Origin of the sequence: Pseudomonas sp. B15(2017) (assembly GCF_002113215.1) — a bacterium.
Taxonomy (GTDB): Bacteria; Pseudomonadota; Gammaproteobacteria; order Pseudomonadales; family Pseudomonadaceae; genus Aquipseudomonas.
The window spans coordinates 1-227,288 of the sequence record NZ_NEJZ01000005.1 but is presented as its reverse complement, the minus strand read 5'-3'; the positions used below and the strand labels follow the sequence as shown (position 1 = coordinate 227,288).

216 protein-coding genes and 2 tRNA genes (1 of these 218 running past the window's edge) are annotated in these 227,288 nt (G+C 60.6%); 70 read left to right on the top strand and 148 right to left on the bottom strand.

What is annotated here, in order from left to right; all coding sequences use genetic code 11:
* Both CAF73_RS10380 and CAF73_RS10375 read left to right on the top strand, forming a co-directional pair.
* On the top strand, positions 1 to 1,616 hold the 3' portion of the coding sequence (locus CAF73_RS10380) for a proline--tRNA ligase (RefSeq protein ID WP_085697401.1). Its footprint begins 100 nt before the window's first position; the window shows 1,616 of its 1,716 coding nt (coding positions 101-1,716); the start codon falls outside the window, past its left edge; the stop codon is at positions 1,614 to 1,616.
* Between the two features lie 17 nt (positions 1,617 to 1,633).
* Positions 1,634 to 2,587, top strand: coding sequence for a hypothetical protein (locus CAF73_RS10375; RefSeq protein WP_085697400.1), 954 nt, complete (start codon positions 1,634 to 1,636; stop codon positions 2,585 to 2,587).
* 48 nt (positions 2,588 to 2,635) lie between these two features.
* Here CAF73_RS10375 and dinB read toward each other — a convergent pair whose 3' ends face one another.
* Entirely contained in the window at positions 2,636 to 3,697 is a 1,062-nt protein-coding gene (gene dinB / locus CAF73_RS10370; RefSeq protein ID WP_085683305.1) for a DNA polymerase IV, read from the bottom strand.
* 280 nt (positions 3,698 to 3,977) lie between these two features.
* On the opposite strand from dinB, the gene CAF73_RS10365 reads away from it, so the two are divergent.
* The 5 genes from CAF73_RS10365 (at position 3,978) to CAF73_RS10345 (ending at position 9,438) form a co-directional block, all read left to right on the top strand.
* Positions 3,978 to 4,054 (top strand) — tRNA-Met (locus CAF73_RS10365).
* Between the two features lie 205 nt (positions 4,055 to 4,259).
* Positions 4,260 to 4,336 (top strand) — tRNA-Met (locus CAF73_RS10360).
* A gap of 280 nt (positions 4,337 to 4,616) precedes the next feature.
* Positions 4,617 to 7,256 carry a bifunctional lysylphosphatidylglycerol flippase/synthetase MprF gene (gene mprF / locus CAF73_RS10355; RefSeq protein ID WP_085702629.1) on the top strand — a complete coding sequence of 880 codons (2,640 nt, stop codon included), beginning with the start codon at positions 4,617 to 4,619 and terminating at the stop codon, positions 7,254 to 7,256.
* Positions 7,256 to 8,551, top strand: coding sequence for a virulence factor family protein (locus tag CAF73_RS10350; protein ID WP_085697398.1), 1,296 nt, complete (start codon positions 7,256 to 7,258; stop codon positions 8,549 to 8,551). Before mprF ends, CAF73_RS10350 begins: the two co-directional genes overlap by 1 nt.
* 560 nt (positions 8,552 to 9,111) lie before the next feature.
* On the top strand, positions 9,112 to 9,438 hold the full coding sequence (locus tag CAF73_RS10345; protein ID WP_085702628.1) for a DUF3077 domain-containing protein: 327 nt from the start codon (positions 9,112 to 9,114) through the stop codon (positions 9,436 to 9,438).
* 54 nt (positions 9,439 to 9,492) lie between these two features.
* On the opposite strand, the gene CAF73_RS10340 is transcribed toward CAF73_RS10345, so the two are convergent.
* The 3 genes from CAF73_RS10340 to CAF73_RS10330 all read right to left on the bottom strand — a co-directional run bounded on the left by CAF73_RS10340 (position 9,493) and on the right by CAF73_RS10330 (position 12,096).
* Positions 9,493 to 9,780 carry a type II toxin-antitoxin system RelE/ParE family toxin gene (locus CAF73_RS10340; RefSeq protein WP_007954964.1) on the bottom strand — a complete coding sequence of 96 codons (288 nt, stop codon included), beginning with the start codon at positions 9,778 to 9,780 and terminating at the stop codon, positions 9,493 to 9,495.
* An 11-nt stretch (positions 9,781 to 9,791) separates the two neighbouring features.
* Complete coding sequence (locus tag CAF73_RS10335; RefSeq protein ID WP_085697396.1) at positions 9,792 to 10,082, bottom strand: Phd-YefM; 291 nt, start codon at positions 10,080 to 10,082, stop codon at positions 9,792 to 9,794.
* A 172-nt stretch (positions 10,083 to 10,254) separates the two neighbouring features.
* Positions 10,255 to 12,096, bottom strand: a complete 1,842-nt coding sequence (locus CAF73_RS10330) for a potassium transporter Kup (protein WP_371918965.1) — start codon at positions 12,094 to 12,096, stop codon at positions 10,255 to 10,257.
* Positions 12,097 to 12,446: 350 nt separating this feature from the next.
* On the opposite strand from CAF73_RS10330, the gene rimO reads away from it, so the two are divergent.
* From rimO to tsaA, 6 genes are all read left to right on the top strand, one after another.
* Positions 12,447 to 13,784, top strand: a complete 1,338-nt coding sequence (gene rimO, locus CAF73_RS10320) for a 30S ribosomal protein S12 methylthiotransferase RimO (protein ID WP_085697394.1) — start codon at positions 12,447 to 12,449, stop codon at positions 13,782 to 13,784.
* A 111-nt stretch (positions 13,785 to 13,895) separates the two neighbouring features.
* Positions 13,896 to 14,369, top strand: a complete 474-nt coding sequence (locus CAF73_RS10315) for a GNAT family N-acetyltransferase (RefSeq protein ID WP_085702626.1) — start codon at positions 13,896 to 13,898, stop codon at positions 14,367 to 14,369.
* Between the two features lie 82 nt (positions 14,370 to 14,451).
* Positions 14,452 to 15,162 carry an rRNA pseudouridine synthase gene (locus CAF73_RS10310; protein ID WP_085702625.1) on the top strand — a complete coding sequence of 237 codons (711 nt, stop codon included), beginning with the start codon at positions 14,452 to 14,454 and terminating at the stop codon, positions 15,160 to 15,162.
* Between the two features lie 73 nt (positions 15,163 to 15,235).
* On the top strand, positions 15,236 to 15,703 hold the full coding sequence (locus tag CAF73_RS10305; RefSeq protein ID WP_085697391.1) for a DUF1456 family protein: 468 nt from the start codon (positions 15,236 to 15,238) through the stop codon (positions 15,701 to 15,703).
* A gap of 134 nt (positions 15,704 to 15,837) precedes the next feature.
* Entirely contained in the window at positions 15,838 to 16,608 is a 771-nt protein-coding gene (locus tag CAF73_RS10300) for an SDR family oxidoreductase (protein ID WP_085697390.1), read from the top strand.
* Between the two features lie 157 nt (positions 16,609 to 16,765).
* Complete coding sequence (tsaA, locus tag CAF73_RS10295; protein ID WP_176247720.1) at positions 16,766 to 17,464, top strand: tRNA (N6-threonylcarbamoyladenosine(37)-N6)-methyltransferase TrmO; 699 nt, start codon at positions 16,766 to 16,768, stop codon at positions 17,462 to 17,464.
* Between the two features lie 110 nt (positions 17,465 to 17,574).
* On the opposite strand, the gene fpr is transcribed toward tsaA, so the two are convergent.
* Positions 17,575 to 18,354, bottom strand: coding sequence for a ferredoxin-NADP reductase (gene fpr / locus CAF73_RS10290; protein WP_085702623.1), 780 nt, complete (start codon positions 18,352 to 18,354; stop codon positions 17,575 to 17,577).
* A gap of 144 nt (positions 18,355 to 18,498) precedes the next feature.
* Here fpr and CAF73_RS10285 point away from each other — a divergent pair, with 144 nt between their 5' ends.
* Complete coding sequence (locus CAF73_RS10285; protein ID WP_011332748.1) at positions 18,499 to 19,425, top strand: LysR family transcriptional regulator; 927 nt, start codon at positions 18,499 to 18,501, stop codon at positions 19,423 to 19,425.
* Here the strand turns inward: CAF73_RS10285 and CAF73_RS10280 are convergent.
* Both CAF73_RS10280 and erdR read right to left on the bottom strand, forming a co-directional pair.
* Positions 19,422 to 19,784 (bottom strand): diacylglycerol kinase, encoded by a 363-nt coding sequence (locus CAF73_RS10280; protein ID WP_003222276.1) that lies wholly within the window; start codon positions 19,782 to 19,784, stop codon positions 19,422 to 19,424. The genes CAF73_RS10285 and CAF73_RS10280 overlap by 4 nt on opposite strands.
* Before the next feature lie 75 nt (positions 19,785 to 19,859).
* Positions 19,860 to 20,510, bottom strand: coding sequence for a response regulator transcription factor ErdR (gene erdR / locus CAF73_RS10275; protein WP_085647827.1), 651 nt, complete (start codon positions 20,508 to 20,510; stop codon positions 19,860 to 19,862).
* Here erdR and CAF73_RS30150 point away from each other — a divergent pair.
* Positions 20,503 to 20,676: a hypothetical protein gene (locus CAF73_RS30150; RefSeq protein ID WP_170929707.1), complete on the top strand. Its 174-nt coding sequence runs from the start codon at positions 20,503 to 20,505 to the stop codon at positions 20,674 to 20,676. The two genes, erdR and CAF73_RS30150, sit on opposite strands and share 8 nt — an antisense overlap.
* Before the next feature lie 58 nt (positions 20,677 to 20,734).
* Here CAF73_RS30150 and CAF73_RS10270 read toward each other — a convergent pair whose 3' ends face one another.
* Positions 20,735 to 21,478 (bottom strand): tRNA-uridine aminocarboxypropyltransferase, encoded by a 744-nt coding sequence (locus CAF73_RS10270; protein ID WP_085697387.1) that lies wholly within the window; start codon positions 21,476 to 21,478, stop codon positions 20,735 to 20,737.
* A 189-nt stretch (positions 21,479 to 21,667) separates the two neighbouring features.
* On the opposite strand from CAF73_RS10270, the gene CAF73_RS10265 reads away from it, so the two are divergent.
* Entirely contained in the window at positions 21,668 to 22,093 is a 426-nt protein-coding gene (locus CAF73_RS10265; RefSeq protein WP_085697386.1) for a PA3611 family quorum-sensing-regulated virulence factor, read from the top strand.
* Here CAF73_RS10265 and CAF73_RS10260 read toward each other — a convergent pair whose 3' ends face one another.
* The gene (locus CAF73_RS10260) at positions 22,094 to 22,288 is read right to left on the bottom strand and encodes a hypothetical protein (protein ID WP_085697385.1); all 195 of its coding nucleotides are present in this window, start codon (positions 22,286 to 22,288) and stop codon (positions 22,094 to 22,096) included. It abuts the gene before it with no gap.
* Positions 22,289 to 22,641: 353 nt separating this feature from the next.
* Between CAF73_RS10260 and CAF73_RS10255 the strand changes: the two genes are divergently transcribed.
* Positions 22,642 to 23,760, top strand: a complete 1,119-nt coding sequence (locus tag CAF73_RS10255) for a TIGR00730 family Rossman fold protein (RefSeq protein ID WP_085702622.1) — start codon at positions 22,642 to 22,644, stop codon at positions 23,758 to 23,760.
* Between the two features lie 61 nt (positions 23,761 to 23,821).
* On the opposite strand, the gene recX is transcribed toward CAF73_RS10255, so the two are convergent.
* From recX to CAF73_RS10035, 44 genes are all read right to left on the bottom strand, one after another.
* The gene (gene recX / locus CAF73_RS10250) at positions 23,822 to 24,292 is read right to left on the bottom strand and encodes a recombination regulator RecX (RefSeq protein ID WP_085702621.1); all 471 of its coding nucleotides are present in this window, start codon (positions 24,290 to 24,292) and stop codon (positions 23,822 to 23,824) included.
* 8 nt (positions 24,293 to 24,300) lie between these two features.
* Entirely contained in the window at positions 24,301 to 25,359 is a 1,059-nt protein-coding gene (recA, locus tag CAF73_RS10245) for a recombinase RecA (RefSeq protein WP_085702620.1), read from the bottom strand.
* 83 nt (positions 25,360 to 25,442) lie between these two features.
* Entirely contained in the window at positions 25,443 to 25,943 is a 501-nt protein-coding gene (locus tag CAF73_RS10240) for a CinA family protein (protein WP_085702619.1), read from the bottom strand.
* A 68-nt stretch (positions 25,944 to 26,011) separates the two neighbouring features.
* Complete coding sequence (locus CAF73_RS10235; RefSeq protein WP_085697381.1) at positions 26,012 to 26,542, bottom strand: lysis system i-spanin subunit Rz; 531 nt, start codon at positions 26,540 to 26,542, stop codon at positions 26,012 to 26,014.
* Entirely contained in the window at positions 26,524 to 27,087 is a 564-nt protein-coding gene (locus CAF73_RS10230; protein ID WP_085697380.1) for a glycoside hydrolase family 19 protein, read from the bottom strand. Before CAF73_RS10230 ends, CAF73_RS10235 begins: the two co-directional genes overlap by 19 nt.
* A 56-nt stretch (positions 27,088 to 27,143) precedes the next feature.
* Positions 27,144 to 27,386, bottom strand: a complete 243-nt coding sequence (locus CAF73_RS10225; RefSeq protein WP_011332738.1) for a hypothetical protein — start codon at positions 27,384 to 27,386, stop codon at positions 27,144 to 27,146.
* Positions 27,387 to 27,396: 10 nt separating this feature from the next.
* The gene (locus CAF73_RS10220) at positions 27,397 to 28,599 is read right to left on the bottom strand and encodes a carbohydrate binding domain-containing protein (protein ID WP_085702618.1); all 1,203 of its coding nucleotides are present in this window, start codon (positions 28,597 to 28,599) and stop codon (positions 27,397 to 27,399) included.
* A gap of 29 nt (positions 28,600 to 28,628) precedes the next feature.
* A complete protein-coding gene (locus CAF73_RS10215; protein ID WP_085697378.1) occupies positions 28,629 to 29,060 on the bottom strand; it encodes a phage tail assembly chaperone in 432 nt (143 codons plus the stop codon).
* Between the two features lie 2 nt (positions 29,061 to 29,062).
* Positions 29,063 to 29,803, bottom strand: a complete 741-nt coding sequence (locus CAF73_RS10210; RefSeq protein ID WP_085697377.1) for a hypothetical protein — start codon at positions 29,801 to 29,803, stop codon at positions 29,063 to 29,065.
* Positions 29,804 to 29,844: 41 nt separating this feature from the next.
* Positions 29,845 to 30,312 (bottom strand): phage tail assembly chaperone, encoded by a 468-nt coding sequence (locus CAF73_RS10205; protein ID WP_085702617.1) that lies wholly within the window; start codon positions 30,310 to 30,312, stop codon positions 29,845 to 29,847.
* Positions 30,312 to 31,235: a hypothetical protein gene (locus CAF73_RS10200; protein ID WP_085702616.1), complete on the bottom strand. Its 924-nt coding sequence runs from the start codon at positions 31,233 to 31,235 to the stop codon at positions 30,312 to 30,314. Before CAF73_RS10200 ends, CAF73_RS10205 begins: the two co-directional genes overlap by 1 nt.
* 22 nt (positions 31,236 to 31,257) lie before the next feature.
* A complete protein-coding gene (locus CAF73_RS10195; RefSeq protein WP_085702615.1) occupies positions 31,258 to 31,824 on the bottom strand; it encodes a tail fiber assembly protein in 567 nt (188 codons plus the stop codon).
* Positions 31,825 to 31,831: 7 nt separating this feature from the next.
* Positions 31,832 to 32,929 carry a phage tail protein gene (locus CAF73_RS10190; RefSeq protein WP_085702614.1) on the bottom strand — a complete coding sequence of 366 codons (1,098 nt, stop codon included), beginning with the start codon at positions 32,927 to 32,929 and terminating at the stop codon, positions 31,832 to 31,834.
* Positions 32,930 to 33,058: 129 nt separating this feature from the next.
* Positions 33,059 to 33,574: a phage tail protein gene (locus CAF73_RS10185; RefSeq protein ID WP_085702613.1), complete on the bottom strand. Its 516-nt coding sequence runs from the start codon at positions 33,572 to 33,574 to the stop codon at positions 33,059 to 33,061.
* Complete coding sequence (locus tag CAF73_RS10180; RefSeq protein WP_085702612.1) at positions 33,571 to 34,722, bottom strand: phage tail protein; 1,152 nt, start codon at positions 34,720 to 34,722, stop codon at positions 33,571 to 33,573. The genes CAF73_RS10185 and CAF73_RS10180 overlap by 4 nt, the downstream gene beginning before the upstream one ends.
* An 11-nt stretch (positions 34,723 to 34,733) precedes the next feature.
* On the bottom strand, positions 34,734 to 35,333 hold the full coding sequence (locus CAF73_RS10175) for a YmfQ family protein (RefSeq protein ID WP_085697370.1): 600 nt from the start codon (positions 35,331 to 35,333) through the stop codon (positions 34,734 to 34,736).
* Positions 35,321 to 36,364, bottom strand: a complete 1,044-nt coding sequence (locus tag CAF73_RS10170) for a baseplate J/gp47 family protein (RefSeq protein WP_085697369.1) — start codon at positions 36,362 to 36,364, stop codon at positions 35,321 to 35,323. Before CAF73_RS10170 ends, CAF73_RS10175 begins: the two co-directional genes overlap by 13 nt.
* Entirely contained in the window at positions 36,354 to 36,752 is a 399-nt protein-coding gene (locus CAF73_RS10165) for a phage GP46 family protein (protein WP_007954906.1), read from the bottom strand. The genes CAF73_RS10170 and CAF73_RS10165 overlap by 11 nt, the downstream gene beginning before the upstream one ends.
* Positions 36,752 to 37,261 (bottom strand): phage baseplate assembly protein V, encoded by a 510-nt coding sequence (locus tag CAF73_RS10160; protein WP_085697368.1) that lies wholly within the window; start codon positions 37,259 to 37,261, stop codon positions 36,752 to 36,754. The genes CAF73_RS10165 and CAF73_RS10160 overlap by 1 nt, the downstream gene beginning before the upstream one ends.
* A 179-nt stretch (positions 37,262 to 37,440) precedes the next feature.
* Positions 37,441 to 38,484 (bottom strand): phage baseplate assembly protein, encoded by a 1,044-nt coding sequence (locus CAF73_RS10155; protein ID WP_085702611.1) that lies wholly within the window; start codon positions 38,482 to 38,484, stop codon positions 37,441 to 37,443.
* 3 nt (positions 38,485 to 38,487) lie between these two features.
* On the bottom strand, positions 38,488 to 39,723 hold the full coding sequence (locus CAF73_RS10150) for a DNA circularization protein (RefSeq protein WP_085702610.1): 1,236 nt from the start codon (positions 39,721 to 39,723) through the stop codon (positions 38,488 to 38,490).
* The gene (locus tag CAF73_RS10145; RefSeq protein ID WP_139834827.1) at positions 39,710 to 41,605 is read right to left on the bottom strand and encodes a phage tail protein; all 1,896 of its coding nucleotides are present in this window, start codon (positions 41,603 to 41,605) and stop codon (positions 39,710 to 39,712) included. Before CAF73_RS10145 ends, CAF73_RS10150 begins: the two co-directional genes overlap by 14 nt.
* Positions 41,606 to 41,735: 130 nt before the next feature.
* Positions 41,736 to 42,032: a phage tail assembly protein gene (locus tag CAF73_RS10140; protein ID WP_003222226.1), complete on the bottom strand. Its 297-nt coding sequence runs from the start codon at positions 42,030 to 42,032 to the stop codon at positions 41,736 to 41,738.
* Positions 42,029 to 42,376, bottom strand: coding sequence for a phage tail tube protein (locus CAF73_RS10135; protein WP_085697365.1), 348 nt, complete (start codon positions 42,374 to 42,376; stop codon positions 42,029 to 42,031). Before CAF73_RS10135 ends, CAF73_RS10140 begins: the two co-directional genes overlap by 4 nt.
* 67 nt (positions 42,377 to 42,443) lie before the next feature.
* Positions 42,444 to 43,940, bottom strand: coding sequence for a phage tail sheath subtilisin-like domain-containing protein (locus CAF73_RS10130; protein ID WP_085702609.1), 1,497 nt, complete (start codon positions 43,938 to 43,940; stop codon positions 42,444 to 42,446).
* On the bottom strand, positions 43,940 to 44,119 hold the full coding sequence (locus CAF73_RS10125; protein WP_007954893.1) for a DUF2635 domain-containing protein: 180 nt from the start codon (positions 44,117 to 44,119) through the stop codon (positions 43,940 to 43,942). The genes CAF73_RS10130 and CAF73_RS10125 overlap by 1 nt, the downstream gene beginning before the upstream one ends.
* On the bottom strand, positions 44,116 to 44,700 hold the full coding sequence (locus tag CAF73_RS10120; protein WP_085702608.1) for a hypothetical protein: 585 nt from the start codon (positions 44,698 to 44,700) through the stop codon (positions 44,116 to 44,118). Before CAF73_RS10120 ends, CAF73_RS10125 begins: the two co-directional genes overlap by 4 nt.
* Before the next feature lie 45 nt (positions 44,701 to 44,745).
* Positions 44,746 to 45,762 carry a phage tail protein gene (locus CAF73_RS10115; protein WP_085702607.1) on the bottom strand — a complete coding sequence of 339 codons (1,017 nt, stop codon included), beginning with the start codon at positions 45,760 to 45,762 and terminating at the stop codon, positions 44,746 to 44,748.
* Positions 45,763 to 45,771: 9 nt separating this feature from the next.
* Positions 45,772 to 45,984, bottom strand: coding sequence for a tail protein X (locus CAF73_RS10110; protein ID WP_085697361.1), 213 nt, complete (start codon positions 45,982 to 45,984; stop codon positions 45,772 to 45,774).
* Positions 45,977 to 46,360, bottom strand: a complete 384-nt coding sequence (locus tag CAF73_RS10105) for a phage tail protein (protein WP_085697360.1) — start codon at positions 46,358 to 46,360, stop codon at positions 45,977 to 45,979. The genes CAF73_RS10110 and CAF73_RS10105 overlap by 8 nt, the downstream gene beginning before the upstream one ends.
* A complete protein-coding gene (locus CAF73_RS10100) occupies positions 46,357 to 48,633 on the bottom strand; it encodes a phage tail tape measure protein (RefSeq protein ID WP_085702606.1) in 2,277 nt (758 codons plus the stop codon). The genes CAF73_RS10105 and CAF73_RS10100 overlap by 4 nt, the downstream gene beginning before the upstream one ends.
* 128 nt (positions 48,634 to 48,761) lie before the next feature.
* The gene (locus CAF73_RS10095) at positions 48,762 to 49,343 is read right to left on the bottom strand and encodes a phage tail assembly protein (RefSeq protein WP_085702605.1); all 582 of its coding nucleotides are present in this window, start codon (positions 49,341 to 49,343) and stop codon (positions 48,762 to 48,764) included.
* Positions 49,344 to 49,423: 80 nt separating this feature from the next.
* On the bottom strand, positions 49,424 to 49,930 hold the full coding sequence (locus CAF73_RS10090) for a phage major tail tube protein (protein WP_085702604.1): 507 nt from the start codon (positions 49,928 to 49,930) through the stop codon (positions 49,424 to 49,426).
* On the bottom strand, positions 49,930 to 51,096 hold the full coding sequence (locus CAF73_RS10085) for a phage tail protein (protein WP_085702603.1): 1,167 nt from the start codon (positions 51,094 to 51,096) through the stop codon (positions 49,930 to 49,932). Before CAF73_RS10085 ends, CAF73_RS10090 begins: the two co-directional genes overlap by 1 nt.
* Before the next feature lie 2 nt (positions 51,097 to 51,098).
* Positions 51,099 to 51,284, bottom strand: coding sequence for a hypothetical protein (locus tag CAF73_RS10080; protein WP_085612311.1), 186 nt, complete (start codon positions 51,282 to 51,284; stop codon positions 51,099 to 51,101).
* A gap of 101 nt (positions 51,285 to 51,385) precedes the next feature.
* Positions 51,386 to 51,922: a DUF4376 domain-containing protein gene (locus tag CAF73_RS10075; RefSeq protein ID WP_085702602.1), complete on the bottom strand. Its 537-nt coding sequence runs from the start codon at positions 51,920 to 51,922 to the stop codon at positions 51,386 to 51,388.
* Positions 51,922 to 54,582 carry a phage tail protein gene (locus tag CAF73_RS10070; RefSeq protein ID WP_234204581.1) on the bottom strand — a complete coding sequence of 887 codons (2,661 nt, stop codon included), beginning with the start codon at positions 54,580 to 54,582 and terminating at the stop codon, positions 51,922 to 51,924. The genes CAF73_RS10075 and CAF73_RS10070 overlap by 1 nt, the downstream gene beginning before the upstream one ends.
* Positions 54,583 to 55,218: a phage tail protein I gene (locus CAF73_RS10065; RefSeq protein WP_085697354.1), complete on the bottom strand. Its 636-nt coding sequence runs from the start codon at positions 55,216 to 55,218 to the stop codon at positions 54,583 to 54,585.
* Entirely contained in the window at positions 55,215 to 56,210 is a 996-nt protein-coding gene (locus tag CAF73_RS10060) for a baseplate J/gp47 family protein (RefSeq protein WP_085702601.1), read from the bottom strand. Before CAF73_RS10060 ends, CAF73_RS10065 begins: the two co-directional genes overlap by 4 nt.
* Positions 56,207 to 56,539: a phage baseplate protein gene (locus tag CAF73_RS10055; protein WP_085702600.1), complete on the bottom strand. Its 333-nt coding sequence runs from the start codon at positions 56,537 to 56,539 to the stop codon at positions 56,207 to 56,209. The genes CAF73_RS10060 and CAF73_RS10055 overlap by 4 nt, the downstream gene beginning before the upstream one ends.
* Positions 56,540 to 56,553: 14 nt before the next feature.
* Positions 56,554 to 57,162, bottom strand: coding sequence for a phage baseplate assembly protein V (locus CAF73_RS10050; RefSeq protein WP_085702599.1), 609 nt, complete (start codon positions 57,160 to 57,162; stop codon positions 56,554 to 56,556).
* A gap of 3 nt (positions 57,163 to 57,165) precedes the next feature.
* Positions 57,166 to 57,687 (bottom strand): hypothetical protein, encoded by a 522-nt coding sequence (locus tag CAF73_RS10045; protein WP_085702598.1) that lies wholly within the window; start codon positions 57,685 to 57,687, stop codon positions 57,166 to 57,168.
* Between the two features lie 72 nt (positions 57,688 to 57,759).
* Entirely contained in the window at positions 57,760 to 58,098 is a 339-nt protein-coding gene (locus tag CAF73_RS10040) for a phage holin family protein (protein WP_085647806.1), read from the bottom strand.
* Between the two features lie 522 nt (positions 58,099 to 58,620).
* On the bottom strand, positions 58,621 to 59,355 hold the full coding sequence (locus tag CAF73_RS10035; protein ID WP_085702597.1) for an XRE family transcriptional regulator: 735 nt from the start codon (positions 59,353 to 59,355) through the stop codon (positions 58,621 to 58,623).
* A 210-nt stretch (positions 59,356 to 59,565) separates the two neighbouring features.
* On the opposite strand from CAF73_RS10035, the gene mutS reads away from it, so the two are divergent.
* Positions 59,566 to 62,148, top strand: coding sequence for a DNA mismatch repair protein MutS (gene mutS, locus CAF73_RS10030; RefSeq protein WP_085702596.1), 2,583 nt, complete (start codon positions 59,566 to 59,568; stop codon positions 62,146 to 62,148).
* Positions 62,149 to 62,311: 163 nt separating this feature from the next.
* Positions 62,312 to 62,635: a ferredoxin FdxA gene (gene fdxA, locus CAF73_RS10025; protein WP_007908827.1), complete on the top strand. Its 324-nt coding sequence runs from the start codon at positions 62,312 to 62,314 to the stop codon at positions 62,633 to 62,635.
* A 488-nt stretch (positions 62,636 to 63,123) separates the two neighbouring features.
* Here fdxA and rpoS read toward each other — a convergent pair whose 3' ends face one another.
* The 8 genes from rpoS to CAF73_RS09985 all read right to left on the bottom strand — a co-directional run bounded on the left by rpoS (position 63,124) and on the right by CAF73_RS09985 (position 70,330).
* Positions 63,124 to 64,131 (bottom strand): RNA polymerase sigma factor RpoS, encoded by a 1,008-nt coding sequence (gene rpoS, locus CAF73_RS10020; RefSeq protein WP_007954831.1) that lies wholly within the window; start codon positions 64,129 to 64,131, stop codon positions 63,124 to 63,126.
* Positions 64,132 to 64,237: 106 nt separating this feature from the next.
* A complete protein-coding gene (locus CAF73_RS10015) occupies positions 64,238 to 65,119 on the bottom strand; it encodes a peptidoglycan DD-metalloendopeptidase family protein (RefSeq protein WP_085702595.1) in 882 nt (293 codons plus the stop codon).
* 211 nt (positions 65,120 to 65,330) lie between these two features.
* Positions 65,331 to 65,966 (bottom strand): protein-L-isoaspartate(D-aspartate) O-methyltransferase, encoded by a 636-nt coding sequence (locus CAF73_RS10010; RefSeq protein ID WP_170844894.1) that lies wholly within the window; start codon positions 65,964 to 65,966, stop codon positions 65,331 to 65,333.
* Positions 65,967 to 66,007: 41 nt separating this feature from the next.
* Positions 66,008 to 66,757 (bottom strand): 5'/3'-nucleotidase SurE, encoded by a 750-nt coding sequence (gene surE, locus CAF73_RS10005; protein ID WP_085702594.1) that lies wholly within the window; start codon positions 66,755 to 66,757, stop codon positions 66,008 to 66,010.
* Positions 66,745 to 67,803, bottom strand: coding sequence for a tRNA pseudouridine(13) synthase TruD (gene truD, locus CAF73_RS10000; protein ID WP_011332702.1), 1,059 nt, complete (start codon positions 67,801 to 67,803; stop codon positions 66,745 to 66,747). Before truD ends, surE begins: the two co-directional genes overlap by 13 nt.
* Complete coding sequence (gene ispF / locus CAF73_RS09995; RefSeq protein ID WP_085702593.1) at positions 67,800 to 68,273, bottom strand: 2-C-methyl-D-erythritol 2,4-cyclodiphosphate synthase; 474 nt, start codon at positions 68,271 to 68,273, stop codon at positions 67,800 to 67,802. Before ispF ends, truD begins: the two co-directional genes overlap by 4 nt.
* A 43-nt stretch (positions 68,274 to 68,316) precedes the next feature.
* Positions 68,317 to 69,162, bottom strand: a complete 846-nt coding sequence (gene fghA, locus CAF73_RS09990; RefSeq protein ID WP_085697344.1) for an S-formylglutathione hydrolase — start codon at positions 69,160 to 69,162, stop codon at positions 68,317 to 68,319.
* 55 nt (positions 69,163 to 69,217) lie between these two features.
* Entirely contained in the window at positions 69,218 to 70,330 is a 1,113-nt protein-coding gene (locus CAF73_RS09985; RefSeq protein ID WP_085702592.1) for an S-(hydroxymethyl)glutathione dehydrogenase/class III alcohol dehydrogenase, read from the bottom strand.
* Positions 70,331 to 70,445: 115 nt separating this feature from the next.
* On the opposite strand from CAF73_RS09985, the gene CAF73_RS09980 reads away from it, so the two are divergent.
* Positions 70,446 to 71,342 carry a LysR substrate-binding domain-containing protein gene (locus CAF73_RS09980; protein WP_007954817.1) on the top strand — a complete coding sequence of 299 codons (897 nt, stop codon included), beginning with the start codon at positions 70,446 to 70,448 and terminating at the stop codon, positions 71,340 to 71,342.
* Here the strand turns inward: CAF73_RS09980 and ispD are convergent.
* The 23 genes from ispD to rpsB all read right to left on the bottom strand — a co-directional run bounded on the left by ispD (position 71,339) and on the right by rpsB (position 97,474).
* Positions 71,339 to 72,046, bottom strand: coding sequence for a 2-C-methyl-D-erythritol 4-phosphate cytidylyltransferase (gene ispD, locus CAF73_RS09975; protein ID WP_085702591.1), 708 nt, complete (start codon positions 72,044 to 72,046; stop codon positions 71,339 to 71,341). The genes CAF73_RS09980 and ispD overlap by 4 nt on opposite strands.
* Positions 72,043 to 72,321, bottom strand: a complete 279-nt coding sequence (gene ftsB, locus CAF73_RS09970) for a cell division protein FtsB (protein ID WP_085697341.1) — start codon at positions 72,319 to 72,321, stop codon at positions 72,043 to 72,045. The genes ispD and ftsB overlap by 4 nt, the downstream gene beginning before the upstream one ends.
* 171 nt (positions 72,322 to 72,492) lie before the next feature.
* A complete protein-coding gene (gene eno, locus CAF73_RS09965; protein ID WP_085702590.1) occupies positions 72,493 to 73,782 on the bottom strand; it encodes a phosphopyruvate hydratase in 1,290 nt (429 codons plus the stop codon).
* Positions 73,783 to 73,938: 156 nt separating this feature from the next.
* Entirely contained in the window at positions 73,939 to 74,784 is an 846-nt protein-coding gene (kdsA, locus tag CAF73_RS09960; protein WP_085697339.1) for a 3-deoxy-8-phosphooctulonate synthase, read from the bottom strand.
* A gap of 5 nt (positions 74,785 to 74,789) precedes the next feature.
* On the bottom strand, positions 74,790 to 76,421 hold the full coding sequence (locus CAF73_RS09955; protein WP_085697338.1) for a CTP synthase: 1,632 nt from the start codon (positions 76,419 to 76,421) through the stop codon (positions 74,790 to 74,792).
* Between the two features lie 274 nt (positions 76,422 to 76,695).
* Positions 76,696 to 78,024 (bottom strand): tRNA lysidine(34) synthetase TilS, encoded by a 1,329-nt coding sequence (gene tilS, locus CAF73_RS09950; RefSeq protein WP_085702589.1) that lies wholly within the window; start codon positions 78,022 to 78,024, stop codon positions 76,696 to 76,698.
* A gap of 147 nt (positions 78,025 to 78,171) precedes the next feature.
* A complete protein-coding gene (locus tag CAF73_RS09945) occupies positions 78,172 to 79,119 on the bottom strand; it encodes an acetyl-CoA carboxylase carboxyltransferase subunit alpha (protein ID WP_064379018.1) in 948 nt (315 codons plus the stop codon).
* A gap of 139 nt (positions 79,120 to 79,258) precedes the next feature.
* Positions 79,259 to 82,780 (bottom strand): DNA polymerase III subunit alpha, encoded by a 3,522-nt coding sequence (gene dnaE / locus CAF73_RS09940; RefSeq protein WP_085702588.1) that lies wholly within the window; start codon positions 82,778 to 82,780, stop codon positions 79,259 to 79,261.
* A 76-nt stretch (positions 82,781 to 82,856) separates the two neighbouring features.
* A complete protein-coding gene (gene rnhB / locus CAF73_RS09935; protein ID WP_139834830.1) occupies positions 82,857 to 83,483 on the bottom strand; it encodes a ribonuclease HII in 627 nt (208 codons plus the stop codon).
* 11 nt (positions 83,484 to 83,494) lie between these two features.
* On the bottom strand, positions 83,495 to 84,625 hold the full coding sequence (lpxB, locus tag CAF73_RS09930; protein ID WP_085697334.1) for a lipid-A-disaccharide synthase: 1,131 nt from the start codon (positions 84,623 to 84,625) through the stop codon (positions 83,495 to 83,497).
* A gap of 2 nt (positions 84,626 to 84,627) precedes the next feature.
* Positions 84,628 to 85,404 carry an acyl-ACP--UDP-N-acetylglucosamine O-acyltransferase gene (gene lpxA, locus CAF73_RS09925; protein ID WP_085702586.1) on the bottom strand — a complete coding sequence of 259 codons (777 nt, stop codon included), beginning with the start codon at positions 85,402 to 85,404 and terminating at the stop codon, positions 84,628 to 84,630.
* A complete protein-coding gene (fabZ, locus tag CAF73_RS09920) occupies positions 85,401 to 85,841 on the bottom strand; it encodes a 3-hydroxyacyl-ACP dehydratase FabZ (RefSeq protein WP_003222142.1) in 441 nt (146 codons plus the stop codon). The genes lpxA and fabZ overlap by 4 nt, the downstream gene beginning before the upstream one ends.
* Before the next feature lie 106 nt (positions 85,842 to 85,947).
* Positions 85,948 to 87,003, bottom strand: coding sequence for a UDP-3-O-(3-hydroxymyristoyl)glucosamine N-acyltransferase (lpxD, locus tag CAF73_RS09915; RefSeq protein ID WP_085697332.1), 1,056 nt, complete (start codon positions 87,001 to 87,003; stop codon positions 85,948 to 85,950).
* A gap of 3 nt (positions 87,004 to 87,006) precedes the next feature.
* Complete coding sequence (locus tag CAF73_RS09910) at positions 87,007 to 87,510, bottom strand: OmpH family outer membrane protein (RefSeq protein ID WP_003222140.1); 504 nt, start codon at positions 87,508 to 87,510, stop codon at positions 87,007 to 87,009.
* Between the two features lie 45 nt (positions 87,511 to 87,555).
* The gene (gene bamA / locus CAF73_RS09905) at positions 87,556 to 89,931 is read right to left on the bottom strand and encodes an outer membrane protein assembly factor BamA (protein ID WP_085702585.1); all 2,376 of its coding nucleotides are present in this window, start codon (positions 89,929 to 89,931) and stop codon (positions 87,556 to 87,558) included.
* A gap of 74 nt (positions 89,932 to 90,005) precedes the next feature.
* Entirely contained in the window at positions 90,006 to 91,358 is a 1,353-nt protein-coding gene (gene rseP / locus CAF73_RS09900; RefSeq protein ID WP_085697330.1) for a sigma E protease regulator RseP, read from the bottom strand.
* Positions 91,359 to 91,411: 53 nt separating this feature from the next.
* Positions 91,412 to 92,602, bottom strand: coding sequence for a 1-deoxy-D-xylulose-5-phosphate reductoisomerase (ispC, locus tag CAF73_RS09895; protein WP_085702584.1), 1,191 nt, complete (start codon positions 92,600 to 92,602; stop codon positions 91,412 to 91,414).
* On the bottom strand, positions 92,599 to 93,405 hold the full coding sequence (locus CAF73_RS09890; RefSeq protein WP_007954781.1) for a phosphatidate cytidylyltransferase: 807 nt from the start codon (positions 93,403 to 93,405) through the stop codon (positions 92,599 to 92,601). The genes ispC and CAF73_RS09890 overlap by 4 nt, the downstream gene beginning before the upstream one ends.
* Positions 93,405 to 94,160 (bottom strand): polyprenyl diphosphate synthase, encoded by a 756-nt coding sequence (gene uppS / locus CAF73_RS09885; RefSeq protein ID WP_085697328.1) that lies wholly within the window; start codon positions 94,158 to 94,160, stop codon positions 93,405 to 93,407. The genes CAF73_RS09890 and uppS overlap by 1 nt, the downstream gene beginning before the upstream one ends.
* A 14-nt stretch (positions 94,161 to 94,174) precedes the next feature.
* A complete protein-coding gene (gene frr / locus CAF73_RS09880) occupies positions 94,175 to 94,732 on the bottom strand; it encodes a ribosome recycling factor (protein ID WP_065259188.1) in 558 nt (185 codons plus the stop codon).
* Positions 94,729 to 95,472, bottom strand: coding sequence for a UMP kinase (gene pyrH, locus CAF73_RS09875; protein ID WP_011332683.1), 744 nt, complete (start codon positions 95,470 to 95,472; stop codon positions 94,729 to 94,731). Before pyrH ends, frr begins: the two co-directional genes overlap by 4 nt.
* A gap of 210 nt (positions 95,473 to 95,682) precedes the next feature.
* Entirely contained in the window at positions 95,683 to 96,546 is an 864-nt protein-coding gene (tsf, locus tag CAF73_RS09870; RefSeq protein WP_085688730.1) for a translation elongation factor Ts, read from the bottom strand.
* 190 nt (positions 96,547 to 96,736) lie between these two features.
* Positions 96,737 to 97,474, bottom strand: a complete 738-nt coding sequence (gene rpsB, locus CAF73_RS09865; RefSeq protein WP_008052780.1) for a 30S ribosomal protein S2 — start codon at positions 97,472 to 97,474, stop codon at positions 96,737 to 96,739.
* 374 nt (positions 97,475 to 97,848) lie between these two features.
* Between rpsB and map the strand changes: the two genes are divergently transcribed.
* From map to CAF73_RS09845, 4 genes are all read left to right on the top strand, one after another.
* A complete protein-coding gene (gene map / locus CAF73_RS09860) occupies positions 97,849 to 98,631 on the top strand; it encodes a type I methionyl aminopeptidase (protein ID WP_039769663.1) in 783 nt (260 codons plus the stop codon).
* A gap of 40 nt (positions 98,632 to 98,671) precedes the next feature.
* Positions 98,672 to 101,374, top strand: a complete 2,703-nt coding sequence (locus CAF73_RS09855) for a [protein-PII] uridylyltransferase (protein ID WP_085702583.1) — start codon at positions 98,672 to 98,674, stop codon at positions 101,372 to 101,374.
* A gap of 43 nt (positions 101,375 to 101,417) precedes the next feature.
* The gene (gene dapC / locus CAF73_RS09850) at positions 101,418 to 102,617 is read left to right on the top strand and encodes a succinyldiaminopimelate transaminase (protein ID WP_085688736.1); all 1,200 of its coding nucleotides are present in this window, start codon (positions 101,418 to 101,420) and stop codon (positions 102,615 to 102,617) included.
* A gap of 164 nt (positions 102,618 to 102,781) precedes the next feature.
* The gene (locus CAF73_RS09845; protein WP_085702582.1) at positions 102,782 to 103,516 is read left to right on the top strand and encodes a M12 family metallopeptidase; all 735 of its coding nucleotides are present in this window, start codon (positions 102,782 to 102,784) and stop codon (positions 103,514 to 103,516) included.
* Positions 103,517 to 103,630: 114 nt separating this feature from the next.
* On the opposite strand, the gene CAF73_RS09840 is transcribed toward CAF73_RS09845, so the two are convergent.
* The gene (locus tag CAF73_RS09840; RefSeq protein ID WP_085702581.1) at positions 103,631 to 105,262 is read right to left on the bottom strand and encodes a Na+/H+ antiporter; all 1,632 of its coding nucleotides are present in this window, start codon (positions 105,260 to 105,262) and stop codon (positions 103,631 to 103,633) included.
* A gap of 182 nt (positions 105,263 to 105,444) precedes the next feature.
* Between CAF73_RS09840 and CAF73_RS09835 the strand changes: the two genes are divergently transcribed.
* From CAF73_RS09835 to CAF73_RS09820, 4 genes are all read left to right on the top strand, one after another.
* Positions 105,445 to 105,807, top strand: a complete 363-nt coding sequence (locus CAF73_RS09835; protein ID WP_003222107.1) for an ArsC family reductase — start codon at positions 105,445 to 105,447, stop codon at positions 105,805 to 105,807.
* Positions 105,808 to 105,838: 31 nt separating this feature from the next.
* Complete coding sequence (gene dapD / locus CAF73_RS09830) at positions 105,839 to 106,873, top strand: 2,3,4,5-tetrahydropyridine-2,6-dicarboxylate N-succinyltransferase (protein WP_085697324.1); 1,035 nt, start codon at positions 105,839 to 105,841, stop codon at positions 106,871 to 106,873.
* Between the two features lie 125 nt (positions 106,874 to 106,998).
* The gene (locus CAF73_RS09825) at positions 106,999 to 108,204 is read left to right on the top strand and encodes an aminotransferase class V-fold PLP-dependent enzyme (protein WP_085702580.1); all 1,206 of its coding nucleotides are present in this window, start codon (positions 106,999 to 107,001) and stop codon (positions 108,202 to 108,204) included.
* The gene (locus CAF73_RS09820; protein ID WP_085702579.1) at positions 108,201 to 108,605 is read left to right on the top strand and encodes a SufE family protein; all 405 of its coding nucleotides are present in this window, start codon (positions 108,201 to 108,203) and stop codon (positions 108,603 to 108,605) included. The genes CAF73_RS09825 and CAF73_RS09820 overlap by 4 nt, the downstream gene beginning before the upstream one ends.
* A gap of 118 nt (positions 108,606 to 108,723) precedes the next feature.
* Here CAF73_RS09820 and tcdA read toward each other — a convergent pair whose 3' ends face one another.
* Positions 108,724 to 109,542 (bottom strand): tRNA cyclic N6-threonylcarbamoyladenosine(37) synthase TcdA, encoded by an 819-nt coding sequence (gene tcdA, locus CAF73_RS09815; RefSeq protein WP_085702578.1) that lies wholly within the window; start codon positions 109,540 to 109,542, stop codon positions 108,724 to 108,726.
* A 213-nt stretch (positions 109,543 to 109,755) separates the two neighbouring features.
* Here tcdA and CAF73_RS09810 point away from each other — a divergent pair, with 213 nt between their 5' ends.
* The 4 genes from CAF73_RS09810 (at position 109,756) to CAF73_RS09795 (ending at position 114,974) form a co-directional block, all read left to right on the top strand.
* Positions 109,756 to 112,347 carry a glycosyltransferase gene (locus tag CAF73_RS09810; protein ID WP_085702577.1) on the top strand — a complete coding sequence of 864 codons (2,592 nt, stop codon included), beginning with the start codon at positions 109,756 to 109,758 and terminating at the stop codon, positions 112,345 to 112,347.
* A gap of 212 nt (positions 112,348 to 112,559) precedes the next feature.
* Positions 112,560 to 113,711 carry a succinyl-diaminopimelate desuccinylase gene (gene dapE / locus CAF73_RS09805; RefSeq protein ID WP_085702576.1) on the top strand — a complete coding sequence of 384 codons (1,152 nt, stop codon included), beginning with the start codon at positions 112,560 to 112,562 and terminating at the stop codon, positions 113,709 to 113,711.
* Positions 113,711 to 114,520 carry a putative RNA methyltransferase gene (locus CAF73_RS09800; protein ID WP_085702575.1) on the top strand — a complete coding sequence of 270 codons (810 nt, stop codon included), beginning with the start codon at positions 113,711 to 113,713 and terminating at the stop codon, positions 114,518 to 114,520. The genes dapE and CAF73_RS09800 overlap by 1 nt, the downstream gene beginning before the upstream one ends.
* A gap of 76 nt (positions 114,521 to 114,596) precedes the next feature.
* Positions 114,597 to 114,974, top strand: coding sequence for a hypothetical protein (locus tag CAF73_RS09795; RefSeq protein WP_085697319.1), 378 nt, complete (start codon positions 114,597 to 114,599; stop codon positions 114,972 to 114,974).
* A 135-nt stretch (positions 114,975 to 115,109) separates the two neighbouring features.
* On the opposite strand, the gene CAF73_RS09790 is transcribed toward CAF73_RS09795, so the two are convergent.
* The gene (locus CAF73_RS09790; protein ID WP_007954750.1) at positions 115,110 to 115,319 is read right to left on the bottom strand and encodes a cold shock domain-containing protein; all 210 of its coding nucleotides are present in this window, start codon (positions 115,317 to 115,319) and stop codon (positions 115,110 to 115,112) included.
* Positions 115,320 to 115,556: 237 nt separating this feature from the next.
* On the opposite strand from CAF73_RS09790, the gene plsB reads away from it, so the two are divergent.
* The 4 genes from plsB to CAF73_RS09770 all read left to right on the top strand — a co-directional run bounded on the left by plsB (position 115,557) and on the right by CAF73_RS09770 (position 119,993).
* Positions 115,557 to 118,055: a glycerol-3-phosphate 1-O-acyltransferase PlsB gene (gene plsB, locus CAF73_RS09785; protein WP_085702574.1), complete on the top strand. Its 2,499-nt coding sequence runs from the start codon at positions 115,557 to 115,559 to the stop codon at positions 118,053 to 118,055.
* Positions 118,056 to 118,147: 92 nt separating this feature from the next.
* Complete coding sequence (locus CAF73_RS09780; protein WP_085702573.1) at positions 118,148 to 118,834, top strand: hypothetical protein; 687 nt, start codon at positions 118,148 to 118,150, stop codon at positions 118,832 to 118,834.
* Between the two features lie 45 nt (positions 118,835 to 118,879).
* Complete coding sequence (locus CAF73_RS09775; protein WP_085702572.1) at positions 118,880 to 119,278, top strand: YbaY family lipoprotein; 399 nt, start codon at positions 118,880 to 118,882, stop codon at positions 119,276 to 119,278.
* A gap of 25 nt (positions 119,279 to 119,303) precedes the next feature.
* A complete protein-coding gene (locus CAF73_RS09770) occupies positions 119,304 to 119,993 on the top strand; it encodes a DUF4197 domain-containing protein (protein ID WP_085702571.1) in 690 nt (229 codons plus the stop codon).
* On the opposite strand, the gene CAF73_RS09765 is transcribed toward CAF73_RS09770, so the two are convergent.
* The 3 genes from CAF73_RS09765 to CAF73_RS09755 all read right to left on the bottom strand — a co-directional run bounded on the left by CAF73_RS09765 (position 119,990) and on the right by CAF73_RS09755 (position 125,783).
* Positions 119,990 to 121,384, bottom strand: a complete 1,395-nt coding sequence (locus CAF73_RS09765) for a Fic family protein (protein WP_085702570.1) — start codon at positions 121,382 to 121,384, stop codon at positions 119,990 to 119,992. The genes CAF73_RS09770 and CAF73_RS09765 overlap by 4 nt on opposite strands.
* A gap of 223 nt (positions 121,385 to 121,607) precedes the next feature.
* On the bottom strand, positions 121,608 to 124,676 hold the full coding sequence (locus CAF73_RS09760; protein ID WP_085702569.1) for an efflux RND transporter permease subunit: 3,069 nt from the start codon (positions 124,674 to 124,676) through the stop codon (positions 121,608 to 121,610).
* A 6-nt stretch (positions 124,677 to 124,682) separates the two neighbouring features.
* Positions 124,683 to 125,783, bottom strand: a complete 1,101-nt coding sequence (locus CAF73_RS09755) for an efflux RND transporter periplasmic adaptor subunit (RefSeq protein ID WP_085697312.1) — start codon at positions 125,781 to 125,783, stop codon at positions 124,683 to 124,685.
* A 94-nt stretch (positions 125,784 to 125,877) separates the two neighbouring features.
* On the opposite strand from CAF73_RS09755, the gene CAF73_RS09750 reads away from it, so the two are divergent.
* Positions 125,878 to 126,513 carry a TetR/AcrR family transcriptional regulator gene (locus CAF73_RS09750; protein WP_085697311.1) on the top strand — a complete coding sequence of 212 codons (636 nt, stop codon included), beginning with the start codon at positions 125,878 to 125,880 and terminating at the stop codon, positions 126,511 to 126,513.
* A gap of 61 nt (positions 126,514 to 126,574) precedes the next feature.
* On the opposite strand, the gene CAF73_RS09745 is transcribed toward CAF73_RS09750, so the two are convergent.
* On the bottom strand, positions 126,575 to 127,357 hold the full coding sequence (locus tag CAF73_RS09745) for a class I SAM-dependent methyltransferase (RefSeq protein WP_085702568.1): 783 nt from the start codon (positions 127,355 to 127,357) through the stop codon (positions 126,575 to 126,577).
* A gap of 93 nt (positions 127,358 to 127,450) precedes the next feature.
* On the opposite strand from CAF73_RS09745, the gene CAF73_RS09740 reads away from it, so the two are divergent.
* Positions 127,451 to 128,065 carry an energy transducer TonB gene (locus CAF73_RS09740; RefSeq protein WP_085702567.1) on the top strand — a complete coding sequence of 205 codons (615 nt, stop codon included), beginning with the start codon at positions 127,451 to 127,453 and terminating at the stop codon, positions 128,063 to 128,065.
* Positions 128,066 to 128,069: 4 nt separating this feature from the next.
* Here CAF73_RS09740 and CAF73_RS09735 read toward each other — a convergent pair whose 3' ends face one another.
* The 7 genes from CAF73_RS09735 to ppc all read right to left on the bottom strand — a co-directional run bounded on the left by CAF73_RS09735 (position 128,070) and on the right by ppc (position 135,397).
* Positions 128,070 to 128,762 carry an extensin family protein gene (locus tag CAF73_RS09735; protein WP_085702566.1) on the bottom strand — a complete coding sequence of 231 codons (693 nt, stop codon included), beginning with the start codon at positions 128,760 to 128,762 and terminating at the stop codon, positions 128,070 to 128,072.
* 2 nt (positions 128,763 to 128,764) lie between these two features.
* Complete coding sequence (locus CAF73_RS09730) at positions 128,765 to 129,601, bottom strand: oxaloacetate decarboxylase (RefSeq protein WP_085702565.1); 837 nt, start codon at positions 129,599 to 129,601, stop codon at positions 128,765 to 128,767.
* A gap of 32 nt (positions 129,602 to 129,633) precedes the next feature.
* Positions 129,634 to 130,494: a DUF72 domain-containing protein gene (locus CAF73_RS09725; RefSeq protein ID WP_085702564.1), complete on the bottom strand. Its 861-nt coding sequence runs from the start codon at positions 130,492 to 130,494 to the stop codon at positions 129,634 to 129,636.
* Positions 130,494 to 130,802 carry a hypothetical protein gene (locus CAF73_RS09720; RefSeq protein ID WP_007954720.1) on the bottom strand — a complete coding sequence of 103 codons (309 nt, stop codon included), beginning with the start codon at positions 130,800 to 130,802 and terminating at the stop codon, positions 130,494 to 130,496. Before CAF73_RS09720 ends, CAF73_RS09725 begins: the two co-directional genes overlap by 1 nt.
* A gap of 255 nt (positions 130,803 to 131,057) precedes the next feature.
* Entirely contained in the window at positions 131,058 to 131,732 is a 675-nt protein-coding gene (gene tsaB / locus CAF73_RS09715) for a tRNA (adenosine(37)-N6)-threonylcarbamoyltransferase complex dimerization subunit type 1 TsaB (protein WP_085702563.1), read from the bottom strand.
* 94 nt (positions 131,733 to 131,826) lie between these two features.
* On the bottom strand, positions 131,827 to 132,477 hold the full coding sequence (adk, locus tag CAF73_RS09710) for an adenylate kinase (RefSeq protein WP_085697304.1): 651 nt from the start codon (positions 132,475 to 132,477) through the stop codon (positions 131,827 to 131,829).
* 289 nt (positions 132,478 to 132,766) lie between these two features.
* A complete protein-coding gene (gene ppc / locus CAF73_RS09705) occupies positions 132,767 to 135,397 on the bottom strand; it encodes a phosphoenolpyruvate carboxylase (RefSeq protein WP_085702672.1) in 2,631 nt (876 codons plus the stop codon).
* A 214-nt stretch (positions 135,398 to 135,611) separates the two neighbouring features.
* On the opposite strand from ppc, the gene CAF73_RS09700 reads away from it, so the two are divergent.
* The 4 genes from CAF73_RS09700 to CAF73_RS29730 all read left to right on the top strand — a co-directional run bounded on the left by CAF73_RS09700 (position 135,612) and on the right by CAF73_RS29730 (position 139,195).
* Entirely contained in the window at positions 135,612 to 135,956 is a 345-nt protein-coding gene (locus tag CAF73_RS09700) for a pilin assembly protein (RefSeq protein WP_085688799.1), read from the top strand.
* A gap of 367 nt (positions 135,957 to 136,323) precedes the next feature.
* Entirely contained in the window at positions 136,324 to 136,728 is a 405-nt protein-coding gene (locus CAF73_RS09695; protein ID WP_064378962.1) for a DUF4398 domain-containing protein, read from the top strand.
* Between the two features lie 55 nt (positions 136,729 to 136,783).
* Positions 136,784 to 137,572 carry an OmpA family protein gene (locus CAF73_RS09690; protein WP_085702562.1) on the top strand — a complete coding sequence of 263 codons (789 nt, stop codon included), beginning with the start codon at positions 136,784 to 136,786 and terminating at the stop codon, positions 137,570 to 137,572.
* A gap of 171 nt (positions 137,573 to 137,743) precedes the next feature.
* Positions 137,744 to 139,195, top strand: coding sequence for a transposase (locus CAF73_RS29730; protein WP_139834826.1), 1,452 nt, complete (start codon positions 137,744 to 137,746; stop codon positions 139,193 to 139,195).
* A gap of 102 nt (positions 139,196 to 139,297) precedes the next feature.
* On the opposite strand, the gene CAF73_RS09685 is transcribed toward CAF73_RS29730, so the two are convergent.
* The 15 genes from CAF73_RS09685 to CAF73_RS09620 all read right to left on the bottom strand — a co-directional run bounded on the left by CAF73_RS09685 (position 139,298) and on the right by CAF73_RS09620 (position 155,664).
* Positions 139,298 to 139,627 carry a hypothetical protein gene (locus tag CAF73_RS09685; protein ID WP_085697300.1) on the bottom strand — a complete coding sequence of 110 codons (330 nt, stop codon included), beginning with the start codon at positions 139,625 to 139,627 and terminating at the stop codon, positions 139,298 to 139,300.
* The gene (locus CAF73_RS09680) at positions 139,624 to 140,538 is read right to left on the bottom strand and encodes an alpha/beta hydrolase (RefSeq protein ID WP_085702561.1); all 915 of its coding nucleotides are present in this window, start codon (positions 140,536 to 140,538) and stop codon (positions 139,624 to 139,626) included. The genes CAF73_RS09685 and CAF73_RS09680 overlap by 4 nt, the downstream gene beginning before the upstream one ends.
* A 147-nt stretch (positions 140,539 to 140,685) precedes the next feature.
* On the bottom strand, positions 140,686 to 141,963 hold the full coding sequence (locus tag CAF73_RS09675; RefSeq protein WP_085688808.1) for a flavohemoglobin expression-modulating QEGLA motif protein: 1,278 nt from the start codon (positions 141,961 to 141,963) through the stop codon (positions 140,686 to 140,688).
* A 33-nt stretch (positions 141,964 to 141,996) separates the two neighbouring features.
* Positions 141,997 to 142,551, bottom strand: a complete 555-nt coding sequence (locus tag CAF73_RS09670) for a hypothetical protein (RefSeq protein WP_085702560.1) — start codon at positions 142,549 to 142,551, stop codon at positions 141,997 to 141,999.
* A 69-nt stretch (positions 142,552 to 142,620) separates the two neighbouring features.
* Positions 142,621 to 143,325 carry a TetR/AcrR family transcriptional regulator gene (locus CAF73_RS09665; RefSeq protein WP_011332647.1) on the bottom strand — a complete coding sequence of 235 codons (705 nt, stop codon included), beginning with the start codon at positions 143,323 to 143,325 and terminating at the stop codon, positions 142,621 to 142,623.
* 118 nt (positions 143,326 to 143,443) lie between these two features.
* Positions 143,444 to 144,943, bottom strand: coding sequence for a lysine--tRNA ligase (gene lysS, locus CAF73_RS09660; protein ID WP_085702559.1), 1,500 nt, complete (start codon positions 144,941 to 144,943; stop codon positions 143,444 to 143,446).
* A gap of 69 nt (positions 144,944 to 145,012) precedes the next feature.
* A protein-coding gene (gene prfB, locus CAF73_RS29725) for a peptide chain release factor 2 (RefSeq protein ID WP_139832565.1) occupies positions 145,013 to 146,108 on the bottom strand; the annotation gives its coding sequence in 2 pieces (ribosomal slippage) (positions 145,013 to 146,035 and positions 146,037 to 146,108; 1,095 coding nt in all).
* Between the two features lie 106 nt (positions 146,109 to 146,214).
* Positions 146,215 to 147,216: a PleD family two-component system response regulator gene (locus CAF73_RS09655; RefSeq protein ID WP_011332645.1), complete on the bottom strand. Its 1,002-nt coding sequence runs from the start codon at positions 147,214 to 147,216 to the stop codon at positions 146,215 to 146,217.
* Between the two features lie 48 nt (positions 147,217 to 147,264).
* The gene (locus CAF73_RS09650) at positions 147,265 to 148,275 is read right to left on the bottom strand and encodes a chemotaxis response regulator protein-glutamate methylesterase (protein WP_085697297.1); all 1,011 of its coding nucleotides are present in this window, start codon (positions 148,273 to 148,275) and stop codon (positions 147,265 to 147,267) included.
* Positions 148,272 to 150,572 (bottom strand): hybrid sensor histidine kinase/response regulator, encoded by a 2,301-nt coding sequence (locus tag CAF73_RS09645; RefSeq protein WP_085697296.1) that lies wholly within the window; start codon positions 150,570 to 150,572, stop codon positions 148,272 to 148,274. Before CAF73_RS09645 ends, CAF73_RS09650 begins: the two co-directional genes overlap by 4 nt.
* Positions 150,569 to 151,252 (bottom strand): chemotaxis protein CheW, encoded by a 684-nt coding sequence (locus tag CAF73_RS09640; RefSeq protein WP_085697295.1) that lies wholly within the window; start codon positions 151,250 to 151,252, stop codon positions 150,569 to 150,571. The genes CAF73_RS09645 and CAF73_RS09640 overlap by 4 nt, the downstream gene beginning before the upstream one ends.
* The gene (locus CAF73_RS09635) at positions 151,249 to 152,526 is read right to left on the bottom strand and encodes a protein-glutamate O-methyltransferase CheR (RefSeq protein WP_085697294.1); all 1,278 of its coding nucleotides are present in this window, start codon (positions 152,524 to 152,526) and stop codon (positions 151,249 to 151,251) included. The genes CAF73_RS09640 and CAF73_RS09635 overlap by 4 nt, the downstream gene beginning before the upstream one ends.
* Entirely contained in the window at positions 152,523 to 153,059 is a 537-nt protein-coding gene (locus CAF73_RS09630) for a chemotaxis protein CheW (protein ID WP_085697293.1), read from the bottom strand. The genes CAF73_RS09635 and CAF73_RS09630 overlap by 4 nt, the downstream gene beginning before the upstream one ends.
* A complete protein-coding gene (locus tag CAF73_RS09625; RefSeq protein WP_085697292.1) occupies positions 153,059 to 154,681 on the bottom strand; it encodes a methyl-accepting chemotaxis protein in 1,623 nt (540 codons plus the stop codon). Before CAF73_RS09625 ends, CAF73_RS09630 begins: the two co-directional genes overlap by 1 nt.
* Before the next feature lie 260 nt (positions 154,682 to 154,941).
* Positions 154,942 to 155,664, bottom strand: coding sequence for a tellurite resistance TerB family protein (locus tag CAF73_RS09620; RefSeq protein ID WP_085702558.1), 723 nt, complete (start codon positions 155,662 to 155,664; stop codon positions 154,942 to 154,944).
* 176 nt (positions 155,665 to 155,840) lie between these two features.
* Between CAF73_RS09620 and CAF73_RS09615 the strand changes: the two genes are divergently transcribed.
* The 8 genes from CAF73_RS09615 (at position 155,841) to CAF73_RS09580 (ending at position 165,801) form a co-directional block, all read left to right on the top strand.
* On the top strand, positions 155,841 to 156,755 hold the full coding sequence (locus CAF73_RS09615) for a LysR family transcriptional regulator (protein ID WP_065259672.1): 915 nt from the start codon (positions 155,841 to 155,843) through the stop codon (positions 156,753 to 156,755).
* 144 nt (positions 156,756 to 156,899) lie between these two features.
* Positions 156,900 to 158,357 (top strand): gamma-aminobutyraldehyde dehydrogenase, encoded by a 1,458-nt coding sequence (locus CAF73_RS09610; RefSeq protein WP_085702671.1) that lies wholly within the window; start codon positions 156,900 to 156,902, stop codon positions 158,355 to 158,357.
* A gap of 82 nt (positions 158,358 to 158,439) precedes the next feature.
* Positions 158,440 to 159,591, top strand: coding sequence for a putative ABC transporter substrate-binding protein YdcS (gene ydcS, locus CAF73_RS09605; protein WP_085702557.1), 1,152 nt, complete (start codon positions 158,440 to 158,442; stop codon positions 159,589 to 159,591).
* Between the two features lie 214 nt (positions 159,592 to 159,805).
* Positions 159,806 to 160,843, top strand: a complete 1,038-nt coding sequence (locus tag CAF73_RS09600) for an ABC transporter ATP-binding protein (protein ID WP_085702556.1) — start codon at positions 159,806 to 159,808, stop codon at positions 160,841 to 160,843.
* 1 nt (position 160,844) lies between these two features.
* Positions 160,845 to 161,780: an ABC transporter permease gene (locus tag CAF73_RS09595; RefSeq protein WP_007954664.1), complete on the top strand. Its 936-nt coding sequence runs from the start codon at positions 160,845 to 160,847 to the stop codon at positions 161,778 to 161,780.
* Positions 161,770 to 162,579: an ABC transporter permease gene (locus CAF73_RS09590; protein WP_085697286.1), complete on the top strand. Its 810-nt coding sequence runs from the start codon at positions 161,770 to 161,772 to the stop codon at positions 162,577 to 162,579. Before CAF73_RS09595 ends, CAF73_RS09590 begins: the two co-directional genes overlap by 11 nt.
* Before the next feature lie 167 nt (positions 162,580 to 162,746).
* A complete protein-coding gene (locus CAF73_RS09585; protein ID WP_085697285.1) occupies positions 162,747 to 164,171 on the top strand; it encodes a gamma-aminobutyraldehyde dehydrogenase in 1,425 nt (474 codons plus the stop codon).
* A gap of 145 nt (positions 164,172 to 164,316) precedes the next feature.
* Positions 164,317 to 165,801, top strand: coding sequence for an APC family permease (locus tag CAF73_RS09580; RefSeq protein WP_085697284.1), 1,485 nt, complete (start codon positions 164,317 to 164,319; stop codon positions 165,799 to 165,801).
* 58 nt (positions 165,802 to 165,859) lie between these two features.
* Here the strand turns inward: CAF73_RS09580 and CAF73_RS09575 are convergent, their stop codons facing one another.
* Positions 165,860 to 166,417: a hypothetical protein gene (locus CAF73_RS09575; protein WP_085697283.1), complete on the bottom strand. Its 558-nt coding sequence runs from the start codon at positions 166,415 to 166,417 to the stop codon at positions 165,860 to 165,862.
* Between the two features lie 5 nt (positions 166,418 to 166,422).
* The gene (locus tag CAF73_RS09570; protein ID WP_085702555.1) at positions 166,423 to 167,004 is read right to left on the bottom strand and encodes a ComF family protein; all 582 of its coding nucleotides are present in this window, start codon (positions 167,002 to 167,004) and stop codon (positions 166,423 to 166,425) included.
* Positions 167,005 to 167,490: 486 nt separating this feature from the next.
* Between CAF73_RS09570 and CAF73_RS09565 the strand changes: the two genes are divergently transcribed.
* Entirely contained in the window at positions 167,491 to 167,976 is a 486-nt protein-coding gene (locus tag CAF73_RS09565) for a Bro-N domain-containing protein (RefSeq protein WP_085702554.1), read from the top strand.
* Between the two features lie 55 nt (positions 167,977 to 168,031).
* Here CAF73_RS09565 and CAF73_RS09560 read toward each other — a convergent pair whose 3' ends face one another.
* Complete coding sequence (locus CAF73_RS09560) at positions 168,032 to 168,217, bottom strand: hypothetical protein (protein ID WP_007954656.1); 186 nt, start codon at positions 168,215 to 168,217, stop codon at positions 168,032 to 168,034.
* A gap of 402 nt (positions 168,218 to 168,619) precedes the next feature.
* Between CAF73_RS09560 and CAF73_RS09555 the strand changes: the two genes are divergently transcribed.
* Positions 168,620 to 170,248, top strand: coding sequence for a glucan biosynthesis protein D (locus CAF73_RS09555; RefSeq protein ID WP_085697280.1), 1,629 nt, complete (start codon positions 168,620 to 168,622; stop codon positions 170,246 to 170,248).
* 121 nt (positions 170,249 to 170,369) lie between these two features.
* Here the strand turns inward: CAF73_RS09555 and CAF73_RS09550 are convergent, their stop codons facing one another.
* The 4 genes from CAF73_RS09550 to CAF73_RS09535 all read right to left on the bottom strand — a co-directional run bounded on the left by CAF73_RS09550 (position 170,370) and on the right by CAF73_RS09535 (position 174,641).
* A complete protein-coding gene (locus tag CAF73_RS09550) occupies positions 170,370 to 170,903 on the bottom strand; it encodes a GNAT family N-acetyltransferase (RefSeq protein ID WP_085702553.1) in 534 nt (177 codons plus the stop codon).
* A gap of 91 nt (positions 170,904 to 170,994) precedes the next feature.
* Positions 170,995 to 172,101 carry an NADH:flavin oxidoreductase/NADH oxidase gene (locus CAF73_RS09545; RefSeq protein WP_085702552.1) on the bottom strand — a complete coding sequence of 369 codons (1,107 nt, stop codon included), beginning with the start codon at positions 172,099 to 172,101 and terminating at the stop codon, positions 170,995 to 170,997.
* A 233-nt stretch (positions 172,102 to 172,334) separates the two neighbouring features.
* Complete coding sequence (gene recJ / locus CAF73_RS09540) at positions 172,335 to 174,044, bottom strand: single-stranded-DNA-specific exonuclease RecJ (protein ID WP_085702551.1); 1,710 nt, start codon at positions 174,042 to 174,044, stop codon at positions 172,335 to 172,337.
* A 54-nt stretch (positions 174,045 to 174,098) separates the two neighbouring features.
* Positions 174,099 to 174,641, bottom strand: a complete 543-nt coding sequence (locus CAF73_RS09535; protein ID WP_007954646.1) for a YaeQ family protein — start codon at positions 174,639 to 174,641, stop codon at positions 174,099 to 174,101.
* Positions 174,642 to 174,787: 146 nt separating this feature from the next.
* On the opposite strand from CAF73_RS09535, the gene CAF73_RS09530 reads away from it, so the two are divergent.
* A complete protein-coding gene (locus CAF73_RS09530; RefSeq protein WP_085697276.1) occupies positions 174,788 to 175,987 on the top strand; it encodes a CaiB/BaiF CoA-transferase family protein in 1,200 nt (399 codons plus the stop codon).
* A 13-nt stretch (positions 175,988 to 176,000) separates the two neighbouring features.
* Positions 176,001 to 176,894: a TIGR02285 family protein gene (locus CAF73_RS09525; protein WP_176247719.1), complete on the top strand. Its 894-nt coding sequence runs from the start codon at positions 176,001 to 176,003 to the stop codon at positions 176,892 to 176,894.
* 174 nt (positions 176,895 to 177,068) lie between these two features.
* On the opposite strand, the gene CAF73_RS09520 is transcribed toward CAF73_RS09525, so the two are convergent.
* From CAF73_RS09520 to xerD, 7 genes are all read right to left on the bottom strand, one after another.
* The gene (locus CAF73_RS09520) at positions 177,069 to 177,350 is read right to left on the bottom strand and encodes a DUF3509 domain-containing protein (protein WP_085697275.1); all 282 of its coding nucleotides are present in this window, start codon (positions 177,348 to 177,350) and stop codon (positions 177,069 to 177,071) included.
* A 164-nt stretch (positions 177,351 to 177,514) separates the two neighbouring features.
* Positions 177,515 to 177,922, bottom strand: coding sequence for a response regulator (locus CAF73_RS09515; RefSeq protein ID WP_085702550.1), 408 nt, complete (start codon positions 177,920 to 177,922; stop codon positions 177,515 to 177,517).
* A 118-nt stretch (positions 177,923 to 178,040) separates the two neighbouring features.
* A complete protein-coding gene (locus tag CAF73_RS09510) occupies positions 178,041 to 179,411 on the bottom strand; it encodes a transporter substrate-binding domain-containing protein (protein WP_085702549.1) in 1,371 nt (456 codons plus the stop codon).
* 119 nt (positions 179,412 to 179,530) lie between these two features.
* Positions 179,531 to 180,940, bottom strand: a complete 1,410-nt coding sequence (gene thrC, locus CAF73_RS09505) for a threonine synthase (RefSeq protein ID WP_085702548.1) — start codon at positions 180,938 to 180,940, stop codon at positions 179,531 to 179,533.
* Between the two features lie 66 nt (positions 180,941 to 181,006).
* Entirely contained in the window at positions 181,007 to 182,311 is a 1,305-nt protein-coding gene (locus CAF73_RS09500) for a homoserine dehydrogenase (RefSeq protein ID WP_018926703.1), read from the bottom strand.
* 132 nt (positions 182,312 to 182,443) lie between these two features.
* Positions 182,444 to 183,175 carry a bifunctional protein-disulfide isomerase/oxidoreductase DsbC gene (gene dsbC / locus CAF73_RS09495; protein WP_007954633.1) on the bottom strand — a complete coding sequence of 244 codons (732 nt, stop codon included), beginning with the start codon at positions 183,173 to 183,175 and terminating at the stop codon, positions 182,444 to 182,446.
* Positions 183,176 to 183,317: 142 nt separating this feature from the next.
* Positions 183,318 to 184,214, bottom strand: coding sequence for a site-specific tyrosine recombinase XerD (gene xerD / locus CAF73_RS09490; protein WP_085697270.1), 897 nt, complete (start codon positions 184,212 to 184,214; stop codon positions 183,318 to 183,320).
* Between the two features lie 107 nt (positions 184,215 to 184,321).
* On the opposite strand from xerD, the gene CAF73_RS09485 reads away from it, so the two are divergent.
* Positions 184,322 to 186,130: a sodium:proton antiporter gene (locus tag CAF73_RS09485; RefSeq protein WP_085702547.1), complete on the top strand. Its 1,809-nt coding sequence runs from the start codon at positions 184,322 to 184,324 to the stop codon at positions 186,128 to 186,130.
* A gap of 117 nt (positions 186,131 to 186,247) precedes the next feature.
* On the opposite strand, the gene CAF73_RS09480 is transcribed toward CAF73_RS09485, so the two are convergent.
* From CAF73_RS09480 to ffh, 6 genes are all read right to left on the bottom strand, one after another.
* Positions 186,248 to 186,661: an acyl-CoA thioesterase gene (locus CAF73_RS09480; RefSeq protein ID WP_085611435.1), complete on the bottom strand. Its 414-nt coding sequence runs from the start codon at positions 186,659 to 186,661 to the stop codon at positions 186,248 to 186,250.
* Between the two features lie 90 nt (positions 186,662 to 186,751).
* The gene (rplS, locus tag CAF73_RS09475) at positions 186,752 to 187,102 is read right to left on the bottom strand and encodes a 50S ribosomal protein L19 (protein ID WP_085697268.1); all 351 of its coding nucleotides are present in this window, start codon (positions 187,100 to 187,102) and stop codon (positions 186,752 to 186,754) included.
* A 45-nt stretch (positions 187,103 to 187,147) separates the two neighbouring features.
* The gene (trmD, locus tag CAF73_RS09470) at positions 187,148 to 187,900 is read right to left on the bottom strand and encodes a tRNA (guanosine(37)-N1)-methyltransferase TrmD (RefSeq protein ID WP_007954629.1); all 753 of its coding nucleotides are present in this window, start codon (positions 187,898 to 187,900) and stop codon (positions 187,148 to 187,150) included.
* A gap of 3 nt (positions 187,901 to 187,903) precedes the next feature.
* Entirely contained in the window at positions 187,904 to 188,440 is a 537-nt protein-coding gene (gene rimM / locus CAF73_RS09465) for a ribosome maturation factor RimM (protein ID WP_085697267.1), read from the bottom strand.
* Positions 188,441 to 188,445: 5 nt separating this feature from the next.
* On the bottom strand, positions 188,446 to 188,697 hold the full coding sequence (gene rpsP, locus CAF73_RS09460; RefSeq protein ID WP_003198088.1) for a 30S ribosomal protein S16: 252 nt from the start codon (positions 188,695 to 188,697) through the stop codon (positions 188,446 to 188,448).
* A gap of 334 nt (positions 188,698 to 189,031) precedes the next feature.
* Positions 189,032 to 190,408, bottom strand: a complete 1,377-nt coding sequence (gene ffh / locus CAF73_RS09455; protein WP_085702546.1) for a signal recognition particle protein — start codon at positions 190,406 to 190,408, stop codon at positions 189,032 to 189,034.
* 209 nt (positions 190,409 to 190,617) lie between these two features.
* Here ffh and CAF73_RS09450 point away from each other — a divergent pair, with 209 nt between their 5' ends.
* The 3 genes from CAF73_RS09450 to CAF73_RS09435 all read left to right on the top strand — a co-directional run bounded on the left by CAF73_RS09450 (position 190,618) and on the right by CAF73_RS09435 (position 194,236).
* Positions 190,618 to 191,430 (top strand): inner membrane protein YpjD, encoded by an 813-nt coding sequence (locus tag CAF73_RS09450; RefSeq protein ID WP_085697265.1) that lies wholly within the window; start codon positions 190,618 to 190,620, stop codon positions 191,428 to 191,430.
* A gap of 12 nt (positions 191,431 to 191,442) precedes the next feature.
* The gene (locus CAF73_RS09445) at positions 191,443 to 192,684 is read left to right on the top strand and encodes a transporter associated domain-containing protein (RefSeq protein WP_085702545.1); all 1,242 of its coding nucleotides are present in this window, start codon (positions 191,443 to 191,445) and stop codon (positions 192,682 to 192,684) included.
* 235 nt (positions 192,685 to 192,919) lie between these two features.
* Positions 192,920 to 194,236, top strand: a complete 1,317-nt coding sequence (locus CAF73_RS09435) for an MFS transporter (protein ID WP_085702544.1) — start codon at positions 192,920 to 192,922, stop codon at positions 194,234 to 194,236.
* 118 nt (positions 194,237 to 194,354) lie between these two features.
* Here CAF73_RS09435 and purT read toward each other — a convergent pair whose 3' ends face one another.
* From purT to CAF73_RS09410, 5 genes are all read right to left on the bottom strand, one after another.
* Positions 194,355 to 195,536 (bottom strand): formate-dependent phosphoribosylglycinamide formyltransferase, encoded by a 1,182-nt coding sequence (gene purT / locus CAF73_RS09430; protein WP_085697261.1) that lies wholly within the window; start codon positions 195,534 to 195,536, stop codon positions 194,355 to 194,357.
* A gap of 100 nt (positions 195,537 to 195,636) precedes the next feature.
* A complete protein-coding gene (locus CAF73_RS09425) occupies positions 195,637 to 196,104 on the bottom strand; it encodes a preQ0 transporter (protein ID WP_085697260.1) in 468 nt (155 codons plus the stop codon).
* 64 nt (positions 196,105 to 196,168) lie between these two features.
* Entirely contained in the window at positions 196,169 to 196,384 is a 216-nt protein-coding gene (locus CAF73_RS09420; protein ID WP_085697259.1) for a DUF1289 domain-containing protein, read from the bottom strand.
* Positions 196,381 to 196,905: a gamma carbonic anhydrase family protein gene (locus CAF73_RS09415; RefSeq protein WP_085702543.1), complete on the bottom strand. Its 525-nt coding sequence runs from the start codon at positions 196,903 to 196,905 to the stop codon at positions 196,381 to 196,383. The genes CAF73_RS09420 and CAF73_RS09415 overlap by 4 nt, the downstream gene beginning before the upstream one ends.
* Positions 196,906 to 196,952: 47 nt before the next feature.
* Positions 196,953 to 197,552: a CoA pyrophosphatase gene (locus CAF73_RS09410; RefSeq protein WP_085697257.1), complete on the bottom strand. Its 600-nt coding sequence runs from the start codon at positions 197,550 to 197,552 to the stop codon at positions 196,953 to 196,955.
* Positions 197,553 to 197,699: 147 nt separating this feature from the next.
* Here CAF73_RS09410 and CAF73_RS09405 point away from each other — a divergent pair, with 147 nt between their 5' ends.
* The 7 genes from CAF73_RS09405 to nagE all read left to right on the top strand — a co-directional run bounded on the left by CAF73_RS09405 (position 197,700) and on the right by nagE (position 206,359).
* Positions 197,700 to 198,251: an NUDIX hydrolase gene (locus tag CAF73_RS09405; protein ID WP_085702542.1), complete on the top strand. Its 552-nt coding sequence runs from the start codon at positions 197,700 to 197,702 to the stop codon at positions 198,249 to 198,251.
* A gap of 102 nt (positions 198,252 to 198,353) precedes the next feature.
* The gene (locus tag CAF73_RS09400; RefSeq protein ID WP_007954614.1) at positions 198,354 to 198,869 is read left to right on the top strand and encodes a murein L,D-transpeptidase family protein; all 516 of its coding nucleotides are present in this window, start codon (positions 198,354 to 198,356) and stop codon (positions 198,867 to 198,869) included.
* A gap of 330 nt (positions 198,870 to 199,199) precedes the next feature.
* Entirely contained in the window at positions 199,200 to 199,931 is a 732-nt protein-coding gene (locus tag CAF73_RS09395; protein ID WP_085697255.1) for a GntR family transcriptional regulator, read from the top strand.
* A 30-nt stretch (positions 199,932 to 199,961) separates the two neighbouring features.
* Positions 199,962 to 201,068 (top strand): N-acetylglucosamine-6-phosphate deacetylase, encoded by a 1,107-nt coding sequence (nagA, locus tag CAF73_RS09390; protein WP_085702541.1) that lies wholly within the window; start codon positions 199,962 to 199,964, stop codon positions 201,066 to 201,068.
* Positions 201,049 to 202,071 carry an SIS domain-containing protein gene (locus tag CAF73_RS09385; RefSeq protein ID WP_139834825.1) on the top strand — a complete coding sequence of 341 codons (1,023 nt, stop codon included), beginning with the start codon at positions 201,049 to 201,051 and terminating at the stop codon, positions 202,069 to 202,071. The genes nagA and CAF73_RS09385 overlap by 20 nt, the downstream gene beginning before the upstream one ends.
* 35 nt (positions 202,072 to 202,106) lie before the next feature.
* Positions 202,107 to 204,620 carry a phosphoenolpyruvate--protein phosphotransferase gene (ptsP, locus tag CAF73_RS09380; RefSeq protein WP_085702539.1) on the top strand — a complete coding sequence of 838 codons (2,514 nt, stop codon included), beginning with the start codon at positions 202,107 to 202,109 and terminating at the stop codon, positions 204,618 to 204,620.
* Positions 204,621 to 204,643: 23 nt separating this feature from the next.
* Positions 204,644 to 206,359, top strand: a complete 1,716-nt coding sequence (gene nagE, locus CAF73_RS09375) for an N-acetylglucosamine-specific PTS transporter subunit IIBC (protein ID WP_085702538.1) — start codon at positions 204,644 to 204,646, stop codon at positions 206,357 to 206,359.
* Between the two features lie 671 nt (positions 206,360 to 207,030).
* On the opposite strand, the gene CAF73_RS09370 is transcribed toward nagE, so the two are convergent.
* Together CAF73_RS09370 and purL are read right to left on the bottom strand one after the other, a co-directional pair.
* Positions 207,031 to 207,342 (bottom strand): YqfO family protein, encoded by a 312-nt coding sequence (locus tag CAF73_RS09370; RefSeq protein WP_085697250.1) that lies wholly within the window; start codon positions 207,340 to 207,342, stop codon positions 207,031 to 207,033.
* A gap of 5 nt (positions 207,343 to 207,347) precedes the next feature.
* Positions 207,348 to 211,244, bottom strand: a complete 3,897-nt coding sequence (gene purL / locus CAF73_RS09365; protein ID WP_085702537.1) for a phosphoribosylformylglycinamidine synthase — start codon at positions 211,242 to 211,244, stop codon at positions 207,348 to 207,350.
* A gap of 285 nt (positions 211,245 to 211,529) precedes the next feature.
* Between purL and mltF the strand changes: the two genes are divergently transcribed.
* The gene (gene mltF, locus CAF73_RS09360) at positions 211,530 to 212,990 is read left to right on the top strand and encodes a membrane-bound lytic murein transglycosylase MltF (protein WP_085697248.1); all 1,461 of its coding nucleotides are present in this window, start codon (positions 211,530 to 211,532) and stop codon (positions 212,988 to 212,990) included.
* 53 nt (positions 212,991 to 213,043) lie between these two features.
* On the opposite strand, the gene pdxJ is transcribed toward mltF, so the two are convergent.
* The 8 genes from pdxJ to lptF all read right to left on the bottom strand — a co-directional run bounded on the left by pdxJ (position 213,044) and on the right by lptF (position 221,444).
* Entirely contained in the window at positions 213,044 to 213,787 is a 744-nt protein-coding gene (pdxJ, locus tag CAF73_RS09355; RefSeq protein ID WP_085697247.1) for a pyridoxine 5'-phosphate synthase, read from the bottom strand.
* Between the two features lie 39 nt (positions 213,788 to 213,826).
* Positions 213,827 to 214,513, bottom strand: a complete 687-nt coding sequence (gene recO, locus CAF73_RS09350; protein ID WP_085702536.1) for a DNA repair protein RecO — start codon at positions 214,511 to 214,513, stop codon at positions 213,827 to 213,829.
* Between the two features lie 155 nt (positions 214,514 to 214,668).
* Positions 214,669 to 215,571 (bottom strand): GTPase Era, encoded by a 903-nt coding sequence (era, locus tag CAF73_RS09345; RefSeq protein WP_011332590.1) that lies wholly within the window; start codon positions 215,569 to 215,571, stop codon positions 214,669 to 214,671.
* On the bottom strand, positions 215,564 to 216,253 hold the full coding sequence (gene rnc, locus CAF73_RS09340) for a ribonuclease III (RefSeq protein WP_011332589.1): 690 nt from the start codon (positions 216,251 to 216,253) through the stop codon (positions 215,564 to 215,566). Before rnc ends, era begins: the two co-directional genes overlap by 8 nt.
* Positions 216,254 to 216,435: 182 nt before the next feature.
* Positions 216,436 to 217,290 carry a signal peptidase I gene (gene lepB / locus CAF73_RS09335; protein WP_085697246.1) on the bottom strand — a complete coding sequence of 285 codons (855 nt, stop codon included), beginning with the start codon at positions 217,288 to 217,290 and terminating at the stop codon, positions 216,436 to 216,438.
* Between the two features lie 9 nt (positions 217,291 to 217,299).
* Positions 217,300 to 219,096, bottom strand: coding sequence for a translation elongation factor 4 (gene lepA, locus CAF73_RS09330; RefSeq protein ID WP_085697245.1), 1,797 nt, complete (start codon positions 219,094 to 219,096; stop codon positions 217,300 to 217,302).
* Positions 219,097 to 219,268: 172 nt separating this feature from the next.
* Positions 219,269 to 220,330: an LPS export ABC transporter permease LptG gene (gene lptG, locus CAF73_RS09325; RefSeq protein WP_085697244.1), complete on the bottom strand. Its 1,062-nt coding sequence runs from the start codon at positions 220,328 to 220,330 to the stop codon at positions 219,269 to 219,271.
* Positions 220,323 to 221,444 carry an LPS export ABC transporter permease LptF gene (lptF, locus tag CAF73_RS09320; protein WP_085697243.1) on the bottom strand — a complete coding sequence of 374 codons (1,122 nt, stop codon included), beginning with the start codon at positions 221,442 to 221,444 and terminating at the stop codon, positions 220,323 to 220,325. Before lptF ends, lptG begins: the two co-directional genes overlap by 8 nt.
* A gap of 307 nt (positions 221,445 to 221,751) precedes the next feature.
* Here lptF and CAF73_RS09315 point away from each other — a divergent pair, with 307 nt between their 5' ends.
* The 4 genes from CAF73_RS09315 to CAF73_RS09300 all read left to right on the top strand — a co-directional run bounded on the left by CAF73_RS09315 (position 221,752) and on the right by CAF73_RS09300 (position 227,179).
* Positions 221,752 to 223,242 carry a leucyl aminopeptidase gene (locus CAF73_RS09315; protein ID WP_085702535.1) on the top strand — a complete coding sequence of 497 codons (1,491 nt, stop codon included), beginning with the start codon at positions 221,752 to 221,754 and terminating at the stop codon, positions 223,240 to 223,242.
* Positions 223,243 to 223,302: 60 nt separating this feature from the next.
* Complete coding sequence (locus CAF73_RS09310; RefSeq protein WP_085697241.1) at positions 223,303 to 223,731, top strand: DNA polymerase III subunit chi; 429 nt, start codon at positions 223,303 to 223,305, stop codon at positions 223,729 to 223,731.
* Positions 223,732 to 223,739: 8 nt separating this feature from the next.
* On the top strand, positions 223,740 to 224,132 hold the full coding sequence (locus CAF73_RS09305) for a DNA polymerase III subunit chi (RefSeq protein WP_085702534.1): 393 nt from the start codon (positions 223,740 to 223,742) through the stop codon (positions 224,130 to 224,132).
* Between the two features lie 200 nt (positions 224,133 to 224,332).
* On the top strand, positions 224,333 to 227,179 hold the full coding sequence (locus tag CAF73_RS09300) for a valine--tRNA ligase (RefSeq protein ID WP_085697239.1): 2,847 nt from the start codon (positions 224,333 to 224,335) through the stop codon (positions 227,177 to 227,179).
* The last annotated feature ends 109 nt before the right edge of the window (positions 227,180 to 227,288 follow it).

Sequence of the window (227,288 nt, the reverse complement as noted above, 5' to 3'; positions counted from 1 at the left end):
AACTCGCCTCGGGCCTGTACACATGGCTGCCGATGGGCTTGCGAGTGATGCGCAAGGTGGAAGCCATCGTTCGCGAAGAGATGAACGCCGCCGGCTCTCTGGAAGTGTTGATGCCGAGCACCCAACCGGCCGAGCTGTGGCAGGAATCGGGGCGCTGGGAAGAATACGGCCCTGAGCTGCTGCGCATCAAAGACCGCCACGGTCGTGATTTCTGCGCGGGCCCGACCCACGAAGAAGTGATCACCGATCTGATGCGCAACGAGTTGAGCAGCTACAAACAGCTGCCGATCAACCTGTACCAGATCCAGACCAAATTCCGTGACGAAATCCGTCCACGCTTCGGCCTGATGCGCGGTCGCGAATTCATCATGAAAGACTCGTACTCCTTCCATGCGGATCAGGCGTCGCTGCAGGTCACCTATGACCGCATGCACGAAGCGTACTGCAACATCTTCACCCGTCTGGGCCTGAAGTTCCGTCCGGTGGAAGCCGACAACGGCTCGATCGGCGGTGCCGGTTCCCACGAGTTCCACGTGCTGGCCGAGTCCGGCGAAGACGATATCGTTTTCAGCAACGGTTCCGACTACGCCGCGAACATCGAGAAAGCGGAAGCCGTACCGCGTGAAACCTCGCGTGCCGCGCCAAGCGAAGAGCTGCGCCTGGTCGACACGCCAGACACCAAGACCATCGCGGCCCTGGTGGAAAAATTCGGTCTGCCGATCGAAAAGACCATCAAGACCCTGATCGTGCACGCCGAAGAAGAAGGCAAGCTGATCGCGCTGATCATCCGTGGCGACCACGAACTGAACGAAATCAAGGCTGCCAACCAGCCAGGTGTTGCCAGCCCGCTGGTCATGGCTTCCGATGCCGAACTGCGTGACGCCATTGGCGCCGGCGCCGGTTCCCTCGGCCCGCTGAACCTGCCGCTGCCGATCATCATCGACCGCTCGGTCGAGCTGATGAGCGACTTCGGCATCGGTGCGAACATCGACGACAAGCACTACTTCGGCGTGAACTGGGAGCGTGATCTGCCGGTTCCGACCGTGGCCGACCTGCGTAACGTCGTGGCCGGCGACCCGAGCCCGGACGGCAAGGGCACCCTGGAAATCAAGCGCGGCATCGAAGTCGGGCACATCTTCCAGCTGGGCAACAAGTACAGCAAGGCGATGAAGTGCGAAGTGCTGGGCGAGAACGGCAAGCCGGTGACCCTGGAAATGGGTTGCTACGGCATCGGCGTTTCCCGCGTGGTGGCCGCCGCCATCGAGCAGAACAACGACGAGAACGGCATCATCTGGAGCGACGCCCTGGCACCGTTCCAGATCGCCCTGGTACCACTGCGCTATGAAACCGAGCTGGTGCGCGAAGCCACCGACAAGCTGTACGCGGAACTGACCGCGGCTGGCTTCGAAGTGTTGCTGGACGACCGCGACAAGAAAACCAGCCCGGGCATCAAGTTCGCGGACATGGAGCTGATCGGCATTCCGCACCGGATCGTGGTCAGCGATCGCGGCCTTGCCGAAGGCAACCTGGAATACAAGAGCCGTACCGAAGGCCAGGCGCAAGCGCTGCCGGTTGCCGACGTGCTGTCCTTCCTTCAGGCCCGTATCCGCCGCTGAAACCAGATAGAGACGTCATGTTCAAGCGAAACACCTTAGGCCTCGGTGGTGCCGCCCTGTGCGGCACCCTGCTGGTCAGCGGCTGTGCCAATCACATGTCACAACGCAGCGAGCACGAGGAACGTGTCGAGCGCAAACTGCTCGATCACAGCCTGCAGATCGATGTCGGCGAGCCCAAGGTGCTTGAGCTGCCGCAACGGCGGGTGAAGATCAACGAACAGAAGACCTTCGAGGTCACCGAGTTCGAGGTCACGCGCCATTACGACCGTTACACGCCTTACCAGCCATGGCGGGAGATCTACGAGATTCCGCTGGGCGCGGTGGCGGTGGTCGGCGGCATCGGTGCGAACGTGGTCAACGTGTTTGCCCTTGGCAATCTGCCCGACAGCGTGACCCGTGACTGGCTCAGTTACGGTTTCGCCGGGCTCAACCCGTTCATGAACGTGCAATCCAATGGTCGCGCGCAACAGAACCTGGCCGGTATCGACGAAGTCCAGCGCGACAAGCGCACGGAGTATTCGAGCCTGCCGTGGAGCGAGCGCCCGGTTCAGATCAAGGCCGGCAAGCAGACCTTCGACATGACCACCGATCGCCACGGCGTGCTGCGTCTGAACCTGCTGGACAGCCCGTTCGCCGAAAACGACCTCAATCATGTAGGCAAACTGCAGATCATTGTCGAAGACAGCAAGGACGACGTGCACTCCGATTCGTCTTTGGCGATCAGCACTCACCTGCGCGGCAAGTTGCTGGAGGCTCACGCACTGATCTACGACGATCTGGAAGACGACGAAGTGAGCCAGTGGGTGCACCGGGTCAAGCGTCTGTCGGAACTGGGTCTGGAAGAAGAAGCCAGTGAGCTGGAGCAAAGTCTGATCGAACTGACCCGCAACGATCCCGAGTTGCAGACCGAGTTCCTCAAATCCCTGACCCGGGATGCGGGGCGCCTGGTGGCGGATCCGGGGCCGAACTGAAAACCCTGAAAAAATGCCCGAACCTGAGTCGGGCATTTTTTTGTCCGCTTATCGCTCGAACAATTCCATTTGTTCGAACCCGCCGCGCAAATCCTCCAGCCGCACGCCCACTCCTAATAGCCGTACCGGTTTGCCACCGCGGTTGAACGCCTGCGTCAGCATCAATTGGTAACTGCCAAGATCCCGCCCTGCCCCGGCCTGCTCCAGCGTGGTCTGGGTGAAATCGTGAAACTTCACTTTGACGAATGGCTTGCCGGGGCGGTAACTGCTGTCGATCCGCGCCATGCGGGTTTTCAGGGTTTCCAGCAATTCCGGAAGCTTGTCGAGGCAACTGCGCAGATCCGGCAGATCGACGTCGTAGGTATTTTCGACGCTGATCGACTGACGGCGGCTGTCGTTGTGCACCAACCGCTCATCGATCCCACGGGCCAGACTCCACAAGCGCTCGCCGAAACTGCCGAATTCCCGCACCAGCGCCAGCTTGTCCCACTCGCGCAACTGCAGACAGTCACTGATACCAAGCCTGCTCAACTTGTCGGCCGTGACCTTGCCCACCCCGTGCAACTTGCTCACCGGCAGGCCACTGACGAAGTCTTCGACCTGGTCCGGGGTAATCACGAACAAGCCGTTGGGCTTTCTCCAGTCGCTGGCGATCTTGGCCAGAAACTTGTTCGGCGCCACGCCGGCGGAGACCGTGATGTGCAGTTGATTGGAAACCCGGCGACGAATGTCCTGGGCGATGCGCGTGGCGCTGCCGCCGAAATGCGCGCTGTCCGAGACGTCGAGATAGGCCTCGTCCAGCGAAAGCGGCTCGATCAGGTCGGTGTAATCGCTGAAGATCGTATGAATTTCCTTCGACGCCTCGCGATAGGCATCCATTCGCGGCTTGACGATGGTCAGGTCCGGGCACAGCTTCAAGGCATGCCCGGACGACATCGCCGAGCGAACGCCGTAAGCCCGCGCCTCATAGTTGCAGGTGGCGATCACCCCGCGCCTGTCCGCCGAACCACCGACCGCCAACGGCTTGCCGGCGAGGCTCGGGTCATCCCGCATCTCGATGGCGGCGTAGAAACAGTCACAGTCGACGTGGATGATTTTTCGCTGAGTCATGACAGAAAAGGAAACATGGCGAGCCGGACCGGCAGTATCTCACTGACACCTGTATATAGCACCAGTGGTACGAATGTTCTTTTCAGTTTGTAGGAAAAGGACTTTGAATTTATTTACTCAATCGAAAACCAATCCCCAATAGAGCTGAAACCCTTGCCCTGTATGCCCTGCGCTCAATAAAAAGACCGTCCGTCAGCGCTAACCGATTGAAGCTCAACAGGTTTTATCCGAATTGAAGGTTGACACCACAGCATTCCTCTGTAGAATGCCGCCACACAGACGCGGGATGGAGCAGTCTGGTAGCTCGTCGGGCTCATAACCCGAAGGTCGTCGGTTCAAATCCGGCTCCCGCAACCAAACATCAGAAAAGGCCAATCGAAAGATTGGCCTTTTTTGTGCGCGTCGGTTTTTTCGGATCCAGTCGAACACTCCGGAAATCGTTCCGATTCCGAAACTTAGCGCTTTCCCTGCGACCGTTTGCCGCGATTGCACACTTATTTGACCTTTCACGGGATTATCGGTTGACACCCCGCCGTTCGCCTGTAGAATGCCGCCACACAGACGCGGGATGGAGCAGTCTGGTAGCTCGTCGGGCTCATAACCCGAAGGTCGTCGGTTCAAATCCGGCTCCCGCAACCAAACATCAAAAAAGGCTACTCGAAAGAGTGGCCTTTTTTGTATCTGTGGAAAAAGTCCTTTCGCAACAATGATCTGTCACTGTGCAGTGAACCGTTCAGGATCTTCAGTCCCGCCAGGTTGCGACTATGCTTGAAGTCGCAGGCAAGGCGTCTGCAATCCAGGAGCTGCCCTCGCCGATACCTGGTGAGAGGCGTAGTATTTTGTGATTATTTTTTTCTACAGGGATTGGTAACTTGGCTGGATACCTCCATCCTGTCGCGCACAATCCAAGAGGTGATTGATGCGCGCCAACTCGTCTGATTCACAAGACACCGTCACAGCGAACCCACCGATCAAGCCTGAGCGTCTGCGCCTGCTGGATCGGATCAGCAAATACCGGCAACCGATCGGTCTGGCGGTCACTTTGCTGCTGTTCGCCATCGCGCTGATTGCCTGTCGCCATCTGCTCAGCGAACTCGATCTCGACGCACTGCACGACTCGATTCTCGAGGTGCCGAAACCGGCCCTTCTCGGCGCCCTCGGTGCGACAGTCATCGGCTTCATCATTCTGCTCGGCTACGAATGGTCGGCCAGTCGATATGCGCGCGTGACGCTGACACCGAAAACCCTGGCTCTGGGCGGCTTCACCGCGTTTGCCATCGGCAATGCCATCGGCCTGTCGATGCTGTCCGGTGGCTCGGTGCGTTACCGTCTATATGCAAGGCATGGCCTGGGCGCTTCCGAAGTCGCGCACATGACCTTGTTCGCCAGCCTGTCGCTGGGCTGCGCCCTGCCGCCACTGGCCGCCCTAGCGACCCTGAGCAACCTGCCGGCCGCCTCACAGGCACTGGGACTGTCCGAGACCTTGTTGGGTACGATTGCCGGCGTGGTGTTGCTGCTCGGTGCGATTCTGGCCATCGGCATCTATCGCCGTCGCCTGCCGGAGCAACCTTATCCGGACAACCTGCTGGTCCGGGCCGGTCGTCGCACCCTGCGTCTGCCGGGTCGTCGCCTGACGTTCCTGCAACTGGTCATTACCGCCCTCGACGTCGCCGCCGCTGCAACCGTGCTTTATCTGCTGCTGCCGCAAGCGCCGCCCTTCGGTGCATTCCTGTTGGTCTATCTGCTGGCACTGGCGGCCGGTGTACTCAGCCACGTTCCGGGTGGTGTGGGTGTTTTTGAAGCGATTCTGCTCGCTGCGTTCGCCGACAAACTCGGCGCCGCGCCGCTGGCTGCCGCCCTGCTGCTGTATCGCCTGATCTATGTAGTGCTGCCGTTGCTGGTGGCCTGCGTGCTGTTGCTGCTCAACGAAGGCCAGCGCCTGTTTCAGTCGCAGACCATGCGTGCAGCGTCCGGTCTGGCGGCACCGATCCTCGCGGTGCTGGTGTTCCTGTCCGGCGTGGTGCTGCTGTTTTCCGGCGCGACGCCAGAGATCGACACTCGTCTGGAGCACATCGGTTTTCTGATTCCTCACCGTCTGGTCGACGCCTCGCACTTTGGCGCCAGCCTGATCGGCGTGCTGTGCCTGATGCTCGCTCAAGGCCTGCGTCGCCGGTTGTCGGCGGCATGGATGCTGACCACCATTCTGTTGCTGGTGGGCGCCCTGCTCTCGCTGCTCAAGGGTTTCGACTGGGAAGAGGCAACCCTGATGACCCTCACCGCCGCGCTGCTGGGGGTGTTCCGTCGTTCGTTCTATCGCCCGAGCCGTCTGACCGAACTGCCGTTCTCGCCGCTGTATCTGGTGGCCAGCCTGTGCGTACTCGGTGCTTCGACCTGGCTTTTGCTGTTCGCTTATCAGGACGTTCCGTACAGCCATCAACTGTGGTGGCAGTTCACCCTCGACGCCGACGCCCCGCGCGGTCTGCGCTCGCTGCTCGGTGCCGCCGTGTTGTTGCTGGTGATCGCCCTGACCTGGCTGCTGCGCACCGCTCGCCCGGTGATCCACTTGCCGACACCCGATGAGCTGGAACGCGCCTCGAAAATCCTGATGGCCTCTTCGCAACCGGACGGCGGCCTGGCCCTGACCGGCGACAAGGCGCTGCTGTTTCACCCCAATGATGAAGCCTTCCTGATGTATGCCCGTCGCGGCCGCAGTCTGGTGGCCCTGTACGACCCGATCGGCCCCGGCCAGCAACGGGCCGAGATGATCTGGCAGTTCCGCGACCTGTGCGACATCCATCACGCCCGCCCGGTGTTCTATCAGGTGCGCGCCGAGAACCTGCCGTACTACATGGACATCGGCCTGACCGCGATCAAGCTGGGCGAAGAAGCCCGGGTCGATCTGCATCGCTTTGACCTGGAAGCCAAGGGCAAGGAGATGAAGGACCTGCGCTACACCTGGAATCGTGGCACCCGCGATGGTCTGTCGCTGGAAATCCATGAGCCGGGCCATGCACCGATGGATGAGCTCAAGGTGATTTCCGATGCCTGGCTCACCGGCAAGAACGTGCGCGAGAAAGGCTTCTCCCTCGGCCGTTTCAGCGACGATTACCTGAGGCATTTCCGCATCGCGGTGATTCGCTTCGAAGGCCGCCCGGTGGCGTTCGCCAACCTGCTCGAGACCTACAGCCATGATCTGGCCAGTCTCGACCTGATGCGCGCGCACCCGGACGCCCCCAAGCTGACCATGGAATTCATGATGGTCGGTCTGATTCAACACTATAAGAGTCACGGATACGCGCGCTTCAGCCTGGGCATGGTGCCGCTGTCGGGGTTGCAACCCCGGCGCGGGGCACCGCTGACCCAGCGTCTGGGCTCGATGGTTTTCCGCCGTGGTGAGCAGCTGTACAACTTCCAAGGCTTGCGCCGCTTCAAAGACAAGTTCCAGCCTGACTGGGAACCCCGTTATATGGCCGTGCCCGCCGGACTCGATCCGCTGGTGGCGCTGGCCGACACTGCTGCCCTGATCGCGGGCGGCTTGACTGGATTGGTGAAACGCTGATGATTCAACGCTCCCTGAAGTACATCCTGGTCGCACTGCTGGTGCTGGCCGCGATTGCCGGTGGCGGTTTCTGGTACCTCAAACGCCCGGCACCGGAACCGACCCTCGAACAGCTCACCCCGGCCGATGGCGCCGCCATGACCCGGGTCATCCCCGGCACCAAGCCCAAGGCTCAGGTGCTGGTGGCGGTCAACGACGACCAGAAACTCAGCGACAAGCAACTGAGCACCCTGAGCCGCAGCGCCTCGGCGCAGATCGTTCAGGTGATCCTGCCCAAGGACTGCCTGCTGCAGAGCCGCGCCCTGCAAGCCGGCCTGCGCGAACTGAACGGCCCGGCGACGCTGGTCAGTGGCATCGGCCCCGGCGCCGTGCTGGCGTGGCGCTGGTTGTCCGAACAGAAAGACGACAAGGCCCAGGCCGTCTCCGTCGACCTGGCCCTGGAAAAACCCGGCTGCACCCATCTGCTGCCAAAATCCTCCGCCCACGGTCACTGGCTGGTGGCGTGGAACGACAACCCGGACGACACCAGCGCCGGTTTCGTGCGCGATCAACCGAACGCCGAAACCAGCATCAGCGACTACGACATCAACCTGCCGCAAGTGCTGAACAACGAACTGCGCAAGATCCTCGTCGGCGGCGACAAGGCCAACGGCGGCCTGCAGATCCCGGTGGTGGAAGTCCCGGCCGGCCAGGCCAAGGACACCGTGACCCTGTTCCTGTCCGGCGACGGCGGCTGGCGTGACCTGGACCGCGACGTGGCCGGTGAAATGGCCAAGATCGGCTACCCGGTCGTCGGCATCGACACCCTGCGCTATTACTGGCAGCACAAGAGCCCGGAACAGAGCGCGCTGGACCTGACCGAACTGATGCAGCACTACCGCCAGAAATGGGGCACCAAACGCTTCATCCTGACCGGTTACTCGTTCGGCGCCGACGTCCTGCCGGCCATCTACAACCGCCTGCCGGAAACCGAGCAGCAACGCGTCGACGCAATCATCCTGCTGGCCTTCGCCCGCACCGGCAGTTTCGAAATCGAAGTCGAAGGCTGGCTCGGCAATGCCGGCAAAGAAGCCGCCACCGGCCCGGAAATGGCCAAGCTGCCACCGGCCAAGGTCGTGTGCATCTACGGTGAAGAAGAAACCGACGAAAGCGGCTGCACCGACAAGACCGCAGTGGGCGAAGCGGTGAAGCTGCCTGGCGGCCACCACTTCGACGAGAACTACCCGGCGCTGGCCAAGCGTCTGGTGGACTTGATCGAGAAGCGCCAGAACACGGCGCAGGTGGCGGAAGAGTGATCTGAAGCGCCCCCCAAAAAAGCCCCCGCAACTTCGCAGTTGCGGGGGCTTTTTCACTCAATGCTTGACTCTTCATGAAATTGAAAACGCCAGGCGTCCACATTCCATAAAACGTGGACACCTGCTTCATTGGCCTTTTCGAGTCGTCAACTCCACATTCATCTGCCGCATCAAAGACGCGCAAAACCTCCATCAACATTGAATTTCGTTTACGTCTGGTGTCGCAATATCAGATGACGTCCGCATACCTTGTAGGCAAACTCCTAATCTCCTGCTTGAGCACTTTGCCGCCCTATTGCGCTGTTTTCCGACGGGATACTCTCCAGAGGTCGCTGACCCTTTCAGCGATCGGGTGTGGTAACCCGGATAAACCAGCGCAACAGCACCCTCATCACAATCACAGACACTTTCAAGCCTGTGATTTCGAGTTATGGCAGCTGTGCGTGGGACGCCTTCGGGCGTGCCGGTTTCCTTGGTTCCCGGTTTACCACCCTGCGTACAGCTGCCTCCCTTTCGTGTGGTAACGGAAGTCGCAGCTCCTCGAACCAAGGAGTAACACCATGACCGAAACGAAATCGCCGTCCCCCGCAGATCTCACAACAATCGGCTTCACCTCTTTCCTCTACAGCTCGGATCAGGCGTTACTCAACGTTCGCTCCGGCGTCCCGATCGTCGAAGCACTGTCCCAGGCTTCAGACCTATTGTTCCTCGCCAAATCCTTCGCCGAGGATGCCGCCTACGACAAGGAGAGCGACCGTCACGCCTGGGCCGCGCACTACCTGACGATAATCGGCAAAGCCTTGGTCGACGACGTGATGAAGGCCCTGATGCTGCGACCCGCGAGAACGAAAACCGAGTCTGAAGCAGAGTTGCCCAAAAGCATGTAACGGCATAAAAACGAAAAAGCCCCGCCAGCCAAAAGGCTGACGGTGGCCTTTTGTTCAGAGGCGCCTTTCAGCAGCGCCATACACCTCTTCGTCACGTCGAGCCCCCACCGCAACGATCAACACCTGGATGGCCCGGCCATCAACTCTATAAACGATTCGCGTGTCGCCCGTTCGAATTCGTCTGCACCCCGCAAGACTGGCTCTCAGAGGCTTGCCACTTTTATCCGGCTCGCCGTGGATGATCCGTTCTTCGATCACATCCAGTATCCGGTTGGCAGCTGCTGATCCCAATTGATCAAGATCCCCTTGGACTTCCGGATGATAAATCACTCCCCAAACCATCCAGCGCTCCCTTAATCCTTCCGGGCGTACCTTGCCCGCATATCCTCATGGCTGACAGCCTTGGTCTGATCAAAATTGCTCAGACGTTCGCGGGCTGCCGCTTCAATGCGAAGGTCCTCAAGTTCATCCAGCATTTCCTGATAGGCCTGCACGTTGATGATGACCGCTGCCGGTTGATTGTCCTTGAAGATGACCAGACGCTCAGTGGCACGACTGGAAATCTCCTTGAGCTTCGCGCTGAAGCTCCTGACCATGGCAGTCACGGAAATTGCTTGGTCAGCACGCTCTAATAATGCCGTCATAATCACCTCTCACTCACATGCTGATGCGTACGTTAATGCACAAAGTATTGTGCTGAATTAAACACAGTGCAACTTGCTGTTTCCACTATCCGACCAAGCACTCCAACCGGACACGCACAAAAAAGCCCCCGACAGCCACAAGGCTGACGGGGGCTTTCAGTTCAGACGGAGCCTACATCTCCACCTGCGTCCCCAACTCAATCACCCGGTTCAGCGGCAGATTGAAGAACCGCAGGTTCCCGTTGGCGTTCTTCAACATGAACGCAAACAGCGCTTCACGCCAACGTGCCATGCCTTCGAGTTTCGAGGCGATGACCGTTTCGCGGCTGAGGAAGTAGGTGGTGCGCATCGGGCTGAAGTCGAGGTCGTCCAGATGGCACAGCTTCAGTGCCTGCGGCACGTCCGGCTCATCAGTGAAGCCGAAGTGCAGGATCACCCGGAAGAAGCCTTCGCCATGGGCCTCGACTTCGAAGCGTCGGGATGGTGGTACGCGCGGAATGTCTTCGTAGACCACGGTCAACAGCACAACCTGCTCGTGCAAGACCTGGTTGTGCAGCAGGTTGTGCAACAGCGCGTGTGGCACTGCGTCGGAGCGCGCAGTCAGGAACACGGCAGTGCCCTGCACACGATGTGGCGGCTGCACGCGGATACTGCTGATGAAGATCGGCAGCGGCAGAGCGCCTTCGTCAAGGCGCTCGACCAGCAACTGCTTACCGCGTTTCCAGGTGGTCATCAGTACGAACAGCGCGATACCGGCGATCACTGGGAAGGCACCGCCCTGCACAATCTTCGGCACGTTGGCGGCGAAGTACAGACCGTCCACCAGCAGGAAGCCGATCAGCACCGGCACGGCCAGCACCGGCGGCCATTTCCACAACAGCAACATGACCGCCGACACCAGAATCGTAGTCATCAGCATGGTGCCGGTTACCGCAACACCATAGGCCGAGGCCAGTGCGCCGGAGGATTCGAAGCCCAGCACCAACAGGACAACGCCGACCATCAGCGCCCAGTTCACTGCGCCAATATAAATCTGGCCCTGCTCGTCGCTGGACGTGTGCTGGATGTACATACGCGGAATGTAACCAAGCTGAATCGCCTGACGGGTCAGGGAGAACGCGCCGGAAATCACCGCCTGGGACGCAATGACGGTGGCCAGGGTCGACAGACCGACCAGCGGAATCAGCGCCCAGCCCGGGGCCAGCAGGTAGAACGGGTTGCGCGCCGCTTCCGGGTTGTCCAGCAGCAAGGCGCCCTGTCCGAAGTAGTTAAGCACCAGCGCCGGCAGCACCAGCAGGAACCAAGCCCGGGCGATAGGCTTGCGACCGAAGTGGCCCATATCGGCGTACAGCGCTTCGGCACCGGTCAGCGCCAGCACCACGGCGCCGAGAATCGCCACGCCCATGCCGGTATGCACCATGAAAAAGCGCACGGCCCAGATCGGGTTCAGGGCCTTCAGCACTTCCGGGGAATGGCTGATGCCGTACACGCCCAGAGCGCCGAGAACGAGGAACCAGGTGACCATGATCGGCCCGAAAAGAATGCCGATCCGTGCTGTGCCATGGCTCTGGATCAGAAACAGCCCGACCAGCACCACCAATGACAACGGCACGACCCAATGGTCGATCCCCTCAAATGCCAGGCCCAGACCCTCGATGGCCGACAGCACAGAGATCGCCGGGGTGATCATGCTGTCGCCATAGAACAGCGCTGCGCCGATCAAGCCGCAGACCACCAGCAGCGAACGCAATTTTCTGCGCTCCCCCGCTGCCCGCCGTGCCAGTGCGGTGAGCGCCATGATGCCGCCCTCGCCCTGGTTGTCGGCACGCAGCACGAACATCATGTATTTGATCGACACGACCCAGATCAGCGACCAGAAGATCAACGACAGAATGCCCAGCACTCCGTCGTGGTTCACCGGTACGCCGTAACCGCCGGAAAACACTTCTTTGAGGGTGTACAACGGGCTCGTGCCGATGTCGCCGTAAACTACCCCGACTGCCGCGACCAGCATACTCAGCGGCTTGGTGGCCGAACCTTCGGCGCCTGCCGCATGACTACTTGCCTGACCCATCCAACACTCCTACTTCTCAGAACCGGCTTCTTGAATGAAGCACTATGCTTTGTGGTGCAGCATGCGCTGTTTTACCTGCTGTTACAGACGTTTTGTTGACTGTAAAAAATTGGTAAAGCTCAACGGCGCGAAGCATAGCGCAGCACTCGTCGTATTTCCCTGCATAAAGCTGGTCAAGTGCGTTGCTCATCGCTAGAATTGCGCACTTTTTGATCAGAGGCGCACTTCAAGCGCCCGTCCGTCGGCTTCCGCCATCAGGCAAGCGACGTCACAAAACACCGAGGTTAGACATGTCCACCACTCCTGCGCCGGCCAATCCAAAGGTTGGCTTCGTTTCTCTGGGTTGCCCGAAAGCACTGGTCGACTCCGAGCGCATCCTGACCCAGCTGCGCATGGAAGGCTATGACGTGGTGTCCACCTATCAGGACGCCGACGTGGTCGTGGTCAACACCTGCGGCTTCATCGACTCGGCCAAGGCCGAATCGCTGGAAGTCATCGGTGAAGCGATCAAGGAAAACGGCAAGGTCATCGTGACCGGCTGCATGGGCGTGGAAGAAGGCAACATCCGTGACGTGCACCCGAGCGTGCTGGCCGTCACCGGTCCGCAGCAGTACGAGCAAGTGGTCAACGCGGTGCACGAAGTCGTGCCGCCGAAGCAGGATCACAACCCGCTGATCGACCTGGTGCCGCCGCAAGGCATCAAGCTGACTCCGCGTCACTACGCGTATCTGAAGATTTCCGAAGGCTGCAACCACAGCTGCAGCTTCTGCATCATCCCGTCGATGCGCGGCAAACTGGTCAGCCGTCCGGTCGGCGACGTGCTCGACGAAGCCCAGCGCCTGGTGAAATCCGGCGTGAAGGAATTGCTGGTGATTTCCCAGGACACCAGCGCCTACGGCGTTGACGTCAAATACCGCACCGGTTTCTGGAACGGCGCGCCGGTGAAAACCCGCATGACCGAACTGTGCGAAGCGCTGAGCACCCTCGGCGTCTGGGTCCGTCTGCACTACGTTTACCCGTACCCGCACGTCGACGAGCTGATCCCGCTGATGGCCGCCGGCAAGATCCTGCCGTACCTGGACATCCCGTTCCAGCACGCCAGCCCGAAAGTCCTGAAGGCGATGAAACGCCCGGCGTTCGAAGACAAGACCCTGGCTCGGATCAAGAACTGGCGCGAGATCTGCCCGGACCTGATCATCCGTTCGACCTTCATCGTCGGCTTCCCCGGTGAAACCGAAGAGGACTTCCAGTACCTGCTGGACTGGCTGACCGAAGCCCAGCTCGACCGCGTCGGCTGCTTCCAGTACTCGCCGGTCGAAGGCGCACCGGCCAATGACCTGAACCTGGATATCGTTCCGGACGACGTCAAGCAGGATCGTTGGGAGCGCTTCATGGCACACCAGCAGGAAATCAGCTCGGCCCGTCTGCAAATGCGCATCGGCCGCGAGATCGAAGTGCTGGTGGACGAAGTCGACGAGCAAGGCGCAGTCGGCCGCTGCTTCTTCGACGCCCCGGAAATCGACGGCAACGTATTCATCGACAACGGCAGCAACCTCAAGCCGGGCGACAAGGTCTGGTGCAAGGTGACCGACGCCGACGAATACGACCTCTGGGCCGAACAGATCTAAACGCGAAAAATACGAAAAGCCCCGCTCTCTTTTACGAGATGCGGGGCTTTTTTACGGCTATCGTTTGTGAGGGGAAGGACTCCCTCATCCATGACAAAGAGGCTATCGGGCATGCGCCACCATTCGGTCATTCACACGCCGAAACTCAGCGATTATCAGGAACTGACCCGGGTCTGGGAGGCCTCGGTTCGTGCCACACATGATTTTCTGCCGGACAGCTACATCGAGCTGTTGCGCAATCTGGTGCTGACCCGCTACCTCGATGCGGTGATGCTGATCTGCACCAGGGACAGCCACCAGCGCATCACCGGGTTTGCCGGCGTGGCGGCGGGCAAGATCGAAATGCTGTTCATCGACCCCGAGCATCGCGGCCAGGGCCTGGGCAAGAAGCTACTGAGATACGCCATGGAACACCTGAACGCCGATGAACTGGACGTCAACGAGCAGAATCCGCAGGCCCTGGGTTTTTACTTCAAACAGGGATTCGAGGTGATCGGCCGCTCGGAAGTCGATGGCATGGGACAGCCGTATCCACTGCTGCACATGCGTCTGAAACAGCCGGAACAGCGCGCCGTACGCGGCTAAAAGCCACACGGTACAAATGCAATCGCGATTAACCGGCGCCAGGCAGGTACAATGCCCACCCCTTTTTTGTTACGGCCCTGTCATGACTGACCCGATTCGCCTCTCCAAACGCCTCATCGAACTGGTCGGTTGCTCCCGCCGGGAGGCCGAGCTGTTCATCGAGGGCGGCTGGGTCACCGTGGACGGCGAAGTCATCGACGAGCCGCAGTTCAAGGTCGGCGACCAGAAAGTCGAGCTCGACAAGGACGCCAAGGCCACCGCGCCAGAGCCGGTGACCATTCTGCTCAACGTGCCGGCGGGCATGGATGTCGACACTGCGATGCAGTCGCTGAGCGCCGACACCCTCAGCGAAGAGCACCGCTACGGCAAGCGACCGCTGCGCGGGCACTTCCTGCGCCTGACCGCCAGCGCCGACCTGCAACCCAAGGCCAGCGGCCTGCTGGTGTTCACCCAGGACTGGAAGGTGCTGCGCAAGCTCACCGCCGACGCAGCCAGGATCGAGCAGGAATACGTGGTCGAAGTCGAAGGCGAAATGGTCGCCCACGGCCTCAATCGCCTGCAGCATGGTCTCACCCACAAGGGCAAGGAGCTGCCGCCGGTCAAGGCCAGCTGGCAGAACGAAAACCGCCTGCGCTTCGCCATGAAGAACCCGCAGCCGGGAATCATCGCCCAGCTCTGCGAAGCGGTCGGCCTGAAGGTGATCGGCAGCCGCCGCATCCGCATCGGCGGCGTGTCCATCGGCAAGGTGCCGGTCGGCCAATGGCGCTACCTGTCCGGCAAAGAGAAATTCTAAGGCTCGCAAGCCACCCTATATTTCCGGCACCGCGCCCGCGCGATGCCCACAGCGAACAAACAGGATTGCACACATGGTTCACAACGACGTTCTGCGCAGCGTGCGCTACATGCTCGACATCAGCGACAAGAAAGTGGTCGAGATCATCAAACTCGGCGGCCTGGACGTCACGCTTGCCGATGTCGTGACGTACCTCGACAAGAAAGAAGAAGACGAAGAAGGCTTCGTGCGCTGCCCGGACGAAGTCATCGCGCACTTCCTCGACGGTCTGGTGATTTTCAAGCGCGGCAAGGACGAGAGCCGTCCGCCGCTGCCGATCGAAGTGCCGGTGACCAACAACATCATCCTGAAAAAGCTGCGCGTGGCCTTCGAACTGAAAGAAGACGACATGCACGCGATCCTCAAGTCGGCCGATTTTCCGGTGTCCAAGCCTGAGCTGAGCGCGCTGTTCCGCAAGGTCGGCCACACCAACTACCGCCCGTGCGGCGATCAGTTGCTGCGCAATTTCCTCAAGGGCCTGACCCTGCGCGTTCGCGGCTGATTTTTTTGCAAAAACAAAACGGCGACTTCGGTCGCCGTTTTCATGCATGCCCCTCCATTCCTTCCAAAAATAGTGGCTCCGCTTTTCGCGGCCGGCGACTAGGGTGTACTGAACCCTAGCCCTCAGGATTCGCCATGCACCCGTATTTCTCCCTGCAAGGCCGCACCGCCCTGGTGACCGGCGGCACCCGTGGTATCGGCAAAATGATCGCCAAGGCCTTTGTCGAAGCCGGCGCCCGCGTGTACGTCTGCTCCCGTGACGCTGAAGCCTGTCATCAAACCGCTGAAGAACTCAGTGCCGTGGGCACTTGCCTGGGCGTGGCGGCGAATCTGGCGACGGAAGAAGGCGTTAAAGAACTGGCCGCGCGACTGGGCGAGCAGATCACTCATCTGGACATTCTGGTGAACAACGCCGGCACCACCTGGGGCGCGCCGCTGGAGAGCTACCCGGTCAAGGGCTGGGAAAAGGTCATGCAACTCAACGTGACCTCGGTGTTCAGTTGCATCCAGCAGTTTCTGCCGTTGCTGCGCAAATCCGGCTCGGCGGCCAATCCGGCGCGGATCATCAACATCGGTTCGGTGGCGGGGATCTCGTCTTTCGGTGAACAGGCCTACGCCTACGGGCCGAGCAAGGCTGCTCTGCATCAACTGTCGCGAATTCTCGCCCGGGAACTGGTGAGCCAGCACATCAACGTCAACGTCATCGCGCCGGGGCGTTTCCCGAGCAAGATGACCCAGCATATCGGCAACGATCAGCAGGCACTGGCCGAAGACACCGCGCTGATCCCGATGAAACGTTGGGGCCGTGAAGAGGAAATGGCGGCGTTGGCGATCAGCCTGGCGAGTACTGCCGGGGCCTACATGACCGGGAATATCATTCCGCTGGATGGCGGATTCAGTCTTTAGGTCGGCGATCCGGCCTTCGCGAGCAAGCTCGCTCCCACATTTGGAATGCGTTTCCCTGTGGGAGCGAGCTTGCTCGCGAAGAGGCCAGGTCTGACACCACCAGACTTGAAGCCTGCCGGGTTATCATGCCCGCCCTGCTCCGCTTCGAATGCAAACCATGACTTACAGCGTCTCCCCCATCGGCTTTGTCCGCTCCTGCTTCAAGGAGAAGTTTGCCATCCCGCGCCAGCCGCAACTGGCCCCCGCCGCCCGTGGCGTGCTGGAACTGGTGGCACCGTTCGATCAGGGCGACGCAGTACAGGGACTGGAGCAGGTCAGTCATGTCTGGCTGCTGTTCCTGTTCCATCAGGCACTGGAAGACAAGCCGCGCCTCAAAGTCCGCCCTCCGCGCCTGGGTGGCAACAAGTCCATGGGCGTGTTCGCCACTCGCGCCACGCATCGGCCGAACGGCATCGGCCAGTCAGTGGTGAAGCTGGACAAAGTCGAGGCCAATCGCCTGTTCATCTCCGGTATCGACCTGCTGGATGGCACGCCGATTCTCGACATCAAACCCTACGTGCCCTACGCCGACATTATTGCTGACGCGTCCAACAGCATCGCCAGTGCTGCGCCGCAGTTGATTGACGTGCAGTGGACGGACTCGGCGCTGAAACAGGCGCACACACACGCTCAACGCCTCGATGAACCGTTAGTGGCGCTGATCGAGCAATGCCTGGCCCAGGATCCGCGTCCGGCGTATCAGACGCCCGCGCCCGAACGCGAATACGGCGCGCAGTTCTGGGATCTGGATGTGCGCTGGCATTACCCGACGCCGGAGCAGATTCGCGTCCTGGAAGTGGTTCCCGCCGCTGACTGAACCCCGAAAACGAAAAAGCCCGCGCTGCCTTCTCAGGCAACGCGGGCTGATCGTTCCCACGCTCTGCGTGGGAATGCATCCAGTGACGCTCTGCGTCACCTATAAACAGCTTACTTCTCGACGAATGCACGCTCGATCAGGTAATCACCCGGCTCACGCATACGCGCCGAAATCTTCAGGCCAAAGCTGTCGAGCACTTCGCTGGTCTCGTCGAGCATGCTCGGGCTGCCGCAGATCATCGCGCGGTCGTCCTGCGGGTTGATCGGAGGCAGGCCGATGTCGCGGAACAGCTTGCCGCTGCGCATCAGGTCGGTCAGACGGCCCTGATTCTCGAACGGCTCGCGGGTGACGGTCGGGTAGTAGATCAGCTTGTCACGCAGCGCTTCGCCGAAGAACTCGTTCTGCGGCAGGTGCTCGGTGATGAACTCGCGGTAGGCGACTTCGTTGACGTAACGGACACCGTGAACCAGGATCACTTTCTCGAAGCGCTCGTAGGTTTCCGGGTCCTGGATCACGCTCATGAACGGCGCCAGACCGGTGCCGGTGCTCAGCAGGTACAGGTGCTTGCCCGGGTTCAGGTCGTCCAGCACCAGAGTGCCGGTCGGTTTCTTCGAGATGATGATCTCGTCGCCTTCCTTCAGGTGCTGCAGCTGGGAGGTCAGCGGACCGTCCTGCACCTTGATGCTGAAGAACTCGAGATGCTCTTCCCAGTTCGGGCTGGCGATCGAGTAAGCGCGCATAAGCGGGCGGCCGTTTGGCTGTTGCAGGCCGATCATCACGAACTGACCGTTCTCGAAGCGCAGGCCCGGATCGCGGGTGCACTTGAAGCTGAACAGAGTGTCGTTCCAGTGATGAACACTGAGGACACGCTCGTGGTTCATGTTGCTCATGTACGTGGGACTCCTGGAGATTGATCTGCGCCTGCCCGGCTCGCGTTGAAGGATGCCGACGGTGCGCAATTGCATCGCATTCTAATAGCGCCGACAATATCTGTTAACTGGATTATTAAGATAAGGGTTATCGGTTATATCGATATGCGATTTACTCTTCGTCAACTGCAAGTCTTCGTTGCTGTCGCCCAACAGGAAAGCGTGTCCCGTGCTGCGGGTCTGCTCAACCTGTCGCAATCGGCCGCCAGCACTTCCATCACCGAACTGGAGCGCCAGTCCAGCTGCCAGCTGTTCGATCGCGCCGGCAAACGTCTGAGCCTCAACGCTCTGGGCAAACAGTTGCTGCCGCAAGCCGTGGCCCTGCTCGATCAGGCCAAGGAAATCGAAGACCTGCTCAACGGAAAATCCGGTTTCGGCTCACTGTCGGTGGGCGCGACCCTGACCATCGGCAATTACCTGGCGACGCTGCTGATCGGCGGCTTCATGCAGCGCCATCCCGAAAGTCAGGTGAAGCTGCATGTGCAGAACACTGCCAATATCGTGCAACAAGTGGCTCATTACGAAATTGATCTGGGTCTAATCGAAGGCGATTGCAGCCACCCGGACATCGAGGTGCAGAGTTGGGTCGAGGATGAACTGGTGGTGTTCTGCGCCCCGCAGCATCCGTTGGCCAAGCGCGGCAGCGCGACCATGGAAGAGTTGACGCACGAAGCGTGGATTTTGCGGGAGCAGGGTTCGGGCACGCGCCTGACCTTCGATCAGGCGATGCGGCATCACCGCAGCGCGCTGAACATCCGGCTGGAGCTGGAACACACCGAAGCGATCAAGCGCGCCGTGGAATCAGGTCTGGGGATTGGCTGCATCTCGCGCCTGGCGCTGCGTGATGCCTTCCGTCGCGGCAGCCTGGTGCCGGTGGAGACGCCGGATCTGGATCTGGCGCGGCAGTTCTATTTCATCTGGCACAAACAGAAGTACCAGACCTCCGCCATGCGCGAATTCCTCGACCTGTGCCGCGCCTTCACCGCCGGGGTCCAGCGCAGCGACGAGATCGTTCTGCCGAGCATCGCCTAAAGCAGAATCACCGCCCACACCAGGGCAATCATGCTCAGCGCCACGAATTGCGCGGCACTGCCCATGTCCTTGGCGTTCTTGGACAGCGGGTGCAACTCAAGCGAGATGCGGTCAATGGCCGCCTCCACTGCCGAATTCAACAGCTCGACGATCAGCGCCAGCAGGCACACAGCGATCAGCAACGCCTGCTCGACCCGGCTGACATTGAGAAAAAACGTCAGCGGAATCAGCACCACGTTGAGCAGCACCAGTTGGCGGAAAGCAGCTTCGCCAGTGAAGGCGGCGCGCAAGCCGTCCAGCGAGTAACCGGAAGCGTTGAGGATGCGTTTCAGGCCCGTCTGGCCCTTGAAAGGTGACATAAAGTAGATAACCGACCGAAAGAAAGTGGGGAAGCTAGATCAACGAAAGTCAAAAAAGCGTGAAGACGCCAGCACTTACTGGCTCGGAATTGACTCAAGTTGCTGCAGCAGTAAAGCTGCCTGGGTCCGGGTTCGCACGTTCAACTTGCGAAAGATCGCCGTGACGTGCGCCTTGATGGTCGCTTCGGACACGCTCAGCTCGTAGGCGATCTGCTTGTTCAGCAACCCTTCGCAGACCATGGTCAACACCCGGAACTGCTGCGGTGTCAGGCTCGCGAGGCCATCACTGGCAGCCTTGGCTTCATCCGAAACACTGACCGCTTCAAACGCCTGAGGCGGCCAGAACACATCGCCGTCCAGCACCTTGCGCACCGCTTCCTGAATCACGCTCAGGTCGCTGGACTTGGGAATGAAACCACTGGCGCCGAATTCCCGGGACTTGACCATCACCGAGGCTTCTTCCTGGGCCGAAACCATCACCACCGGAATCTGCGGGTATTGACCGCGCAGCATCACCAGCCCGGAAAACCCGAAAGCGCCCGGCATGTTCAGGTCCAGCAGCACCAGATCCCAGTCAGCCTTTTCGGTCAGGCGGGCTTCCAGCTCGGCGATGCTCGCCACTTCCACCATGCGCACGTCCGGGCCAAGGCCCATCGTTACCGCTTGATGCAGTGCGCTACGAAAAAGAGGGTGATCATCGGCAATCAGGATGTCGTATGTGGCCATTTTTCAAATGATCCTGTTTTTGATGGCGGGCCCGCGCATTCGGGCCTTGCCAAAGCAAATCCAGACACCGCCCGGCAGCGGCATCCACAGGGGCACGTTCAACGCCAATCACGAACAAAAACGGCGTTTCAAACCTTGGCCGCACCCCAATCGGCGCCAAGCATGACCAGCGAAGCCGGGGTGGTCAAGCCGCACGGCCACTGCTTTAGCAGTATGGGCCAGGATCAGGCCGGTACGGGGGGCGCGTTTCGGATATAGGGCTGCAATTCGGCGTGGGCCGGCGTCGATACATTGACCTCCAGTTGCTGCTTGGCCCCCAGGTAATGCTGGCTGAACACATCGAAATAGGCGTCCAGCGCCGACGCGGCGTCCGAATCGCCGGCCAGTTCCAGGCACAGCGCCGCCACTTCGGCGGTGCACAGGTGTTCACTGCGGGTCGAGCGGCGCAGGCGATAACGCGACAGCTTGTCGGGTAACAGGCTCAGAATCGGCAAGCGGTCGAAATACGGGCTCTTGCGGAAAATCTTCCGGGCTTCGGTCCAGGTCGCGTCCAGCAAGATGAACAGCGGACGCTTGCTGCTATCGAGATCCACGGTGTTGGTCACCCGCGAGGGATCGACGTACTCACCGGGGAACACCAGATACGGCTGCCATTGCGGGTCGCTCAGCAGCGCCAGCAGTTGCTCGTCAGGTTCGGTCCGGGACCAGATGAAGGCATGGTTGTCGCGCACGATGTCGGCGATCAGCCAACCGGTGTTGCTGGGTTTGAACACTTCCTTGCCTGTCATGATCAGGCAAACGCCCGAGCGCGTATCGACGGTCGGCCGCCAGGCGCACAGGCAATGGCTGATGATCACCCGACAATCGCGGCAACGCGGGGAGCGAAAGCCACGGGCCTGAATCGGCTTGATACCTTCATCCTCGCGCTGGTCGCGCAGGCGGGCCACGGCGTTGGGGGCATGATTCATTGCAGGCGGCACCGGCAGACAGGAAAACTCGACACAAACGATACTCGGCAGGGCAATAAAGGGCGGCAGTTTACCAGAGCGGCAGGCACAAGCCTGTACCCTCCCGACCGGCTCCCCTATAATTCGCCGCCACTGAACGCACAGTCACGTGGCTGGTCGAACCACCAGTCACTGAACCAGGAGAGTTTCATGCTGCGCCTTATCGTTCCCACCGCTGCCATTCTGCTGGCTTCGTCCTTCAGCGCTCAGGCGGCATCCCTGAGTGAGCAGAATCTGAACCGAGAGCTGCGCAATGTCGCCGCACAAAGCAGCGTCGGCACGCCACGGGCGATCAACGAAGACATTCTTGATCAGGGCTACACCGTCGAAGGCACTACGCTGATCAACCACCTGAGCGTGCAAAAGAGCCACGCCGACAAAATGCGCGCCGATCCCAAAGCCGTGTATTTCCAGTTGGGCGCCTCGGTTTGCAACAATCCGTCGTACCGTAAGCTGATGGCCAAGGGCGCGATCATGCGTTACGACTTCACCGAAGTGAAAAGCAACAAGGCGATCGGCTCCGCCAGCTACCAGGAATCGGATTGCCCGAAAGCGGCTCCAGCGAAGAAGAAGTAATCATCGCGACGTGGCGCGCCGCTGTTCATCCTCGGCGCGCAGTTCGGCCAGCAAGGCCTGCAAGTAACGCGAGCGGCGATCCCCTCCCGCCAGCCGTCGGCAGCACTCCTCCTCGAGACTCACTTGGTTGGTCTCGGCCGATGCTTTCAACAACCGATACAGCTGCGTATCGATCTCCAGAATGACTCTGGTCATGTGTCCTGCCTCCTTGCCACCCGCAAATCCTTGAATAGCGTGCACCTTGCGTACGGTCGTTGACGCAAAGTTGTCGTACGGCGCCTTTAACTTAGTAAATCAGAGCATTCAGCCCTCGACGCGGCATCGGACGAGCGGTGAAAACACTTCGCAAAACGCCAATAAGCAGTTGCCAGGAAAGACTTTGCGGCGCAATGCTCGATGAGCGAGAAGTGCTTCGAGGGTCTAGATTCAAAGTATTCCCGTTCATTTTTCCAACGGCAGGAAAGGATCTGCCGGATGTTTGTTTTCTTGCAGCGCGGCACTGACGCCGCACGTCAGGGCCGAAAGCCCTGTGCAGAAGGAGAAGTTGCATGCCTTACCAACCGAATGACCTGCTCAGCCGTCATTTTCAGGAAAGCGGCCACGACCTCATCAGCAAGGTCGAAGAACAACTCAACCTCGTGTCACCCAACAGCCCGAATTCCCCCATTTACCGCGACATGATCCTGACCGTGCTGCGCATGGCCCAGGAAGACCACAACCGCTGGAATGCGAAGATCACCCTGCAAGCCCTGCGCGAACTGGAGCAGGCCTTTCGCACCCTTGAACAGTTCAAGGGACGACGCAAGGTCACGGTGTTCGGCTCGGCTCGCACCCCGGTCGAACATCCCCTTTACGCCATGGCTCGTGAACTCGGGGCGGCGCTGGCCCGCTCGAACATGATGGTCATCACGGGTGCCGGCGGCGGAATCATGGCAGCCGCGCATGAAGGTGCCGGTCGCGATCAAAGCCTCGGGTTCAACATCACCCTGCCCTTCGAACAACATGCCAATCCCACTGTGGACGGCACCAATAATCTGCTGCCGTTCCACTTCTTCTTCACCCGCAAGCTGTTCTTCGTCAAGGAGGCCGATGCGCTGGTGTTGTGCCCTGGCGGATTCGGCACCCTGGACGAAGCGCTGGAAGTACTCACGCTGATCCAGACCGGTAAAAGTCCCCTGGTGCCGGTGGTGCTGCTGGACGCACCGGGCGGGACGTTCTGGCAAGGCGCACTGGACTTCATCCGCCAGCAATTGGAGGAAAACCGCTACATCCTGCCGACCGACCTGAAGCTGATGCGCCTGGTCTACAACGTTGAAGAGGCGGTGGAACAGATCAACCAGTTCTACGGCAACTTCCACTCCAGCCGCTGGCTCAAGCGCCAGTTTGTCATTCGCATGAACCACAAGCTGAGCGATCAGGCCCTCGACCATATGCAGGAAGCCTTTGCCGATCTGTGCCTGAGCGACCAGTTCCATCAACACGCCTACGCCGGTGAAGAACACGACGAGGCTCAATTCAGCCACCTGACGCGACTGGCCTTCGCCTTCAATGCCCGGGACCACGGCCGTCTGCGAGAACTGGTGGACTACATCAACCAGCCTGAAAACTGGGCCGAGTCAAACCCCCAGACCGCGCAACGCACCCGCGAACCGTCGAAGGTAACGTGAAGGCAAAAAAACGGCCCGCTATTGAAATAGCGGGCCGTTTTTTGATTGAAGCTGGAGCGATTTAATCGTCCATCCCTCTGCCGCTGAACAAGCAGTTGATCATCTCCATCGAGAATCCCCGGTACGCCAGGAACCGACCTTGTCTGGCGCGCTCCTTGGCATCGCCGGGAAGCTGTCCGGAGAACTTCCGTTGCCACGTGTCCGTTAGCTGCTCCTGCCAGTTGATGCCGCTCTCACGCAACGCGAGTTCAATATCGGCGCGTTGCAAACCGCGCTGGCCAAGTTCTTCGCGAATCCGCAGTGGGCCGTAACCGGAGCGGGCGCGATAGGAAACAAAGCTTTCAAGATAACGGGCTTCGGAAAGCAGCCCTTCTTCCGTCAAACGGTCAAGGGCTGTTTCGATCATCTCGGGGGGAGCGCCACGCTGACGCAGTTTGCGCGTCAGCTCGACTCGACCGTGCTCGCGGCGTGCGAGCAGGTCCATGGCGGTTCGCCGCACCGCGACGAGGGTATCGAGTACGGCGGTTGTCATCGGTGCAATCAGATATCAGCGTCAGCCAGGTCGTCTTCGGTCTCTTTGACCGCAGAAGCCTTCGAGTCGGCGATCACTGTTGGCGACAGCAGTTTGTCACGCAGTTGCTTCTCGAGCTTGGCCGCAACTTCCGGGTTGTCTGCCAGGAACTTGGCCGAGTTGGCCTTGCCCTGACCGATCTTGGTGCCTTCGTAGGCATACCAGGCGCCGGACTTCTCGACAAAACCGTGCAGCACGCCCAAGTCGATCATCTCGCCGTTCAGGTAGATACCCTTGCCGTAGAGAATCTGGAACTCGGCCTGACGGAACGGCGAAGCCACCTTGTTTTTCACAACTTTGACGCGGGTTTCGCTGCCGACCACTTCGTCGCCTTCCTTCACCGCGCCGGTACGGCGGATGTCGAGACGAACCGAAGCGTAGAACTTCAGCGCGTTACCACCGGTAGTGGTTTCCGGGCTGCCGAACATCACGCCGATCTTCATCCGGATCTGGTTGATGAAGATCACCAGGCAGTTGGCGTTCTTGATGTTACCGGTGATTTTACGCAGCGCCTGGGACATCAGACGGGCTTGCAGGCCCACGTGCATGTCACCCATTTCGCCTTCGATTTCAGCCTTCGGCACCAGGGCGGCCACAGAGTCGACGATGATCACGTCAACGGCGTTGGAGCGCACCAGCATGTCGGTGATTTCGAGGGCCTGCTCGCCGGTGTCCGGCTGGGAAACCAGCAGGTCGTCGACGTTGACGCCCAGCTTGCCGGCGTACTCGGGGTCGAGGGCATGTTCGGCGTCGACGAAGGCGCAGGTCGCACCGGCTTTTTGAGCCTGGGCGATCACGGACAGCGTCAATGTGGTTTTACCGGAAGATTCAGGACCGTAGATTTCAACGATACGGCCTTTTGGCAGGCCGCCGATGCCAAGTGCGATGTCCAGACCCAGAGAGCCGGTGGAGATGGATGGGATCGCCTGACGGTCCTGATCGCCCATACGCATTACGGCACCCTTGCCGAATTGACGTTCGATCTGACCCAGGGCCGCAGCCAAGGCTTTCTTCTTGTTGTCGTCCATTAAAGTCCTCACGTAATCAATAAGGCCTGACGGCCAACACCTGTATAAGTAGCCAGTATTATTCCACAGCGTTCACGGATCGCCTACCCCTGATTTTCGATTTCTCGTGCCGCTAGTCGCAGCAAGCCGTCTAGCGCGGCCTTCACCGTTTGTCGGCGGACTTCGTCGCGGTTTCCGGGGAAGTGCTGGAGCTCACTGGAAACCGCGTCGCCCACGCCCCAAGCCAGCCAGACGGTGCCCACCGGTTTGTTCGGCGAACCACCGTCCGGCCCGGCCACACCGCTGACCGCCACGGCAAACCGCGCCAGGCTTTTCTCCTGAGCGCCACGTACCATGGCCTCGACCACCTCGCGACTGACCGCGCCCACGGTGCCGAACAGATCAGCCGGTACATTCAACTGCTGGGTTTTCTGGCGGTTGGAGTAGGTCACGTAACCCGCCTCGAACCACGCCGAACTCCCCGGAATGCGGGTGATGGCTTCGGCAATCCCGCCACCGGTACAGGACTCGGCCGTAGTGACGTGGGCGTTGAGCAATTGCAGACGTCGGCCAAGTTCGGCCGCCAGTTGGGTGATTTCTTTCACGGCGCGCTCCGGATCGGATGGAATGGGTACCACCGTACACGAGCCGGTTGCGCTTTCAATACACAAGCTTATTCAAAATGTGCAGGCGCCAGCGCTCTGATATAGGCCTGACAAGCCTGCAAGGCAATCAGTCCACGGTCGCCTTCGCCGGTAATGGCGACAATTCGTCGAGCATGCGCCGGGTCAAGTCGGGCGCGTACGGTTGCATGATCCACGCCGCCGGCGCCGGTGGTGGCTGACACACCGCAGCCTTGGGCAGCATCGCCTGCGTCGATGAGGACTGACAGGCGCAGATCAGCAGTGGCAAGACGATCGCGCAGGCGATCCTGATCACGTTGGGCATCGTTCAGTGCTCGGTAATGAGTTTGTTCACTGGCCGCGAGCCGTTGCTCAACGGCCAGTCGCTTGTCCTGCTCGGCCTGTTGCGCAGTCGCGGCCGTCAGGGTCAGTTGATTGAGGATTTCGGCGTGCTGCCGGGCCTGCTCGGCCAGTTGCCGACCGTAGCGCCAGTCCTGGAATTGCCACGCCAGCGCCGCCGACCCTGCGACCAGCAGCACCAGGCCAATCAGCCGCCAGATGCTCAGACCGAAGGCAGGCATAGCACCGCCCTCGCCCGCCCCCACAGCTCCAGGCGATCCTGCAAGCCGTTCAACCCGCCGTTGATCCGCCGGGTAATGCTGTTGAACTGATCCTGATCCGCCAGCGCGTTCAGGCCATTCTTCTCCCAGAACCACGCAGCGGACTCGGCCGCCCATTGCGGTTGTTCCAGCAGTTCCGGCAGCGCCAGCAAACGCTCATCGCCGAACAGCCCGAGACTGCACTGGCGATAGTTGGCGCGCCCGGTGATCTGGATCAACCCGCGACCGCGATACTTCTGCCCGTCGCCATCCGCCTCGGGCGTGTTACCCAGGCGCAAGGCCAGCGTACCGGTGTCGTATTTGCTCAGGTATTGGTTGTTGCCCAGTTCACGCACGTACTGCAACTGCCCCGATTCGTGTCCGATCTGGGCGAGAAACGCAGCGATGCGCTTGGGCGTGTCGATGCGATGGCGCGCCATGGCATCGTTGAGTGCAGAAACAAAAACGCCCGCTTGGCGGCGGGCGTTGGGCATGATGTTGAGTAGGTTGTCTTCAGTAATTTGCATAATGCTCGATCCTCCCTGGATGCTCCGATTGAATCACGGTTGGCGGCCGGAGCTGATCAGCCATTGTTTACCTCAGTTTTCAGAGTGCTGTCCGGGGACACCTGGATCATTCGCTTGAACAACCCCAGCATGCCTTGATTGGCCGTCAGCCTCTCTAGCGGCGGGTCCAGTGGCAGTACCTGTCCTCCGGAAACCAGCCACTCCTGGTACTCGAGCCAGTCCCGATTAACGGGATCCTGTGGAATAAACGCTGAATCACTCAGGCGCAGAACGCCATACGATGTGAGCTGATAACTCATGGACTTGTCCCTAGATTTCCGCGTCCGCGGTCCAATCGACCTGCAATGCCTGCCCGGGAAAGCTGCCTACGGGCGTCACGGTGGCAAGCGCAAACCCTCGCTCGCTCACACTTTGCAGGATGGTTCCTGTGCAGGCCTTCGCAAGCGATGAATGCCAGACTTGATTGCTCGCCTCACCAGGGCAATACGTCACGACCGTTGGCTGAACTCGCTTGGGCACCTGCATATCGATGCACATTCCATATTGGCCGGAATTGGCTGCCGCTACTTGGGAAAAAGTGGCGATACAGGTTCCTGGGCCGTTGTTCGAACGGATCGGCAAACGGTTTACAAAGGATTTTTCGAAATAGCGCTGACAGAGAGTCAACTCTTCCGCCGCTGGACGGTATTCAAACGGTGTTGCAACCGGCCCCTCCTCCAATTGCATCTGTGCCAGATCGACGGTCTGCAACACGTTGAGCGGCAGATCGAACGACAAGGTCAGGCAGTCATTCACGCCCAGCATTTTCCCGGCGACGGTTGGCACCTGAAACGTTGCGCTGTATTTCTTCCACGACGTACTCAGTTGAAAGACGTCGACAACCTTCACGACACCCTCCGAACCGCCCGCCCCGAATTGCTGGGCAATCGTGACACGCAAAGGACGCGTCGCATCGGATCGCGCCCAGAAGCTGACTGTCGCCATTCGTCCGGCCAGGGTCCTGACCGATTCAATGCTCTGGGCGACTTTATGCACCGTTGCTCCCGTGCCTGCGGTGGCCTGCTGCCAGCGCAGGAAATAAGCGGGTTCACCCACGACTTCCGTTTGACCGAGGGGAAAATCCTGGCGCGAAATGCTGACACCTGCGTTGCCGTTCCAGTCGCACCGAAAGCGATCCGCCACATAGCCACCGATGTTCGGCCCCTGATTGGTCGTGCCGCGTTGCCAGATATTGAATCCACCATTGATCAACAGATTCTTGCGATACACCTGCACAGGAAACTGCTGCAGCGGATCAGGCTTGGCCAGTTGCCGAATGGCCTGTGCCAGTTGATCGGTCTGCTCCTCATCCGGCGTCAGACCGGCGGCCGTGATCGCGTTGAGAATTTCCTGGGTCACACTGTTTCCCCAACTGGCCGGGATCAACGATCCCGGTTTTCCGGCGATGGGGTCTTCATCGACGAACTTGCCATTCTCCAGGCCTGAGCCGGGAACGCTTTTCGGATAATCCATGTTAATTCCTCCTTGATCAGATCATCGGCTCAGCCCTTTGAGCGCAGCAAGCCTTCAAGCCAGTCGGGCTCTACCGGACGAGCCTGGGCATCCGGAAATTCCGGATCATTGGGCCAGTCGCGCAGTGCCTGTCGATAGGCGAGAAGTTGTTTGAATTCGTCGGTGCGCAGAGTGGTGCCTTCGCCGACTTCCAGCTCTTCGGCATCGCGAAGAACCAGCCATTGGGTGCGATCCAGTACCTTGTCTCGCCAGGCCCTCTCTGTGTCATCGGGGATTTGCTCAGCCAGTAGCACCCGTTCCGGGCGTCCGTTGGCGGTCAGAGAAAGAACGGTTCCTTTTGGAGCGTTCGAGACCAGCGCGCAATACTCGCCCTCGCTTAATTCAAAGGCGTCCACAGGAATATTGGTGCCGTGTAGATCGGAGTGATAAAAGCCGGAAGTTGTCGGAGAAAAATAGTACATGCTCAATATCCTATTCCGATGACACGAGCGGCAATGGAGCCTGACGGCCATTCAGGACAACGTACATTTATGCCTGCCTGCCGACTCACGGTCGCATTATTGTTCCAGATCAGTTGCGTTCCGGATGCCGTGCCTTCATGGGAAGCGACTGCAAGAAACAGCGCGTTGGGAAAGACCAGCGGCCATAGATTCAGATCGCCATAACCATTGTTCCCCGCCTGGCTGGCCGCCCCGGTGATCCACTGAATGATTAGTCCACCCATCCACGAGGGGAAAACGACATAGCCGGATGCCCCCAGCCTCACCATGAACCCTAGCCTGAGTTTTTTAGGGGTCACGACAGAAGTATCACTGACACCGGCGTTGACCTCCGCCTGAGATGCAACCTTTGCAATCCCCATCAGCGACTCGGTCGCCTGTTGCACCTTCTTCGCTATCGATTGAAACACTCGTAACGGCGTCATCACCTGGGTAGCACTGGTTCCCGACTCTGCTTCGTCCTGACTGGCCAGGCTGTCGCTCTGCTTCTTCGAGATCAGCGTATCGATTGCCGCCCTGAGTTGGGTGTTATCACTCTCATCGGCAGCCGTCCCTGCGCTTTTGATGACTTCAAGAATTTCTTGCGTAACACCATTTCCCCAGCTTGCCGGAATCAACGAACCGGGTGTTCCGGTGAGAGGGTTTTCGTCAACAAACCTGCCATTCACCAAACCTGCACTGGGAATGTTTTTTGGATAATCCATTACCTGTCTCCTGAATATGAATACACGTCCATTCGGCTGCGTCAGGCAGAAACTGCCGTGAACCAGGCAGGCTGCTCAGGCCGCTCAGCGAAGATCTGAAACGAGCTCACGGCAGGCCAGTCGCGCAAGGCCTGGCGGTACTCGAGCAGCTCCAGATACTGCTGAGCCTTGAGCGTTGTTCCGCGTCCCAGTTCCTGCTCATCGCGGTGGCGGGTGATCAGCCATTCGGTGGCTGCGAGCGCGGACTGGCGCCAGACTCGCTCTGCCGCCAGAGGCTCCTTGTCCTCGACCATTGGGGGTTGAGCGATGACAGGACTTTGCGGTTCCCGCAAAGGCTCGATAGCGCGAGCCGCCTCGGCCATCGGCGCGCCGATTTCGACGTTCACACCATCGGCCACCTGCACCATCGCCGCGACGAAAGCAGGCGCGAACAGTTGCTCGATCGCGTAGTCACCGGTGTCGATCACTTCGACCGCGACACCGTTTTCAATGCGTGCATAACGGGCCATTACTCGTACTCCCAGATTTCACAGAAGGCATTGCCGCCGGCGCCGCTCACGATTGACGCAGAAGCGTGAACCGAGCAGGAACCACTGCCGCCCGAACCTCGAACACCTGCATTGCCAACGGTGTTTGACCCACTGAAAGGGCCACCACCATCGAACGGACTCGGAGCTCCGCAACCCGACAGCAACCCCCAATTGGCGTTGCTCATTCCGAAACCTCCGGTGATACCGCGAGCACTGCAGAGATTGCCTCCAGCCAGTAATCCACCTACCCCGCCCTGAATGAATCCTGACGAAGTGCCCGTGACCACGATCCCCAGTTTCTGCCCGCCACCACCTCCCGAAACACTCATGTAGCTACCAAAGGAAGCGCCGCCGCCCGCAAGGCCCGTGGTGTTGCTGACAGCGCCCCCGGCGCCAAGCGAAACCGGTACGCCGGCGAGCATTTGCGCGGTGACGTCATACAGGCTTTCCGCATACGCGCCGGACCCGCCACCACCGCCGAGAATTTGAGTGCCTGTCGGAACAGATTCGCATCCGCCCCCAGAACCTCCCGCCCCGACCAACCGCACGCGAATCCGTTTCGCCCTCGGGTTCGGCTTGTAAACCGTGATCCCGACCGTCTCGATCTGCCTGACCGCCAGCAACCGCCCCACTGCATCGGTGATGCCGTAGCCCGCCAGCGTGGTCGGGGTGTTCTTCAGTTTGGTGAAGTCGACCAGAGCGCCAATGGCCGTTGCCAGCTGGTTGGTTTTGCTCTCGTCAGGTGTCAGTCCGGCGGACTTGATGGCGTTGAGAATTTCTTGCGTGACACTGTTGCCCCAAGAGGCGGGGATCAGTGATCCGGGCGTGCCGGCAACGGGGTTTTCATCGGTGAATACGCCATTGACCAGGCCGACGCCAGGGATGCTGTTTGGATAATCCATTGCACGGTTCCCTATGCTGCGATCAGTTGGTTAAGGTTGCGCCGGGCACTGCCGGCCAGGTGACCTCGCGGGGAAAACCGGCCTGTTTTTCGATGCGGTTCAGCTCCACGCTGTAGAGCTTCCATTCGAGTAATTGCAGTTGCTCTTCGTGGCTGGCGTCGCCGATGTCTTCGGCGTATTGCAGGGGGGCGATGCGCAGGACTGCATCGCGTAGCAAGGCATCACGCCGAACAAGTACGAGGCGTTTGATATCTGCCAGTTGTGCGGCCTCATCGAGCTGCCAAGCGTTATCGTTCCACGTGTGAAAGCCTCCCGGCCAAGGCAGGCGGGTGAACCCTTGCGGCAACTCGCCTAGCGCAGTCCAGGTTTCCCGCTGTCCTGTATCCGTGCGAAACACATCGCCACGACAATCGACCCGCTGTTGCAGGGATCCGTTGTCATAAGCCCAGGCGAAGCCCTCGGGGGCCGGGGACAGTTCGAGGTTCAGCGTGACGGCATTGCTCGGCAGTTGCAGGCCGATCCCCGGCACGAGCGGAAACTCCACAGGCCCGATCAGCGCACCGCTGTCGTCTATCAGGTAATTGAACATGTGCACCTCAGATCAGTTTGATACGCGCAGGAAAGGCGATGTTTCGCGGTCGGGTTTCGCCCGAAAAATTGCCGATGTTGCCGATGTACGTATCGGAGTCGAATGCGGGGTTGGGATAGGTTGTCGCCACGGTTGTAGTGGTCGGTGAAAAGTTAACGTTGGTGCCAACGTCCCAGACGCCATCCGGAATCCCCGGCGCCGGTTTGTAGTTGGCTCCCGTGCCTGTCGGAAGATAGTGGTTATGGCTCTGCAAGGCATGCGCTTGCAGGCTGCCGGCCACGCGCCCGGTATCGATGTTTCTGCCTTCGCTGAGCACCCGCAGAAACTCGCCGCGAATCTCGGGAATCCGAAAGTTAGTGGCGCCATCACCACTGGTCCAGCCGCCCTCCATGCCCGCTCGGGCCGCTTCGGTCGTCAACGCCCCGGATGTGCGGGCGAAATCCCATAGCCATGGCCATTCGGAGCGCTTTAAAAGATCACCGTTCGGAACGCCGTAGCCTCCCGGATTGAGGGTCGTGGAGGTCTCAAAAAACGGACGGCCCAAAGCGCTGTTGTCACAGCGACCGACCTGCCACCAGCTACCTGCTCCATCACTGCGCAGATGCCACCAGTCACCACCGCCCATCAGCACCAGGAAGGAATATCCACTGGCGGAAAGGTGCGTGTGAAATCGGATCCGGTCGGGCCCGGAAGCCTGCACCACCATTCGATTGCCGCTGTTGTCGACACGACGAACAATCACGTCGCGCACACCCAGTCCGACATTGGCGTCGGGCAAGGTGATCGTCGTGGCACCGGGGCTGCCATCGATCAATACCAGACCGAGTTCCTGATCGCTCAGTGCCTTCGAAGAGGCAAGCCGCGTCACCACCGAGCGCATTGGGCTGGTAGCACCGATGATCAATTGAATGGCTTTGAGCAACTGACCGGTATCGGCCTCGGCGGCTGTCAGCCCGGCGCCGGTAATCACGTTGAGAATCTCTTGCGTCACGCTGTTGCCCCACACCGCCGGAATCAACGATCCCGGCGTTCCCGCCACCGGGTTTTCATCGACGAACCGGCCATTGACCAGGCCGACGCTGGGGACGCTTTTTGGGTAATCCATCGGATGTTCATTCCTCTGAAATGACAAATGAAACGTGGCCGCGCGCGGGTACTCGCAAAGGCTCAAAACGCTTCTGTTTCTGAAAATAAAAAGCCCACCGTGAGGTGGGCTTGGGTGACGCGAGTGCGATTAGGAGGTCGAGTTGGCCGTCAGTTCACGAATGGCCAGCAACGCCTCATCGGCGGCAGTCCGGGCCTGATCCATATGGCCTTTACTTGCATAAGCACGAATCTGGGTCTTGGCTTTCAGGCGCAAGGTGCGCAGAGTCAGCAGGCTGTCGCTGAGCTGGGCGGCCTTGTCGAGAATCTGCTCGGCGGACTGTTTCGCCGAACGGCCCTTAGCAACCCACGCGGCGACGGACAGCGGCACTTCCTTTTTCGGGTAACCGGCGTCCTGAAAGGCCTGAGCGTCGATGGCGGCCTGGGCGTATTCCAGGGCTTTGAGCGGATCGCCGGCCAGTGCAGCGCGAGAGCTGTCGGCGGCGGCATCGACATTGGCGCAAAGACGTTCGGTTTCCTGCAGTTCCAGCAGAGCGACTTTTTCGGTATTGACGACCCACTGCTCACCGTCCCAATCATGAGCCGCGGAAGGCTGTGCAACACGCAAACCGTCCTCGAACTGATGCAGTTCTTGAATGATGATCATCGGATCAGCTCCCAAGCGAAATTGACATTAACAGCAGCGGTAAAATTGATCGCAATACCGTTGGAGTAGTCGGTCTGACCGAAACTCTTGAGCCCCATGCTGAACAGCAATTCGTCACTGGCCGCGGTGCCCGCGCCCAGCGTGTGTTCGGCCTGATAGACCTGCCACAGCGAACGCAATTCGGCGTGGTCAAAACTTGCGGTCAATGTCGAAACAGTGGTGTCGCTAACCACGTTACTGGAAAAGATCAGCGCAGCCGCACCTGCCGTAGACCAACCGTCCCAGTTGCTGGAGGTTGCGACAGTCGGGTTGAGGAAGCAGTAGTTGCCCCCCAACCAGCCTCCCGGTGCAAACGATACGCTGGTGATGCCTGTCGGGTGCGGAGTGGGGTTACCAACCACCAGACGCGCCGCCCGCGCGTGAGGATCGAGCGGCAGATAGACAACACCATTGCCATTGACGACCTGCGTCCAGCTCAACCGGTTGCGGTTATAGATCGGCCTGACAATCGGCACCGATCCAGGTCCTGCTGTCACCACCCACGCCAGACAGATGTCCAGCGAAGTGGACTGAAAGCCGCCACCTGCCGCTCCGTTTAAGGTTCCTTTCAAGCCCTCCGGAGCAGCGTCGTAAATCGTCCCGCGCTGCATGTAAAACGTCAGCGCCCCACCCACCACCTGCGCCCGCAGAAAGTAACCCGAACTCGGCAGCAGATCAGCGCTGCTCCAGGCCTGAGTGGTGAACGTTCGCGAACGTCCCAACTGTCCCGCCACCACTTCCTGACCGATGCTGACGTAAATGCCCGCCGGCACCGACACTCGTCCGCCGCTGGTCGATGCGGCGGCCGGCGTGATCGGCATCCGGGCGTCAGCCGTGGCCACGGTCGGCAACGGCAACGCGGCCAATGGCAACGCGAGATCCTGATTCCAGCCCTTGGCCGAAACACTCTGAATCGCCTGGAGCAACTGATCGTATTTCTTCTCGTCCGGGGTCAGATCCCCGGCCTTGATCACATTGATGATTTCTTGCGTCACGCCGTTGCCCCAGTCAGCGGGGATCAGCGACCCCGGCGTCCCGGTCAACGGGTTTTCATCGATAAATTTCCCGTTCACCAGACCGGCGCTCGGCACACTCTTCGGATAATCCATTGCGCTACTCCCTAGTCATAGTTGATGTGCACCTTGGTATGCGCCGGCGCCGCCCGATGGATCAGGCACTCAAGCGCCGATCCCGGATTCACGCCGAAGCGTTCGCCCCAGTAGCTCGCGCCGAAACGCCGGCCGAGCAGCAGCCGGCCGCCGGTGTTGAGCGTCCACATGAACTGCGCTTCCCAGGTGCCCCAATGCGCGGCGCCGAAACGCGAACGGCCCATGCGCGGCGCTTCGAGTTCGGTGATGGTCGCGTTGGGGTAACCCTGGCTTTTGGCGATTTCCAGGTAGTAACCGACGGCCTGGCTGCCGACCGCCAGCAAGCGGCGGCGCACGGCGAGGCGACGGTCGTCGAACAGCGGCGTGGCGCCAAGGCACGGGTCGGGCAGGTTCATTACCTGCTCCCAGTCCGGCACCAGTTCGCTGACGCCGGCCGGGTCCATTTCGTTGAGCAGATCAGCGGCGCGAGCGTCGAGGCGCGCCAGTTCGACGGCGACGCCTTGCAGCACTTCTTCGAGTTCCGGCACGCGCTCCGGATCCCACGCCGGACCGCTCGGCAGCAAGGCGCGCAGTTGCGCCTGGTATTGCGCGGCGGTTCTTATGGCAGCCATACGCAACCCCCGAAGGTGAGCAGTTCACTGTCAGCTGCGGCCACGTTCGCCACCGGGGCCGACAGCACGTGATCGGTCTCACCCGCCGCGCTGCTGATCGCTTCGCGGATATGGCTGATCAACAGATCTTCGCCCAGATCGGCTTCACGGTTGTGCAGGTCGCGCAACTGGGTTTCAACAGCGGCGCGCACGGCGGTGGTGTCGGGGGTCAGCTTCAACTGATAGGTCACCGGTTTCTGCACCGGAGGACGCACGTGGACTTCGGCGGTCACCGGGCGCAGCGGTTCGATGTAGGCCTGCACTTCGGCCAGTTGATCGGCATTCGGTACTGGCTGCGGATCATCGTCGCGCATGATGTACACGCCGACGGTGCCCGGCCCGAGGAAGCCACCACGGCACCACGCGCGGGTCACACCCGGCACTTCCAGCGCCCAGGTTTCATAATCGCTGGCCGAACCGCCGTGGGGGATGACGCGATAGGAACGGATCACCCGCGAGCGCAGCGACTCCAGGCTTTCCCGCGCCACACCGCCGTTGAGTCCCGGCGCCAGTACGACAAAGCTGTTACTGACCACACCGGTGACTGGCTGCACCGGCGTCAGCGCCAGCCCGGCCTCGGCATTGCCCAGGCTGCCGGCATCCAGCGCCGCGATGGAAGTGCTGTTGACGCCATTGACGGTGGTGCGCGCGGCAGTGACTTTGAAGGTGCGACCGTCGCTCGATTGCAGCAATGTATCGGCGTCCAGCACCGCGCCCGCCGTGGCGTTGAAGCTGACCGTGCCGGTGGCGACCTGCGCCGGTTTGCGCGGCTGGTTCAGGCGCAATGCGGCGATCCGTTCCAGGGTCGATTCATCGGCGGTGTCGGGCAGGATCTGCTCGGCAATCCAGTCGAGGTAGCCGTACAGACCATAAGCGGCGCCGCCGAGTGTGCGGGCCAGGACTTGCGCATCGGACTGGCGCAGCGAATCGCCGGCCAGGTCGCTTTGGGTGCGCTTGATCAGCACCGGCAGCGAAGGGGTTTCAAACGGCATAGATCACCTGCCAACTGTTATCGGGATTGATGTCCAGGCGTTCGCCGTCGGCCAGGGTCAGGACCGTGCGCAGGTTCAGGCGCTGGGCGTCGAGGCGTTCGCTGATGATGTCGATGGCGCTGCAATGGCCGTCGTCGATCAGCCATTGCAAGGCTTCGCGGGCATAGAACTCGGCATCCATCTGGGTCTGCCGGGTCAGCTTGACCCGGCGCAGCAGCCACAGCCGCGAGCCGATGCGATCGTCGGCAACGGTGGGAAAGGTGTCGCCCCACCAGCCGAAACGCTCCTCATCGTCGAGGGCATCGTCGTCGGCGGCGCGGCGCCAGGTGAACAGGCTGATCAGTACGGCTCGGGTCAGCGCGGCGTGGAGGTTCTGACTGAAAAGCATCACTGACCTCCCGCCGGCGCGCCGGTCTGGCCGCTGCCCGCCTGCACGCCAACGTGTACGTGCCTGATTTGACTGATGCCGCCGGCCACTTGATCGTCTTTGGAAACGATCTTGCCGGTCTGGTTGATCACCGGCGTCTCGAAGTTCACGGCGGTGCTGGCGCGGATGTTGAGCGTGGCGGTTTCGATGTCGATGATCCGCCCGCGCTTGAAGTGGATCCTGTCGCCTTCGTCGGTGTAGATCGCCACTTCACCGGCCGCCAGCGACTGCAGGCGATAGCGACGGTCGGCGACCACCAGGGCGATGGCGTGGGAACGGTCGCCGCCGAGGAACGTGACGACGCCTTCGGCACCGGCCAGCGGGTGGCTGGTGAAGCCGTAGGGTTCGAAGTGCTCCATGTCGTCGTTCACTTCACCGGCAGTGAGGCGCATTTGCAGCGATTGCAGTTTGGATGCCGAATTGGCGAGCACGACAGTGCCGCGCGCCAGCAGGCGTGTCAGTAGGCTCATAGGTTTTCCTCTAGAAGTCGGCCAGCCACAGACAAACCCTGTGGGGGCGGCGGTGCGACGGGTCGACTTGCCCGCGATGGCGGTGTGTCAGGCAAAGAAGTGTTTGCGGTAACCACAGCTATCGCGGGCAAGCCCGCTCCCACAGGGTCAGGTGATGCCAGTCTGGCTCGGCGTCAGACTCAGGTTTTTTTCGGGGGAATCGGGTTCGCGTCGAATGTGTGCGGCGGAGCCACCTGCAGGGTGGTGACCGAGCCTTGCGCCGACAGCGAGTACGTCACCTTGGAGATCAGCATGTCGCCATCGAAACCGAGCACCGGATCCTTGACCTTCACCAGCGTGTTGTGGCGCCACAGGTCGCCGTTGGACTGACGCCAGCCCTGCACCTGATAGGTAGTGGTGAGCGCCCGGCCCATGCGCGTGGCGCTTTCCCACTGGGCCCGTTGCTGGGCCAGTTCGAACGTCAGTTGCGAGCCTTCGTTGATGATCGTGGTGCGCCGACGCTTGAAGCTCAGGTCAGTCGCGCTGGATTCAACCTCGCTGACCGCCGACCCGCTCTTCTTGTCGTTGCCCTTCTGCTGGCCGATCACCCGATACTCGGAAAACACCTGGCTGAAATCCATCGGCGCATTGGCCGAGAGAATGTTCTTGCCCAGCTCCAGTGCATCGCTGGCGCGGCCGCCACTGCCGGGTCTGGCGAGTACCAGCCGGCCTTCGGCGTCATCGGTGGAAAACACCCGGTACAGCGAGAGCAGACGGTCGATCGACTGAAACACCGTTTCACCCGGCACGATCGTGTGTTTGCTCAGGCGTGCGGTCTCGGGAATTTCGTTGACCACCATCAACGCGTACTCCATGGCCAGGGCCTGGACGATGTTCAACAGCGATTGATCCTGCCATTGGCCGGGGTTGTTTCGCGCCGCACAATCGACCAGATCCTGGGTTTTGGAACTGCCTTCGATGCTCAGGCTGATTTGCCGCCCGTCATAGCTGATCGGGGCCTTGAACACGTAACCGGTGAGCACCAGATCCTTGCCGATCCGCACTTCGCACGGGTCACCGGCCTTGATCCGCTGATCCACGGTCTGCCCAGGCCATTGCCAGGTGATGTCGAGTTTGAAGGTGCGGAACTGGCGCTCCAGATCCGCCGTGATTTCCACGCTTTTCCAGCCACCGTATTCCATGTCGCCAACGCTCAGCGTGACGCGATTGTCTAGGTCGCTCATGGCTCACTCCCCTGAAACCTTGACGTCGTTGGGTGAGAAGCCGGGGTGGGACAGGCCGTTGCGCTGAATGACCTCGGTCACTCGGGTGGCGTCGCCAAACTGCTTGTAGGCCACGACCACAGCCGGAAAGGTTTCCTGGAAGGTTTTACTGACCAGCCGCACACCGGACGACGCCACAGCCTTGAGGTGCGCGATCAGCGCTTCCTTCACATCGGCGATGGCCTGATAGTGCGCGGGATCGGCCTTGTCCTGGGCCTTTTGCAGCGCTTCGATCAGCTCTTTTTGCAATGTTTGCAGATCATCGGTGACCGGCACTTCCTGACGGCTGACCGGCTGCTTCGACTGCTGGTCCAGCGAAGGTGTCGAATTCAGTTTCACCGGGGTAGACGCCACCGGCATCGAGGCCACCCATTGCGCCACTTTGACGATCAGGGTGTCCTGCACCAGATTGGCCATCGCTTGCGCGGCGGCGTTGGTGTCCTTGCCGGTGGTGATTTTCGGCGCGTCGGCCTTGCGGATGGCTTCGATCTGTTGGGACACGTCGGCAATCACGCCACGGTAGCCTTCCTTCGCGAATTCCTTGAGCTCCTTGATATCGCCGAGCAAGCCCTTGAACTCCGCCGCTACTTCCTTGGGCAGTTCCTTCACGGCCCTGACCAATTCGGTGATCTGCTTGTATTGCGCGATCAGCGGTTTGAGTTGCTCCTTGATCACGTCATAAACGCCGGTGAGGCTGTTGCGCAGATTGGTGATGCCGATCCGCGCCGCCTTGATCAGGATCATCGCCTGTTCGAAGCGCGCCACCGCCGAACCGAGCAAACCGTCGGCCTTGATCAGCAGGACTTTTTGCGTACTGACCGTCGCCGTCGGAAACGGCAGCGGTCGGTCGGGGTAGAACTTCAGGCTGAACGTCACCATCCCGCCGTCCTGGCGGGTGTGGGTCATGTCGCATTCGCCGACCTTGACCTGTAAGCGGCCCAGCCACGGATGCACCAGTTCGCCGCTGCCCTGCTCCAGGGCCTGGAGCAGTTTGTCGCGCTGCTCCAGGCAATCGGCACCGATGATGAACGCCGTCAGGTCGTGAGTCTTGGCCTGTTGACCGAGGTCCTCGAAAAACGGCAAGTCGCGTTGCGGATATTCGTGCAACTGCCCCTTGCGTCCGACCGGGGTTTTCGCCTGGTCGATCCAGAAACCGACACCGCGAAAGGATGCCGGCAACAAACGGTCACGCCAGTTCATTGGAACCTCCCATGGACAGCGAGCGATAGCCGATGCGCGAACTGAGCGCCAGCCCCGGTTGATTGGTTTGCGGTTGATCGGTACGCAGCCCCGCCGGCGCGTTTTCGAAGCGCACCGTCAGGCCGCCCTCGAGTTGCGTGCGGTTGTTGGCGGCGCTTTGCTGGATCAGGGCGCTGGAGGATTGCGGCAACGAGCCGCCCTGCAACGCACCGCCACCCTCGGGTTTCGGGCTGGCACCGAAGAATGCCGGCGCCAGTTCGCCCTTGCCTTCGGCATTGGTCTGGCGTTGCGCTTCGGTCAGGGTTTCGACCTTGCCGGTGACCTTGGCGATCAGCCCGGCGAAGCCACCGTCGAACAGTTCCTTGATCGGTGCGATGACGGTTTGCAGCTTTTGCCACAGCTCGCCGAACCACTCGGTGATCGGTCCCCAGCTCTCGATGATCTGATCCAGAGGTTTCCATTCGAACAGGCCGTGCAAAAAATCCACGACCGGCGCGGACAGCGCGAGTACAACCCCCCACAGCGCCGAGAAAACCTCACCGATCGGCTGCCAGTACTGTGCAATCTGCTCCAGCGGCGACCACTCGAACAGACCGGTGAAAAAGCCTTTGACCTGTTGCACTGACGCTTGCAGTGCCGTCCAGATCGGTTCGAAGAATCCGACGACACCACCCCAGGCGCTGGTGATCATCTCCATCGGGAAAAAATCGAACAGTGTCCGCAACGTATCCCGGGTGATTTGTACGGCCGATTGCAGCGTCGTCCATACCGGCTGGAAGTACGCAATGACACCGCCCCAGGCGCTGGTGATCATCTGCATGGGCGAGAAGTCGAACAACGACAACAGGAAATCTTTAGCCGGTTGCGCGGCTTTTCGCAGGCCGCTGAACATCGGTTCGAAGAACCTGACAACACCGCCCCATGCACTGTTGATCATCTGCATCGGCGAGAAATCGAACAGGTTTCTGAGAAACGCCATCACCGGCACACTCAAGGCCTTGAGCAATTCCCAGATCGCCGAAAACAGACCGGTCAACGGCCCCCAGTTTTCCAGGATCAGGCCTGCGGGCGACCACGAGAAAACCGACTTGAAGAAGTCGATCACCGGCGCGGTCACGGCCTTGACCTTGTCCCAGACTCCCGAGAAGAAACCGGTGACCGGTTCCCACAACGCCGCCAGTGTCTCCAGCGGCCGCCAGTCGAGCACCGAGCGCAACATCGCCATTGCACTGGCTCCGGCGTTTTTCACGCCCTCCCACAATCCGGTGAAGAACGCGGAAATGGGTGTCCAGTTGGCCACGATCAAACCGGCCGCCACGGCAATACCCATGGCGATCAGCATGATCGGATTGGTCTTGAGCACCATGCTCATCACGTCCATCACCTGGGTCATACCGGTGACGGCGGTCTGCATCGCGGAAAACGCAATCGCCCCCGCTGCCAGGCCTTCGACCAGTTTCGGGTTGTCGGCCAGCAGGCTGCCGACCTGGGTCAGCATCGGTTCCAGCCCGACCACCAATGCGCCCACTGCCGGTATCAGTGCGGCGTCCACCGCAGCGGACACTTTCTCCATGGACGCACTGAACACGTTCATGTTCTGCGCGGCGGCTTTCGGTGTTTCCGGCAGGTCGACGGTTTTCGCCGCCTCGCTGACCTCGGCAAGCTTGCCCTGAAACGCCGCAGCCGATTTGATGCCGTCCACGAACGGCGTAATCACGCTGCCGCCCTTGAACAGACCGCTGATGTCGAGTTTGCCGAGGCCGGTCTGTTCGAGGTTTTTCTTGAAGTCATCGACCTTCACTCGCAGGGCGCCGAGTTTGGGTGACAGTTCGTCGATGCCGGTTAGCAGCACCGACGCTTTAGCTTTGGTTTCTTCTGCCATCACTGCACCTGCTGCATCGCATTGATCCGTTGCGCGTGCTCCAGCGATTCGCGAAGCACATCCAGTGGCCTGGCCATCATCTGTTCGGGGTCAACCTTCCAGAACCAGGCCAGGTCATAGGCGACCGAAATCAGGTCGGTGATGGCTCCGACGCCGCACTCATGAAAAAACTCGCAACGGCCCAGCTCAGCGCGTTGAGGTCAGCCAGATCCAGCTGGTTGACCGACGACGGCGGTATGCCGGCGCACACCGCGATGTATTTGGCCGCCACGTCCATGTCGAGGCTGACCTCTTCGCTCTTGTCGATCTTGTACGGCAGCGCCTTGATCGCTCGCACTTCCTGCACCGTCGGACGGCGCAGGACGAGTTCGGTCAGGGGCTCGCCGTGAGCTTCGATCGCAACTTGAAGCTTCACGGCGCCGCTCATTGCCAGGTCCCCTTGATGCCTTCGAATTTCAGTTCGATGGTGGCGTCATCGCCCTTGGAGACTGGCTCTTCGACCAGATAGGCACCGGCCAGCACGTAGACTTTGCCGTTGCTGAATTCGCAGGTGACGGTGATGTCGGTGCCTTCGATCAGCTTCTTCAGCGGGAAGTCGGCGGTGTGCAGCGCGGTCACCTTGAACGACGGCGCAACGTCGGTTTCCTTGTAGAAACCCGGCACGACGGTTTCGCGTTTGACGGCCATCAGCGGGGCTTCGCAGCCGCCGTTGATAGTCAGTTGTGCACCGTCGACCTTGACGTAGCAGGTGCCTGCAATCAGTTGACCCATGGTGTTACTCCCTTCAAATAAAAAGCCCACGCAAGGTGGGCTGAAATCACAGTGTCAAACGAGCCGATCAGGCGACGTCGTCGTACTGCAGACGGAACTGGTTGAGCAATGCGAACACGCGCAGACCGTTGATGTAATCCGGTGGGAACAGCACGTTCACGCGGCTCTGGTCCTGCACGTCGCGCTCGACGATCAGGTGCTCGGCGAACAGCTCGGCGTTTTCCACGTGGCCTTCGAGTTCGAGCTTGGCGTACTGGGCGATCAGCTCACCGCGAATGGTTGCCGGCGTGACGATCGGCTGGCCGGCGCCGAAACGGGTGCCGTCGGAAGCCAGCTTGTGGCGACCGTATTTGCTGGTGATCACGCTTTGCAGACGACGCACGATGAACGCCGACTGGTGCATGGTTTCGCTGTCCAGGTACGAGTTGTCGGCCTGGCCGTAGGCGTTCTTCTGGTAGGTGGTGATCGAGCGCTGGATGCGCACGTAACCGCCTTCGTAGTACGCGGTGGCGATGCCGTAGTTGAGCAGCGACTGACGCTCGGTCAGGGTGAAGCGCTCGCTGGCCGGAGCCGGATCGACGCCTGGCAGGCTGCCGCTCTGGGTCGGACGGCTGGCGTCAGCGGAGATGAACACCGCAGTGCGTGCAGCCAGTGCCGCAGCTTGTACCCACACCGGTTGCGGCACGCCCGGCTCCAGCGCCTGAATGGTCATGTGCTGGTCGTTGCGGGCCTGACCGGCAGCCACCAGCGTGCCGACGGTGCCGCGCTTGGCACTGTAGACGTGACCGAACAGTTGCTTGGCCCACGACCAGCGACCGGTGCTGTCGTCCATCACCGCTTGCCAGGTGTTGAGGGTAGCCAGGTCGGACCATGGCAGCGCGATGAACTCGAACGGCTCGTCGCCCAGTGCGGCCACCGCTTCAACCTGGTCAGGCACACCGACGCCGCCGGTCATGGCGGTGATCGCGGTGGTCAGGCCGGCCGGGGTTTCTTCACCGTTGCTCTTGCCCAGGCGATTGAATTGCAGGCTGATGTCGTTACCGCTCTCGCCAGTCCATTTGGCGTTCAGGGTGACGACGCCTTCGGCAGCTGCAGCGCTCACCGGCAGATCGGCGGTGGCGTTGATTTTCTGTGCCAGGGCGGTGGCCGCCTGGGCAGCGGTGGCACCGTTGACGACGGTGGCCTGCACGCGGACGCCGCCGACATACAGGTTGAGCACGCCAGCCTGAGTCGCGGTGCCGGTCAGGGTCACTACGCCTTTGGCGATGGCGCCGGTGGCGTTGTGCAGCGGCAGGCACCAGATCTCACCGATCGGGTCGGCCTTGCGGAAGGTTTCGTACATGGACGCGAGCATCGAGCCCTGGCCGCCAATGCTCTTGGCCAGCGCCACGCTGGAGATCAGCACCAGTTTGCCGACTTCGCTCGGGGCGATGTTGTCGTTGACCTGCGCCACGATCAGGCGGCGCATGGACGAGGACGCGCTATTGGCGGCCGAGTTGTCCATTTCGGCATAGAACAGCGGTACACGAATGTCCGCAGGAATGTTGCTGAATCCGATCGCCATTATTTGGCTCCCTTTTGTTTGGCTGTTGCGGTTTTGAGGGTGATATCGCCGTCGGCCAGACGCCGGCGCCACCAGGCGCTGTCCAGCACTTCACGGCCTTCCAGTGGCAGCAGGTCGCCTGCTTCCGGGTCCGGCACGGCACGGCCGGCGGCCGGCACTACGGTGATGCGGTTGCTCATGGGGTTACGTCTCCAGAGAAAGTCATTTCCACGCGCCCGTCAGGGCCCGGGCGTTTCAGGTTGGGGTCGGCCGGATCGATCGCATCGACCCGAACGGTGGCCCCGGTAAAGGACGACAAACCGTCCAGTTCACGTTCGTGCCAACTCTCCGCAGGCTGACTTGGCAGATTGCGGCCCAGCTGGAACTCGGCAAAAAAGCGCAGCCGGTAAACAGCGCGGCTGGTGTTGATCGAGACCGTTTCGCCGCCGTCATAAACGATGGCGCTGTAGTTGGAATCGGGTTTGAAACCCACCAGCGCACGCCACAGTTCGGCGCGCAGGTCGTGCAACAGATCCAGCGCTTTTGCGCCGTCCGTGGCGTCGAGCACCAGGATGATTTCGAAGCGGTCGCGGATCGGTTGGCTGGCGGAGTTCTGGGCGGTGCTGGCGCTGGCCAGGTCGGCCAGGGGTAAAACATGAGCCGACGGGGTCGGCAGATTCGGGTCACCTTGCAGCAGCGCCAGGTCGACACCTGTCGCGATATGGCCGGCAAGGCTTGGGCATTGCGCACGCAGCTGCGTGAGGATCGGGGAGATCTTCATGGGGAGCGTTCCAGAGGGATTTTTTTGCTGGGAATGCCTGAACGATCAGGCTTTTGGATCGAGGCTCGTGGCTTCGATGACGCAGCGATAGCTTTCATCGCGCTTGCCGCTGGCAGTCACTTTTTCGATCGACCAACGACCGCGCAGGAAGTCCGGCCAGGTCTCGTCGAGCAACAGCAGGCCTTCGGCAGACAACAGCGGATTGCCCGGGCAGGTGATCTTCACCTTGTATTTTTCCCGCAGCATCTTGCGCACTTCGCCCTCACCGATAGCCTTGGCCTCCTCCTCGCTCTGGCAAGTCTGACGCACGGTCTTGTACGGCGCCTCGCCAGTCAGTACCTCACGCATCACACCTTTGGCGTTATCCCAGAAGCTGGTTTTGCAGCCTTTGGCCTGCGCGCGGGCGGTCTCTTCAAGGGTCGCGCCGATGAACGCGTGATCGCCGGGGCGGTTGTTCTCGGTTACCGACAGACGCACGTCCGCCAGTACCTTGCCCGACAGTGATTTCACCTGACCGGGCCGCGCCAGCACATACAACTCGCCCACCGGTTTGGCGATCACCTTGTACTTCTTCGCCAGACGCGTCAGGAAACCCATGTCGGTTTCGTTGGACTGGTCGATGTGATCGATCCTGATCAACGCCAGATCGGGCGCGACCCTGGGTGAAAACCCGTGGCGCGAAACCAGTTGGCGAAACAGTGCACCCAGAGTGGTCGGGCCATGACTGGCCGTCCGCCGCTGTTTGAAGCCGGTCTCGTCGGCGGCGCTGAACGGTGCGGCCGTGGCGACCAGTGTCAGGCGAAACGGGAACAGGGTCGGTGTCAGGCGCGTCACTTTGAACAGGCCTTTATCGACCATTCCCGACTCAAGATAGCCAACCCGAAGACCGATTTTTCCACCCAGTTTTGGCAGGCCATCAAGCCCTTCCAGATCGATCGTCAACGTCAGTTGATCAGACTCTATACCGGCGGCATCGACGTGCTCCCAACTCATCAGGCGCTGGTTGAGCAGCGCCGCGTTGGCCCCATAGATTTCCACGACCGGGGTGAATCCCTGTGCCATGCAGCCTCCTTAATCCCAGGCCGAAACCGGTTTGATTGCGGCGGGTTTCGAGTCGAGTTCCGGCAGCACCACCCAGACGCCCGCAGGCAAAACCGGGCCGTGTTCGGCCAGGGTGGGGTTGAGTGTCCACAGGGCTTCTTCGGCGACGTCATCGCTGCGCCCGGTTTCGCGGTAGAGCAACAGATTCACCGAATCACCGGCCACGCTTCGTACCTTACGCATTGTTGAACTCCGCCAGTTCGATGACCCACTTGATGACCATCGCAGTGCCATCGTCGATGACCTCGCTCTGGTTCTCCTGGATGCTGTTGATCCGCCACAGGCCCCAATTGCGACCGATGCCGTCAATCAACGGCAGCGGCGATCTCAGTGCCTGCAGCGCACGCAACTCATCGAGCCGGTTCATCGCCACGGCGTACATCGAGGTACCGGAGATGGTCAGGGTTTCGGGCTTCTGCCCGGTCTGGTGGGACTTGGGTTTGCTGGTCAGGATCGGCAGTTCCGTCCAGCCGCCATCGGACTTTCGCGCCAGCGTGCTGTACGCAAAATCCCGGGACAGGCCGAAGATGAAACTGCCCAGTGCCATTTGTTGTTTCATTGGGCGACTCCATCGGTCAGGGCTGCGTCACGGCGTATGGAGAGGGCATTGCCGGCCACACCTGGGACAAATTGGGACGTGAAGTGCGACTCAAGCACCTGCGAAAGCATCGTGCCGACTTTCTCGGAACTGAGCAGTTCGCTGCCGCTGACATGAACTGAAGGTGCGTAAGTGTATTGCGGGTTTGACGCTTGCATTTGCGTTTGCGCAATGGATACGTCTTTGGCGACCTGTGCCGGCGGTGCCAATTTGTCTTCAGGCGGCGTCGCCAGTTTTTGACCCAGAAGGGACCCGGCTATTCCACCCAGCGTGCCACCAATAAAGGTTCCGATGCCGGGCGCAATGAACGTACCGATCGTAGCGCCAATCGCCGTTCCGGCCAGTTCGCCGGCCGCGCCCTTTACCGCTTTGTCGTCACCTTCGCGCCAGCCTTTCAACCCTGTATAAGCAGCATGAGCAATGGCCAGAGGCGCGCCAACCTTGATGACAGGCAATGCCTTGACAACCGACGGCATGAGCCTGGCCCCCAAACCCTCTGCCAACGACATGACTTTCGCGCCAGCCCCGCTCAACCGGCTCGGCATGGCGCTTTTGACAACATCGCCAACCATTCTGAATCGGGTGAGCGCATCGTCGAGCATGGGTGCGACTCTGGCCGTCATACCACTCAAGCGACTGCTCTTGCGGGTTACGGAAGCGGTGCCGGACGACCGTGCAGCAGAAGGGGTGCGTCGGCGCGATCCACGCCCCTTCTTCCTGCTTTCGCGACTGTCGCCATCGTTGTCATCACCACCTATCGCATCAGCAATATCCGACGGCAGTCGCGCCGATGCCAGGCGCAATAGTTTCGTGGAAACCACGTCAAGCACCGAGGCCACGCCGGACTTCAAGGCCCCACCCACGAACGGCATGGCTGCCGCGCTGAGCAGAACCAGCCCTGCCGTGAGGGCCGGGAACGTTTCCGCCGCTGCGCTCACACCGTTGACCAGTGAGGTGAGCACGACGGCGGCACCGTCAGCCAAAGGCGCAAGCGCCATGCCGAATGCAGTGGTCAACCGGGTCAGACTTGCGTCCAGAGCATTCCAGCGACCCTGCGAAGTATTGCCGAACGCCTCTGCTGACTTCGCCGCAGCGCCTTCGCCCGCGCCAAGCTCCGTTGTTGCGTACTTGTGCTTGTCGGCTACCAGCGAGAAGGCGTTTTTTACATCGTCCGGTTTCTTCAGCAGCTCGAGAACTCGGGTGTCGTTTTCGCCGAACAGCGTCTTCGTCAGTGCCGCCCGTTCTTGTATAGGCTGCTTGTCAAGTGCAGCAAGTACCGAGTTGATGACAGCAGGCGCATCCTTCCTCATACCCTCAGACAGCGATTGAGGATCAAGCCCTAACTGAGCCAAGGCTGTTCGCTGCTCAGTCGATACCGCCCCGCCTTTGGCCAGCATCGAGGTGATGCCTTTCAGGGCAGTGCTGGCGCTCTCCTTGTCCGCACCACTATTGAGAAGCGCCGCCGCCAATGCAGCGACCTGTTCGGGAGTCAATCCAGCGGCAATCGCACTCTCGCCGGAACGTTGCACCACCGAACCGATGTCTGCGGCCTTGGCATCCAGACCGCTATTGCCGAGGTAGGTCGTTGCATCCGCAAGATCCTGGCTTTGATACTGATCCAGCTTCAGCGAGGAGCGCCACGCGGCGAGCATTTCGCCAGCCGCCTTGACGTCCATCCTGAATGCCGATGCGTTGATTGCGGCATCATGGGAGAACCACTTCAGTTCGTTCGCCCGCTGGTCACCTTTGGCACCATCGGCAATGCCGGATCTGGCTCCGGCAAGCTGCACTTGCAACAGATCCGCATTGGTCGCACCACTGGCGGATATCTGTTTCTCGCTGGCGAGTTCCAGAGTGCTCTGCGAGTGCGCTTGAAGCTGATCATGGCTCAGCTTGAGCAACTGATTGAGTTCGACAAGCGCCGTCTCATTGGCCATGGCTGGTTGCATGAGCTTTGGAGGTGGACGCTGCTCGATCTCGGCCTTGAGTTTTGACTTTGGTTCGGCGCTTGCAGCCGGGGATGCAGCACTCACCTTGAACAGCGATTGCTGATTGGCCAACAGCTCTCGAAGCTTGATCTGCTCCTGGGTCAGCAAGCGGATATCCGCGCTCGCCAGCGCCATTGTCAGGTTCAAGTCCTGCAGCGGTTTGCCAAGGCTATCGGACAGCTTTAACCCGGATGCTGCGTTGCCACTCTCATTGGCGTATGTGAGCGCAAATTTGCTCTCTGCCATGCCGCTCTACTCCTTTTTCACGCCAAGGCGAGTGATCGCTATGTCGTAGCGGCGCAACGCCTTTTCGGCGTCCCACTCCAGAATTTCCGCCTCACTTACCGGGTAAATGAGCGGCACGATATCGAGGATTACTTCGATGTCGCGTTCTGAAAGAAGGCCGCCGGCTGGTTTAAAAAATCGTCGATGCGCACCTGCAATTGCGTCCAGTCCGGGACGCTCATCAGGGCCAGATCGGGGATCATCAGGCCGGTGCAATGGGCGGTGATGAACTCGGCGCGTTCCTTGGCCGTTTTCAGTTTCTTCATCACTTTGGTGGCCCGCAGCGCCGGCATTTCCAGACTCAGCGAAGTCACGGTGCGGCCGGTGACGGCGAGCGGTTGCAGCAGTTGCACCTGGTCGGGATCGTCGGATTTCTCCGCATCTTCGACCAGGTCGAGAAAGTACGACGCCGGACGGGTCGACATCTCGTGTACGTACTGCGCGATCGTCACGTAGTCCGGACGCTTGAGCTGGTCGAGTTCCTTGACCGACAAGCCGGTGGCCAGCAGCGCCAGTTCGAAGAACTGGTCGTCCTCATCGTCGCCGGCGCGTTCCAGCGCTTCTTTCTGGGCGGCGTAGAACAGCGGCTTGAGCTGGATCGATTCGATCTGCGAGCCGTCGTCACCGGTGATCGGCGACAACAGGTCATGCTTGGGTGGCATCCACGACATGAAAGGAATTCCTTGGGTGTTCTTGAAGATTCCTGTGGGCATGAACGCCCACAGGTTTTGTGCCTGATCTGCCGAAAGGCTTACGGCATCAGCACCGCACGACGGGCATCACCGAGGATGTCGACGCCGTTGAGCACGAACTTCTGGGTGCGCACGTCGATGTCGATCACCGGAATGCCGTTTTCCAGGCGGTTGTAGGTGCGGCAAGAGAACTCAAGAGTTGTCAGGGCTTTGCCACCCATTTTGATTGCTTCCTCACCCATGGTTTTGAGCTTGCCGCCGATGGTGTGATAGGTGAACCAGGTGTTGCCGTCCTGATCCTGACCGGCTTCACGCACGTTCAGCAGAATGTCGTCGCCCAGTTTCACGCCCATCGCCAGCAGCACTTCAGCGCCGGTGCCTTGCAACTTGAGCGTGGCGTTCAACGGCTTGGCGCTCTTGGCCATTTCCTCAACGATGAAGCGCCCGCCCGTCATGCTTTCCATGTCGAAGTCGATCTTCGGCGGAGTGAATTCTTCCACGGTCGCCGACAGCGGCAGGCCTTGCAGGGTGGCCGCGACGGCCTGTCTTACGCGGTTGGTAAACATTAGAGAACGTCCTCCAGGAACTGCTCGATGATTTCATCGCGGGCGTTGAGTTGATAAACCATGTGTTCGTTCGGCGCGTAGCGGCCGTAATCGATGACCACGTACCAGGTGCCGTTCTTGTACTTCTCGACGCTGTTGAGTTCCGGGTGCAGATACACGCTGCCGCCGGGAATGGTTTCGTCGGCGACCAGGGTCTGCAGCCAGTCGTTGATGCGTTTGACTTCCTGGTCCATGAACGACTTGGTCAGGTTCTTCGCCATGGCTTTCTGGCCGGCCTTCACCAGCTTGCGGCTGATGGCGTCTTCCAGACCGACGTAGCTGATGAACTTGCCGGTGATCGAGCGGTTGCCCAGCAGCGAGAAGCCGCCAAGGATGGTGCGGGCGTAGTAGCTGACGCCGTAGCGGTTGAGCAGATCGCCTTCGGTGGAGGTGTCGAGGATGTTGTACTCAACGACCCGCGACACGTCCTCGGCGTAGGTCACCTGGTTGCCCGGGCTTTCCCATTGCTTGACCTTGGCCAGCGCGGCGATTGCCAGGCTGGATGGCGCGAGGAAGACGTTTTTCTTCGCGGCTTTCGAGTACACGGCCGGCATGTTGTGCACCACCAGGCAACGGTCGAAACCCAGATCCGCGCCGCCCAGTTCCTGGCTGTACAGCACCTGGTCGGCAACCGAGACATCCTTGCCGTCCAGCACCACACGGGCCTTGATGCGCTTGCCGAACGAGGCGAACTCGCTGGCCACAGCCTTGGTGCCGGTGAAGCCCGGCGCGCCGATGATGGTCAGGTCTTCCGGGACGCTGCCCAGTGCCGCCAGACCGAGCTTGCGGCCGGTGGCCGGTTCAACACCGCCGATCACGGCGTTGACGGTATCGGCCGGGGTCGCGCCCGCCTCGACGATCACCACGTACACCGGCACCTTGACCACTTTGAGGATCTGGTAAACGGCGTGGTACAGGGTGCCCTCTTCCGCACCGGTCGGATCGAGCAGCGCGTGAGTGGTGAAGCTGTTGATGCGAAACGGTGCGTTGCGCGGAATCAGCGGATCGGCTTTCGGCGCGGTGCCGACCAGACCGATGACGTTGTCACCCAGGCCGCCCATGGCCTCGGGGGATTCGGTGGCATTGACGGTAATGCCGTTGTGCTCGAAGTTCAGAACCTCAGCCATATTCAGTCAGCCTTCTTGGCAGCGGCCTTCACGGCCTTGGTGGTAGATGTTTTCAGCTCCAGTCGACCGGCGCTGTGCAGGGCACTGGCCTCGACGTCGAGCAGATCAAGTTCCTGGCCGACACTCGACCAGTGCCCACCGCCGGTGGGGAATGGAACGAGCACGGTGTAGGTTTGGCGGGTTGCCATTTTTCGTTTCTCCATAAACGGGAAAGCCCCTCAAAGGGAGGGGCTTGGCGGGTGTTGAATGTTTGTTTGGGGACAAGAAAACGCCCCGATGTACGGGGCGTTCAGTCGAGATCTGCGGTATCGGTCGACGATGAGTCCGGCCAACCTTCGGCCAGCATTTCGTCGTGGTACTCGCCTGCCTCGATTGCGCGTAACAACGTCAGTTCGCGGTCAAAACAGGCCTGTACGTGCGCCCGTACTGCCTTCGCAATATCGATGATCTGCGCAGCGCCGATCTCGACGAATCCCTTCAATGTTTTAAAATTGCAGCGGTATTCCGGATCGAGGACAGCCGATAGGCCGGTACTGGCGATCAGCGCCTGGCTGTCGCGTGTTGTCTCGATTTGCAGACCGTCGACGACAATGCCAACCCCCTCACGCACGAATCGCTCAGCCGCCACGGACGCTTTGAGTTCATCCAGCGACACGACCGGAACTCCCGGCGGTGCAAACTGCTTGCCGTCGTACAGCCAGCCTTCCTCGACCTCGCCGGGGCATTCGATCCAGATCATGTCCGGGTGAAACATTGTCTTGATGTCGCCGTCGGTTTCGAACAATTGGGCAGCCTTGCCCATGTACAGGAGTGCGTACTTCTTCATCAGGCGTATTCCTCGAAAATTACAACACCGCCAGCGCCCGGCGCACCATTGCGAGCAGGCAAAGATGGGCCGACGGCGACGCCACCACCCCCACCCCCATACCCTAAACCGGGCGGAAGCGCTCCGTTGGTGCCAGCTCCATTCCCACCCGAACCCAGTGGGCCGCTACCACCATGGCCGGCCAGCGTCGACGCACTCACGGTAATGCCGGGGGTCCCCGGAGCGCCTGCCATGTTGACAATATTGCCTCCATAGGCTGACGCACCCGGATAACCGCCCACCATCAGTCCAAACGCTGTAGTAGTTATCCCGATAGCGTAGATTGACCCCAAACCACCCGGCGCAGACAGCAACGCTCCTACCGAACTTGCCCCCCCTGCGCCGCCGCCAGTTCCGTTGGTTCCCGAAGCCGTGCCCGCGATTCCGCCAGCACCTACAATGACCGCTTGGCTAGCGCCAATATCTGCCGCCGTTATTAGCGTTTCCGCATAGCTTCCCGCCGCACCACCGCCAGACGCAGAAGTCTGGGAAGCGGTTGTAGCCGACGCGCCGCCAGATCCCCCCCCTCCCCCCACAATACGAATCCGAACCTTCTTCATCCCCGGCGTCGGAATGTAGGTGCCGTTAACCGCGAACTTCTGAATATTCAGCAGACGCCCGAATTCGTTGTAATTGACCCGTTGTTCCAGCGCCGCGATATCGATAACGCCTTGATTGATCGGCGCGCTCCAGGCCTTGATACACCACATGACCGCAATGCTGCGCGGGCGGGTTTCCGATCCGCCAGTGGCTGTTGTTGCCGGTGTTCCGTTGCTGTCCGAGCGGTTGCCCCGAGCCACTTTGTCCTGACCGAGTCCGGCCGGATAGGCAGGCGCGTCAATCTGGTGGAAGTGAGACTTCAGCTCATCAGGCGCCCAGCTACCAATCACCCGGCCAGGATCTACGCCCCGGCCATGATCCCAACCCCGCAGGAACTCACCGCGTGATTCCGGCAACCGGAAATTGCCAGCGCCCTCATCACCCTTGTTGTAAGTAGTGCCGAGATACGCAGCCAGATCCGGATAGGTCGCAATGCTCTGCACACTGCCATCCAGCTCAAGAAAACCCGGAGGCACGATCCCCGTCGGGAACGCCATGACGGCGCCCACCGGAACGGCAGATCCAAGCCGGGAAACTTCCTTGACCAGTGCAGCTACGTCGATGTTTCCCTGATTGACCGGGGCGTTCCAGGCTTTAATGCACCACATGACGGCGATGTTGCGTGGTCTCACAACACCGCCATCGACCAATACAGGCGAAGATACAGCACCTGCAGTGGTGTACGATCTGGCGACGCCGGGATAATCAGCGGGTATGAATACATCTGCCTGAGCTGCCGCCACCGTTGCCTGAACAACTTCGACCGTAAGGTTCGGATTCGGGTTGCTGTCAAAGGCTGTCACTGTCCCCATCTGAGATGACCCAATCGCCCGACCCGCATCCACCCCACGCCCATGATCCCAACCGCGCAAGAACTCCCCACGCGCCTCCGGCAACCGGAAATTCCCGACACCCTCATCCCCCTTGTTGAACTTGCCGCCCAGATAGGCGCTCAAGTCCGGGTAGGTCGCGCTGCTCTTGACGCTGTTGTCCAGCTCCAGAAAACCCGGTGGCGGCGTATCGACAGGGAAGGCAACAATCGATCCCACCGGCAACGCAGAAGCCTTGGCAATCAGCGCCTCGACTTCAGCCTTGGTGTAGGAATCCTTGATGCCAAAACCGGCCAGCGTGTCGGGATTCGAGCCGGCCGTCGCGCGGCCGTATTCGTCGACGCTCAGACTCTTGTAAGTCCCGGCAGCAATCCCGGTACGCCCCGCGAGCATCTTGAATGTCAGCGCAGTGGTGCCGAGGGTAATCGGCGCATTGGTGGTCAGGTGCCACAGCGAATCGCCGTTGAACGTGCCCTCTTCCACCATCACCGTCAGGCCCGGTGTGACCTTGGCGCTGACGTTGGCATCATTCGCTCGAGTCCAGTCGCCGTTAGCCACAACCCACAGCCCGTTGTCCTTGGCCAGGGTTTGGTTCGGCAACAGCACGCGGTCGCCGGCAATCACGGCAACGCCGTCAATCTGCTGCGCACCGTTCAACACCACGTTGGCGGGGGCGGCGACGCGCACCGACTGTTTGCCGTCGAGTTTGCCGAGTTCTTCGGCGAGGTAGCTCATGACCCAGGCGCGGGTGGCCTTGACCACGGTGTCATCAATCTGCAGCGTCACCAGCGAGGCATTGCTGGTCTCGAAAATCGAGCGGATGTAGAACTCTTTGCCCGAGCCGGAGTTAGCCAGAACCGGCTTGAACGACTCCGGGTATTTGACGATGGCGTAGAGAATCCCGGTGTCGGTCCACAGACCGGCTTCACGCACGTACCAGCCACCGACGTCCGGCGGGATGGTGACTTCGGCGAGCAGCCAGCTCGGATTCTTCTCGTCCTGGAACAGCGCGTTGAGCGGACCGCGCCAGACTTCGCGTTTCAGCGCGGTAGCCGTCGCGGCCGGGTTGTAGACCGCGCCGCCGCCATCGCCGACGGAAATCTGCGTCAGCTTGATCGGCAGGCCCGCAGCCTTGCACGCCGTTTCGTAGGCAATCCCTGCGTTGGTGAGCAGGGTGTAATAGTCAGCCATTCAGGCCCCCTGAGGATAAATAGTGGATGTTTCGACGGTGTACAGAGCGGCCGCCATGAAGGCCTCGCCGGATGTCTCGAGCCCTTCGAGGAACACCGGATAGACCGTGGTCAGTTCGCCGCAAAAGGTCGCGGCGCCGATGACGTGATTGCCGAAGGCGCTGAGGCCGACCGACACCGACAGCACGTCCCGCTCGCTCTTGGCATCAGCCAGGCGTCGGTCGAGACGTGCGTCGATTTCTTCGCTGTAGGGTTGTTCGCTGAAGGCCCGCACGGAAAAGCTGTAAGGCTCGCCGGGCGGGGTCTGTTCGTACCAGGCGCGAATCTCGGGCCTGAGCTGCAAACCCTTGGCGGCGTTTTCCAGCGCCTTGCGAGTGCCGGCCTGGCGCGCGGTGGGCCAGGCCAGTTCGACGGTCAGGCGCTTTTCCGCTTCCGGTGCGTCGGTGCTCCATTCGGCCACTCCACGATCCGCGGCGAGATACGGCAGAAACGCGACGGGCGTAGAGGCAGGATTCATCAGTTCGGGAAACGGCGGCGCGATGCGGTCCAGCAACGCGCCGAAGCCGATATCGAGCGCCCGTTCCAGCGCCGAGCTGTTGGCCGGCAGCAGAGTCGGACGCGGTGTCTGGTCCGTCATAGCGTCTGCACCTCGACTTCGACTGCCGTGCAGTACGGCGCTTGAAACGCCGAGCACACAATGGGCGCCAGCGGTTCAAGGATCTGCAATTGCACGGCGCCGGCGCTGTGCAGCGTGTAGTCGATCCAGCTCGGGTCGACCCGGCCTTCCAGGCGATGGCAGCTGTCGGCGTAGGCTTGCAGATGTTGCTCGGCGGCGACCTTGGTCAGGCCCGAATCCGGGCCGGAATTGATCTTTGCCACGACGCGGATTGTGTAGCGCTGAATCTCGGCACCTTTGACCGTGACTTTGTCGGTTTCCGGACAAACATCGGGCCGGGCAAAGTGTTGGCGTACACCTTCGAGCAACGTCGCGGATGGCGTACCGTCGCCTTCGCGGGCAAGCACGGTGACTTGCACTTCACCCGGCGCGGTACGACGGCCATTACCGTCCTTGACCTGCGCGGCGAGGCCATCCGGGTCGAAGGTGTAAGTGACGTTTACCACGCCCGTATCGGTGGATTCGACTTTCACCGCCGGCCGCTCGCCGAGGGTGAACACCTCGCGACGGTACTGCATCCGCGAGCCGGCGGCCGGAGCGTGGGGCGCCAGGTAATAGCGCAACCGGGCGTCATCGTCGCTCTCGTAAATCGCGGGCACCGGCGGGAATGCCGCCGCGTCGCCCGGATCGAGCAATTGGCGCTCCAGGCCCATGTCCGCGAGCCGCGCATCAAGGTTGCTGCCGGTGGCCCACCACGCCAGCATCTGCTTGATCCGGGCGTTGTATTTGCGTTCATGGGTTTGCAAGCGAACGCAGAAAGCCTCGAGGGCCAACGTCAGCAATTCGCTTTCGTTGTCCAGGCTGGTCTTGAGTTTTTCCGCGCTCTGCGGCGAGCGTGCGCCGACGTACGAGATGACGAAAGTCTTGAACTCGGCGAGCAGATCCTCGAAGGCATCGACCTTGATCAAGGAGGGTTCGGCCAACTGGTTCTGGCCGGGGATCAACATGCTCATGTCACGACCTCGAAAGTCTGTTGGCGGTTTTTCCAGGTGCCGGCAAACCGCAGCAACAGACCGGCGCCCTGTCGGGTGGCGACGATCACAGCGGGCTGGAAATCGCCGATGCCGTTTTGCGGGTTGTAGAACGCCTGGGCTGCGTGGCTCTGGGCGAGCAACAGAATGTCGTCGCCCAGGTTTTGCCCCAGCAACGTGGGGATCAACGAACCATAAAGGGGCCTTTTTTGCCGGGTGCCCAGCGGCGTGGTCAGGGCCCGGGTCGCGCGCTGCACGAATTGCAGCCAGTCGTCGACCGTGGCCCCGCTGTCTCTATCGATTCCGATCATGGGAAGCTCTTGATTCAGGGGCTGATGACGCGGCCCTGGTGATCCACCAACGGGCCGCTGAAGTGCACGCCCGAGGCGTCGATGGTCAGGCCGACCGCGCCCAGTTGCAGGGTGATCGCTTGCGGGGTCATCGCCAGCCGTGCCGGGCCGATGCTTAGTTCAAGCGATTCGCGAGAGCCGCTGAAGGCTGCCGGACCGTTTTGCCAGTGCAGTGTGTGTGTGGCGTCGTCGTAACCGCTTTCGCTGCCGTCCTGATGAACACGTCGCGTCAGCGTCGGTACGGTGGAGGCCGGTGGAAAACGGTCACTGTTCAGGCCGAACAACGCCACGCTCTGGGCGCCGCTTTCGCCGCTGCCGTAGTTGAACAGCAGACACTGCTCACCCACCGTCGGGATCCGCGACTCGCTCTGCGCGCCGGCGCTGGGGTTGAAGAATTTGATGGCCGGGGTGAGCAGTCCACCGTGGCTGACCCGGCAGGTATTGCTCGCGGCATCGACGTCCTGGCAGATGCCGATGCGGCAATAACTCTCGGCGCGCCGGTGCAGGTCGTCGATCTCGGCGTCCATTTCCGCCAGGCGTTCGATGATCGGGCCCAGTTGCATTCGCAGTAACGCGTCGAACATCGGTCAGGCCTCCAGCGAGGTGTATTGGTCGGGGTCGTCGATGTCACTGACTTCCCAGGTGCGGGCGAATTTCGGCGTGCCGAGCGGGTCGTCGAGCAGGGTCGGGCCCAGGTAAAGGGTCTGATTGAACGACAGGGTCCAGGCTTTGTTTGGCTGGTCGGCGCGGATGAGCAACGACGGCATTCCATCGATGTTCATCGGCAGATCGCATTGATCGCCGGACAGGCCCCAGCGGTTGTCGGTGACCAGGTTCTTCAGGGCGGCGATGAGATCGCACGCGGCAAACGCTGTAGCGGAAACCGCCGGAATCACTTGCAGCGTCAACGTGAGCACATGAGCAATGCGCCCGTTGGCGGCGCGCTCTCCCGGTGCATTTCGCTCGATGTCGATCAGCACCCAGGCTTTGTCGCCGGGGGCCGTGAAGTCATCGTGATGACCGACCTGCACATTCAGATCGACGCTGTTACGCAAGGCTGTGGCGATTGCCGTGAACAGCTGCGAAGGCTGCTGGATCGGTGTGGGCATGCTTGACCTCCTTTTCTGATGTCCACGCGAAGTCCCGCCGCACAGCGTGCAGCGAGACAGGAAAGTGAGGGGTTATTGCGGATCGCGCGGGGGAACTTCGCAGACGCCAATGCGCTTGGCGGCCCAGCGTTCGTAAAGGCCGATGGCCACGTCGGCACCGGCCATGGCCGTCAGGCAACCAAATGCCCCGGCAGCCCAGATCGACATGCCGGCGGCGTACAGCAGCATGATCGCCGAAACGCCGCAGATCATGCAGGCGCCGGAGCGCAGGGCCAGACGCCGAAGCAGTGGCCAGCCACGAGCGCCCTCCTTGTCGGCGCGCCACATTTCCCCGGACACCCCGCCCACGACGGCAAGGAGGATGACCAGCCAGATCGGCATGTCCGCCAACGCTTGTTGCTCGTTTGTCATGTCACGCCTCCTGGTGTGATGGATGAGTGTTGTGTGTTGGGTTCAATCGTTTTCTCTTGAGGCAGGCATTCCAAAAAGCCCTGCATTTCGCCGGGCTTTTCAGTAATGCACTCCTTTGCCTTCCTTCAATCCTGTGTACGTGAAGGAAGCTGACTTTTCGGCGCTACTGGCGCGGTACGAGTCCATTCAAATTGTTTTTCCGACCGCGGTCCCTGCCCGCCGGATAACTGTTTCTGGTGCTTTACGCTGCACACCCGGGTCAGTTGCCAACCCTCTGAACCGTTGAGGCCGGTTCATCGCTGCCTGTTCTTGTGGAACTAAAGAGCTGTTGTTGCCAGCCGCTTTGTCGAGCGGCTTGGTGGCAAGAATATGCATGGATGCATATACAGTCAATGCGTAAATGCATTTATTTATGCACAAGAAATGCGCGGATGCATGAAAGCCCCGCCGTTCAAGGGTTGGCCGGTTTTCTACAGGCGAAAAAAAACCCGCAGAGGCGGGTTTTGTCAGAAAGGAATCAGGTTACCGGGCGTACATGCCCCACCAGAAGACGTGACCGAGGATGACGATCTGCTCTTCCTGCATATCCTGGAAGCTGTAGTCCTCGTCCGGGTGTTCATCGCGATTGAAGCTGCGCAGACGGATACCGGTAGGCAGGCGATAGAGCTGCTTCACTCGCAATTGACCGTTGTGGTTGATCGCATAAAGATCGCCATCGATGATGTCGCCGATCCCGCACTTGCCGGCGTTGACCCCGACCGTGGCGCCGTCGCGCAGCACCGGCAACATGCTGTTGCCGCGTACCGTCACGCATTTGGCCTGATCGAACTGCACACCGTTATGGCGCAGGCTGCGCTTGCCGAAGCGCAGGCTGGAGCGTTCGCTCTCTTCGATGACGAATCTTCCTGATCCAGCAGCCAATTCAACCTCGCGAAGAAAGGGCACCGACACCTCGTCGTCATCGACGGGCGTGTCATCGTCCCACAGGCTTATGTCCTTGAGTTCGGAATGCAACTCGTCGCGTCCGGTGTTGGCGGCGGGCGCAACATCCGCGCGCCCGCGCAACTGATCGGTGCTCACGGAAAAGTACTCGGCAATCTTCGAGATGTGTTTATCCGAAGGATCGACGATCTTCCCGCTGAGAATCCGCGAGAGCGTGGATTGAGGCACGCCGGTGCGACGGTGGAGCTCCGTGGGGGAGATCCCGTGCTGGTCGAGCAGTGCTCTTAAGACGGTAGATACGTTGCGTTTTTGCATAACGCGCATAGTGCTTGAAGTTTTTCGCGAAGACAAATGCTGATTTGCATAAATCGTGCATAGTCGACGTTTTTGCGCCAGTTAGGTGTCACCCGGCCGCGATGCCTGCGGACCACAGACCGCCCATGGTAACCTTGCGCCCATCGCGGAAAAGCCCGGCCACTGCCGCGCTTTTGCCCCACACCTTTGAACGAGTTGCCTGACAATCCGATGAATAAAGCCGTCTCCGACCTGTCCTCCCACACTCCGATGATGCAGCAGTACTGGCGCCTGAAGAATCAGCACCCGGACCAGCTGATGTTCTACCGCATGGGCGACTTCTACGAGATCTTCTACGAGGACGCGAAGAAGGCAGCCAAGTTGCTGGACATCACCCTGACCGCCCGCGGACAGTCGGCGGGGCAGGCGATTCCGATGTGCGGGATTCCTTACCACGCGGCGGAAGGTTACCTGGCGAAACTGGTCAAGCTTGGCGAGTCGGTGGTGATCTGCGAGCAGGTCGGCGACCCGGCCACCAGCAAAGGACCGGTGGAACGTCAGGTAGTGCGCATTATCACGCCGGGTACGGTCAGCGACGAGGCGCTGCTCGATGAGCGTCGCGACAACCTGATCGCGGCGGTGCTGGGCGACGAGCGTCTGTTCGGCCTGGCCGTGCTGGACATCACCAGCGGCAACTTCACGGTGCTGGAGATCAAGGGCTGGGAAAATCTGCTGGCGGAGCTGGAGCGAGTCAACCCGGTCGAGCTGTTGATCCCGGATGACTGGCCGAAGGATCTGCCGGCGGAAAAACGCCGTGGCGTTCGTCGCCGTGCGCCGTGGGATTTCGAGCGCGATTCGGCGCTGAAAAGTCTCTGCCAGCAATTTTCCACCCAGGACCTGAAAGGCTTTGGTTGCGAAACCCTGACCCTGGCGATCGGTGCCGCCGGTTGCCTGCTGGCGTATGCCAAGGAAACCCAACGCACCGCCCTGCCCCATCTGCGCAGCCTGCGCCATGAGCGGCTGGACGATACCGTGGTGCTGGACGGCGCCAGCCGTCGTAACCTCGAACTCGATACCAACCTGGCCGGTGGCCGCGACAACACCCTGCAATCGGTGGTCGACCGTTGCCAGACCGCCATGGGCAGCCGTCTGCTCACCCGCTGGCTCAATCGCCCACTGCGCGACCTGACCGTGCTGCTGGCTCGCCAGAGCTCGATCACTTGCCTGCTCGACCGCTATCGCTTTGAAAACCTGCAACCGCAGCTCAAGGAAATCGGCGACATTGAGCGGATTCTGGCGCGGATCGGCCTGCGCAATGCCCGCCCTCGCGACCTCGCTCGTCTGCGTGATGCACTCGGCGCACTGCCTGAACTGCAAGCGGCGATGACCGATCTTGAGGCGCCGCACCTGCAACGCCTGGCGACCACTACCAGCACTTATCCGGAACTGGCGGCGCTACTGGAAAAAGCCATTATCGACAACCCGCCGGCGGTCATCCGTGACGGCGGCGTGCTTAAAACCGGGTACGACAGCGAACTCGACGAGCTGCAATCGCTGAGCGAAAACGCCGGCCAGTTCCTGATTGACCTCGAAGCCCGGGAAAAGGCCCGCACCGGTCTGGCCAACCTGAAAGTCGGCTACAACCGCATTCACGGCTATTTCATCGAGTTGCCGAGCAAACAGGCTGAATCGGCGCCGGCGGATTACATCCGACGCCAGACCCTCAAGGGTGCCGAGCGCTTCATCACGCCAGAACTGAAAGAGTTCGAAGACAAGGCGCTGTCGGCCAAGAGCCGCGCCCTGGCTCGCGAGAAAATGCTGTACGAAGCGCTGCTGGAAGACCTGATCAGCCAGTTGCCGCCGCTGCAGGACACTGCTGGTGCCCTGGCCGAACTGGATGTGTTGAGCAACCTCGCCGAACGTGCGCTGAATCTCGACCTGAATTGCCCGACGTTCGTCAGCGAACCGTGCATGCGCATCTCCCAGGGCCGCCACCCGGTGGTCGAGCAAGTGTTAACCACGCCGTTCGTGGCCAACGACCTTAGCCTCGATGACAACACTCGCATGCTGGTGATCACCGGCCCGAACATGGGCGGTAAATCCACTTATATGCGCCAGACTGCACTGATCGTGCTGCTGGCACACATCGGCAGCTTCGTGCCGGCCGCCAGTTGCGAACTGTCGCTGGTGGACCGGATCTTCACCCGGATCGGTTCCAGCGATGACCTCGCCGGTGGTCGCTCGACCTTCATGGTGGAAATGAGCGAAACCGCGAACATCCTGCACAACGCAACCGAGCGCAGCCTGGTGCTGATGGACGAAGTCGGTCGCGGCACCAGCACTTTCGACGGTTTGTCGCTGGCATGGGCGGCGGCTGAGCGACTGGCTCAGCTGCGTGCCTATACTCTGTTTGCGACGCACTATTTCGAACTGACCGTGTTACCAGAGGCCGAACCGTTGGTGGCCAACGTGCACCTCAATGCGACCGAGCACAACGAACGCATCGTGTTCCTGCACCATGTGTTGCCAGGCCCAGCCAGCCAAAGCTACGGTTTGGCTGTGGCGCAACTGGCCGGTGTACCGAGCGAAGTCATCTTGCGTGCTCGCGAGCATCTGAGCCGCCTGGAAGACACCGCACTGCCCCATGAAGCGCCGAAGCCGGCGGCCAAGGGCAAACCGGCGACGCCGCAGCAGAGCGATATGTTTGCCAGCCTTCCGCATCCGGTGCTGGATGAATTGGCCAAACTGGATCTGGATGACGTCACACCGCGTCGTGCACTCGAAATGCTCTATGCACTAAAGAACCGGATATAAGCACCGACGAACCGGATATAACGCAAACGGCTTCAAGCTGTTAGAATCTCGCGCGGTTCGGGATGCTGCTGGCTAATAGCCTGGCTGGCAGACATCGCTCCCGAACCTGGCGACCCCAACCGTGAAGGGGCAACGCTGCCGCCGCCTGAGGAGAAAATTAGAAATGACCTTCGTCGTCACCGACAACTGCATCAAGTGCAAGTACACCGACTGCGTAGAAGTCTGTCCGGTGGACTGCTTCTACGAAGGCCCGAACTTCCTGGTCATTCACCCGGACGAGTGCATCGACTGCGCTCTGTGCGAACCGGAATGCCCGGCCGTGGCCATTTTCTCCGAGGACGAAGTTCCGGAAGAAATGCAGGAATTCATTCAGCTGAACGTAGAGCTGGCCGAGATCTGGCCGAACATTACCGAGAAAAAAGAATCGCTGCCGGATGCCGAAGAGTGGGATGGCGTCAAAGGCAAGATCAAAGACCTCGAACGCTGATCTGTTCCGCGTTTTGAAGAGAAGGCCCCTCGCGGGCCTTTTTGCTTTTTCGGATTTGGCTTTTTTCAGGCAAAAAAAGGGGCGGTTTGACCCGCCCACATTTTTTCCCTATTCCCTGTGTTCCTTTTCATCGTCCTGATGAATCGCGTCCTGCGATGTCCATTCCCCTCTTCCTTGAAGGGCGCGTCTATCCGTCGACACAACCCAGATACTAGAGATTTCGCCGATGGGCACAACTGGCCGCCAGCGTACTAATCCTTGGTCACAAGCCTTTAACATTGAAAAATAACCATATAAATCAATAGATTATGAATATAAAACGAGCGCAATAGCCTTCAGCGGCAGGGTAAAAATAACGAACACTTACGATACAGTCAGCAAAGGCTTACAAAGTAAACCTACAAGGCGGGAAAACCTCCCGCTTCCAGAGCGCAAATAAAAAGCCCCGAACCAGTCGGGGCTTTTTGCATAGCGGTCACGCGGGCGGCTTATTGGAACAGCGACTCGCTCGACAGGCCGTTTTTCTCGAGAATTTCCCGAAGGCGTTTGAGGCCTTCCACCTGGATCTGTCTCACCCGTTCCCGGGTCAGGCCGATCTCCAGGCCTACATCTTCCAGCGTGCTGCTCTCGTGGCCGCGCAAGCCGAAGCGGCGCACGACCACCTCGCGTTGCTTGTCGGTCAGTTCCGAGAGCCATTGATCAATGCTCTGCGACAGGTCGTCATCCTGCAGCAGTTCACATGGATCGGTCGGACGATCATCCGTCAGGGTGTCCAGCAGGGTTTTATCCGAATCCGGACCCAGCGAGACATCGACCGAAGAAACCCGCTCGTTCAGGCCCAGCATGCGCTTGACCTCGCCCACCGGTTTTTCCAGCAGGTTGGCGATTTCTTCGGGTGAGGGTTCGTGGTCGAGCTTTTGCGTCAGCTCCCGTGCGGCCCGCAGGTACACGTTGAGCTCCTTGACCACATGGATCGGCAACCGGATGGTCCGGGTCTGATTCATGATCGCGCGTTCGATGGTCTGACGGATCCACCAGGTCGCGTAGGTCGAGAAGCGGAAGCCACGCTCGGGATCGAACTTTTCCACCGCGCGGATCAGTCCGAGGTTGCCCTCTTCGATGAGATCCAGCAGCGACAGCCCCCGATTGACGTAACGCCGGGCGATTTTGACCACCAGCCGCAGGTTACTTTCAATCATGCGCTTGCGCCCGGCAGGGTCGCCACTTTGCGACAAGCGCGCAAAATGAACTTCTTCTTCCGGGGAGAGCAGTGGGGAAAAGCCGATTTCGTTGAGGTACAGCTGCGTGGCATCGAGTGCCCGAGTGTAATCGATGTACTTGTGTTGTTTAAGTGAAGCGGAGTGTTTGGATTTGGCACGAACGGAAGGTGGAGCAGCCCCTTCATCATTCGACATCGAATCCGAATCGATGCCGGTCTCCATCAGGAGAACCTCATCGTCGATGTCAAACTCCGGCACTTCTTTACTGAGAGCCATTGTTATAGTCCTTTGGTGAGTTCGACCCCAAGCTCAAGCGGCGCCTTTATCCTTGGCAACGCTGGAGCCTGTCCCCTCTACGTGAAGAAACAGGCTGGTCTGCAAATCAACGTCTTGGCAGGAACTGCAGCGGATCTACAGGTTTACCTTGTCGGCGAATCTCAAAATGCAGTTTCACCCGGTCTGTACCCGTTGACCCCATTTCGGCAATTGTCTGTCCGACCTTGACCTGCTGCCCCTCCCGTACCAACAGCCGACGGTTGTGTCCGTAAGCACTGACGTAGGTTTCGCTGTGTTTGATGATGACTAATTCGCCGTAGCCCCTTAAGCCACTCCCGGCGTAAACCACCGTCCCATCAGACGCAGCTAAAACAGGCTGTCCCAAATCTCCGGCGATATCAATTCCTTTATTCAAACTACCGTTTGAAGAGAATTTACCAATCAGAATGCCATTAGATGGCCATCCCCAGCCGGTCGGGGCCGGGCCCGGTGGAGGCAGTGGAGCAGGCGCGGGCTTGCTGGCGACGGACGGTACAACCGCCGTGGAAGCGGCCCCGGAACCCGTGGTTGTGGTGGTCGTCGTGCCATTTGCCTGACGCCGGATAACCGTGGTTTTGCTGGACGAAGACGCTGAAGAACCGGAGTTGCTGACGACCGCCGTCGGCGTTGAACCGGTGCGACCGTCGAAGCGAATCGTCTGACCCGGATGTATCGTGTATGGCGTAGGAATATTGTTCCGGGCGGCGAGGGCTTTGTAGTCCCAGCCGTAGCGAAAAGCGATGGAAAACAACGTATCGCCCGGACGGACTACATACTGCCCGGTCGTTACGACCGGACGCTGGGCCACCGAATTGTTGCGATCGACGACCCGGACGTTGTTCGATTTTGTGCTGGAGCAACCGACCAGCAAGGTGCTCAAGACAAGGCCAGTCACCAGGCGCTGAAAGCTCGTGTTACCCATACGCTGCGCAATGACTGTGAGACTCACCCGCCGCTCCCTTTGTGGTGGCTGAAAAATGTGGAGTGCCGATTCCGGCATGAAACTTCGCAAGTATAACGGGCGCAACCGGCTTTACCTTTATAGAAGCGCTATCGCTCGGCGCACACGTTTGCCTGTAGACGATCCATCCTGTTTAAACATTCACTGCCGCTGTAAGACAGGCACGTTCGACAGGAATTCAGCATCCTGGAACAAATGCTCAGGCCAGCGGACCGTTGAGCAATGGCACGAAACGTACCGCCCCCAAAACGTGCCGGGAGAAGCCGTTTTCTTCGCGCACGATCAGCATCAATTGCTGCACTTCACCCGAGCCGACCGGGATTACCATCCGCCCGCCCGGTGCCAGTTGATCCAGCAAAGCCTGAGGCACATCGGTCGCCACCGCAGTGACAATGATGCCGTTGTACGGCGCCAGCGCCGGCCAGCCTTCCCAGCCATCGCCCCAACGAAACACTACGTTGCGCAGGTTGAGCTCGACCAGGCGTTCCTTGGCCCGATCCTGCAGCACCTTGATGCGCTCCACCGAGAACACCCGCTCGACCAGTTGCGACAGCACCGCCGTCTGATAACCGGAACCGGTGCCGATCTCCAGTACCTTATCCAGCGGCCCGGCCTCCAGCAGCAGTTCGCTCATGCGCGCCACCATATAAGGCTGGGAAATGGTCTGGTTGTTGCCGATCGGCAGTGCGGTGTCCTCATAGGCACGGTGCGCCAGCGCTTCATCGACAAACAGGTGTCGCGGGGTCCGACGGATCACTTCCAGCACGCTGGCGTTGGAAACACCCTCTTCGTAAAGACGCTGGATCAGGCGCTCTCGGGTTCGCTGGGACGTCATCCCGATGCCGCTGCGCAGCCTGTCGTCTTGTTCACGAGCCATTAATTGAGCCCCTCCAGCCAGCCGTCGAGACTTCTGAAGGCATCATTGAAGGTGCGATCGAGCTGCAACGGAGTAATGGATACGTAACCCTGCATCACCGCATGGAAATCGGTACCCGGGCCGCCGTCTTCCGCGTCACCTGCCGCCGCAATCCAATAACCGGCCTTGCCGCGCGGGTCCACGACTTTCATCGGTGCCGCCGCACGGGCGCGATGGCCGAGACGGGTCAGTTGAATGCCGCGAATGCGATCGATCGGCAGATTAGGAATGTTCACGTTCAACACTGTGCGCGGTGGCAGATCGAGCACGGCGTGGGCTTCGACCAGTTTGCGCGCAAAGTAGGCCGCCGTAGGCAGGTTGTCGACCAGCCGCGAAACCAGCGAGAAGGCAAACGACGGGCGCTCGAGAAAGCGGCCCTCGAGGGCGGCTGCCACCGTTCCGGAATACAGCACGTCATCACCCAGGTTGGCGCCGAGGTTGATGCCCGAAACCACCATGTCCGGCACGCGTTCCAGCAAACCGTTGAGCCCCAGGTGGACGCAGTCGGTCGGCGTGCCATTGAGGCTGATAAAACCGTTGTCCAGGTATTGCGGGTGCAACGGACGGTCGAGTGTCAGCGAACTGCTGGCACCGCTCTTGTCCTGTTCCGGGGCGATAGCCACGCACTCGGTGTAATCCGCCAGCGCAGCATAAAGCGCGGCAAGACCGGGCGCAGTCACCCCATCATCGTTAGAAATCAGAATACGCATGGGCTGTCCGTCTGCCCCACCGGCACCAGATCAACGAGTTCGCGCACCAATACGGTGGCGAAGCATCCGGCCGGGAGGACGAATTCCAGTTGCAGAATGTCAGGCTCGGGATAATGCCACGTCAACCCGCCAATGGGCAGCCGCAGGATGCGACGTTCGTGGCTCATACCGGCATTAATCAACCAATCACGCAGATCCGCCTCGCGTGCGGCAATCCCCTGCTCCAGATCATGGACAACCCCGGCCGCCGGCGAGTCACCTTCGCCCCACTGCGGGCCGGTCGGGTGCAGGTCGAGAATCGCCAGACGCGGGTCACTGCACTCGGCTTCACCTGCCGGAAAAAAGCTGCGGCTGTCGGTGAACGCCAGCAGATCGCCGACCTGGGCACGTTGCCAGGTGCCATCGGCCACCCGCGCCGCGAGTACCTGATTGAACAGAAAACTGCGCGCGGTCGACAGCAGGCGCGAACGCACGTTGCGCTGCTCCGGCAGTGCCTTGCGCGCCGCCCACGAACGGGCATCGACGACATTGCCGCCATCATGGCCGAAACGCTGAGCGCCGAAGTAGTTCGGGATACCTTGTTTGGCGATCAGTTGCAGACGCTCGTCGATGGCGGCTTTGTCGCCATTGAACTGGGTCAGGCGCAAGGTGAAACCGTTGGCCGAATGCGCACCGCGTTGCAGCTTGCGCTTGTGTCGAGTGGTCTTGAGGATTTTCAGCGTATCGTTTTCCGCCGCCGACAGATCCGGATCAGCCTTGCCCGGCAGTTGCACGCTGAACCACTGACGGGTCAGCGCCTGACGATCCTTCAGGCCGGCATAGCTGACCGTACGCAATGGCACGCCGGCAGCCTTGGCGATGCGTCGTGCCGCTTCTTCGGTGTTCAGACCGCGCTTTTCCACCCAGATCCACAGGTGCTCACCATCACCGCTGAAGGGAATGTCGAGCACTTCATCGACCTGGAAATCTTCGGCGATGGCTTTCAGTACGGCGGTGCCAAGGGCGTCACCATAGGCCCGCGGGCCGAGCAGTTGCAGTTCGTTCATGCGCGCAACAACAAGGCAACGGAATGCACGGCAATGCCTTCTTCGCGACCGACGAAACCGAGCTTCTCGGTGGTGGTGGCTTTCACGTTCACTTGATCCAGTTCTACTTGCAGATCCGCGGCAATCAGCGCGCGAATCGATTCGATATGGGGGGCCATTTTGGGGGCCTGAGCAACGATGGTGTTGTCGACGTTGCCGACCTTCCAGCCTTTGGCGTGGATCAGGCTGACCACATGCCGCAGCAGCACACGACTGTCGGCGCCCTTGAATTGCGGGTCGGTGTCCGGGAAATGCTTGCCGATATCACCCAGCGCAGCCGCGCCGAGCAAGGCATCGCTCAAGGCGTGCAGCAGGACGTCACCGTCGGAGTGAGCGAGCAGCCCGAAGCCGTGTGCGATTCGCACGCCGCCCAGAGTAATGAAATCGCCTTCAGCGAAACGGTGCACATCATAGCCGTGGCCAATACGCATAAAAAAACGCCCCGAATTTTGTCAGGGCGTGATTCTACCTGCATTAACCCTTCAGAGCGCGCGCGTGATGCTGCAAGTGGTCGTCAATGAAGCTCGCAATGAAGAAATAGCTGTGGTCGTAGCCCGGTTGCAGGCGCAACGTCAGCGGATGACCCGCTTGCTTTGCCGCTTGTTGCAGGGCTTCGGGTTTGAGCTGGGTGGCGAGGAAGTCGTCGCGGTCACCCTGATCAACCAGCAAAGGCAGTTTCTCGTCCGCGTCGGCGATCAGTGCACAGGCATCCCATTCGCGCCATTTCGAACGGTCTTCGCCCAGATAGCGGCTGAACGCTTTCTGACCCCACGGGCAATCCATCGGATTGTTGATCGGCGAAAACGCTGACACCGACTGGTAACGTCCCGGATTGCGCAACGCACAGACCAGCGCACCGTGACCGCCCATGGAGTGGCCGCTGATGCTGCGCTTGTCCGAGGCCGGGAAATGCGCTTCAACCAGTGAAGGCAATTCCTGCACGACATAGTCATGCATCCGATAGTGACGCGACCATGGTTCCTGCGTGGCATTCAGATAGAACCCGGCACCGAGACCGAAATCCCAGGCCCCGTCGGGATCACCCGGTACATCCGGGCCACGCGGGCTGGTGTCCGGCGCCACGATGATCAGGCCAAGCTCGGCCGCCATGCGCATCGCGCCGGCTTTCTGCATGAAGTTCTCGTCCGTGCAGGTCAGGCCCGACAGCCAGTACAGCACCGGCAACTTGCCGCCCTGCTCTGCCTGCGGCGGCAGGTACACGGCGAACACCATGTCGCAGCCCAGCACCTCGGAGCGATGCCGATAGCGTTTGTGCCAGCCGCCGAAACTTTTCTGACAGGAGATGTTTTCCAGACTCATGTAGGACTCCTACGCAACCACGGCTGCACACTGGCAACCGTGGCATCGCGATTGATCAGAAATGAATGACGGTACGGATGCTCTTGCCTTCGTGCATCAGGTCGAAGGCCTTGTTGATGTCTTCCAGGCCCATGGTGTGGGTGATGAAGGTGTCCAGCGGGATTTCGCCGCTCTGTGCCATGTCGACATAGCTTGGCAATTCGGTACGGCCACGCACGCCGCCGAACGCCGAACCGCGCCAGACGCGACCGGTCACCAACTGGAATGGACGGGTGGCGATTTCCTGGCCAGCACCGGCCACGCCGATGATCACCGACTCGCCCCAGCCTTTATGACAGCACTCGAGGGCTGCGCGCATCAGTTGCACGTTGCCGATGCATTCGAAGGAGAAGTCGACGCCGCCATCGGTCATGTCGACGATCACTTCCTGGATCGGACGATCGAAGTCTTTCGGGTTCACGCAGTCGGTGGCACCCAGTTGCCTGGCGATTTCGAACTTGGCCGGGTTGATGTCGATGGCGATGATGCGCGAAGCCTTGGCCTTCACTGCACCAATCACCGCCGACAGACCGATACCGCCGAGACCGAAGATGGCCACGGTGTCGCCCGGTTTGACCTTGGCGGTGTTGATCACCGCACCGATCCCGGTGGTCACGCCGCAACCGAGCAGGCAGACCTTTTCCAGCGGCGCATCCTTGGAGATCTTGGCCACGGAGATTTCCGGCAGCACGATGTACTCGGAGAACGTCGAGGTACCCATGTAGTGGAAAATCGTTTGACCCTTGTAGGAAAAGCGCGAAGTGCCGTCCGGCATCAGGCCCTTGCCCTGGGTGGTGCGAATGGCCTGACACAGGTTGGTCTTGCCCGACTTGCAGAACTTGCACTGACCGCATTCCGGGGTGTACAGCGGAATGACGTGGTCGCCGACGGCCACGGAAGTCACGCCTTCGCCGATCGCTTCAACGATGGCGCCACCCTCGTGGCCGAGGATCGACGGGAAGATACCTTCCGGGTCAGCACCGGACAGGGTGTAAGCGTCAGTGTGGCAAACCCCGGAAGCCACCACGCGCAGCAACACTTCACCGGCCTTGGGCATGGCGACATCGACTTCTACGATTTCCAGCGGCTTCTTGGCCTCGAAGGCAACGGCGGCGCGCGACTTGATCATGCTGACTCTCCAGTGAATCCATTGAATAAAAACCAGACAAGGAGTGTAGTCCAGCGCCGCTTGATGAATAATCCGGGCAAAAGCAAAACATTATTGCCATACAGGGATAATCCCGATGTCTGAAAACCGCTGGGAAGGCATCGACGAGTTCGTCGCCGTTGCCGAATGCAGCCAATTCACCGCGGCTGCCGAACGCCTGGGCGTTTCTTCCTCGCACATCAGTCGACAAATCGTACGACTGGAAGAGCGTTTGCAGACGCGACTGCTGTACCGCAGCACCCGGCGCGTCACACTGACCGAAGCCGGCCAGACCTTTCTGCAACATTGTCAGCGCCTGCAGGACGGTCGCGAAGAAGCGTTGCGCGCAGTCGGCGACCTGACCAGCGAACCCAAAGGCATGCTGCGTATGACCTGCGCCGTGGCGTATGGCGAACGCTTCATCGTGCCGCTGGTGACCCGGTTCATGGGGCATTACCCGCAATTGCGCATCGACATTGAACTGACCAACCGCCAACTCGATCTGGTGCACGAAGGCCTGGACCTGGCGATCCGCCTCGGTCGTCTTCAGGATTCCCGGCTGGTGGCGACCCGACTGGCACCGCGGCGCATGTATTTGTGTGCGTCGCCCTCCTACCTGGAACGGTACGGGCGCCCACACAGCCTGTCGGAACTAGGGCGACACAATTGCCTGATCGGCAGCTCGGACATCTGGCAGCTTGAACAAAACGGGCGGGAATTTTCCCAACGGGTGCAGGGAAACTGGCGCTGCAACAGTGGGCAAGCAGTGCTGGATGCAGCCTTACAAGGCGTCGGATTGTGTCAGCTGCCGGACTATTACGTGCTGGAACATCTGCACAGCGGTGCGTTGATTTCTTTGTTGGAGGCGCATCAACCGCCGAATACGGCAGTGTGGGCGTTGTATCCACAGCAGCGGCACTTGTCGCCCAAGGTGCGCAAGCTGGTGGATTTTCTCAAGGAAGGTTTGGCCGAACGGCCGGAGTACCGGATTTAACGACGATTGGCCCAGCGCTGGCGCAACCATTCGAGATCTTCGGGGCGGGTGACTTTCAGATTATCCGCTCGGCCTTCGATCAGGCGCGGCGCCAACCCGGCCCACTCCATCGCCGAAGCTTCATCGGTGATGACTGCATTCGCCACCAGACTGTCAGCCAAAGCCCGGTGTAAGGCACCGAGTCGGAACATCTGCGGCGTATAGGCTTGCCAGATCACGCTGCGATCCACGGTTTCCAACACTCGACCGTGTTTGTCGACCCGTTTCAGGGTGTCCTTCGCCGGCACGGCCAGCAAGCCGCCGACCGGATCGTTTGCCAGTTCAGCGAGCAGTTTGTCGAGATCGTCACGGCTCAGATTGGGCCGTGCCGCATCGTGCACCAGCACCCAATCCTCATCGTCGGCACCTTGGGCATGCAGATGAAGCAAGGCATTGAGTACCGAGCCGGAACGTTCGGCTCCACCGTCGACCCGCTGAATTCGCGGATCGCTGGCGCTGGCCAGGTTCGGCCAGTAAGGGTCATCGACGGCAAGACTGACCACCAGCCCCTTGAGGCTCGGGTGATCGAGGAAACAGCCGAGGCTGTGTTCGAGAATTGTGCGCCCGCCCAGTTGCAGATATTGCTTGGGACGGTCCGCGGCCATACGGGCACCGATGCCCGCGGCAGGAATCACGGCCCAGAAGGCCGGCAGGGAATCGATCATTGGGCCAACTGGTAAAGGGTTTCGCCGTCCTTGACCATGCCCAGTTCGTGACGAGCCCGCTCTTCAACGGTCTCCATGCCTTTCTTCAACTCGCTGACTTCAGCGTCCATCACCCGGTTGCGCTCCAGCAAGGCTTCGTTCTCGGCGTGCTGTTCAGCAATCTGCTGATTCAGTTCGGCGACTTGCGCCAGACTGCCATTGCCCACCCACAGGCGGTACTGCAGACCGGCCAGCAGCAAGAGCAAGACGAGAAACAACCAGTAAGGACTGCGCATCGAATATCAGGTATCCAGTGAAAAAAGACAGCCACGTCAAAACTTTGAAGCATCTGATAGCACGAAGCCTGGAATATCCAGGCTTGTGCATATAAGGCATCAGATTAGTGGCAAATCCATCGCTGTCACGACTTTTCCGACACAATCCGGTGTCTTTCTATCATTTACTGCTCAGCCGCGAAACTCGCTGCGACCGTTGTACTTGGCCTTGCCATTCAACTGCTCTTCGATACGCAGCAGTTGGTTGTACTTGGAAACGCGGTCGGAACGGCACAGAGAGCCGGTCTTGATCTGGCCAGCCGAAGTACCCACGGCCAGGTCGGCGATGGTCGAATCTTCGGTTTCGCCCGAACGGTGCGAGATCACGGCGGTGTAACCGGCAGCCTTGGCCATCTGGATGGCTTCCAGGGTTTCGGTCAGGGTGCCGATCTGGTTGAACTTGATCAGGATCGAGTTGGCGATCTTCTTGTCGATGCCTTCTTTCAGGATCTTGGTGTTGGTCACGAACAGGTCGTCGCCAACCAGTTGGGTCTTGGCGCCGATCTTGTCGGTGAGGATCTTCCAGCCAGCCCAATCGGACTCGTCCAGACCGTCTTCGATCGAGATGATCGGGTAACGTTCAGTCAGACCTTTGAGGTAGTCGGCGAAACCTTCAGCGGTGAACACCTGGCCTTCGCCGGACAGGTTGTACTTGCCGTCTTCGAAGAACTCGCTGGCCGCGCAGTCCAGAGCCAGTGTCACGTCGGTGCCCAGCTTGTAACCAGCGTTGGCAACGGCTTCGGAAATCACTTTCAGCGCGTCTTCGTTGGAAGCCAGGTTCGGCGCGAAACCGCCTTCGTCACCCACGGCAGTGCTCAGGCCACGGGCCTTCAGAACGGCTTTCAGGTGATGGAAAATCTCGGTGCCCATGCGCAGGCCTTCCGAGAAAGACTTGGCGCCGACCGGCTGAACCATGAATTCCTGGATGTCGACGTTGTTGTCGGCATGTTCGCCACCGTTGATGATGTTCATCATCGGAACCGGCATCGAGTAAACGCCCGGGGTGCCGTTCAGGTTGGCGATGTGAGCGTACAGCGGCAGGTCCTGATCCTGTGCAGCTGCCTTGGCCGCCGCCAGGGAGACGGCGAGGATGGCGTTGGCGCCCAAGGTCGCTTTGTTATCAGTACCGTCCAGCTTGATCATCGCGTGATCCAGGGCTTTCTGGTCGCTTGGGTCGGTGCCCAGCAGCAGATCGCGGATCGGACCGTTGATGTTGGCTACCGCCTTGAGCACGCCCTTGCCCAGATAACGGCTCTTGTCGCCATCACGCAGCTCGAGTGCTTCACGCGAGCCAGTGGATGCACCGGACGGCGCGCAGGCGCTGCCGATGATGCCGTTGTCGAGAAGCACGTCCGCTTCCACGGTGGGATTGCCACGGGAGTCGAGAACTTCACGACCTTTGATGTCGACGATTTTTGCCATTGTTGTAAACACTCCAAAGTTGACGAAAACGACGCAGCTAGAGGAAATCTTTTTACCGTCGGCAAGTGTTGTGCAACGGGCAGCTTGCAGACGACAACGCTCATACCCGAGGGCATGAGCGACAAATCGTGCGGTACTTTACCGGAGAATTGAGGTTTACGCGGTTTCTACCGTCGGAAAACTCTTCACCAGTTCGTCCAGGGCTTTGAGCTGGGCCAGGAATGGCTCCAGTTTGTCCAGACGCAAGGCGCAAGGGCCGTCGCATTTGGCGTTGTCCGGATCCGGGTGCGCCTCAAGGAACAGGCCCGCCAGCGACTGGCTCATGCCAGCCTTGGCCAGGTCGGTGACCTGGGCGCGGCGACCGCCGGCGGAGTCGGAACGACCGCCCGGCATCTGCAGCGAATGGGTCACGTCGAAGAATACCGGGTACTCGAACTGCTTCATGATGCCGAAGCCGAGCATGTCGACCACGAGGTTGTTGTAGCCGAAGCTCGAACCGCGCTCGCAGAGGATCAACTGATCGTTACCCGCTTCCACGCACTTGTTCAGGATGTGTTTCATTTCCTGAGGTGCGAGGAACTGGGCTTTCTTGATGTTGATGACGGCATTGGTCTTGGCCATCGCGACAACCAGATCGGTCTGGCGCGACAGAAAGGCCGGCAGCTGGATGATGTCGCAGACCTCGGCGACAACCGCGGCCTGGTCAGGCTCGTGGACGTCGGTGATGATCGGCACGCCGAAGGCTTGTTTGATGTCCTGGAAGATGCGCATACCCTCTTCCAGGCCAGGACCGCGATAGGAGGTCACAGAAGAACGGTTGGCCTTGTCGAAACTGGCCTTGAACACGTAAGGGATACCGAGTTTTTCGGTGACCCTCACATACTCTTCGCAAACCTGCATGGCCATGTCACGGCTTTCCAGCACGTTCATGCCACCGAACAGCACCATGGGCTTGTCGTTGGCAATCTCGATGTCGCCGACGCGGATGATTTTCTGTGCCATCGGGGTTACGCCTTCTTCTGGTGTTGAGCCAATGCTGCTTTGACGAAGCCGCTGAACAGCGGATGGCCATCGCGTGGCGTCGAGGTGAACTCTGGGTGGAACTGGCAAGCGACGAACCATGGATGATCCGGTGCTTCGACCACTTCAACCAGCGCGGCATCGGAAGAACGACCGGAAATCTTCAGGCCGGCCTCGATGATCTGCGGCAGCAGGTTGTTGTTCACTTCGTAACGGTGACGGTGACGCTCGACAATCACATCCTTGCCGTAGCAGTCGTGCACCTTGGAGCCGGGTTCGAGCAGGCATTCCTGAGCGCCGAGGCGCATGGTGCCGCCCAGGTCGGACGCTTCGGTACGCACTTCAACGGCGCCGGTGGCGTCTTCCCACTCGGTGATCAGACCGACAACCGGATGGCCGCTGGCGCGATCGAACTCGGTGGAGTTGGCATCTTTCCAGCCCAGCACGTTACGGGCGAACTCGATGACCGCCACTTGCATGCCCAGGCAAATACCCAGGTACGGAACCTTGTTTTCGCGAGCGTACTGAACGGCAGTGATCTTGCCTTCCACGCCACGCAGACCGAAGCCGCCCGGAACGAGGATCGCGTCGACGCCTTCCAGCAGCGCGGTGCCCTGGTTCTCGATGTCTTCGGAATCGATGTAGCGCAGGTTGACCTTGGTACGGTTGGTGATGCCGGCGTGACTCATCGCTTCGATCAGCGACTTGTAGGCGTCCAGCAGTTCCATGTACTTGCCGACCATCGCGATGGTGACTTCGTGCTCTGGATTGAGCTTGGCATCGACGACCTTTTCCCACTCGGACAAGTCGGCGCCGTTGCATTGCAGGCCGAATCGCTCGACGACGAAATCGTCCAGACCCTGAGCGTGCAGCACGGCCGGGATCTTGTAGATGGTATCGACGTCTTCCAGGGAGATCACCGCACGTTCTTCAACGTTGGTGAACAACGCGATCTTGCGACGCGACGACACATCCACCGGATGGTCGGAACGGCAGATCAGCACGTCTGGCTGCAGACCGATCGAACGCAGCTCTTTTACCGAGTGCTGGGTTGGCTTGGTCTTGGTTTCGCCAGCGGTGGCGATGTACGGAACCAGGGTCAGGTGCATCAGCATCGCGCGCTTGGAACCGACTTCCACACGCAACTGGCGAATGGCTTCGAGGAACGGTTGCGATTCGATGTCGCCAACGGTACCGCCGATTTCCACCAGGGCCACGTCGGCATCGCCGGCACCCTTGATGATGCGACGCTTGATTTCGTCGGTGATGTGCGGAATCACCTGGATGGTTGCACCCAGGTAGTCACCACGGCGCTCTTTGCGCAGCACGTGCTCGTAGACACGGCCGGTGGTGAAGTTGTTGTTCTGGGTCATGGTCGTGCGGATGAACCGCTCGTAGTGGCCCAGGTCCAGGTCGGTCTCGGCGCCGTCGTGGGTGACGAACACTTCACCGTGCTGGAACGGGCTCATGGTGCCCGGGTCGACGTTGATGTACGGATCCAGCTTCAGCATGGTGACCTTAAGCCCCCGCGCCTCCAGGATGGCCGCCAATGAAGCCGATGCAATGCCTTTCCCCAAAGAAGAAACAACACCGCCCGTGACGAATATGTAGCGCGTCATGAAAAACCCTAGAAGTCTGCGTTAAAGCGGTCCGAGCCGCCGGGGAAAGCGAAGGAAGGCCGAAGCCCCCGATCACCTGCATTAATCACAGTGCACCTTTCAAAAAAACCGCCGCGTTGGGACAGACCGGAAGTGGAAACACCGGTACGTTGCTCGCTACACATTTTTTGGAATCGCCCAGCAAAGACTGCTTGGTAATCGGCAACTCCTGCAATTCAGGCGAATCCACAGAAGTTGTATCAAGAAGGGAGCGTAGTCTACCGGAATGCCCCCTTCATCTCAAACCTTGATCTTCGTCCGAAGGCTGCCAATGCAATCGCCAGCCTTGCAGCGCACTGCCGTCGAGCCCCGGCAGGTTCGCCACGGCGAGCAATTCTTCATCGCGAAACAGCAGCGGCAATCTGCCACGCACGAAACCCGGCACCGCGCGCTCATTGAGCAGGCGCTTGAGATCGCGATGACCGCGCCCTGCCAGATCCATCACCTCGCCGCCCTGACGGTAGCGGATTTGCAGCGGCCCCACGGGAGTCTGGCCGATGAACATGACATGCCCGTTATGGGGCAAGCGTAGCGCTGACGACAGGTCGTGCCAGCTGCCGCTGACCACCGGCGTACGCAACCATTGCCCGCTGAGCCACCACAGACGACCGACGCTTCGATGCAGCTCGCCATCCGCCAGACGCCACACCGGAGCGGCATCGTTACCGGCATCGCGCAGGTCGATCCAACCCGACCAATGGTCGGTATCCGGCAGTCGGGTCAGCGGCTCAAGCCAGTGACTGAGAGCGTTTCGTTGACGGGCATCGGACAAGCCCGCGATCGCCGCAAACTCCAGTGATGGCAATCCTGACCACTCGAAACCACCGGGCATGCTCGCTTGAGCCAGATCGATTTGCGCCAGCTCATCGAGCAAGCCTTGCGCCTCACGCAGATGCGCCGCACTGCGGGCCATGCTGGCGTGAGCCTGAGGCCAGCGACCAGCCAGCAGCGGCATGACCTGGTGGCGCAGGTAGTTGCGCGAAAACTGTCGATCCTGATTCGACGGATCCTCGACCCAGAGCAGGCCATGGTCCTGTGCGTAGGCTTGCAGCTCTGAACGCGTGACGTCGAGCAACGGCCGAACCAGACTGCCCTGCCCCAGCGCTCGCGTGGCCGGCATTCCGGACAGCCCGCGCACACCGGCGCCACGCAGCAGGCGGAACAACAGCGTTTCGGCCTGATCGTCGCGGTGCTGGCCCGTCATCAAGACATCATTGATCCGAGTCGCCGAAGTGAATGCCGCATAACGAGCATCCCGCGCCGCACGCTCAAGGCTGGCGCCCTTTTGCACAGTCACGTGAACAATCTGCAATGGAATGCCCAAGGCATCACAGACAGCCTGGCAATGCGCCGGCCACGCATCGGCCGCGGCCTGAAGACCGTGATGAACATGGATTGCGCGTAGCGGCGGAAGGGATTCGGATTTGGCGAGAGTTGCCAGAAGGTGCAGCAGGACGGTGGAGTCGAGGCCGCCCGAGAAAGCGATACGCCAATGAGCCGCATCGAGCCAGGGCGTGAGACTGCGCAGAAGCCTGGAAGGCAAATCAATCGAGGGCTGACCCATTTATCTACCTTTTCACAAACCAAATGTGGGAGCGGGCTTGCTCGCGAAAGCGGTGAAACAGCCAACACAGTTGTTGAATGTTACATCGCATTCGCGGGCAAGCCCGCTCCCACAGTGTTTTGCATTGTCAGCCAAAATGGCGTTCGATCAGAGGCCGTAGCTCATCAGACGATCGTAACGACGCTTGAGCAGCGCTTCGTTGTCGAACTTCTTCAGCATCGCCAGTTGCGAGCTCAGCTCGGCGCGGATCGATGCGGCGGCCGCAGCCGGGTCGCGGTGAGCGCCGCCCAGAGGCTCGCTGATCACTTTGTCGACAATGCCCAGGCCTTTCAGACGCTCGGCGGTGATACCCATCGCTTCAGCAGCATCCGGCGCCTTCTCTGCGGTTTTCCACAGAATCGAAGCGCAACCTTCCGGCGAAATCACCGCGTAGGTCGAGTACTGCAGCATGTTCAACTGGTCGCACACGCCGATCGCCAGTGCGCCGCCCGAACCACCTTCACCAATCACGGTGGCGATGATCGGGGTTTTCAGACGAGCCATGACGCGCAGGTTCCAGGCGATCGCTTCGCTCTGGTTGCGCTCTTCGGCGTCGATCCCTGGGTAGGCGCCCGGGGTGTCGATGAAGGTCAGGATCGGCATCTTGAAACGCTCGGCCATTTCCATCAGGCGGCAAGCCTTGCGGTAGCCTTCCGGTCGCGGCATGCCGAAGTTGCGGCGTACCTTTTCACGCACTTCACGGCCCTTCTGGTGACCGATCACCATCACTGGCTGGTCTTCCAGACGTGCCACGCCGCCCACAATGGCTGCGTCGTCGGAGAAGTGACGGTCACCGTGCAGTTCGTCGAACTCGGTGAAGATGTGGTCGATGTAGTCCAGGGTGTAAGGACGTTTCGGGTGACGCGCCAGACGTGCGATCTGCCAGCTGGTCAGCTTGCCGAAGATGTCTTCGGTCAGCGTCTTGCTCTTGTCCTGCAGGCGGGAGATCTCATCGCCGATATTCAGCGAATTGTCATTACCGACCAAGCGCAACTCTTCGATCTTGGCTTGCAGGTCGGCGATCGGCTGTTCGAAATCTAGAAAATTCGGGTTCATAGGCGTCCGTCTTGGGTCGTGTCCCAAATGAGCTTGGGCCGGCCGGTTGTCTATTCGCGCCCTACCTTAAGGGAGAGGCGCGCTGAGGTCGAGATTAAAAATTCAGGTTGTGGGCAGGCGCTTTGATGGCACCTGCCGGTCAACGGTATTGGAGGAAGACGTTGTCTCGCCCGAACTGGTCACGCAGGGCTTGAATCAAGGCATCCGCCGGGTCGATCCGCCAGGTCTCGCCAAACTGCAGCAAGGTCTTCGCATCGGGACTGGTGTATTCCATGGTGATCGGGCACGCCCCGCGATGACGCTTGAGCAAATCACCCAACCAGCGTAGCTGATCGCCTTTAAGATCCTGGGTCTGCAACTTCAGGCGCAGACTCTCGGCGAGGTTGGTGCGCGCATCTTCCATGCTCATCACCCGCTTGACCCGCAGCCGCAGGCCACCGGAGAAGTCATCGTTGCTGACCTCACCTTCGACCACCACCATCGCATCGGTCTGAAGCAGCGATTGCGCGGAGTGAAACGCATCGGCGAACAGCGACGCCTCGATCCGCCCGGAGCGGTCGTCGAGGGTGATGAAGCCCATCTTGTCGCCCTTTTTGTTCTTCATCACCCGCAGGGCAATGATCATCCCCGCCACGGTCTGGGTGTCGCGGGCCGGTTTCAGGTCGATGATGCGCTGACGGGCAAACCGGCGGATTTCACCTTCGTATTCGTCGATCGGATGGCCGGTCAGGTACAGGCCAAGAGTGTCCTTTTCACCCTTGAGGCGTTCCTTGAGGGTCAACTCCTTGGCCTTGCGATGCAGCGCGTAAACGTCTGCGTCTTCCTCGACGAACAACCCGCCAAACAGGTCGGCATGACCACTGTCTCGGGTGCGCGCAGTCTGTTCGGCCGACTTGATGGCTTCTTCCATCGCCGCCAGCAAGACCGCGCGATTGCGGTCGATATTGGCCTGATAAGCCTTTTGCTCGTCATGGAAGAACGGACCGAGGCGATCCAGCGCGCCGCTGCGGATCAGACCGTCCAGCGTGCGCTTGTTGATGCGTTTGAGGTCGACCCGGGCGCAGAAGTCGAACAGATCCTTGAACGGACCGGCCTGACGGGCCTCGGTGATCGCCTCCACCGGGCCTTCGCCGACGCCTTTGATTGCGCCCAGACCATACACGATGCGGCCTTCGTCGTTCACCGTGAACTTGAACTCCGAAGTGTTCACGTCCGGCGCGTCGAGCCGCAGCTTCATCGTGCGCACTTCCTCGATCAAGGTCACGACCTTGTCGGTGTTGTGCATATCCGCCGACAGTACCGCAGCCATGAACGGCGCCGGGTAGTGAGCCTTCAGCCAGGCAGTCTGGTACGACACAAGACCGTAGGCGGCGGAGTGGGATTTGTTGAAGCCGTAACCGGCGAATTTCTCTACCAGGTCGAAAATGTTACCGGCCAGATCCGCGTCGATGTTGTTCTTCGCGCAACCCTCGATGAAACCGCCGCGTTGCTTGGCCATTTCCTCAGGTTTCTTTTTACCCATCGCCCGACGCAGCATGTCCGCACCACCGAGGGTGTAACCGGCCATGACCTGGGCGATCTGCATCACCTGTTCCTGATACAGGATGATGCCGTACGTCGGCGCCAGCACCGGTTGCAGGCCTTCGTACTGGTAATCCGGGTGTGGGTACGCCAGTTCCGCGCGACCGTGCTTACGGTTGATGAAGTCATCCACCATGCCCGATTGCAGCGGGCCCGGACGGAACAGGGCCACCAGTGCGATCAGGTCTTCGAGGCAGTCGGGCTTGAGCTTTTTGATCAGCTCTTTCATGCCACGGGATTCAAGCTGGAACACCGCGGTGGTTTCAGCTTTTTGCAGCAGCTGATAAGTCGGCTTGTCATCGAGCGGGATAAACGCGATGTCCAGCGGTGGCTCGTTGACCTTGGCGCGGTCGCGGTTGATGGTCTTGAGCGCCCAGTCGATGATCGTCAGGGTCCGCAAGCCGAGGAAGTCGAACTTCACCAGACCCGCTGCCTCGACGTCGTCCTTGTCGAACTGGGTTACCAGACCGTCGCCGGCCTCGTCGCAATAGATCGGCGAGAAGTCGGTCAGTTTGGTCGGCGCGATCACCACACCACCGGCGTGCTTACCGACGTTACGCACCACACCTTCGAGCTTGCGTGCCATTTCCCAGATTTCCGCCGCTTCTTCATCGACCTTGATGAAGTCGCGCAGGATTTCTTCCTGTTCGTAGGCCTTTTCCAGGGTCATGCCGACTTCGAACGGAATCATCTTCGACAGGCGATCCGCCAGGCCGAACGACTTGCCCTGGGCCCGCGCAACGTCGCGGACCACAGCCTTCGCCGCCATGGAACCGAAAGTGATGATCTGGCTTACAGCGTTGCGACCGTATTTTTCGGCCACGTAATCGATCACCCGGTCGCGACCATCCATGCAGAAGTCGACGTCGAAGTCGGGCATCGATACCCGTTCCGGGTTGAGGAAACGTTCGAACAGCAGGTCATATTCCAACGGGTCGAGGTCGGTGATCTTCTGTACATAGGCCACCAGCGATCCGGCACCCGACCCCCGGCCCGGCCCCACCGGCACGCCGTTGTTCTTGGCCCACTGGATAAAGTCCATCACGATCAGGAAATAACCGGGGAACCCCATCTGGATGATGATATCCAGCTCGAAATTCAGCCGGTCGACGTAGACCTGACGCTTGGCCTCGTAATCTTCGGTGGTGTCCTTGGGCAGCAGCACGCTGAGGCGCTCTTCCAGACCATCGAACGACACCTTGCGGAAATACTCGTCGATGGTCATGCCATCGGGGATCGGGTAGTCAGGCAGGAAGTGCTTGCCCAGCTTCACGTCGATGTTGCAGCGCTTGGCGATCTCGACGGTGTTTTCCACCGCATCCGGCAGGTCGCTGAACAGCTCGGCCATTTCCTCGGCGCTTTTCAGATACTGCTGGTCGCTGTAGTTCTTTGAACGGCGCGGATCGTCGAGGGCCCGGCCTTCGCCGATGCAGACGCGGGTTTCGTGAGCCTCGAAATCCTCCTGCTTGATGAACCGCACATCGTTGGTGGCGACCAGCGGAGCACCGAGCTTGTCGGCCAGGGCGACGGCGCCGTGCAGCTGTTCTTCATCGTTCGGACGGTTGGTGCGCTGGACTTCCAGATAAAAACGATCCGGGAACACCGCCATCCATTCGCGCGTCAGGGTTTCGGCCTCGGCGGGATTGCCGCCGATCATGGCCATGCCGATCTCGCCCTCTTTGGCGGCGGACAGCATGATCAGGCCTTCGTTGGCCTCGGCGACCCATTCGCGCTCGATGATGATCATGCCGTTGCGCTGACCTTCGATGAAGCCACGGGAAATCAGCTCGGTCAGGTTGCGATAGCCCTGGGCATTCATGACCAGCAGGCTGATGCGGCTCAGCGGACCATCGGGGTCCTTGTTCGACAGCCACAGGTCGGCGCCGCAGATCGGCTTGATCCCGGCGCCCATGGTGTTTTTATAGAACTTGACCAGCGAACACATGTTGTTCTGATCGGTCACCGCAACGGCCGGCATGCCCATGCTGGTCAAGGCCTTGACCAGCGGCTTGATCCGCACCAGCCCGTCGACCAGGGAGTATTCAGTGTGCAGGCGTAGATGAACGAATGAAGCCGGCATAGTGATCCTGTCCAGTTACATAGAGACAACAAGGCCCGGATTGTACCGGGCCTCGAATAAAACATCAGCCTCGCCGCTAAACCGGCGTCAGGCCTTCCAGCGCTTCATAAGCCTGCCGAACCGGGGCAAAAGAACGCCGATGAATCGGCGTCGGCCCCAAACGCACCAGCGCTTCCAGATGAACGGGCGTCGGGTAACCTTTGTGGCCACCGATGCCGTAACCCGGATAGATCAATTCGAACGCCGTCATCTCGCGATCGCGACTGACCTTGGCCAGAATCGAGGCCGCGGCGATGGCCGGGACCTTGCTGTCGCCCTTGACCACCGCTTCGGAACGCATCGGCAGTTTCGGGCAGCGATTGCCATCGATCATCGCCAGTTTCGGCTGGATGTGCAGGCCGGCGACCGCGCGCTGCATCGCCAGCATGGTGGCATGAAGGATGTTCAGTTCGTCGATCTCTTCGACTTCGGCGCGGGCGATGCACCAGCTCAAAGCCTTCTCGCAGATTTCGTCGTAAAGCTTTTCGCGCTTGGCTTCGGTGAGTTTTTTCGAGTCGTTGAGACCGAGAATCGGGCGGCTCGGGTCGAGGATCACCGCCGCCGTGACGACCGCACCGCACAACGGGCCGCGACCGACTTCGTCGACACCGGCCACCAGTTCTTCGACTTCGGCGACCAAGGTGAAATCCAGGCCCATCTGCATGCTTGTCTTGCTCATCGTGTTTGCCCGATCAGGTTCAGAACGGCGTCAGCCGCCTGATTGGAAGCGTCCAGGCGCAGAGTGCGATGGATCTCGTCGAAGCCACGAGTCTGCTCTTCGCCACCGTCGATCAACGGCGACAGGGTCTGGGCAAGCGCTTCGACCGTCGCATCATCCTGCAACAATTCCGGGACCAGCAATCGCTGAGCCAGCAGGTTCGGCAGGGACACGTACGGACTCTTGACCATGCGTTTGAGAATCCAGAACGTCAGGGGCGCAAGCCGGTAGGCCACGACCATCGGACGCTTGTACAGCAGCGCTTCCAGGGTTGCCGTACCCGACGCGATCAGTACCGCATTGCAAGCTGCCAAGGCCAGATGGGATTTGCCATCGAGCAGGGTCACCGGCAGATCGCGACCGGCCAGCAGCTCTTCGAGCTGGGCACGACGCTCGGGGTTGGCGCACGGTATGACGAAACGCACGCCGGGACGCATGGCACGCAGACGTTGGGCGGTATCGAGGAACAGCGCACCCAGACGACTGACTTCGCCGCCCCGACTGCCGGGCATCAAAGCCACCAGCGGACCGTCCGGCAGACCGAGTTCGGCACGCGCCGCACTGCGATCGGCCTCCAGTGGAATGGTGTCGGCCAGCGTATGGCCGACGAACCGCACCGGTACGCCCTTCTCTTCGTAGAATCTGGCTTCGAATGGCAGCAGCGTGAGCATCAGGTCGCAGCCTTCGCGGATCTTCAGGACCCGCTTCTGCCGCCATGCCCACACCGAAGGGCTGACGTAGTGCACGGTCTTGATCCCGGCCTGACGCAGCTTGAGTTCGATATTGAGGTTGAAGTCCGGCGCATCGATGCCGATGAATACATCCGGTTTTTCAGCGATAAGCGTCGCGATCAGGTCCTTGCGGCGCTTGAGCAGTTCACGCAGCCGCCCCAGGACTTCCACCAGCCCCATGACCGACAAACGCTCCATCGGAAAATAGGAGGTCAGGCCCTCGGCCTGCATCAACGGACCGCCGACACCGATGAACTCCACCGCAGGATGCTGTGCCTTGAGGGCGCGCATCAGCCCGGCGCCCAGAATGTCACCGGAAGCCTCCCCCGCCACCAGCGCAATACGCAGATTGGCCATGGTCAGCGGGTGATGCCGCGAGTCGACGACTGGATGGAGTCACGGAACATCGCGACTTCCGGGAACTGGGCAGAGGGTTCGGCCAGTTCGGCCAGCGCCTGTTCGACTGTCAGACCCTGGCGATACACCGTTTTGTACGCGCGGCGCAGAGCGTGAATGGCGTCTTCGCTGAAACCGCGACGGCGCATGCCCTCGAAGTTCATGCTGCGCGCTTCGGCCGGGTTGCCGAATACGGTGACGAACGCTGGTACATCCTTGCCGATCGCAGTGCCCATGCCGGAAAAGCTGTGGGCGCCGATATGGCAATACTGATGCACCAGGGTGAAACCGGACAGAATCGCCCAGTCAGCGACGTGCACATGGCCGGCCAGCGCGGTGTTGTTGACCAGGATGCAGTGATTGCCGATGACGCTGTCATGGCCGATGTGGGCATAGGCCATGATCAGGTTGTGATCGCCCAGGGTCGTTTCGGACCGATCCTGAACGGTGCCACGGTGAATCGTCACGCCTTCGCGGATGACGTTGTGGTCACCAATCACCAGGCGGGTTTCTTCGCCCTTGTATTTCAGGTCCGGCGTGTCTTCGCCTACCGAGGAAAACTGGTAGATGCGGTTGTGCTTGCCGATACGGGTCGGACCTTTGAGGATCACGTGTGGCTCGATGACCGTTCCCTCGCCGATTTCCACACCTGCACCGATGATCGACCACGGGCCGACCTCGACGCCATCAGCCAGGACGGCCGACGGATCGATGATTGCGCGAGGGTCAATCAAACTCATAGCTTGCGTTCCGCACAGATGATTTCAGCCGAGCAGACCGGCTTGCCATCGACCGAAGCCTGGCATTCGAACTTCCAGATCTGACGCTTGCAACTGATGAACTTGGCTTCGAGGATCAACTGATCGCCCGGCAGCACTGGCTGGCGGAAGCGCAGTTTGTCGGAACCGACGAAGTAGTAGAGGGTGCCGTCGGCAGGTTTCACGTCAAGCATCTTGAAACCAAGGATCCCGGCAGCCTGAGCCATGGCTTCGATGATCAGCACGCCCGGCATGATCGGGTGCGCAGGGAAGTGACCATTGAAGAACGGTTCGTTGATGCTGACATTCTTGTAGGCGCGAATGCGCTTGCCTTCCGTATCCAGCTCCACTACCCGGTCCACCAGCAGGAACGGGTAACGGTGAGGCAGGTATTCGCGAATCTCGTTGATGTCCATCATTTCGGGGGGAAGCCTATGTAAAGATTGGGAGCGCGACTGACGCGCACTCCTCTAGCAAATCAAGGAGGCAGTCCAGAGGCTGTGCACACTTGATATGGAAATGGTATCAGCCTTCAGATGAAGCATTACCGTCAGGGGTCACTTCCCCGGACCGCTTTTCCAGCTGTTTCAAACGTCGCGCGATGTCATCGAGCTGACGAATACGAGCCGCGCTTTTACGCCATTCGGCCGCAGGTTGCATAGCTGTGCCGGAAGAGTAGGCACCCGGCTCGGTAATCGAGTGGGTCACCATGGTCATTCCGGTCAGGAATACGTTGTCGCAAATATCGATGTGCCCTACCAGGCCAACCCCCCCGGCGAGCATGCAGTGCTTGCCGATCTTGGTGCTGCCGGAAATCCCCACGCACGCGGCCATGGCGGTGTGGTCACCGACCTGCACGTTGTGGGCGATCTGAATCTGGTTGTCGAGCTTCACGCCATTGCCAATCACGGTATCGGCCAGTGCGCCGCGGTCGATGGCGGTATTCACGCCGATCTCCACATCGTCACCGATGGTCACGCCACCGATCTGGGCGATTTTCTGCCAGATGCCCTTCTCGTTGGCAAAGCCGAAGCCTTCACCGCCAAGCACGGCACCGGACTGAATCACCACCCGCTTGCCGATGCGTACGTCGTGATACAGCGTGACCCGCGGTGCCAGCCAGCCGCCCTCACCGATTTCACTGCGGGCACCGACGACGCAATGCGCACCGAGCGTTACGTCTGCGCCGATTCGCGCACCGGACTCGATCACCACGAAGGGACCGATACTGGCGCTCGGATCGACCACGGCATCCTCGGCAATCACCGCCGTCGAGTGAACGCCGGCAGTTGCCTTGGGCTTCGGATCGAACAAATGGGAAATGCGTGCGTAAGCCAGATAAGGATCCGGCACCACCAGCGCATCACCGGCATAACTTTCGGCGTCGGCAGCCTTGAGCAACAGGGCCGCGGCTTGCGAGTTAGCCAGGTATTTACGGTATTGAGGGTTTGCCAGAAAGCTCAACTGAGCTGGGCCAGCCTCCTGCAAGGTGGCTAGCCCAGTAATTTGCTTCTCGGGGTCGCCACTCAGGGTAGCGCCGAGGAGCTCGGCCAACTGGCCGAGCTTGATGGTCACGGTCATGGGTTACTTCAGCTGATTCATGCGCTCGATAACCTGGCGCGTGATGTCGTACTGAGGTTTGACATCGATGACTGCGCCACGCTCGAACACCAGGTCAAAACCACCTTTCTTGATAACTTCTTCCACTGCGCTATCCAGTTTCGGCTTCAGTTGCTTGAGCATTTCGCGGTCGGCAACAGCCTTGGCTTCGTTCAGTTCCTTGGATTGGAACTGGAAGTCACGGGCCTTTTGCTTGAACTCGAGCTCCAGACGCTCGCGCTCGCCTTGCTGCATCTTGTCGCCACCGGCCATCAGACGGTCCTGAATGCCCTTGGCGCTGCTCTCCAGGGTCTTGAGCTTGGTCAGTTGCGGGCCGAACTTCTTCTCGGCGTCCACGGCGTATTTCTTGGCCGCGTCAGATTCCAGCAGAGCCATCTGATAGTTCAGAACAGCGATTTTCATGTCGGCAAATGCCGGACCTGCCACCAGTACGGAGGCCAGAAGAACCAATTGAGTCAACTTACGCACGATGCACTCCTACAAAATCCATTGTCGTTGTCTTGGGTCAGACGCTTAGAACGTCTGGCCGAGGGAGAATTGGAACACTTGAGTTTCAGCGTCATCCGGTTTCTTGATCGGCATCGCCAGCGCAAAACTCAGCGGGCCCAGTGCGGTGACCCAGGTTACGCCGACACCGACGGAACTGGCCATGTTGCTCAGACTGATGTCGTTGCATTGGGTGTTCGATTTCGTACCGTTGGCGTTCGTAGTATCGGAACACTTGGAGTCGAATACGTTACCGACATCCCAGAATACCGAAGTACGCAGGGAACGCTGATCCTTGACGAACGGCAGCGGGAACAGAACCTCAACACCGCCCTGGATCAGGACGTTACCACCGAACGGCAGCGGATCCTGGTCCGGGTCTCTCAGGGTGCCTGGGTTACTACCCGTACTTGGCGTGCTTCGCGGGCCAAGGGTGCTGTCTTTGAAACCACGGACCGAGTTGAAACCACCAGCATAGTAGTTTTCATAGAACGGCAAGCCGTCGGTCGAACCGTAACCGTCGCCATAACCCAGTTCGGTGTGTAGACGCAGGGTGTAGTTTTCGCTGATCGGCTGGAACAGCTGGCCACGGTAATCAAGTTTGTAGAACGACAGATCGCTGCCTGGAATGGTGGTTTCCAGCGTCAGGCTCTGGGAACGACCGCGAGTCGGCAGTACACCCTTGTTCAAGGTGGATTCGGACCAGCCGGCCGAAGCCTTGAAGTTCAGGTACTTGTCGCCTTCCTTGTTAACGAAGTCGAAAATCTCGTCAACGGTGTAGGTACCCGTCTTGATCTCGTCCTGCTGAGCGGACAGACCGAAGGTCAGACGCGAAGTCTCGCTGATCGGGTAGCCCACGTTCACGCCGGCACCCAGGCTGTCTACCGCATAGCTCGCTACGTCGACGTCGAGGTCTTTGTAGTCGGTGGTGCGGTAGAACGCGTTGTAACCCAGGCTCACGCCATCAGCGGTCCAGTAGGGGTCAACGTAGCCGAAGTTGTAGCGGCTCTGGTATTCGCTGCGGGTCAGGCCCACGCTCACACGGTTACCAGTACCGAGGAAGTTGTTCTGGGTAATCGAACCACCGAGGATCAGACCGGCGCTCTGGGCGAAACCGACGCTGGCGGTGATCGAACCGGAAGCCTGTTCTTCAACGCTGTAGTTCACGTCAACCTGGTCGTCGACACCTGGCACGGCCGGGGTCTCAACGTTGACTTCTTTAAAGAAGCCCAGACGCTCCAGACGAGTCTTGGACTGGTCGATCAGGTAGGTCGAAGCCCAGCCACCTTCCATCTGACGCATTTCACGACGCAGCACCTCGTCCTCGGACTTGGTATTGCCACGGAAATTGATGCGGTTGACGTAGGCACGCTTGCCCGGATCGACAGCAAACAGGATATCGACGGTGTGATCTTCGTCGTGCGGTTGTGGCACGCCGTTGACGTTGGCGAAGGTGTAACCCTCGTTACCCAGACGACGGGTGATCAGTTCGGACGTGGTGGTCATCAGCTTGCGCGAGAACACCTGACCTTTCTGCACCAGCAAGAGCGACTTGACCTGGTCTTCAGGGACTTTCAGGTCACCGCTGAGTTTGACGTCACGAACGGTGTACTTTTCGCCTTCGTTAACGTTGACGGTGATGTAGACGTGCTTCTTGTCCGGGGTGATCGACACCTGGGTCGAAGCGATATCCATGTTGATATAGCCGCGGTCCAGGTAGTAGGAGCGCAGACGCTCCAGGTCACCGGACAGCTTTTCACGGGCGTACTTGTCGTCGTTCTTGAAGAACGACAGCCAGTTGGTGGTTTTCAGTTCGAACAGGTCGGTCAGGTCTTCCTCGGGGAAAACCGTGTTGCCTACCACGTTGATGTGCTGAATGGCTGCGACGGTGCCTTCGTTGATCTTCACTTTCAGACCGACACGGTTGCGCGGCTGCGAGACCACTTCTGTATCGACGGTAGCCGAGTAACGACCTTGCGCAACATATTGACGTTGCAGCTCGTTACGAACACCTTCGAGGGTCGCGCGCTGGAAGATTTCGCCTTCGGCCAGACCGGATTGTTTGAGGCCCTTCATCAGGTCTTCGGTGGAGATCGCCTTGTTGCCTTCGATCTCGATACTGGCGACCGAGGGACGCTCGACGACAGTGATCACCAGAACGTTGCCTTCGCGGCCCAGCTGGATATCTTGAAAGAAACCGGTTTTGAACAACGCACGAGTGGATTCCACCAGGCGACGATCATCCGCCTGCTCGCCGACGTTCAACGGCAAGGCACCAAAGACGCTACCCGCGGAGACCCGCTGGAGGCCATTGACGCGAATATCAGAGATAGTGAAGGACTCGGCGTGAACTTCGGCGATCATCAATACGGTGAGAACCGCAGTTAGCAGCAGACGTTTCATGAAGTCCTTTCTTATTCCAACTGGCAATAAACAAACTGCCGCAAAATGCGGCAGATTCGCAATTCAGCGAAGCGTTACAGTCGACCCAGATCGTTGACCAGAGCAAGCAACATCACTCCGACCACCAAGCTGATACCGATCTGTATCCCCCAACCTTGCACCCGATCCGACAAGGGACGACCACGCGCCCACTCGATCAGATAAAACAACAAATGCCCCCCATCCAGTACAGGAATGGGCAGCAAATTCAGAACCCCCAGGCTAATACTCAGATAAGCAAGGAAATTCAGGAAATCAGCGACGCCCGACTGGGCAGAAGCGCCCGCCACTTTAGCAATGGTTATCGGTCCACTCAAGTTTTTTACCGAGAGCTCGCCGAAGAGCATTTTCTTCAGTGAATCCAGCGTCAGGACGCTCATGGTCCAGGTACGACGGGCACCCTCGCCAATCGCTGCCAAAGGCCCGTAACTGACCTCGCGGATCATCTCCGGCGGCCAGTCGACAGCCTTCACACCTGCCCCCAGGTAACCGCTTGGCGACTTTTTATCTCCACGCGCGGCCAGTGTCACAGGGACGTCGATTTGAACACCGTCACGCTCTACGCGCAGCACGATTTTGGTATCAGGACGCGTACGAACGGTGTCGACCACCTGTTGCCAGTCATCCAGCGCCTTGCCATCGAGCGTCAGCAGACGGTCACCGGTTTTCAGTCCGGCCGCCTGGGCCGGGCCTTTCGGATCGAGTTCGGCCAGCACCGGCGGCAAGGCCGGGCGCCAAGGGCGAATACCGAGGGAGCGAATAGGATCCGGCTCATCAGCCCCCTTGAGCCATTTATCAAGTGCCAGCACCCGAGGCGAATCCGCCGTGGAACCCTGATCGCGCACCAGCAATTGCAGAGAACCGCTCTCCCCCAGTCGGCGCACCAATTGCAGGTTGACTGCAGCCCAGCCCGAGGTTGGTTCACCGTCGATCGCGACGATTTCCTGTCCCGCGCTCAGCCCGGCCGTTGCGGCGATGCTGCCCGGCTCCACCGAACCGATGACCGGGCGAATCTGTTCGCTGCCGAGCATGGCCAGCACCCAGAAGAACACCAGCGCGAGTAGAAAGTTGGCCACAGGGCCGGCCGCAACAATGGCGATGCGCTGACGAACAGACTTGCGATTGAATGACTGATGAAGCTGATCGGCCGGCACTTCGCCTTCGCGCTCATCGAGCATCTTGACGTAGCCACCCAGCGGAATGGCCGCAACCACAAATTCGGTGCCCTGCTTGTCATGCCAGCGCAACAGCGGCATGCCGAAGCCCACGGAAAAACGCAGAACCTTGACGCCACAGCGACGCGCGACCCAGAAATGGCCGAATTCGTGAAAGGTGACCAGCACACCCAGAGCGATCAGGGTGCCGGCAATCATATAGAGCGCGCTCATCTACTTTCTCCGCAATCCTGTCCAGTGCCGCGTGAAGCCATGTGTTGCAAGACCTATCGGTCGTGACGCTTCAACCACTGCCCGGCCAATGCCCTGGCAGTCGCGTCCGCGGTAAACACCGCATCGAGATCGTTCAACGCCACTACCGGCTCGAGATTCAAGACTTCCTCGATGATACTCGCGATTTCCAGATAGCGAACCCGTCCGTCGAGAAACGCGGCAACCGCCACTTCATTCGCCGCATTGAGCATGGCCGGGGCGCTGTTTCCAGCCTCGGCAGCCTGGCGCGCCAGACGCAGGCACGGAAAGCGCTCTTCGTCGGGAGCTTCGAAATCCAGGCGGGCAACAGCGAACAGATCCAGCGGCGCCACGCCCGAATCAATGCGCTCAGGCCAGGCCAGGGCGTTGGCAATCGGAGTGCGCATATCGGGGTTACCCAACTGCGCCAACACCGAACCGTCCACATAATCGACCAGCGAATGAATCACGCTCTGCGGATGAATCACCACCTCGACTTGCGAAGGCTTGGCATCGAACAACCAGCAGGCCTCGATCAACTCGAGCCCTTTGTTCATCATGCTGGCCGAATCCACCGAGATCTTGCGCCCCATCGACCAGTTCGGGTGCGCACACGCCTGATCGGGTGAAACATGCGCCAGCTCGGCCATCGGCGTCTGCCGGAAAGGGCCACCAGAGGCCGTCAGCAAAATCCGACGGACTCCAACGTTACTCAGCCCGCGAGCAAAGTCCTGCGGCATGCACTGAAAAATCGCGTTGTGCTCGCTGTCGATCGGCAACAGAACCGAACCGCTTTTGCGCACCGCCTGCATGAACAAGGCGCCGGACATGACCAGCGCTTCCTTGTTGGCCAGAAGAATTTTCTTGCCTGCCTCGACAGCCGCCAGAGTCGGGCGCAGACCGGCAGCACCGACGATGGCGGCCATGACGGCATCCACTTCCGGCGCGGCAGCGACCTGACACAGGCCTTCCTCACCGACCAGTACTTGCGTCGACAGGCCCGCCGCATGCAAATCGTCCTGAAGATTACGAGCAGCGCCGGCTTCCGGCACTACTGCATATTTCGGGAGATGGCGAACACACAGGGCAAACAGTTCGCTCAGGCGGGTAAAACCGCTCAGGGCGAAAGCCTGATAACGCTCCGGATGCCGGGCGATGACATCCAGGGTGCTCAGACCGATCGAACCGGTCGCACCCAGGACTGTAATCTGCTGCGGGCGACTCACGACGCCGCCATCCACAACAGCACCGCGAACACCGGTATCGCCGCCGTCAGACTGTCGATGCGGTCCAGCACGCCACCATGGCCAGGCAGCAGATTGCTGCTGTCCTTGATGCCGGACTGACGCTTGAACATGCTTTCGGTGAGGTCGCCCACCACCGAGATGAAGACAATCACCGCAGCACCGATCAAGCCCTTGAACAGTTGCGCTACCGTCCAGTCACGGAACAGCGCGACCAGGGTGGTGATGACCAGACTCAGCGCCAGACCGCCATACACGCCCTCCCAGCTTTTGCCGGGACTGACTTGTGGCGCCAGCTTGCGCTTGCCGAACGCGCGACCGGAGAAATACGCCCCGATGTCAGCGCCCCAGACCAGTACCATCACGGCCATGATCAGCCAGTTGCCGAGCGGGTATTGCTTGATCTGCACCAGCCCTTGCCAGGCGGGCAACAGAATCAGCAATCCGATCACCAGTTTGCTGGCGGCACTGGACCAGCGCTCGCTGGAACGCGGGTACGTCAGCACCAGCCATGTTGCCAGTGCCCACCAGATCACCGAAGCGCCCAGCACCCAGGGCGCCAGCCCCGGCAGGATGTACATGACGAACAGCATCAGCGCGACCACCGCGGCGTAGCCGACACGAAATGCCTGCGCAGTGAAGCCGGCCAGACGCGCCCATTCCCAGGCGCCCAGGCTCACGACCAGACCGATGAACAGGGCAAAACCGGAGCCTTCGAGCAGAAAAAATCCGCCCAGAGCGATCGGCAGCAGAATCAGTGCAGTGATGATGCGTTGTTTAAGCATTAAACCCGGGCTCCAGCTTCGACCTGCTCGCTCGTTTTACCGAAACGACGCTGGCGCGAAGCGAAATCGGCCAGCGCATTGCGCATGGCTTCGTGTTTGAAGTCCGGCCAGAACAGGTCGGAGAAATACAACTCGGCGTATGCCAACTGCCACAAGAGGAAGTTGCTGATGCGGTGCTCGCCGCCAGTACGAATGCACAAGTCTGGCAACGGCAGATCACCGGTGACCAGACAGGTCTGCAGCAGATCCGGCGTGATGTCTTCCGGCCGCAGATGACCGGCCTGAACCTCACGTGCCAGACGCTGCGCCGCTTGCGCGATATCCCACTGACCGCCGTAGTTGGCGGCTATCTGCAGAATGAATCGGTTGGCACCGGCAGTCATCGCTTCCGCTTCACGCATGGCGGCCTGAAGCTCCGGATGGAATCGCGTTCGGTCACCGATAATGCGCAGGCTGATGTTGTTGTCGTTCAGGCGCTTGGCCTCACGACGCAGCGCCTTGAAGAACAGATCCATCAAGGCGCTGACCTCATCGGCCGGGCGCTGCCAGTTTTCACTGGAAAAGGCGAACAGGGTGAGCACCTCGACCTTGGCCTCGGCACACACCTCGATCACCGCCCGCACAGCATCCACGCCCGCTTTATGCCCGGCGACACCCGGCATAAAGCGTTTTTTTGCCCAGCGATTATTGCCATCCATGATGATCGCGACATGGCGCGGCACCGCGGACGGCGCAGTCTGCTTGGTCTTGTCCATTAAAAACTCGACCCTTAAACGGCCATCAGGTCTTTTTCTTTTTCGTCAGTCGCCTTGGTGATCTGAGCTTCGAAGTCCTTGATCAGCTTGTCGATCTCGGCACTTGCACGACGCTCTTCGTCCTCGCTGATCTCCTTGTCCTTGGACAGTTTTTTCAGCTCCCCCATGGCGTCGCGACGAATGTTGCGTACCGCAACGCGAGCATCTTCGGCAGCGGCACGCGCCTGCTTGGTGAAGCCCTTGCGGGTTTCCTCGGTCAGTGGCGCCATCTTGATCAGCAGCAGCTCACCCAGATTGGTCGGATTCAGGTTCAGACCGGCGCTGCCAATGGCCTTGTCGATTGCGCCGAGCATGTTGCGCTCGAACGGCACGACCTGCAGGGTCTGGTTGTCTTTCACGGTGACACTTGCAACACCGCTCAACGGAGTATCCGAACCGTAATAAGGCACCATCACGCTTCCCAGAATGCTTGGGTGGGCCTTGCCGGTACGGATCTGACCGAATGCGTGGTTCAGCGACTCCAGCGACTTGTGCATGCGCGCCTGGGCGTCTTTCTTGATTTCGTTGATCATTGTTGGACTTCCTCGATCAGAGTGCCTTCAGCGCCACCATGCACGATGTTCAGCAGGGCGCCCGGCTTGTTCATGTTGAATACCCGCAGCGGCATCTTGTGATCGCGGCACAGGCAGATAGCCGTCAGATCCATTACACCCAGCTTGCGATCCAGTACTTCATCGTATGTCAGATGATCGAACTTCTCGGCATGCGGGTCTTTGAACGGATCAGCGGTGTACACGCCATCGACCTTGGTCGCCTTGAGCACGACGTCTGCGTCGATTTCAATGGCGCGCAGGCAGGCTGCCGAATCCGTGGTAAAGAACGGATTGCCGGTACCGGCCGCGAAAATCACCACGTCTTTTGAGTTCAGGTGGCGCATGGCCTTGCGACGGTCATAGTGATCGGTCACACCGACCATGGAGATGGCCGACATCACGATGGCCGAGATATTGGCACGTTCCAGCGCGTCGCGCATGGCCAGAGCGTTCATCACAGTGGCCAGCATGCCCATGTGGTCGCCCGTGACCCGGTCCATGCCGGCCTTGCTCAGCGCTTCACCGCGGAACAGGTTGCCACCGCCGATCACCAGACCGACCTGAACGCCGATGCCGACCAGCTGGCCGACCTCCAGTGCCATGCGATCCAGCACTTTCGGATCGATCCCGAACTCTTCCGAGCCCATCAGGGCCTCGCCGCTAAGCTTGAGTAGAATGCGTTTATAGCGAGCCTGATAACCACTGCCCTGCTGAGCCATTGCGAATCTCTCCTGCGGCGTATTTTAAAAATTCTTTGCGAGCTGTTTACAGCTGGCGTTCACTCTAGCTTGGCGCTGCTTCAGCGCCATCGGAACATGGCTTTGTAAGTCAGTTCCAAGGGGAAACCAATAAAAATTGGTAACCCTATCTGAAAAGAGGCTGCGCGCGTGAGCGGGCAGCCTCTTTCGGGCGACAGTTGAAAAACCGTCTTACTGCTTGGCGGCAGCCACTTGAGCGGCAACTTCGGCAGCGAAGTCATCAACCGGCTTCTCGATGCCTTCGCCTACTTTGAAGTAAGTGAAGGAAACGATTTCAGCACCGGCTTTCTTGGCCAGCTCACCAACCTTGACTTCCGGGTTCATGACGAAAGCTTGCTCTTTCAGCGAGGCTTCGGCTTTGAACTTGGTAATACGACCGTTGATCATGTTCTCAACGATGTTTTCCGGCTTGCCAGCGATCTTGTCGGCATTCAGTTGCAGGAATACGTTCTTCTCGCGCTCGATGGCCTCGGCGGAGATTTCCGACGCGTCCAGGAACTCTGGGTTCGAAGCTGCAACGTGCATGGCGATATTCTTGGCCAGGTCGACGTCGCCGCCGTTCAGAACAACCACTGCACCAATCTTGTTGCCGTGCAGGTAAGCACCTACAACGTCACCCTCAACACGCGCCAGACGACGGATGTTGACGTTTTCGCCACACTTGGCGACCAGGGCTTCACGAGCAGCTTCACGCGAAGCGATCAGCGGAGCCGCGTCAGTCAGCTTCTGAGCGAACGCTTCTTCAAGGCTTTCGCTGACGAAGTTCTTGAAGTCGTCCTGCAGGGCCAGGAAGTCGGTCTGCGAGTTCACTTCCAGCAGAACGGCGGACTTGCCGTCAGCCTTGACGGCGATAGCGCCTTCAGCGGCAACGTTGCCGGCTTTCTTGGCAGCCTTGATCGCGCCCGAAGCACGCATGTCATCAATGGCTTTTTCGATGTCGCCGCCAGCCTTTTCCAGGGCTTTCTTGCAATCCATCATGCCTTCGCCGGTACGCTCGCGCAGTTCTTTGACCAACGCTGCAGTAATTGCTGCCATTTTCAAATTCCTCTTGGATAGGTTTTCAACCATTCCACCCGATCGAACGGGCGTTCAATTCTTCCCGAACCACCTTGTAGCCGCTGCACGTTACAGATGCTGTAGCTGCGCTGCCGACAAATGGTTTTCGAGGTGGCAAAAAGGGGGCCAAGCCCCCTTTTTGCTTACTGAGTCAACGCCAGGGCGTCAATTACTCAGCTGCAGCCTGAGTTTCTTCAGCTGCGAATTCTACAGTACCGCCAGCAACGTTGTTGCGACCGCGGATTACTGCGTCAGCCATCGAACCCATGTACAGCTGGATAGCGCGGATTGCGTCATCGTTGCCTGGGATGATGTAGTCAACGCCTTCAGGGCTGCTGTTGGTATCGACAACGCCGATGACCGGGATGCCCAGCTTGTTGGCTTCGGTGATCGCGATGCGCTCGTGGTCAACGTCGATCACGAACAGTGCGTCTGGCAGACCGCCCATGTCCTTGATGCCGCCCAGGGAGCGGTCCAGCTTCTCAAGATCGCGAGTGCGCATCAGCGCTTCTTTCTTGGTCAGCTTGGCGAAAGTACCGTCTTCGGCTTGTACTTCAAGGTCACGCAGACGCTTGATGGAAGCACGGATGGTCTTGAAGTTGGTCAGCATGCCGCCCAACCAGCGGTGATCGACGTACGGCGAGCCGCAACGTGCTGCTTCTTCAGCAACGATCTTGCCAGCGGAACGCTTGGTGCCGACGAACAGAATCTTGTTTTTGCCCTGGGCCAGACGCTCTACGAAAGTCAGAGCTTCGTTGAACATTGGCAGGGTTTTTTCAAGGTTGATGATGTGAATCTTGTTACGCGCGCCGAAAATGTACTTGCCCATTTTCGGATTCCAGTAACGGGTTTGGTGACCGAAGTGCACACCGGCCTTCAGCATATCGCGCATGTTGACTTGGGACATGATAGTTCCTTGATAAGTCGGGTTGGGCCTCCACGTATCCCAATGACCAACCATTGATCCGAGGATCAAAGGCACCCAGGCCATCGTGTCGACACGTGTGTGGGTTAATGCTCTCGGGGCTATCCCCGGAAAGCGGCGCATTTTATACCACAGGGACGGCGCAAACGGAACCCGGAATCTGCAATCCCGTCAGCGACATGCACGCCAGCCCCTTGGAATCGGGACAATGCGCCACATTGTATAGAGAGAAGCGATGCACGCAGGCGCAGATTTGCGCCTTCGGTCTGTTAGAATCGCGTTTTTCGGGGCCGCAATATCAGCAGCCGCGCCCCTGTTCGTATCAGCAAGCGCCGCCGAGCGCAGAGAGAGCCTGTATGACCGTCACCCTCAAAACCCCCGAGGACATCGCTGGCATGCGTGTCGCCGGCAAACTGGCCGCCGATGTGCTGGAAATGATTGCCGAGCACGTCAAGCCGGGCGTGACCACCGATGAGCTGAACCAGATCTGCCACGACTATATCGTCAACGTGCAGCAGGCCATCCCTGCCCCGCTCAACTACAAGGGCTACCCGAAGTCGATCTGCACCTCGATCAACCACGTGGTCTGCCACGGCATCCCGAACGACAAACCGCTGAAAAACGGCGACACCCTGAACATCGACGTCACCGTGATTAAAGACGGTTACCACGGCGACACCAGCCGCATGTTCCACGTCGGCACCGTGCCGGTCTGGGCCGAGCGTCTGTCCCAGGTCACCCAGGAATGCATGTACAAGGCGATCGAAATCGTCAAACCCGGCTGCCGCCTCGGCGACATCGGCGAAATCATCCAGAAGCACGCGGAAAAGAACGGCTTCTCGGTGGTGCGTGAATTCTGTGGTCACGGCATCGGCAAGGTGTTCCATGAAGAACCGCAGATCCTGCACTACGGCCGTGCCGGCACCGGCATGGAACTGAAGGCCGGCATGACTTTCACCATCGAGCCGATGATCAACCAGGGCAAGGCCGACACCAAAGTACTGGGCGACGGCTGGACCGCGATCACCAAGGATCGCAAGCTGTCGGCACAGTGGGAACACACTTTGCTTGTCACCGACACCGGCTACGAGATCTTCACCCTGCGCAGCGACGACACCATCCCGCGCATCTCGGCCTGATCCAGACACCGTTCCCAGCCTATAGAAGGAAAGCCAATCGATGCCGCAGGTGGATCCCGAACTCTTCGACCGCGGTCAGTTCCAGGCTGAACTGGCCCTGAAAGCGAGTCCCATCGCGGCATTCAAGAAGGCGATCCGCCAGGCCCGCGAAGTGCTCGATGCACGTTTTCGCGCCGGCCGCGATATCCGGCGACTGATCGAAGATCGGGCGTGGTTCGTCGACAACATTCTGCAAAAGGCCTGGGACCAGTTCGACTGGAGCGAAGACGCCGACATCGCGCTGGTCGCGGTCGGCGGCTATGGTCGCGGTGAGTTGCACCCGTACTCCGACATCGATCTGCTGATCCTGCTGGACAGCGCCGACCACGAAATCTTCCGCGATTCCATCGAGCGCTTTCTGACGCTGCTGTGGGACATCGGCCTGGAAGTCGGTCAGAGCGTTCGCTCGGTCGACGAGTGCGCCGAAGAGGCCCGCGCCGACCTGACGGTGGTCACCAACCTGATGGAAAGCCGCACCATCTGTGGCCCCGAGCGCCTGCGCCAGCGCATGCTCGATGTCACCAGCACTGCGCACATGTGGCCGAGCAAGGATTTCTTCCTGGCCAAGCGCGCCGAGCAGAAGGCTCGCCACCACAAGTACAACGACACCGAATACAACCTGGAACCCAACGTCAAAGGCTCGCCCGGTGGACTACGGGATATTCAGACGATTCTGTGGGTGGCCCGCCGTCAGTACGGCACCCTGAACCTGCGCGCCCTGGCCGGTGAAGGGTTTCTGGTCGAAAGTGAAAACGCCCTGCTCGCGTCCTCTCAGGAATTCCTCTGGAAGGTGCGTTACGCCCTGCACATGCTCGCCGGTCGCGCCGAAGACCGCCTGCTGTTCGATCACCAGCGCACCATTGCCGGGCTGCTGGGTTTTGAAGGCGACGACGCCAAACAGGCCGTCGAAAACTTCATGCAGCAGTACTTCCGCGTCGTGATGAGCATCGCCCAGCTCAGCGACCTGATCATCCAGCACTTCGAGGAAGTCATCCTCGCGCCGGAAGACGAAGCGCCGCCGCAGCCGATCAACTCGCGCTTCCAGCTGCACGACGGCTACATCGAGGCACGCAACGACAACGTATTCCGCCGCACGCCGTTCGCCATGCTCGAGATCTTCGTGCTGATGGCCCAGCAGCCGGAGATCAAAGGCGTACGCGCCGACACCATTCGCCTGTTGCGGGAAAACCGTCACCTGATCGACGACAACTTCCGCAACGACATCCGCAACACCAGCCTGTTCATCGAGCTGTTCAAGTGCAAGATCGGCATCCATCGCAACCTGCGGCGGATGAACCGTTACGGCATTCTCGGGCGTTATCTGCCGGAGTTCGGTTTCATCGTCGGGCAGATGCAGCATGACCTGTTCCACATCTATACGGTCGATGCGCACACGCTGAACCTGATCAAACACCTGCGCAAATTGCAGTACTCACAGGTGTCGGAAAAATTCCCGTTGGCCGCCAAGCTCATGGCCAAATTGCCGAAACCCGAACTGATCTACATGGCGGGTCTGTATCACGACATCGGCAAGGGCCGGCACGGCGACCACTCGGATATCGGCGCAGTGGATGCCGAGGCGTTCTGCCAGCGCCACCAGCTGCCGGTGTGGGACAGCCGCCTGATCGTCTGGCTGGTGCAGAACCACCTGGTGATGTCGACCACCGCCCAGCGCAAAGACTTGTCCGACCCGCAGGTGATCCATGACTTCGCGCTGGCGGTCGGTGACGAAACTCGCCTGGACTACCTGTACGTGCTGACCGTGGCCGACATCAACGCGACCAACCCGACCCTGTGGAATTCCTGGCGTGCCAGCCTGTTGCGCCAGCTCTACACCGAAACCAAGCGTGCCCTGCGCCGCGGGCTGGAGAATCCGGTGGATCGCGAAGAGCAGATCCGCCAGACCCAGAGCGCAGCGCTGGACATCCTGGTACGCGGCGGCACCGACCCCGACGACGTCGAGCAGTTATGGGCGCAACTGGGCGACGACTACTTCCTGCGTCACACCGCCGGCGATGTGGCCTGGCACACCGACGCCATCCTCCAGCAACCGGCCGACGGCGGTCCGCTGGTGCTGATCAAGGAAACGACCCAGCGCGAATTCGAGGGCGGCACGCAGATCTTCATCTATGCGCCGGATCAGCACGACTTCTTCGCCGTGACCGTAGCCGCGATGGACCAGCTCAACCTGAACATTCACGACGCCCGGGTCATCACGTCCAGCAGTCAGTTCACCCTCGACACCTATATCGTGCTCGACACCGATGGCGATTCGATCGGCGACAATCCGCTGCGGATCAAGCAGATCCGCGACGGTCTGACCGAAGCCCTGCGCAATCCTGACGATTACCCGACCATCATCCAGCGTCGGGTGCCGCGCCAGCTCAAGCATTTCGCGTTCGCCCCGCAGGTGACGATCCACAACGACGCCCAGCGCCCGGTAACGGTGCTGGAACTCACTGCACCGGATCGCCCGGGCCTGCTGGCACGGGTCGGCGGGATTTTCCTCGAGTTCGACCTGTCGCTGCAGAACGCCAAGATCGCCACCCTGGGCGAGCGGGTGGAAGACGTGTTCTTCATCACCGACGCCCACAATCAACCGCTGTCCGACCCGCTGCTGTGCAGCCGCCTGCAGGATGCCATCGTCGAACAGCTGAGCGTCAATCAGGAACCCGATATCAAACTGTCGCGCATCAGCATTTGATTGCGCGCCCGGCTTCAATCGCTTTGCACGAGATCCCGCACCGATGAACAACGCTCTGTCCCAGCTTCAGCCCTACCCGTTCGAAAAGCTCCGCGCCCTGCTCGGCAGCGTCACGCCAAACCCGGACAAGCGCCCGATCGCACTGTCCATCGGCGAACCGAAGCACCGCTCGCCAAGCTTTGTCGCCGAGGCGCTGGCGAACAATCTGGATCAGATGGCGGTGTACCCGACCACTCTCGGTATCCCGGCCCTGCGCGAAGCCATCGCCGCCTGGTGCGAGCGTCGTTTCAACGTGCCGGGCGGCTGGATCGACCCGGCGCGCAACGTGCTGCCGGTCAACGGCACCCGTGAAGCACTGTTCGCCTTTACCCAGACCGTGGTCAACCGTGGCGACGACGCGCTGGTGGTCAGCCCGAATCCGTTCTATCAGATCTACGAAGGCGCGGCGTTCCTCGCCGGCGCCAAGCCGCACTACCTGCCGTGCCTGGACGAGAACGGCTTCAACCCGGACTTCGACGCGGTTTCGCCGGACATCTGGAAGCGCTGCCAGATCCTGTTCCTGTGCTCGCCGGGCAACCCGACCGGTGCGCTGATCCCGGTCGACGTGCTGAAAAAACTGATCGCCCTGGCCGACGAATACGACTTCGTGATCGCCGCCGACGAGTGCTACAGCGAACTGTACTTCGACGAGCAGACGCCACCGCCGGGCCTGCTCAGTGCCTGCGCCGAACTGGGTCGCAAGGACTTCAAGCGTTGCGTGGTGTTCCACAGCCTGTCCAAGCGCTCGAACCTGCCGGGCCTGCGCTCGGGCTTTGTTGCCGGTGATGCCGACATCCTCAAGGGTTTCCTGCTGTATCGCACCTACCACGGTTGCGCGATGCCGGTTCAGACCCAGCTGGCCAGCGTCGCCGCGTGGAACGATGAAGTGCATGTCCGCGCCAACCGTGCGTTGTATCGCGAGAAGTTCGATGCGGTGCTGGCGATCCTCAGCCCGGTGATGGACGTGCAACGCCCCGATGGCAGCTTTTACCTGTGGCCGAATGTGCAGGGCGACGATGCCGCATTCTGCCGCGATCTGTTTGCCGAAGAGCACGTGACTGTGGTGCCGGGTTCGTACCTGTCCCGTGACGTCGATGGCGTCAATCCGGGTGCCGGGCGCGTACGCATGGCGCTGGTTGCGCCGCTGGCGGAATGCGTCGAGGCTGCCGAGCGCATCCGCGACTTCGTCCTGCGCCACAAGTAATGTGTTTCGCCCGTGCTGGGCAATCCGGCACGGGCGGTCAAATATCACGCAACACTTCCTCCGTTTTTCATACCTCGCTTTTGCGCAGCCAGACGTTAGTCTTGAGCCGCGCCCTTTTGCGCATCACCTGAAATCGATCTTCAACTTCAAGGAAGAAGTGAACAATGAAAGAACTTCTGGATTGCCGACTGATTCAGTGGCCTGACGATCAGGCTGCTTACACAGCCGCCATCAACGAGAACCCGGCGAATGCCGGCACCCCAACCACACCCGGCACTCGCCGCAAACGCTCCGTGGTCGATTACTCGAAACTCTGGGCCAATGGTCGCACGTTGAAAATCGCGTTCATGGATGCACCCGATGCCGCTCGTAAAACAGGGATTATCAATGCAGCCAGTAAATGGCTGCCTTATATCAATCTCAAGTTTGAATTTGTCGACGATCTGAAGGGTGATATCCGCATCGCCACCCGAAACAATGACAACAGTTCGATGCTGGGCACCGATGCACTTCTGATTCATCCCGACCATCCGACAATGAACCTGGGCGTCACGCCGGACCATGCCGACTTCGAGGTCATCGTAATGCACGAGTTCGGCCATGCACTGGGCGCCATGCATGAGCATCAGCACCCACAAGCCAATATTCCATGGGATAAACCCAAGGTGTACGCGTTTTATCAGAATCGGGAAATGAATCCACTGACCCGCGAACAGGTCGACTACAACCTGTTCGCGTCCTTTGATACGCGGGATGCGCTTTATCTTGCCTACGACAAGCGTTCGATCATGCATCACCCCGTATCGAACGACCTGACGATCGGCGACTGGGAAGTTCCGATAAACCGCAAGATCAGCAAAAAGGACAAACAGTTGATGAAGCTGCTTTATCCAAAATAAACCGGCCCCTTGAAACGCAAAAGTTCGCCAGGCGCAACGCCTGGCGAACTTGAACTGAACCGCACCCACTGACATCGAACATCGCTCGACTGATATCCAAGGGGCGTCAGTGGCTTATTTGACCTGCCCCAGATTCGCCTCACTCAAGTCCAGCTCGCCCAGCACCTCACGCAACACGTCGTCACCAATCTGGTGCTGACGGCTGAGGCTGTACAACTCGAGGCGTTGCGCACGCAGTGCCTTGAGTCGCAGACGACGCTCCAGCAGATCCATCTGGAACGCCAGAGCCTGGGCTTCGGCCGAGTCATTGAAGACTTCCAGTTGATGGCGGTATTCGGACATGATCCGCGCCTTGAGCTCCGCTGCCAGCGCGGCTTGCGCGGCGTCCTGCGGGTTGACCTCTTCGGTCTCCAGCGCATGGATCGCCGCTTCCGCCGTCTTGCGCCAGGCGTCGCGCACTTCCTGGCGGCGCTTGTCGTCCGGGCTCTTTTCGATGCCGCGCAACAGCAAAGGCAGCGCAATACAGGCCGCCACCAGCGACAACAGGATCACCCCGGCGGCGATGAAGATCAGCAGATCGCGCTCGGGGAACGCCTCGCCACCCATCAGCATCGGCACCGACATCACACCTGCCAGGGTCACCGCCCCGCGCACGCCACCGACGGTCAGCAGCCAGCAGGACCGGGCCGTCGGCACTTGCGTCAGATCACCCTTGCCGCGCAGGCGGCGCAGCAACACCGACAGACGCCAGATGCTCTGCACCCAGATGAAGCGCAACAACACCAGCGCCAGGAAAATCGCCACCACATCGAGACAGCGATAGAACAGGGTCGGCCACAATGACGTCTCGTGGCTGACCACCGCTTTAATAATGTCCGGCAGTTGCAGGCCGAGCAGCAGAAAGATCAAACCGTTGAAGGCGAACTCCAGCAACGACCAGACGCTGCGGTTGAGCAACCGGGTGCTGGTCTGGCGCGGCAGCAGATCGAGCCAGCTCTGCATCATCCCCGCCGCCACCGCCGAAAGAATGCCTGACGCGCCAAGCCGTTCGGCCAGCACGTAAGCGGCGAATGGCAGCAGCAACATGAACACCACGTGGGTCGCCGGATCGTCCCAGCCCCGGGCGATCATCCAGGCGCGCAACCGGCCGACCAGCCAGCTCAGCGCCACGCCGACCGCCAGTCCGCCGACCGCGACCAGCACGAAGGTCAGGCTGGCATTGGTCAGGGAAAACGCACCGGTGACCGCCGCTACCAGCGCGAATTTGAACGTCACCAGACCCGACGCATCGTTCATCAACGCCTCGCCCTGCAGCATGTGCATCAGCGGCGTGGGCAAGCGGTTCTGCGAAATCGCCGAGACCGCCACGGCGTCGGTCGGGGACAGCACCGCCGCCAGCGCGAAGGCCACCGGCAACGGAATCGTCGGCAGCAACCAGTGAATGAAGTAACCGGCCCCGACCACGGTAAACAGCACCAACCCGACCGCCAGCGTGAGTACCGGGCCGCGCAAGCGCCACAGTTCACGCTTGGGCATGCGCCAGCCATCGGAAAACAGCAGCGGCGGCAAGAACAGAAACAGGAACAGTTCGGGATCAAGGGCCACGTGCAGACCGAGGGTCGGCCAGGCCAGCAAGGCACCGGCGGCGATCTGTACCAGTGGCAGCGGCAGCGGAATCACCCGTCCAACCAGGCGCGAGACACTGACCAGCATCAGCAGGATCAGGACGGTATAAGCGGTTTGCATAAAGCGGAAATCCCGGACAATCGACAGCGTTGAACTGCCATATTAGCCGCTCAGGCTGTGAATGACCGTTGCACCTATGTCGCAGGCACCCTCAGCAGAAGCAACCTGGGCGCCGCGAAACCGTCTGGTCATGGCATAATCCGACACCATTTTTTTCCAGCACCTGTAAAGGGGGCGATTCCTTGACCGTTTCAAGCAAAACGTTGCACCTTTTCGGCATCAAAGCCTGCGACACCATGAAAAAGGCGCGCACCTGGCTCGATGAACACGCTGTCAGCTATGACTTCCACGATTACAAGACCGCCGGCATTGACCGTGAGCACCTGACCCAATGGTGCGACGAGCATGGCTGGCAAACGGTGTTGAACCGCGCAGGCACGACCTTTCGCAAACTCGACGACGAACGCAAAGCCGATCTCGACCAGTCGAAAGCCATCGAGCTGATGCTCGCTCAACCCTCGATGATCAAGCGTCCGGTGCTCGATCTCGGTGACCGAACCCTGATTGGCTTCAAGCCAGATATCTACGCGGCCGCGCTCAAGTAAGCAGCCCGTCACTTTTTGTAGAGGTATTCACATGTCCAACTCCCTGTTCAGTATCGCCTTCGGCGTCGGCACCCAGAACCGTCAAGGCGCGTGGCTGGAAGTGTTCTACGCTCAGCCACTGTTGAACCCTTCGGCCGAACTGGTTGCCGCTGTTGCACCGATCCTCGGCTACACCGAAGGCAACCAGGCCATCACCTTCACCACCGCCCAGGCTGCGCAACTGGCTGAAGCCGTGAAAGGCATCGACGCGGTACAAGGCAAGCTGCTGACCCGTCTGGCTGAAAGCCACAAGCCGCTGGTCGCGACCCTGCTGGCCGAAGACACTCAGCTGACTTCCACCCCTGAGGCTTACCTGAAGCTGCACCTGCTGTCTCATCGTCTGGTCAAACCGCACGGCGTGAGCCTGGCCGGGATCTTCCCGCTGCTGCCGAACGTGGCCTGGACCAGCCAGGGCGCCATCGACCTGAGCGAACTGGCCGAGCTGCAACTCGAAGCCCGTCTGCGCGGCGAGCTGCTGGAAGTGTTCTCGGTGGACAAGTTCCCGAAAATGACCGACTACGTGGTACCGGCCGGCGTGCGTATCGCTGACGCCGCGCGTCTGCGTCTGGGCGCCTATGTGGGCGAAGGCACCACCGTGATGCACGAAGGTTTCATCAACTTCAACGCCGGCACCGAAGGCCCGGGCATGATCGAAGGCCGCGTCTCCGCTGGCGTGTTCGTCGGCAAGGGTTCGGACCTGGGCGGCGGCTGCTCGACCATGGGCACCCTGTCGGGCGGCGGCAACATCGTGATCAAGGTTGGCGAAGGCTGCCTGATCGGCGCCAACGCCGGTATCGGTATTCCGTTGGGCGACCGCAACACCGTCGAATCGGGTCTGTACGTGACCGCCGGCACCAAAGTCGCGCTGCTGGACGAGCACAACAACCTGGTCAAAGTGGTCAAGGCCCGTGAACTGGCCGGTCAGACCGACCTGCTGTTCCGTCGTAATTCGGAAACCGGCGCTGTGGAATGCAAGACCCACAAATCGGCGATCGAACTGAACGAAGCGCTGCACGCTCACAACTAAGCGCCAGAAGCTCACCTGAGGGTGCCGACCTGCTTGCGATGGCGTTCGAAAGATCGCCTTCGCGGGCAAGCCCGCTCCCACAGGGTTCGGCGTTAACCCGCCCAAGTTCACCAGGGCTCGAAAGCATGATGATTCCCTCCCCCTGGCGCGCCGATTTCCCGGCCATCGCCGCCCTGCAACGGCAAGACCAGACCTATCTGGACAACGCCGCCACCACACAAAAACCCCAGGCCCTGCTCGACGCGCTGGCGCATTACTACGCCAATGGCGCAGCCAACGTGCACCGTGCGCAGCACTTGCCCGGCGCCCATGCCACGCAGGCGTTCGAGGACAGTCGCCTGAAGGTCGCCCAGTGGCTGAATGCCGGTGACAGCGGGCAGATCATCTTCACCCACGGCGCCACCAGCGCGCTGAATCTCTTGGCTTATGGCCTGGAACATCTTTTCCATCCGGGCGATGAAATTGTCATCAGCGCCCTGGAGCATCACGCCAACCTGCTGCCATGGCAGCAACTGGCACAACGTCGCGACCTGAAACTGGTGATCCTGCCGCTGGACGATGACGGTGTGATCGACCTCGCCGCCGCCGTTCACCTGATCGGTCCGCGCACGCGTCTGCTGGCGGTCAGCCAGTTGTCCAACGTGCTCGGCGCCTGGCAACCGTTGCCGGCGCTGTTGGCGATGGCCAGGGCGCAAAACGCGCTGACCGTGGTTGATGGCGCTCAAGGCGTGGTCCACGGCCGCCATGACGTGCAGGCCCAGGGTTGCGACTTTTATGTGTTTTCCAGCCACAAGCTGTACGGCCCCGATGGCCTCGGCGTGCTGTTCGGGCGCAACGAAGCGCTCGAGCAACTGCGGCCGTGGCAGTTCGGCGGCGAAATGGTACTGGAAGCCAACTATCACGAATCCCGTTTCCGCCCTGCTCCGCTGGGCTTCGAAGCCGGAACGCCGCCGATTGCCAGTGTGATCGGCCTCGGTGCGACCCTCGACTACCTCGCCGGTCTGGATCTGGACGCCGTGTCCGCCCACGAAGCCGCGCTGCACGATTACCTGTTGCGTGGCCTCGCCGCTCGCAATGGCATTCGCCTGCTGGGCAAGCCACAGCTGGCGCTGGCCAGTTTTGTCGTCGAAGGTGTGCATAACGCCGATCTGGCGCACTTGCTGACTGAACAGGGCATCGCCGTACGTGCCGGTCACCACTGCGCGATGCCGCTGCTCAAGCGCTTCGAACTGGCCGGGGCGATTCGTGTGTCGCTGGCGCTCTATAACGACTCCGAAGATCTGGAGCGGTTCTTTGAAGCGCTGGATCAGGCGCTGGAGTTGTTGCGATGAGCCTGCCGGTCGAGGCTGCCGAAGCCCTGCAAACCTTTCAGAGCGCCGCCGGTTGGGAACAACGGGCGCGATTGCTGATGCAGTTTGGTGATCGTCTGCCGCCGTTGAGCGATGCGGACAAGTGCGATAACAACCGGGTACATGGCTGTGAAAGCCAGGTATGGCTGGTCGGCGAGTTGCGCGATGGCCATTGGCAGTTCGCAGCGAGCAGCGATGCGCGGATGATTCGCGGGTTGGTGGCGTTGTTGCTGTTGCGGGTCAACGGCTTGAATGCTGAAGAATTGCAGCAGGTGGATCTTCCGGACTGGTTCAATCAACTGGGGTTGTCGCGACAGCTGTCGCCATCGCGCAGCAATGGCCTGAATGCCGTGCTCAAGCGGATGAATGAGCTGGCCGGCTAACCGCCATCGCTGGCAAGCCAGCTCCCACATTGAAAGTTGGTGCTACATAGAACGTGTGTTCACTGAGCATCAACTGTGGGAGCTGGCTTGCCAGCGATGAGGTCAACAGCCGCACTGGTCAAGCCTGAGGCTTGACCCGATCCGCCGGACGCCGGACGCCCGCGACAATCTTGTCCACCGCCTTGGTTGCCGCAACCATGCCGAACGTCGCCGTCACCATCATCACCGCGCCAAACCCGCCGGCGCAGTCCAGCTTCACGCCATCGCCGACAAAACTCTTCTGCAGACAGATGCTGCCGTCCGGTTTTGGATAACGCAGCTGTTCGGTGGAGAACACGCACGGCACGCTGTAGTGACGGGTCACGGTGCGTGAAAAGCCGTAGTCGCGGCGCAATGTCGAGCGCACTTTCGAGGCCAGCGGATCGTTGAAGGTGCGGTTGAGGTCGCAGACCTGAATCAGCGTCGGATCGATCTGCCCGCCAGCACCGCCAGTAGTGATGATCTGGATCTTGCGGCGCTTGCACCAGGCGATCAGCGCGGCCTTGGCGTTGACCGCATCGATGCAGTCGATCACGCAGTCGATGTTCGGCGTGATGTATTCGGCCATGGTGTCGCGGGTGACGAAGTCTGCCACGGCGTGCACTTTGCAGTCCGGGTTGATCCCTCGCAGGCGCTCGGCCATCACCTCGACCTTGGGTTTGCCGACCGTGCTGTCCAGCGCATGCAACTGGCGGTTGGCGTTGCTGACGCAGACATCGTCGAGGTCGAACAGGGAAATCTCGCCCACCCCGCAACGGGCCATGGCTTCCGCCGCCCAGGAACCGACGCCGCCAACGCCGACAATCGCCACGTGGGCGGCGCGCAGACGCTCCATCCCTTCAATGCCATACAAACGGGCGATGCCTGCAAACCGCGGATCTTCTGTACTCATGACCATTACCCCAAAAACCGGCGCGCATTATAGGACTACGCAGCGACAAGTTTTAAGCTTCAAGCTACAAGTGTAAGAACTTAAGTCAAAGTCGATTGCCCAACGTCCGGCATTTCCCTGTCTGTTGTAGGACTCGGCGAACTGCCGGTGTAGGATGCGCGCCCTCAGGCGTCAACCAGCCGACCCTTCGTTCCACAGACCTTGGAACCCGACACAGCTATGTCATCGCGTAAATTTGGACTCAACCTGGTGGTGGTTCTGGCAATCGCCGCCCTGTTCACCGGTTTCTGGGCGCTGATCAACCGCCCCGTCTCCGCGCCGAACTGGCCGGAGCAGATCTCCGGTTTCTCCTATTCACCGTTCCAGCAAGGACAGTTCCCGCAGAAGGATCAGTATCCGACTGACGACGAAATGCGCCGCGACCTTGAGATCATGAGCAAGCTGACGGACAACATCCGCATCTACTCGGTCGACGGTTCCCTGCAAGACATCCCGAAACTGGCTGAAGAGTTCGGCCTGCGCGTGACCCTGGGGATCTGGATCAGCCCCGACCAGGAACGCAACGAACGGGAAATTACCCGCGCCATCGAACTGGCCAACACCTCGCGCAGCGTGGTTCGCGTGGTGGTCGGCAACGAAGCGATCTTCCGCAAGGAAATCACCGCCCAGGAACTCAGCGTCCTGCTCGACCGCGTGCGCGCGGCCGTGAAAGTGCCGGTGACCACCTCCGAACAGTGGCACGTCTGGGAAGAACACCCGGAACTGGCCAAGCACGTCGACCTGATCGCCGCCCACGTTCTGCCTTACTGGGAATTCATTCCGGTGGACAAGGCCGGGCAGTTCGTTTTCGACCGCGCCCGCGACCTGAAAAAGATGTTCCCGAAAAAACCGCTGCTGCTGTCCGAAGTGGGCTGGCCGAGCAACGGCCGCATGCGCGGTGGCGCCGATGCGTCGCCGGCGGATCAGGCGATCTACCTGCGCACGCTGGTCAATAAACTCAACCGCCAGGGCTTCAACTACTTCGTGATCGAAGCGTTTGACCAGCCGTGGAAGGCCAGCGACGAAGGTTCGGTCGGCGCCTACTGGGGCGTGTTCAACGCCGCGCGCCAGCAGAAATTCAACTTCGAAGGCCCGGTAGTGGCGATCCCGCAATGGCGCGTGCTGGCCATCGGTTCGGTGGTGCTGGCGCTGTTGTCACTGACCCTGCTGATGATCGACGGCTCGGCCCTGCGCCAGCGCGGCCGTACCTTCCTGACCTTTATCGCGTTCCTCTGCGGTTCGGTGCTGGTGTGGATCGGCTACGACTACAGCCAGCAATACAGCACGTGGTTCAGCCTGACGGTGGGTTTCCTGCTGGCGCTCGGTGCGCTCGGGGTGTTCATCGTGTTGCTGACCGAGGCCCACGAACTGGCCGAAGCGGTTTGGATTCACAAGCGTCGCCGTGAATTCCTGCCGGTGGTCGGCGATTCGGATTACCGCCCGAAAGTCTCGATCCACGTGCCCTGCTACAACGAGCCGCCGGAGATGGTCAAACAGACCCTCAACGCCCTGGCCAACCTCGACTATCCGGACTTCGAAGTCCTGATCATCGACAACAACACCAAGGACCCGGCGGTCTGGGAACCGGTGCGCGACTACTGCGAAACCCTCGGCCCGCGCTTCAAGTTCTTCCACGTTTCGCCCCTGGCCGGTTTCAAGGGCGGTGCGCTGAACTACCTGATCCCGCACACCGCCAAGGACGCCGAAGTGATCGCGGTGATCGACTCCGACTACTGCGTGCACCCGAACTGGCTCAAACACATGGTGCCGCACTTCGCCGATCCGAAAATCGCCGTGGTGCAGTCGCCGCAGGACTACCGCGACCAGAACGAAAGCACCTTCAAGAAGCTTTGCTACGCCGAATACAAAGGCTTCTTCCACATCGGCATGGTGACCCGCAACGACCGCGACGCGATCATCCAGCACGGCACCATGACCATGACCCGTCGCTCGGTTCTGGAAGAACTGGGCTGGGCCGACTGGTGCATCTGTGAAGACGCCGAACTCGGTCTGCGTGTATTCGAGAAAGGCCTGTCGGCGGCGTATTACCACGACAGTTACGGCAAGGGTCTGATGCCGGACACCTTCATCGACTTCAAGAAACAGCGTTTCCGCTGGGCCTACGGTGCGATCCAGATCATCAAGCGCCACACCCGCAGCCTGCTGCGCGGCAAGGACACCGAACTGACTCGCGGCCAGCGTTACCACTTCCTCGCGGGCTGGCTGCCGTGGGTGGCGGACGGCATGAACATATTCTTCACCGTCGGCGCGTTGCTGTGGTCGGCGGCGATGATCATCGTGCCGCAACGGGTCGACCCGCCGTTGCTGATCTTCGCGATCCCGCCGTTGGCGCTGTTCGTGTTCAAGGTCGGCAAGATCATCTTCCTCTACCGTCGCGCCGTGGGCGTGAACCTGAAGGATGCGTTCTGCGCGGCACTGGCCGGCCTGGCGTTGTCGCACACCATCGCCAAAGCGGTGCTATACGGCTTCTTCACCAGCAGCATTCCGTTCTTCCGCACCCCGAAAAACGCCGACAACCACGGCTTCTGGGTGGCGATTTCCGAGGCCCGGGAAGAGCTGTTCATCATGCTGTTGTTGTGGGGCGCGGCGCTGGGGATCTTCCTGGTGCAGGGCATTCCGAGCAACGACATGCGCTTCTGGGTGGCCATGCTGCTGGTGCAGTCGCTGCCGTACGTGGCGGCGCTGATCATGGCGTTCCTGTCGTCGCTGCCAAAACCTGCGGCTGCGCCTGAACCGGCACCGGTGGTCTAAATCCTTGCGGATGCACTAAACGGCGGCCAATGGTCGCCGTTTTGCTTTAAGATAACCGCCATTTTGCAGGGCCAAGGCCCCGATGGCCTGCCACTAGACCTGTGGGAGCGAGCTTGCTCGCGATGAGTCCGTCACATTCAACACTTATGTTGAACAGGACATCGTCATCGCGAGCAAGCTCGCTCCCACATTTACAGCATCCGGAGTTTTCCATGACGGCCCACGCCGACCTTTCGCCGACCCTCCAACTCGCCATCGACCTGATCCGCCGTCCGTCCGTGACGCCGGTCGACGCCGATTGCCAGAAGCAGATGATGCAGCGCCTGGGCGATGCCGGTTTCCAGCTGGAACCGATGCGCATCGAAGATGTGGATAACTTCTGGGCGACTCACGGCAAGAACGACGGCCCGGTGCTGTGCTTCGCCGGCCACACCGACGTGGTGCCGACCGGTCCGGTGACCGCCTGGCAGATCGACCCGTTCAACGCGGTGATCGACGAACACGGCATGCTCTGCGGTCGTGGCGCGGCGGACATGAAAGGCAGCCTGGCCTCGATGACCGTTGCCGCCGAGCGCTTCGTCGCCGACTACCCGGATCACAAGGGCAAGGTCGCATTCCTGATCACCAGCGACGAAGAAGGCCCGGCGCATCACGGCACCAAGGCCGTGGTCGAGCGTCTGGCAGCCCGTAACGAGCGTCTGGACTGGTGCATCGTCGGCGAACCGTCGAGCACCACGCTGGTGGGCGACGTGGTGAAGAACGGTCGTCGCGGCTCCCTCGGCGCCAAACTGACCGTGCGCGGCGTGCAGGGCCACGTGGCCTATCCGCACCTGGCGAAGAACCCGATCCACCTCGCCGCTCCGGCCCTGGCCGAACTGGCCGCCGAGCACTGGGATCACGGCAACGACTTCTTCCCGCCGACCAGTTTCCAGATTTCCAACGTCAATTCCGGCACCGGCGCCACCAACGTGATTCCGGGCGATCTGGTGGCGTTGTTCAACTTCCGTTTCTCCACCGAATCGACCGTCGAAGGCCTGCAGAAGCGCGTCGCCGATATCCTCGACAAGCACGGTCTGGACTGGCACATCGACTGGGCGCTGTCCGGTCTGCCGTTCCTCACCGAGCCGGGCGCGCTCCTCAATGCAGTGTCTTCGAGCATCAAGCAGATCACCGGCCGCGAGACCAAGGCGTCCACCAGCGGCGGTACTTCCGACGGCCGTTTCATCGCGACCATGGGCACGCAGGTTGTTGAACTGGGCCCGGTCAACGCGACCATCCACCAGGTCAACGAGCGCGTGCTGGCGGCCGATCTCGACGTGCTGACCGAGATCTACTACCAGACCCTGATCAAGTTGCTCGCCTGATGCTCGCGTGCCCGATCTGCAGTGAACCGCTGAACGCGGTGGACAACGGCGTGGTCTGCCCCGCCGGCCACCGCTTCGACCGTGCGCGTCAGGGTTACCTGAACCTGTTGCCGGTGCAGCACAAAAACAGCCGCGATCCCGGCGACAACCAGGCGATGGTCGAGGCCCGCCGCGACTTTCTGAACGCCGGGCATTACGCGCCGGTGGCCAAACGTCTGGCGGAGCTGGCGGCCAGTTATGCGCCGGCCCGTTGGGTCGATATCGGTTGTGGCGAGGGTTATTACACCGCGCAGATCGCCGAGGCCTTGCCGGATGCTGACGGTTACGCGCTGGACATCTCGAAGGAAGCGGTCAAACGCGCCTGCAAACGCGATCCTTCGCTGACATGGTTGATTGCGAGCATGGCCCGGGTGCCTTTGGCTTCCGGCAGCTGCCAGTTTCTGGCCAGTGTCTTCAGTCCACTGGACTGGGAGGAGGCCAAGCGGCTGCTCAGCGTTGGCGGCGGTCTGATGAAAGTCGGCCCGACCAGCGGCCATCTGATGGAGCTGCGCGAACGCCTGTACGACGAAGTGCGCGAATACACCGACGACAAGCACCTGGCCCTGGTGCCGGAAGGCATGGCGCTGGCCCACAGCGAAACCCTCGAATTCAAGCTGACGCTGGACAAGCCCGAGGATCGCGCCAACCTGCTGGCGATGACACCTCACGGCTGGCGCGCCAGTGCCGAGCGCCGTGCGGCGGTGATCGAGCAGGCCGAGCCGTTCGTGACTACCGTGTCGATGCGCTACGATTATTTCGTTCTTCAATAACTTTTGGACTCGGGCAAGCAGCCCGGGGCCGGCTAAATCCGCGAATGGATTTTTCAGACCCGCAGTGAGGACATCCATGCGCCAACCGGACATCGAGATTTACCTGAAAGACGCCGACGTCGACCACAAGGCCATTTCCGCCTGGCTGGGCGCCGCCCTTGGCCCGTGCAGCGAATGGGTACAGAAAGGCCAGACGTACAAGTGCAAGGCCGGCAACATCCCCGTGACCTGGCTGCCGAAAGCCGTGGGCAAGTGGAACAGCCTGTACCTGGAAAGCGATGCGACCCCATGGGACGACGACATTGCCTGCGCCCGCGCCGCGTTCGCCGCGCTGAACGTCGAAGTACGCTGCGCGCCGGGGACGTGGGTTGAAGAAGAAGGTGAAGAGACGGCGGATCGCTGGATCCGGATCAGCGCCGATGGTGAAGAAGAGATCACCTGGAAGACTGCGTAACAGACAATGCACAAAACCTGTGGGAGCGAGCTTGCTCGCGATGGGGCCCTTTCAGTCAACAATGATGCTGAATGTCAGCCTGCTATCGCGAGCAAGCTCGCTCCCACAGTGTTTTTGGTGTTCTGAAGATTTGCGTTACAGACCTACAACGTCTTCAGCCTGCAACCCCTTCTGCCCTTCCACCACCGCGTATTCAACCTGCTGACCCTCGGTCAGCGAACGGTGGCCTTCGCCGCGAATCGCGCGGTAGTGCACAAACACGTCCACCCCGTCTTCGCGCTGAATGAAGCCGTAGCCCTTGGCGTCGTTGAACCACTTCACGTTGCCGGTTTCACGTGTTGCCATCTGTTCATACTCCTTTTTTATTATTGAACAGGCTTTTCGCAGGAAAGCCTTTGCGGAACGTCAGCCTGCGTCCGACGTCCATAAGAGGGCCCCGGCGACAGATCGCCGAGTATATGACAGGCGGCAAAACTCTCAACAGAAGATTACTTCGCCGCTTTTTTGCCGATTTTCCATGAATCCGGCACACTATCGACCGCCCGAGCAAACGCTCGGTTTATTCACTCACGCAGAAGCCGTATGACCCGTTCCCCGTTCCGCCGTCTTGTGTTTGGCACCTTGCGCCGACTGTTGTATCTCTGGGTTCGCTCCGAGACGATCAACCAGTCGTCGTTCACCCTCAACCTCGACCGCAGTCGTCCGGTGTTCTACGTCCTGCAAAATCCATCGCTGACTGATCTGGCGGTGGTCGACACCGAGTGCACCAAGGCCGGCCTGCCGCGCCCGGTGCTGCCGGTGTCCGTAGGTTCGCTGATCGAGCCGGCGGCGTTTTTCTACCTGACGCCGGACCCGGACTGGCTCGGCCGCCAGGACAAGCGCGGCGCACCGCCGACCCTGACCCGACTGGTCAGCGCCCTCAGCCAGAACGCTGCCGAAGACGCGCAGATCATTCCGGTCAGCGTGTTCTGGGGCCAGTCGCCGGACAGCGAAAACAGCCCGTGGAAACTGCTGTTTGCCGACAGCTGGGCTGTCACCGGGCGCCTGCGTCGGCTGCTGAGCATCATGATTCTGGGGCGCAAGACCCGCGTGCAGTTCTCGGCGCCGATCCACCTGCGCGAACTGATCGAACACAACAAGGGCCACGAACGCACCGTGCGCATGGCCCAGCGGATCCTGCGGGTACACTTCCGCAACCTGAAAGCTGCGGTGATCGGCCCGGACATCTCCCACCGCCGTAACCTGGTCAAAGGCCTGCTCAACCAGCCGTTGGTCAGGCAGGCGATCCTCGACGAAGCCAAGCGCGAAAACATCTCGCCGGAAAAAGCCAAGGCCCAGGCCCTGCGCTACGGCAACGAGATTGCCTCGGACTACACCTACACTGCGATCCGTTTTCTGGAAGTGGTGCTGAGCTGGTTCTGGAACAAGATCTACGACGGGATCAAGGTCAACCACATCGAAGGCGTGCAGGCGGTCGCCCAAGGCCACGAAGTGATCTACGTGCCGTGCCACCGCAGCCACATTGACTACCTGCTGCTGTCGTACTTGCTGTTTCGCAACGGCCTGACCCCGCCGCACATCGCCGCCGGGATCAACCTCAACATGCCGGTGATCGGCAGCCTGCTGCGCCGTGGCGGGGCATTCTTCATGCGCCGCACGTTCAAGGGCAATCCGCTGTATACCTCGGTGTTCAACGAATACCTGCACACCCTGTTCACCAAAGGTTTCCCGGTCGAGTATTTCGTCGAGGGCGGTCGCTCGCGCACCGGACGCATGCTGCAACCGAAAACCGGGATGCTCGCGATCACGATGCGCAGCTTCCTGCGTTCGTCGCGGATGCCGATCGTGTTCGTGCCGGTGTACATCGGTTATGAGCGGGTGCTCGAAGGCCGGACCTACCTCGGCGAACTGCGCGGCGCGAGCAAGAAGAAAGAATCGATCTTCGACATCTTCAAAGTCATTGGCGCGCTCAAGCAGCGTTTCGGCCAGGTGGCGGTGAACTTCGGCGAGCCGATCAAACTCGCGGAATTCCTCGACAGTGAACAGCCGGGCTGGCGCCAGCAGGAACTCGGCCCGCAGTTCAAACCGGCATGGCTCAACGAAACCACCAATCGTCTTGGCGAAAAAGTCGCGCAGCACTTGAACGAAGCAGCAGCGATCAACCCGGTCAACCTGGTGGCGCTGGCGCTGCTGTCGACCACTCGTCTGGCGCTGGATGATCGGGCCATGGCGCGGGTGCTGGATCTGTATCTGGCGCTGTTGCGCAAGGTCCCGTACTCGCCGCACACCACCCTGCCGGAGGGTGATGGCCGGGCATTGATCGAACACGTCAAAGACATGGATCTGCTGTCCGAGCAAAACGATGCGCTGGGCAAGATTCTCTATCTGGACGAGCAGAACGCCGTCCTGATGACCTACTACCGCAACAACGTGCTGCATATCTTCGCCCTGCCGGCGCTGCTGGCGAGCTTCTTCCAGAGCACTTCGCGCATGAGCCGCGAGCAGATCCTGCGTTACACCCGCGCGCTGTATCCGTATCTGCAAGCGGAGCTGTTCATCCGCTGGAGCCTGGACGAACTGGATGCGGTGATCGATCAGTGGCTGGAGGCTTTCGTCGAACAAGGCCTGCTGCGCTTCGAAAAAGACGTGTACCTGCGCCCGGCGCCGAGCTCGCGGCATTTCGTGCTGCTGACGTTGCTGTCGAAGAGCATTGCCCAGACCCTGCAACGCTTTTACATGACGGTTTCACTGCTGCTCAACAGCGGCCAGAACAGCATCAGCGCCGAAGAACTGGAAGACCTGTGCACAGTTATGGCCCAACGCCTGTCGATCCTGCATGGCCTGAACGCGCCGGAGTTTTTCGACAAGAGCCTGTTCCGTCACTTTATCCAGACGATGCTCGATCTTGATGTGCTGCGTCGCGACGAAGCAGGCAAGTTGAGTTATCACGAACTGCTAGGCGAACTGGCCGAGGGCGCGGCCAAACGGGTGTTGCCGGCGGAGATTCGATTGTCGATCCGCCAGGTGGCGCTACATCGCAGTGAGGATGCGGCGGAAACTGCAACCTCGCCGACGTCCTGAAACTTGAGGACAACTAACCGGAAGACCGGATCGTTTTCCAGTTAGTTGTTTTATGAATTAATGGGCTCTTTTTAATCGATAAGGAAATCGATATGAGCCTGATTGATGAATCCGCCCAGACCATCAATATAACGTTCAGCCTTCCACCTGACTTCAATGCCCCTCTCGACGGAAACAATGAAACCGTTGTCGATGTTCAACGGGTCAACACCCGGCAAACAACAAACATCAAACACTGGCGACATCCCTCCATTGTCGGCGGCCAGTGGAACTTCCGGTTCCCGCACCGACACAGTGAAGTCAGCGTCAAATACCGCATCACCATCCAGTTGTTTCACAATCGACAACCCTTGCTGCTGGAGCAGGCACATTTCGTCATTGTTCATCAGGCGCCCCATCGCCAGACGCTGCATCTGAGTCCGATCGGTTACCTGTACGTTGAAGTGCAGGAACCCAAAATGATTCCCCCCGAACAGGCAATCACCATCAGCCTGCATGAAAACGAAAGTCCCGATGTCGAACTGGCGCGCGTTTCTCACGATGAGGAAACTGCCACTTCGTTTTATCTTAAATATGATCCGGAGCATGTGGTGCCCGGCAAACGGTATGCACTGACGGGAATAGAAAACAGGTATCACCAACGGCTGTCCGTATTTCCTGAAGATGTTGAACTTGTACCTGCGACACGTGCGCCCCGATCGCGCCTGTCGGGGATGATCAATCAGTGGCTGAATGAACCGTTACGTTTGCTCACTGACTCATTATCCAAAATCCGCTAGATTTCTCTGGGCGCCCCTCTGGCGCTCAAGTCTTTTGAGGTCCCCATGAAAAAACTTTCTCTTCTCGCCGCCGCCACCTTGTTGAGCGCTTGCCAATCCACCACACCGAGCGGCAAAGCGAGCCTCGACGGCGAAGTGTTCTACCTGCAGCGCATCGCCCTGCCGCCAAGTGCGACCTTGAGCGTGAGCCTGCAGGACGTTTCGCTGGCCGATGCGCCGGCCGTCGTGCTCGATGAACAGAAAGGCCCGATCAAGGGACAAGTGCCGCTGCCGTTCCATTTGAGCTACGATCCGGCCCAGGTCAAACCCGGCCACCGCTACTCGGTCAGCGCACGCATCGAAGTCAACGGCGAGCTGATGTTCATCACCACCGAAAACCATGCCGTGCAGCTCGATGGCAAGGATCCCCGGCCGCTGAAGATCCGCGTCGACGCTGCCCGCTAACGCACCTATCAATAAGGAAGCCTTCATGCTCCGCCCTACCTTTCGCTTCGCCGGCCTGTGCGCGGGCCTGATGATCTCCGCCAGCGCCATGGCCCTGTCCCTCAGCGACCTGTCGCAAGGCGACGCCACCGGCGGTCTCAAGGATGCCCTGACCCAGGGCGCGCAACTGGCCGTCAAACAACTCGGCACTCCGGGCGGCTTCAGCAACAATCCGGACGTGAAGATCGAACTGCCGGGCAAACTCGGCAAAGTCGCCGGCAAGATGAAAGCCTTCGGCATGGGCGCCCAGGTCGAGGAACTGGAAACCGCCATGAACAAGGCTGCGGAAACCGCCGTCACCCAGGCCCAGCCGATCCTCGTCGACGCCGTGAAGAAAATGAGCGTGGAAGACGCCAAAGGCATCCTCAGCGGCGGCAACGACTCCGCCACCCGATACCTGGACAAATCCAGCCGCGAACAGATCCGCACCAAGTTCCTGCCCATCGTCAAACAGGCGACCGACAAAGTCGGCGTAGCCCAGAAATACAACGCCTTCGCCGGCCAGGCCGCGACCTTCGGGGTGGTCGATGCGAAGAGCGCCAACATCGAAAGCTACGTGACCGAACAAGCGCTGAACGGCCTGTTCGAGATGATCGGAAAACAGGAAGAAACCATCCGCAAGAACTCGGCTGCTGCGGCGACGAGTCTGGCGAAAAAAGTGTTCGGTACCCTCTAAACCGGCACCACACGGGAGTGAGCTTTTTCACTCCCGTTGTTCAATCCGTCGCCAGCAGACACACGTAAAAAGTACACCCACTCGCGTCCCATTTTTTTCTTCTCGAAAACCTGCAGTTCAACCAACCCGCTCAACGTCAACACCGCTGTGTTGTAGGCACAACCAAGATGCTCCTTGACGTTCCCCGCCGTAAATTCCTTCGCCACCCCGCTCCTGGCCACCTGATAAATCGACCGCTGTCGCTCTGTCAGCCGATCAAAAAAGCCCGAACAGGTCAGCCAGCGTTCGAAGCCTTCGCTGTACGCCACACTCTTGCGGTACACATCGGTAAAACCCTCCACCGCCCGCAAAATCACCGAACACTGAAACTCGATGAAGTACGTCAGGTCGAGCTCATCAGCCTCGCTGTGCAAATACGACCGCCCGTACTTTACCGGCGCGTTGCGCAGTAAAAGACTGATCGCGATATAGCGAAACGCCGAAAACTCGTGCTTGAACATGAACCAGTAAAACAGCGCCCTGGCGACCCGCCCGTTGCCATCGCGAAAGGGATGTTCATAGCCCAGGGCAAAGTGCAGCGTGATCGCCTTGATCAGCGGATGCAGGTAGTTTTTTTGTCGAGGTGAGCCCTGTGGTTGATTGATCCACTGCGAGAGCAAATCCAGTCGCCTCACCAATCCGACCGCAGGCGGTGGCGAGTGCACGGTATTCCCTTCGCCGTCCTGCACCACCACTTCATCGTTCGTCCTGAAAAGCCCGGGGTCGTACTGCTCGTCATCAATACCCTCGACACCGACCCGATGCATCGACGCAATCAACTCCACGCTCAAAGGTTCGTAACGTTTTTCCCAGGCGAAATTCATCATCCGGTAATTACCCATGACCATCCGCTCATCCGGCGTACGCGGCTGACGCCGTTGCTTGAGCATGTCCTTGGCGACACGAGTGGTGGTCGCGGCGCCCTCCAGCTGACTGCTACTGATCGCCTCATCCTCGATCAAATCGTTGAGCAGATAACTGAAATGCGCCCGCTCGCCTATCTGGCTGGTCATGTATTCCAGCGATGCCGTCGTGGTTTGCCGATCAACCACTGAAAGGGCCTTCTGCGCGGTTGGCGTCGGCACAAACTTCCCCCACTGCGCCGGCTCCCCCAGAGGCAGAAGATGAATGTACTGAGCGGCCCGCGCCTTCTTGACCAGCGCCCAACACAAACGCGAATCCAGCCCGCTGGCCCAGCGATACCGCAAATCCTCAAAAGGCAGATACCGTCCCTGATCATCCAGCGGCTTGAGCAGCGCAAGATAATCCGCCAGACGCTGCTTGTGAGGCGGTCGCATCAATAACTCAAAGACCGGATCGGCCCGACCCTTCAATACTGGCGGTTTCTTCATCAACGCTGCTCAACCAAGGCTGAAAAACAGCATCGAGTACAGCACCGCCCACACAGCGACTCAATATCGGAGGCTTCTGGAAAACTTGTAGGAGGCGTCGCAGAGTCCTACACCATTGTTTTGCTCAGCTGTCAGGCTGACATCGCCAGCAGGCCAGATCCGACAGGATTGAGTCCAACCGATAGATCATGGTCGGCAGACAGGCCGCCACGCTCAAAAGGTTTCAGGACTCCTTACGCACCCTGAACCAAGCCGCATACAACGCCGGCAAAAACAAAAGCGTCAGAGCAGTAGCAACAATCAACCCGCCCATGATCGCCACCGCCATCGGCCCGAAGAACACACTGCGTGAAAGCGGAATCATCGCCAGCACCGCCGCCAGCGCCGTCAACACAATCGGCCGGAACCGCCGCACGGTCGCCTCAATGATCGCCTGCCAGGGCTTGAGCCCCGCCGCAATATCCTGCTCGATCTGATCCACCAGAATCACCGAGTTACGCATGATCATCCCCGACAACGCGATCGTCCCGAGCATCGCCACAAACCCGAACGGCTGACGGAATACCAGCAGAAACAGCGTCACCCCGATCAACCCCAAAGGCGCGGTCAGAAACACCATCGCCGTGCGTGAGAAACTGCGCAGTTGCACCATCAGCAACGTCAACACCACGACAATGAACATCGGCACACCGGCGTTCACCGACTTCTGCCCCCGTTCCGAATCTTCCACCGTACCGCCGACATCCAGCAGATAGCCGTCCGGCAATTGGGCACGGATCGGATCAAGCGTCGGCATGATCTGCTTCACCAGCGTCGCCGGCTGCTCCTTGCCATAGATGTCCGCGCGCACGGTCACGTTCGGCAAGCGATTGCGGTGCCAGATGATGCCTTCCTCGAAGCCATATTCCAGCGTGGCGATCTGCGACAGCGCGACGCTGCGACCGTTGTCGGTCGGCACCGCCAGACTCGGCAGCAACGACAGCTCGGTGCGCTCGTGCACGGTGCCGCGCAGGAGGATTTCGATCAGTTCGTTGTCCTCGCGATACTGGCTGACGCTGGAACCGGTCAGCGAACTCTGGAGGAATTTCGCCAGATTTGCCGTACTCACGCCCAGCGCCCGGGCGCGATCCTGATCGATGTTCAGATACACGACCTTGCTCGGTTCTTCCCAGTCCAGATGCACGTTCACCACATGCGGATTCTCACGCACCTTGGCCGCGACTTTCCGGGCCAGCGCACGAACTTCTTCGATGTGCTCGCCAGTGACGCGGAACTGCACCGGATAGCCAACCGGAGGACCGTTTTCCAGGCGCGTGACCCGCGAGCGCAGGGCCGGGAACTGCTCGTTCAAGGTGTCGATCAGCCACGTGCGCAGCGCTTCGCGCTCCTCGATGGTTTTCGCCAACACGACGAACTGAGCAAAACTCGCCGCCGGCAGTTGTTGATCCAGCGGCAGGTAGAAACGCGGCGAACCGGTGCCGACGTAAGCGACAAAGTTGTCGATGCCGGCGTGATCCTTGAGCATCGCTTCCAGGCGTTTGACCTCGCCCGTGGTATTGGCCAGCGAGGCGCCTTCGGCAAGTTTCAAATCGACCATCAACTCCAGTCGCCCGGAAGCCGGGAAGAACTGCTGCGGCACGAACCGGAACAACGCCACCGACGCCACGAACAGCAACACGGTGAGCACGATCACGGTTTTGCGCCGACGCACGCACCACTCCACCAGACGCCGCACCCGTTGATAGAACGGAGTGCCATAGGGGTCAGCATGGCCGTCAGCCGTCCCGTGTTTGGCCGCATGAATTTTCGCCAGGTCCGGCAGGAGCTTTTCTCCCAGATATGGCACGAACACCACAGCCGCCACCCACGATGCGAGCAAAGCGATGGTCACCACCTGGAAGATCGAGCGAGTGTATTCGCCGGTGCCGGACTGCGCCGTGGCAATCGGCAGAAATCCTGCGGCGGTGATCAGCGTACCGGTGAGCATCGGGAACGCGGTGCTGGTCCAGGCATAACTGGCAGCCTTGATCCGGTCGAAACCCTGCTCCATTTTGATCGCCATCATTTCCACGGCGATGATCGCGTCGTCCACCAGCAAACCCAACGCCAGCACCAGCGCACCGAGGGAAATCTTGTGCAGGCCGATGCCGAGGTAATACATGCAGGCGAACGTCATCGCCAGTACCAGCGGAATCGTCAGCGCCACCACCATGCCGGTGCGCACGCCGAGGGAGAAGAAGCTCACCAGCAATACGATGGCCAACGCCTCGACCAGCACCTGGACGAACTCGCCGACACCGGTTTTCACGGCTGCGGGCTGATCGGAGACCTTGCGCAACTGCATGCCGGCCGGAAGGTTTTTCTGGATGCGGGCGAACTCGATTTCCAGGGCCTTGCCCAGCACCAGAATGTCGCCGCCGTCCTTCATCGCCACCGCAAGACCGATGGCGTCTTCGCCCATGAAGCGCATGCGCGGCGCCGGAGGATCATTGAAACCGCGCCGCACATCGGCGACATCGGAAATGCGGAACGTACGATCACCGACCCTGGTCGGGAAGTTCCTGATCTCCTCGACTGTCTGAAAATTCCCTGAAACCCGCAGCTGCAATCGCTCGCTGCCGGTTTCGAAGAAGCCGGCGGTGGACACCGCATTCTGTTCTTCCAGCGCCTGCTGCACGGCTGCCAGCGGCAAGCCGAGGGTGGCGAGTTTGACGTTGGACAGCTCGACCCAGATCTTCTCGTCCTGCAAACCGAGCAGATCGACCTTGCCCACATCCTTGACCCGTTGCAGCTGGATCTGGATGCGATCGGCGTAATCCTTTAACACCGCGTAGTCGAAACCGTCACCGGTCAGCGCATAGATATTGCCGAAGGTGGTGCCGAACTCATCGTTGAAAAACGGTCCCTGAATGCCCGGCGGCAAGGTCTGGCGAATATCGCTGACCTTCTTGCGCACCTGATACCAGAGATCGGGAATCTCCACCGAATGCATCGAGTCACGGGCGATGAACGTGACCTGGGATTCACCGGGGCGCGAGAACGAAACAATTCGCTCGTACTCACCGGTTTCCATCAGTTTCTTTTCGATGCGCTCGGTGACCTGACGCGAGACTTCCTGGGCCGTGGCGCCCGGCCAACGGGTCTGGATCACCATGGCCTTGAAGGTGAACGGCGGATCTTCACTCTGGCCGAGCTTGGTGTAGGACAAGGCGCCGACGATCGCCAGCAAAAGCATCAGGAACAGTACGATCTGACGATTGCGCAACGCCCAGGCGGAAAGATTGAAACCCATCGGGGATTACTCCTTGTCCGCCAGATTGACCACGCGGTTGGAGCGATCCACCGGACGCACCTGCTGACCTTCCAGCAGCACGTGGACGCCAGCGGCGACCACCCAGTCGCTGGCGTTCAGGCCTTCGAGCACGGGCACGGTTTTCTCACCGAACGGGCCGGTGCGCACCGGAGTCTTTTTCAAAGTGTTGTTGGCGCTGACGACCCAGACGTAGGTCGCGCCGTTTTCGGCGGTCAGCGCCGAGAGCGGCACCGACAGCGGGATGACATCGGCGGTCTGCACGAAAACCCGGGCGCTCTGGCCCAGTTCTGCCGGGACTTTGCCGGAGGTGAATGAAATGCGTGCAGCGAAGGTGCGGGATTTCGGATCGGCGGCCGGCGACAGTTCGCGGATCTGCCCGGCGAAGCGCTGGTTCTGTTGCGTCCACAGTTCCACCGAGACTGGCTGGCCGACCTTGAAGCGACCGAAGCTCTGCTCCGGCAGGCTGATCAGCACTTCACGCTCGCCGTCAGTGGCGAGGGTGAAAACGGTCTGTCCGGCGGCGACCACTTGCCCGACTTCCACCGAGCGTTTGGCCACCACGCCATCCTGAGGCGCGCGCAGCACGGCGTAACTGGCCTGATTGGTCGAGACGTTGAATTCGGCCTTGATCTGTTTGAGGCGGGCTTCACCGGAACGGTAGAGGTTCTCGGCATTGTCGTAGGCCGAGCGACTGACCATCTGCCGTTCCATCAGGGTCTTGTAGCGGTCACGCTCGGCGCGCACCAGGTTCAGATTGGCTTCGGCAGCCGCGACCTGGGCCCGGGTGGCTTCCAGTTGCAGGCGTACATCCTGCGGATCAAGTTCGGCGAGCGGTTGATCGGCCTTCACGCGCTGACCCTCGTCGACCAGTCGTCGGCTGACTTTGCCGCCGATGCGGAACGCAAGATCGGGTTCGTAGCGGGCGCGAACCTCGCCCGGATAACTTTCCATCGCCTGCGCCGAAGGCTCTGGCTGCACCACCATGGCCGGTCGCACGCTGACTTGCGTCACCTCTTCCTTGCCACACGCCGACAAAAAAAACGCCAGACTGACTGGCACCGCAAAGGACAACGCATGGCGGAACATGGTGAAGGACCTTTCGCTAAGGAGGCTTGGAATAATTATACTGGCCGGTATGTTATTAATAGCAAACTCACCAGTCCAGTATTAAAAGCGAAGAATGTCGAACAATCTTTCCACTCCAAATGGCCCTGGCCGACCGAAGGATCCGGCCAAGCGCCAGGCGATTCTGGAGGCGGCGAAAATCCTGTTTCTGAGTCATGGCTATGCCAACACCAGCATGGACGCGGTTGCCGCCGAGGCGGGCGTATCGAAGCTGACGGTCTACAGCCATTTCAACGACAAGGAGACGCTGTTCTCTGCCGCCGTGGTGGCCAAATGCGAGGAGCAATTGCCGCCACTGTTCTTCGAATTGCCGGAAGGCATCGCGGTGGAAAATGTGTTGCTGAACATTGCGAGAGGCTTTCACCACCTCATCAACAGCGATGAATCGGTGAACCTGCATCGCCTGATCATGGCGCTGGGAAGTCAGGATCCGAAGCTGTCGCTGATCTTCTTCGAGGCCGGTCCCCAGCGCATGGTGCAAGGCATGGAACGTTTGCTGCGACGGATTCACGAAACCGGTGTGCTGAGCATCGACAACCCGCACAACGCCGCCGAGCACTTCTTTTGCCTGATCAAGGGCGCGGGGAATTTCCGGCTGTTATACGGCTGCGGAGAACCGCTGACCGGTGAGGCGGCGGAAAGTCATGTGCAGGAGGTGGTCGGGCTGTTCATGCGGGCCTATCGACCCTGATTTCCGCGGCGTCTGCACTGACGCTTTCGCTGGCAAGCCAGCGATTAGGGACGACTCGGTCTCAGGGCTTGAGCGCTTTCTTCGGGTAGATGTCGTAACGGCTGGATTTGCCATCAAGCGCATGACTCGGTTTCGGCCCTTCGATATACGGTGCCTTGCGCGGGCGCTTGACCACAACCCGATGCGTGGCCAGTGCCAACGCCGCCTCCAGCAAGGCCGGAGCATCCGGATCATCACCTACCAGCGGACGGAACAGGCGCATTTCCTTCTTCACCAGCGCAGTTTTCTCACGATGCGGGAACATCGGGTCGAGGTAGATCACCTGCGGCGGCTCGCCCTCCCAATTGCGCATCACCTCGATGGAATTGCCCTTGAGCAGCTTCATCCGCGCTACGATCGGCGCCACGTCGAAGTCTTCTGCCGCGCGGGCCAGACCATCCTCCAGCAAGGCGCCGATCAATGGCTGACGCTCGATCAGGCTCATCTCGCAGCCAAGACTGGCCAGTACGAACGCATCCTTGCCCAGCCCCGCCGTGGCGTCCAGCACCCGTGGACGTACGCCCTGAGCGATGCCGACCGCCTTGGCGATCATCTGTCCGCTGCCACCGCCGTACAACCGGCGATGGGCCGCGCCACCCTCGACGAAGTCGACCCGCACCGGCCCCGGCGCATCCGGTCCCAGTTGTTGCAGCTGCAAACCCTGCTCACCGACCTGCAGGGCAAACTCGCCGTCTGCCACCTGCGACGGCAGGCCCAGGCGTTGCGCCCACTGCTCGGCCTGCGCTTCGAACGTCGGGCCGAGGGCCTCGACATGGATGCGGCAGGCCGCGGGTTGCTCAATCATGGAAAACACGCTCAAAAAAGTTAAGGATCGGCAAAAACCGCCGATAACCCAATCAACGCGCATTTTGCCAGAGCTGAGCGTCAACCGAAAAAAATGTCAGGCATTCTTCCCACATCGATTGGCTACATTTCGCCCACAGGTGATTTCAGCCGTCATAACACTCAAGCATTGGGCGGCGTCAGCCACCTGTGGCAGGATTTCTTTGCCCAGGCACTGGCCGAACAATCGAGTGATGTGGTGCCGGCCTGCGGCACTTTCCCGCCGGTTGATCTGGAAAGTCCTGAAGAACCAACCGTCGGCAGCGAACTGCACGCGCACATCATCAGCCAGCGCGAATGCGATGTGGTCGAAACCCAGGTGCGTCCTCCGGAGCCGCTGTTCCTGCCGATCGCCGAGCTCGAACTGGATCTTGCCGAGCCGTACCCTCCGTTCCCGCCAGAAGCAATCAAGACTCAGCAAAAGCAGCAGGATTTCGACAGCAGTTGGGTTCGTCCGATCGTGATCAACAACGGCCAGCCGATTCCGGAACCGGGCCCTGCCCCGCAGAAAAAGCCGCTCTACCTGCCGATTGCCGAGTTCGAGCTGGATCTGCTGCAGCCTTACCCGCCGTTCCCGCCGGAAGAAATCGTCGAGCAGCAGAAAGCCCTGGACTTCGATAACGGCTGGGTACGCCCGATCGTTCAGCAGAACCTGCGCATCGCCGCCTGATCCCTCAGCGACACACGCTCCAGCGCCCGACATCGACATGAAAGTGATTGCGATGGGCTGCGTTGTAGTCCGGACTCAACACCACACTGAACGCCTCGCAGGCACCGTCGCGCACCTGACGTAGAAACTGCGCGTCCTGGTTTTGCTTCGGCCAGTCCTTGAGCACGCTGATCACGCGACCATCCGCGAGGCGCAAGCCGGCGATGTCCAGCGCATCGGCGCTGGCATGGCGGCTGAGTGCACCGCTCTCGCGGTTGTAGATATTGCGACAAGCGAAGCTGCCGAGGTGATCGACTCGAGCCACAGATTGACCGTAGGCCTGCTGCGCCGCCGGTTGCAGCGTATGGCGCTCGAACAGCGCAAACGCCACCGCCAAGGGACAACTGGCGAGAAAGCTGCTGCTGAGCGCCACCCCGCCGCCCTGCACGCGCAAAGCACCGATCAGCGGACATTTGGCGTCGGGACTGTCGGCCTGTGGTGAAACCCGCAGGCCGGAGCTGACCAGCGCCTGCTCGCACAAGGCCGGATCGCTGCGCAGGCGCATCAACTTGTAGCCCGTGAGCCAGTTGGGCGTCGCCTGCACGTCCAGTGGCGCCCACGGGTTCCACTGCGGCGGCACATCAAGCCAACCGCGCCAGACGCCGATCAGGCTGCCACCGATGATCAGCAGCACGGTCAACAGCGTCCAGCGCCCCATGCTCACCCCTTGAACAATTGATTGGCTTTGGCGTACGGCATCGAACGGGAGGTGAAGGTGAACGTGCCGGACTGCTGGATTTCTTCCGCCGCGCGGTAAAACTCACCCAACGCCGCCAGGGCCAGCGCCGATCCGGTGCTGATCCGCTTCACGCCCATTTCTTCGAGCTGCTGCACCGTCAGTTTCAAGCCGCCGGACATCAGCACATTGACCGGTTTCGGCGCCACCGCGCGCACCACCGCCAGAACTTCTTCGGCGGTACGCAGGCCCGGCGCGTACAGCACGTCGGCGCCGGCTTCGGCGAAGGCCTGCAAGCGGCGGATGGTGTCGTTGATATCGGGATTGCCATGCAGATAGTTTTCCGCACGGGCGGTCAGCATGAAGGGAAACGGCAAGGTGCGCACGGCCGCGACGGCCGCTTCGATCCGCGCCACCGCGTGTTCGAAGCAGTAGATCGGCGAGTCTTCCCGGCCGGTGGCATCCTCGATCGAGCCGCCCACGGCGCCCGCCTCGGCAGCTCGGATCAGACTTTGCGCCGATTGCGCTGGAGCGTCGGCGAAACCGTTTTCCAGATCCACCGCCACCGGCAGATCGGTGGCCGCGACAATCGCCCGAACATTGGTCAGCGTATCGTCGAGGCTAAGACCGCCATCGGGTTTGGCCTGAGAAAACGCATAACCGGCGCTCGTGGTCGCCAGCGCCTGATAGCCGAGACTGGCGAGCATCTTCGCGGAACCGGCATCCCACGGATTAGGGATCACGAAAATCCCCGGGCGTTCGTGCAGGGCTTTGAAGGATTCGGCTTTACGGGCTTGTTGTTGACGGGCTTGGACGTCCATCGGCAGGCTCCTGAGCAGAAAAGGAATCCGCCTCAGAGCAGGCCGAGTTGCTCGGCGGCGGGTTCTCTGTATAGCTCAGGCAAGGGGCGCAGGCCAGGCAAACGTTGCATCAGTTGTGCGTGAAAACGTTGCGCCAGCTTCGCCGCCAGGAGGTTATCGGCGGTGTGCAGGAAGATGTAGGGCGTGCGGCCCTCTTCGATCCACTCGGCGATTTTCGCCACCCACGGCACCAGAAACGGATCGTTGGCCTCAAGCTCCGGGTGGCCGATGAAGCGCACCTGCGGGAATTGAGTGAATGCTGCCGGCCGTGTGGGCACGCGGGGCTTTTTCGATTGGGCGTGGATCACAGACGACTCGGTCGACAGGCAACTGAACAACGCGCGCGGGTCGAGACAGATACGCTCCACGCCACGATCCAGCAATAGCCGGTTCAGCAGTCGCTCACTCTCGCCCTTGGCGAAAAACTGTTCGTGGCGCACTTCCACTGCCAGCGGGCAATCCAGTGCATCGATAAACGCAGCAAGCTCCGGCAAGCGATGCGGAGTGAAGCTTTTCGACAGTTGCAGCCACATTGGCGAGACGCGCTCACCGAGCGGCTTGAGTAACTGGAGGAAGGTTTCAGCGGCGGTCAGTTGATCGCGCAAGTCGCCGCTGTGGCTGATGTCACCGGGAAACTTGGCGGTGAAGCGAAAATGCTCCGGCATCACCTCGGCCCAACGCTGCACGGTGGCCGGCGAGGGGCTGGCGTAGAAGGTCGTGTTGCCTTCCACCGCGTTGAAGACTTGTGAATAGAGTCCGAGGAAATCGGAGGTCTTGGCGTCTGCCGGATACAGATACTCGCGCCAGGCGTTTTCGCTCCAGGACGGGCAACCGAGGTAGTAAGGCAGATCCATCAGATGTACAGATCGAGGCCCAGCACGTCTGCATCCCAATCGACAAAACCGGCGGTGCTCAGGTAGCTGGCCAGGGCCATGGCCACGCTTTTCTTCATCGCGCGGTGATAAATCATGTCTTGTTGGCGGGCGGGCAGATTGCTCAGGCGTTGCGCGGTGGCTTTGGCGGCACGGGCGGCCAGTTGCTCTTCGGTCGGGAATTCCAGCTCGCCGTCGATATCGTCGACGGACTCATCCAGCGCCGGATTGCCTTTGCGAGGCTTGCGCTTGATAGGGTAGGAATGAGTGGAAACGCCGTCTATACGCATAAAGTCATGCTCGGTATCGATGATGGCAATTTAGCGGCACCTGACCGACTTAGCAAATCGCCGAGTGATAACTAGAACACATAAAAGACAAAAGGTTTAAAGCGCGGGGTTAGAAACGGACGATTGGCTTTGTTGAGGTAATCACTAAACCTGTGGGAGCGAGCTTGCTCGCGAAAACATGGTTATGGTCACCATTGATGGCGACTGACCCACCGCATTCGCGAGCAAGCTCGCTCCCACAGGATCTAGCATGAATCAGCGGGCTTTCGGGGTGGCTACCTTGTCGCGCAGATAAACCGGCTGGGCGTCGTCAGCCGGAATCGCTTCACCGCGCTCCCAGGCAAATCGTGCCAGAGTCAGCAGGTCTTCAGCGTGGGGCAGCATGCCGGCATCGGAACCGCTCAGGTTTACCGCGATGCGTTCGCCATAACCCCAGCCGGTGCCGGCACCGAACCAGTCACCCGAGGCATCCTCCGGCAGCGCGGCGACTTCCGGCGGCAGCACCGCCTCGGCGCCGACCAAGCGCATCTCTCCGGCCGTCTCGCGGTAGCAGCCCCAATACACCTCATCCATGCGCGCATCGATGGCCGCCGCAACCTGGCTCACGCCGTGTTCGCGATACGCCCGTTGCGCCAGCACGGCCAGGTTCGACACCGGCAACACCGGGCGATCCAGCGCAAAGGCCAGGCCTTGCACCACGCCGATGGCAATTCGCACGCCGGTGAAAGCGCCCGGGCCACGACCGAAAGCGATAGCGTCCACCGCTTGCAGGGTGGTGCCGGCGTCGGCCAGCAGTTGCTGGATCATCGGCAGCAGTTTCTGCGCATGCAGGCGCGGGATCACCTCGTAATGGCTCGTGACCTTGCCGTCATGCAGCAAGGCAACGGAGCAAGCTTCAGTCGCGGTGTCCAGGGCCAGCAAGGTGCTCATCGATGTGTCCGTAAATCAGGTGGGGAAAAAGTGCGCCAGTATAAACAACTACGGCCCGCAAGCGGGCCGTGGATGATGCAGCGGATCAGGTTTTTCAGCTCAGCGCTTCAAGCACCTTGGCGGTGATCGCTTCAACCGAACCGACGCCAGGGATGTGGCTGTACTTCGGCTTGCCACCGTTACTGGCGGACAGCTTCTGGTAGAAGTCCACCAGCGGCTTGGTCTGCGAGTGGTAGACCGACAGGCGATGACGCACGGTTTCTTCGGTGTCGTCCTTGCGCTGTACCAGCTCTTCGCCGGTGATGTCGTCTTTACCGGCAATTTTCGGCGGGTTGTAGACGATGTGGTAAACGCGGCCGCTGGCCTCGTGAACGCGACGACCGGCGATACGCTGAACGATTTCTTCGTCTTCAACGGCGATTTCGACCACGGCGTCCAGCTCGACACCGGCAGTCACCAGCGCTTCAGCCTGAGGAATGGTGCGCGGGAAGCCATCGAACAGGAAACCCTTGGCGCAATCGGCTTGAGCGATACGGTCCTTGACCAGCGCGATGATCAGGTCATCCGACACCAGGCCACCGGCATCCATGATGCTCTTGGCCTTGATGCCCAGCTCGGTGCCGGCCTTGACCGCAGCACGCAGCATGTCGCCGGTGGAGATTTGCGGAATGCCGAATTTCTCGGTGATGAACTTAGCCTGAGTACCTTTACCGGCCCCGGGAGCTCCCAGCAGAATGACGCGCATCGATGTGCTCCTCAATTTTTTATATAAAAAACAATGGATTCGCCTCGTGGGGCCAATCTCATAAAACGGGTCGTGGCCGCCCAAACGGCCAAAGGCTGATCAAGATACACAGCAGGCTGCGCCCACACAAGACGCCAAAAGTCGGAGAAACCGGCGCCCGCCGCGACCTTGCGACGCGGTTCCCCAAGTCGCAACCCCATCATTAACTGTCGCCTGACCGCATTTTTCCCACGGTCGTCAAACGGCACCCGAGGGTTCGCCCCGGGTGCCCCGCCCCACGCAGAAAACCTTAGCCGGTATTTCGCAAACCGGCGGCAATCCCCGCCACAGACACCAGCAGCGCCTGTTCCACCGGGCTGCCCTGCTCGACATCCTGTTGCCGCGAGCGCGCCAGCAACTCGGCCTGCAATAGATGCAGCGGGTCGAGGTAGGTGTTGCGCAGACGGATGAATTCCAGGGTATCCGGGCTATGTGCCAGCAGCTGCGACTGACCGGTCAGGCCGAGGACCACGGAACACGCCTGCGACAATAGGTCGCGTAAGTGCGCACCCAAAGGCAACAGGTCCGACTGCACCAGACGCTGGTCGTAGGACAGCGCAATGTCGGCGTCGGCCTTGGCCAGCACCATCTCCAGCATGTCGATACGCGTGCGGAAAAACGGCCACTGTTCGCGCATCTGCCCCAGCAACTCGCCTTCGCCGCGCTCCAGCGCCTTGCTCAAGGCGGTTTCCCAGCCGAGCCAGGCCGGCAGCATCAGACGGGTCTGGGTCCAGCCGAAGATCCACGGAATCGCCCGCAGACTTTCGATGCCACCGGCGCGGCGCTTGGCCGGACGGCTGCCCAATGGCAGGCGACCAAGCTCCTGCTCCGGGGTCGACTGGCGGAAATACTCGACGAATTGCGGATTTTCCCGAACCACCGCACGGTAGGCGGCGACGCCGTCAGCGGCCAGTTCGTCCATCAGATGCCGCCATTCAGGGGTCGGTGGCGGCGGTGGCAACAGGGTCGCTTCGAGCACTGCCGCCAGATACAGATTGAGGTTTTGTTCGGCGATGTCCGGCAGGCCGAATTTGAATCGAATCATTTCCCCCTGCTCGGTGGTGCGGAAACGTCCGGCCACCGACCCCGGCGGCTGCGACAGAATCGCCGCGTGTGCCGGACCACCGCCACGCCCCACGGTGCCACCGCGGCCGTGGAACAGCAGCAGTTCGACTTGCTGCTCGCGGCAGATTTCCACCAGCCGCTCCTGCGCCCGGTACTGCGCCCACGCCGCCGCGGTGGTGCCGGCGTCCTTGGCCGAGTCGGAATAGCCGATCATCACCTCCTGCGGACCTTGCAGCCGTGCGCGATAACCCGGCAGCAGCAACAGGCGCTCGATCACCGGGCCGGCGTTGTCCAGGTCGGCGAGGGTTTCGAACAACGGCACCACACGCATCGGCCGCAATACGCCGGACTCTTTCAGCAACAATTGCACCGCCAGCACATCAGAGGCGGCGCCGGCCATGGAGATCACGTAGGAGCCCAGCGAAGCCGCCGGCGCAGCGGCAATTTCCTTGCAGGTGGCGAGCACTTCGGCGGTGTCGGCCGAGGGTTTGAAATGCGCCGGCAGCAATGGCCGACGGTTTTGCAGTTCGCGGGTCAGGAAGCTGATGCGCTGTTCCTCGTCCCACTCTTCGTATTTGCCGAGGCCGAGGTAATCGGTGATTTCGGTCATCGCTGCGCTGTGGCGCGACGAATCCTGACGCACATCGAGGCGCACCAGGAACAGGCCGAAGGTCACGGCCCGACGCAGGCAATCGAGCAACGGCCCATCGGCGATCACGCCCATGCCGCACTCGTGCAGCGAGTTGAAACACAGTTCCAGCGGATCGAGCAGGTCGCGATTGTTGTGCAGCACATCGGCCGGCGCCGGGGTGGTCGCCGTAAGGGATGCGTGGGCCCAATTGCGCGTGGCGCGCAGCCGTTCACGCAATTGCTTGAGCACCGCACGATACGGCTCGGCACTGTCGCCGGCCCGGGCCTTGAGCGCATCGCTGGCCTGCTGCATCGACAGTTCGGCCGCCAGGTGATCGACATCCCGCAGGTACAGATCGGCCGCCATCCAGCGCGCCAGCAACAGCACTTCGCGGGTGACGGCAGCCGTCACGTTCGGGTTACCGTCACGGTCGCCGCCCATCCACGAAGCGAAGCGGATCGGCGCGGCTTCCAGTGGCAAACGCAAACCGGTGGCCGCAAACAGCGCCTGATCGGCCTTGCGCATATGGTTGGGAATCGCCTGCCACAGCGAGTGCTCGATCACCGCAAAACCCCACTTGGCTTCGTCCACCGGGGTCGGCCGGGTGCGGCGGATTTCCTCGGTGTGCCAGGCTTCAGCGATCAGGCGTTGCAGGGTGTTGTGGATGTGCTCGCGTTCGGCCGTGGTCAGGTCGCGGTGATCCTGAGCCGCCAGTTGCGCGGCAATCGCGTCGTACTTCTGGATCAGCGTGCGGCGGGCCACTTCGGTCGGGTGCGCGGTGAGCACCAGTTCGATCTCCAGCCGCGCCAGTTGCCGGGCCAGGGATTCGGCGCTGTGCCCTTCGTTGCGCAGGCGGGCGAGCAGTTCCGGCAGTACGCGGGATTCGAACGGTGCGGCCTGGGTTTCTTCGCGGCGATGGATGAGCTGGTACTGCTCGGCAATGTTCGCCAGGTTGAGAAACTGGTTGAAGGCCCGCGCCACGGGCAGCAGTTCGTCTTCGCTCAATTGATTAAGGCTGGCGCTGAGTTCGGCGTCCATCGAGCCGCGCCGGTCGGCCTTGGCGCCCTTGCGGATCTGCTCGATCTTGTCGAGAAACGCCTCGCCGTACTGGTCACGAATAGTGTTGCCCAACAGCTCACCGAGCAGGTGAACGTCTTCGCGCAAGCGTGCATCAATATCGGTCATCAGCATCTCTCCAGCAGTAATCGGTGACGGATCGCAAGTGAGTGGATGAACAGAGAGTGCCGCTCTGGAACGCTTCTTACAAGCAGACGACGAAGGGACTTTAAACCTTGAGGCTTGAAGCTAGTCTCAACAGTAAGCCCCACAACGGCTTGCCGCCGGCTGACGGCGGACACTCACCAAGACCTGCCATGAGCAGGTGCGACATGAGGTCTATATGAAAATCCGTGAACTCGCCCAGCATTGGGAAGAAACAGCCAAGGGTCGCCTGACCGATACCGGCTACACGATTCATCTGGATGTGGAAGCCGCCGCACGGCTGGCGGCAATCGCCGAAATGTACCCCAAACGCCACGCCGAAGAACTGCTCGGCGAGCTGATCGGCGCCGCCCTCGAAGAGTTCGAAGCGAGCCTGCCATATGTGAAAGGTTCGACCGTGGTTGCCACCGACGAGGAAGGCGATCCGCTGTATGAAGATGTCGGCCCGACGCCGCGTTTTCTTGCGCTGTCGCGGCGGCATTTGCATGACTTGTCGACCGCAGCCGGCAAGCAGAAACACTGACACAACATAAATCGAAACGTGGGAGCGAGCTTGCGCGCGAAAGCGGTTTGTCAGGCACTGTAGTGGTGACTGATCCGACGCTATCGCGAGCAAGCTCGCTCCCACATTGACTGTATTCAAACTCATAAATCACACGCCTTATTACTCCCGCGCGTACCACTCTCCCCCGCCAAAGTTCCCGGTTTAGGACCCTGTCCACCTGGTCAGCATTTTTTTTGGCGATGAGCCATCTTTTCTGAACTTTTGAAAAATGCCTTCGGTCGGAACAGATAACCACGCCTGGAACGAGCGTTTCAAAACGCACTTGCACATGACGGTTGCGGCTCCGCTACCAGGATGGATTTCGAAGCTTCCAAGGAGTTAACCAATGGAGTTGAAGACCATGAAGACCCAAACCTCGTTTTCCCACCTGCGCGGTCTGAAACTGGCCGCCCTGGCGATCGGCACCAGCTTCGTACTGGCAGGTTGCGCCGGCAATCCTCCGACCGAGCAATACGCCGTGACTCAATCGGCGGTCAACAGCGCGGTCAGCGCCGGCGGTACCGAATTCGCCGCCGTGGAAATGAAGCAGGCACAGGACAAGCTCAAACAAGCCGAAATCGCCATGCACGATAAAAAGTATGACGAAGCCCGCATCCTGGCCGAACAGGCCGAGTGGGACGCCCGCGTCGCTGAACGCAAGGCTCAGGCGATGAAAGCCGAACAAGCGGTGAAGGATTCCCAGAAAGGTGTTCAGGAACTGCGTCAGGAAAGTCAGCGCACTGTGCAGTAAGCGCGCATTCCGACCGCAAGGCTGAAACTCTTATCGATAGAAAGGACGAACGATTATGCGTAAACAACTGATGATCCCCGCTCTTCTGGCCGCAAGCGTTGCCCTGGCTGCCTGCTCGACACCGCCGAACCCGAATCTGGAACAGGCGCGCACCAACTACGCCGGCCTGCAGGCCAACCCGCAGGCCAGCAAGGTCGCGGCGCTGGAAACCAAGGACGCCAGTGATTATCTGGACAAGGCCGACAAGGCTTATCTGGACAAGGAAGATCAGCGCAAGGTCGACCAACTGGCCTACCTGACCAACCAGCGCGTGGAAGTGGCCAAGCAGACCATCGCCCTGCGTACTGCTGAGAACAATCTGAAGAACGCCGCCGCCCAACGTGCCCAGGCCCGTCTGGATGCTCGCGATCAGCAGATCAAACAGCTGCAGGACAGCCTCAACGCCAAGCAGACCGATCGCGGTACGCTGGTGACCTTCGGTGACGTGCTGTTCGCCACCAACAAGGCCGATCTGAAATCCAGCGGTCTGGTGAACATCAATAAACTGGCGCAGTTCCTCCAGGAAAATCCTGATCGCAAAGTGATCGTCGAGGGTTATACCGACAGCACCGGTTCGGCGAACTACAACCAGTCGTTGTCCGAGCGTCGTGCCACTTCCGTGCAGGTCGCACTGATCAAGATGGGCGTCGATCCGTCGCGCATCGTGACTCAGGGCTATGGCAAGGAATACCCGGTGGCGGATAACGGCAGCGTTTCGGGCCGTGCAATGAACCGTCGGGTGGAAGTGACCATTTCCAACGACAACCAGCCAGTGATGCCGCGTTCGGCGGTTAGCGCCAAATAATTCGCGAAGCAACATGAAAGCCCCGCCGGATCTGCTCCGACGGGGCTTTTTTTTGCAGCGGAGATTGACTACCACTCGTCTTGACCTGTCATTTATAACAGTAGGCGAAACAAATGAGTGCGCGTAACACTTTAGCTCCAAACCAAATGCTGGAAATCAAGGAGCGTTACCATGCGAACTCGGGCCTTTCTGACAACACTGTGTGCAGCCATGCTCGTTGCAGGCTGCGTAGCACCACCATCGAACGCCTCAACTGCAAATGATTTTGGGTATGACGAACGAGATTCCATCCCAAATGAGGTTCCATTGCCTGAACCGGAAGTCAATCAGCGTCCGGTAGTGGGAACCAAAACACTACTGGTCACCGTAACCCATTGGCAGGATGGCGACGCTCTGGATTTTCCATTGATCAGGCAACATACAGTTTCTACGGATCCCAACGCACTGCCGGCTTACATTCACGCAGCCTCGAACGGAAAGCTCACACTCACCGGACAGATCATTGAGCATACATCCGGCCCTCGCCCTGAACTATGCACATTCAAACCCGGAGACTCGGCACCAATGCCGATTAACCTGGCAGATTCAGAGGGGATAAAAGCCGCGCAGGCGCATGGACTGGACGCTAATAGCTACGATTACCGCATCAGCGTAATTGACTGTGGCGGGTCAGCTTCAGCCTGGACACCCGGGAAATTCATTGGTGTATATGGACAATCGGGAGGCCCTCACGTTTACAAGCATGAATTCGGGCACAATCTTGGATACAGCCATGGAAGCACCTACATCAAGTGCCCAAAACACGGCGATACCGTATTAGCCCCACTGGAAATGGCCCCCATTGAGTGTGCGGTGATTGGCTATGGCGACAGTGGTGACTCTGTCTCTGGAGGTGGAACCCTCTATCCCGCCAACAACCGGTGGTACTCGGGATGGCTGGACAGCTCACAGGTGGCAGTCATCGAACGCAGCGGCCTTTATCGCTTGGCAAAACTGGGCGATGCCGGACCTCAGCTTTATCTCATCAATCGACCTGAAACCACTCCGGCACAGTTGGCGTTGGAATACCGAAAACCCACTCCGTTCGACAATTTTCCTGCAACCGATAACCGGGTAAACGGCGTTTGGGTGAGATACACCACGATGGGGGGCACAGTATTAAACACCCAGCTCGATGGCACACCGGAAACAGCCACGACGGATGATCCGACATTACTCCCCGGCAAGACTCTAAGAGATCCAGGAGTAGGTATCACCGTTACAACATGTAGTGCAAATTCGCAGGGTGCGACAATTGCCGTCGCTGTAAATCATGAGACGGCGCCTAAATGCACATCACCACTTCCGTTACCCAAAATTACATCCCCGGCCTTAGAGGGGCCAGCTGCTCCAAATCCGATTAATTTCTCAGGGAAGGGTATTCCTGGCGCAACAACCAAGATTTCCTACCAAAAAAGCGGAGAAAATATCTCTCATGAACTAACAGTCATCGCTGATGCGCTGGGTAACTGGAAAACTAACTTCCCTCATTTATCAGCAGGGAAATATATTGCAGTTATATATCATCAGGTAAGCAGCACCTCTGCACCGCCAAGAATAGGATCTTTTGACGTAGCCCCTTGAGCTTCCAATTCGCCAACCGTTCTTCGTAAGCAGCATTGTAAAAACACGGGCGCCTCCTGATTTTTCATCTGAAAAAGGGAAGGCGCCCGTACAGACCCTGTTTTACTGCGCCAGCTTCTGCGGCGTCTCCTGCCCCATGCACCGCACGGCTTTCTTGCGGTCGTTGACCAGCACGCCAGTCAGCCCCTTTTGCTCGGTATCAAACAACACCAACACCCCATCAATGCACTGCGCCACTTGCGCCGCTGGCTCCAGGGAAACTTTGTAGTCTTCGCCGGGAATGGTCTTGAGCATGGTGAATTCGTTGAGCAGCAACGCATCCTCGGGTTTGGCGAAGTGCAGGTAGCCATACCACCACAGGGCACCGACGGTGCCGAGGATGCTGCAGATACCGGTGATGATCAGCGGGATGGCGTTGCGTTCTTCAGTCATTGCGGACTCTCTGGTGGTTCGTCTTCAGAATTCGGAGGTGTCGGATAATTCGGGATCTCGCCGAGGCGGCGCAAGCCGTTGAAATGCTCGGGGTCGTCGAGGTAGCGCAACATCACCTGGCGCCACACCGGGTCGCCGAAGGTCTGCACATGCCCGCCCCGGGTCAGCTGCAGCACGCGCGGTGGCGGCGCAGCTTGATACAGACGGATGCCGTTGGAAAGGGGCACCAGCGGGTCGTCGAGGCTGTGGAAGATCAGTTTCGGCACGCCGTTGAGCTGCGGCATGGCGTTGATCGCGCTGTCGCCATCCGGCACCAGCCACGACAGCGGCACCTGAAATGGCCAGGTCAGCCACGACGTGCTGAGGGCGTACTGGCCGACGCTGCGGTAACTGGCGGGCACACCGTCGAGCACCAAGGCCTTGAGCTGTTTTTGTCTTTCCGGATGTTGCACCAGCCAATGCACGGCCATCGCCCCGCCGAGGCTTTGGCCCAGCAGCACCAGCGGTTTGCCTTTGACTTCCGGCGCCTTGTCCAGCCAGGCGAAGGCGGCATCGATGTCCTGATAGATCGCCGGCAGGCTCGGCTCGCCTTCGGACAGGCCGTAACCGCGATAGTCCACCAGCAACACTTGATAGCCGTTTTTCGGCAGCCACCAACTCCCGCCCAAGTGCATCGGCAGGTTGCCGCCGTTGCCGTGCAGGTGCAGGACCGTGCCCTTGATCTCGACACCGGCTTTGGCCGGCAGCCACCAGGCATTCAGCTTGAGGCCGTCGGCGGTGGTCAGAGTGACGGTGCGGTATTCGAGTTTGGCCTTTTCCGGCGTGAAGATCTGGCCCGGCTCTGGATAGAACAGCAAGGAGCTGCAACCGCCGAGGGTCAAAAGCAGGCAAAGGATGCCGAGGATTCTCATCCGGTGAAACCTCGCAAAAACAGGGTGGGAATGCATTCCAATGTGGGAGCGAGCTTGCTCGCGAATGCTATCTAACATTCAACTCACGCGTTACCTGACACACCGTCTTCGCGAGCAAGCTCGCTCCCACAAAGAACATCATCGAGTTCAGAGGATATTCGAGTAGTCCGCCTCGATCCGGTCCAGGCTCAAGTGATTGAGGAAGTTGGAGAAGCACATCCACGCCGACAACGCGTTCATGTCGCGGAACTGGTCCGGCAGGTACTTGGGCGGCACCACCAGGCCTTCGTCCACCAGCTGACGCAGGGTTCGCATGTCCTCCAGCGTGGTCTTGCCGCAGAACAACAGCGGGATCTGCTCGAGCTTGCCCTTGCGCACGGCCAACTGAATGTAGTTGTAAACCATGATGAAGCCCTTGAGGTAGGACAAGTCTTTGGTGAATGGCAGACCGGTCGGCGTCGATCCACGGAAAACCCGACTGGCGTTGCCATAGCTTTCCGCCATTTCGAAGCCCTGCTCGCGGAAAAACTCGAAAATCTGCAGGAAGTCCGCGCCCTCCTCGACCATGTGGATGGCGCGGGTGCGGTTGGTCAGTTTGCGCAGGCGGCTCGGGTAGGAGGCGAAGGTGATGATTTCCATCAGGATCGCCAGGCCTTCCTGAGTCACTGTCGACGAGGGCGGGCCTTTGGACAGGAAGGTGCAGATCGGCTGGTTCAAACCGTTGAGCGTGGTGCCGACGTGCACCAGGCCTTCGTGGACTTCCAGCGCGCGCACGTCGCGGTCGTTGAACATCGCGTCGGTGCGGATCTTGATGTAGTCGGCGCCCGCCGCCGCATCGGCGACGATCCCGTCGGACTCGAACACGCGTATGGTTTCCTCGGCCTCACCGAACACCTTGTTCAGCCGGGTTTGCAGCAGGTGCACGGCGTCCTTGGCGGTGAGGACCTTCGGTTCGTCCTTCAGGTCGCCACGACCGTCGATGTTGTTCAGGTAGTCGGACATCATCAGGCCGAGGTCGGCCAGCGTGGGGTCACCGGCGTGGAACGCATCCGACGCGGCGCCGTACAGTTCCTGGGAAATCAGGCCGAAGTCCTCGGTACCGCGCGCTTCGAGCATGCGCACCACCATCCGGTATTCCTTGCACATGCGGCGCATGATCTGGCCGACCGGATTGAACTGACCGAGCTGACGGGTGATGTCGCGTTCGATGTTCTGGAATTCCAGCTTGACCCTGCTTGAGTCGAAGGACAGCGGCCGGTTGAGGTAGTAGTCGCGATCCACCGCCGGCAATTCCTTGCCCTTGGCCTTGAGGAAACCCTTGCGAATGTTCTCGTCCCACTTGACCGCGTCGAGCACGCGGATCGGCGTCTGCGCCAGCACAATGCGATCGGACAACGTGCGTATCGTCTGCTGGTAATCGTCCACCCGAAACTCCTGTAGAAAACGTGACGTACTGGATTATTTGGCTTTGGCCTGATGCTGATAGCGCGCCGCTTCGACGAAAACGTCGGAATTGGCCGGGTCGTCGAGGTAAGCAAAGACCTTTTCAAGCGGACTGTCGACCTGCACGCCCTCGCCGTCATCGGTCTGGAAGCCTTGGCCGTCGAGGGTTTTCTGGGCGATGGCCTGGTTGATCTGCTCAAGGTCGAGGTTGTAGATCACCAGCTCGCGCTTGTCGGTGATCTCGAAACCGGCAATGGTGAAGTGCCCGCCGTATTGCGCCGGCACCTTCGCCGACAGGTACCAGCGGTTGCCATGGCGCGACACCGTGAACGGATAGGCTTCACGCTCGCGGGGTCTGGCCTTGAAGTACGCAACCGCCTGATAGCGATCGTTGCCCAGGCGCGTCAGCTCCAGATTCATCGGCTCGCCCCAGGCATTGGTGCTCGACCATTGGCCGAGCAGGCCCTTGGGCGCCGGTTCACTGGCGGGCAGCGGATCCTTGAAGGTCACCAGACATCCACTGAGCAACAGGAACGACAAGGCGATCAGCACGCCACGCCAGGCTTTCATTCGACACTCCCTAGACCCGAACTCACCAGCGAACCTGTGGGAGCAAGCTTGCTCCCACAGGGGATTGCGTTACACCGACGCGAGTACCAGGTGCATATAGCGCGTCAGAATGCCGAGCATGTCCTCTTCGGCCAAAGGCTCGGCGTCGTTGAGCAGGCCCTGATATTCCATCCGTCCGATAATCGCCGTCAACACCTTGGCATCCTGCTGCGGCTCGCGCGAGCCCAATACCTGGAACAACTGGCAGGTGCCCTGCAGCAGAATCTGCTGATGGGAACGCACCAGTTCCGCCAGACGCGGGTTCAGCAATGCTTCCTGGCGGAACGCCTGTTCCGCCATCAAATGCTCGCGACGGTTGACCAGTTGCCGATGCACGTAGTCGGCCATCAACCGGGCGATATCGTCAGCCAGTTGCGAGCGCGACTCCGGGCTGCCGTCACCGCTGACCACCATTTCGCGCAGCAGGCCTTCGTTGTTGATCCACAGCTTGGCCATGTAGGCCGCGCTGCGTTCGACGTATTGGGCGAAGGTATCGGTGAGCAGGTCATCGATGTCCTTGAAGTAATACGTGGTGGCCGACAGCGGCACTCCGGCCTCGGCCGCCACCGCCCGGTGACGCACAGCGCGCACGCCGTCGCGTACGACAATGCGCATCGCCGCATCGAGAATGTCCTGTCGACGCTGTTCACTGCCCTGCCGGCTGGCCTTGCGGCCCTGGTACTGAACACTTTCAGCGACCGCAGTGGCGATTCCCGCTGCACCCTCTTGAGCCATTGCACCGATCACGACAGGCATACCTCTGTTGTTTTCTTCAAAATTAACCATTTGATACGTTTGTACCAGACAGGCAATAAAAAGCCGCCCATTTCAGGCGGCTTTTTTATTGAAACAATTACGCTTGCGGCCGCATGTGCGGGAACAGGATCACGTCGCGGATCGACGGGGAGTTGGTCAGCAGCATCACCAGACGGTCGATGCCGATACCTTCACCGGCCGTTGGCGGCATGCCGTACTCCAGCGCGCGAACGAAGTCGGCGTCGTAGTGCATGGCTTCGTCGTCGCCGGCATCCTTGTCGGCCACCTGCGCCATGAAACGCTCGGCCTGGTCTTCCGCATCGTTGAGCTCGGAGTAGGCGTTGGCGATTTCACGGCCACCGATGAACAGCTCGAAGCGGTCGGTGACGTTCGGGTTCTCGTCGTTGCGACGGGCCAGCGGCGACACTTCGAACGGGTACTGGGTGATGAAGTGCGGCTGCTCGAGCTTGTGCTCGACCAGCTCTTCGAAAATCATCACCTGCAGCTTGCCCAGACCTTCGAAGCCCAGCACCTTGGCGCCGGCCTTCTTGGCGATGGCGCGAGCCTTGTCGATGTCGTTCAGGTCATCGGCGGTCAGCTCGGGGTTGTACTTGAGGATCGAGTCGAACACCGACAGGCGCACGAACGGCTCGCCGAAGTGGAACACCTTGTCGCCGTACGGCACGTCGGTGCTGCCCAGAACCAGCTGCGCCAGCTCGCGGAACAGTTCTTCGGTCAGGTCCATGTTGTCTTCGTAGTCGGCGTAAGCCTGGTAGAACTCCAACATGGTGAATTCAGGGTTGTGACGCGTCGATACACCTTCGTTACGGAAGTTGCGGTTGATCTCGAACACTTTCTCGAAACCGCCAACCACCAGACGCTTGAGGTACAGCTCTGGCGCGATACGCAGGAACATTTCCATGTCCAGCGCGTTGTGATGGGTTTCGAACGGCTTGGCCGCGGCGCCGCCAGGAATGGTCTGCAGCATCGGCGTTTCGACTTCGAGGAAGTCGCGCTTCATCAGGAAGCTGCGGATGTGCGCGATCACTTGCGAACGGACGCGGAAGGTCTGACGCACGTCTTCGTTGACGATCAGGTCAACGTAGCGCTGACGGTAGCGCTGTTCGGTGTCGGTCAGGCCGTGGTGCTTGTCCGGCAGCGGGCGCAGGGATTTGGTCAGCAGGCGCACGCTGGTCATCTCGACGTACAGGTCGCCCTTGCCGGAACGGGCCAGGGTGCCTTCGGCGGCGATGATGTCGCCCATGTCCCAGGTTTTCACCGCGGCCAGGGTTTCTTCAGGCAAGGTTTTGCGGTTGACGTAGACCTGGATGCGACCGGTCATGTCCTGGATCACCATGAACGAGCCACGGTTGAGCATGATGCGACCTGCAACCTTGACCGGGATCGCAGCCTCTGCCAGCTCTTCCTTGGTCTTGTCCGCGTACTGCTTTTGCAACGCATCGCAGTAGTTGTCGCGGCGGAAGTCGTTCGGGAAGGCATTGCCCTTGGCGCGCTCGGCAGCAAGCTTTTCCTTGCGCAGGGCGATCAGGGAGTTTTCTTCCTGTTGCAGGGCCTGGTCGAGTTGTTGGTCGCTCATGTCTTTAAATATTCCATCACAGGTTCGTTGCCCCCGCCGGTGACGGGGGACTTGAGGTCGGGTGAAAGCTTACAGGCCCGATTTCAGGCTGGCTTCCAGGTATTCGTCGATGTCGCCGTCGAGCACCTTGTCGCAGTCGCTGCGTTCGATGTTGGTACGCAGATCCTTGATCCGCGAGGCATCGAGCACGTACGAACGGATCTGGTGACCCCAGCCGATGTCCGACTTGGTGTCTTCCAGCGCCTGGGACGCGGCGGTGCGCTTCTGCATTTCCTGCTCGTACAACTTGGCCCGCAGCATTTTCATGGCGGTGTCCTTGTTGGCGTGCTGGGAACGTTCGTTCTGGCAGCTCACCACGGTGTTGGTCGGTACGTGGGTGATACGTACGGCCGAGTCGGTGGTGTTTACGTGCTGACCACCGGCACCGGAGGAACGATAGGTGTCGATCCGCAGGTCTGCCGGGTTGATTTCGATTTCCACCTTGTCGTCGATCTCTGGCGAGACGAAAACCGCGGAAAACGAGGTGTGGCGACGGTTGCCGGAGTCGAACGGGCTCTTGCGCACCAGACGGTGCACGCCGATTTCGGTACGCAGCCAGCCGAAGGCGTATTCGCCCTTGATGTGCACGGTGGCGCCTTTGATCCCGGCGACTTCACCGGCCGACAGCTCCATGATGGTCGCGTCGAAACCGCGTTTGTCGGCCCAGCGCAGGTACATGCGCAGCAGGATGTTGGCCCAGTCCTGGGCCTCGGTGCCGCCGGAACCGGCCTGGATGTCCAGGTAGGCGTTGTTCGGGTCCATCTCGCCGCTGAACATGCGACGGAATTCCAGTTTGGCCAGGGACTCTTCGAGACCCTGGAGGACTTCGACGACGTCATTCACGGCGCCTTCGTCGTTCTCTTCAACGGCCATGTCGAGCAGCTCGCGGGAATCGGCCAGGCCGGTGGCCAGCTCGTCCAGGGTGTCGACGATCTGCGCCAGCGTCGAGCGCTCGCGGCCCAGTTCCTGGGCGTATTCAGGTTTGTTCCAGACTGCAGGATCTTCAAGCTCGCGATTGACTTCGATCAGACGCTCATGCTTTTGATCGTAGTCAAAGATACCCCCGAATAGATTCGGAGCGCTCGGACAGGTCCTTGATGGTGTTCAGGATCGGGTTGATTTCCATGACGGGCAGCACTCGTTGGCGAACTTTTGAAAGCCGGCGAGTATAACGTAATCACGCTGTCACGGCAGCCCGTCTGGCGGCTCTTGAGGCGAATGAACTCAATGGTTCATTCGATCCCCACCTGATTGCGCCCGTTGTTCTTGGCCAGGTACAGGCCGCGATCCGCCGCCGAGATCAGCAACCGGCAGTCGCTGCCCGACTCCGGCACCATGGTCGCCAGACCGATGCTGATGGTCAGGCTCGAGCCTTCGGCCGGGGCATTGTGCGGAATTTTCAGCGCCGCAACCGTCTGGCGCAGCTTCTCCGCCACCAGTCGCGCCCCGCCCGGCGAGGTGTTGGGCAGCACCAACGCAAATTCTTCGCCGCCATAACGCGCCGGCAGATCGGACGGCCGGGCACTGGCCTCGCGAATCGCCGTGGCGACCTTGCGCAGCGCTTCGTCGCCCTCGACATGGCCGAAGGTGTCGTTGTAAGACTTGAAGTAATCGACGTCGATCATCAGCAGCGACAACTGGCTCTGGTCACGCAGCGAGCGGCGCCATTCCAGTTCCAGGTATTCGTCGAAGTGCCGACGGTTGGACAGCCCGGTCAGGCCGTCGGAGTTCATCAGGCGTTGCAACACCAGGTTGGTGTCGAGCAATTGCTGCTGACTGACCCGCAATGCGCGGTAGGCCGCGTCCCGTTGCAGCAATGTCATGTAGGAGCGCGAGTGATAGCGGATACGCGCCACCAGCTCGATGTTGTCCGGCAGTTTCACCAGGTAATCGTTGGCCCCGGCGGAGAACGCCGCGCTTTTGATCAGCGGGTCTTCCTTGGTCGACAGGACGATGATCGGAATGTCCTTGGTCGCCGGGTGATTGCGGTATTCGCGCACCAGACTCAGGCCGTCGAGGCCGGGCATCACCAGATCCTGGAGGATCACGGTCGGCTTGATTCGCACTGCGTGGGCCACAGCAAGATGCGGGTCGGAGCAGAAGTGGAAGTCGATGTTCTCTTCGTTCGACAGCCCACGGCGCACGGCTTCGCCGATCATCGCCTGATCGTCCACCAACAACACCATGGCGGCGTTCTCGTCGGTTTTGATGTCATCGATCTGTAAGTCATTCATGGGCGGTCACCTGAGTGCTGCGGGGGCCAGGATTGCGGACGAACATGTTCATTTGGGGAAAATCTCCAGCAATCGTGGCGCTATCTTTTCCAGTGGACGGATTTCTACGGCCGCGTCGATGGCTGCGGCAGCCTTGGGCATGCCGTACACCGCACTGCTTTGCTGATCCTGCGCGATGGTCAGATAACCCTGTTGGCGCATGAGCTTAAGCCCTTGAGCCCCGTCGCGTCCCATCCCTGTCAATAAAACCCCTACTGCGTCACCGTTCCAGTAGTTGGCGACGCTTTCGAAAAACACGTCGATCGAGGGGCGATAGATCTCGTTGACCGGCTCGGCGGTGTAGGCCAGCGTGCCGTTCTTGAGCAAACGAATATGGTGGTTGGTGCCGGCCAGCAGCACTGCGCCGGCCTGCGGCGGTTCGCCTTCGCGGGCCAGACGCACGTCCAGGCCGCTGGCGCTGGCCAGCCATTCGGCCATGCCGGCGGCGAACACCTGATCGACATGCTGCACCAGCACGATGGCCGCCGAAAAGTGGCGCGGCAGGCCTTTGAGCAGGACTTCCAGCGCCGCCGGGCCACCGGCCGAGGAGCCGATCGCCACCAGTCGCTGGCGCGAGGCGGTACTGCGTGGGGTCGCAGGTGCGGGACGCGCGCGGGCGGTTTTCTCGCCGATCAGCCAGCCGATGTTGAGGATCTTGCGCAGCAGCGGCGCCGCCGCTTCCTGAGGATTGCCGCCGCCGATGGCCGGGGTGTCGACCACGTCCAGCGCGCCGTGGCCCATGGCTTCAAACACCCGGTGCACGTTCTGCTGGCGGTCCACGGTGACGATAACGATCGCGCAAGGGCTCTCGGCCATGATCCGGCGGGTGGCCTCGACGCCATCCATCACCGGCATGATCAGGTCCATCAGGATCAGGTCGGGAGTGTTTTGCGCGCACAGGCGCACCGCTTCGGCGCCGTTGCCGGCGACCCACACCACCTGATGCGCCGGCTCGAAGGCCAGTGCGCGGCGCAGGGCCTCCACCGCCAAAGGCATGTCGTTGACAATTGCGATCTTCATGCCCGCGCTCCTCCGATGAGCTCAACCACCGCGTCGAGCAAGGCGTCGTCATGAAAACTGGCCTTGGCCAGATAATAGTCGGCGCCGGCGTCCAGTCCACGGCGGCGGTCTTCCTCGCGATCCTTGTAGGAAACAACCATCACCGGCAGCGATTGCAGACGGTTGTCCCGGCGCAGCAGCGACACCAGTTCGATGCCGTCCATGCGCGGCATGTCGATGTCGGTGATCAGCAGATCGAAATCCTCTGAGCGCAAGGCGTTCCAGCCGTCCATGCCGTCCACCGCAACGGCCACGTCGTAGCCGCGATTGAGCAGCAGCTTGCGTTGCAGTTCGCGCACGGTCAGCGAGTCATCGACCACCAGAATCCGCTTGCGCGCGGCTTCTGCGGCCTGATTGCCGTGGCGTGCGATGCGCTCCAGACGCCCGGTGTTGAGCAGTTTGTCCACCGAACGCAGCATGTCTTCGACGTCGACAATCAGCACCACCGAGCCATCGTCGAGCAAGGCCCCGGCGGAAATGTCCTGCACCTTGCCCAGCCGCTCGTCCAGCGGCAGCACCACCAGCGTGCGCTCGCCGATGAAGCGTTCGACCGCCACGCCGTAGATCGCATCGCGCTCGCGGATCACCACGACTTTCAAGGTGTCGCCGCTGTTCTGGCTGGCCGGACGCTGCAATAACTGACTGGCCGCAACCAGCCCGACATGTCGACCTTCGTGCCAGAAATGCTGGCGGCCTTCGACCTGCACAATGTCGTCCGGCGCCAGATCGCACATGCGTTCGATGTGCGCCAGCGGGAAGGCGTAGGCCTCGTCGCCGACTTCCACCACCAGGCTGCGCACCACCGACAGGGTCAGCGGCACTTCCAGATGGAAGCGACTGCCCTCGCCCGCCGTCTGCTCCAGCACCACCGCGCCGCGCAACTGGCGGACCATGTGCTGAACGGCATCGAGGCCGACGCCGCGACCGGACACTTCGGTGACCTTGTCTCGCAGGCTGAAGCCCGGCAGAAACAGGAAGGTCAGCAGTTCTTCTTCACTCAACTGAGCGGCGGTTTCCGCTGGAGACAACTGGCGTTCGACGATGCTGCGGCGGACTTTTTCCAGATCCACGCCGTTGCCGTCGTCGCTCAATTCCAGCACCAGCAGACCGGCCTGATGCGAGGCGCGCAGACGAATCAGCCCTTCCTCGGACTTGCCTTTGAGCAGGCGCTCCTGCGGAGTTTCAATGCCGTGATCGACTGCATTGCGCAGCAGGTGCGTCAGCGGTGCTTCGAGTTTTTCCAGTACATCGCGATCGACCTGAGTCTTCTCACCCTCGATTTCCAACCGCACCTGTTTACCGAGGCTGCGACCGAGGTCGCGGACCATCCGCACCTGCCCCGACAACACATCGGCGAATGGCCGCATGCGGCAGGCCAGGGCGGTGTCGTACAGCACTTGTGCGCGCTGACTGGCTTGCCAGGCAAACTCGTCGAGCTCGGCGTTTTTCTCTGCCAGCAACTGCTGGGATTCGGCGAGCAAACGGCGCGCGTCTTCCAGTGCCTCTTGAGCTTCAAGGCTCAGGGCATGTTCCTTGAGATGAACGTTGAGACTTTCCAGCGCCCGCAGGCCGTTGTTCTGCATGCGCTTGAGGCGCTGCATGGTGGCCAGGTGCGGTTTGAGGCGCTGGGTTTCCACGAGGGATTTGCTCGACAGATCGAGCAGGCTGTTCAAGCGTTCGGCGGTGACCCGCAGCACCCGCTCGCCGCCCTCAGTGGTGCGTTTGCTCTTGCGCGGCGCGGGCGCAGGCTCCGGCTCGGCCACCTCGGCGGGGGTTTCAACGGGCGCGGACTCAGCCACCGGCGGTGGCTGAATCTGCAACTCGGCCATCGGTGGCGCACTTGGAACCGCAGGGACCACTGCCGGCGCCGTCGGATCGAGCAACCCGCCCATCAATGCCACGTAAGCCTCGATGTCCGCCGGTTGCGGGCCGTTGGCCGGTGTAGCAATGCGCATCAGCAAGTCGGTGCCCTGCAACAGCGCGTCGATATGTTCCGGGCGCAGGAACAACCGTCCTTCCTGGGCGCTGACCAGACAATCTTCCATCACGTGGGCGACGCTGACGCCGCTGTCGATGCCGACGATCCGCGCCGCGCCTTTCAACGAGTGCGCCGCGCGCATGCACGATTCGAGCTGATCGGCCTGAGTCGGGTTGCGCTCAAGCGCCAGTAGCCCGGCGCTGAGCACCTGGGTCTGGGCTTCGGCTTCGAGGCTGAACAGCTCGAGCAGGGAGGCGTCGCGCATTTGCTCGGGGGTCATGTGAGGCTCCGGGAGACGGCGGACAACAGCTGTTCTTCATCCAGCCAACGCAGACTGCGACCCTTGAAAGGCAGCACGCCTCGGGTGTATTTGGCGCTGGCCTGTGCGCCGGACCGCGACGCGGCGTCGAGGATTCGCTCGTCGATGGCGTGAATCCCGTCGACTTCGTCCACCGGCACCACCACCGGCCCGCCCTGGGCCGCGATGATCAGCATGCGCGGCATGATCCGCGCGCCGGTCGCCGGGGCCGCATTGCTGTCGAGGTCGAGCAGTTCGACCAGCGACAGGCACGCCACCAGCGCACCGCGCACGTTCGCCACGCCGAGCAAGGCCCGGGAGCGCTGGTGCGGCAGCGAGTGAATCGCCTGCAACGGCGCGACCTCCACCAGACTGCGGGTGGCCAGGCCGAGCCATTCTTCGCCAAGGCGGAACATCAGCAGCGAACGGGTCTTCAGCTCGGTTTCAACCTGGGTCGCCACCGGATCGCGCTCGTCCTGCTGCAACGCATAGCGGTCGAGCAGGCGCGTGGCGGCGGCGGAATACACCGAGCAATTGCGGCAATGGATGTGCTCGTCCAGCAGCGGACAGGACTTGTCGCCGTGAATGCCGATGCGGTTCCAGCAATCGTCGATGGCCCGGGCGTCTTCGTGGGTGACATTCAAGGTGTCGGACGGGATCATCGTTTACGCTCACTGTCGGCGGTGCGGTCGCTGCGGGCGGCACGCTCCTGCAATCGTCTGGCGCCGGCCGCGTCGCCCTGGGCCTGCAACAGCGCAGCCAGGTGCATCAGGGCTTCAGGGTGTTGCGGTTCGAGGTACAGCGCCTTGCGGTAAAAACCCTGGGCTTCGAGGGCGCTGCCGGCGACATCGCTCAGCAGGCCGAGCCAGTAAAACACCTGGGCCACCGGCTCGTGGCTGCGCAAATACTGTTCGCATGCGGCACGGGCGTCGGCGCTTTTGCCTTCGTTGGCCAGGGCGGCGATGTTGGCCAGCAGCGTTGCGGCATCGGGATTGTTGCTTTTAGCCGTCGCGGGCAAAGGCGTCACGCCCGCAAACGGGCGGTTGCGCACCGGCGGCGGTGGCGTGCTGCGTACCGGTTGGCGCACAGGCAACGGCACGGGAATCGCGGTCGGCATCGGCAACGGTTCGGGTTGTGGATCGCTGTGACGGCTGAAGGCAAACGACTGCGGGATCCCGATCGATCGCATGCCCAGCCGCCCGAGCAGACTGCCCTCGGCCGGGCCGATAAACAGCACGCCATCAACATGGGTCAGGCGTTTGAGCACCGCGAATACCTGCTGCTGGGTCGGCTGATCGAAATAGATCAGCAGGTTGCGGCAGAACACGAAATCGAACGGCGGCTCGTTGACCAGCAATGACGGATCGAGCACGTTGCCGACATGCAGGCGTACCTGCTCGCGGACGATTTCATTCACCCGATAGCCCTCGTTCTCGGCAAAAAAATGCCGCTCACGAAAGTCCAGTTCCTGACCGCGAAACGAGTTCTTGCCGTACAGCGCCCGCCGCGCCTTGTCCACCGACAAGGGGCTGACGTCCATGCCATCGACCTTGAACTGATGGGGCTTGAGGCCGGCATCGAGCAAAGCCATGGCAATCGAATAGGGTTCTTCACCGGTGGAACACGGCAGGCTGAGGATGCGCAGCGCGCGCATGTTGTTCAGCTCACCCAGGCGTTTGCGCGCCAGTTTGCCCAGTGTGGCGAAGGATTCCGGGTAACGGAAAAACCAGGTTTCGGGGACGATTACCGCTTCGATCAACGCCTGCTGTTCATCCCGAGAGCCTAGCAAGGTCTGCCAGTACTCATTGGCATTCACCGTTTGCGACAGGGTGATGCGCTGGCGTACAGCCCGCTCGATGATCGCCGGGCCGACCGAGGCGACGTCAAGGCCGATGCGTTCCTTGAGGAAATCGAAGAAGCGCTGGTCACTGCTCATGGCTGCTCCTCAAGCTGCGCCGGATCCAGCGGCGGCGACGGGAACAGCAGCGTGCGCACCGACTCGTCCAGCAAGTCGTTGACCCGCACCCACTGCACCAGCCCTTGCGCGTCTTCACGCACCGGGCCCAGGTACGGCGCCTGACGATTGTCGAGGCCGTACGGCTGAAAATCATCCGGGTTGCAACGCAAGGTGTCGGTGGCCTGTTCGAGGATCAGGCCCAGCCAGTGCGACGGCTGCGATTCATCCGCGCGGTAATGCACCAGCACCAGCCGTGTGCTGGTGCGCGCTTGCGCAGGATGGCCGAACGTCAGGGCACTGAGGTCGATCACCGGCACCACCGTGCCGCGATAGGCGAACACCCCTGCCACCCAGTGCGGCGCCCGGGCAATCGGCTTCAACGGCAGGCGCGGCAGCACTTCGGCCACTTCCGTGGCGCGCAAGGCGTAGCGTTCGCTGCCGATGCGAAACAGCAGGAACAGCGCCTGCTTCGCCACCGGTGCAGCGCTGCGTTTGGCGGTGATTTCGCTCATCAGACTTTGAATCGCGAAACGCCGCTGCGCAGGCCCACGGCCACCTGGCTCAGTTCGTCGATGGCGAAACTGGCCTGACGCAACGACTCGACCGTCTGGCTGCTGGCATCACCCAGTTGCACCAGCGCATGGTTGATCTGTTCGGCGCCGGTGGCCTGGGCCTGCATGCCTTCGTTGACCATCAACACCCGCGGCGCCAGCGCCTGCACCTGATGGATGATCTGCGACAGCTGCTCGCCGACCTGCTGCACTTCGGCCATGCCGCGACGCACTTCCTCGGAGAACTTGTCCATGCCCATCACCCCGGCGGACACCGCCGACTGGATCTCGCGGACCATCTGTTCGATGTCGTAAGTCGCGACAGCGGTCTGGTCCGCCAGACGCCGCACTTCGGTGGCGACCACGGCAAAACCGCGACCGTATTCGCCGGCCTTCTCCGCTTCGATCGCAGCGTTCAGGGACAGCAGGTTGGTCTGGTCGGCGACCTTGACGATGGTCACCACCACCTGATTGATGTTGCCGGCCTTCTCGTTGAGGATCGCCAGTTTGGCGTTCACCAGATCCGCCGCACCCATCACCGAGTGCATGGTGTCTTCCATGCGTGCCAGGCCTTGCTGCCCGGAGCCGGCCAGCACCGAGGCCTGATCGGCGGCGGTGGAGACTTCGGTCATGGTGCGCACCAGGTCGCGGGAGGTCGCCGCGATCTCGCGCGACGTTGCGCCGATTTCAGTGGTGGTCGCGGCGGTTTCGGTGGCAGTGGCCTGCTGTTGTTTGGAGGTGGCGGCAATTTCGGTCACCGACGTGGTGACCTGCACCGACGAGCGCTGGGCCTGGGACACCAGCGAAGTGAGCTCGGTCATCATGTCGTTGAAGCCGGTTTCCACTGCGCCGAACTCGTCCTTGCGCTCGAGATTCAAGCGGCTGCTCAGGTCGCCGGTGCGCATGATGTCGAGGATCTGCACGATGCGGTTCATCGGCGCCATGATTGCGCGCATCAGCAACAGACCGCAGAGGCCGGCAGCCAGCACAGCCACCAGCAGCGAGACGAACATGCTGACTTTGGCCGCTGCCACAGCCTCATCAATGTTGGCCATGGCCTGGTCGGCGACTCGCTTGTTCTCGCCGATGATGTCGTTGAGTTTCATCCGGCCCGAGTACCAGGTCGGTGTCAGTTGCTCGTTGAACAGTTTGACGGCTTCGGCTTCAAGATTGCGTTTGTGCAGATCAAGCACGGCGTCCTGAATCTTCATGTAGGAGTCGTGATACTTCTCGAACGCTGCGAATTCGAGCTTGTCCTCGTCCGTAACGACCGTGTTGCGGTAATTGGCCATCTGCTCCTGAAGTCGGGATTCGAAAGCCTTGTAATCGGCCGCATCTTCACTGCTGATGCCCTGCCCTTCCTTGAGCCCCAACAGTTCCTGGGTCTGCAGATAACTGTCGACCCACGCGCCACGAATCATCGAGCTGTAATAGACGCCGGGAATCGCGTCGTCACGGACGCTGTTTTCACTGGCTTCGATCTTCAACAACCGTGAATACGAGACGACCACCATCAACAGCATGATGGCGATAATCACCGCAAAGCTCGCCAAAATGCGTTGGCGCAACGTCCAGTTCTTCACAGTCAGTCCTCAGGGCCAGATCGAAATTGCGGGGGAGTATAGCTGAGGGCGGTGTTTCATTTATAAGACGGTTTGCCGCGCTCAGGCCTTCCGGTAGTCAACGGGGTGGGCTCTGGACAGGGACTTTCAAGGAATCGGAGGGTGGCGTGCCAGTGACGCAATGGCAAAAAGGGGCGATGGATTGGTCATTTCAGCTGCTGCAACGAAAGAACCCGCGATCCTGTGCGGGATTGCGGGTTCTGATATCGCTGACACCAGTTTTACTGGGTAGCTACGCGAACCTGCTTCTCAAGCTCCACCTTCAACCCCGGCTCCAGCTTCAACTGCCGCGCCAGTTCATCCAGATAGCTCTTTTCCATGAAGTTCTCCTCGTCCACCAGCATCACGCTCGCCACGTACATCTCGGCGGCCATCTCCGGTGTGCTCGCTGCACGGGCGACGTCGGTGGGGTCGAGGGGTTTGTTGAGTTCGGCGTGGAGCCAGTGCTTGAGATCCTGATCGTTGTCGAGTCTGGTGAATTCGCCTTCGATCAGTTGGCGTTCGCGGTCGTCGATGTGGCCGTCGGCCTTGGCGGCGGCGACCAGGGCTTTGAGGATGGCCTGGCTGTGTTGTTCGACTTGCGCCGGTGGCAGGCGATCGACGGTTTGCGGTTCGTTTTGTGGAGCGGTGCCTTTCTGGGCGTTCCAGTTGCCGTAGGCTTTGTAGGCGATTACGCCCAGTGCAGCGAGGCCGCCGTAGAGGGCGACTTTACCGCCAACCTTGCGGGCCTTTTTGCTGCCCAGCAGCAGGCCCATGGCGCCGGCCGCCAGGGCTCCGCCGCCTGTGCCTGAGAGCAAACCGCCGAGTGCGCCATTACCGGAAGATCCGCCCAGCAAGCCGCCCAAGCCACCGGCAGCCGGTTTGTTCTGCGCCCCGCCCGCCTTGTTCTGCAGCAGATCCTGGCCGGACTTGAGGAGTTGATCGAGCAATCCACGGGTGTTCATGTTCCGTCTCCAAACTGGTTTTATCCGGATCAATAAGGCCCTCAGCCTAGTTCGAAAGTGCCCGTCACTCGGGTGCGAGTGTGCTTCCAGATGTTGCCTGGCCCGGAGCAGCCATTCGCGAAAATAGATATACACTCGGGGCAATCTATAAAAACCGCCCACCGGGTAAAACGTCCATGATGACCTTGCGTCAGATCCGCCATTTCATCGCCGTGGCCGAGACCGGCTCGATCTCCGCCGCCGCGCAAACCGCATTCATTTCCCAATCGACCCTGACCCTGGCCATCCAGCAACTGGAGGAAGAAATCGGGGTCAGTCTGTTCAACCGCCACGCCAAGGGCATGACCCTTACCCATCAGGGCCACCAGTTCCTGCGCCAGGCGCACTTGATTCTGGCCACCGTGGACAACGCCAAACGCAGCCTGCAACAAAGCACCGATCAGGTCGCAGGGCAGTTGATTGTCGGCGTGACCAGCCTGGTGGCCGGTTATTACCTGGCGGATTTGCTCACTCGTTTCCAGCGCGCCTATCCCAACGTCGAGATACGGGTGATGGAGGACGAACGGCCGTACATCGAGCATCTGCTGGTCAGCGGCGAGATCGATGTCGGTGTGCTGATTCTCTCCAACCTCGAAGACCGCCACGCCTTGCAGACCGAAGTACTGACCCACTCGCCGCACCGTTTGTGGCTGCCGGCCCAGCATCCGCTGCTGGAACACGACAGCATCAACCTCGCCGATGTTGCCCGGGAGCCGTTGATTCAGCTGAACGTCGACGAGATGGATCGCAATGCCCAACGCCTGTGGCGCGGCGCCGGGCTGCAACCGAAGATCACCCTCAGAACCGCGTCCACCGAGGCAGTGCGAAGTCTGGTGGCGGCGGGTCTCGGCGTTTCGATCCAGCCCGACATGACCTACCGCCCTTGGTCGCTGGAAGGCGACATCATCGAAGCCCGGCCGATTGCCGACCTCAGCCAGACCCTCGACGTCGGTCTGGCCTGGCGTCGCGGCACTGCGCGACCCGCGCTGGTCGATCCGTTTCTGACCGTGGCCCGCGAGCAGCCTCACGGTGGACGCAAGCCATCTATTTAATCGAATGCCACCTTCAGTATTTAGAATTTGTCGACCCCGGAGCCGCGCACTAGTCTTACTGCATCGATAAGACGGTCGGCTCCCGGAACAGGGAGCAACATGCCTTTCAAACAAAAAGAAACGCAAGAAAAGAGAACCCTCAAAATGGCTGGCGCGCAGACCCACATGCACACCGCGTTGCTGATCGACGGCGAACTGGTCGCCGGCCAGGGTTTTGTCGAACCGATCCTCAACCCGGCCACCGGCGAAGTCCTGACCCAGATCGCCGAAGCCAGCACCGAGCAAGTTGAAGCCGCCATCCTCGCCGCCCACCGCGCCTTTGCCGAGTGGTCGCGCACCACCCCGCAACAACGCTCGAATCTCCTGCTGGAAATCGCCAACGCCGTCGAAAAACACGCCGACCACCTCGCCCGCCTCGAAGCCCTGAACTGCGGCAAGCCGCTGCATCTGGCGCGGCAGGATGATTTGACCGCGACCGTCGATGTGTTCCGCTTCTTCGCCGGCGCCGTACGCTGCCAGACCGGCCAGCTCAGCGGCGAATACGTGCCGGGCTACACCAGCATGGTGCGTCGCGATCCGATTGGCGTCGTCGCGTCGATTGCGCCGTGGAACTACCCGATCATGATGGCCGCGTGGAAAATCGCCCCGGCCCTCGCCGCCGGCAATACGCTGGTGTTCAAGCCGTCCGAGCACACGCCGCTGTCGATCCTGGCGCTGGCTCCGGCACTGGCCGAAATCCTGCCGCGCGGGGTGATCAACATCGTCTGCGGCGGCGGAGAAGGCGTTGGCAGTCATCTGGTCGGGCATCCGAAAGTGCGCATGGTGTCGCTCACCGGCGATATCGTCACCGGCCAGAAAATCCTCCAGGCCGCCGCCAAAACCCTCAAACGCACGCACCTCGAACTCGGCGGCAAGGCTCCGGTAATCGTCTGCAACGATGCCGACATTAAAGCTGTGGTCGAAGGCGTGCGTACTTATGGTTATTACAACGCCGGGCAGGATTGCACGGCGGCTTGCCGGATCTACGCCCAGGCCGGGATTCACGACAAATTGGTGGCCGAACTTGGCGCGGCGGTAAGCAGGCTGCGTTTCGCCGGCAAGCGTGACGCCGACAACGAAATCGGCCCGCTGATCAGCACGCGCCAGCGCGACCGCGTGGCCAGCTTCGTCGAACGCGCCCTCGGTCAGCCGCACATCGAGCGGGTCACAGGCGCAGCGGTGCATTCGGGTGCCGGGTTCTTCTATCAACCCACGCTGTTGGCCGGTTGCAAACAGAGCGATGAAATCGTCCAGCGCGAAGTGTTCGGCCCGGTGGTGACCGTGACCCGCTTCGACGAACTGACGCAAGCGGTGGACTGGGCCAACGACTCGGAATACGGCCTCGCCTCGTCGGTGTGGACCCAGAACCTGGACAAGGCGATGCAGGTCGCCGCGCGCCTGCAATACGGCTGCACCTGGATCAACAGCCATTTCATGCTGGTCAGCGAAATGCCCCACGGCGGCCTGAAACGCTCCGGTTACGGCAAAGACTTATCCAGCGATTCGCTACAGGACTACAGCGTGGTGCGGCACATCATGGCCCGCCACGGCCAGCATCTCTGACTACGCTAATAACAAGCCGCTGACGGCATGCTTCACCGCGTTCACAACTGCCCCGACCATAATTTAAAGAAGAGGGTTCACCATGTTCGTGCACAAGACCGCACTGCTCAGTGCAATCACCATGGCCCTGCTGGCCAGCGCCAGCCTGCAGGCCGCCGAGCCGCTGAAAGCCGTCGGCGCCGGCGAAGGCCAGCTCGATATCGTCGCCTGGCCCGGCTACATCGAACGCGGTGAAAGCGACAAGGCCTACGACTGGGTGACCGGTTTCGAGAAGGAAACCGGCTGCAAGGTCAATGTGAAAACCGCCGCCACCTCCGACGAAATGGTCAGCCTGATGGCCAAGGGCGGTTACGACCTGGTGACCGCGTCGGGCGATGCGTCGCTGCGTTTGATCGTCGGCAAGCGTGTGCAGCCGATCAACACCGCGTTGATCCCGAACTGGAAATCCCTCGACCCACGCCTGAAAGACGCTCCGTGGTACGTCGTCAATAAACAAACCTACGGCACCCCGTACCAGTGGGGCCCGAACGTGTTGATGTACAACACCAACGTGTTCAAGACCGCGCCGACCAGCTGGAACGTGGTGTTCGAGGAACAGAACCTGCCCGACGGCAAGCCGAACAAGGGTCGCGTGCAAGCCTACGACGGCCCGATCTACATCGCCGACGCGGCGCTGTACCTGAAATCGACCAAGCCTGAGCTGGGGATCAAGGATCCGTACCAGCTCACCGAAGATCAGTACAAGGCAGTTCTGGAACTTTTGCGTGCCCAGCAGAAGCTGATCCACCGCTACTGGCACGACACCACGGTGCAGATGAGCGACTTCAAGAACGAAGGCGTGGTGGCGTCCAGCGCCTGGCCGTATCAGGTCAACGGTCTGATCAACGACAAACAGCCGATCGCCTCCACCGTGCCGAAAGAAGGCGCCACCGGCTGGGCCGACACCACCATGCTGCACGCAGAGGCCAAGCATCCGAACTGCGCGTACAAGTGGATGGACTGGTCGCTGCAGCCGAAAGTCCAGGGTGATGTGGCGGCGTGGTTCGGTTCGTTGCCGGCGGTTCCGGCGGCGTGTCAGGGCAGTGAGTTGCTCGGCGCTGAAGGCTGCAAGACCAACGGGTTTGACCAGTTCGACAAAATCGCCTTCTGGAAAACCCCGCAAGCTGAAGGTGGGAAGTTTGTGCCTTATAGCCGGTGGACGCAGGACTACATTGCGATCATGGGCGGTAGGTAATCGATCTTTCCTGTGGGAGCGAGCTTGCTCGCGAAGTGGGTATCACATCCAACATTGCAGGTGACTGACCCACCGTCTTCGCGAGCAAGCTCTCTCCCACATGAGATCACCGCCAATACCGCGATCTCACCTGGCAACAGATAACCGTTGTTCGTTTTTCAGAAGTCCAGGCAGGGCCGCTGCGACGGCCTTCGCCTTTTTGGAGCACCGCACCATGACGCTTGCAGTCCAGTTCACCAACGTTTCCCGGCAGTTCGGCGAAGTGAAGGCCGTTGACCGGGTTTCCATCGATATCCAGGACGGCGAGTTCTTTTCCATGCTCGGCCCCTCCGGCTCGGGCAAGACCACGTGCCTGCGCCTGATCGCCGGGTTCGAGCAACCGAGCGCGGGCTCGATCCGCATTCACGGCGCCGAAGCCGCCGGTCTGCCGCCCTATCAGCGCGACGTCAACACGGTGTTTCAGGATTACGCGCTGTTCCCGCACATGAACGTGCTGGACAACGTCGCCTACGGTTTGAAAGTCAAAGGCGTAAGCAAGACCGAGCGCCATAAACGCGCCGAAGAAGCCTTGGACATGGTCGCCCTCGGCGGCTACGGCGCGCGCAAACCGGTGCAGTTGTCCGGCGGTCAGCGCCAGCGTGTCGCCCTCGCCCGCGCGTTGGTCAATCGCCCGCGAGTGCTGTTGCTCGACGAGCCGTTGGGCGCTCTCGACTTGAAGCTGCGCGAACAGATGCAGAGCGAACTGAAGAAGCTGCAACGCCAGCTCGGCATCACCTTCATCTTCGTCACCCACGACCAGACTGAAGCGCTGTCGATGTCCGACCGCGTGGCCGTGTTCAACAAGGGTCGCATCGAACAGGTCGACACGCCGCGCACTCTGTACATGAAACCGACCACCACGTTCGTCGCCGAATTCGTCGGCACTTCGAACGTGATTCGCGGTGATCTGGCGCGCCAGCTCAGCGGCCATCCGCAGCCGTTTTCGATCCGCCCGGAACATGTGCGTTTCGCCGAAGGCCCGCTGGCCAGCCATGAAATCGAAGTCAGTGGCCTGCTCCACGACATCCAGTATCAGGGCAGCGCCACGCGCTACGAGCTGAAACTGGAAAACGGCCAGACCCTGAGCATCAGTCAGGCCAACAATCAGTGGATCGACAGCAGCGCGCAGCACCAGACCGGTCAGCGCATCAGCGCACGCTGGGCGCGGGAAGCGATGATTGCGCTGCACGACACCGTTGCGAGCGAGGTGTGACATGACCGCCCTCGCCCTCCCTCAATCGGCGCCGTTGCGCAGGTTTTCCAACCTGCTCTATCGCAAACCGAATTTGTATCTGTCGATGCTGCTGGTGCCGCCGCTGCTGTGGTTCGGCGCAATCTATCTGGGCTCGCTGCTGGTGCTGTTGTGGCAAGGTTTCTACACCTTCGACGACTTCACCATGGCGGTCACCCCGGACCTGACCCTGGCCAACTTCGCCGCACTGTTCCAGCCATCGAACTTCGACATCATCCTGCGCACGCTGAGCATGGCCGTCGTGGTGTCGATCGCCAGCGCCATCGTCGCGTTCCCGATTGCCTACTACATGGCGCGCTACACCACGGGCAAGACCAAGGCGTTTTTCTACATCGCGGTGATGATGCCGATGTGGGCCAGTTACATCGTCAAGGCCTACGCCTGGACGTTGCTGCTGGCCAAGGGCGGCGTGGCGCAGTGGTTCGTTCAGCACCTGGGGCTGGAGCCGGTGCTGCAGTTCATTCTGGGGATTCCCGGGGTCGGCGGCAGCACCTTGTCGACCTCGCATCTGGGGCGGTTCATGGTGTTCGTCTACATCTGGCTGCCGTTCATGATCCTGCCGATCCAGGCCTCGCTGGAGCGTCTGCCGCCGTCGTTGCTGCAAGCCTCCGCCGACCTCGGGGCCAAGCCGCGCCAAACCTTCATGCAAGTGATTCTGCCGCTGTCGGTGCCGGGGATTGCTGCCGGTTCAATCTTCACCTTTTCGCTGACCCTGGGCGACTTCATCGTGCCGCAACTGGTGGGCCCGCCGGGCTACTTCGTCGGCAGCATGGTCTACGCGCAGCAAGGCGCGATCGGCAACATGCCGATGGCTGCCGCGTTCACGCTGGTGCCGATCGTGTTGATCGCCATTTACCTGTCCATCGTCAAACGACTGGGGGCCTTCGATGCACTCTGAAAAAGCATCTCTCGGTCTGCGCATCGCAGCCTGGGGCGGGTTGGTGTTTCTGCACTTCCCGATCCTGATCATCTTCCTCTACGCCTTCAACACCGAAGACGCGGCGTTCAGCTTTCCTCCGAAAGGCTTCACGCTGCACTGGTTCAGCGTGGCGTTTTCCCGGCCGGATGTGCTGGAGGCGATCAAGCTGTCGTTGCAGATCGCCGCCATTGCCACGCTGATCGCCATGGTGCTCGGCACCCTCGCTTCCGCTGCGCTTTATCGCCGGGACTTCTTCGGCAAACAGGGCATTTCGCTGATGCTGATCCTGCCGATTGCACTGCCGGGGATCATCACCGGGATCGCGCTGCTGGCGACCTTCAAGACGCTGGGGATCGAGCCGGGGATGTTCACCATCATCGTCGGCCATGCGACGTTCTGCGTGGTGATCGTCTACAACAACGTCATCGCCCGTTTGCGCCGCACCTCGCACAGCCTGATCGAAGCGTCGATGGATCTCGGCGCCGACGGCTGGCAGACCTTCCGCTACATCATCCTGCCGAATCTCGGCTCGGCGCTGCTCGCCGGCGGCATGCTCGCGTTTGCGCTGTCGTTCGACGAAATCATCGTCACCACTTTCACCGCCGGGCATGAACGCACCTTGCCGCTGTGGTTGCTCAATCAGTTGAGCCGCCCACGGGACGTGCCGGTGACCAACGTCGTGGCGATGCTCGTGATGCTGGTGACCATGCTGCCGATCCTCGGCGCCTACTACCTGACCCGTGGTGGCGAGAGCGTGGCCGGCAGCGGCGGCAAATGAACTCATAACAGACACCACTTTCCCCTGTGGGAGCGAGCTTGCTCGCGAAGAGGCCATGACATCCAACATTGATGTCGACTGGCACACCGCTTTCGCGAGCAAGCTCGCTCCCACAGGATTTTCGGTTTCTTCTGAAAAATAACGATGGCTGCAAAGAGGACAACAACATGCAAACCAAACTCTTGATCAACGGCCAACTGGTCAACGGCGAAGGCCCGGCGCAACCGGTGCTCAACCCGGCGCGTGGCGAAGTGCTGGTGGAAATCAACGAGGCCACCGAGGCCCAGGTCGATGCCGCCGTGCGCGCCGCCGACAGTGCCTTCGCCGAATGGTCGCAGACCACGCCGAAAGACCGTTCGCTGTTGTTGCTCAAACTCGCCGACGCCATCGAAGCCCACGGCGAAGAACTGGCGAAACTGGAATCCGACAACTGCGGCAAACCCTACAGCGCCGCGCTGAACGACGAGATCCCGGCGATTGCCGACGTGTTCCGTTTCTTCGCCGGCGCCAGCCGTTGCATGAGCGGTTCGGCCGGTGGCGAATACCTGCCCGGCCACACCTCGATGATCCGCCGCGACCCGGTGGGCGTGATCGCCTCCATCGCGCCGTGGAACTACCCGCTGATGATGGTCGCCTGGAAAATCGCCCCGGCCCTCGCCGCCGGTAATACCGTGGTGCTCAAGCCGTCGGAACAAACCCCGCTGACCGCGTTGCGTCTGGCCGAACTGGCGTCGGATATTTTCCCGGCCGGTGTACTCAATCTGGTGTTCGGTCGTGGGCCGAGCGTGGGCAGCCCGTTGGTGACCCATCCGAAAGTGCGCATGGTCTCGCTGACCGGCTCCATCGCGACCGGCTCGAACATCATTTCCAGCACCGCCGACAGCGTCAAACGCATGCACATGGAACTGGGCGGCAAGGCTCCGGTGATCATCTTTGACGACGCCGATATCGATGCCGCCGTCGAAGGCATTCGTACTTTCGGCTTTTACAACGCCGGCCAGGATTGCACCGCTGCGTGCCGGATCTATGCGCAGCAAGGCATTTACGACAAGTTCGTCGAGAAGCTCGGCGCGGCGGTCAGCAGCATCAAGTACGGCTTGCAGGATGATCCGTCGACCGAGCTGGGGCCGCTGATCACCGCCCAGCATCGCGACCGCGTGGCCGGGTTTGTCGAGCGCGCCGTGGCGCAACCTCACATTCGCTTGATCACTGGCGGCAAGGCTGTCGAAGGCAATGGTTTCTTCTTCGAACCGACCGTTCTGGCCGACGCCCAGCAGGACGACGAAATCGTCCGCCGCGAAGTGTTCGGGCCGGTGGTGTCGGTGACTCAATTCACCGATGAAGCCCAGGCGCTGGAATGGGCCAACGATTCGGACTACGGCCTGGCGTCCTCGGTATGGACGGCGGATGTAGGACGCGCCCATCGCCTGTCCGCACGCTTGCAGTACGGCTGCACCTGGGTGAACACGCACTTCATGCTTGTCAGCGAAATGCCTCACGGCGGTCAGAAACTGTCCGGCTACGGCAAGGACATGTCCATGTACGGGCTGGAGGACTACACCACGGTTCGGCATGTGATGTTCAAGCACTAAAGGCATCCCCCCGGTTTCATGGCAGAAGCCGGTTATCCGCACCACAAGGCATTCAAAACAATAACTACCGATCCGGGCGGCGCTCACCAAGCCCCGCCACGGTTTCGGCCATCCGAAATCTGCCGATTTCACGGAGCAAACACACATGAGTGCATCACCCGATCTCTCAGCCGCCGTTGCCGACAGCGATGCCGAACAACTGCGCCAACTGGGCTACACGTCCAACTTCAACCGCAGCATGAGCCTGTGGGAAAACTTCGCCTTGGGCTTCACCTATCTGTCACCGGTCGTAGGGGTTTATACCCTGTTCGGCCTGTGCCTGGCGGCCGGCGGGCCTCCGATGTTCTGGGCCTATTTGCTGGTCGGTTGCGGGCAATTGCTGGTGTGCCTGATCTTCGGCGAAGTGGTGTCGCAGTTCCCGATTTCCGGCGGTGTCTACCCTTGGGCGCGGCGTCTGGTGGGCAAGAAATGGGCATGGATGGTCGGCTGGATCTACTCCATCGCCCTGTGCGTAACCATCGCCGCCGTTGCGGTCGGCGCCGGCCCGTACCTCGCGGCCATGCTGGGGTTTGAACCGAGCAACAACACCAACATCGTCATCGCCCTGGTGCTGACGCTGTTCGCCACACTGGTCAACCTCAGCGGCACCCAAGTGCTGGCGCGGATCGCCATGTTCGGCTTCCTCTGCGAATTGGTGGGTGCGGTGATCGTCGGCGTGTACCTGCTGATTTTCGAGCGTCACCAGCCGATCAGCGTGCTGTTCAACACCTTCGATATCAGCGTCGACGGCTCCTACCTGCCGGCCTTCCTCACCGCTTCGTTGGCGGGGATGTTCCTTTATTACGGCTTCGAGGCCTGCGGCGACGTGGCCGAAGAAACTCCGAACCCGAGCAAGAAAATCCCGGTGGCCATGCGCATGACCATCTACATCGGCGGCATCGCAGCGATGTTCGCTTGCCTGGCGCTGATTCTCGCCGTGCCGGACATGCAAGCGGTGATCAACGGCACCGACAAGGATCCGGTCACCACCATCCTCAACAACGCCTTCGGCCCGGTCGGTTCGAAAGTGGTGATGGGCGTGGTGATGATTTCCTTCATCTCTTGCGTCATCAGCCTGCAAGCGGCGGCGAGTCGTCTGCTGTATTCCTACGCCCGCGATGAAATGGTCATCGGCAGCCGACTGCTGAAAAAGATTTCTCCTACGACACAGGTGCCGGTTGCTGCGCTATTCGTGTCCGGCGTCCTGCCCGGCCTGATCATCGCCCTCGGCTTCTTCCTGCAAGACGCCGTCGCCACCATCGTCAGCTTCGCCGCCATCGGCATCTACCTCGCGTTCCAGATGATCGTGCTCGCCGCCCTGTACGCCCGCAGCAAAGGCTGGAAACCCAGCGGCAAATTCACCCTCGGCGCCTGGGGCTGGCCGGTGAACATCGGCGCGCTGGTGTACGGCGTCGGCGCAATCATCAACATGGCCTGGCCCCGCACGCCGGATGCCGCGTGGTACATCAACTACGCGATGGTGCTGAGCACGGCGATCGTGGTTGGGCTGGGGCTGGTTTACATGTGGATTGGCAAGCCGTATGACCATGGGAAGGCGCCGGCTGGGGATGCCTGGAAGGTGAGTCGCTAAAAACGTTTGGCCCCGGCACCGATAGAGTGCCGGGGTTCAAGAAAGCCGACGCAAAACATCAAAACAAAAGTTCGCACTGATCGTATTTCAGCGAGGAAATACGATCGAACAATTTGATTTTTTCGTTGGCTTTTTGCTTGGCGTGATCAGACATGAATGCAATCAACTCTTCGAGCTGATTGACGTCTCCCACCACTTTGAATTCCTTCTCCTTGTTGACGAAGACAAGGGACTTCTTCTTTCTAGACAGCAGTTCTATGACGTTGCTGAGCGTACCGGTGCTCTTCGCATCCCATATCATCAATCCGTAGTCAGCAGCTTCGGCCATCACCACGTCTTTCTCGGTGAAGAAAGCCCTCGATCCTTTGGAATGTTTGGAGTCCACTGTTCTGGCGGGCCACTGTCCGAGGTTGTTACGCGGCGCCGGACCGCTACAGAACACAGTGGTTCTGGATCGTTCGAGACTCAGCAGATACTCCTGAATGGAGGTATCGGCGCCACCTGCATCACCAACGACCACCTCGAATTCAGACGCAACGATATTACTGATACGCTCCTTAACCTTCGGATCAAGGTTCTTGATATTGATAGAGCCAGCAATAAATACAGTCGTCATTGAATTCACTTCCAGGTTAGCGCCGCTACGTAGATCTTCCCCACCTTCGGATATTCACGCAAGACAGCACAAGCCGCGTCCATCGACGCTCCGCTGTCAAACAAATCATCTACGACCAAAACATTCCAGCATCCCTCTGTCGTAATTTCGTCATTGACGCTAAAACTGTTTCCAATCGCAGCAACCTTGTCTGCTTTGGAGTGCAAATCCTTGAGCGACTTTCCCGTGGTCGCTTTTCGAAGCAAATCCGAGAAAACTGGCCGCCCGACAATTCGCCCCAACTCCAAAGCAACCTCAGTAACAGGTTGTCGCTGCCGGATATTTGAAGCAGGCATGGGCAGCACAAATCCTACTTGATCCAACATAGGGAACACATTTGTCGCTACCGCTTGGGCCAGTGGGCCGACCTGAGTCCAATCCTTCTGGTATTTGAGCTGGTAGGTCGCCTCACCAATCTCTGTGCGCTGATTATCGAAACATGGGTGTCCGCGATCATCGTTGCCGAGAAAGGTACTACTTACCATGTGCTTGTCCAGTACCCATCCCTGATCCCATGGGCCGTTGATCTGTTTGAGGGACACCTTCATTGAATTCTCCATTATTCACAAAAATCCTTTAAGCCCTGCGACCAAGGGCCGAGCACCCGGGGGATGACTGAGATTCAAATAAATAAAGGAAAAATCACGCTTCAGGTGCAGTCTGGCTGACCGCCATACAAAAACAGGCATTTCCTACAGATGCAGGCTTCAAGAAGAAGCCACATTTCCTACGCTACGCGTCCACAGCGTAGACTTGGCGCCGCTAGCGCCTGACCGATAGGCTTTGTCCCGTCGCTGCCCAATCAGCGGCCCGGGGTCGAAGCCGGAAATCTGTCAAAACGGTGCTTGCGTGCCCCCATTGAACTGCGGCTGCTTTGCAACTTCAGTTCTGCGTTATGGCGGGCCGTGTGGCGCGGGCCTTCCGCCTTTTCCGTTTCGACAGGGAAGTAACCCGACTTCGAACGCCACTCGGTTCGCCACCCAACTTTTCGAAGAGTTGGTGGCGACTTTCCTACTCGAAACGGAAGTCATCTCATGCCAGCACCTACTCACATTCCAAATACTGAATATTTCACTCCCACCGTATTCACCCGCCACAACCGCTTCCTCTACGCTCTCCTACTCGATCACCAAGCCTGGTTCTGCGCTCAGGATCTCGGCCGCATGATGGGCCATCCCTTGAACTCACGCGTCACGCTCAAACTCGACCCCGACCAACGCCGCACCGTCCGCCTGCGCAAGTACGGCAAAGTTGTCGAGACACCAATGGTCAGCGAATCCGGCATGTACGCGCTGCTGGTTCACCATTTCATCCCGGAAAACCGCAATCTGCGCCAATGGCTGAGCAATGAGGTGATTCCCATCCTGCGGGAAACCAGCTCAGCAACAGCGGAAACCTGCCCGAGCCTGAGCTCCGTGCATTGGGCTGGCGTCACCGTGCCGCTGCTCCACTGGCAACAACAGGCCTGGGTGAAATGGCGGGACATGCCTGAGTTGATGCTGGCACAGCGTCCCCGGTAAACCTCAAGAATGAAAAAGGGGCGGACTTCACAGTCCGCCCCTTTGGTTTTTCACTTCAAAACCGCGAAACACTCCTCATCGCATCCACCAGATACCGCATCGCAATCCGGTCGCTTTCCGACAACTCGCGGTAACGCTCCACCAGTTTCAGTTCGTCAGGACTGAGCCGGCGTCTTCGCCGGACGTTGGTGAGGCAGGGAAAGATGCCCAACATTTCGGTGATGCCTTGTCCTTTTGTCATGGACGATGTCCTTTTCCAGTACGTCAGAAATTTTCGAAAACCGCATCGCCCCGCTCCTTAAGCAGCGATTTGAGCCCTGCCGGTCGGATGGGTCATGACCGGCGATGCCCATAGAATAGAAATTAAATCGGCGCTGAAAAGCTGTTTTTAGAGTAATTAGTCGAAAAAAGCAGATATGCCCTATAAATCAGAAAAGGCTGTGGGATAAGTAACCGTAACGTCTTGTTTCATTGAGAGGCTAGCGCCGTGCTATCAGGGAATTTTGCAAAATCAGCGAACGGATTAAGCTAGCGCGCATCTGTTACTAGTCCGTAGCGTTTGGCCGAAGGCTTGTCCGAACCGTAATTTCTGATCCAGTACGTGCCAGGAAGGGCGCGGGATTGTCCACGACAGGTTGTATCTATGCACCGCAGGAATTTGCTCAAAGCGTCCATGGCCATTGCGGCTTACACCGGCCTATCCGCCTCGGGCCTGCTCGCTGCTCGCGCCTGGGCCGCCTCTGGCGGTGCCGCCGACGGTGAAGCCCAGGCCTTCGACTTTGAAACGCTGAAGCGCCAGGCCAAACAACTGGCCGGCAGCGCGTATCAGGACACCAAACAGGTGCTGCCGCCGACCCTGGCGACCATGACCCCGCAGAACTTCAACGCGATCCGCTACGACGGCGAGCATTCGCTGTGGAAGGAAAACAAGGGTCAGCTCGATGTGCAGTTTTTCCACGTCGGCATGGGTTTCCGCCAACCAGTGCGCATGTACAGCGTCGATCCCAAGACGCGCATGGCGCGCGAGGTGCATTTCCGCCCTCAGCTGTTCAACTACGAAAACACTTCGGTCGATACCCAGCAGCTCAAGGGCGACCTGGGTTTTGCCGGCTTCAAGCTGTTCAAGGCGCCGGAACTGGATCGGCATGACGTGGTGTCGTTCCTCGGCGCCAGCTACTTCCGCGCGGTGGATGCCACTGGCCAATATGGCCTCTCCGCCCGTGGCCTGGCCGTCGACACCTACGCCAAGAAACGCGAAGAATTCCCTGACTTCACCAAGTTCTGGTTCGAGACCCCGGATCAGAACGCGACCCGCTTCGTGGTCTACGCCCTGCTCGACTCGCCGAGCGCGACCGGCGCCTATCGCTTCGACATCGATTGCCAGGCCGAGCGCGTGGTGATGGAGATCGACGCCCACATCAATGCCCGCACCGCCATCGAGCAATTGGGCATCGCGCCGATGACCAGCATGTTCAGCTGCGGCACCCACGAGCGCCGGATGTGCGACACCATTCACCCGCAAATCCACGACTCGGATCGTCTGGCCATGTGGCGCGGCAACGGCGAGTGGATCTGCCGCCCGCTGAACAACCCGGCCACCCTTCAGTTCAACGCCTTCGCCGACACCGACCCGAAAGGTTTCGGTCTGGTGCAGACCGACCACGAATTCGCCAATTATCAGGACACCGTCGACTGGTACAGCAAACGTCCGAGCCTGTGGGTAGAACCTACAACCGCGTGGGGCGAAGGCTCTATCGATCTGCTGGAAATTCCTACAACCGGCGAGACCCTCGACAACATCGTTGCGTTCTGGACGCCGAAGAAACCGGTAGCGGCCGGCGACTCGCTGAACTACGGCTACAAGCTCTACTGGAGCGCCCTGCCGCCGGTCGGCACGCCGCTGGCACGGGTGCATGCGACCCGTTCGGGCATGGGTGGATTCGTCGAAGGCTGGGCGCCGGGCGAGCATTACCCGCCGGTCTGGGCCCGTCGTTTTGCCGTGGACTTCACCGGTGGCGGTCTGGATCGCCTGCCGCAGGGCACCGGGATCGAACCGGTGGTGACGTGCTCCAACGGCAAGGTGCAGGACTTCAGCGTGCTGGTGCTGGATGACATCAAGGGTTACCGCATCCTGTTCGACTGGTACCCGACCAATGACAGCGTGGATCCGGTAGAACTGCGTCTGTTCATCCGCACCAACGACCGCACGCTGAGCGAGACCTGGTTGTACCAGTACTTCCCGCCGGCACCGGACAAGCGCAAATACCCTTGATGATTCTCTAGCGTCAGATCGGGCCTCATCGCTGGCAAGCCAGCTCCCACATGGATATCGATTGATCACCGAGCTTGTGTACAACCGAAAACCTGTGGGAGCGAGCTTGCTCGCGATGGCATCAGTCCAGGCGACAGTAAAAGTGGATATCGTGAGGTTCGAGTGCAAACAGTTCGGGATCCGGTTGCGCCAGCAACCGGCAACCCTGGCGCTGATAGAACTCCACGGTATTGCGCGCCTCGGTCGCCGAGACGTACAACGCCTCGGCGCCGACCTCTCGTCCATGGGCGCAAGCCAGGGCAAACAATCGCCCGCCCAATCCATGCCCCCGCCAGACACGGCTGATGTGCAGAAACTTCAACTGCCGCATGTTCAGGCCCTGATTGTGAATAACCCGGTTATCCACAACCACCGCAGCCACTAGTGTTTCGCCATCGAAAATCCCGTGTAGCCACCCGCCACTGCGCCAGCACTTTTCCAATACCCGCGCATTCTCCTCCGCCTCGCCTTCGGGCCAGCCGCGCATGTCGAAACGCGCCGGATACAGAATCAACTCACCGTTTTCCACGCGATAGCATTCCTCGACTAACTCGCTGCGGTCGATCAGCGCCAGCCGCGGCAAGTCCGATTCAGTCAGCGCTCGTTCGATCAACATTGCGATCCATTCCTTTGCAATTCCAAACGGCAGGCAAGAAAAAACCCGCCGGTTCAATGGCGGGTTTTATAGGCTTTGCGACAGGCCGGAATCAATCCCGCAGATCAGACTCGTGAATAGGCTGATCCCGATGGGTCGCACGTTGATACTGCGCCGGCCACACTGCTTTGCGTCCGCCCAGGTCATCGTCGGCATGCAGTGGCCAGTACGGATCACGCAGCAACTCACGGGCGAGGAAGATAATGTCGGCCTGACAGGTTCGCAAAATGTGCTCGGCTTGCGCAGGCTCGGTAATCATTCCCACGGTGCCGGTGGCGATACCTGACTCCTTGCGTACCCGCTCGGCGAAGCGCGTCTGATAACCCGGCCCAACGGGGATTTCAGCGTTGGCCGCCGTGCCGCCCGAGGACACGTCGATCAGGTCAGCCCCCAAGGCTTTCAGGCGGCGCGCCAGCTCTACGGTTTCATCCGGGTTCCAGCCGTCCTCGACCCAGTCGGTAGCCGACAGACGCACAAACACCGGCAGTTCCTCCGGCCACACCCCACGCACCGCTTCGGTCACTTGCAGCACCAGACGAATGCGGTTTTCGAACGAACCTCCGTACTGATCGCGGCGCTGGTTACTCAATGGCGAAAGGAACTGGTGCAGCAGATAACCGTGCGCCGCATGCACTTCGACCACACTGAAACCGGCGGTCAGCGCGCGTTTGGCCGCTGCCACAAAGTCCTGAATGACCTGGGCGATCTGCCCTTCATCCAGTTGTTTCGGCTGGGTGTGTTGCGGATCAAAGGCAATCGGCGACGGCCCGACCGGCGTCCAGCCACCATCCTCCGGTTTGACGCTGCCATGCTTGCCGATCCATGGCCGATGGGTGCTGGCCTTGCGCCCGGCGTGGGCCAGTTGAATGCCGGCCACTGCGCCCTGGGCGTTGATGAAACGGGTGATGCGTTGCAGCGGTGCGATCTGTTCGTCGTTCCACAGGCCCAGGTCTTCGGCGGTGATCCGCCCGTCGGCCGTGATCGCCGTGGCTTCGGTAAATACCAGGCCAGCGCCCCCCACGGCACGGCTGCCGAGGTGCACCAGATGCCAGTCGTTGGCCAGGCCATCAACGCTGGAATACTGGCACATGGGCGACACGGCGATGCGGTTGGACAGGGTCAGTTGGCGAAGGGTAAAGGGTTCAAGCAGCAGACTCATGGGGCACCTCTCAATTCAGTGGGCAGGCTCCAGGGTTCTGTTTGAAAAGTCGACGAGTGACAGGAAAAAGGTGCAGCACCCGCCCCCGCGGGCAAAAAATTCGACAAGACGTCACAAGGCCAATCAAGCAGTGCTTAGAGCCTAGTCGACATCCGGGGATGAGGGAGGGTTCAGAAATGAAACAGCACAATTGAAGATTGCCTGCGCCCCTTCAGTAAAGGGCGCAATGAGCTTTAGCGCGGCTCGATGTGGGCAATCATCAACTGCACGGTTTCATTGCCGCGAAACTCGTTGAGATCGAGTTTGTAGGCCAGTTCGACCCATTTGATCGTCGGGTTCGGCCAGATATCGCGATCAATGCCAAACGCGATGCCATCAAGCTTCACCGACCCGCATTCGGTTTTCAGCACCACTTTGAGATGCCGCTCGCCGACCACCCGCTGCTCGACCAACTGGAACACGCCGTGAAACAGCGGCTCCGGAAAGTGCTGGCCCCATGGCCCGGCGTGGCGCAGGGCGCGGGCCAGCTCCAGATGAAACTCCTCGACCGCCAATGTGCCATCTGACAGCAGGCGCCCGGTCAGGTCTTCTTCGCGAAGTTGCCTACGCACTTCGGCGTCGAATGCCTCGGCAAACAACGGAAAATTCTCCTGCCGCAAGGTCAAGCCCGCCGCCATCGCGTGGCCACCGTACTTCGCGATCAGGTCTGGATGTTGCGCCGCAACCACGCTCAGCGCATCACGGATATGAAAACCCTGCACCGAGCGCCCCGAGCCCTTGAGCAAACCATCGCCTGCATCGGCGAAGGCGATGGTCGGGCGGAAATACCGCTCTTTCATCCGCGACGCCAGAATGCCGATGACACCCTGGTGCCATTCCGGATCGAACAGGCAAAGACCGAAAGGCATCGACTCGACCGGCAAGTCCTTGAGCTGGGCCAGCGCCTCGCGCTGCATGCCTTGCTCGATGGATTTGCGATCCTGGTTCATGCCGTCCAGTTGCGCAGCCATCTCACGGGCCAGCGCAGCGTCGTGGGTCAGCAGGCACTCGATGCCCAGGCTCATGTCATCCAGACGCCCTGCTGCGTTAAGGCGCGGGCCGACGATGAAACCGAGGTCGGTCGACGTGATGCGCGAGGCTTCACGCTTGGCCACTTCCAGGATGGCCTTGATTCCCGGCCGCGCACGCCCGGCGCGAATCCGCTCCAGGCCCTGGTGCACCAGAATCCGGTTGTTGGCATCCAGCGGCACCACGTCGGCAACGCTGCCCAACGCCACCAGATCCAGCAGTTCGCCGATGTTCGGTTGTGGTTTGCTCTCGTACCAACCGAGGCTGCGCAGGCGCGCACGCAAGGCCATCAACACGTAAAAAATCACCCCGACACCGGCCAGCGCCTTGCTCGGGAACTCGCAGCCGGGCTGGTTCGGATTGACCAGTGCATCGGCCAGCGGCAGTTCGTCGCCGGGCAAGTGGTGGTCGGTGATCAAGACCTTCAGACCGTGACGTTTCGCGGCCGCCACACCTTCAACGCTGGAAATACCGTTATCAACGGTGATCAACAGTTGCGGCTCGCGGGTCATCGCGACTTCGACGATTTCCGGCGTCAGGCCGTAGCCGTATTCGAAGCGGTTCGGCACCAGATAATCGACGTGCGCCGCGCCCAGCAGGCGCAAGCCGAGCACGCCGACGGTACTGGCCGTCGCGCCGTCGGCGTCGAAGTCGCCGACGATCAGGATCCGCTGGCGCTGCTCCAGCGCCGTCACCAACAGGTCCACCGCCGCATCGATCCCTTTGAGCTGCTGGAACGGGATCAGCCGCGCCAGGCTCTTGTCCAGCTCCGCCTCGGACTGCACGCCCCGCGCCGCGTACAGGCGGGTCAACAGGGGTGGCAGTTCACCGAGAAACGGCAGAGTGGCGGGCAACGGGCGAGGATCGATACGCATGGGCTAACAGAAGCTTCTCTTGAATACGTGGGATTTTTCGGGAATAGCGCGGACTTAACCGCGCTCGCCTTGCAGCCAGGTGAGCTGGACTTCGTGTTGACCACGGTCGTCAGTCACGAAGATCGTGCCTTCGCTGATCATCACGTCCCACTTGATGACGCGGGGCATGTCCTGGGCCAGGGTTTCCAGCACTTCCTGCGGAACGGCTGCGATGTTGACGTTCTTCAGGTTCTTGATTGCCGGGATTACCTTGCCTTCCCAGACGCGCAGGCTGCCGTAGGCCAGCAGACTGGTGCGCTCGGTGCGACGGGAGCACCAGGTCAGACGATCCGCATCAGGCTGGCCGACTTCGATCCAGTGCAGGACACGATCGTCCAGGCTCTTTTCCCACAGCGCAGGTTCATCCACGTCCGACAGACCACGACCGAACGACAGTTGCTCGTTGTACCAGAGCGCGTAGGCCAACAGGCGCACGGTCATGCGTTCTTCGGTTTCCGAAGGGTGACGGGCGATGGTCTGCTTCACGTTCTCGTAGACGCTGCGGTCGAGATCGGTGAGGTTCAGTTCGAATTTGTAGGTAGTGGACGGCTGGGCCATGAACGGGCTTCTTGATACGAGGAAAGTCGGCAAGTCTAACCGATGCTGTAGGCAATCCACGAATTGATGGCGATCAACCTTGCGCGACTGACAGCCGGCTATGTTAAAACGCTCTATCTGCTCAGCCTTGTCCTACAGGATCTCGCATGCCGTTCGCCAACAAACCGCTCAGCGGTCTGAAAGTCATTGAATTGGGTACTTTGATTGCCGGGCCGTTTGCCTCGCGCATCTGCGGCGAGTTCGGCGCCGAAGTGATCAAGATCGAGTCGCCGGACGGCGGTGATCCGCTGCGCAAATGGCGCAAGTTGTACGAAGGCACGTCGCTGTGGTGGTTCGTCCAGGCACGCAACAAAAAGTCACTGACCCTGAACCTGAAACACCCCGATGGCCTGGCGATCCTGAAAAAACTGCTGGGCGAAGCCGACATCCTGATCGAGAACTTTCGCCCCGGCGTGCTGGAAAAACTCGGCCTGAGCTGGGAAACCCTGCATGCGCTGAACCCGAAACTGGTGATGGTGCGTCTGTCCGGTTTCGGCCAGACCGGGCCAATGAAAGACCAGCCAGGTTTCGGTGCCGTTGGTGAATCCATGGGCGGCCTGCGCTACATCACCGGTTTCGAAGACCGCCCGCCAGTACGCACCGGCATTTCCATCGGCGACTCGATTGCCGCCCTGTGGGGCGTGATCGGCGCGTTGATGGCTTTGCGTCATCGCGAGGTCAACGGCGGGCTCGGTCAGGTGGTCGATGTGGCGCTGTACGAAGCGATCTTCGCCATGATGGAAAGCATGGTGCCGGAATTCGATGTGTTCGGTTTTATCCGTGAACGCACCGGCAACATCATGCCGGGCATCACGCCGTCGTCGATCCACACCAGTGCCGACGGCAAACATGTGCAGATCGGTGCCAATGGCGATGCGATCTTCAAGCGCTTCATGCTGATCATCGGCCGCGAAGATCTGGCCAATGACCCGGCGCTGGCCAGCAACGACGGACGCGACAGCCGTCGTGACGAGTTGTATGGGGTGATCGACCGCTGGGTCAACTCGCTGCCGCTGCAAACGGTACTGGACCTGCTGAACCAGGCCGAAGTGCCGGCCAGCCGGATCTTCAGCGCCGAAGACATGTTCAACGATCCGCAGTACCTGGCCCGGGAAATGTTCCTGCACGCCAAACTGCCGGACGGCAAACCCTTCAAGATGCCAGGCATCGTGCCGAAACTCTCTGAGACACCCGGCACGTCCGAATGGGTCGGACCGCAGCTCGGTGAACACAATGCGCAGGTACTTCACGATCTTGGCTACGACGAGAAGCAGGTCGCCCGGCTGCGCGAAGACGGAGCCATCTGAGCTGAAGCGCCTGATGCCCTCGGCCTCGAACCGCGCCCACCATTGGTGGACCTGGCGGTTGTTCGGCCTGCTATTGCTGCTGGTACTGCCGGCGTGGGCGCAGGCCAAACCGACGTTGATCTGGCTGCTGCGCGACCTGCCGCCGCTGACGATCTTAGAAGGCCCGAAAAAGGGCCAGGGCGTTATCGATCAATTGATGCCGATGCTGATTGCCGGCATGCCGCAATACGAACACACCTTGATGCGGGTCAATCGCGCCCGCGGCAATCAAATGCTCCATGAACACCCCTTCGCCTGCGATCCGTCGCTGGTCTGGAACAAGGAGCGGGCGCAATGGATCGCCTTCTCCATCCCCGCGTTTCGCGCGGTCAGCAATGGTTTGGTGGTGCGTCAGAGAGATCGCGAAGTTCTCGAGCCATTTCTGGTCGAGGGCGAGGCCGACCTGTCGGCATTTTTGGCCAACGGCGAGCGAAAAGTCGGGGTGGTCGCGGAACGCAGTTATGGCGAGTACATCGATACATTGCTGCATCAGGCACCGGGCGGCGCGTTGACGCCGCATTACGGCAACGATGCGCTCAGCAGCCTGCTGTCGATGCAGCGTCTGGGGCGTTTGCAGGTGGTGCTGGGTTACTGGCCTGAAATCCGCTATCAGGCACGGCAGGCCGAGATCGCCGAGAATGAATTGCTGTTCTTTCCGATTCGCGGCACGGGCAAGTATCTGTCAGGCCATGTCGGCTGCACCGACACCACGGCGGGTCGACAGGCGATCACCGAGATCAATCAGCTGTTGCGCACCCTGCCCCACGAACATCTCGACCAGCTCTATGCCGATTGGCTCGACCCCGAGAGTCGCCAGGACTATCTGGAGCAGGCGCGGATTTTCTTCCAGCAACAAGCCGCGCAGTGAAATCCGGGCAAAAAGAAACCCCGAGAAGTGGGGAGACGACTCGGGGTTAAACGTGGTCTGAATCAAAGACCCGTAGCAGCAAGCCACAAGCACCGGAGCACAATGCTTGATCCTGCTGTTACGGGGTCTGACTGATTTGAATGCAGGAAGGTTCCCACAAAAGAAAAATCAGTTTCAGAGGGTCGGGTGCTTGTCGAGGGCTGCGTTTCGCAACGCGGCGATGACACAGGGCTCCAGCCGGCCTTCGGCAATCAGGATGTCACGGTGCAGGCCGTCGACCACATCGGTCAGCTGGCGCTTGTCGCTCAATTGCGCCTGATTGAATTCGCGCTCCACCACGATCGCGCCGTTGCCGTTCTTCAAGGTCACCAGGCATTCGCCGTGGCGACCCCGAGGGGTCAACGTCACCTGATACGGGCTCAGAGCCTCACCGAGCAATAGACTGATACTTTCCATCTCGATCTCCACTCAATAGTCCGAAAACACAGTGTCTGGGGCGTGTTCACAGTAAATGACCACCGGCCCGAGAGGAAAGTTCTGCCTGCCGCCGGCCTCTCCCGGAGCGTCACCGGCCTATCGGAGCATGCATGGCGAAGATGACAGAAAAATAACCATGGGGCTCAAGCGTCGACGGAATGCCGGGGGGTCGCCATGTAGGTGTCCAGCAGACTCCTTATCAACACCGCAGAGACCGGTGTGTGCAGGCGGCCCAGCAAGGTGATCCCGTGCTCGCCCAGCAACGTTTCCAGTTCGTCCAGCAGGCTGGGGGCCACGGTGCCCAGCAGGATCATCGCCCGCGCGCCCTTCCGGTCGGCCAGATGCCGGATCAGCGCCAACCCGTCACCGTTCTGCAATCGCGGATTGCACAGGGTGATGTCGACGGCTCCGCGGCGCTCCAGTGAGCGCTTGGCCGAACCCAGCGACGGCGCGGTCAGGACATCGTAGATACCGATGGCGTTGAGCATCTGGTGCAACGCCATCAGTTGGAACGGATTGGGTTCTAGAATCAGGATCTTGAGCGAGCGCATGGGACGACCTCTGGAGCGACAATCGCGGATTCACGCCGCAGTGGCCTGTCACTCTAGGGCAGTCGTCCTAAGCCTCCCATCAGAAAAGGAATCGCGGTTTATAGGACTTTTCCCATCTTTAATGCAGACATCGACACCCGCTCTCCTTTCGACGCTCGGTGATGTCCGTCCAGCCGCCAAGCAGACCGCGCAGTTTTCCGTCGGCACAGTAAAACGGCACCGTCCACTGATAGATCTGACGGGGGCCGCTCTTGAACATCAGTTGCCGTTTGCTGAAGCGCGTTTTACGCGTGCCCAGTTGCGCCATGAATTCGTCGTGCAGCATCAGTGCCGTCGCCTGTGGAAGTGCGTCGAACTCGAACAGCATCCGCCCCTGGACCTGCTCCTGACGGACCGACAGCGCATCTTCATAACTGCGGTTGCACATGATCAACCGACCTTGCAGATCGCGCACGAACACGGGATCGGGCATCGCATCGATCAGCGCATGTTGAAAGGCCAATTGATCTCGCAGATCCTTTTCGGCCGCACGTCTCTGTTTTATCTCGGCCGCCAGTCGACGGTTCCACAACAACGATAGGAGTCCGAACACTCCGAGTCCGCCTATCGCCCAGCATCCCCCCTTGATCAGTTGCGACGTGATCGAGGGTGTCGGCGCGGGAGCAATGCCATCCAGCCATTTCATGCGCATGGCGCGCAGTTCGGCCGCAGAGAAAGCGCCCAAGGCCTTGTTGAGGATGCTTACCAGCTCGGGCAGCCCTTTGCGTACTGCCAGATGGTCAGCCTCCCACTTGCCCTCCACGAGACCGCCGACCCTGAGCAGGCCAGAGGGAAACAGCTGAGCGCCGATCTCGTTTTCGATGGTCGCGTAGGCCTCGCCACTCTCGACCAGGGCCCGTGCCTCTGCATAGGTCTTGACCGAGCGGATCTCGATTGCCGGGTAGTCGCGTCGAATGCTGTCCTCCAGTGCATGCCGGGCCGGCAGCACCAGCACCCGCTTGGCCAGCGCCGCAAGCGACTGTATCGCGGGCTCGTCAGCGTGCCCGACGAACACCCAGCCGGCACCGCCGAACGCGTGACTGAAATCCAGAAACGCCTTGCGCTCGTCGTTCATCGCCAGCGTTGTGCTGATATCGGCCACACCACTCTGGAGCCGTTCAAGCAGGTGATCGGTGGAGAATGACTCCTGATGCACAAACTGCAGGCCGGTCAATGCACTGATGTGCGACAGGACATCGTTGTTCAAGCCGCTCCACTGGCCATGCTCATCCTGAAACAGATACAACGGGTACTGCACCGAGGCGACGGTCACTCGGGGGTTATCTCGAATCCACTGACGCTCGTGCTCATCGAGCTCGATCGGCTGAACATCCTCCAGCGCAACGGAATGCTTCGCCAGATGGCCTGCTTCAGCCCACGGTGACAGCCCGAAGCAGCCCAATAAAAACAACCAGCACAAGGCTGGTTTCAATCCTGAAAAAAACCGCATTGCCACATCCTTCGTCATCGACTCGCCCGTCCTTGGTGGGCGAAACGCGCGCAGTGTGGCATGCAAAAACAAGAAAGCCCGTCAGGAGACGGGCTTCAAAATGTGACAGCTCTGCGGGCTTAAAGAGGCTTGCCGCGGTTGCCATGCTGACTGACAAAGGCCTGCACGGCTTTGAGCTCGTTCGGCAGGACAGTGCAGCGCTCTTCTCTCTCAAACAAATCAGAAAGATGTGTAGGTAGCTCGAGTGCTTTTCCTACGCCTGCTTTCTCCACTGCGTCCGGGAACTTGACCGGATGCGCCGTGCCCAGAACCACCATCGGGATGTCCAGGCTGCGACGGCATTCGCGAGCGGCTTTCACGCCGATGGCGGTGTGCGGGTCGAGCACTTCACCGGTCTGCTCGTAGACTTCGGCGATGGTTTCGCAGGTTTGCGCATCGTCCACAGCCAGCGAGTCGAACAGTTTGCGTGCCTCGGTCCAGCGTTCCTGTTCGACGCTGAAACCGCCGCCCTGCTTGAACGAGTCCATCAGGCCGGCAATCGCCGCGCCATTGCGACCGTGCAGGTCGAACAGCAGGCGTTCGAAGTTCGACGAAACCATGATGTCCATCGACGGCGACAGCGTGGCGTGCAGGGTTTCCTTGACGTACTGGTTGCCGCTCATGAAGCGGTGCAGGATGTCGTTGCGGTTGGTGGCAACCACCAACTGGTTGATCGGCAGGCCCATGTTGCGCGCCAGGTAGCCGGCGAAGATGTCGCCGAAGTTGCCCGTCGGCACCGAGAACGACACCGAACGCGCCGGGCCGCCCAATTGCAGGGCTGCATGGAAGTAGTAAACGATCTGGGCCATGATCCGCGCCCAGTTGATCGAGTTCACCGCCACCAGGCGTGTGCCCTTGAGGAAGCTCTGGTCGGCGAAGCTGGCCTTGACCATTTCCTGGCAGTCATCGAAGTTGCCTTCGATGGCGATGTTGTGGATGTTTTCACCGAGGATGGTGGTCATCTGCCGACGCTGTACTTCAGACACACGGTTGTGCGGGTGCAGGATGAAGATGTCGACGTTTTCGCAGTGCTTGCAGCCTTCGATGGCGGCCGAACCGGTGTCACCGGAGGTGGCGCCGACGATGACCACGCGCTCGCCGCGCTTTTCCAGTACGTAGTCGAGCAATCGACCGAGCAGTTGCAGGGCGAAGTCCTTGAACGCCAGGGTCGGACCGTGGAACAGCTCCAGCACCCATTCGTTGCCGTTCAGCTGACGCAGCGGCGCAACGGCGTTGTGGGCGAACACACCGTAGGTTTCTTCAAGAATCTTTTTGAAATCGGCGTCCGGAATGCTGCCGGTGACGAACGGGCGCATGACCCGGAAAGCCAGCTCGTGATACGGCAGGCCGGCCCAGGAAGCGATTTCTTCCTGGGTGAAACGTGGCAGGTTTTCCGGGACGTACAGACCGCCGTCGGTGGCAAGACCGGCCAGCAGGACGTCTTCAAAATTCAGGGCCGGTGCCTGGCCGCGGGTACTGATGTAACGCATGACTGACTCCAATGGACAGTGTTCACGACACCGGCCCCGCTGGCGGGACCGGTGAAGGAGATCGGCTTAGTTCAGGTGCTCGACACGGATCCGCACAACCGGACCGACCACGCCCGCCAGCGCTTCAAGGGCGGCGATCGCATCGTTGATGTGCTGTTCCAGCACGCGGTGGGTCAGCAGGATCATCGGCACCAGGCCGTCGTGTTCCTCGACTTCCTTCTGCATGATCGACTCGATGTTGATGCCGCGCTCCGAGAGGATGCTCGCCACCTGAGCGAGTACGCCCGGGTGATCCTTGGCCTGGATGCGCAGGTAGTAGGCACTTTCGCAGGCTTCGATCGGCAGGATCGGATGAGCCGACAGCGAGTCCGGCTGGAAGGCCAGGTGCGGCACGCGGTTTTCCGGGTCGGAGGTCATGGCGCGAACCACGTCCACCAGATCCGCGATCACCGACGAAGCGGTCGGCTCCATGCCGGCGCCGGCGCCGTAGAACAGGGTCGAACCGGCAGCGTCGCCATTGACCATCACCGCGTTCATCACGCCGTTGACGTTGGCGATCAGACGATCGGCCGGGATCAGCGTCGGGTGTACGCGCAACTCGATACCCGCGGCGGTGCTGCGTGCAACGCCCAGGTGCTTGATGCGGTAGCCCAGCGCTTCGGCGTAGTTCACGTCGGCGGTGGTCAGCTTGGTGATGCCTTCGGTGTAAGCCTTGTCGAACTGCAGCGGAATACCGAATGCGATCGATGCCAGGATCGTCAGCTTGTGCGCGGCGTCAATGCCCTCGACGTCGAAGGTCGGATCGGCTTCGGCGTAACCCAGCGCTTGCGCCTCGGCCAGCACGTCTTCGAAGGTACGACCCTTCTCGCGCATTTCGGTGAGGATGAAGTTGCCGGTGCCGTTGATAATCCCGGCGACCCAGTTGATACGGTTGGCGGACAGGCCTTCCCGGATCGCCTTGATCACTGGAATGCCGCCGGCGACCGCCGCTTCGAATGCCACGATCACGCCTTTCTCGCGTGCCTTGGCGAAAATTTCATTACCGTGAACGGCAATCAGAGCCTTGTTCGCGGTGACCACATGCTTGCCATTCTCGATGGCCTTGAGTACCAGCTCGCGGGCAACGGTGTAGCCGCCCATCAGCTCTATGACGATGTCGATCTCAGGGTTCGTGGCCACTTCGAAGACATCGTTGGTAATCGCAATACCGGTCGTCTGGAACTGAGGCTTTGGCGTGCGCATGGCAATTTGTGCCACTTCGATTCCACGCCCGGCACGACGAGCAATTTCCTCGGCGTTGCGCTGAAGTACGTTGAAGGTTCCGCCACCGACGGTCCCTAACCCACAGATGCCTACTTTGACCGGTTTCACTGTGAACTCCCCATAAAACGGCCGACACGAGGCCGGCCGTGAAAACAACCGCAGGTTCGCGGCTCTCTGTTGATGGCCCGGCAATCCAGCCGCCGGACCACGCTCGTCAACGCCTGAGCGTGACGATGCGAATTACTTCGCGCCCAGCGCCAGTTTGGCGACTTGTGGCGCAGGCTGGTAGCCCGGAATGACTTGTCCGTCGGCCAAAACGATGGCCGGCGTGCCGTTCACGCCGATCGACTGACCGAGGGCAAACTGTTTGGAAACCGGGTTCTCGCACTTGGCGGCCTTGATTTCCTTGCCATCGACCATTTTGTCCATGGCCGCTTTCTTGTCTTTCGAGCACCACACGGCTTGCAGCTGTTCGTCGCCCGGCGAGCCAAGGCCCTGACGCGGGAACGCCACGTAACGCACTTCGATGCCACGCTTGTTCAGCTCGGGCACTTCAGCGTGCAGCTTGTGGCAGTACGGGCAGGTGGTGTCGGTGAACACGGTGATGTGCGACTTGGTTTCGCCCACGGCCGGGTAAACCACGGTCTCGGCCACCGGGATCGCATTGATCAGTTTGGAAATGCCCAGGCGCTCGGTCTTCTCGGTCAGGTTGACCGGTTTGCCGTCCTTGAGCTGGAACATGTAGCCCTGAACGATGTACTGGCCGTCGGCGCTGGCGTAGAGCACGCGGCTGCCCTTGAGCTTGACTTCGTACAGGCCCGGCAGCGGGCTGGCGGTGATGGTGTCCACCGGCACGTCGAGCTGGAGGTTTTCCAGGCTTTGGCGAATCGCTTTGTCGGCCGCGTCATCGGCGACGGCAAAGGTGCTGACCAACGCAATGGCTGCGGCGGCGAAAATCTGGGTCAGACGCATGAGAACTCCTGAAGGCGGACAAATGGAACGATCAGAACGCCCGTGCCGGAACACCGGGTCATAACCGCCCATCGTGCAAACCGGCAAAGCCTACCACATAAGGCTCCCGTGGCCGAATGCGCCTGTCGCAAGACAAACGGGCTCAGCCGCGCGGGTGATGTTTGGCATGCAGATCCTGCAAACGCGCCCGGGCGACGTGAGTGTAGATCTGCGTGGTCGACAGGTCGCTGTGGCCCAACAGCATCTGCACCACCCGCAAGTCCGCGCCATGGTTGAGCAAGTGGGTGGCAAACGCGTGACGCAGGGTGTGCGGCGACAGTGATTTTCCGATCCCGGCGACCTTGGCCTGATGCTTGATGCGGTGCCAGAAGGTCTGCCGAGTCATCTGCTCGCCGCGCTGGCTGGGAAACAGCACATCACTGGGGCGCCCGCCCAGCAGTTCGCTGCGACCGTCGCGCAGGTAGCGCTCGACCCAGACAATCGCTTCCTCGCCCATCGGCACCAACCGCTCCTTGCTGCCCTTGCCCATCACCCGCAACACGCCCTGACGCAGGTTGACCTGCTCCAGGGTCAGGCTGATCAACTCGGTCACCCGCAGCCCACAGGCGTAAAGCACTTCGAGCATGGCGCGGTCGCGCTGGCCGATGGCTTCACTCAAATCCGGCGCCTTGAGCAGCGCTTCAACGTCGGCTTCCGACAGGGACTTTGGCAATGGCCGACCGAGCTGCGGCATATCCACGCGCAAGGTCGGATCGACCGAAATCAGTTTTTCCCGCAACAGATAGCGATAAAAGCCACGCACACCCGAGAGGAATCGCGCGGTGGAGCGAGGTTTGTAGTTCTGCTCCAGACGCCAGGCCAGGTGATCGAGGATCAGTTCGCGACCGGCATTGATCAGCTCGAGACCTTTGTCCTGCAACCAGCCGTTGAACAGCGCGAGATCACTGCGATAGGCGTTGCGAGTGTTGTCGGAGAGACCTTTTTCCAGCCAGAGGGCGTCGAGAAACTGGTCGATCAGTGGGTGGTCGATGGCAGGCATGGGCGCTCAAGTCACGCAGGCTTGGCACTGCGCGCAAATAAAGAGTGAACGGTTGAAATGGCCGCTAGTCTTTCATAGCCCGCTATTTCAAGGAACAGGGAGCTTCAATGAACGAGCAGCAAATTCTGTTGGCTTTCGGCGGTATCGGTGCCGCCGCGCTGGGCTGTCAATGGCTCGCCTGGCGCCTGAAGCTGCCGGCGATTCTGTTTCTGCTGCTGACCGGCATCCTGGCAGGCCCCGTGCTGGGCTGGCTCGACCCGCAGGAAATGTTCGGTCCGTTGCTGATGCCTCTGGTGTCGCTGGCGGTGGCGCTGATTCTGTTTGAAGGCAGCCTGACCCTGCACCTATCGGAGTGGCGCGAGATCGGCAGCGTCGTGCATCGCCTGGTCACAATCGGAGCGCTCTCGACCTGGACAGTGATTGCGGTCGCGACTCACTGGCTGCTGGGCTTCGACTGGCTGCTCGCCATCCTGTTCGGCAGCCTGACCCTGGTCACCGGCCCGACCGTGATCGTGCCCATGCTGCGCGTGGTACGTCCCAAGGCATCGATCGCCAACATCCTGCGCTGGGAAGGGATTGTGATCGACCCGATCGGGGCGCTGCTCGCGGTGGTGGTCTACAGCTTCATCATCGCCAGTGCCGAGGGCCAAGGTCTCAAGCAGAGCCTGTTGACCTTCGGCGGAGTGATTCTGTGCGGAAGTCTGTTCGGTGTGGCCGGCGGCTGGCTGCTGGGCACCATCATCCGTCGCCAGTGGCTACCGGAATACCTGCACAACCTCGCGTCGTTGGCGGCGGTGCTGGGGATCTTCATTGCAGCCAACGAGGTGATGCACGAATCGGGACTGCTGGCGGTAACGCTGATGGGCATGTGGCTGGCCAATATGAAGGGTGTGGATGTGCGGCATATTCTGCACTTCAAGGAAAATCTCAGCGTGCTGCTGATTTCCGGGCTGTTCATTCTGCTGGCGGCACGCCTGGATCTGAATGCGCTGATCGGCCTCGGGCCGCTGGTATTGATTCTGCTGCTGGTCATCCAGCTGATCGCCCGGCCTTTGAATGTAATGCTGAGTACCGCCGGCTCCAGCTTGAACTGGCGTGAACGTGCATTGCTGTGCTGGATTGCCCCGCGCGGGATCGTCGCCGCGGCGGTCTCGGCGATCTTTGCGATTCGCCTGGATGAAGCGGGCCATGAAGGCGCGCTGTTGCTGGTGCCGCTGACCTTCGCCGTGATTATCGGCACCGTTGTGCTGCAAAGTGCGACTGCCCGCCCTTTGGCGCGCCTGTTAAAGGTTGCGGAGCCTGCGCCGAGCGGCTTTCTTATCGTCGGGGCGAACGGCCCTGCGCGCCTGCTTGGCAAGTCGCTGCAGCAGTTGGGCAGCCGGGTGCTGCTGACGGATTCGAGCTGGGAAAACATCCGGGCAGCGCGCATGGATGGCTTGCCGACCTACTTCGGCAATCCGGCCTCGCAGCATGCCGATGCGCATCTGGACCTGGTCGGACTGGGGCATTTGCTGGCGCTGTCACCGTCGGGCGAACTCAATACCCTGGCGGCCATGCGCTTTCGCCATGACTTCGGCCATCAACGTCTGTTCGGACTCGCCAGTGGGCAGGAGAGCCGGCGCAGCGACAAACATCGCGCAAGTCTTGAGCATCGCGGCAATCAACTGGGTAGCGAGGCGTTCACCTACGCGAAGTTGGCCAGCCAGATGGGCCAAGGGGCCGAGTTGTACAGCACAACGTTGACGGATGGGTTTGGCTGGGAGGATTACCAGGCGTTACATGGCAATCGTGCGACGCTGCTGTTCATGCGTGATGACAGTGGCTGGGTGCATGTCGTGTCGCCGGAAACCGTGCTGAAGCCGGGGCCGGGGTGGACGTTGCTGGCGCTGATTCAGCCGGAGAGTGTCAGCGCCTGACAGACCGGATCGCGGGCAAGCCCGTTCCCACAGGTTTTGTTTGGTCCGCTGATATTGTGCTCGGCACCGACACTGTGGGAGCGGGCTTGCCCGCGAATGCTTCGGCTCGGTGCAGGGTCAGGCCGAGAAACCTGGCAGCACGGGCACCGGACGCTTGTCATCATCGATGGCGACAAAGCTGAACTGCCCGTGAATCGCTTTCTCACGCCCGTCGCAGCTCATGCTTTCCACGAACACTTCCACCTCGACCTTGAGACTGGTGTTGCCGACCTTGATCACCCGTCCAACCAGTTCGACGATGGAACCCGCCGGAATCGCGTGATTGAAGTCGATGCGATCGGTCGACACGGTCACCAGCGGCAAACGACAGAAGCGCGTGGCAGTGATGAACGACACTTCGTCCATCCAGGCCAGCGCGGTGCCACCGAACAGGGTGTTGTGGTGATTGGTGGTCGGCGGGAAAACCGCCTTGGTCACGCGGGTCACCGAGAGTTCGGTGCGGCGTTCGATTTCTTGCTCGCGAGGGGTCATGGGTCAGGCCTGAAACGGAATGCTGTGGATAAATTGCGGGCAACAAAAAAGCAGCCCGTAGGCTGCTTTCTTCTGCATCGGAAGCTGGACTTAAGCCAGTTTTTCCTTGATGCGAGCTGCTTTACCCGACAGGTCGCGCAGGTAGTACAGCTTGGCTTTACGTACGTCACCGCGACGCTTGACAGCCATGCTGTCGATCTGCGGGGAGTAGGTCTGGAAAGTACGTTCTACGCCAACACCGTTGGAGATTTTACGAACGGTGAACGCACTGTTCACGCCGCGGTTACGCTTGGCGATTACAACGCCTTCGAACGCTTGCAGACGGGAACGATCGCCTTCCTTCACTTTCACCTGAACGACGATGGTGTCGCCTGGGGCAAAGGTAGGGACTTCTTTGGTCATCTGCTCTGCTTCGAGTGCAAGGATGATTTTGTTGGTCATGCTGTGCTCCTAAGGTAAATCGTCTGATCTACCATCGATACGTTGTTAACTATCGTCCCGCTCGCGGATGTATTCCTCGAGCAGCTTCTTCTCTTCTCCAGAAAGCGAGCGGCTTTCCAGAAGATCGGCGCGTCGTTCATAGGTCCTGCCGAGGGACTGCTGTAAACGCCAACGCCGGATATGCGCGTGATTGCCACTCAGCAACACGTCGGGAACACGCTGATCCGCATACACCTCAGGTCGGGTGTAGTGCGGGCAATCCAGCAGACCATCCGTAAAGGAATCTTCCTCAGCGGAATCCGCATGCCCTAAAGCTCCGGGCAGCAGTCGTGTAACCGCATCGATCATAACCATGGCCGGCAGCTCGCCGCCAGACAACACATAGTCACCAATCGACCACTCTTCATCGACATGAGCATCAATAAAACGCTCGTCAATGCCTTCATAGCGACCGGCAATCAGGATCAATGCATCCGATTTCGCCAGTTCGCGTACCGCCGACTGAGTCAGTTGACGGCCTTGGGGGGACAGGTAAATCACCTTCGCCGCCTCCCCGGCTGCTGCCTTGGCCTGAACCAGAGCATCTTCCAGGGGCTTGATCTTCATCACCATGCCCGGACCACCGCCAAACGGGCGATCGTCTACAGTGTGATGCCGATCCGTCGTGTAATCCCGCGGATTCCAACAGGTCAGCTGCAACAGCCCCTGTTTGACCGCACGACTGGTAATGCCGTACTCACTGATGGCCGAGAACATCTCGGGGAACAGCGTAATGACGTCTACGCGCAGGCTGGCCATTGCTTAGAAGTCCGCGTCCCATTCCACCCTCATCACGCCTGCTTCCAGGTCGATTGCCAGCACGCATTGCTCCGTATAGGGCAACAACCGCTCGCGATCATCCAGGCTGCCGACGCAGGGCTTGACCACCAATACATCGTTCGCGCCGGTCTCCAACAGGTGATCAACCTTGCCGAACAGTTGTTCGTCCTGGTTGATGACACTCAGACCCTGCAACTGGTACCAGTAGTACTCGTCGCCAGTCAGGTCGGGCAAAAGGCTTCGTGAGATGCAAATCTCGTAACCGCTCAGAAGACGGGCTTCATCACGATCGTCGAGGCCTTTGAGCTTGGCAACCAGATCCTTTTGAGTGGATCGACCGCTGACCAGCTCGACCTGCTTTACCACGCCTTCGCGCCGAAGCGTCCAGTTGCGGTAGTTCAACAGGTTTTCAATCGGATCGGTAAAGGAAAAGACCTTCACCTCGCCGCGAACGCCGTGAACCGAAAAAATCTTGCCGACAACGATCAGGTCATCAGCTTTTTCTGGCGTCGCGCTCATACTGCTCAGGCTGCAGCCTTGGCAGATTCCTTCAGCAACTGAGCAACACGCTCAGAAGGCTGTGCACCAACGCTCAGCCAGTAGGCAACGCGCTCTTGGTTCACGGACAGACGAACTTCCTGACCACGGGCAACAGGGTTGAAGAAACCAACCTGTTCTTTGTGGGAACCGTCACGCGGGTTGCGGGAGTCGGTTACGGTCAGGTGGTAAAACGGGCGCTTTTTGGAGCCGCCAAGGGCAAGACGGATTGTTAGCATGTGAACATCGTTCCTGTAGTCGGTGCTGCAAATCTAAATGCACAGCGGGCATGGGTGCCCGAAAGGCCGCATATTCTAAGGAATATCCGGACTTTTGCAAATGACTTTTTCCGGCGCCTGTGGCATGCCGTGCAGATTTGCATATGGGGCCGTCATTCAAAACGGCCGGTCAGCTCCCGCCGAGTGCGGGTTTGCTGTTGATCCTGCGTCCTTGCAGGGTCTGCGCCGGCGCGACGACCGGCGAGAATCCAGTGTCCCGTCTCAGCCATTTCGCTCACTTTTGGCGAGTGACGGTTGCCGCCACAAGTGAGCAGAATGGGTGAGGCGGGACACCTTACATTTTCGGCATGCCGCCGCCGGGCAACATACCGCCCATGCCGCGCATCATTTTCGCCATTCCGCCCTTGGCGGAGAATTTCTTCATCATCTTCTGCATCTGCTTGTGCTGCTTGATCAAGCGACCAATGTCCTGCACCTGGGTGCCGGAACCCATGGCGATCCGACGCTTGCGCGAACCGCTGATCAGCTCAGGGTCGCGGCGCTCGGCCGGGGTCATGGAGTTGATGATGGCTTCCATCTGTTTGAACTGCTTCTCTGCGGCGTTCTGGGCGTTGCCCATTTGCGAGAGATTGACGCCGCCGATGCTCGGCAGTTTGTCCATGAGCCCGCCGAGGCCACCCATGTTCTTCATCTGTTGCAACTGATCGCGGAAGTCTTCGAGATCGAAGCCCTTGCCCTTCTTCAGCTTTTTAGCAAGCTTGTCGGCCTTGTCCTTGTCGAGGGTCGCTTCGGCCTGTTCGATCAGGCTGAGCACGTCGCCCATGCCGAGGATCCGCGAAGCGATACGCTCAGGGTGGAACGGATCGAGCGCTTCGCTCTTCTCGCCCATACCGATGAACTTGATCGGCTTGCCGGTGATCGCGCGAACGGACAGCGCGGCACCGCCACGGGCATCACCGTCGACCTTGGTCAGGATCACGCCGGTCAGCGGCAGCGCATCACCGAAGGCCTTGGCCGTGTTGGCCGCGTCCTGACCGGTCATGGCGTCGACCACGAACAGGGTTTCAACCGGATTGATCGCGGCATGCAGCGCCTTGATCTCGCCCATCATCTCTTCATCGATGTGCAGACGACCGGCGGTGTCGACGATGACCACGTCGATGAATTTCAGTTTTGCTTCTTTAATAGCCGCGTTGGCGATGTCGACCGGCTTCTGGCTCAGGTCGGACGGGAAGAACGTCACGCCGATGTCGTTGGCCAGGGTTTCCAGCTGTTTAATAGCAGCAGGACGGTAGATGTCCGCCGACACGACCATGACCGACTTCTTCTTGCGCTCTTTAAGGAAGCGCGCCAGTTTGCCGGCGGTGGTGGTTTTACCCGCGCCCTGCAGACCGGCCATCAGAATGACGGCAGGCGGCACGGCGCTCAGGTTCAAGTCTTCGTTGGCCGCACCCATCAGGGTTTCGAGCTCGGCCTGGACGATCTTCACGAACGCCTGGCCCGGCGTCAGGCTGCGCGACACCTCGGTGCCGACAGCGCGTTCCTTGACCGAATTGACGAAGTCCTTGACCACCGGCAGGGCGACGTCAGCCTCGAGCAACGCCATGCGCACTTCGCGCAGGGTGTCTTTGATGTTGTCCTCGGTCAGTTTCGCCTTGCCGGTGACATGGCGCAGCGTCTGCGAGAGACGGTCGGTTAAGTTTTCAAACATTGCGCGATCCTTTCAGGCCCTGTGTAGACCGGGATAATGGCGGCCCAGACCGGAATCAACATGTGCTCGGCGAGCCTGCGGCGTGGGCAGGTCGCGGATTATAGCGAAGACTGCGTCTGGCGGACACCTCGCTGTCAGCTTGCCGGTCTTTCGTGCGACGGCGGTTCTATGCCAAACTCAGCGCCTTTCGGGCTTGCCTAACAGGATTTATGCTCCCCTTGTCACCGAGTTTGCTGACCACCCTCGCCGCCGCACTTCTCTACGCCGCTGCGACCCTCTACCAGGGCACCCGCCTGGCCACTGGCGCCAAGGCCAACAAGCGCCTGCTGGTCTCGCTCGGCGTCCTCGCCGTGCTGGCCCACAGCGCAAGCCTGCTCACGCATTTATTGACGCCGATCGGTCTGGGCCTGGATTTCTTCAGCGCCTCAAGCCTGATCGCCGCCGCTGTCATCGCCCTGACCCTGCTGGCCTGCTCGCGGATTCCAGTGGAAAACCTGCTGGTGCTGCTGTTCCCGCTAGGTGCGATCACGGTGCTGCTGGCGCAGTTCGCGCCGACTGGCACGGTACAGATCATTGATGAAGAGCCAGGCATCCTCGCGCACATTCTGTTGTCGATCCTCGCCTACGGCATGTTCACCATCGCGGTTTTTCAAGCCTTGTTGCTGCTGGTGCAGGATCATCAGCTCAAGCACAAACATCCGTCCGGGCTGATCAAGAACTTCCCGCCACTGCAAACCATGGAAAGCCTGCTGTTCGGCTTCCTCTGGGCAGGCTGGACATTGCTGTCGCTGTCGCTGATCTCCGGCTGGCTGTTCGTCGAGAATCTGTTTGCGCAACACCTGGTGCATAAAACCCTGCTGGCCTGCCTGGCCTGGATCGTGTTCAGCGTCCTGCTCTGGGGCCGTAACCGCCTCGGCTGGCGCGGCCACAAGGCAATCCGCTGGACCCTCGCCGGTTTCTGCCTGCTGATGCTCGCGTATTTCGGCAGCAAACTGGTTCGTGAATACATCCTGCACATCTGACGGGCGGTATAAATGGACGGTTTGCCCATAGGGCCGATGCTCGCGGTATTTGTCCTGCTGATTCTCTGGTCGGGGCTGTTTACCGCCGTCGAAGCGGCGCAGCAGCACCTGCTTGCGCAACGCATCGCATCCCGCGCCAGCGACAAGCCGCTGGCGAAGCTCAACTTCCCGCTCGACAGCCTGATCCTCTGCAATACCCTGTGCCGCGCCCTCGCCGTCATTCTTGCCACACTGCTGGCAATCTTTCTCTGTGAAGAAAACGGCCCCTGGGCGGCTTGCCTTGGCGCCGGCGCCCTGCTGTTGGTCTTTGCCGATTATTTCCCCCGCGCGCTCGCCCAACGATACCCGGATGCGGTGTTGTCGTTTGGCAATACGCTGCTGGCAGTACCGCTGAAGGGCGTTTACCCGCTTGCGTGGCTGCTCGGCCGCATCAGTGGTTTGCTGATGCGCCCGTTCATCCGCAAGGCCCAAATGGTGCAACAGAGCGAAGACGATGTGCCGACCGAGCATCATGACGATCCGGATCATCCGGTGCGCCCGCATCCGATCTCAGGCATCCATGCGCTGGACAACATCACGGTCAACGACATTCTGGTGCCGCGCAGCGATGTCGACGGCATCAACCTCGACGATCCGCTCGAAGAAATCATCGAGCAATTGCGCAAGAACCGGCGCACTCGCCTGCCGGTGTTCCACAGCGATATCAATCAGGTCGAAGCCGTACTCAACACCCGGCAGATCCGTCACCTGCTCGACAACGGCAGCCTGACCCGCGAAGCGTTGCTGGCGGCCAGTTACGAGCCGTACTTCGTTCCCGAAAGCACCCCGCTGCAACTGCAACTGCTGAACTTCCACAAGCAGCAGCGGCGCCTGGGCATGGTGGTGGACGAGTACGGCGAAGTGCTGGGGATTGTCACCCTGGAAGACATTCTCGAAGAGATCGTCGGCGAATTTGAAAGCGAGCACAGCCTCGACAACCCGCACATCCACCCGCAAGCCGATGGCCGCATGGTGATCGATGGGGCGGCGTCGATCCGCGAACTGAACAAATGCCTGGGCTGGCACCTGCCCAGCGACGGCCCCCGGACCCTCAACGGTCTGGTGACCGAGGCGCTGGAAACCATCCCGGAAAGCGCGGTGTGCCTGAAGATCGGCCGCTATCGCCTGGAGATTCTCGAAACCGAGGAGAACCGGGTGAGCAAGGTCCTGATCTGGCATACCACTTCGGCACCGGCGCTGGCCACGGCCCGCTAGCCAGCCCCTTGTTCAATCGTTAGCCACCTTCCTATAATCGCGAGGCTTACCCAAGCCCCGCCGAACCGCGTGCTTACCCCGCACCCGACCCGTTCCGGCCGGTTCACCGGCAATATCCGCATCACACCGACGACTGCTCCTACCTGAAGCAGCGATCGCGCCTCATCCCACATCCCTGGGTGCTCGACCATAATAATTCGCTCCAACGGAGCTCATGACTGTCAGGGATCACCGCATGACGACCAGTACTGCTTACAGCGACACCGCGCCGACCCAACCGGCCAACTCCGCCACCCGCGTGGCCACCGCGAGCTTCATCGGCACGGCCATCGAGTTCTACGATTTCTACGTCTACGCCACCGCCGCTGCGCTGGTGATCGGGCCGGTATTTTTCCCTCAGACTTCCGGCACGGCGCAGATGCTCTCGGCATTCCTGACCTTCGGCATCGCCTTCCTCGCCCGACCTTTGGGCTCGGCGCTGTTCGGCCATTTCGGTGACCGGATCGGGCGCAAATCGACCTTGGTCGCTTCGCTGCTGCTGATGGGCGTCTGCACCACGCTGATCGGCGTTCTGCCGGGCTACGAGAGCATCGGGGCCTGGGCGCCGATCCTGCTTTGTGTGCTGCGCTTCGGCCAAGGCCTGGGATTGGGTGGTGAATGGGGCGGCGCGGCGCTGCTGGCGACCGAGAATGCCCCGAAAGGCAAGCGGGCGTGGTTCGGCATGTTCCCGCAACTCGGGCCTTCGATTGGCTTTCTGGCCGCCAACGGCCTGTTCCTGACGCTGGCCATGACGCTCAATGACGAACAGTTTCGCAGCTGGGGCTGGCGGATTCCGTTTCTGCTGAGCGCCGTGCTGGTAATGGTCGGGCTGTACGTGCGCCTCAAACTCCACGAAACCCCGGTGTTCGCCAACGCCATCGCCCGTCAGGAGCGAGTGAAAGTGCCGCTGGTCGAGCTGTTCAGCCAGTACTGGGCACCCACCCTGCTGGGCGCCGCCGCCATGGTGGTGTGTTACGCACTGTTCTACATCTCGACGGTGTTTTCCCTGAGTTACGGCGTCTCCACCTTGGGTTACAGCCGCGAGACCTTCCTCGGACTGCTGTGCTTCGCGGTGCTGTTCATGGCGGCCGCGACGCCGTTGTCGGCGTGGGCCAGTGACCGCTACGGGCGCAAGCCGGTGCTGATCATCGGTGGTGTGCTGGCGATTCTTTCCGGTTTTCTGATGGAGCCGTTGCTGACTCAGGGCTCGACCTGGGGCGTGGCGCTGTTCCTGTGCATCGAGCTGTTCCTGATGGGCGTGACATTCGCCCCGATGGGCGCGCTGCTGCCGGAGCTGTTTCCGACGCACGTGCGGTATACCGGCGCATCGGCGGCCTACAACCTCGGCGGTATCGTCGGAGCCTCGGCGGCGCCGTTCTTCGCGCAGAAACTGGTGGCGATGGGTGGTTTGAGTTACGTCGGCGGGTATGTATCGGGGGCGGCGGTGCTCAGCCTGATCGCTGTGCTGTGCCTGAAGGAAACGCGCAATAACGATTTGAATCAGGTTGCCTGATCTTAGATCAAAAGCTTCGCGAGCAAGCTCGCTCCCACATTGTCCGTGCCATACACATAATTTGTGAGTACCGCCGAACTTGTGGGAGCGAGCTTGCTCGCGATGGATGTGACTCGGTTTACAGCTCTACAACAACAGCCTGGGAAGCACGGGTCGCCTTGGCACGAGCGGCTTCAATCGACTCGTCACGGGCCAGTGCAACACCCATGCGGCGCTGGCCGTTGACCTCAGGCTTGCCGAACAGACGCAGCGCGGTATCCGGTTCACTCAGTGCCGCGCCGAGGTTGGCGAATGCGGTCTGGGTCGACTGACCTTCCACCAGAATCACTGCCGAAGCCGATGGGCCGAACTGACGGATCAGCGGTACCGGCAGGCCGAGGATCGCCCGGGCGTGCAGGGCGAACTGCGACAGGTCCTGGGAAATCAGGGTCACCAGACCGGTGTCGTGTGGACGCGGCGACACTTCGCTGAACCACACTTGATCGCCCTTGATGAACAATTCGACGCCGAACAGGCCACGACCGCCCAACGCTTCGGTCACGGCTTTGGCAACGCGCTCGGATTCAGCCAGTGCGATTGGGCTCATGGCCTGTGGCTGCCAGGATTCCTGATAGTCGCCCTTCTCCTGACGGTGGCCGACCGGCGCACAGAACGTAGTGCCACCGACATGACGCACGGTCAGCAGAGTGATTTCGTAGTCGAAATCGATGAAGCCTTCGATGATCACGCGACCTTTGCCGGCGCGACCGCCCTCTTGTGCGTAATCCCAGGCCTTCTGCACGTCATCGGCGCTGCGCAGCAGGCTCTGGCCCTTGCCCGACGAACTCATCACCGGTTTGACGACGCACGGGAAACCCAGGTCCTGAACGGCTTTGCTGTAGTCCTCGAAGGTGTCGGCGAAGTGGTATGGCGAAGTCGGCAGATCCAGTTCTTCGGCGGCCAGACGACGGATGCCTTCGCGGTTCATGGTCAGTTGCGCGGCGCGAGCAGTCGGGATCACGGTGAAGCCTTCGGCTTCCAGCTCCACCAGGGTGGCGGTGGCGATAGCTTCGATTTCCGGCACGATGAAGTGCGGCTTCTCGGCTTCGATCACTGCACGCAGGGCGGCACCGTCGAGCATGTTGATCACGTGGCTGCGATGGGCAACCTGCATGGCCGGCGCATTGGCGTAGCGGTCGACGGCAATCACTTCAACGCCCAGGCGTTGCAGCTCGATCACCACTTCCTTGCCCAACTCACCACAGCCACACAGCAATACGCGGGTCGCGGTCGGCGACAATGGAGTTCCGATACGGGTCATCTCAGGTCCTCAAAGAAGCGGATCATCGAGGAAAGCAACGCCAGACGCGCTTTCCATGGGGAGAAAGCGCGGCATTTTACATGAACCTGAGGGTTTGGCTTCAGCCGGCGACAGCCTGTTTGCGTTCACGCCAGGCCATGATCAGCCAGACGGCGGTGACACCGGCGAACTTCGAGGCCAATGCAGTGATGAGCACTGGCGGTGTCAGCAGGTCGATCATGCCGAAGAAGATGAAGGTGTCGAGGGGAATGCTCAGCGCCGAGCTGATCCACAACCGGTCACGCAGCGGGCGCCTGGTGACGGTGAATACCAGCCAGTCGATGCACTCCGAGACCGCGAATGCCGTGGCACTGGCCAACGCGATCGACGGATCGGACGTGACATAGGACAGCACCAGCGCCGCCAGCATCGCCAGGATCGCGCCGTGGCCGAACCGGATCTGCACCATGTCGCGCAAGACGAAAACCAGCCCGCCCCAGGCCGACCAGATGATGTCCAGGTGCGGTGCGGTGGAGAAGGCAAAGTTGATCAGCACGACGCTGCTGATGTAGGCGATGAGGAAAATCATGGGCGTGACCTGTCAATTTGGCGCACAGGTTACTTCAGCCCTTCGATGACGCCAATCAAATCGATTATTGCCCTGGCGTTTTGCCGATCATCCAGACCAGCCCGCTCGCCTTCGCCCGCTCATGACACAACCCCAGCACCGCCCGCCGCTCGTCGTTGGTCATCCGGCTCCAGCGGGTGATCTCCTCTACCGTGCGCTGGCAACCGGTGCAAATGTCGTCTTCGTCCAGCGCGCAAATGCTCACGCACGGCGAGGCGACGGGTCTTTCCGGGGTTGTCATTCTTCCTGCTCGACCAGATCGCGCGCATAGCGCTGTGAGTTATGCACATAGTGCGCGGCGCTGGCCTCGAGCATCTTCTTCTGCGGCTCGGTGAGTTCGCGCACCACCTTGCCTGGCGAGCCCATCACCAGTGAACCGTCAGGGATTTCCTTGCCTTCGCCGATCAGCGCGTTGGCGCCGATGATGCAGTTCTTGCCGATTTTCGCGCCGTTGAGGATGACCGCGTTGATGCCGATCAGGCTGTAGTCGCCGACCGTGCAACCGTGAAGCATGGCATTGTGGCCGATGGTCACGCCGGTGCCGATGGTCAGCGGATAGCCCATGTCGGTGTGCATCACCGTGCCGTCCTGCACGTTGCTGTTCTTGCCGATCAGGATCAGTTCGTTGTCGCCGCGCAACACGGCGTTGAACCAGACGTTGGCGCCTTCTTCCAGTCTGACCTTGCCCACCAGCACGGCATTGGGGGCGACCCAGCTCTGCGGATGGGTTTCGACACGGGCGTCGCCCAGGCGGTATTTCATCTTGTTTTCCTCAGGGCTCACGATGGCTGACCATTCGAACGATGGCTTCAGGTATTGATAAAGCTTTTTGGCGGCTCATGCAGGCTGATTCTGGCGTCATAGAGCAGGTTGATCAACTCGACGATCATGATCGCCGTCAGCCCCCAGATCTTGTATTCGCCGAAACGATAGCTCGGCACGTACCAACTGCGACCCTGATAGTCGATGCGGTGGGTATGTTCGCGCGGATCCTTGCGGAAGAACTCCAGCGGCACACTGAACACCGCAGCGATCTCGGCATCATTGGCCTGGTATTCGACAAAGTCGGGAATCACCCCGACATACGGCGTGACCTTGATGCCATGCAGGGAAATAAGCGGGCTGAGTGGACCGATCACTTCGACCAGTCCCGGTGGCAGGCCGATTTCCTCTTCGGCTTCGCGCAGGGCGGTGAACGTCAGGTCCGGGTCTTCCGGATCCCGTCGCCCACCGGGGAAGGCGACTTCGCCGCCGTGGGTCGAGAGCCCGCTGGCGCGCAGGGTGAGGACAAGTTCGGGTTCGTCACTGCGAGTAATCGGCACCAGGACAGCGGCCTCGGGGAAACGCGTGTCGGTCTCCAGCGTGCGCGGCGTGTGATTGCTTACCCGGTGCAGTAGCTCGTCCAGCATAAGTGTTCTCGATCGGTGCCTTGCCCTGCATCATGCACCAATCATTGCGACCGCCCAAGCCCCGGACGGGCGTCATGTCGCGAAACGACAACTTGCCGACTGACACCGCTGCACGCCAAGATAGGCGCAGCATTCAGGAACCCCAGCATGAAATTTTGCAGCCAGTGCGGCAACCCGGTGACCCAGCGCATTCCCGAAGGCGACTCGCGGCTGCGATTTGTCTGCGGCAGCTGTCAGACGATTCACTACCAGAACCCCAATATCGTGGCCGGTTGCGTGCCGACCTGGGGCAGCAAAGTCCTGCTGTGTCGCCGCGCCATCGAGCCACGCCTCGGTTACTGGACGTTGCCCGCCGGGTTCATGGAGAACGGCGAAACCATCGAGCAGGCCGCCATCCGCGAAACCGCCGAGGAAGCCTGCGCCCGGGTACGCAACCTGAGCATCTATACCCTGATCGACGTGCCGCACATCAGTCAGGTGCATGTGTTTTTCCGCGCCGAGCTGGCGGATCTGGACTTCGCCGCCGGCCCTGAAAGCCTGGAAGTGCAACTGTTCGACGAGGAAGACATTCCCTGGGACGAGCTGGCTTTTCGCACGGTGGGCCGTACCCTGGAATGCTTCTTCGCCGACCGGCGCGTCGAGGTCTATCCGGTTCGTTCCGAATCGATCCCGCCGCTCGCGCAACCGGCCACCACTTGATTTCGACGGCGGCCGGCCGATAACCGGCTAACGCAGCCCGCGACAGCGACTGCACACTCTCTATAAATAAAGTATCTGCTTCATATCTGGGGAATCGTTTCAATGCGCTGGTTGCTTGCCCTGTTCTGCCTGTCGTTCGTCACCGTCTCTCAAGCGTCATTCGTGACCACCGTGACGCCTTCAAACACCCCGCTCATCGAAAAAGTACTGGTGCTCAAATCGGCCCATCAACTGCAGCTGATTGCCGACGGCAAGCCACTCAAGAGCTATCGCATTTCCCTGGGCAAAGGCGCGAAAAAGGGTCCGAAGCTGATTGAGGGCGACAAGCGCACGCCGGAAGGTTTCTATTGGATCGACTGGCGCAAGACCAGCGACAAATTCAACCTGTCGATGCACATCTCCTACCCGAACATCAGCGACTCCGCCCGCGCCCGTCGCGAAGGCGTCGAGCCTGGCGGGATGATCATGATCCACGGTACGCCGGACTCCGAGGACAACCCCGAGCAACTGTTCCACACCCTGGACTGGACCGACGGCTGCATCGCCATGCGCAACGTCGACATGCGCGAAGTCTGGAACCTGGTGCCGGACGGCACGATGATCGAAATCCGCCCTTGAGTCTGTGACCGGAGCGCTTGCGCTCTGAGGGCCGCAAAGCGGCCCTATCTCCCGACCATTGGTCGCTCGCAAAAAATAAATCAAAAAGATCGCAGCCTGCGGCAACGTCTGAACGGTGATACCACTTTCACCCGCCAGAACTGCCGCAGACTGCGATCTTTTGCTTTTCCGCCTGCACCTCTAATACCACTTGAAACCACCCTTTCTCAAACACCCGAACCCAAGGGACTACAGGCGTTTCCGACGCGTTGACATGGTATGCAAGTGGTATTAGTTTTCGCCGCACTACCGAGCGACAACAATCCTATATCAGCGCCGGAAATGCCTTACATGAACGACCTCCACGCCCTACGCCCAGACGACTCCCAGCCGACGCCGCTGTACCTGCAACTGGCGCGCAACCTGGAAGCGGCGATCCATGCAGGCCAGTGGAAAGCCGAACAGGCAATGCCCTCGGAGCGCAATCTGAGCGAGATGCTGGGGATTTCCCGGGTCACCGCCCGCAAGGCGCTGGAAGTCCTGCTCGATCAGGGTTTGATCCGACGCCTGCAAGGCTCCGGCACCTTCATCACCCCGCGCCTTGAACAACCGCTGTCGCGCCTGTCGGGTTTCAGCGAGATGCTGCGTCTCAAGGGGTTCGTACCCAGCTCGCAATGGCTCGAGCGGGAAATCTCCCTGCCCACCCACGAAGAACTGATCCGACTCGGTCTGTCGCCGAACGACAAGGTCGCGCGCATGAAACGCCTGCGCAAAGCCGACGACACGGTGATGGCCATCGAGATGAGCACCCTGCCCGCCTCGATCATGCCCAAGCCACAGGTGGTGGGCGATTCCCTCTACGAACACCTCGACAGCATCGGCAAACCGATCGTGCGCGCGTTGCAGCACATCCAGGCGATCAACGCCTCGGACGAGTTCGCCGCGCTGGTCGGCATCGCTCCCGGCACCGCGATGCTGCTGATGACCCGGGTCGGCTATCTGGAAGACAACACGCCGATCGAAGTCACCGACACCTATTGCCGCAACGACTACTACGACTTTGTTGCAGAGCTTCGCCGCTGATCAGCAGCCAGGCCAAACGAGAGAAGCGAAATGTCTGAAGACAACATCCTCACCGCTGACGGCTGGGTTCGCGGCCGGCTGATCCACGAACACGGCAGAGTCGTGTCGATCGAAGGCGAGCCTTGCGATCCGGCGACCAATGACTTGCCGTATCTGCTGCCGGGTTTCATCGATCTGCACGTCCACGGCGGTGGCGGCAAGGACATCATGGAAGGCGCCAGCGCGTTCGAAACCATCACCAGGACCCACGTGCGCTTCGGTACCACCTCGCTGTTGGCCACTACCATGACCGCGCCGAGGGTCGAGATTGCCAGCGTGCTCAAGGAAGTCGGCGAATTCTGCGAGCAGCGTCCGAAAGGTGCCGCACGGGTGCTCGGGGTTCACCTCGAAGGTCCGTACATCAATCCCGGCAAACTCGGCGCCCAACCGAACTTCGCCCACACCGCGTTGATGGCCGAAGTTGAAGAGTATCTGGCACTCGCGCCGATTCGGGTGATCACTATCGCCCCGGAAATCGCCGGCCATGACGGCTTGATTCGCGAACTGAGCCGCCGTGGCATCCGCATGCAGATCGGCCACACCCTCGGCAGTTACGAGGAAGGCGTCGCCGCCCTCGAAGCCGGCGCCACCAGCTTCACGCATTTGTACAACGCCATGAGCCCGCTGCATCACCGCGAGCCGGGCATCGTCGGCGCGGCACTGGCCCACGCCAAATTCGCCGAACTGATTCCGGACTTGCTGCACGTACACCCCGGCGCGATCCGCGTCGCCCTGCGCTCGATTCCGTGCCTGTACTGCGTGACCGATTCGACCGCCGCCGCCGGCATGCCCGACGGCGAGTACAAGCTCGGCAGCCACACCGTCACCAAATGCCTGGGCGGCGTGCGCCTGCCCGACGGCACCTTGGCCGGCAGCACCCTGACCATGGATCAGGCCCTGCGCAATCTGGTGAAGATCGGTCTGCCGATCACCGAGGCCTCGCAACGTCTTTCGCAATTCCCCGCCGACTACCTCGGCATCACCGAACGCGGACGCCTGCAACCCGGCGCCTGGGCCGACTGCGTGCGGCTGGATCGCTCACTCACACTGACCGCCGTCATGGTCGAAGGAGAAGACATTGACTTCAAAAATGCTTGAGGAGGCGCTGTCCTCGTTCGAGGCCGTGCAAGCCCAACTGCAACAACTCGATCCGCACATGATCGAGATCGCCGGGCGCCTGCGTCGTCAGCCGCCGCAAGTGGCAATGACCGTTGCCCGTGGCAGTTCCGACCATGCGGCGAGCTACTTCGCCTACCTGACCATGCAGCAACTTGGCGTACCGGTGGCGTCGTTGCCGATGTCGGTGGTGACCATGCAGCAGGCGCCGTTGAAGGTCAGCGGTCAGGTCGCGTTTGCGTTTTCCCAGTCGGGCCAGAGCCCGGATCTGGTCAACAGCCTGCGTCTGCTGCGCAAGCGCGGTGCCCTCAGCGTGTCGATGGTCAACGCCGCCGATTCGCCGCTGGAGGCTGCGTGCGAATTCAGCCTGCCATTGCTGGCCGGCACCGAAAGCAGCGTCGCCGCGACCAAGAGTTTCATCGCCACCCTCAGTGCCAGCGCCCGTCTGATCGCGCACTGGAAAGAAGACAGCGAATTGCTGGATGCGCACAACGCCCTGCCCGAAGGCCTGCGCGAAGCCGCGCAACAGGACTGGAGCCCGGCCATCGACGCACTGCGCGATTGCGAGCGGTTGATGGTGATCGGCCGTGGCGCCGGTTTCGCCATCGCTCAGGAAGCCGCACTGAAATTCAAGGAAACCTCGGCGATCCAGGCCGAAGCCTTCAGCAGCGCCGAAGTCCGTCACGGCCCGATGGCCCTGATCGACGAACATTACCCGCTGCTGGTGTTCGCCCCGCGCGGTGCCGAACAGGCCGGCCTGCTGAGCTTGGCGGCCGAAATGCGCCAGCGCGGTGCCCGCGTGCTGCTGGCCGCGCCGGATGATGTCAGCGAACGCGACCTGACCTTGAGCCGTGCCGAGCACCCGGCGCTCGATCCGATCCTGGCGATCCAGAGTTTCTACGTGATGGCGGCCGGTCTGGCCGTGGCCCGTGGCATGGACCCGGATCAGCCGCGACACCTGAGCAAAGTCACCCGTACGCACTGAGTCCGAACCGAACGTTTTCCTGATGAGACCGAGCCATGCACAACAACAATAAAGAGCTGACTTTAAGCGCCCCGCTCAGCGGCCCGGTGCTCACGCTCGCCAAAGTCCCGGACGCGGTGTTCGCCAGCGGCGCGATGGGCGACGGCATTGCCATCGATCCGCTGAACGACACCTTGTATTCGCCCTGCGCCGGCGTGGTGATCCACGTCGCCCGCACCGGCCACGCACTGACCGTGCGCGCTGACAACGGCGCCGAGCTGTTGTTGCACCTCGGCCTGGACACGGTGGAGTTGCAGGGCGAAGGGTTCTCGATGCTGGTCAAGGAAGGCGCGCGGGTCAGCAGTGGCCAGCCGTTGTTGCGCTATGACCTGGACAAGGTCGGCCGCCAGTGCAAAAGCCTGGTCAGCCTGTTGATCCTGACCAACAGCCAGGATTTCCAGGCGCGCCCCATTACGCTGAAAACGGTGAAGGTCGGTGAACCGCTGCTGCACATCGTCGCTCGTCGCAGCGTTGCGGCGAACATCGAAGAACCTGGCGGCCCGGAAGTTCACGGTCACGTGCGGATCGCCCATCGCGGTGGTCTGCATGCACGCCCGGCGGCGTTGATCCGCCAGACAGCGCAAGGTTTCAAGAGCCAGTCGCAGCTGCATTTCGCCGGCAAATCGGCGCCGTGCAACAGCCTCATCGGTTTGATGGGCCTGGCGATTGGCGAGCAGGACGAAGTGCAGGTCAGTTGCCAGGGCCCCGACGCACAGGCGGCGTTGCAAGCCTTGCTCACCGCATTGGCCACCGCCCTGCCCGAAGATCATCATGCCGCCGCGCCGGTTGCCTCCGCCCCACGTAATCGTCCGGCCGAGGCTGGCGTGTTGCACGGTGTTTGCGCCGCACCGGGCCTGGTCGGCGGGTCGCTGTTTCGCTTGAACGCAATCAGCCTGCCAGCCGACAGTGGCAATCATCAGCCCGAGCAACAGTTGCAGATTCTCGACACCGCGCTGAATCAGGTTCGCAGCGAAATCAACAGCACCCTCGCCCAGGCGAAAAAACAGCGTAATGCCGACGAAGAAGCGATTTTCGCCGCGCACCTGGCCTTGCTGGAAGACCCGGCCCTGCTCGACGCTGCCCAGCAATCAATTGAAACCGGCACGGCGGCGACCCACGCCTGGAGCCAATCCATCGACGCGCAATGCGAGGTACTGCAAAACACCGGCAGCCCGCTGCTGGCCGAGCGCGCCAACGATCTGCGCGACCTCAGGCAACGGGTGCTGCGCGCGCTGCTTGGCGAAGCCTGGCACTACGACGTGCCGGCCGGCGCCATTGTCGCCGCCCACGAACTGACGCCGTCGGACTTGCTGCAACTGAGCGCGCAAGGTGTAGCGGGCTTGTGCATGGCTGAAGGTGGTGCGACTTCCCACGTGGCGATTCTGGCCCGAGGCAAAGGCCTGCCGTGCATGGTTGCACTGGGCTCGGCGCTGCTCGACCAAGCACAAGGCCAATCGGTGGTCCTCGACGCCGACGGCGGTCGCCTCGAACTGACGCCGAATGCCGAGCGTCTGGCCGAGGTCCAACAAGCGCAAATCGACCGACAGCAACGGCGCAATGCCCAGCAAGCCAAAGCCCATCTGCCCGCCGAAACCCGCAACGGCGTCGCTATCGAAGTGGTCGCCAACGTCGCCTCCAGCCATGAAGCGGCGGATGCATTTGCCAACGGCGCCGATGGCGTCGGCCTGCTGCGTACCGAGTTCCTGTTCGTCGACCGCCACACTGCACCGGATGTCGAAGAGCAACGCGCCGCCTATCAAGCCGTGATCGATGCCATGGGCGACAAGTCGGTAATCATCCGCACCATCGACGTCGGCGGCGACAAACAACTCGACTACCTGCCACTGCCGGTCGAAGCCAACCCGGTGCTCGGTCTGCGCGGTATTCGTCTGGCCCAGGCCCGCCCGGAAATCCTCGATCAGCAACTGCGCGCCCTGCTGCAAGTCAGCCCGTTGCAGCGCTGCCGGATCCTGTTGCCGATGGTGACCGAAGTCGACGAACTGCTGCACATCCGCCAGCGGGTCGATGCGCTGTGTCTGGAGCTGGGCATCAATCAACGTCCGGAAATCGGCGTGATGATCGAAGTTCCGGCCGCTGCGCTGCAGGCTGAACAACTGGCCGAGCACGCGGACTTCCTGTCCATCGGCACCAACGACCTGTCGCAATACACCCTGGCCATGGACCGCGACCACGCCGGCCTCGCCGCACGGGTCGATGCCTTGCACCCGGCGCTGCTGCGCCTGATCGCCATGACCTGCGACGGCGCGGCGCTGCATAAACGCTGGGTCGGCGTGTGCGGCGCCCTCGCCTCGGATCCGCTGGCGACGCCGGTGTTGATCGGCCTGGGCGTGACCGAACTGTCGGTGAGCCCGGTACAGATCGGCGAAATCAAGGACCGCGTGCGCCAGTTGCACGAAGCCGAATGCCAACGCCTCGCCCGGGACTTGCTCAAGCTGAGCAGCGCCGCCGCGGTGCGGCATGCCTGTCATCAACACTGGCCTCTGCGCTAACAAAAACAACAAGGACAAACGCCATGTACCAACTCTTCATCGAAGGCCTGCAACGCCTCGGCCGGGCGCTGATGCTGCCAATCGCGATCCTGCCGATCGCCGGCCTGCTGCTGCGCCTGGGCGACACCGACCTCCTGAACATCGCGATCATCCACGACGCCGGTCAGGTGATCTTCGCCAACCTGGCGATGATCTTCGCCATCGGCATCGCGGTCGGGTTTGCCAAGGACAACAACGGCACCGCCGGCCTCGCCGGGGTGATCGGTTACCTGGTGATGATCTCCACCCTCAAGGTGCTCGACGCGAGCATCAACATGGGCATGCTCGCCGGGATCGTCAGCGGCCTGATGGCCGGCGCGCTGTACAACCGTTTCAAGGACATCAAGCTGCCGGAGTACCTGGCGTTCTTCGGCGGCCGGCGCTTCGTCCCCATCGTCACCGGTTTCAGCGCGGTCGGCCTGGGCGTGCTGTTCGGCTACATATGGCCGCCGATCCAACACGGCATCAACAGCTTCGGCACCCTGCTGATGGAAAGCGGCAGCTTCGGCGCCTTCGTCTTTGGCGTGTTCAACCGCCTGCTGATCGTCACCGGCCTGCACCATATCCTCAACAACATGGCGTGGTTCGTGTTCGGCAACTTTACCGACCCGACCACCGGCGCACTGGTCACCGGTGACTTGTCCCGCTATTTCGCCGGCGACCCGAAAGGCGGCCAGTTCATGACCGGCATGTTCCCGGTCATGATCTTCGGCCTCCCCGCCGCCTGCCTGGCGATGTACCGCAACGCCCTGCCGGAGCGGCGCAAAGTCATGGGCGGGATCTTCCTGTCGATGGCCCTGACCGCGTTCCTCACCGGCGTCACCGAACCCATCGAATTCGCCTTCATGTTCCTCGCACCACTGCTGTTTCTGCTGCATGCGCTGCTGACCGGCCTGTCGATGGCAATCACCAATGCGCTGAACATCCACTTGGGCTTCACCTTCTCCGGCGGTTTCATCGATATGGTGCTGGGCTGGGGACGCTCGACCAACGGCTGGCTGGTGGTGCCGGTGGGCCTGGTTTATGCGGTCATCTACTACGCGGTGTTCGATTTCTGTATCCGCCGCTTCAACCTGAAGACACCGGGGCGTGAAGACGTTGCCACCGCAGACAAAGCGGTCCTGACCGAAAACGAACGCGCCGCTGCTTACATCAAGGCACTCGGCGGCGCGGAGAATCTGGTCACGGTCGGCGCATGCACCACGCGGCTGCGCCTGGAAATGGTGGATCGCAACAAAGCCTCGGACGCCGATCTGAAAGCGCTGGGCGCGATGGCCGTTGTGCGTCCGGGCAAGGGCGGGAGCTTGCAGGTGGTTGTCGGGCCGATGGCCGACAGCATTGCCGACGAAATCCGCCTGGCAATGCCCGCATTGGGCCGAACCGTAATGGCTGCCCCTGTCGACGTCGTTGAAACCAGCGAGCCCGTCACAGTCTCCACACCCCAGGCCCAGCAATGGCTGACTGCTCTGGGCGGCAGCGACAACGTGCTGCAACTGGACTGCATCGCCATGAGCCGGATTCGCCTGCAACTGGCCGATGGCAAGGCGCTGTCGGAAAGCCGATTGAAAGAGCTTGGATGTCTGGGTGTGAGCGCACTGGAAGATGGCGTATGGCACTTGCTGGTGGGTGAGCGGGCGCAGAGTTTGAGTGCGGCGTTGGAGGGGTTGGTTAATAGGAGTGAGGTGAGTGCGAAGGTCTGATGGTCGCCATCCAGTTTTGACGTGAAGCGGTTACAACCAGGGAACCCGGCCTAGGCCGGGTTTCCTGTTCCATTTGAAGCAACCACCGCAGGACCGGAGCTTGCGAGAGGCAAGCTCAAACCAAATGGGAAGATTCGGTAAATCCCACACATCTTTAAACATTCGAAAATGGAACGCGGAGCGTCCCAGGCTGCATTCCCACGCGGAGCGTGGGAACGATCAAGCAGTACACAGCTAACTTTTGCTTCCTGCTTCCTGCTTCCCACCACTCAACACAATGAGCGTTAGCTCAAGTACCGCTTTTGACGTGCCGGCCCCATCGGCAGGCTGAGTGGAGGGATTTATCCGGGGGTGGGAGCGCAGCGACCGTGCGGCGCAGCCGCATGCATCGAGAGGAGGTGCAGCGAAGCAAACCGTAGGCGATGCCCCCGGATGAATCCCGGAACGAAGGAACGCCGAGCCACAGCGAGGCGCCGAACGCAGGGGCCCAGCGTTTTTGGTTACTTTTTTGGCGTTTGAAAAAAGTGACTCGCCGTAAGGGCGAAACCATAAGAAGCCGTTACCGCAGCAACGGATATTCACTCAATCCCAACCCCAACCCCAAACCCAAAAAACCAAAAAACCCGCTGAAATCACTCTCAGCGGGTTTTCATTTCAGCAGCCAAGGAGGATCAAAAATCCTCCAGTCGCCACACTTCATAAGCCGGCGTCTCGTAGGGATGGCTCAACTTAAGAGCCGCCACTACCGAGTGAATCAACTCATCGCCAACAACAAGCTCAACCTTCCACTCCTCGACCCGCTCAACCTGCCCCGCCTCGCCAATGAACGGCTGACTGCCGTCCAGAGGCCGAAACTGACCAGATCCAAGCACCTGCCAGGCACAGTGGTCATAGTCACCGATCCGCCCGCCACCGGCAGCGAATACAGCGTCCTTGACCACCTCGACATGGCTGTCGGGAACAAAAAACGCAAGCTTGTACACAGCGCTTAGTTCACCCACACACGAGCGTTACGGAACATGCGCATCCAAGGAGCGTCTTCGTTCCAGTCTTCCGAACGCCACGAGTTCTGCACGGCGCGGAACACACGCTCCGGGTGCGGCATCATGATCGTCACGCGACCGTCGCGGCTGGTGAGGCCGGTGATCCCGCGCGGCGAACCGTTCGGGTTGGCCGGGTAGGCTTCGGTGACCTTGCCGTGGTTGTCGACGAAACGCATCGCCACGCAACCGGACAGATCGGCTTCAAGCAGGGCCTCTTCGCTTTCGAATTCGGCATGGCCTTCACCGTGAGCGATAGCGATCGGCATGCGCGAACCGGCCATGCCCTGCAGGAAGATCGAGTTCGATTCCTGAACCTGAACCATCGCCACGCGCGCTTCGAACTGCTCGGAGCGGTTGCGCACGAAGTGCGGCCAGAACTCGCTGCCCGGAATCAGCTCGTGCAGGTTGGACATCATCTGGCAACCGTTGCACACGCCGAGGGTGAAGCTGTCGTTACGTTCGAAGAAGCCCTGGAACGCATCGCGGGCACGGCTGTTGAACAGCGCGGATTTGGCCCAGCCTTCACCGGCGCCGAGAACATCGCCGTAGGAGAAGCCACCGCAGGCCACCAGACCCTTGAACTCGTTCAGGTCGACGCGGCCGGCCAGAATGTCGCTCATGTGCACGTCGATCGCGTTGAAACCGGCGCGGTCGAACGCGGCTGCCATTTCCACCTGACCGTTGACGCCCTGCTCACGCAGTACGGCGACCTGTGGGCGGATGCCTTTCTTGATGTAAGGCGCGGCGATGTCCTGGTTGACGTCGTAGCTCAGCTTGACGCTCAGGCCCGGGTTGTCTTCTTCCAGCAGCGCATCGAACTCTTGCTCGGCGCAGTCGGCGTTGTCGCGCAGACGCTGGATCTGGTAGCTGGTCTCGGCCCACTGACGTTGCAGCAGACGACGCTGACCTTCGAACACGGTGTCACCGTTGAAGGTGATGTTGATCTGGCCGTTGTTGATCGGTTGACCGATCACCGAAACGCATTCGCCCAGACCGGCAGCGCTGAATTGCGCAAGGATGCTCGGAGTGGCGTCCTGGCGAACCTGGATCACGGCACCCAGTTCTTCGTTGAACAGGATGGCGGCGATTTCTGCCGAGGATTCAGCAACGCTGTCGAGGTTCAGGCTCAGACCGCAGTGGCCGGCGAAGGCCATTTCCACCACGGAGGTCAGCAGACCACCGTCGGAACGGTCGTGGTAAGCCAGCAGGTGACCGTCGGCATTGAGGCCCTGGATCACCGCGAAGAAGGCTTTCAGGTCTTCGGCGTCGTCGACGTCCGGGGCCTGCTTGCCGAGCTTGCCGTGAACCTGAGCGAGGATCGAGGCGCCCATGCGGTTCTGGCCGCGACCGAGGTCGATCAGGATCAGGTCGGTGGTGCCCTTGTCCATGCGCAGTTCCGGAGTCAGGGTCTGACGGATGTCAGCCACTGGCGCAAAACCGGTCACGATCAGGGACATCGGCGAGGTGACGGTCTTGTCTTCGCCGTTGTCGTTCCAGCGGGTGGCCATGGACATCGAGTCCTTGCCCACCGGAATGGTCAGACCCAGCTCTGGGCACAGCTCCATGCCGACCGCTTTCACGGTGTCATACAGACGCGCGTCTTCACCCGGGTGGCCGGCAGCGGACATCCAGTTCGCCGACAGTTTGATGTCGGAGAGCTTGTTGATGCGCGAGGCGGCAATGTTGGTCAGGGTTTCGCCGATGGCCATGCGACCCGACGCCGGAGCGTCCAGCAGCGCCAGCGGAGTGCGCTCGCCCATCGCCATCGCTTCACCGGTGTAGACGTCGAAACTGGTGGCGGTAACGGCAACGTCAGCCACCGGAACCTGCCATGGGCCGACCATCTGGTCACGGGCCACGAGGCCGGTGATGGTGCGGTCGCCGATGGTGATCAGGAAGCTTTTGCTCGCCACGGCCGGGTGGTGCAGGACGCGCTCGATGGAGTCGGCGATGTCGAGGTTCGACGGATCGAAGTCATCGCCCAGCTCGGCTTCGCGAACCACCGAACGGTGCATGCGCGGTGCCTTGCCCAGCAACACTTCCAGTGGCATGTCCACCGGGTTGTTGCCGAAGTGGCTGTCGGTCACGGTCAGTTGCGGCTCGGCGGTGGCTTCACCGACGACGGCGAACGGGCAACGCTCACGTTCACAGATCGCCTTGAAGCGCTCGAAGTCGGCCGGGCCGACTGCCAGAACGTAACGCTCCTGGGATTCGTTGGACCAGATTTCGTGCGGGGCCATGCCCGGCTCGTCGTTTGGAATGTTGCGCAGTTCGAAACGGCCACCGCGGTCGCCGTCGTTGACCAGTTCCGGGAAGGCGTTGGACAGACCGCCAGCCCCCACGTCGTGGATGAAGCTGATCGGGTTTTTGTCGCCCAGCTGCCAGCAACGGTCGATGACTTCCTGGCAGCGACGCTCCATTTCAGGGTTTTCACGCTGCACGGAAGCAAAGTCCAGGTCCGCCGAGCTGGTGCCGGTGGCCATGGAGGAAGCAGCGCCGCCGCCCAGACCGATCAGCATCGCCGGGCCGCCGAGCACGATCAGCTTGGAGCCGACGACGATCTCGCCTTTCTTGACGTGTTCTTCACGGATGTTGCCCATGCCGCCCGCCAGCATGATCGGCTTGTGGTAACCGCGCACTTCATCACCGTGCGGAGTGGTGATCGACTGTTCGAAGGTACGGAAGTAGCCGGTCAGGGCCGGACGACCGAATTCGTTGTTGAACGCAGCGCCACCCAGCGGGCCTTCGATCATGATGTCCAGCGCATTGACGATGCGCTCAGGCTTGCCGTACGGCACTTCCCACGGCTGTTCGAAGCCCGGGATCTGCAGGTTCGACACGGTGAAACCGGTCAGGCCGGCCTTCGGCTTGGCGCCACGGCCGGTTGCACCTTCGTCGCGGATCTCGCCACCGGAACCGGTGGACGCGCCCGGGAACGGAGCGATCGCGGTCGGGTGGTTGTGGGTTTCGACCTTCATCAGGATGTGCACCGGCTCCTGCACCGCGCCGTACTGGCGGGTTTCCGGATCCGGGAAGAAGCGGCCGGCAACGTTGCCGACGATCACCGAAGCGTTGTCCCTGTAAGCGGACAGCACGCCTTCGCTGTGCATCTGATAGGTGTTCTTGATCATGCCGAACAGGCTTTTTTCCTGGCTCTCGCCGTCAATATCCCAACTGGCGTTGAAGATCTTGTGGCGGCAGTGCTCGGAGTTGGCCTGGGCGAACATCATCAGTTCGATGTCGTGGGGGTTACGCTTGAGACCGTTGAAGGCGTTGACCAGGTAGTCGATCTCGTCTTCGGCCAAGGCCAGACCCAGTTCGACGTTGGCTTTTTCCAGCGCGGCGCGACCACCGCCGAGGATATCGATGGCGGTCAGCGGCTTCGGTTCGGCGTGGCTGAACAGACCAGCAGCCTGTTCGAGGTTGCCCAGAACGATCTGGGTCATGCGGTCATGCAGTACGTCGGCGATCTGCTGCGCGTCGGTTTCGCTGAACTGACCGGCCACGTAGAACGCAATGCCGCGCTCCAGGCGCTGGATCTTGTTCAGGCCGCAGTTGCGGGCGATGTCGCTGGCCTTGCTCGACCATGGCGAGATGGTGCCGAAACGCGGCAACACCAGGAACAGACGACCGGTCGGCTCTTGAACCGGAACGCTTGGACCGTACTTCAGAAGGCGCGCAAGCACCTGCTGTTCGTCGCCGGTCAGGACGCCGGTGACTTCGGCGAAGTGAGCGAATTCAGCATACAAGCCACTGACAGCCGGAACCTTCTGGCTCAGTTGCTCAAGGAGTTTGCTGTGGCGAAAGGCAGAAAGGGCAGGAGCGCCGCGCAGGATCAACATCTTCGGGACAGCCTCGGGAAGGGGTGTGCTTTGAGGCCGTGCATTCTAGCCTAAACCGCCCTCAACATCACCCGAAACGCTACGCACGGTTGCACCCGGATGTCGAGTGGTGTTCCTGCCTTGAGGGTCAAATTTAACGGCTGCAGGAACGCCGGTTATTTTTTCTGTCACAAAATGCCTTTCGGGCCCGTCCCTGCGGGGTTTCGAGCGGTTTTGTGATCCCTAGCAGACAACCCCGCAACTGTCGAGATATGGCGCCCGTTGTCCTTTGCGTATACTGCGCACATGTTTTCCCCAACGGCTTTGCGTCCGCGGTACGCCAAATGGCTGATCGCTACCGGACTCTTCCTGATGCTCAGTGGCTGTGTTGATAAACCCAACACACTCGAGCGCGTAAAGGAGGATGGCGTGCTGCGGGTGGTCACCCGAAACAGCCCCGCCACCTACTTTCAGGATCGCAGCGGTGAAACCGGCTTCGAATACGAGCTGGTGAAGCGCTTCGCCGACGATTTGGGGGTAGAGCTTAAAATCGAAACCGCCGACAACCTCGACGACCTGTTCAACCAGATCGGCAAGCCGAACGGCCCGGTGCTGGCGGCCGCCGGTCTGGTCAGCAGCGAACAGCGCAAGAAACAGGTGCGTTTCTCCCGCTCCTACCTCGAAGTCACTCCGCAGATCATCTACCGCAACGGCCAGTCGCGCCCCACCGACGCCAGCGATCTGGTAGGCAAGAAGATCATGGTGCTCAAGGGCAGCACCCACGCCGAACAACTGGCGGAGCTGAAACAGAAATATCCTGCCATTCAATACGAAGAATCCGACGCCGTTGAAGTGGTCGACCTGCTGCGCATGGTCGATGAAGGTCAGATCGACCTGACCCTGGTCGATTCCAACGAAGTGGCGATGAACCAGGTGTACTTCACCAATATCCGCGTGGCCTTCGACCTCGGCGACGCCCGCAGCCAGAGCTGGGCCGTGGCCGCCGGTGAAGACAACAGCCTGCTCAACGAGATCAACAGTTATCTGGACAAGGTGCAGAAGAACGGCACCCTGCAACGTCTGAAAGACCGTTATTACGGCCACGTCGACGTCCTCGGCTACATGGGTGCCACCACCTTCGCCCAACATTTGCAGCAGCGGCTGCCCAAATACGAACAGCACTTCAAGGCCTACGCCAAGAAAGAAAAAGTCGACTGGCGCCTGCTCGCGGCCATCGGTTACCAGGAATCGCTGTGGCAACCGGCGGTCACGTCGAAGACCGGCGTGCGCGGCCTGATGATGCTGACCCAGAACACCGCCCAGGCCATGGGCGTATCCAACCGCCTCGATCCGAAGCAGAGCATCATGGGTGGCGCCAAGTACCTGGCCTACATGAAGGATCAGCTCGACGAGTCGATCCAGGAGCCGGATCGCACCTGGTTTGCCCTCGCGGCCTACAACGTTGGCAGCGGTCATCTGGATGACGCGCGCAAACTGGCGGCCAAGGAAGGGTTGAACCCGGACAAGTGGCTGGATGTGAAAAAGATCCTGCCGCGTCTGTCGCAGAAACAGTGGTACAGCAAGACCCGCTACGGCTACGCCCGGGGCGGCGAACCGGTACATTTCGTGGCGAACATCCGACGCTACTACGACATCCTCACCTGGGTGACCCAGCCGCAGCTTGAAGGCGATCAGGTGGCCGAAGGCAACCTGCATGTGCCGGGGATCGACAAGTCGAAGCCCGCTCAAGAGCCCGCCCCGCTTTAACCCATCCCCAAAACAAATGTGGGAGCAAGTTTGCTCCCACAGGATGTTGATACTTAGTGTTTGGCAGCCGCCACAATCAGCGCTTTCATCTCCGACACCGCCGACTTGAAGCCGACGAACAACGCGTGTGCCACCAACGCGTGACCGATGTTCAGCTCGTTGATGCCCTTGATCGCGGCCACGGCCTCGACGTTGTGATAGTGCAGGCCATGGCCGGCATTGACGATCAGGCCCTGGGCCAGACCGAACGCCACGCCATCCGCCACACGCTTGAGTTCTTGCGCCACTTCGCTTGGCGTTTCAGCCTCGGCATACCGCCCGGTGTGCAGTTCGATGGCCGGTGCGCCGACACGCTTCGACGCCGCGATCTGCCGCTCGTCGGCGTCGATGAACAGCGACACTTCGCTGCCGATCTTCGACAGACGCTCGACCGCCGCTCTGATTCGCTCCTCCTGCCCCGCCACATCCAGACCACCTTCGGTGGTCAGTTCCTGACGAGTTTCCGGCACCAGGCAGATGTGCGCCGGACGAATGCGTTCGGCGAACGCCATCATTTCTTCGGTGACGCCCATTTCGAAGTTCATGCGGGTTTGCAGCACGTCCTTGAGCAGCAGGACGTCGCGCTCCTGAATGTGTCGACGGTCTTCGCGCAGGTGCACGGTGATGCCGTCGGCGCCCGCCTCTTCCGCGTCCAGCGCAGCCTTGACCGGATCCGGGTAGCGCGTACCACGGGCCTGACGCAGGGTGGCGACGTGGTCGATGTTCACGCCAAGAAGAATGCGATTGCTGGTGGTCACGGATGCGCTCCTGAATGGAAAGATTCGGCGCACAGCATATCAGGGCTTGCGAAACAGCTCGCGACTGACGAGAGGACGACCGCCCAGATGCACGGCCAGCGCTTGTCGCATCAAGCGTTTGGCGGCGGACAACGCGCCGGGGGCCGACCAGTCGGCCTCGGCCATGGCCAGCAGTTCAGTGCCGTTGAACAGGCCGGGTTGCAGCAGATAGACCCGTTCGAGTCCGGCATCCACCTGCAAACGGTAGAGACCATCCGCAGCGATGGGTTGGTCGTTGATGTCGGTGTTCAGGGAAAAACCGTAACCAAGGTCGTCGAGCAGCCGCCATTCGAAGGATCGCAGCAGTGGCTCCAGTGGCCGGCCTTCAGCTAAAGCCAGCAAGGTAGCAGCGTAATGATCGAACACCGCCGGGTGCGGGTCTTCGGCGGGCAGCAGGCGAATCAACAATTCGTTGAGATACAGGCCGCTGAATAACGCCTCGCCGACCATCCACGTTGCGTTGCCGACACTTTCCATCCGCCCGACGTTCTTCAACTCACCCTTGCCGCGAAACTCCACTTCCAGCGGCACGAACGGCCGCGCCAGTGTTCCGGCCTTGCCCCGCGCACTGCGCAATACCGCCCGCAGCCGACCTTGCGGCGTGAGGAAGTCCACCAAGGCGCTGGTTTCGCGGTAGGCGCGGGAGTGCAGGACGTAGGCGGGTTGGGCGGGAGGCGCTTGAGACATGGACTTCTCGTTGAGGGAAACGCGGTTTACTCATCACCCAAAACCAGTGTGGGAGCGAGCTTGCTCGCGAAAGCGGTGCAACAGTCAACATCTATGCCGAATGTTACATCGTCTTCGCGAGCAAGCTCGCTCCCACAATGGATCGATGTATTGCTTTACAGGTCGCCGTAACCCAGCGAACGCAGCGCACGCTCGTCGTCGGACCAGCCGCCCTTCACCTTGACCCACAGGTTGAGCATGATCTTGGAGTCGAACAGCAACTCCATGTCCTTGCGCGCCTCGGTGCCGATGCGCTTGATACGCTCGCCCTTGTCGCCAATGATGATTTTCTTCTGGCCGTCACGCTCGACGAGAATCAACGCATGGATGTGCAGCGTCGCGCCCTGCTGCTTGAACTCTTCGATTTCCACGGTGATCTGGTACGGCAGCTCGGCACCGAGCTGGCGCATGATCTTCTCGCGCACCAGTTCGGCGGCGAGGAAGCGGCTGCTGCGGTCGGTGATCTGGTCTTCCGGGAAGAAGTGATCGTTCTCCGGCAGATGGTCGGCGATGACCTTTTCCAGCGCATCGAGGTTATGCCCTTGTTGCGCCGAAATCGGAATGATCTGCGCGTTCGGCAGCTGTTCCTGCAACCACGACAGATGCGGCATCAGCTCGGCCTTGTCTTCGATGCGGTCGGTCTTGTTCAGCGCGACGATCAACGGGCCGGTCACGTACTGCACGCGCTCCAGAACCATCTGGTCTTCTTCGGTCCACTTGGTGCGATCGACTACGAAGATCACCACGTCGACGTCTTTCAACGCCGCCGAAGCGGTCTTGTTCATGTAGCGGTTCAGGGCCTTTTCGCCACCCTTGTGCATGCCGGGGGTGTCGACGTAGATCGCCTGCACGTCGCCCTCGGTCTTGATCCCGAGCATGTTGTGGCGAGTGGTCTGCGGCTTGCGCGAGGTGATTGCCAGCTTCTGGCCGAGGATGTGGTTCAGCAGCGTGGACTTGCCCACGTTGGGACGGCCGACGATGGCAACATAGCCACAGCGCGTTGCGTTTGTATCAGTCATTGCCATTCTCCACACCCAGGGCAATCAGTGCTGCGGCGGCCGCTACCTGTTCGGCAATACGACGGCTCACACCCTGACCTCGGCTTTTTTCATTCAATAGGACAACTTCGCACTCGACGAAGAAGGTACGGCAGTGCGGCTCGCCCTGTATATCCACCACTTCATAGCGCGGCAGTTCACAGCCGCGCGATTGCAGGAATTCCTGCAGGCGAGTCTTCGGATCCTTGTTGGTATCGACCAGCGTCAGGCCTTCGAACTCACCGGCCAGCCAGGCCAGTACGCGCTCGCGGGCGACTTCCATGCCGGCGTCGAGGTAGATTGCACCGATCAGTGCTTCCAGGGCGTCGGCCAGAATCGACTCGCGACGGAAACCGCCACTCTTCAACTCGCCGGAACCCAGACGCAGGTAATCGCCCAGATCAAAACCGCGGGCCAGCACCGCCAGCGTCTCACCTTTTACCAGCCGTGCGCGCAAACGCGACAACTGGCCTTCGCGAGCCAGCGGGAAACGGTCGAACAGGGCTTCGCCGGCAACAAAGTTGAGGATCGCATCGCCGAGGAATTCCAGACGCTCGTTGTTGCGTCCGGCAAAGCTGCGGTGCGTGAGGGCCAGGACCATCAGTTCCTGGTCCTTGAAGGTGTAACCGAGCTGGCGCTCGAGACGGCTTAGAGAAACGCTCACGGTTTACCCACGCTGAGTTCGTGGCTGGATTCCACCGCCATCGCCGGGATACGGCGCAGGCCTGGGACAATTAACGCTGTGTTCAAAAATGACGTCCTGAATATCGTGGCTTCATGCCCTGGAGCCGGTTGTGCCGACGCCAGAAATGCATTCGGCGCTGTGGTCAACAGCGCCGTGTTTGTTTACTTGATCAGGCCGACCCGCGAGAAGTTCGGCAGGTGGCTGAGTTTCGGTTCCGGCCAGCTCATCCAGACCGCGAAGGCTTTGCCGACGATGTTCTGGTCGGGAACCATGCCCAGCAGATCCTTGGGAATGTTTGGATCATCCCAGTAGCGACTGTCGTTCGAGTTGTCGCGGTTGTCGCCCATCATGAAGTAGTGCCCGGCCGGCACGGTCCAGCTATGGTCCGGCGTAGCGCGGTAGCGGCTCATTTCCTTGCGGATCAGGTGCTCGGCGGCGCCGAGTTTTTCCTTGTAGAGTTCCGCACTGCCGAGGGTGCCCGGCTCGGAGCCGACCATTTGCTCGGCAATCGACTCGCCATTGACGAACAGACGCTTGTCGGCGGTGTACCGCACGGTGTCGCCCGGCAGGCCGACTACACGCTTGATGTAGTTGACGTTCGGATCGCTCGGGTAGCGGAATACCATCACATCGCCGCGCTGCGGATCACCGACTTCGATGATCTTCTTGTCGATCACCGGCAAACGGATCCCGTAGGAAAACTTGTTCACCAGAATGAAGTCGCCGACGTCCAGGGTCGGTTTCATCGAGCCGGACGGAATCTGGAACGGCTCCACCAGAAACGAACGCAGCACCAGCACGATGAACAGCACCGGGAAGAACGACTTGCCGTACTCGACCAGCAGCGGTTCCTTGTTCAGCTTCTCGACCACCATCACATCAGGCTGGCTGACGCTGCCCTGATAGGAGGCGATGGCAGCACGCCGACGCGGTGCCAGGATCAACAGATCGAGCAACGCCAACAGACCGCAGACGAACACGGCAATGACCAGCAACAGCGGGAAATTTAGTGACATAGGACCTGACTATTCCAACCTGAGCACGGCGAGGAAGGCTTCTTGTGGGATTTCCACGTTGCCGACCTGTTTCATGCGTTTCTTACCGGCCTTCTGCTTCTCAAGCAGTTTTTTCTTACGGCTGACGTCGCCGCCGTAGCACTTGGCCAATACGTTCTTTCTGAGCGCCTTGACGGTTGTCCGGGCGACGATCTGACCGCCAATGGCAGCCTGGATGGCCACGTCGAACATCTGACGAGGAATCAGTTCTTTCATCTTCTCGGTCAACTGGCGACCTTTGAAGTGCGAATTGTCACGGTGCACGATCAGCGCCAGAGCGTCGACCTTGTCGCCGTTGATCAGCACGTCCAGTTTCACCAGATTAGCCGATTGGTAGCGATCGAAATGGTAGTCCAGCGAAGCATAGCCGCGGCTGGTGGATTTCAGACGATCGAAGAAGTCCAGGACCACTTCGTTCATCGGCAGGTCGTAGGTCACCTGCACCTGATTGCCGAGGAACAGCATATCGACCTGCACGCCGCGTTTTTCGATGCACAGGGTGATGACGTTGCCCAGGTGCTCCTGCGGTACCAGGATGTTGGCGCGCACGATCGGCTCGCGCATGTCTTCGATCGACGAGACATCCGGCAGCTTTGACGGGTTGTCGACGTAAATCGTTTCACCGGTTTTCAGCACCAGTTCGAAGATTACGGTTGGCGCCGTGGTGATCAGGTCCAGGTCGTATTCGCGCTCCAGGCGCTCCTGGATGATCTCCATGTGCAGCATGCCGAGGAAGCCGCAACGGAAGCCGAAGCCCAGTGCGTCGGAGCTTTCCGGGGTGTATTGCAGCGACGAGTCGTTCAGGGTCAGTTTCTGCAGCGCTTCGCGGAAGTCCTCGAAGTCGTCGGAGCTGACCGGGAACAGACCGGCGTAAACCTGCGGCTGGATGCGTTTGAAGCCTGGCAGCACCGGAACGTCCGGAGTGGAGCTCAGGGTCAGGGTGTCACCGACCGGCGCACCGTGAATGTCCTTGATGCTGGCGATGATGAAGCCCACTTCGCCGGCTTTCAGGTCAGCGGTGGCGGTGTGTTTCGGGTTGAACACGCCAACGCTGTCGACCAGATGCACCTTGCCGGTGGACTTGACGAGGATCTTGTCGCCCTTCTTCACGCGGCCGTGACGCACGCGTACCAGGGAGACAACGCCCAGGTAGTTGTCGAACCAGGAGTCGATGATCAACGCTTGCAGCGGATCTTCGATGTTGCCGGTCGGCGCAGGAATGGTGGTAACCAGACGCTCCAGAACCTCGTCGACACCCAGGCCGGTCTTGGCGCTGCAGGTGACGGCGTCGGTGGCGTCGATGCCGATGATCTTCTCGATCTCGTCCTTGACGCGGTCGGGCTCGGCCTGTGGCAGGTCGATCTTGTTCAGCACCGGCATGACCTCGAGGCCCTGCTCGATGGCGGTGTAGCAGTTGGCCACGGACTGGGCTTCAACACCCTGCCCCGCATCGACCACCAGCAACGCGCCTTCACACGCGGCCAGGGAACGGCTGACTTCGTAGGTGAAGTCGACGTGGCCCGGGGTGTCAATGAAGTTCAGCTGGTAGGTAATGCCGTCTTTGGCCTTGTAATAGAGGGTGACGCTGTGGGCCTTGATGGTGATCCCGCGCTCACGCTCCAGTTCCATGGAGTCCAGGACCTGGGCTTCCATTTCACGCTCGGCCAGGCCGCCGCACATCTGGATGAAACGGTCAGCCAGCGTCGACTTGCCATGGTCAATGTGGGCGATGATGGAGAAATTGCGGATATGACTCAAATCACTCACGGATCAACACTCAAAAAGGCTGCAGGCTTGGCCCGCCGAAAAATAGCCGGGAATTGTACCTGATACACGGCGCAAGCGTCACGTTCGCCTGTCACCCGGATTGCATGCAAAAACGCCCCGATCTGACGACCGAGGCGTTTCCAAGGCTAAAGCACGGGTGAAACCTTGTTCATCAACCGGCTCGACGCAACAGCCAGACACCCGCCAGCGCACATACGCCAGCCGGCACCAGCACCGCGAACAGCGGCGAGAACCCGAACACCAGACTGGATGGACCCAGCAGATCCTGAACGATGCGGAAGGTGAAACCCACCAGCACACCGGTGAATACCCGCTGACCGAGGGTCACCGAACGCAACGGACCGAAGATGAAGGAGATCGCCATCAGTACCAGGGCAGCGGTCACCAGCGGCTGCAACACCTTGACCCAAAATGCCAGCCAGTAACGACCGTTGCTCAGGCCCTGATCGGCCAGGTAGTGGATATAACCCCACAGGCCGGTGATCGACAGCGATTCCGGCGCCATCACCACAGTGCTCAGCAATTGCGGGCTCAGCGAGACATCCCAACGCTCGACCGGTGTATTGACCACTTCGGTACTGCGCTCGTGGAATCTGGTGGTCGTTACGTCGGTCAGCTGCCAGTGATCGGTATCGAACTCGGCGCGCTTGGCGAAGCTCGAGCTCAGCAGATGACGCTCTTTGTCAAAGTGATAGCGAGTCACGCCATACAGGCGACCGTTGGGCTGTACGGAGTTGATGTGAATGAACTCCTCGCCCTGGCGGTGCCACATGCCGTGCTTGGCGCTTTGCGCGTCGCCGCTGCCTTGCGCCAGCGAACGGTTGGCCTGGGCCATGCTTTCGGTGACCGGCGCCACGTACTCGCCGATCAGCACACCGGCCAGCATCAGCACCAGCATCGGTTTCATTACCGCCCAGACGATGCGCCCGATGGACACACCGGCAGCGCGCATTACCGTCAGTTCGCTGCTGCTCGCCAGACTGCCGAGGCCGATCAGACAGCCGATCAGCGCCGCCATCGGCAGCATGTCGTACATGCGGCGTGGCGCGGTCAGGAGTACGAAACTCAGGACATCGACCAGGGTGTAGGTGTCACTGACGTCGCCCATCTCGTCGATGAACGCGAACAAGGTCGCCAGGCCGAGAATGATCGCCAGCACTGCGATGATCGCAATGAATACGCTGCTGCCGATGTAGCGGTCGAGTTTAACCACGGGCCACCTCCAGCGCAGCGCTGCGACGGCTGGCCAGCTTCAGGCGCAGAGGTTCCCAGTACAACAGGCCCAGGCCGATGAACAGGAAGATCGCGTGCACCCACCACAAACCGAGCGACGGTGGAATCTTGCCTTTTTCAAGGGCGCCGCGGGCGGCAATCAGGATGGTCAGGTAAGCCATATAAAGAAGAATCGCCGGCAGCAGCTTGAGGAAACGCCCCTGACGCGGGTTGACCCGCGACAGCGGCACCGCCATCAGGGTCACGATGAACACCAGCAACGGCAGCGACAGGCGCCATTGCAATTCGGTTTTCGAGCGGATGTCGTCGCTGCCCAGCAAAGACGAGGTCGGCATGGCGTCACGGTCGGTGACTTCCTCGCTAACATCCGGCTTGGGCAGCAGCACGCCGTAGGTTTCGTAGTGGATGGCGCGGTAGTTGGCCTGACCCGGGCTGCCGTCGTAGCGGTAGCCGTTGTCGAGGATCAGGTAGCGGTTGCCGTCGGGACGCACTTCCTGACGGCCCTTTTCTGCCACCAGCACGGAAATGCCGCGATCCTTCTGGTTGGCACCGAGGTTCTTCTGCGAGATGAACACGCTGCCGAGGTTGACCCGATCGTCGCTCAGGGTTTCGGTGTAGGTCACCCGCGTACCGTCGCGCAGGGCCTGGAAACGGCCGGGCTCGAGGGTGTCGAACTCGGTCAGGGCGTCCTGCTTGTTCAGCAGCAGCTGGAACTGGTTGGCACCTTGCGGAGCCAGGCTCAGGCTCAGCCATGCCACCACCAGCGCCACCAGGGTGGCCGGGAACAGGGTCATGCGAAACAGACGCTGCTGACTCATGCCGGTGGCCGAGAGCACGGTCATTTCGCTTTCCAGGTACAACCGGCCGTACGCCAGCAGGATCCCGAGAAACAGGCCCAGCGGCAGGATCAGTTGCAGGAAGCCCGGCAGACGGTAGCCCATGATCAGGAACAGCGATCCCGGATCGAGCTGGCCCGCAGCGGCCTGGGCGAGGTATTTGATGAAGCGACCGCTCATGATGATGACCAGCAGCACGGCGCTTACCGCACTCAGGGTCAACAGGACTTCGCGGGACAGATAACGGAAGACGATCAAACCAGACACTCCAGGGTTGTCAGGCTAAGGCGGCCAAACAAGCAAACGTATCGACGGGCCCGCAAGGCAGAGCCGTCGAAAAAAGATGCGGCATTATCCTGTGATTGAGGGCGCCTGTCACTGCGCACACTCACGCAAGCATGCAATCCGTTGAAGATCGTACAACCGAGGGTTGTCAGGCGCGGTGAGCGAGGTTCAAACTGCCGCCTCTGTCGCAGGCACTGGCCTGCGCCTCTTCTCTCTATAAGCAGGCGACGGCGGACACGTCGAACGCCTGCGTGTTGACCATTCATTCAGGGATCCGGACATGGAACTGGTTGTAAAAAGCGTTAGCCCAGAAACGTTGAAAACCGCCACCCTGGTGGTTGCCATCGGCGAAGGCCGCAAACTCGGTGTTGCCGCCAGGCAGGTCGACGAACTGAGCGGCGGCGCCATCAGCGCCGTGCTCAAGCGTGGCGACCTGGCCGGCAAGGTCGGTCAGAGCCTGTTGCTGCACAGCCTGCCGAACCTGAAAGCCGAACGCGTGCTGCTGGTCGGCGTGGGCAAGGATGAAGAACTGGGCGACCGTCCGTTCCGCAAGATCGTCGCCGGCATCCTCAACACGCTTAAAGGCCTGGGTGGCAGCGACGCCGTGCTGGCGCTCGATGAAATCATCGTCAAGAACCGCGACAGCTACGGCAAGACCCGACTGCTGGCCGAAACCCTGATCGACGGCGAATACACCTTCGACCAGTTCAAGAGCCAGAAAGCCGAACCGCGCGCCCTGAAGAAGATCACCCTGCTGACCATCAAGGCCGCTCAGGCCGAAGTGCAGCGCGCCGTGAACCACGCCACTGCGATCGCCAACGGCATGGCGTTCACCCGCAACCTGGGCAACCTGCCGCCGAACATCTGCCACCCGACTTTCCTGGGCGAACAGGCCAAGAACCTCGGCAAAGAGTTCAAGGATCTGAAAGTCGAAGTCCTCGACGAGAAGAAGATCAAGGCGCTGGGCATGGGTTCGTTCTACGCCGTCGGCCAGGGCAGCGCCCAGCCGCCGCGTCTGATCGTCATGCAATACAACGGCGGCAAGAAATCCGAGAAGCCGTACGCGCTGGTCGGTAAAGGCATCACCTTCGACACCGGCGGCATCAGCCTGAAGCCGGGCGCCGGCATGGACGAGATGAAGTACGACATGGGCGGCGCCGCCAGCGTGTTCGGTACCCTGCGCGCCGTGCTGGAACTGAAACTGCCGATCAACCTGGTGTGCATCCTCGCCTGCGCCGAGAACATGCCGAGCGGCACGGCTTCGCGTCCGGGCGACATCGTCACCACCATGAGCGGCCAGACCGTGGAAATCCTCAACACCGACGCCGAAGGCCGTCTGGTGCTGTGCGACGCCCTGACCTACTCCGAGCGCTTCAAGCCGCAAGCGGTAATCGACATCGCCACCCTGACCGGTGCCTGCGTCGTTGCTCTGGGCGCCCACACGTCAGGCCTGCTGGGCAACAACGACGAGCTGATCGAGCAACTGCTGAGCGCCGGCAAGGCTGCCGACGACCGCGCCTGGCAACTGCCGCTGTTCGATGAGTACCAGGAGCAACTGGACAGCCCGTTCGCCGACATCGCCAACATCGGCGGTCCGAAAGCCGGCACCATCACCGCCGCCTGCTTCCTGTCGCGCTTCACCAAAAAACTGAACTGGGCACACCTGGACATTGCAGGCACCGCCTGGACCAGCGGCGGCAAGGACAAGGGCGCCACTGGCCGTCCGGTTCCACTGCTGACCCAATACCTGCTGGACCGCGCCAAAGCCTGAAACCGATGACTGCGGGCGGCGCCTTTCTTGAGAGGCGCCGCTTTCAGCTCAGGAACCGCAATGACCAAAGTCGACTTTTATATCCTGCCCAGCGCCGATCCTTCGGCTCGCCTGGACTTTGCCTGCAAGCTCACCGAGAAAGCCTGGCGCATGGGCCACCGCATCTACCTGCATTGCAGCGATGCCGCCCAGCGTGATGATCTCGATGCGCGGCTGTGGGCGTTCAAGGGCGAAACCTTCGTGCCTCACGGCCCGGCTGAAAGCGAACCGGAAGGTTTGATCGTGTTGGGATTGGGCGATGACTGCGGCCAGCACGCGGACTTGCTGGTCAACCTCGACCTGAAAGTCCCGGCTTTCGCCAACAAATTCGCCCGGGTGGCGGAGGTTGTGGTGGAAGATCCGACGATTCGCACTGCGGCGCGGGAGAGTTTCCGTTTCTACCGCGAACAGGGCTATCCTCTGCAAGACCACCGTTTACAGCGACTCTGAGTACGCCGATGGACACTCCAAAACCGCTGCAAAAACCCGCGCACCTGCTGGATGATCTCGAGTCGATCCGCCAGTTGCTCGGTGATGACAACCTGCAACCGCCGCTGCTGACCGACACGGTCGATGATGGCGAACAGGAACAGATTCCGATGTTGTTCGATTCGATCGACAACACACCGCAAGCCGCCGAAGCTGCACCCCCGCCGACGCCTGCCCCGCAGCCTGCCGCTGCACCTGTGGATAAAGGCCCCGACGCACACCTGCACCTGGACAGCGAACTGCGCGCCGCTGCGCAACTGATCATGCAGGACGTGATCGACGATTTCGCACCGCACATCGAAACCGAAATCAAACGTCGCCTCGAGGCGCGGATGGAACGGCTTCTCGGCCAGTATGAATAATTCCCCCGATCTCCTGTAGGAGCTGACTGGCCAGCGACAGCATCACGGCGGCTTTCCTGAAAAACCGCGCCGCCGCCATCGCTGGTCAGCCAGCTCCCACATTTAGCCCTCCACCCGGCCCGCCCCGCTCGCCCTGCGCCCCATGCCCCGCTATACTTCCCGGCTTTTCCTGAATAAATGCCAATAGGGTCCCGCCGCGCATGGATAAGACCTACCAGCCGCACGCCATTGAAACTTCCTGGTACAACACCTGGGAGTCCGAGAACTACTTCGCCCCGCAAGGCGCGGGCGACTCCTACACCATCATGATCCCGCCGCCGAACGTCACCGGCAGCCTGCACATGGGTCACGGTTTCAACAACGCGATCATGGACGCCCTGATCCGTTTCCGCCGCATGCAGGGTCGCAACACCCTGTGGCAGCCGGGCACCGACCACGCCGGTATCGCCACGCAGATGCTGGTGGAGCGTCAACTCGAAGCTCAGGGCCAGAATCGCCACGATCTGGGCCGCGAGAAATTCCTCGAGAAAGTCTGGGAGTGGAAGGATCAGTCCGGCGGCAACATCAGCCGTCAGATCCGCCGCCTCGGCTCGTCCGTGGACTGGAGCCGCGAGCGCTTCACCATGGATGACGGCCTCTCCGAAGCCGTTAAAGAAGCGTTCGTGCGCCTGCACGAAGACGGTCTGATCTACCGCGGCAAGCGCCTGGTCAACTGGGACACCAAGCTGCACACGGCGATTTCCGACCTCGAAGTGGAAAACCATGACGAGAAAGGTTTCCTGTGGAACCTGAAGTACCCGCTGGCCGACGGCGCGAAAACCGCTGAAGGCAACGACTTCCTGATCGTCGCGACCACCCGTCCGGAAACCATGCTCGGCGACTCCGCCGTCGCGGTTAACCCGAACGACGAGCGCTACAAAGCCCTGATCGGCAAGTTTGTCGAGCTGCCGCTGGTCGGCCGCCGCATTCCGATCATCGCCGACGATTACTGCGATCCTGAATTCGGCACCGGCTGCGTGAAAATCACCCCGGCCCACGATTTCAACGACTATGAAGTCGGCAAGCGCCACAACCTGCCGCTGCTGAACATCTTCGACAAGAACGCCAACGTGCTGCCGGCGGCGCAAGTGTTCAACCTCGACGGTACGTTGAACGACAGCATCGACGGCAAGATTCCGGCCGAGTACGCCGGCCTCGAACGTTTCGAGGCACGCAAGCAGATCGTGGCCGCGTTCGACGCGGCCGGCCTGCTGGTCAGCGTCGACGATCACAACCTGAAAGTGCCGAAAGGCGACCGCTCCGGCACCGTCATCGAACCGTGGCTGACCGACCAGTGGTACGTGTCCACCAAACCGCTGGCCGAGCCTGCGATTGCTGCCGTTGAAGACGGCCGTATCCAGTTCGTGCCGAAGCAGTACGAAAACATGTACTTCTCGTGGATGCGCGACATCCAGGACTGGTGCATCAGCCGTCAGCTGTGGTGGGGCCACCGGATTCCGGCCTGGTACGACGAGTCGGGCAAGGTCTACGTGGGTCGCGACGAAGCCGAAGTGCGCGCCAAGCACAACCTCGGCCCGGACGTTGCGCTGCAACAGGACAACGACGTGCTCGACACCTGGTTCAGTTCGGGCCTGTGGACCTTCTCTACCCTGGGCTGGCCGGAAAAGACCGAGTTCCTGAAAAAATTCCACTCCACCGACGTGCTGGTCACCGGTTTCGACATCATTTTCTTCTGGGTCGCCCGGATGATCATGCTGACGATGCACCTGATCAAGAACGAGGACGGCACGCCGCAGGTTCCGTTCAAGACCGTTTACGTACACGGTCTGGTGCGTGATGGCCAGGGCCAGAAGATGTCCAAGTCCAAGGGCAACGTCCTGGACCCGCTGGACATCATCGACGGCATCGAGCTGGAAACCCTGGTGCAGAAGCGCACGTCCGGCCTGATGCAGCCGAAGCTGGCGAAGAAGATCGAGAAGCAGACCCGCGAAGAGTTCGCCGACGGCATCGCCAGCTACGGCACCGACGCCCTGCGCTTCACCTTCTGCTCGCTGGCCTCCACCGGTCGCGACATCAAGTTCGATATGGGCCGCGTCGAAGGCTATCGCAACTTCTGCAACAAGATCTGGAACGCCGCGCGTTATGTTCTGGACAAGGGCGAAGACTGCGGCCAGAACGGCGAAGCCTACGAGCTGTCGCTGGCAGACCGCTGGATCATCTCGCAGTTGCAACGCACCGAAGCCGAAGTGACCCGTCAACTGGATCAGTTCCGTTTCGACCTGGCGGCGCAAGCGCTGTACGAGTTCATCTGGAACCAGTACTGCGACTGGTACCTGGAACTGTCCAAGCCTGTGCTGTGGGACGAAAACGCGCCGGTCGAGCGTCAGCGCGGTACCCGCCGCACGCTGGTTCGCGTACTGGAAGTGGCGCTGCGTCTGGCGCATCCGTTCATGCCGTTCATCACTGAAGAAATCTGGCAGCGCATCGCGCCGCTGGCCGGCATTCAGGGCAAGACGATCATGCTGCAACCCTGGCCGGTGGCCAACGAAGAGCGCATCGATCCGGCGGCCGAAGACGACATCGAATGGCTCAAGGGCCTGATGCTCGGCACGCGCAACATCCGTGGCGAAATGAACATCGGCCCGGGCAAACCGCTGCCGATCTACCTGAAAAACGTCACCGCCGAAGATCAGCGCCGCCTGACCGAAAACGAAGCGCTGCTGAAGAAGCTGGCGCGTCTGGAATCGATCACCGTGCTGGCGGCCGGCGAAGAAGCGCCGCTGTCTGCCACCGCGCTGGTTGGCGAGATGGAAGTGCTGGTGCCGATGGCCGGCCTGATCGACAAGAACGCCGAGCTTGCACGTCTGGACAAGGAAATCCTGCGTCTGCAGGGCGAAGTCCAGCGCGTTGGCGGCAAGCTGTCCAACGCCGGTTTCGTTGACAAGGCCCCGGCCGAAGTCATCGAGAAGGAACGCGCCAAACTGGCCGAAGCCGAACAGGCTCTGGCCAAGCTGGCCGAGCAGCACGCGCGGATTGCCAGCCTGTAACGGCAAATCGTGTCTAGTCCTGAAATAGGTTTACACCTGTTTCAGCCTCAAAACGCCCGATGCACCGCATCGGGTGTTTTGTATTTCAGCGACAGATGAGGCCGCTCGT

Excerpts from the sequence above, each read along its gene's own strand:
- CAF73_RS10375 (WP_085697400.1), top strand. The coding sequence starts at position 1,634 with ATGTTCAAGCGAAACACCTTAGGCCTCGGTGGTGCCGCCCTGTGCGGC.
- dinB (WP_085683305.1), bottom strand. The coding sequence starts at position 3,697 with ATGACTCAGCGAAAAATCATCCACGTCGACTGTGACTGTTTCTACGCC.
- mprF (WP_085702629.1), top strand. The coding sequence starts at position 4,617 with ATGCGCGCCAACTCGTCTGATTCACAAGACACCGTCACAGCGAACCCA.
- CAF73_RS10350 (WP_085697398.1), top strand. The coding sequence starts at position 7,256 with ATGATTCAACGCTCCCTGAAGTACATCCTGGTCGCACTGCTGGTGCTG.
- CAF73_RS10345 (WP_085702628.1), top strand. The coding sequence starts at position 9,112 with ATGACCGAAACGAAATCGCCGTCCCCCGCAGATCTCACAACAATCGGC.
- CAF73_RS10340 (WP_007954964.1), bottom strand. The coding sequence starts at position 9,780 with ATGGTTTGGGGAGTGATTTATCATCCGGAAGTCCAAGGGGATCTTGAT.
- CAF73_RS10335 (WP_085697396.1), bottom strand. The coding sequence starts at position 10,082 with ATGACGGCATTATTAGAGCGTGCTGACCAAGCAATTTCCGTGACTGCC.
- CAF73_RS10330 (WP_371918965.1), bottom strand. The coding sequence starts at position 12,096 with ATGCTGGTCGCGGCAGTCGGGGTAGTTTACGGCGACATCGGCACGAGC.
- rimO (WP_085697394.1), top strand. The coding sequence starts at position 12,447 with ATGTCCACCACTCCTGCGCCGGCCAATCCAAAGGTTGGCTTCGTTTCT.
- CAF73_RS10315 (WP_085702626.1), top strand. The coding sequence starts at position 13,896 with ATGCGCCACCATTCGGTCATTCACACGCCGAAACTCAGCGATTATCAG.
- CAF73_RS10310 (WP_085702625.1), top strand. The coding sequence starts at position 14,452 with ATGACTGACCCGATTCGCCTCTCCAAACGCCTCATCGAACTGGTCGGT.
- CAF73_RS10305 (WP_085697391.1), top strand. The coding sequence starts at position 15,236 with ATGGTTCACAACGACGTTCTGCGCAGCGTGCGCTACATGCTCGACATC.
- CAF73_RS10300 (WP_085697390.1), top strand. The coding sequence starts at position 15,838 with ATGCACCCGTATTTCTCCCTGCAAGGCCGCACCGCCCTGGTGACCGGC.
- tsaA (WP_176247720.1), top strand. The coding sequence starts at position 16,766 with ATGACTTACAGCGTCTCCCCCATCGGCTTTGTCCGCTCCTGCTTCAAG.
- fpr (WP_085702623.1), bottom strand. The coding sequence starts at position 18,354 with ATGAGCAACATGAACCACGAGCGTGTCCTCAGTGTTCATCACTGGAAC.
- CAF73_RS10285 (WP_011332748.1), top strand. The coding sequence starts at position 18,499 with ATGCGATTTACTCTTCGTCAACTGCAAGTCTTCGTTGCTGTCGCCCAA.
- CAF73_RS10280 (WP_003222276.1), bottom strand. The coding sequence starts at position 19,784 with ATGTCACCTTTCAAGGGCCAGACGGGCCTGAAACGCATCCTCAACGCT.
- erdR (WP_085647827.1), bottom strand. The coding sequence starts at position 20,510 with ATGGCCACATACGACATCCTGATTGCCGATGATCACCCTCTTTTTCGT.
- CAF73_RS10270 (WP_085697387.1), bottom strand. The coding sequence starts at position 21,478 with ATGAATCATGCCCCCAACGCCGTGGCCCGCCTGCGCGACCAGCGCGAG.
- CAF73_RS10265 (WP_085697386.1), top strand. The coding sequence starts at position 21,668 with ATGCTGCGCCTTATCGTTCCCACCGCTGCCATTCTGCTGGCTTCGTCC.
- CAF73_RS10260 (WP_085697385.1), bottom strand. The coding sequence starts at position 22,288 with ATGACCAGAGTCATTCTGGAGATCGATACGCAGCTGTATCGGTTGTTG.
- CAF73_RS10255 (WP_085702622.1), top strand. The coding sequence starts at position 22,642 with ATGCCTTACCAACCGAATGACCTGCTCAGCCGTCATTTTCAGGAAAGC.
- recX (WP_085702621.1), bottom strand. The coding sequence starts at position 24,292 with ATGACAACCGCCGTACTCGATACCCTCGTCGCGGTGCGGCGAACCGCC.
- recA (WP_085702620.1), bottom strand. The coding sequence starts at position 25,359 with ATGGACGACAACAAGAAGAAAGCCTTGGCTGCGGCCCTGGGTCAGATC.
- CAF73_RS10235 (WP_085697381.1), bottom strand. The coding sequence starts at position 26,542 with ATGCCTGCCTTCGGTCTGAGCATCTGGCGGCTGATTGGCCTGGTGCTG.
- CAF73_RS10230 (WP_085697380.1), bottom strand. The coding sequence starts at position 27,087 with ATGCAAATTACTGAAGACAACCTACTCAACATCATGCCCAACGCCCGC.
- CAF73_RS10225 (WP_011332738.1), bottom strand. The coding sequence starts at position 27,386 with ATGAGTTATCAGCTCACATCGTATGGCGTTCTGCGCCTGAGTGATTCA.
- CAF73_RS10220 (WP_085702618.1), bottom strand. The coding sequence starts at position 28,599 with ATGGATTATCCGAAAAGCGTTCCCGGCTCAGGCCTGGAGAATGGCAAG.
- CAF73_RS10215 (WP_085697378.1), bottom strand. The coding sequence starts at position 29,060 with ATGTACTATTTTTCTCCGACAACTTCCGGCTTTTATCACTCCGATCTA.
- CAF73_RS10210 (WP_085697377.1), bottom strand. The coding sequence starts at position 29,803 with ATGGATTATCCAAAAAACATTCCCAGTGCAGGTTTGGTGAATGGCAGG.
- CAF73_RS10205 (WP_085702617.1), bottom strand. The coding sequence starts at position 30,312 with ATGGCCCGTTATGCACGCATTGAAAACGGTGTCGCGGTCGAAGTGATC.
- CAF73_RS10200 (WP_085702616.1), bottom strand. The coding sequence starts at position 31,235 with ATGGATTATCCAAACAGCATCCCTGGCGTCGGCCTGGTCAATGGCGTA.
- CAF73_RS10195 (WP_085702615.1), bottom strand. The coding sequence starts at position 31,824 with ATGTTCAATTACCTGATAGACGACAGCGGTGCGCTGATCGGGCCTGTG.
- CAF73_RS10190 (WP_085702614.1), bottom strand. The coding sequence starts at position 32,929 with ATGGATTACCCAAAAAGCGTCCCCAGCGTCGGCCTGGTCAATGGCCGG.
- CAF73_RS10185 (WP_085702613.1), bottom strand. The coding sequence starts at position 33,574 with ATGATCATCATTCAAGAACTGCATCAGTTCGAGGACGGTTTGCGTGTT.
- CAF73_RS10180 (WP_085702612.1), bottom strand. The coding sequence starts at position 34,722 with ATGGATTATCCGAAGAGTGTGCCGAGCGCCGGTCTGGTGAACGGGAAA.
- CAF73_RS10175 (WP_085697370.1), bottom strand. The coding sequence starts at position 35,333 with ATGGCTGCCATAAGAACCGCCGCGCAATACCAGGCGCAACTGCGCGCC.
- CAF73_RS10170 (WP_085697369.1), bottom strand. The coding sequence starts at position 36,364 with ATGCCGTTTGAAACCCCTTCGCTGCCGGTGCTGATCAAGCGCACCCAA.
- CAF73_RS10165 (WP_007954906.1), bottom strand. The coding sequence starts at position 36,752 with ATGCTTTTCAGTCAGAACCTCCACGCCGCGCTGACCCGAGCCGTACTG.
- CAF73_RS10160 (WP_085697368.1), bottom strand. The coding sequence starts at position 37,261 with ATGAGCCTACTGACACGCCTGCTGGCGCGCGGCACTGTCGTGCTCGCC.
- CAF73_RS10155 (WP_085702611.1), bottom strand. The coding sequence starts at position 38,484 with ATGAGCGACCTAGACAATCGCGTCACGCTGAGCGTTGGCGACATGGAA.
- CAF73_RS10150 (WP_085702610.1), bottom strand. The coding sequence starts at position 39,723 with ATGAACTGGCGTGACCGTTTGTTGCCGGCATCCTTTCGCGGTGTCGGT.
- CAF73_RS10145 (WP_139834827.1), bottom strand. The coding sequence starts at position 41,605 with ATGGCAGAAGAAACCAAAGCTAAAGCGTCGGTGCTGCTAACCGGCATC.
- CAF73_RS10140 (WP_003222226.1), bottom strand. The coding sequence starts at position 42,032 with ATGAGCGGCGCCGTGAAGCTTCAAGTTGCGATCGAAGCTCACGGCGAG.
- CAF73_RS10135 (WP_085697365.1), bottom strand. The coding sequence starts at position 42,376 with ATGGGTCAACTGATTGCAGGCACCTGCTACGTCAAGGTCGACGGTGCA.
- CAF73_RS10130 (WP_085702609.1), bottom strand. The coding sequence starts at position 43,940 with ATGGCGATCGGATTCAGCAACATTCCTGCGGACATTCGTGTACCGCTG.
- CAF73_RS10125 (WP_007954893.1), bottom strand. The coding sequence starts at position 44,119 with ATGAGCAACCGCATCACCGTAGTGCCGGCCGCCGGCCGTGCCGTGCCG.
- CAF73_RS10120 (WP_085702608.1), bottom strand. The coding sequence starts at position 44,700 with ATGAAGATCTCCCCGATCCTCACGCAGCTGCGTGCGCAATGCCCAAGC.
- CAF73_RS10115 (WP_085702607.1), bottom strand. The coding sequence starts at position 45,762 with ATGGCACAGGGATTCACCCCGGTCGTGGAAATCTATGGGGCCAACGCG.
- CAF73_RS10110 (WP_085697361.1), bottom strand. The coding sequence starts at position 45,984 with ATGCGTAAGGTACGAAGCGTGGCCGGTGATTCGGTGAATCTGTTGCTC.
- CAF73_RS10105 (WP_085697360.1), bottom strand. The coding sequence starts at position 46,360 with ATGAAACAACAAATGGCACTGGGCAGTTTCATCTTCGGCCTGTCCCGG.
- CAF73_RS10100 (WP_085702606.1), bottom strand. The coding sequence starts at position 48,633 with ATGGCAGAGAGCAAATTTGCGCTCACATACGCCAATGAGAGTGGCAAC.
- CAF73_RS10095 (WP_085702605.1), bottom strand. The coding sequence starts at position 49,343 with ATGTCGTGGATGCCACCCAAGCATGACCTGTTGTCGCCGATCACCGGT.
- CAF73_RS10090 (WP_085702604.1), bottom strand. The coding sequence starts at position 49,930 with ATGTTTACCAACCGCGTAAGACAGGCCGTCGCGGCCACCCTGCAAGGC.
- CAF73_RS10085 (WP_085702603.1), bottom strand. The coding sequence starts at position 51,096 with ATGGCTGAGGTTCTGAACTTCGAGCACAACGGCATTACCGTCAATGCC.
- CAF73_RS10080 (WP_085612311.1), bottom strand. The coding sequence starts at position 51,284 with ATGGCAACCCGCCAAACCTACACCGTGCTCGTTCCATTCCCCACCGGC.
- CAF73_RS10075 (WP_085702602.1), bottom strand. The coding sequence starts at position 51,922 with ATGAAGAAGTACGCACTCCTGTACATGGGCAAGGCTGCCCAATTGTTC.
- CAF73_RS10070 (WP_234204581.1), bottom strand. The coding sequence starts at position 54,582 with ATGGCTGACTATTACACCCTGCTCACCAACGCAGGGATTGCCTACGAA.
- CAF73_RS10065 (WP_085697354.1), bottom strand. The coding sequence starts at position 55,218 with ATGACGGACCAGACACCGCGTCCGACTCTGCTGCCGGCCAACAGCTCG.
- CAF73_RS10060 (WP_085702601.1), bottom strand. The coding sequence starts at position 56,210 with ATGAGCATGTTGATCCCCGGCCAGAACCAGTTGGCCGAACCCTCCTTG.
- CAF73_RS10055 (WP_085702600.1), bottom strand. The coding sequence starts at position 56,539 with ATGATCGGAATCGATAGAGACAGCGGGGCCACGGTCGACGACTGGCTG.
- CAF73_RS10050 (WP_085702599.1), bottom strand. The coding sequence starts at position 57,162 with ATGTTCGACGCGTTACTGCGAATGCAACTGGGCCCGATCATCGAACGC.
- CAF73_RS10045 (WP_085702598.1), bottom strand. The coding sequence starts at position 57,687 with ATGCCCACACCGATCCAGCAGCCTTCGCAGCTGTTCACGGCAATCGCC.
- CAF73_RS10040 (WP_085647806.1), bottom strand. The coding sequence starts at position 58,098 with ATGACAAACGAGCAACAAGCGTTGGCGGACATGCCGATCTGGCTGGTC.
- CAF73_RS10035 (WP_085702597.1), bottom strand. The coding sequence starts at position 59,355 with ATGCAAAAACGCAACGTATCTACCGTCTTAAGAGCACTGCTCGACCAG.
- mutS (WP_085702596.1), top strand. The coding sequence starts at position 59,566 with ATGAATAAAGCCGTCTCCGACCTGTCCTCCCACACTCCGATGATGCAG.
- fdxA (WP_007908827.1), top strand. The coding sequence starts at position 62,312 with ATGACCTTCGTCGTCACCGACAACTGCATCAAGTGCAAGTACACCGAC.
- rpoS (WP_007954831.1), bottom strand. The coding sequence starts at position 64,131 with ATGGCTCTCAGTAAAGAAGTGCCGGAGTTTGACATCGACGATGAGGTT.
- CAF73_RS10010 (WP_170844894.1), bottom strand. The coding sequence starts at position 65,966 with ATGACGTCCCAGCGAACCCGAGAGCGCCTGATCCAGCGTCTTTACGAA.
- surE (WP_085702594.1), bottom strand. The coding sequence starts at position 66,757 with ATGCGTATTCTGATTTCTAACGATGATGGGGTGACTGCGCCCGGTCTT.
- truD (WP_011332702.1), bottom strand. The coding sequence starts at position 67,803 with ATGAACGAACTGCAACTGCTCGGCCCGCGGGCCTATGGTGACGCCCTT.
- ispF (WP_085702593.1), bottom strand. The coding sequence starts at position 68,273 with ATGCGTATTGGCCACGGCTATGATGTGCACCGTTTCGCTGAAGGCGAT.
- fghA (WP_085697344.1), bottom strand. The coding sequence starts at position 69,162 with ATGAGTCTGGAAAACATCTCCTGTCAGAAAAGTTTCGGCGGCTGGCAC.
- CAF73_RS09985 (WP_085702592.1), bottom strand. The coding sequence starts at position 70,330 with ATGATCAAGTCGCGCGCCGCCGTTGCCTTCGAGGCCAAGAAGCCGCTG.
- CAF73_RS09980 (WP_007954817.1), top strand. The coding sequence starts at position 70,446 with ATGTCTGAAAACCGCTGGGAAGGCATCGACGAGTTCGTCGCCGTTGCC.
- ispD (WP_085702591.1), bottom strand. The coding sequence starts at position 72,046 with ATGATCGATTCCCTGCCGGCCTTCTGGGCCGTGATTCCTGCCGCGGGC.
- ftsB (WP_085697341.1), bottom strand. The coding sequence starts at position 72,321 with ATGCGCAGTCCTTACTGGTTGTTTCTCGTCTTGCTCTTGCTGCTGGCC.
- eno (WP_085702590.1), bottom strand. The coding sequence starts at position 73,782 with ATGGCAAAAATCGTCGACATCAAAGGTCGTGAAGTTCTCGACTCCCGT.
- kdsA (WP_085697339.1), bottom strand. The coding sequence starts at position 74,784 with ATGGCACAGAAAATCATCCGCGTCGGCGACATCGAGATTGCCAACGAC.
- CAF73_RS09955 (WP_085697338.1), bottom strand. The coding sequence starts at position 76,421 with ATGACGCGCTACATATTCGTCACGGGCGGTGTTGTTTCTTCTTTGGGG.
- tilS (WP_085702589.1), bottom strand. The coding sequence starts at position 78,024 with ATGGGTCAGCCCTCGATTGATTTGCCTTCCAGGCTTCTGCGCAGTCTC.
- CAF73_RS09945 (WP_064379018.1), bottom strand. The coding sequence starts at position 79,119 with ATGAACCCGAATTTTCTAGATTTCGAACAGCCGATCGCCGACCTGCAA.
- dnaE (WP_085702588.1), bottom strand. The coding sequence starts at position 82,780 with ATGCCGGCTTCATTCGTTCATCTACGCCTGCACACTGAATACTCCCTG.
- rnhB (WP_139834830.1), bottom strand. The coding sequence starts at position 83,483 with ATGCAGATGGGCCTGGATTTCACCTTGGTCGCCGAAGTCGAAGAACTG.
- lpxB (WP_085697334.1), bottom strand. The coding sequence starts at position 84,625 with ATGGCCAATCTGCGTATTGCGCTGGTGGCGGGGGAGGCTTCCGGTGAC.
- lpxA (WP_085702586.1), bottom strand. The coding sequence starts at position 85,404 with ATGAGTTTGATTGACCCTCGCGCAATCATCGATCCGTCGGCCGTCCTG.
- fabZ (WP_003222142.1), bottom strand. The coding sequence starts at position 85,841 with ATGATGGACATCAACGAGATTCGCGAATACCTGCCTCACCGTTACCCG.
- lpxD (WP_085697332.1), bottom strand. The coding sequence starts at position 87,003 with ATGACCGTGACCATCAAGCTCGGCCAGTTGGCCGAGCTCCTCGGCGCT.
- bamA (WP_085702585.1), bottom strand. The coding sequence starts at position 89,931 with ATGAAACGTCTGCTGCTAACTGCGGTTCTCACCGTATTGATGATCGCC.
- rseP (WP_085697330.1), bottom strand. The coding sequence starts at position 91,358 with ATGAGCGCGCTCTATATGATTGCCGGCACCCTGATCGCTCTGGGTGTG.
- CAF73_RS09890 (WP_007954781.1), bottom strand. The coding sequence starts at position 93,405 with ATGCTTAAACAACGCATCATCACTGCACTGATTCTGCTGCCGATCGCT.
- uppS (WP_085697328.1), bottom strand. The coding sequence starts at position 94,160 with ATGGACAAGACCAAGCAGACTGCGCCGTCCGCGGTGCCGCGCCATGTC.
- frr (WP_065259188.1), bottom strand. The coding sequence starts at position 94,732 with ATGATCAACGAAATCAAGAAAGACGCCCAGGCGCGCATGCACAAGTCG.
- pyrH (WP_011332683.1), bottom strand. The coding sequence starts at position 95,472 with ATGGCTCAGCAGGGCAGTGGTTATCAGGCTCGCTATAAACGCATTCTA.
- tsf (WP_085688730.1), bottom strand. The coding sequence starts at position 96,546 with ATGGCAGCAATTACTGCAGCGTTGGTCAAAGAACTGCGCGAGCGTACC.
- rpsB (WP_008052780.1), bottom strand. The coding sequence starts at position 97,474 with ATGTCCCAAGTCAACATGCGCGATATGCTGAAGGCCGGTGTGCACTTC.
- map (WP_039769663.1), top strand. The coding sequence starts at position 97,849 with ATGACCGTCACCCTCAAAACCCCCGAGGACATCGCTGGCATGCGTGTC.
- CAF73_RS09855 (WP_085702583.1), top strand. The coding sequence starts at position 98,672 with ATGCCGCAGGTGGATCCCGAACTCTTCGACCGCGGTCAGTTCCAGGCT.
- dapC (WP_085688736.1), top strand. The coding sequence starts at position 101,418 with ATGAACAACGCTCTGTCCCAGCTTCAGCCCTACCCGTTCGAAAAGCTC.
- CAF73_RS09845 (WP_085702582.1), top strand. The coding sequence starts at position 102,782 with ATGAAAGAACTTCTGGATTGCCGACTGATTCAGTGGCCTGACGATCAG.
- CAF73_RS09840 (WP_085702581.1), bottom strand. The coding sequence starts at position 105,262 with ATGCAAACCGCTTATACCGTCCTGATCCTGCTGATGCTGGTCAGTGTC.
- dapD (WP_085697324.1), top strand. The coding sequence starts at position 105,839 with ATGTCCAACTCCCTGTTCAGTATCGCCTTCGGCGTCGGCACCCAGAAC.
- CAF73_RS09825 (WP_085702580.1), top strand. The coding sequence starts at position 106,999 with ATGATGATTCCCTCCCCCTGGCGCGCCGATTTCCCGGCCATCGCCGCC.
- CAF73_RS09820 (WP_085702579.1), top strand. The coding sequence starts at position 108,201 with ATGAGCCTGCCGGTCGAGGCTGCCGAAGCCCTGCAAACCTTTCAGAGC.
- tcdA (WP_085702578.1), bottom strand. The coding sequence starts at position 109,542 with ATGGTCATGAGTACAGAAGATCCGCGGTTTGCAGGCATCGCCCGTTTG.
- CAF73_RS09810 (WP_085702577.1), top strand. The coding sequence starts at position 109,756 with ATGTCATCGCGTAAATTTGGACTCAACCTGGTGGTGGTTCTGGCAATC.
- dapE (WP_085702576.1), top strand. The coding sequence starts at position 112,560 with ATGACGGCCCACGCCGACCTTTCGCCGACCCTCCAACTCGCCATCGAC.
- CAF73_RS09800 (WP_085702575.1), top strand. The coding sequence starts at position 113,711 with ATGCTCGCGTGCCCGATCTGCAGTGAACCGCTGAACGCGGTGGACAAC.
- CAF73_RS09795 (WP_085697319.1), top strand. The coding sequence starts at position 114,597 with ATGCGCCAACCGGACATCGAGATTTACCTGAAAGACGCCGACGTCGAC.
- CAF73_RS09790 (WP_007954750.1), bottom strand. The coding sequence starts at position 115,319 with ATGGCAACACGTGAAACCGGCAACGTGAAGTGGTTCAACGACGCCAAG.
- plsB (WP_085702574.1), top strand. The coding sequence starts at position 115,557 with ATGACCCGTTCCCCGTTCCGCCGTCTTGTGTTTGGCACCTTGCGCCGA.
- CAF73_RS09780 (WP_085702573.1), top strand. The coding sequence starts at position 118,148 with ATGAGCCTGATTGATGAATCCGCCCAGACCATCAATATAACGTTCAGC.
- CAF73_RS09775 (WP_085702572.1), top strand. The coding sequence starts at position 118,880 with ATGAAAAAACTTTCTCTTCTCGCCGCCGCCACCTTGTTGAGCGCTTGC.
- CAF73_RS09770 (WP_085702571.1), top strand. The coding sequence starts at position 119,304 with ATGCTCCGCCCTACCTTTCGCTTCGCCGGCCTGTGCGCGGGCCTGATG.
- CAF73_RS09765 (WP_085702570.1), bottom strand. The coding sequence starts at position 121,384 with ATGAAGAAACCGCCAGTATTGAAGGGTCGGGCCGATCCGGTCTTTGAG.
- CAF73_RS09760 (WP_085702569.1), bottom strand. The coding sequence starts at position 124,676 with ATGGGTTTCAATCTTTCCGCCTGGGCGTTGCGCAATCGTCAGATCGTA.
- CAF73_RS09755 (WP_085697312.1), bottom strand. The coding sequence starts at position 125,783 with ATGTTCCGCCATGCGTTGTCCTTTGCGGTGCCAGTCAGTCTGGCGTTT.
- CAF73_RS09750 (WP_085697311.1), top strand. The coding sequence starts at position 125,878 with ATGTCGAACAATCTTTCCACTCCAAATGGCCCTGGCCGACCGAAGGAT.
- CAF73_RS09745 (WP_085702568.1), bottom strand. The coding sequence starts at position 127,357 with ATGATTGAGCAACCCGCGGCCTGCCGCATCCATGTCGAGGCCCTCGGC.
- CAF73_RS09740 (WP_085702567.1), top strand. The coding sequence starts at position 127,451 with ATGTCAGGCATTCTTCCCACATCGATTGGCTACATTTCGCCCACAGGT.
- CAF73_RS09735 (WP_085702566.1), bottom strand. The coding sequence starts at position 128,762 with ATGGGGCGCTGGACGCTGTTGACCGTGCTGCTGATCATCGGTGGCAGC.
- CAF73_RS09730 (WP_085702565.1), bottom strand. The coding sequence starts at position 129,601 with ATGGACGTCCAAGCCCGTCAACAACAAGCCCGTAAAGCCGAATCCTTC.
- CAF73_RS09725 (WP_085702564.1), bottom strand. The coding sequence starts at position 130,494 with ATGGATCTGCCTTACTACCTCGGTTGCCCGTCCTGGAGCGAAAACGCC.
- CAF73_RS09720 (WP_007954720.1), bottom strand. The coding sequence starts at position 130,802 with ATGCGTATAGACGGCGTTTCCACTCATTCCTACCCTATCAAGCGCAAG.
- tsaB (WP_085702563.1), bottom strand. The coding sequence starts at position 131,732 with ATGAGCACCTTGCTGGCCCTGGACACCGCGACTGAAGCTTGCTCCGTT.
- adk (WP_085697304.1), bottom strand. The coding sequence starts at position 132,477 with ATGCGCGTCATTCTGCTGGGAGCTCCCGGGGCCGGTAAAGGTACTCAG.
- ppc (WP_085702672.1), bottom strand. The coding sequence starts at position 135,397 with ATGACCGATATTGATGCACGCTTGCGCGAAGACGTTCACCTGCTCGGT.
- CAF73_RS09700 (WP_085688799.1), top strand. The coding sequence starts at position 135,612 with ATGAAAATCCGTGAACTCGCCCAGCATTGGGAAGAAACAGCCAAGGGT.
- CAF73_RS09695 (WP_064378962.1), top strand. The coding sequence starts at position 136,324 with ATGGAGTTGAAGACCATGAAGACCCAAACCTCGTTTTCCCACCTGCGC.
- CAF73_RS09690 (WP_085702562.1), top strand. The coding sequence starts at position 136,784 with ATGCGTAAACAACTGATGATCCCCGCTCTTCTGGCCGCAAGCGTTGCC.
- CAF73_RS29730 (WP_139834826.1), top strand. The coding sequence starts at position 137,744 with ATGCGAACTCGGGCCTTTCTGACAACACTGTGTGCAGCCATGCTCGTT.
- CAF73_RS09685 (WP_085697300.1), bottom strand. The coding sequence starts at position 139,627 with ATGACTGAAGAACGCAACGCCATCCCGCTGATCATCACCGGTATCTGC.
- CAF73_RS09680 (WP_085702561.1), bottom strand. The coding sequence starts at position 140,538 with ATGAGAATCCTCGGCATCCTTTGCCTGCTTTTGACCCTCGGCGGTTGC.
- CAF73_RS09670 (WP_085702560.1), bottom strand. The coding sequence starts at position 142,551 with ATGAAAGCCTGGCGTGGCGTGCTGATCGCCTTGTCGTTCCTGTTGCTC.
- CAF73_RS09665 (WP_011332647.1), bottom strand. The coding sequence starts at position 143,325 with ATGGCTCAAGAGGGTGCAGCGGGAATCGCCACTGCGGTCGCTGAAAGT.
- lysS (WP_085702559.1), bottom strand. The coding sequence starts at position 144,943 with ATGAGCGACCAACAACTCGACCAGGCCCTGCAACAGGAAGAAAACTCC.
- CAF73_RS09655 (WP_011332645.1), bottom strand. The coding sequence starts at position 147,216 with ATGAATGACTTACAGATCGATGACATCAAAACCGACGAGAACGCCGCC.
- CAF73_RS09650 (WP_085697297.1), bottom strand. The coding sequence starts at position 148,275 with ATGAAGATCGCAATTGTCAACGACATGCCTTTGGCGGTGGAGGCCCTG.
- CAF73_RS09645 (WP_085697296.1), bottom strand. The coding sequence starts at position 150,572 with ATGACCCCCGAGCAAATGCGCGACGCCTCCCTGCTCGAGCTGTTCAGC.
- CAF73_RS09640 (WP_085697295.1), bottom strand. The coding sequence starts at position 151,252 with ATGATCCCGTCCGACACCTTGAATGTCACCCACGAAGACGCCCGGGCC.
- CAF73_RS09635 (WP_085697294.1), bottom strand. The coding sequence starts at position 152,526 with ATGAGCAGTGACCAGCGCTTCTTCGATTTCCTCAAGGAACGCATCGGC.
- CAF73_RS09630 (WP_085697293.1), bottom strand. The coding sequence starts at position 153,059 with ATGAGCGAAATCACCGCCAAACGCAGCGCTGCACCGGTGGCGAAGCAG.
- CAF73_RS09620 (WP_085702558.1), bottom strand. The coding sequence starts at position 155,664 with ATGAACACCCGTGGATTGCTCGATCAACTCCTCAAGTCCGGCCAGGAT.
- CAF73_RS09615 (WP_065259672.1), top strand. The coding sequence starts at position 155,841 with ATGATGACCTTGCGTCAGATCCGCCATTTCATCGCCGTGGCCGAGACC.
- CAF73_RS09610 (WP_085702671.1), top strand. The coding sequence starts at position 156,900 with ATGGCTGGCGCGCAGACCCACATGCACACCGCGTTGCTGATCGACGGC.
- ydcS (WP_085702557.1), top strand. The coding sequence starts at position 158,440 with ATGTTCGTGCACAAGACCGCACTGCTCAGTGCAATCACCATGGCCCTG.
- CAF73_RS09600 (WP_085702556.1), top strand. The coding sequence starts at position 159,806 with ATGACGCTTGCAGTCCAGTTCACCAACGTTTCCCGGCAGTTCGGCGAA.
- CAF73_RS09595 (WP_007954664.1), top strand. The coding sequence starts at position 160,845 with ATGACCGCCCTCGCCCTCCCTCAATCGGCGCCGTTGCGCAGGTTTTCC.
- CAF73_RS09590 (WP_085697286.1), top strand. The coding sequence starts at position 161,770 with ATGCACTCTGAAAAAGCATCTCTCGGTCTGCGCATCGCAGCCTGGGGC.
- CAF73_RS09585 (WP_085697285.1), top strand. The coding sequence starts at position 162,747 with ATGCAAACCAAACTCTTGATCAACGGCCAACTGGTCAACGGCGAAGGC.
- CAF73_RS09580 (WP_085697284.1), top strand. The coding sequence starts at position 164,317 with ATGAGTGCATCACCCGATCTCTCAGCCGCCGTTGCCGACAGCGATGCC.
- CAF73_RS09575 (WP_085697283.1), bottom strand. The coding sequence starts at position 166,417 with ATGACGACTGTATTTATTGCTGGCTCTATCAATATCAAGAACCTTGAT.
- CAF73_RS09570 (WP_085702555.1), bottom strand. The coding sequence starts at position 167,004 with ATGAAGGTGTCCCTCAAACAGATCAACGGCCCATGGGATCAGGGATGG.
- CAF73_RS09565 (WP_085702554.1), top strand. The coding sequence starts at position 167,491 with ATGCCAGCACCTACTCACATTCCAAATACTGAATATTTCACTCCCACC.
- CAF73_RS09560 (WP_007954656.1), bottom strand. The coding sequence starts at position 168,217 with ATGACAAAAGGACAAGGCATCACCGAAATGTTGGGCATCTTTCCCTGC.
- CAF73_RS09555 (WP_085697280.1), top strand. The coding sequence starts at position 168,620 with ATGCACCGCAGGAATTTGCTCAAAGCGTCCATGGCCATTGCGGCTTAC.
- CAF73_RS09550 (WP_085702553.1), bottom strand. The coding sequence starts at position 170,903 with ATGTTGATCGAACGAGCGCTGACTGAATCGGACTTGCCGCGGCTGGCG.
- CAF73_RS09545 (WP_085702552.1), bottom strand. The coding sequence starts at position 172,101 with ATGAGTCTGCTGCTTGAACCCTTTACCCTTCGCCAACTGACCCTGTCC.
- recJ (WP_085702551.1), bottom strand. The coding sequence starts at position 174,044 with ATGCGTATCGATCCTCGCCCGTTGCCCGCCACTCTGCCGTTTCTCGGT.
- CAF73_RS09535 (WP_007954646.1), bottom strand. The coding sequence starts at position 174,641 with ATGGCCCAGCCGTCCACTACCTACAAATTCGAACTGAACCTCACCGAT.
- CAF73_RS09530 (WP_085697276.1), top strand. The coding sequence starts at position 174,788 with ATGCCGTTCGCCAACAAACCGCTCAGCGGTCTGAAAGTCATTGAATTG.
- CAF73_RS09525 (WP_176247719.1), top strand. The coding sequence starts at position 176,001 with ATGCCCTCGGCCTCGAACCGCGCCCACCATTGGTGGACCTGGCGGTTG.
- CAF73_RS09520 (WP_085697275.1), bottom strand. The coding sequence starts at position 177,350 with ATGGAAAGTATCAGTCTATTGCTCGGTGAGGCTCTGAGCCCGTATCAG.
- CAF73_RS09515 (WP_085702550.1), bottom strand. The coding sequence starts at position 177,922 with ATGCGCTCGCTCAAGATCCTGATTCTAGAACCCAATCCGTTCCAACTG.
- CAF73_RS09510 (WP_085702549.1), bottom strand. The coding sequence starts at position 179,411 with ATGCGGTTTTTTTCAGGATTGAAACCAGCCTTGTGCTGGTTGTTTTTA.
- thrC (WP_085702548.1), bottom strand. The coding sequence starts at position 180,940 with ATGCGTTACATCAGTACCCGCGGCCAGGCACCGGCCCTGAATTTTGAA.
- dsbC (WP_007954633.1), bottom strand. The coding sequence starts at position 183,175 with ATGCGTCTGACCCAGATTTTCGCCGCCGCAGCCATTGCGTTGGTCAGC.
- xerD (WP_085697270.1), bottom strand. The coding sequence starts at position 184,214 with ATGCCTGCCATCGACCACCCACTGATCGACCAGTTTCTCGACGCCCTC.
- CAF73_RS09485 (WP_085702547.1), top strand. The coding sequence starts at position 184,322 with ATGAACGAGCAGCAAATTCTGTTGGCTTTCGGCGGTATCGGTGCCGCC.
- CAF73_RS09480 (WP_085611435.1), bottom strand. The coding sequence starts at position 186,661 with ATGACCCCTCGCGAGCAAGAAATCGAACGCCGCACCGAACTCTCGGTG.
- rplS (WP_085697268.1), bottom strand. The coding sequence starts at position 187,102 with ATGACCAACAAAATCATCCTTGCACTCGAAGCAGAGCAGATGACCAAA.
- trmD (WP_007954629.1), bottom strand. The coding sequence starts at position 187,900 with ATGGCCAGCCTGCGCGTAGACGTCATTACGCTGTTCCCCGAGATGTTC.
- rimM (WP_085697267.1), bottom strand. The coding sequence starts at position 188,440 with ATGAGCGCGACGCCAGAAAAAGCTGATGACCTGATCGTTGTCGGCAAG.
- rpsP (WP_003198088.1), bottom strand. The coding sequence starts at position 188,697 with ATGCTAACAATCCGTCTTGCCCTTGGCGGCTCCAAAAAGCGCCCGTTT.
- ffh (WP_085702546.1), bottom strand. The coding sequence starts at position 190,408 with ATGTTTGAAAACTTAACCGACCGTCTCTCGCAGACGCTGCGCCATGTC.
- CAF73_RS09450 (WP_085697265.1), top strand. The coding sequence starts at position 190,618 with ATGCTCCCCTTGTCACCGAGTTTGCTGACCACCCTCGCCGCCGCACTT.
- CAF73_RS09445 (WP_085702545.1), top strand. The coding sequence starts at position 191,443 with ATGGACGGTTTGCCCATAGGGCCGATGCTCGCGGTATTTGTCCTGCTG.
- CAF73_RS09435 (WP_085702544.1), top strand. The coding sequence starts at position 192,920 with ATGACGACCAGTACTGCTTACAGCGACACCGCGCCGACCCAACCGGCC.
- purT (WP_085697261.1), bottom strand. The coding sequence starts at position 195,536 with ATGACCCGTATCGGAACTCCATTGTCGCCGACCGCGACCCGCGTATTG.
- CAF73_RS09425 (WP_085697260.1), bottom strand. The coding sequence starts at position 196,104 with ATGATTTTCCTCATCGCCTACATCAGCAGCGTCGTGCTGATCAACTTT.
- CAF73_RS09420 (WP_085697259.1), bottom strand. The coding sequence starts at position 196,384 with ATGACAACCCCGGAAAGACCCGTCGCCTCGCCGTGCGTGAGCATTTGC.
- CAF73_RS09415 (WP_085702543.1), bottom strand. The coding sequence starts at position 196,905 with ATGAAATACCGCCTGGGCGACGCCCGTGTCGAAACCCATCCGCAGAGC.
- CAF73_RS09410 (WP_085697257.1), bottom strand. The coding sequence starts at position 197,552 with ATGCTGGACGAGCTACTGCACCGGGTAAGCAATCACACGCCGCGCACG.
- CAF73_RS09405 (WP_085702542.1), top strand. The coding sequence starts at position 197,700 with ATGAAATTTTGCAGCCAGTGCGGCAACCCGGTGACCCAGCGCATTCCC.
- CAF73_RS09400 (WP_007954614.1), top strand. The coding sequence starts at position 198,354 with ATGCGCTGGTTGCTTGCCCTGTTCTGCCTGTCGTTCGTCACCGTCTCT.
- CAF73_RS09395 (WP_085697255.1), top strand. The coding sequence starts at position 199,200 with ATGAACGACCTCCACGCCCTACGCCCAGACGACTCCCAGCCGACGCCG.
- nagA (WP_085702541.1), top strand. The coding sequence starts at position 199,962 with ATGTCTGAAGACAACATCCTCACCGCTGACGGCTGGGTTCGCGGCCGG.
- ptsP (WP_085702539.1), top strand. The coding sequence starts at position 202,107 with ATGCACAACAACAATAAAGAGCTGACTTTAAGCGCCCCGCTCAGCGGC.
- nagE (WP_085702538.1), top strand. The coding sequence starts at position 204,644 with ATGTACCAACTCTTCATCGAAGGCCTGCAACGCCTCGGCCGGGCGCTG.
- purL (WP_085702537.1), bottom strand. The coding sequence starts at position 211,244 with ATGTTGATCCTGCGCGGCGCTCCTGCCCTTTCTGCCTTTCGCCACAGC.
- mltF (WP_085697248.1), top strand. The coding sequence starts at position 211,530 with ATGTTTTCCCCAACGGCTTTGCGTCCGCGGTACGCCAAATGGCTGATC.
- recO (WP_085702536.1), bottom strand. The coding sequence starts at position 214,513 with ATGTCTCAAGCGCCTCCCGCCCAACCCGCCTACGTCCTGCACTCCCGC.
- era (WP_011332590.1), bottom strand. The coding sequence starts at position 215,571 with ATGACTGATACAAACGCAACGCGCTGTGGCTATGTTGCCATCGTCGGC.
- lepB (WP_085697246.1), bottom strand. The coding sequence starts at position 217,290 with ATGTCACTAAATTTCCCGCTGTTGCTGGTCATTGCCGTGTTCGTCTGC.
- CAF73_RS09315 (WP_085702535.1), top strand. The coding sequence starts at position 221,752 with ATGGAACTGGTTGTAAAAAGCGTTAGCCCAGAAACGTTGAAAACCGCC.
- CAF73_RS09310 (WP_085697241.1), top strand. The coding sequence starts at position 223,303 with ATGACCAAAGTCGACTTTTATATCCTGCCCAGCGCCGATCCTTCGGCT.
- CAF73_RS09305 (WP_085702534.1), top strand. The coding sequence starts at position 223,740 with ATGGACACTCCAAAACCGCTGCAAAAACCCGCGCACCTGCTGGATGAT.
- CAF73_RS09300 (WP_085697239.1), top strand. The coding sequence starts at position 224,333 with ATGGATAAGACCTACCAGCCGCACGCCATTGAAACTTCCTGGTACAAC.